The organism is Telmatospirillum sp. J64-1 (assembly GCF_006980715.1).
Lineage (GTDB): Bacteria > Pseudomonadota > Alphaproteobacteria > Rhodospirillales > Magnetospirillaceae > Oleiliquidispirillum > Oleiliquidispirillum nitrogeniifigens.
Window position 1 is genome coordinate 281159 of the sequence record NZ_SBHN01000001.1, and the last position, 219600, is coordinate 500758.

Here is a 219600-nt window from a genome sequence, read left to right on the forward strand (position 1 = left end):
CGCCACCTGACCAAGCTGAATCCGGCGCAGCAGGCCGCACGGGTGGCGGAAGTCCTGGAACTGGTCGGCCTGTCGCCGGAGGATGCGGACAAGCTGCCCGGCCAGATGAGCGGCGGGCAGGTGCAACGCGTCTGCATCGCCCGCGCCCTGGCCCCCGAACCGGCCGTCATCATCCTGGACGAGGCCGTCTCCAACCTCGACCTGGTCATGCAGATCCAGGTTCTCGACCTGCTGGCTTCGCTACGGCGCCTGGGCACCGCCTTCGTCTTCATCACCCACGATCTGCGGCTGGTGCCGCGCCTTTGCGACCGCGTGGCGGTGCTGGAGGAAGGCCGAATCGTCGAGGAGCAGGCGGTGACGCGCGGTTTCCGTCTTTCTTCCGATGCGGGGCGGCGGCTCCAGGAGGCCGTGCTGCCGGCACGGCCCCGGGGCTAGAACCGCCTGCGTCACGATCTAGGCCCCGTCAAAAAGCCATGGAGAGGGACAGCTCGACCGAACGCGGGCGGCCAAGGAGCCAGCTTGTAGAATTCCCTGACACGGCATAGACCTCGTCGAACAGGTTGAAGGCGCGCAGGCTGAGTTTGGTGTTGTCCGTCGGCCGGTGGTCGAGGCCCAGGTTGAACACCGTATAGGACGGGCGGGAGTAGAGATTGGCGTCGTCCGAATAGGTGCGGCCGACATATTGCATCCCGGCCATGGCCTCCCAGGCGGGGGCGAAGGCCCAGCTCGCCCAGACATTGGCGACCCGTTCCGGAATGTTCCGGGGCACGTTTCCGGCATAGGACACGGCCGTGCCGCCGACCGACTGGACGAATTCGTCATAGCGGGCGTCGAGGATCGTGCCGTTGGCATCCAGGCGCACGCCTTCCCACAAGCCCAGCGACAGCGAGGCTTCGATCCCGCGCGAGGATTGTTCGCCGACCTGCACCGTGACCGCCGGATTGTCGGGGTCCCGGGTCAGCAGGTTGTCCTTGACGATGTGGAAACCGGCCAGCGTCCATTCGCCGCGTCCGCCCAGGAAGGAATGCTTGATCCCGACTTCCACCTGCCGCCCCGTCGACAATTCCCAATCTATCTGGGTCGGGTTCATGCTGATCAGGTTGCCGACGGGATCGACGGCGGTGGCATATTGTCCATAGAGCGCCAAGCCGGGCAGGGCTTCATAGACCGCACCGGCCCGCCAGCTCGTCGTGTGGAAGGTCTTGGAATAGCGGGTGCCGCCGATCAGATCGTCGCGCTGTACCTTCGGCGCGTCGTAGCGCAGGCCGCCCACAACCGACAGTTTGTCCGTCAGGGACAGCCGGTTGTCGAGGAACAGGGCATGCTGGTCGGTCCTGGATTTGTAGCGCGGCATGGTCCCGGCGACATTGATGAAGCGGCCGGGGTCGGGGTTGTACGGGTCGACCGAGCTGGAACCGCCATAGGGGCTGTTGTTGCTATGCTCGAAGTCGATCCGGTTGATCTCGAAGCCTGTCGTGACCTCGTTCTTCATCCCCAGGACGGTGCCGCGCAAAGTGGCGTCGAAGCGGTTGCCCACCTGCTGCTGGTCGTGGCGGATCTCGATATAGTCGCTGCGGTCGATCAGCCCGGTCGTGGCATTCCATTGATAGCTTTCGGCATTGCGCCAATGCCGGTCGCTGTTCAGCAGATAGGTGGTGTTGCGCAAGGTCAGGGCCTCGGTGACGGCCCATTCGCCCTTCACCTGGGTCCAGTGGTCGCGATAGACGATGCGGCTGTCCTCGACATTGTAATTCTTGCGCCTCAGGCCCTTGTCCAGGGCGCCGTTGATCAGCGGCGTGCCGAAATAGCGTTGCGGCTCCTGATACCCGTAATCATGGGAAATGGTCAGGCTGGCATCGGGCGTCACCTGCCATTGGACCGCCGCCGAGAGAGCGAGGCTGCGCGTGTCGTCGCGATCCACCCAGCCATCGGAACGGCTGCCGCTGACATCCAGCCTGTAGGACAGTTTCTCGTTCACCGGCCCGGCGCTGCCGGCGGCGGCGCGGACGGTGCCATGGCTGCCGCCGGCGAGCATGGCTTCGTTGCGCTTCTCACGCATGCTGCGCGGGACCACATTGACCACGCCGCCGATGGCGCCCTCGCCGTACAGGACCGAGGCCGGGCCGCGCAGCACTTCCACCCGGTCCACGGCCCAGGTGTCGAAGGGGAAGGTGACCGTGCCCGCGCCGACATAGAACCTGCTGCCGTCATAGAGCCGCATCACCGAGCCATGCCCGGCGAAACCGCGTGTGGTCAGTGCCGTTCCGCCATTGCCCGGTGTACCGATGGAGGTGAAGCCGGTGGCGTTCTGGGTGACGGCCTCGCTGATCGTGCTCTGGCCGCGATTGCGGATCGTCTCGCCCGAGATGATCTCGACGCTAGCCGGGGTCTCCAGCGGCGTCAGGGTGAGGCGGCTGCCGGCAGTACCGGGTTGGTCGAGGTTGAGGCCCCCGCCAGCGGCGGGCTCCTGTCCGGTGACGGTGACCGGGGAAAGCTGGAGGACCTCCTCTCCGGCGGGCTCGGCCTCGCTGTCCGCGGCGAAGACCGGGGCAGCGCTGGCCAGCAGCAGGGTCGCAAGGGAAACGGAGCGGCGGAAGGACATGGCTTCTCTCCCGGAGATAGGTTAGGCGGAGTGGGGGGAGGGGCTGAGGGAGTGCAGGATCTCGTCGCTGGCGGGGCTGTCGTTCAGCAGATGCTCGCGGATGACACGCTCGATCCGTTCCGGCGTCAGGTCGCCGTACCAGATGCCGTCGGGATGGACGACCATCAGCGGCCCGCGATTGCAGGGATAGAGACAGGAGCTGCGGGCGCACATCACCTTCTGCGGCCCGGCATTCAGGCTGCGGTGGCCTTTCATGACCTTGCGCAGATGCTGGTACAGGGGCTCGGCGCCACGATGCAGGCAGCGGGCGCCGACGCAAAAGAAGATCTGCCGCCGATGCCGGGGGATCTCGGACCAGCCCGGCTTGCCGAGGCTGGGCGCGACCTCGGCCAAGGTCTCGGCCGGGCCTTGCGCGATCCTATCCAGCGCGGTGGCCAGATCGAGGGCGCTTTCCAGAGGAGGGGCGAGACGGACCGTCATCTCCGTCCCGCTCGTCGAGCACCAATGGCTGAGAGCCCCCGGAAGCCAGGCGGCCAGGGTGGGATCGGCAGGCAGCATGCAGGGAATGACCAGGACGTCGCTCGCCCCTTCCTGCCGCAAGTCTTCCAGAACGGTGGGAAGAGAGGGACCGGCGAGATCGGCATGGGCTTGGCGGACCGTCATGCTTTCGCCCCGTCCGGTATGGGCTTCGGTCAAGGCCTTCGCCAGGGCGGCAAGGCTATGGGCGGTATCGAAGGCGGCGCGGCCATAGAGGATGATGGCGCGGCTTCCGGCTTCGGGCGGAAGGGGAGACGTCGTCATGGGTAAGACTCTCGTTCGGGCTATGACGCCGACCGGCGCCGCATCAGCCACAGGAAGAAGAAGCCGCCGACCAGGGCGGTGACGACGCCGACGGGGATTTCGCGGGGGGCGAAGACGACGCGGGCGATCACGTCCACCCAGACCATGAACAGGGCGCCGCCCAGGATGGCGACGGGCAGCATGACCCGCAGATTGCCCCCCACCAGCAGGCGCGCGACATGGGGCAGGACCAAGCCGACGAAGCCGATGCCGCCGCAGACCGAGACGATGGCGCCGGTGATGAGGGCGGTGATAAGGAACAATTCGAGGCGCAGGCGGGCCGGATCGATCCCCAGTGAGCGGGCTGTGTCGTCGCCCAGCGCCAGGGTATTGATCCGGCTGGCCCGCAGGCACAGCCAGCCCAGCCCCAGGAAGATCAGCAGCGCGGGCAGGGGCAGCATGCTCCAGCGCGCCGTGCCGAAACCGCCCATCATCCAGAACAGGGCGGAATCCGCGCCCCGGTCCATGGCGCTGACGATCAGCGCATTGGTCACGGCGTGAAGGATGAAGGCGACGGCCACGCCGGTCAGCACCAGCCTTTCGCTGGTGATGGTGCCGTCGCGGCCACGTGCGGCGGCGAAGACGAAGATCATCGCCGCCAGCGCCCCCAGGAAGGCCGCCAGGGGCAGGGTCAGCGTGCCGACGGACCCGGCGAACAGGATGACGCTGACCGCGCCGACCGACGCACCGGCCGAGACGCCGAAGAGATAGGGATCGGCCAGCGGGTTGCGGGTCAGCACCTGCAACACGGCGCCCACTCCGGCCAGTCCCGCCCCCGCCAGGGCACTCAACAGGACGCGCGGCAGCCGCAATTCCCAGACGATATTGCGCTGCGCCCGGCTCCACTCGACCGGGGCCGTGAGAGAGGGCCAAAGCTCCTGTCCGATGATGCCCCAGACCGTGGACAGGGGAATCCGGGCGGCACCGAAGCCGACGGCGATCACGCAGGACAGCCCCAGCAGCAGGAAAAGCCCGCCAGCCAGACGTCTCGCGTCAAGGCGCGGGGACAGGGCGACGGTCATGGCGCAAACCGGTCGGGATGAAGGGCGCGGGCAATGCGTTCCAGCGCGTCGACATTGCGGGTGGAGGGAGTCTGTTCGGCATAGGTGATGAACAGGAAGCGCCGCTCACGGATGGCCTCGACATGGGCCAGTTGCGGGTCGCTCGTCAGGTGGCGGATGATGGCTTCCGGCGGAATGCGATGATTGCTGATCAGGATCCATTGCGGGTCCCGCTCCGCCACGTCCTCCCAACTGACGCGGACATAGCTGTTGGGAATGTCGTCGAAGATGTTGACGCCGCCCGCCAGATTGGCGAGCAGGCTGGTCATGCCTTCGCGTCCGACCGAAACCGGCGGGCTTTCGGTATTGCAGTCGCTGCAATACATCACCCGCGGCCGTTCCGTGATATCGCCCACCCGTTCGGTCACGGCGGCCACGCGGCGGCGGAAATCGGCGACCATGGCCTCGGCTCGCGCCGGGATGCCGAAGATCCGGCCCAGGGCCAGGATATCGGCATAGAGGGTGTCCATGCTGATGGGTTCGCGCGGGCCGATGCGGATGCAGCTTTCGCGCAAGGTATAGGAGGGGATGCCGAACTCGGCCAGCCGGGCCGGCGTCAGTCCCCGGGCTTCGCTGAAGCCGTAATTCCAGCCGGCGAACATGAAATCGGGATCGGCCGCCAGGATCGCTTCCAGCGAGGGATATTGGTCGGCCAGTTGCGGCAGGGCGTCCACCACGCCCGGCGCGGCGATCAGGTGATGCTCGACCCCGGCGATGCCGGTAACGGCGACGATCCGGTCTTCCAGCCCCAGGTCGAGCATGGTCTGGACCATGTTCGTGTCATTGACCACGGCCCGGCGCGGAATCTGGTCGAATTGGACGGTCTCGAAGCAATTGGCGACCTGGACGGGCTGCTGCCCATGGGCCGAGGAAGCGGCGGCCAGGACGGCCGCGAGCAGGGGAAACAATGCGATCATGCCGTTTCCTTCGCGCTCAGGGGCGAAAGATCGATACGCATGGTGCCGTCGTCGGGATGATGCCGGATCACCGCCTCGACACGGTAGACATCCCGCAGATTCTCGGGCGTCAGGGCCTGTTCGGGCGAGGCATCGGCATGGATGGCGCCGTCCTTCATCAGCAGGATGCGGTCGCACCAGCGTGCCGCGAGGTCGATCTCGTGCAGGGTCGTGACCACGGTGATGCCCAGCGCGCGCAGCAGGTCCAGCACGGCGAAACGATGCTGGACGTCCAGGTGGTTGGTCGGTTCGTCCAGCAGCAGGATGGAGGTTTCCTGGGCCAAGGCGCGGGCGATCATGACGCGCTGGCGCTCGCCGCCCGACAAGGCTTCGACTGGCCGGTCCGCCAGTGCCGTCAGGTCCAGGCGGCGGATCTCGCGTTCCACCACCGCGCGATCCTGCGCCGAGACGCCGCCGAAGGGCGAGGCGGAATGGACGAGGCGGCCCATGCCGATGACGTCGCGGACGGTAAAGCCGAGCGCTGCCGTGGCGTCCTGGGCTTGCAGCGCCAGAAGCCGGGCCAGCTTGGCGGGCCGCAGCGTCAGCGGATCGTTACCGGCAATCCGCACATGACCGCTGCTCGGGGCCAGCAAGCCCGCCAGGCAGCGCAGCAACGTGGTCTTGCCGCAACCATTCGGCCCCAGGATGCCGACGACGGACCCGGCCGGGATGGCGAAGCTCACCGACTTCAGGATCTCTCGGCCGCCCAGGCGGCAGCAGAGATCCTGAACCGCGATGGCCGGGTCGGTGCCCGGTTCCTGCAAGCGCGTCGAATATGCCACAACCAATCCTGTCTCCTCCCTGGACCGGTGGTCCAAGGCATGACTCGGCTGCAAGCAGACAGGCGGCGAAGCCCGTTGCCTTGGCCGAAACGAATCCAGTCGGAGAGGTGAGTAAGACTCAGCTCCGCATGGAACGACGATGTGTCGTCACCATAATCGGAAGAGACTTCCGTACCGCCGATACACCCCGATCGGACAGTTAGGCGACGGCGTCGGCAGGTCTCCTGGCTTGCGGGTCGATGCCGCCGTCCTGCCTTCCCGGAAATCATCCAGTGGCGTGGGTGGACGCAGCTCACCGCTCACAGTTGCGGGGGCAGCCACGGATTCGGCCCCGATTGGGTCGTCCTCACCGTGTTCCCTTTTAATCCTCTGGGCTTTGCCCTTGAGGAACCGTTACGCGAGATTAGGAATGAAACCTGCCTGCTGAATTGTCAATGTCCTTTGTCTCGTCGACACATGGCGAGGCCTTTTTAATGAAACGTTATAACATAACAATAACCAAAAATCGCTCGCGTGCCAAGGGGGAAGCGCAGGGCCTTCCTTTCTGGCGGGTTGCCATTATCCGGCATGATCTGTGACAGTGGATCAAAAGACAGGGAAGACTTACCCGGGCAGGACAGGGGGAGGCGATGCGGCGCACCGATTGGAAATCCGCCTTCAGGCTGCGTAACAGGCGGGACGGGCTGCTGATCGGGGCGGCAATCGGCGTCGGCATGACGGCCCAGGCGGCCGAGCGGGGCGGGGCGGATTTCCTGCTGGCGCTGAATGCCGGACGGCTTCGGGTGATGGGGGCAGCGTCGCTGGCAGCAATGCTGCCGATCCAGGACTCCAACGATTTCACCGACAGCTTCGCCCGGCGGGAAATCCTTGACCGGGTGGGTATTCCGGTACTGTTCGGCGCCTTCGCCCTGGACCATCGCCTCGACCCGGCGGCTTTCGTCGACCGCTTGGCCGAGACGGGCTATGCCGGTATCGCCAACTTTCCCACCATCATTCATTACGACGGCCGCTTCCGCCAGGCCCTGGAAGATGCCGGGCTGGGCTATGCCCGTGAGGTCGCTTTGCTGCGTCAGGCCAAGGAGCGCGGACTGCTGACCCTGGGCTATGCCAAGTCGCGGGCCGAGGTGGATATGCTGCTGGAGGCGGAGATCGATATCGTTTGCCTGAATTTCGGCTGGAATGCCGGGGGCAGCCGGGGCGTGCTGCAAGGGCTGGAACTGGACGAGGTGGCGGACCGGGCGCGGCGGGTATTTCTGCATATCCGGGGGCAGTCGCCGGAAACGCTGTGCGTCGTCGAGGGCGGGCCCATCGTCAGCCCCGACCAGATGTACCGCGTCTGCCATGACGCGCGGGCCGACGGCTATCTGGGCGGCTCGACCCTGGATCGCGTGCCGCTGGAATTGTCGGTGGCCGAGACCACCTCGGCCTTCAAGACCGTCAGCCTGCTGCGCGGCAGCCTGGATGCCCAGACCCGCGACGAATTGCGCCTGAGCCGCATGTCGGGCTTGGTCGGCCAGTCGGAGGCGATGCACAAGGTCATCCTGCGGCTGGGTCGGCTGGCGGCGGGGGACCTGCCGGTGCTGGTCATCGGCGAGGCCGGGGCGGGCAAGACCCAGGTCGCCCGGGCGGTCAGGGCGACCAGCCGTCGCCGTTACGGCCCCTTGATCGTCTATGATGCGGCCAGCACGCCGGCGGCGATCGAGGCGGAATTGTTCGGCGCCCGCGACCGGCTACAGCCGGGAACCCTGGAAAAGGCCGATGCCACGATCCTGATCGAGAATATCGACCGGCTGCCGGCGCCGACCCAGTTGCGGTTGGTCGATTGGCTGGACGAGGCGATGTTCGAACGCCGCAACGGCATGGCCGAGTCGCCCCGGGCCCGCATCGTCTGTACCACCACCCGCGACTTGACGGCGCTGGCGGGCGAGGGGACGTTCCGCGAGGACCTGCGGGTGCGCCTGCTGCCCGGCCTGATCGAGGTGCCCCCCTTGCGCGAGCGGCCCGAGGACGTGCCCCTGCTGGCGCGCAGCATCCTGGAAGCCTTGCGCACGCCCGAAAGGCCGGGCTTCGAACTGGATGCCGAAGGCTATCGGATCCTGCTCAGCCATGACTGGCCGGAAAATGTCCGGGAATTGCGCTCGGTCCTGGAAAGCGCGACGGTGACGGCCGACGGCAGCCGTATCCGGCTGGCCGACCTGCATGCGCTGATCGCCGGGGAGGGGCCGTCCCGCCACATCACCCCCGTGGGCGAGCGGGAATGGATCCTCGACGCCTTGCGCCGCAACCGTTTTCGCAGGGCGGAAACGGCGGTTTTCCTGGGGATATCGCGCAAGACACTCTACAACAAGATGAAATATTACGACCTGCTGCCGTGATGCCCCAAGGATGGCGGCAGGGACTCAAGGCCGGGGTTATTCATGATGACATCTGAACCGCAGTTGCGTCCCTTGGAACCGGGCGACCTGCCCAGGCTCCAGCAGATACGGAAAACCGCCTTCGCGCCGGTCTTCCAATCGTTCCGCGATATCGTCGGCCAGGAAATCGCTGCGATTGCCTTCACCCATGCCGATGCCGAACAGGCAAAGCTGCTGGACGATCTCTGCGCCCCCGGGTCCGGCCATCATGTGCTGGTCCTGACTATCGGCGGGGCGGTGGCCGGTTTCGTGTCCTTCACCGTCGATACCGCCCAACGGATCGGAGAGATTGGCCTGAATGCCGTGCATCCGGATTATTCGGGCAAGGGGTTCGGCACTTGGATGTATGAACAGGTCCTGGCGCGCATGAAGGACCAGGGCGTGATACTCGCCACGGTCAGCACGGGGGGAGATGCCGCCCATGCCCCCGCCAGACGGGCCTACGAGAAGGCAGGTTTCGGGCCGGTCATTCCGTCCCTCAGTTTATACAGGCTGCTCTGATTCCTGGCGCGGAACAGCCAGATGGACGCAGCCATGGCTGCGGGCGGCGGCATGGTCGAGCAGCGCGCCGAAGCCTTGGGCCCGGTAGAGCAGCAGGGTAGCGCCCATGGCCTCGGCCTCGGGACGCAGGGCCTCGGCCGCCTGGGCCAGGACCGAGGCGGCGGCGGCGCATTTGCGCCAATCCTTCACCGCCACGCCGGGATGCAGGACGATCCGCCGGGCCCCCGCGGACAGCATCGCCCGCGCGGTATCGGTGGCCGTGGCGAAGGCCGTGACCTCGTAGCCATGGGCCGCCATCTCGGAAACGAAATCCATCTCCATCGACAGGCCGCAATGCAGGGCATCCAGGGCACGGGCCATCTCGCCGTCATAGACCTGCACGCTGGGCAGATTGGTCACGCGCGTGATGCCGTGACCGCGCAGCCAGAACCGCAGATCGGCCAGGCGCAGGAAGGGATCGGCGGCGAAGACCGCCGCCATGGGACCCGCCGGGGCCTCCTCTCCATGCGGCCTTTCGGCCTTCAGGCATGTCATCAGCAGGCCGTTCGCATCGAGCAGGGGCAGGGCCGTCATGACGTCGGGCGGGCCGTCGCCGACGGCACCGAAGGCAGGAGCCAGGATGGTCCGCTCCAGATCGTCCGGAGACAATCCGGCAAGCTTAGCCCGAATGAACAGATCCTTGGTCATGCATCCCCATCCATAGGGCTAATTACCCGATTTTACCCAAAGTCACCGGAAAAAACTCTGGCAAGCGGAACTTCGGCTGGCAAGATGTTTGTGCGAAAAGCATTGCATCGGACAGCCGTTATGCTGCGATGCAAATATAAAAAATATAGAGGCGGCGACATTGATTTGCCGCCATGGGAGGTTTCGGTGACATTCGAGATGTTTGTCACTGTCATGATGAATGGGCTGACGTTGGGCGCCCTTTATTTCATCGTGGCGAGTGGTTTTTCCTTGATCTTCGGTCTGATGCGCACGGTCAACATGGCGCATGGCACGCTCTACCTGATCGGCGCCTATCTGGGCTACTCGGTCTACGATCTCACGGAAAACTGGTACTACGCCATTGCCGCGGGGATGACGGCGGCGGCCGTTTTCGGGGCCATCATGCAGGTGACACTGCTGGGCTGGATGCAGGGCCAGGAATTGCGCCAGGCGCTGGTCACCATCGGCCTGTCGATCATCGTGGCCGACCAGTTGCTGGCCCATTACGGCGGCCTGTCGCTTCAGTTCTTTCCGCCGGATGCCCTGTTCGGTGCCACGGCCTTCCCCATTATCGAACGCTATCCGACCTTCCGCCTGTTCCAGATCGGCGCGGCGGTGGCGGTCGGGGTCGCCCTGTGGCTGATCCTGAACCGCACCAAGCTGGGGCTGATGATCCGCGCCGGTGTCGATGACCGCGAGATGCTGGCGGCCATGGGGGTGCGGGTGTCGCTGGTTGCCGTGGTGGTCTTCGCCCTGGGCGCCGCCCTGGCGGGGCTGGGCGGGGTTATCGGCGGATCGGCTCAGCCGTTCTCGCAAGGCACGGATGTCCGCTTCCTGTTGACCTCGCTGGTCGTGGTCATCGTCGGCGGCATGGGCTCGATCGGCGGCACCGCCATCGGCGCCATCATCGTCGGCATGGCCGAGCAATGGGGCCAGGCGCTGTTCCCCACCTATTCGGTGATCGTGACCTTCGTCATCATGGCCGCCGTGCTGGCCGTGCGTCCGCAAGGCATCATGGGCCGCCCGTCATGACCGGCATGATCCGTTCCTGGCCCCTGGCGCTGACCGCTGCGGTCATTGCCGTGCTGGTGATCCTGCCGCTGCTGCTGCCCAATTTCTGGATCGCCAATATCCTGGGGCGCAGCATCGCCTATGGCATCATCGCCCTCAGCCTGACCTTCCTGGCGACCTATGGCGGCTTCGTCTCGCTGGCCCAGACCATGATCGCCGGGGTGGCGGGTTATACTATCGCTATCCTGGCGCCGACCGCCATCCCCGCCGGGGCCGGATGGTCCTATGGCCTTGCCATTCCCTTCGCCATTCTGATGGCGACGTTGGCGGGGCTGATCGTCGGTGCCATCGCCGTCAGGACGCGCGGCATCTACCTGCTGATGATCACCCTGGCCCTGGCCGTCGGCTTCAGCCTGTTCGTGCAGAGCAATGTCGAGCTGTTCAACGGCTATGAAGGCATCCGCAACGTGGTCGGGCCGGATGTCTTCGGCATGCCCTTCCGCACGCCGCTGGTCTTCTATTACGTTTCCCTGGCGACGGCGGTGCTGCTCTATCTGGGCGTGATGTATCTGGTGCGCACGCCCTTCGGGCTGGTCCTGCAAGCCTTGCGCGACAATTCCCGCCGCGCCGCCGCCCTGGGCTACAACACCGCCCTGCACCGGATCGCGGCCTTCGGTGCCGCCGGCTTCATCGCCGGCTGCGGCGGGGTGCTGACCTGCTTCTACAATATCGGCATCTCGCCCGGCTCGGTGGGCATGGGGGCGACGGTCAATATTCTGATCATGAGCGTGATCGGCGGCCTCGGCCATCCCATCGGGGCCTTCATCGGGGCGCTGATCTTCACCCTGATCGATACCTTCGCGGCCTCCATCTACGACCGCGACCGCTTCAACACGCTGATCGGATTGCTGTTCCTGGTGATCGTGCTGGCCTCGCCCGACGGCGTGCTGGGGATCGGCAAGAAGCTGGCCGGGCTGTTCCGCCGCAAGGAGCGCAGCGCCGAGGCCGCGCCGGTTTCCCCGGCCCAGGCCAGTCCGGCCCAATCAGAACACTGACAAGCGCCGCAGCCTCGTCCCTGCCTGCGGCAAACAAGAACGGGACCAAACGGGAGGACTTCATGTCGAAGAGAAATAGGAAAGTAGCGGCCATCGTCACCGTCGCGGCTGCCGCCGTCTTTGCCGGCCCGGCCCATGCACAGGAGGAAATCCGCCTGGGCTCCATCGCCACGCTGGAAGGCCCCTTCGCCTCGGGCGGGCAGGACGGCCATCGCGGCATCACCCTGGCGCTGGAAGAGGTGAATTACGAAATCAACGGCAAGAAGATCGTCTGGACGGCGGAATCATCCAATGCCCAGGCCGATGTGGCGCTGGCCCGCGCGCGCAAGCTGATCGAACAGGACCAGGTGGACATCATCGTCGGTCCGCTGTCCGGCGCCGAGGGCATCGCCCTGCGCGACTATTCGCGCACCCTGACCGGCAAGACCATCGTCAATGGCTCCTCGGCGGCGTCGGATACCACCCTGCGTGATCCCTCGCCCAATTTCTTCCGCTTCAGCACCGAGGGTGCACAATGGATGGCGGGGCTGGGCAATTACGTCTTCCAGGAAATGGGCGTCGAGCATGTGGCGGTGATCGCCAACGACTATGCCTTCCCCTATGCCCAGGTCTTCGGCTTCATGGTCGATTACTGCCGCGCCGGCGGCAAGGTGACCAAGCTGTGGTCGCCCTTGGGCACCACCGATTACAGCTCGGTCATCACCCGTATCCCACGCGACGCAGGGGCCCTGCTGGTCATCAAGGGCGGCACCGACGCCCTGGCCTTCCTGACCCAATATGCCCAGACCGGCGGCGAACTGCCGATCATCGGCGGCTCGATCATGGCCGACCAGACGCTGATGAGCGCCCGTGGCCCGCATCAGCGCCTGATGGAAGGCATGATCTCAGCCGGTCCCATCGCCGATATCCATGACGATCCGATGTGGCAGGAATGGGTGGAACGTTATCGCGAACGTTTCCCCGACGGCCTGCAATCGCCGTCGATCCACGGCTTCAACTACTACACCAACACCAAGGCCATCCTGCTGGCCCTGCAGGAGGTCGGTGGCGACCTGTCGGACAATCAGCAGAAATTCCAGCAGGCCCTGGCCAATCTGGAATTCAAGAACCCGATGGGCGCGACCGTGAAGCTGGACGAGAACCGCCAAGCCATCTCGGACATCTTCTTCACCCGCATCGTCAAGACCGATGACGGGCTGCGCACCGAAAGCTTCGGCCGCGCCGATGGCGTGGACCAGCGCCTGGGCCTGTCGCCGGAAGAGTTCGAAAAGCTGGGTTCGCCCTCCCGCGACAACCCCAGCTGCCCGCCGGTGTCGTGACCAGCCCAACCGTTTCCGGCACGCAAGCCCCCGCCCTCAGCCTGAAGGGCGTGGGCCGCCGGTTTGGCGCCCTTCAGGCCGTGCGCGACGTCACTTTCGACGTCGCGCAGGGCGAACGGCGCGCCATCCTCGGCCCCAACGGCGCCGGCAAGACCACCTTGTTCAACACCATCTGCGGCGATTTCCCGCCGACTTCGGGCAGCATCCTTCTGTTCGGCGAGGATATCTCGGCCCTGAAAGCCTATCAGCGGGCACGGCTGGGCATCGGACGGACCTATCAAAGCTCGCTGCTCTTCGACGGGCTGAGCGTGATCGACAATCTCTACCTCGCCATCCGTGGCGCGCGGCCGGGCCGCTTCAGCATGGTCAAGCCGGGGCGGGACAATCCCGAACTGGCCCGCGCCCGGGAACTGGCCGAAATGGTCCGCCTGGGGCATGTGCAGGATCGTTTGGTGACGGAGCTGTCCTATGGGCAGCGCCGCCAGCTCGAAGTCGGCATGGCGATGGGCCTGTCGCCGCGCCTTTTAATGCTAGACGAACCCGCCGCCGGGCTGTCGCCCATCGAACGGCCGGAACTGTCGCGGCTGCTGCGGGAATTGCCCCGCAGCCTGACCGTGGTGCTGATCGAGCACGACATGGACATCGCCCTGCCCATGGCCGACCGCGTGACGGTGATGAAGGACGGCGCGGTGGTGGTCGAGAATACCCCCGACAACATCCAGACGGACCCGATGGTTCACGAGATCTATCTGGGCCACCGGCGGCAAGGTCATGCTTGAGATCAAGGACGTCCATTTCCATTACGGTCAAGCCCATGTCCTGCAAGGCGTGGACCTGGCGATCGGCGACGAGCCCCTGGCCCTGATCGGGCGCAACGGCATGGGCAAGACCACGCTGTGCCATTCCATCATGGGCATGGCGAGGATCAGCCGTGGCAGCATCCGCTTCCAGGGCACCGAGATCCAGGGAAGGCGGCCGGATCATATCGCCCGCTCGGGCATTGCCTTGGTCCCCCAGGGGCGGCGGGTCTTTCCTTCGCTGACGGTCGACGAGCATCTGCGGCTGGTCGCGAAGGGGCGTAACCGGCCCTGGACCATCGAGCGGGTCTACGAGACTTTCCCGCGCCTGGCCGAACGCAAGCGCAACGGCGGCGCCCAGCTTTCGGGCGGCGAGCAGCAGATGCTGGCCATTGCCCGCGCCCTGCTGACCAATCCCCGGCTGGTGATCATGGACGAGCCCTCGGAAGGGCTGGCGCCGGTGATCGTCGATCATCTGTGCATTGTGCTGCGCGACCTGGCGAAAAGCGGCATGGGCATCCTGCTGGTCGAGCAGAATCTCGGCGTCGCCACCACGGTCTGCGACCGCGTCGCCGTGATGGTCACAGGCCGCATCGCCGCTACCATGCCGTCCCAGGACCTGCTGGAGGATGAAACCGCCCAGCGCCGCTGGCTGGGCGTCAGCGCCCATGCCTGAAGCTCATCGAGAAAAGAAAACGAACCCCGTCGCTAAACGCAGGGAGGAAAGAATGGGCAAAGTCTATGTGGTTGGAACCTGTGACACGAAGGAAGCCGAATTGCTCTATGCTCGCGACATGGTGCGGGCGGCGGGCGTGGAGGCCATCGTCGTCGATGTCGGCACCCGCGAGGCCTGCGACAGCGCTGATGTGCCGGCAGTGGAGGTGGCGGACTTCCATCCCCAGGGGCGGAAGGCGGTGCTGGGTTTCGATGATCGCGGCGCGGCGGTCACCGCCATGAGCGAGGCCCTGGCCGCCTATCTGGAAAGCCGCGAGGATATCGGCTGCGTGCTGGGCATGGGCGGGTCGGGCAATACAGCCTTGGTGACGGCCGCCATGCGGCGCCTGCCCATCGGCCTGCCCAAGCTGATGGTCTCGACCGTCGCCTCGGGCAATGTCTCGGCCTATGTCGGGCCGAACGACATCGCCATGATGTATTCCGTCACCGATATCGCCGGGATCAACAGCATCAGCCGCAAGGTCATCGGCAATGCCGCCCATGCCGCCGCCGGCATGGCGAAGTGGCAGGTGCCGGCCCTGGCCAACGACAGGCGCGGCATCGGCATGACCATGTTCGGCGTCACCACTGATTGCGTCAATCAGCTGCGCGCCCAGTTGGAGGACGAATACGACTGCTTCGTCTTCCACGCCACCGGCACCGGCGGCCAATCGATGGAAAAGCTGGCCGACAGCCGCCTCGTGGACGGGCTGATCGACACCACGACCACCGAAGTCTGCGACTTCTTCGTCGGCGGGGTCTTCCCCTGCACCGAGGACCGCTTCGGCGCCGTCGCCCGCACGAAGCTGCCCTATGTGGGTTCGGCGGGAGCGCTGGACATGGTGAATTTCGGCGCCTTGGAGACGGTGCCCGAGAAATTCCGGCAGCGGAACCTCTATGTCCACAATCCGCAGGTCACGCTGATGCGCACCACGCCCGAGGAAAATCGCAAGATGGGCGAATGGATCGCCGCCCGCCTGAATGCCTGCGACGGGCCGGTCCGCTTCCTTCTGCCGCTGGGCGGAGTGTCGGCGCTGGACGCGCCCGGCAAGCCCTTCCACGACCCCGAGGCCAACGAGGCCCTGTTCAGCGCCATTTCCGAGACTTTCCAGGAGACGCCGGACCGGCGCCTGATCAAGCTTCCCCATCACATCAACGATCCGGAATTCGCCGCGGCCCTGGCCCGTAATTTCCGGGAGATCGCGGCATAGGCGCCCGATCTGTCTACCGAGGAGTGTTTCCGATGAAACTTATCGAGCGCCAAGTCATTCTCGCTCGTTTCCGCGACATGATCGCCAAGCGCCAGCCGATCATCGGCGGGGGGGCGGGCACCGGCCTGTCGGCCAAATGCGAGGAAGCCGGCGGCATCGATTTGATCGTGATCTACAATTCCGGCCGCTACCGCATGGCCGGGCGCGGCTCGCTGGCCGGGCTGCTGGCCTATGGCAACGCCAACCAGATCGTCAAGGAAATGGCCTGCGAAGTCCTGCCGGTGGTCAAGCACACTCCGGTCCTGGCGGGGGTTAACGGCACCGATCCCTTCGTGCTGATGGGCCCCTTCCTCGACGAGTTGAAGGCCATGGGCTTCGCCGGGGTGCAGAACTTCCCCACCGTCGGGCTGATCGACGGCGTGTTCCGCGCTAATCTTGAAGAAACCGGCATGAGCTATGGGCTGGAAGTCGACATGATCCGGCTGGCCCATGAAAAGAACATGCTGACCACGCCTTACGTCTTCAGCGCCGAGGAAGCGGTCGCCATGACCCGGGCCGGGGCGGATATCATCGTCTGCCATCTGGGCCTGACCACCGGCGGGTCGATCGGCGCCGAAACGGCCCGCACCTTGGCCGATTGCGTGCGCGATATCGATGCCTGGGCCGAGGCGGCCCGCCGCGTGCGCGACGACGTCATCGTGCTGTGCCATGGCGGCCCCATCTCGGGACCGGAAGATGCCGAATACGTGCTGAAGAACACCCAGCTCTGCCACGGCTTCTACGGCGCCAGTTCGATGGAGCGCCTGCCCACCGAACAGGCCCTGACCGAACAGACCCGGAAATTCAAGACGATCAATTTCTAAGGGAGGAGAGAATGCCCAAGGCCTATGCCAGTGCGATCATTCCCGCGCCCGTCGAATCGGTCTGGGCGGTGGTCCGCGACTTCAATGCCTTGCCGTCCTGGCATCCCGGCATCGCCCGCAGCGAGATTGAGGAGGGTCGCGCCCCCGACAGCGTCGGCTGCGTGCGCAGCTTTCATCTCCAGGACGGCAGCCATATCCGAGAAAAGCTGCTCTCCCTGTCCGATGCCCGCTATAGCGTCACCTACGACTTCCAGACCTCGCCCATTCCGGCGCGGAACTATCAGGCGACCATCCGCCTGACGCCGGTCACGGCGGGTGACGCTACCTTCGCCGAATGGTGGGCGACCTATGACTGCGACCAGGGCGAGGAAGCCGGGTTACAGAACCTCTTCGCCAATGGCGTCTTCAAGACGGGCTGGGATGCGCTGAAGGGCAGGGATTTTCCCGCCGTCAGCGCCGAACGCTGGCAGGGCGACCGCCCGGCCAAGGTCTTCTGCAGTTCGGTCATCGACGCCCCCGTCGCCAAGGTCTGGGAGATCATGCGCGATTTCGGCGGCATGGCCGGCTGGCATTCCGATATCCACGACATGACCATCGAGGGCGGGCGGCGTTCCGACGAAGTGGGCTGTGTGCGGAGCTTCCATTTCGGCGAGGACCATCTGCGCGAGGAATTGCTGTGGCTGTCCGACCTGGACCACCGGTTCGGCTACCGCATCCTCAAGAGCGCCATGCCCTTGAGCAATTACGTCGCCGAAGCCAGCCTGTTCCCCGTCACCGACGGCGACCGGACCTTCGCCGTCTGGACCGCCGATTTCCGCTGCGCCCCCGAGGTCGAGGCGGAGTTGGTGGAAAAGGTTCATCACAACGTTTTCCAGAAGGCCTTCGATACGGTCGGTTCCCGCCTAAAGCGTGACGCAGGAAATCTGCATCATGCTTTAGGTTTATAAATTTGCCCTTGCCGGGCGCGCGCCTCCGCGCGCTTGGCCGCGGCCTCAACGGCCGCAGGTCGCAGCTTGCGTCAGATATAACGCAAGCTGCTCTAGCTGCCCTGGTCTAAGCGCTCCCCCCTCCGCCTGTTCCCCTTCTATCGGGGGGCAGGCGGGTGATAAACCCCGTCGCTCTGCGGCGGGGTTTTCATTTTGTCTCGCTCAAGCGGGGAGGGCAGCTTGGGCCTTGCAAGGGGGGCGAGCTTTGACTAATGTGAGTGAGCGTTCACTATAAATAAGGAACAGGGATGCCCAGGAAAGCAAAGGATGCGAGCGCGACCCGCGAGCTGATCCAGGGGACGGCGCTGCGCCTCTTCGTGGAGAAGGGGGTGACGGAAACGACGATCCGCGATCTTGCCTCGGCGGCGGGCATCGCCGAGGGAACGCTCTATCGCCATTACGTCTCGAAGGACGAATTGGTCCACGACCTGTTCCAGACCAATTACGGCGCTTTCGGACGCAAATTACGGGATGTGCAGCAGGCGCACGGCGCTTTTCCCGACAAATTGGCGGCGATGATCGAAACGATCTGCCAATTCTACGACAGCGATCCGATCTGCTTCCGCTTCCTGCTGCTGGCCCAGCACCAAGCCCTGCCGCGCATCGATACGGGGGCGGATAATCCGGTGCAGGTCTTACACAATGTCATCGCCGAGGCCATGGAACGGGGCGAGATCACAGCCCGCGATCCCGATCTGGCGACAGGATTCGTGCTTGGGCTGTTGCTTCAGCCTGCCGTGCTGATGGTCTATGGCCGCCTGACTCCGCCATTCGCCGCCTTGGCACCGGAGATCACGGCGGCCTGCTGGCGGGTGCTCAATCCGTAACCCCTGATCCTTCCGCCCGCCCTTTCCAATGCGCTGACACCTCTTTCGGGAGTCGAACATGGCTTCTTCCTTTTCCTTGCTCGCCAAGCGCCGCTTCCTGCCGCTTTTCGTGGCCCAGTTCCTGGGGGCCATGAACGACAATTTCTTCAAGAATGCCCTGGTCATTCTGGTGTTGTTCGGATTGGGCGACCAGGCGGGATTGTCGGCTCCCATCCTGGTGACGGCGGCTGCGGGATTGTTCATCCTGCCCTTCTTCCTGTTCTCGGCGACGGCCGGCCAGCTCGCCGACCGGATGCAGAAGACCAAGCTGGTCAAGCTGGTCAAGCTGGCCGAGATCGGTATCGCCGTGGTGGCGGCCTGGGGCCTGCTGGCCGCCGATATCTGGATCATGCTGGCCGCCCTGTTCCTGCTGGGCGTGCAATCGGCCTTCTTCGGCCCGCTGAAATATTCGATTCTGCCCGAACAATTGCGCGAGGACGAACTGATCAGCGGCAATGCCCTGGTGGAAAGCGGCACCTTCCTGGCCATCCTGATCGGCACCATCGGGGGCGGCATCCTGGTGATGCTGGACAGCGGGCCGCAAATCGTGTCGGCGATCCTGCTGGTCATGGCGGTGGCCGGCTTCGCCGCCAGCCTGTTCCTGCCCGCCGGTCCGCCCGGCAATCCCCAACTGGTCGTTCACGCCAATATCCTGCGCGAAACGGGGCGCGTCATCGGGCTGGTGCGCAAGCGCCGCGACCTGTTCCTGTCGGTGCTGGGGATTTCCTGGTTCTGGCTGATGGGGGCGACCTTCCTGTCCCAATTCCCCGCTTTCGCGCGTGATATTCTGCGCGCCGACCAATATGCGGTGACGGTGATGCTGACGGTGTTTTCCGTCGGCATCGGCCTGGGGTCGATGCTGTGCGGGCGGGTGCTGAAGGGCGAGATTTCCGCCCGTTTCGTGCCCTTCGCCGCCATCGGCATCACCCTGTTCTCCCTCGACCTCTATCTCGGCGGAGTGAGTGCCGCGGGCGGGGAAGGTGAGCTGGCGGGGCTGGGGCAGTTCCTGTCCTCCTGGGCCAATCTGCGCGTGCTGGCCGACCTGCTGCTGATCGCCGTCTGCGGCGGCCTCTATATCGTTCCCCTCTACGCCATCCTGCAAAGCCATGCGGAACAGGACGAGCGGGCGCGGGTGATCGCCGCCAACAACATCGTCAATGCCGCCTTCATGGTCGTCTCGGCCCTGGTCACCATGGCCCTGCTGGGGATGGGCTGGCAGGTGACGGACATCTTCCTGCTGGTGGCCGCCGCCAATGCGGTGGTGGCCGTCTATATCTGCGGCCTGCTGCCCGACGCGGTGATCAAGGGCGTGCTGTCCTGGCTGCTGCGCCGCCTCTACAAGGTCGAGCTTTCCGGCTTCGAGCACCTGAAGAATGCGGGAGAGCGGGTGGTGATCGCGGTCAACCACGTCTCGCTGCTTGATGCCGTGCTGATGGCGACCTTCCTGCCGCAGAAGCCGACTTTCGCGATCAACAGCTTCGTCGCCCGGCGCTGGTGGGTGAAGCCTTTCCTGACCCTGGTCGATGCCTTTCCGCTCGATCCCACCAATCCGCTGTCCACCAAGGCGCTGATCCGTGCGGTGCAGGCGGGGCGGACGGTCGTGATCTTCCCCGAGGGCCGCATCACCGTGACCGGTGCGCTGATGAAGGTCTATGAAGGCCCGGGCATGATCGCCGACCGTGCCGGGGCCACCCTCGTGCCGGTGCGCATCGACGGCGCCCAATACACGCCCTTCTCCTATCTGAAGGGCAAGGTCCGCCGCCGCCTCTTTCCGCGCATCCGCATCTTCATGCAGCCCCCCCAGCGCTTCGACCTGCCGCCGGAACTGAAGGGCCGCGCCCGCCGCCAGCGCATCGGCCAAGCGCTCTACGACGTCATGTCGCGCATGATGTACGAGACCGCTCCCAAGGACCGGACCTTGTTCGAGGCCCTGCTCGACGCCCGCGCCATCCATGGCGGCAAGGCGGTGATCCTGGACGACATTAACCGCAAGCCGGTCAGCTATGGCCGCGTGATCATCGGCAGCCTGGCCCTGGGCCGCAAGCTGATCCGCCAGACCCGGCCGGGCGAGACGGTTGGCCTGCTGCTGCCCAATGCCACGGCCACCGCCTTGTCCTTCTGCGGCTTGCAGGCTTTCGGGCGGGTGGCCGCCATGCTCAATTTCACCGCCGGTCCGGCCAATATCCTCTCGGCCTGCGAAGCGGCGCGGATCGGCACCGTCGTCACCTCCCGCCGCTTCATCGAGCAGGCCCGGCTGCAATCGCTGGCCGAGGCGCTGGACAAGCAGGTGCGGATCGTCTGGCTGGAGGACATCCGTGACGAGATCGGCCTGTTTTCCCGCCTGCGTGCCTTTGCCGAAGCCCCCTTCGCCGGATACATCCACCGCCGTTTCGGGCGCAAGGCCGGGGATGCGGCGGCGGTGCTGTTCACCTCGGGCTCGGAAGGCAAGCCCAAGGGCGTGGTGTTGAGCCATGCCAATATCCTGGCCAATTGCCAGCAGCTTGCCGCGCGGGTGGATTTTTCTCCTTCCGACCTGGTGTTCAACGCGCTGCCCGTCTTCCATTCCTTCGGCCTGACCGGCGGGTTGCTGCTGCCGCTGCTGTCGGGGGTGCGCAGCTTCCTTTATCCCTCGCCGCTGCATTACCGCATCGTGCCCGAGATGGTCTATGACACCAACGCCACGATCATGTTCGGCACCGACACCTTCCTGAGCGGCTATGCCCGCGTCGCCAATCCTTATGATTTCTACAGCCTGCGCTATATCTTCGCCGGGGCGGAAAAGGTGAGGGACGAGACCCGCAAGGCCTGGATGGAGAAATTCGGCCTGCGCATCCTGGAAGGCTATGGCGCCACCGAGACCGCCCCGGTCATCGCCGTCAACACGCCCATGCATTACAAGGCGGGCAGCGTGGGCCGCCTGCTGCCAGCCATCGAATGCCGCCTGGAAAAGGTGCCGGGCATCGAAGAGGGCGGACGGCTGCATGTGCGCGGCCCCAATGTGATGCTGGGCTATCTGCGCGCCGAGCGTCCCGGCGAATTGGAGCCGCCGGCCGAGGGCTGGTACGATACCGGCGATATCGTCGCCATCGACGACCAGGGCTTCCTGCGCATCCTGGGCCGTGCCAAGCGCTTCGCCAAGGTCGCCGGGGAAATGGTCTCGCTGACCCGCGTGGAAGCCGAACTGGCCCTGCTGTGGCCCGATGCCCAGCATGCCGTGATCGCGCTGCCCGACCCGCGCAAGGGTGAGCAACTGGTCCTGCTGACCACCCATGCCCAAGCCAGCCGGGCGGAGATCCAGAACCATTTCCGCAAGGCCGGCCTTGCCGAACTCTGGGTGCCCCGCCAGGTGCAGGTCATCGACCGCATGCCGGTGCTGGGCACGGGCAAGACGGATTACGTCGCCGCAAAGGCCATGGTCGAGACCACTCGCCCGGATACGGAAGAATCCCATGCCGAGGAGGAGGATGCTCCCGGCGGCTTGCAGCCTTAAGTTCCAGCCCCCTGTCTTGCGACGCTCAGTCTCCTAAGGCAGGAAAGGCGGCGGCGTGGGCGGGTTGTCTGGCAAGGCCTCCGGGACGTCGTCCTTCAGGGCGACGCCGGACAGCTTCAGGCGACGGGCCTCGTTCATCAGCCAAGCGATCTTCGCGGCGGCGGCTTCCGGCAGCAGGCCTTCCGGGCGGATGTTCGAGACGCAGTTGCGGGCTGAATTCTGCAGGCCGGGCCGTGGCCCCCAGGTCAGGTAGGCGCCCAGGCTGTCGGCGCTGGACAGGCCGGGCCGTTCGCCGATCAGCATCACCGTCATCGCCGCGCCCATGGCCGCCCCGATGCCGTCGGCCAAGGCCACGCGGGCCTGCCGGGCCAGGATCACCGGGCCGATATGCCAGCCAGCCAGGCGGACCTGGAGAGCCCGCAAGGTGGCGGCGGCATGGTCCTTGACGGCGCGGGAGGACAGGCCGTCGCCGATGACGAACACCACCTCATAGGGGCCGGGGGGCAGTTTTGCAGCTTCTCCCTCCGCCAGTTGCCGGCCGAGATCGGGGCGTTGCAGATAGAGGGCGCGGTCCGGCGCGGCGCTGCGCAGGGTCCGCACCGCAAGGCCGGTCGCCTGTGCGATTTCCCGTTCGAGGGCCGCGAAGTCGAGCGGCATATGCACCGAATCGCGGGCACGGGCATGGGCCATCTGGAAGTCCAGCAGATGGGCCAGCGGCAGGCCGTCGCCGACCCGGCCCAAAGCGATGCGGGCGGCGGTATGGCGACGCAGGATATGCCAGGGATCGGCGGGCCGGTCGCTCATGCGGCACCTCCGGCGGCCAGCAGGAGCCGGGCGCCGCTTTCCCCGGTCAGGCGGGGGCGGATGCGTCCGGCGGCATCGGCGATTTCCATCCGCTCCAGCCAGGCCTCGAATTCCGGGGCGGGTTTCAGGCCGAGGGTGGCGCGAAGATAGAGGGCGTCATGGAAGGAGGTGCTCTGGTAATTCAGCATGATGTCGTCGGCCCCCGGCACGCCCATGATGAAATTGACCCCGGCGGTTCCCAGCAGGGTCAGCAGTGTGTCCATGTCGTCCTGGTCGGCCTCGGCATGGTTGGTGTAGCAGATGTCGCATCCCATCGGGATGCCCAGCAGCTTGCCGCAGAAATGGTCTTCCAGTCCGGCACGGATGATCTGCTTGCCGTTATAGAGATATTCCGGCCCGATGAAGCCGACCACGGTATTGACCAGCAGCGGCGAGAAGGCCCGCGCCACGGCATAGGCCCGGGCCTCCACCGTCTGCTGGTCCAGGCCGTGATGGGCGTCGGCGGACAGGGCGCTGCCCTGGCCGGTCTCGAAATACATCACATTCCGCCCCACCGTGCCGCGCTTCAGCGCCAGGGCCTGCTCGCGCGCCTCGGCCAGCATGGCTAAGGTGATGCCGAAGCTGTCATTGGTGGCCTGCGTACCGGCGATGGACTGGAAGACCAGATCGACCGGTGCGCCCTGGTCCATCACCGCCATGGCGGTGGTCACATGCGCCAGCACGCAGGATTGCGTCGGAATGTCGTGGCGCAGGCGGATCTCGTCGATCAGGTGCAGCAGGCGCGTCATGGCCGCCGGGCTGTCGGTCGCCGGATTGATGCCGATCACCGCATCGCCGCAGCCATACATCAGCCCGTCCAGGATGGAGGCGGCGATCCCGGCCGGATCGTCGGTGGGATGGTTCGGCTGCAACCGCACCGACAGCCTTCCCGGCAGGCCGATGGTGGAGCGAAAGGCCGTGACGACGCGGCATTTGCGGCCGACGGCAATCAGGTCCTGGTTGCGCATCAGCTTGCAGACGGCGGCAGCTATTTCCGGCGTCAGGCCGGGGGCGAGGGCGGTCAGTTCCTCAGTCCCGGCGGCGTCGGACAGCAGCCAGTCGCGCAGTGCTCCGACCGTCATCGAGGAGACGGGGGCGAAGGCGGCCTGATCGTGGCTGTCGCAGATGAGGCGGGTCACCTCGTCGGTTTCGTAGGGGATCAGCGGTTCATCGAGAAACCGGCGCAGCGGCAGATCCGCCAGAGCCATGCGGGCGGCCACGCGTTCCTCGTCGCTGGCGGCGGCGATCCCGGCCAAGACATCGCCCGAACGTGCCGGGCTGGCCTTGGCCAGCAGGGCGGCCAGGGAGTCGAAGCGATAGGTGGTTCCGCCGACGGAATGGGTGATGGTCATGTCTCACCTGTTTCGATGCATCCATAATCCCGCAGATGGGCCAGGGCCTCGGCATAAAGTTCGGGCGTGGCCGCGGCGATCACGCGCCCGTCGGACTCCAGGTCGAGGGGGCGTCCGGCCCAATCGGTGATGATGCCGCCGGCGCCTTCGACCACCGGGATCAGCGCGCAATAATCGAAGGGCTCGAGCCGCGCCTCCACGACCAGATCCACATGCCCGGCCGCCAGCATGGCATAGCTGTAGCAATCGCCGCCGAAGCGCGGGGTATGGGTGCGCGCCAGCAGGGCTTCAACCGCAAGCCGATCGCGGGACGTGAAATAGAAAGGAGACGTGGTGTAGCACCGCGCTTCCGCCAAGAGGCGGCATGGGCTGGTCTTGCAGAGCATTTCCTGCCCATTGCCGTTGCGGAAGCGGGTAGCGCGGCCGCGCGCGCCGATCCAGCGTTCGCGCAGGGCAGGGATTTCGATGATGCCCAATTGCGGTGCACCGTCCTCCAGCAAGGCGATCAGCGTCCCCCATAGCGGCCAGCCGGAAATGAAGCTGCGGGTGCCGTCGATCGGGTCGATGACCCATAGCTTGTGCGCCTCCAGCCCGACGCAGCCATGTTCTTCGCCGAACAGGCCGTGATCGGGATAGCGCGCCGCGATGCGTTTCCTCAAGGCCGCCTCGATGGTGCGGTCGGCAATCGTCACCGGGCTTTCGTCGCGTTTCTTCTCGATGTCCAAAGGCTTCCGGAACCATTGCGCGGCCAAGCCGCCCGCCTCTCCCGCCAAGGCTTCGGCAAAGTCCAGGAATTCCCCCAAATCGACCGGCGAAAGGCCGGTGGCGGGCGCTGCGGTCATCCTGCACTCCTTGTCTGTTTATTAATCATAAAATGATGATGGCTAGATAATATGCAAAAGGCGTAGACAGAGAAACACAATTTTGCAAAACTGCACAAACTTACACACGGCACGGCGCCCCAGGCGCCCGCCTTCATCAGTCAGGCACCTGCGCGTGCCGATGTGACGGAGAAGTCCCATGCTGAAGATGTTCTCGCGCCCCCTCTTGGCCTCGGCCGCCGCATTCGGGCTGCTGGCCTTGTCCACGGCCGCCCAGGCCTCTTCCATCACCGTCTATTCGGCGCTCGAGGAAGACGAGATCGCCGAATATCTGGCGGCCGCACGGAAGTCGCTGCCGGACATCCAGATCGATGTCCTGCGCCTGTCCACCGGCGATCTGGGCGCCCGGCTGATCGCGGAAGCGGGTAATCCCCGGGCCGATGTGATCTGGGGACTTGCGGTCACCAACATCCTGGACCCCTCCATCAAGCAGATGCTCGAAGAGGTCGAGATCCCCGGCGTGGAGACACTGCCCGAGCCCTATCGCGCCGAGGACGGCAGTTGGTTTGCCGCCACCGGCTATCTGGGCGCCTTCTGCGTCAACACGGCGGTGCTCGAGGCGAAGAACCTGCCCAAGCCGACCTCCTGGGAGGACCTGACCGATCCCGTCTACAAGGGCGAGATCGTGATGCCCAATCCTGCCTCGTCGGGGACCGGCTATCTGCAGATCGCCGCTATCCTGCAAGGTATGGGCGAGGAAAAGGGCTGGGACCTTCTCGAGCGCCTGGACCAGAACATCGCCCAATATCCACCCTCCGGCTCGCGTCCCTGCACCATGGCCCGCAGCGGCGAATATGCCATCGGCGCCTCGCTGTCCTTCGTCGCTATGAAGTCGATCGAGGCCGGATTCCCGGTGGAAATGGTCATTCCCGCCGATCTGGCGGGCTATGAGTTGGAGGCTTCCGGCCTCGTCAAGGGATCGAAGAACCGCGAGGCGGCACTGCGTTTCCTGGAATGGACCGTCTCGCCCGAGGCCGCCGAGGTTTACAGCAAGTACAAGGACATGATCACCATTCCCGGCGTGCCGCGCTCGGAGATGGCCGACAAGGCCGGCCTGCCCGAGAACCTGACGGAAGTCCTCTATCCCATGGATTTCGCCAAATCCGCCGTGGAACGGCCGGAAATCCTGGCCAAGTGGCGCTCCACCATCAACCGCTGACCCTCTTTTCCGGCGGGCGGCCGGATGTCGCATGACAGCGATTTCCGGCCGCCCCGGCCATCCGCACCGACAGGCAGGGCCCCATGCATCTCAGCATCAAGAATCTGTACAAGACCTTCGACGATTTCGTCGCCCTGGACCGCATCACCTTGGATGTCGGGCCCCGTGACTTCGTCTGTCTTTTGGGGCCGAGCGGGTGCGGCAAGACCACCTTGCTGCGGATCATCGCCGGATTGCTGCCCTTCGACGGCGGCATGCTGACATTGGGGGAAAAGGATCTGGCGACGCTGCCGGCCAAGGAACGGGGCTTCGGCATCGTCTTCCAGTCCTATTCCCTGTTCCCGAACATGACGGTGGCCGAGAATGTCGGCTACGGCCTGCGGGTGCGCAAGGAACCGGCCGCGCGCATCGCCGCGCGGGTGGCCGAACTGCTGGAATTGATCAAGCTGCCGCATCTGGCCGAGCGTTATCCCCATCAATTGTCCGGCGGTCAGCAGCAGCGCGTGGCGATCGCCCGCGCCCTGGCTGTCGATCCCTCGCTGCTGCTGCTCGACGAACCCTTGTCGGCCCTGGATGCCCGGGTGCGCGTCGCCATGCGCAGCGAAATCCGCCAAGTCCAACGCCGCTTGGGAATTCCGACAATCATGGTCACCCACGACCAGGAAGAGGCGTTGACCCTGGCCGACAAGGTGGTGTGCATGAATCACGGCAGGATCGAGCAGATCGGCACGCCGCAGGAAATCTATGCACGCCCGCGCACGCGCTTCGTCGCCGATTTCGTCGGCATCAGCAATCTGCTGCCCGCCGATTGGGTGCGCGACGTCCTGCCCGAACTGGCCGGGCAATGTCCCGAGGGCGATACCAAGGCACGCGAACTCTGCCTGCGCCCCGAAGACATCAAGGTCACGGCGGACGGGGCAGGGGAGGGGCGCGTGACAGAGGTGAATTTCCTCGGCAACCTGACGCGCCTGAACGTTCAGTGGAAGGGACGGGAATTGGTGGCGGAATATAACGGTTTCGGTGCCCCCGAGGTGGGCGAGAGCGTTTCCCTATCGGTCACGCCCTCGGCCGGCGCCTGGGTGCGGGCATGAGCACGGCAATGGCCCCGGCAGCCGGATTTGCCGGAAAAAGCGGCCATAAGCCCAAGATGGCCTCCGCCGACCGGCTGCTGCTGGCGGTCTCGCTGGTCGTGCCGGTGCTCGGCCTGTCGCTGTTCTTCCTCTATCCGCTGGGGCTGGTCGCCTGGCGCAGCCTGGTCGGGCTGGACGGCAGCATCGGTCTGGGCAATTACGCCTCCGTCCTGGCTTCCCCGGGCATCCGCACGGCCACGATCAACAGCCTGTGGATCAGCGCCCTGACGACCGCCGTCTGCGTCGTGCTGGGCTTCATCCTGGCCTATGCGCTGCAACGTTCCTCCATCTCCGGCAAGGGATTGGTGCGGGCTTCGCTGGCCCTGCCTTTGCTGGCCCCCTCGCTGGTCCAGGCCCTGGGGCTCATCTTCCTGCTGGGACGCAACGGCGTCGTATCGCAGTGGACCGGCTGGACCATCGACATCTACGGCCCCGTCGGGCTGCTGATCGCCAATGTACTCTATGGCCTGCCGCAGGCGGTGCTGATCATCGAGGCCTCGCTGCGCCATTCGGATGCGCGCTATTACGACGCGGCCGAAGTCATGGGCGCGTCGCACTGGCAGCAATTCCGCGACATCACCCTGCCCAATGCGAAATTCGGCATGCTCAGCGCCGGCTTCGTCGTCTTCACCGTCACCATCACGGATTTCGGCAATGCCGCCGTGATCGGGGGCGATTACCGAGTTCTGGCGACCGAGATCTATCGCCAGGTGGTCGGGCAGATGAATTTCGGCATGGGCGCCGTGGTCGGCATCCTGCTGCTGATCCCCACGCTGGTGGCGGTCTACATCCAGCGTGTCGCCTCGCAGCGCCAGTTCGGGGGCGGGTCGGAAAGCGCCATTCCCGTCCAGCCGAGCTGGCTGCCGGCCCGCGACCTACCGCTGGGCATGGCCGTCTTCGCCATCAGCCTGTGCATGATCGTCGTCGTGGCGACGGTGGTGCTGGCCAGCTTCATGTTCCTGTGGCCTTACCGCATGGAATTCACCCTGCGCAATTACGTCATCACGCTGAGCGGCGGCTATACTCCGCTTTGGACATCGCTGCTGATTTCCCTGATGGCGGCGGGCTTCGGCGTCGTTCTGCTGTTCCTGATGGCCTTCGCGCAGAAGCGCCTGCCGCCGGCCCTGGCGCGGCTGCTGTATTTCGGTGCCATCCTGCCGGTCGGCGTGCCGGGCCTGGTGCTGGGGCTGGCCTATGTGCTGGCGTTCAACGTCAGCGATTCCGTCCTCGGCCTGCTCTACGGCACCACGGTGATCATCGCTTTGTGCAATTTCTATCACTACCATTCCCAGGGTTTCCTGACGATGGTCACCGGCATGCGCTCGGTCCCGCCGGCTTTGGAGGAAAGCGTGACCTGCCTGGGCGGCGGGCTGCGCTGCGTGCTGCGCGATGCCATCCTGCCCTTCCTCACGGCGACCACCGTTTCGGTCTTCTTCTTCCTGTTCATGCGTTCGATGGTGACGCTGTCGGCCGTGATCTTCCTGTTCACGCCGCAGGTGATGCCGGCATCGGTCACGGTCATGCGTCTTGACGAGGCCGGCTTCACCTTGCAGGCTGCGGCTTTCTCGACCTGCATCATGATCACCGTGGCCCTGGCGATGCTGTTGATGCGCGTCGCCATGACCTATCTCGGCCGGAAGAAAGCGGGGGCATGATGTGGCAGGCTGAACGGCATCAGCGGATTCTGTCGTTACTGGCTTCATTCAACCAGGTCAGCACGGACCGTCTCGCCGCCGAACTGGGGGTCTCGCGCGAGACCGTCCGGCGCGATCTGGTCGAGCTGGAAGCGCTGGGCGACCTCAAGCGGGTGCATGGTGGTGCCATCCGCCTGCAGGAGGATGCCGAACCTCCCATCGCCATCCGCGCCAGCGTCCGCGTCAAGGAAAAGCGCGCCATTGCCAGGGCGGCGACACGGCTCGTCGCCGCCGGGCAGACGCTTTTCCTGGATGCCGGCAGCACGACCGCCATCCTGGCGGAGGAACTGGCCGGATTGAGCGGCCTGACGGTCATCACCAATTCGGTCGATGTCGCCATGAAGCTGTCCGAACCGCCCAGCCGGCAACGCTCCAACACCGCGATCCTGATCGGCGGGCGGATGGGCACCGACGTCACGGCCACTTTCGGAGCTACGGCCATCGCCGAAATCCGCCGCTATCGCGCGACGATGGCCCTGCTCTCGCCCGTGGGACTCGATGCCCGATACGGTGCCACCGATTACCATCTGGACGAGGCCGAGGTCGCACGCGCCATGGCGGAAAGCGCGGAACGGACGGTCATCCTGGCCGATCATTCCAAGCTGGGCCTGGTCAGCCGGGTCAGCTATTGCGCCACGGACAGCATCCATTGCCTGATCACCGATGGCGGGGCGGTAGAGGCGAAAGGCTTTCAGGCGCTGAAGGACAGCGTGAACGAGATCATCCTCGCCTAAGCCGGCGGAAGAGTTACGCCCCCCGAGTGACCGGCTTGCGTCCGCTGGCGGCCCACATCCGTTCGGCCACCTTCTGGCCTTCGGCGACGATGGCATCGCCGTCGAAACCGACCGGCCTGCCGTGGCGCAGACGGATCTCGCCGTCGATCAGCACGGTGTCGACGGCAAGGGCCGAGGCGCTGCGGACGACGATGCCGTGGCCGTCGATGACGGGCGCCAGGCAGGGCTGGCGGGGATCGAGCAGGATCAGGTCGGCCTTGCGGCCCGGCGCCACCGCGCCGATCTCACCCGCCAGCCCCATGGCCTTGGCGCCATTGGTGGTGGCCCAGCGCAGCAGGCGTCTGGCGTCGGGCTGGAATTGCGCCCCTTGGATCCGCGCCAGGGCCGAGGCCATGCGCATCGATTCGAACAGATCGGCGGTCATGGTGTCGCCGGCCAGGGTGATCGTGGCGCCCGCCTCTTCGAGGGCCAGGATGGGGGCGACCATGCCGCTGGTCACATTGCCGATAGGGGCATGGGCGACAACCATCCCGGCCTGCCCGGCGAGGCGGATCGAGTCGTCATCGAGAAAGACGCAATGGGCAGCGATCAGGCGGCTGTCGAGCAGCCCGGCTTCGGCGAAGACCTCGACCGGGCGCAGGCCGTCGCGGGCCCGGACGCAGTCGATCTCCTTGCGGCTTTGCGCCAGATGGGTATGCACCGGGCCGCCCCGGCGCGCGGCCTCGGCGGCGACGAGGCGCAGTAGGCCGAGCGAGCAGGTGTCGGCGGCATGGGGGGCGAGGCCGCAGCGGATGCGCCCCCCGGCGGCGCCGTCGAAGCGTTCGATCGCCTCCAGGTTCTCGGCCAGCAGCTTCTCCCCCAGGGCACGGTCATAGGCCCAGCGCCCCTCGGCCAGGGCCTGGGGATCGGCATCCATGATGCGCCCGCCGATGATGGCGCGCAGACCGATCTCCTCGGCCGCCTGGGCCAGGACGGCGGGGCGGCGGTAGAAATCCACCACCGAGGTGGCGCCGGCGCGCAGCATCTCGTATTGCCCCAGCCGCGCCAGGGCCAGCATTTCCTCGTCGCTGACGCTGGCGGTCTGGGGGATACCCGGCGTATAGGCCGGCGCGAAGCCCAGATCTTCGATCATGCCGCGCACGGCCATCAGGGGCGAATGGTTGTGGGTGTTGACCAGCCCCGGCAGCAGGAGGGCGCCACCGGCATCGATCACCTCGGCCGCGTCATAAGTGGCGGCGATCTCCTCCTGCGGCCCGACGGCGAGGATGCGGTCCTTGCCGATGGCCACCGCCCCGCCGCCGATCACGGCATCGTCTTCGTCCATCGTCAGGATCACCGCATTGCGGATCATAAGCCTGCATGGCTGGGGCATCGGCTGGGTCACGTCTCACCACCTTTCCTCGAAACAGGGATGGGACGTCTTCAGCAAGGGGAATGCCAACCGGACAAAGGGCCGCACCCTGCGGCTTTCGCCGTCAGACCTTCCACCCGCCTTACAGATTATGCATAATTTATTTTCATTTTGTGCACAGCTTTTCGGCAGAGGGAGGATCGTACGAGAGATCCCGCCGGGAAAAGGCCGCTCGTCAGTCTGGCATGGGGGATGCAGAACACAAGGCTGCCCTTGCGGAGGAGTTGAGCAGTGGAAGGGAATTCAGGAATCCTGGCCGAGAATGGCGCGCAGGTCGATCTTGCGGGAGACGCTGGTCTGGACCTCCAGCCGGCTTTCCACGGCGCTCAGATGTTGCGTCGCCAGGCGGATGGCTTCGGCGGTGTCCCCTGCGCACAGGGCTTCGCACAGCGCCCGGTGTTCGCCCACCTCGCAGCCATGGCGCCAGACCGGCTGGTAGATATGGACCATGACCGAGGTGCGGGTGATCAGCGATTGCAGGATCGCCTCGACTTCCGGATTGCCCAGCAGGCGCGCCAGCAGCAGGTGGAAGTCGCCGGCCAGCCGGATGGCGGCCGGGCGGTCGCCCTGGGCCTCGGCGGCTTCTTGCTTGGCGATATGGTCGCGGATTGCGGCCTTGGCCTCGGGCGTCATCTTCTGCGCCAGTTCGGCGACGATGCCGGTTTCGAGCACGCGGCGGGCCTGATAGACGGCACCGATTTCCGCGAGGCTCAGTTCGGGGACGAAGGCGCCGCGATTGGGCTCCAAGGTCAGTTTCCGCTCGTGGCCGAGCTTGTGCAGGACCTTGCGGATGCGTTCATGGCTGACGCCGAAGATCTCGGCCAGTTCGGCCTGGCGCAGTGGCGTGCCGGGCAGCAGGCGGCCCGAGGCGATGGCCGACCAGATGGCGTCGTAGATCTTGCTTTCGATGGCGGCGGCACGGGGGCGGCGCGGAGAGGCGGGTTTCTCCTGCATGTTGATGTCGTCCGGCTTCCGCAACACGGCCTCTCCTTTCACGCCGCCCGCCGGAAATTTGGCGGGCAAGGTTTTTTCATGTGCCGCAATCGGCCGTCCGAAGCAACACCGGCGGCTGAAGGCGAGCTTTTCTTTTCTACGGAGAACAGAGTGACGGGACAATCAGACAGACGTGACTTTCGCGGCCATGCCGGCCAGACCCTCGATTTTTCCTGGCCCGGAAAGGCGCGCGTGGCGGTTTCGGTGGTGGTGAATTTCGAGGAAGGCGCGGAACTCTCCATCGCCGACGGCGACGAGCGCAACGAAGCCGTCTACGAGGTGGCCGATCTGGTGCGCGACCGTCACGACCCCTGCATGGAATCCCATTTCGAATACGGCACCCGCGCCGGCTATGGCCGTATCGCCGCGCTGCTCGGGGAATACGGCGTCCCGGCAACCTTCAGCACCTGCGGGCGGGCGGCGGAGCGTTCGCCCTGGCTGGTCCAGGACGCCGCCCGGCGCGGCCATGAAATCTCCTGCCATGGCTGGCGCTGGGAAAGCCATGCCTTGATGGAGGAGGAAGAGGAACGCCGCGTCATCGCCCGTACCGTCTCGACCCTCACGCAACTGACCGGCACCCGCCCGGTCGGCTGGCACACCCGTTCGGCCCCGTCGGCCAATACGCGGCGCCTGTTGCTGGAACATGGCGGCTTTCTCTACGACAGCGACGCCTATAACGACGACCTGCCCTATTACGACAGGAGCCAGGGACGGCCCCATCTGGTGTTGCCTTACAGCTTCGACACGAACGACATGCATTTCCACCAGGGCAACCAGCGTTTCACCTCGGCGGCGGATTTCGCCAATTATGTGAATGACGCCGCCGACTGGCTGTGGCGCGAGGGGGCCGAGACGCCCAAGATGCTGTCCATCGGCCTGCATCTGCGCATGATCGGCCGCCCTGGACGCATGGCGGGGCTGGAAGCGGTGTTGCGGCATCTGCGCGACAAGGGCGGTTTCTGGTTCGCACGGCGCGCGGATATCGCCCGCTTCTGGCTGCAGGCCTGCCCGCCCGAAAGGCAGATGGAGCTCAGCGCCTGATGCGCCTGCTCATGCTCAATCCCAATTCTTCCGCCGCAATGACGGAATTCATCGCCGAGCAGGCAAGGCGGCATGCCTCTCCGGGCACGGAAATCGCCGCCCTGACCACCGAAAAGGGGCCGCCCGTGGTGACGGGCGAGGGTGAATATGCCCTGGCCTCCTCCTTGATGCCCGGAATGGTGCGGCGCCATGGCGGCACGGTGGATGTCGTCGCCCTCAGCTGCTTCGGCGATCCAGGCCTGCGCGCCTCCCGCGAGGTTTCTCCCTGTCCGGTGATCGGCTTGGCCGAGGCCTCCTTCCGCGCCGCGCGGGCGAAGGGATGGCGCTGCGGCATCGTCACCGGCGGCCAGGCCTGGGTCGGGCTGCTGGAAAATTTCAGCCGCGACATGGGCTTCGCGGACAGCCTTGCCCGTGTGCGCGCCTTGCCGGCGACGGGGGCCGAGCTGTTCGCCGATCCCGAGCGCGCCCTAGCTCTCGTCCAGGATGTGGCGCGGCTGTGCCGGGACGAAGATGGTGCCGATTGCCTCATCCTCGGCGGCTCCGTCCTGGCCGGGATGGGTGCGGCGGTGGAAAAGTCCCTCGGCCTGCCCGTCATCGACCCGATCGAGGCGGCGGTCCGTCTGGCCGAGAGCATTTGATTCCCGCCAAAAGCAAAGGCCCTGGCCGATGTGGCCAGGGCCTAGACTGCCGACACATCCTTTTCCTCTCGTCACTCCCGCGGAAGCGGGAGTCCATGGAGACGCAGCACCCATATCTGGCGGCTTACATCTCCATGAGCCCCCAATAATGGCCCCCCGCTTTCGCGGGGGTGACGGGCTCTAACGATAGAGATTCTGTCAGCAAGTTGGGCCCTGGCCGATGTGGCCAGGGCCTGGTTTCACATACTCTCTGCCGGCGTCACATATCGACCATGCGGCGCAGGCCGACGGCCTTGCTGGTGACGACCAGGACGATGATCGCCAGCAGGATCAGGCCGCTGGAGATGGCCGCGATCGTGGGATCGGGTGATTCCTCGATATATTGCAGCATCTGGATCGGCAGGGTCTTGTTCCGGGCATCGGTGAGGAACATCGAGATCGGGTAATTGTCCATCGACGCCAGGAAGGCGAACAGGCCCGAGGTCAGGAAGGCCGGCGCCAGGACCGGGATCATCACCGACACCACCGCCCGCGGAAAGGACATGCCCAGGGTCTGGGCGGCATCCAGCAGCGAGAAGTTGAAGGCCGAGAGGCTGGCCATCAGCGTGCGCACGACGAAGGGCATGGTGATGACCACATGGGCGATCAGCAGGCTCCACCAGGCATCGCGCAAGCCGACGTCGCGCAGGAACTGAAGCATCGCCACCCCCAGCACCAGGCCCGGCATCATCAGCGGCGAGACCATGAAATTGGCGATGGCGTCGCGGCCCGGCAGATGGCCGCGCACCAGCCCCAGCGCGCAGAGCGTGCCCAGCACCAGGGACAGGGCGGTGGAGATGGCGGCGATCTGCACCGACAGGGCCAGGGCGTCCCACAGGCCGCGCAGCCCCCAGGCGCGCTCATACCAGCGGAAGGACCATTCCGGCGGCGGCAGGGCGAAGAAGGAGGAAGAGGAGAAGGAGACCAGGACGATCACCACCAGCGGGGCCATCAGATAGATCGCCGCCGCCAGGCCGATCGTCCACTTGAGAAAGGCGAAGAAGCGTTCCATGGCGGGTTCCTTACTGGACGGTCCGCAGGCGGCGGACGAGCCGGTCGCTGGCCACCACCACGCTTACGGCGATCAGAAGCAGGATGACCGAGACGGTGGAGCCCAGGCTTTCATTGCGCAGCAGCAGGTAGGACCGGCCGATGACCTGTGCGAGGGTCTGGAAACGGTCGCCCATCAGCAGGCCGGGAATGACATACATCGCCACGGACATGGAGAAGACGAAGGCCACGCCGACCACCACGCCCGGCATGGACAGGGGCAGGGTGACGCGCAGGAACTGGGTCAGCGGCCCGGCCCCCAGACAGGCGGCGGCGGAGGTCAGGTCGCGGTCGATCAGCCGGATGACCGAATAGATGGGCAGCACCATGAAGGGCAGGAAGACGTTGACTGCCCCCAGGACCAGCCCGGTCTCGGTGAAGATCAGGCGGATGGGGCCATCCGTGATGTGCAGGGCCTGAAGGGTCAGGTTCACGATACCGTTGCTGCTGAGCAGGATCTGCCAGCTGAAGGCCTTAATCACCACGCCCACCGAAAGGGGCAGGATCAGCGAGATGAGAAGCAGGCCCAGCACCCAGCCCTTGGCGCTGTTGAGTGCGAAGGCCATCGGATAGCCCAGGATCAGCGCCACCGCCGTGGTTATCAGGGCGATGCGCAGGGTGTTCCAGATGATGCTCCAGTTGAAGGGGTCGGACAGGAAATCGACGAAGGGCATGATGCTGATGCCCCCCGGCGTCCTGACGCTTGCGATCAGCAACAGCAGCAGGGGAATCGCATAGGCGAACAGCATGAAGGCCGAGGCCGGGATGACCAGGGCGGCGGACCGTTCCGGGGGCGGGCGCCGGGCTGCCGGGCGGGCAGGGGCCGCGCCGGCCTGAATGACTGTGGTGCTTGCCATCGGGTTCAGTCCTCCGTGACCGGGAAGATCAGGGTGTCGTCCAGCGTCCAGGAGAAGGTGACGTCTTGTCCCGGCGCATGGGCGGCGGCGACGGCGGGGGGCACCTCGGCCATCAGGCGGTCGGAGGACTCGCTGGCCGCCAGCAGATGCGCCTTGGCCCCCAGATAGACGATGTCGCTGAGATGCACGCTGATGGCGTTGTCGTCCGGATCGGCCACCGTTTCCCCGACGCGGACGTTTTCCGGGCGGATGCCGATGATGACGCGGGACCCCCGAACGTAATTGGCGCGCGCCCGCACCCGCCCGGCGGCGGTGTCGACCTCCGCCAGGCCGTTATGGGACGAGACCACGATACCGGCCAGACGCGTGGACTGGCCGACGAAATCCAGGGTGAAGGCGGTGGCGGGCTTCTGATAGATGCTGGCGGGATCGGCGAATTGCTCGATGCGGCCATGATTCATCACGGCGATGCGGTCCGACATGACCAGCGCTTCGTCCTGGTCGTGGGTCACGAAGATGGCGGTGATGTTCAGGCGGCGCAGTAGCTTGCGCAGGTCGATCTGCATGCGCTCGCGCAGTTTGCGGTCCAGCGCGCTGAAGGGCTCGTCGAGCAGCAGCAGCCGGGGACGTACGGCCAGGGCGCGGGCCACGGCGACGCGCTGCTGCTGCCCGCCCGACAGGGCGGTGATCGGACGGTCTCGATGCTCGGCTAGTTGCACCATCTCCAGGCTTTCCTCGACCGTCTGCTTGATCTCGGCGGCGGAAGCGCGGCGGGTCTTGAGGCCGAAGGCCACGTTCTCGGCAACGGTCAGATGGGGAAACAGGGCGTAGCTCTGGAACACGACGCCGATATTGCGCTTATAGGCCGGCAGCCGGGTCAGGTCTTCCCCATCGATGCGGATTTCCCCGCCATCGGCCTTCATGAGGCCCGAGATGAGTCGCAGAAGGGTCGTCTTGCCGCATCCGGAGGGGCCGAGCAGCGACACGAACTCGGCTGGTGCGACACGGAAGTCAAGATTGTCGAGGACCGTCGTCGCGCCGAAGCGCTTGGTCATGTTCGTGACGGTGAGGTAATCGGAATTCATCGCTGGAGCTCTCTCTTTCTCCTGCACCCCTGGGAAGGCCGCCGGCCGGGACGGGCCCGGCCGGCACCCCCGATGCCGGAGCATCGGTCACGCTTGCGGAATGGCGGGCCTTAGACCCCCATTTCGCGGTCCCAGCGGTCGATCCAGGCGGCACGGTTCTCGGAAACGAATTTCCAGTCGGGCGCGAAGGGCGCGACATCCGGCATGCCGGCCGGCCTGGAGGCAGTGGTGTTGGTGGGAAGGGAATAGGTTGCTTCGGCCAGAACTTCCTGCCAGGCGCCCAGCATCAGCTCGATATAGGCGTCGGCCAGGTCGGGGGCGGGGCAGTTCTTGACCTTGCAGATGCCAGACGGCATGGCGAAGACGCCTTCGGCGGGGGCCGACAGATTGACCGGCACGTCCTTGGCCGCCTGCGGCATGATGAAGGCCGAGAAGCTGCCGCCGAGAAGCGTCGCCTCGCCCTGTGCCGTCAGGTTGAAGGCCTGGGTCAGCTGGGTATAGATGCTGAGCAGGTTGGGCTTCAATTCCTGCAGCTTCTTGAAGGCGGCGTCGATCTCGTATTGCGCCTCGCCCAGCGGTTTACCGGTTTCCAGATGCGCGGCCATCAGCAGGGTCCACATGCCTTCGGTATTCTGCAGGGACGGGATGATGACGCGGCCCTTGTTCTCGGCATCCCACAGGGCGTTCCAGGACGCCACGCCGTCCGGCTTGGCGGCGGTGTTGTAGGCGACGCCCGCCCAGGGCTGCTGATAGTTGACCCACATGCCGTCCATGTGGATGGCGCTGTCACGCAGATTGCTCATGGACGGGATCTTGCCGGGATCCAGCTTTTCCAGCAGGTCTTCCTCGACCGCCTGGATCATGACCGGGTCGTCCATCTGCACGACGGACAGGTAGGGGCGGTCCTTGTTGGACTGCATCTTCTGCAGGTTGACGGTCGAGCGCGTGCCCTCGAACAGCAGCTTCACGCCGGTTTCCTGTTCGAAACGGGGAGCGACGATGCTTTCCATCCAGCCGGCATGGCTGGCGGCGCCGCCGACCACGATCTCCTTGGTCGCCGCGCGGACGATATTGGGAAAGCCCGTCACGGCGACGACACCGGCGGCTGCCGCACCACGCAGGAAGGAACGGCGGCTGACAGGAAGAAGGGAGGTGGTTTCGAGGAGCTTGGTATCGGACATGGAGGGCTTTCCCTTTCCGGAGCATCAGTAAGTACCCATACTGACGCAACCTCCGTGCCACTCCCGACAGATCGCTGTAAAATCTGAATTTTTAATGCAAAATGCCCTTATCTGCGGGATTTCGCCGGAAATGGGCCCCAACGCAATGAACAATTGCGCGTCATCATGCCACATCGATGATCACAAATTATGCATAATTTTGGTTCGAGAGCATAGTGCCAAGGGAATGGGCTGGGGCTGAAGCCTGTGGATCTGGCGGCAATGACGTTTCCGCCGTAGCGTTTTCTGCGATATTCAAGGTCATGCCAGCGGGAGGAGAGCGCAGGTTGGACTGGATCGATGCATTGCTGGACGGCCGAGGTTCCGGCTGGAGTCCCGTCAGGAGGGGGGAATCGGGCGATTTCGTCTATCGGCGCAACGATGGTCTTGCCTATGCGAAGATCGCACGGACGGCACGGGCTGCCGAGCTTGCCGCGGAACGTGACCGGCTCGCTTGGCTCCAGGGGCGTGGGATTGCCTGCCCGGAGATCATCGAATGGGGGGAAACAGGCGAAGGCGCCTGTCTGGTGATGACGGCCATACCCGGCGTGCCGGCGGCCGACCTGCCGGCAGGGGATTTGCTCAAGGCTTGGCCGTCGATGGCACAGCAGATCGGGAAGCTTCACGATCTGCCGACCGGGCATTGCCCCTTCGAGCGCAGCTTGTCGCAGATGTTCGAACGTGCCGCGGATGTGGTCGCCCGCAATGCAGTGAACCCCGACTTCCTGCCTGATGAGGATAAGGGCACGCCCCCCAGTGAATTACTGGCACGCGTCGAACGCGAGTTGCCGGTCCGGCTTGACCAGGAGGGCGTCGATAGAGTCGTCTGTCACGGCGATGCTTGCATGCCGAATTTCATGGTCGACCCGAAGAGCCTCCAATGCACCGGCTTGATCGATCTTGGACGCCTGGGGACGGCGGACGCGTATGTCGATCTGGCCTTGATGCTGGCGAATGCGCGTGAAAGCTGGACGACGCAGGAACAAGAAGCCCAAGCTTTCGCTATCCTGTTCAATTCGCTCGGGATCGAAGCGCCGGACCGGGAGCGACTGGTCTTCTATCTTCGGCTCGACCCGCTGACTTGGGGGTGACCTTCTCGCAGTGGCAGCTTTGGGCCCCGGCCGTGGCAACGCCCCGGCCGGGACGGCGCCGTCACGAAGGCTGGTTCAGCTTCTCGGCGAGCGACAGGAAATTGTCCATATAGGCCTGCAGGAAGTCCCGCGTCGCGGCGACGGTGATGTCGCCATTTCCGTCGATGAGGTCCGGCTTGAACGAGATATAGGCTTCGCCGCCCATCACCAGGCTGCCGAGAACGCCCAGGATCTGGCGCAGGTGCTGCTGGCCGACAGCGGTGCCGATCGCCCCCGGCGAGGTGCCGGTGATCGCCGCGACCTTGCCCTTCCAGACATTCTGGTCCATCGGCTTCGAGCCCCAATCGATGGCGTTCTTGAGGACGGCCGGGATGGAGCGGTTGAATTCGGGGGTGACGAATAGGAAGGCACCATTGGCCGCCACGGCCTCGGTGAAGCGCCTCACCGCCGCCGGACGGTCTGCTTCCAGGTCCAGGTTGTACATGGGCAGGTCGTCGATCGGGATGAAACGGGCCTCGATGCGGTTGCCGGCCAGCCGCACCATTGCTTCCGCAAGTTTGCGGTTGATGGATTCGCGGCGATTGCTGCCGACGATGACGGCGACCTTCAGCTTGTTCATTCTCTTACCTTCTTCGTGTTTCAGCTCAGGCGAGCGTGACGCTCGGCCAAAAATACGTCCGGGACAAAGGGGCCGGAAGCTGGCAATCTTGCGTCTCACTGTCCCATTTGTGGAACAGTGACGGAGGGATGGATGCAGGACCTCAACGATCTCTATTACTTCGCGCAGGTCGTCGAGCATGGCGGATTCGCGGCGGCGAGCCGGGCGACGGGGCTGCCGAAATCGAAGCTCAGCCGCCGCATCGCCCAGTTGGAGGAACGCCTCGGCGTCCGTTTGCTGCAACGCTCGACGCGCCGTTTCTCCGTCACGGAAATCGGGCAGCTTTACTACCGTCATTGCCAGGCCCTGGTCGCGGAGGCCGATGCGGCGCAGGAGGCCGTGGACCGGACCCAGACCGAACCCCGGGGGACGGTGCGGGTCAGTTGTCCGGTGATGCTGGCGCGGGGGCCGGTGGCCGCCGTGGTCTCGCGTTTCCTCGCCGATCATCCGCAGGCGCGTGTCCATCTCGAAGCCACCAACCGGCGGGTGGACGTCATCGAGGAAGGCTTCGACATCGCCATCCGGGTGCGCCAGCCTCCGCTGGAGGAAAGCCATCTCGTCATCAAGATGCTGGCGCGGAACAGCACGCTCCTGGTCGCCAGTCCCCATCTGCTCGATCGGCTGGGCCGTCCCCGGCGGCCCGAGGAGCTGGAGCGTTTCGATGGTCTCGACATGTCCCGTTCCGGTGGAGAACATGTCTGGCGCCTGACTGATCCCGAGGGCGTGGTCTTCAAGGCGCCGTTCCAGCCGCGCCTCGTCACCGACGAAATGATGATGCTGCGCCAAGCAGCCCTTGAGGGATTGGGCTTGGTGCAACTGCCGGGCTTCGTGGTCGGGGAGGATATCCGCAGGGGAAGGCTGGAACCGGTCCTGCGCGGTTGGACGCTGCAGGAAGGGTTGGTCCATGCCGTCTTTCCCTCGCGGCGCGGCCTTGTTCCCGCCGTGCGGCTCTTCCTCGACGCCCTGGCTGCTTTCTTCAAGCATCGCCATGACGAGGTGCTTCTGTCGGCGGAAGACTGGGGTACCCCGGAACGGGCGGAGGCGAGGGAACCATGAGCCCTTCCGCATCCCATCATGTCGTCGCCCTGGCCACGACGCTGTCGGGTATCGAAGCGGTCTGCGCCGAGACGGCCCGTTCTTTTACGCGCCACACCCATGACCGGTTCGGGATCGGCCTGATCCATCGCGGCGCGCAATCATCGGCCAGCGGCCGGGGTTTGGTGGAGGCGGTTGCGGGAGATCTCATCACCGTCAATCCGGGGGAGGTTCACGACGGCCATCCTCTCGGCGGCCAGGGCCGCGCTTGGCGGATGCTCTATCTGGAGCCGGAGCTTATTGGCGCCAGCTTGGCCGAGATGGGTGCCAATCCGGGACGGGAATTTCCGCTCCCCGTTCTGCAGGACAGGACCGCCGTTCGTCATTTCCGGACCCTTTTCGCCAGCCTGCTCCGGCCAGACGCTCCGCTCGCCCGGGAGGGTGCCTTGCTCGGCCTGATCGCCGCCGTGATGACGGAACCGGGCCCGGCCCGCAGGCGGCAGGCTCCGCCGCCGATCAGCCGCGCCCGTGCCATAATGGATGACGATCCGGCGCGGCCCCATACTCTGGCCGATCTGGCGGCGGCGAGCGGACTGAGCCGCTTCCAGGTCTTGCGCGGCTTCGAGCAGGCCACCGGCCTGACGCCGCATGCCTATCTCATGCAAAGGCGTCTTGCCATGGCACGACGCCTGATTGCTGCCGGCATGCCTCTGGCGGCAGCGGCAGCGGCCAGCGGCTTCGCCGATCAGAGTCACATGACCCGCCTGTTCGCCCGCGCCTATGGCCTGACCCCTGGAGCCTATGCGGCGGCCATGCGGCCATAGAAGCTGCAATTCCGTTCAAGACGAGGGATTTACCCGGACGACAAAGTGCCCCCTGGGCTGTCACGGCTGCCGGAGGGGCGGATGGACATGGAGTACTTCGTCACGTCTTTGATCGTGGTCGTGTCGCCAGGCACGGGCGTGATCTTTACCGTCGCCACCGGGCTTTCCCAGGGCGCGCGCAGCGGCATCGCCGCAGCCTTCGGCTGCACCCTCGGCATCCTTCCCCATATGGCGGCGGCACTTCTGGGGCTCGCGGCCCTGCTCCAGAGCAATCCCCGGGCATTCCTGGCGCTCAAGCTTCTGGGCGGGGCCTATCTACTTTACATGGCCTGGAGCATCCTCCGCCGTCACGGCCCGCTGGCGATGGAAGAGAGGAGTGCGGCGTCTTCGGTTCGACAGGTGGTTCTTTCGGCCATCCTGCTGAACCTGCTCAATCCCAAACTGCCTCTTTTCTTTTTCGCCTTCCTGCCTCAATTCGTCGATCCGCAACAGCCGTCGCCCTTGGGGAGCCTGCTTGTCCTGAGCCTGATCTTCATGCTGCTGACCTTTGCCGTCTTCGCCGTCTACGGCGCGGCAGCGGCCTGGATGCGGCGCCATGTCCTGGCTAGGCCCGCAGTGATGGCAGGGATGAGGGGAATATTCGCGCTGGCTTTCCTGCTTCTCGCCCTCCGTCTTCTGACCGCGATGCCGTGAGGGCATAAGAAAAGCCCGGCCCCTGGGAAAGGGGCCGGGCCTTGAGGCAGGCGGTTATTCCGCCGGGGCCGCCTCGATGGCGGCGGGTGCCGGCTCTTCCTTTCTCTTCGTGCCGAACAGACGGTAGACGGCGACGAAGAAGGCGGGGACGAAGAAGATGGCCAGGACCGTGGCCGAGATCATGCCGCCCATCACGCCGATGCCGATGGCGTTCTGGCTTTCCGCACCGGCCCCGGAACTGAGGACGAGCGGCAGCACGCCGAGCGTGAAGGCGAGGGAGGTCATGATGATCGGACGCAGGCGCTGGCGGGATGCCTCGATGGCGGCTTCCTTCAGCCCCATCCCCTGTTCGTAGAGCGTCTTCGCGAATTCCACGATCAGGATGGCGTTCTTCGCTGACAGGCCGATCGTCGTCAGCAGGGCTACCTGGAAGTAGATGTCGCTGGGCAGACCGGCGATGGTGGCGCCGATGACCGAGCCGAGGACGCCCAGGGGCACCACCAGCATGACCGAGACCGGCACCGTCCAGCTTTCGTAGAGCGCGGCCAGGGAGAGGAAGACCACCAGCATCGAGATGGCGTAAAGGATGGGAGCCTGTGATCCCGTCATCCGTTCCTCATAGGACAGGCCGGTCCATTCATAGCCGATCCCCGGCGGCAATTGCCGGATCATCTCTTCCATGGCGGCCATGGCCTCGCCCGAACTGACGCCCGGAGCCGGAGCCCCCTGAATGTTCAGGGACGGAGCGCCGTTATAGCGTTCCAGCTTGGGCGAGCCGAAGGTCCAATGCGCCGTGGTAAAGGCCGAGAAGGGGACCATCTCGCCAAGATTGTTGCGCACATACCAGCGGTCGATGTCCTCGGGCAGCATGCGGAAGGGCGCATCCGCCTGAAGATAGACCTTCTTCACGCGGCCCTTCTCGATGAAGTCGTTGACATAGGCCGAGCCCCAGGCCGCCGAGAGGGTGTTGTTGATGTCGTTGAGGGACAGGCCCAGGGCCTGCGCCTTCTCGCGGTCCACGACGACTCGGTATTGCGGCGTGTCCTCCAGCCCGTTGGGGCGGACGCCCACCAGCAGGGGATTCTGTGCCGCCATGCCGAGCAGCTGGTTGCGCGCGGCCATCAGCTTCTCGTGACCGAGGCCGCCACGGTCGAGCAATTGCAGGTCGAAGCCGGTAGCATTGCCCAGGCCGGGAACGGAAGGCGGCATGAAGGTGAAGACCATCGCATCCTTGATGCGGGAAAGCGCCCCCATGGCCCGCGCCGCGATGGCCGCGGGTTTCTGTTCCGGTTCCTGACGGACGGACCAGTCCTTCAGCCGCACGAAGGCCATGCCGGAATTCTGGCCGCGACCGGCGAAGCTGAAGCCCGCGATGGTGAACAGGCCCTCGACATTGTCCTTCTCGGTTTCAAGGAAATACTTCTCGACGGCCTTGTTGGTTTCCATCGTGCGTTCGAGGGTGGCGCCCGGCGGGGCCGACCACAGGACGAAGAGCTGGCCCCGGTCCTCGTTGGGCAGGAAGGCGGTCGGCATCTGCATGAACAGATAGCCCAGGCCGCCCAGGATCAGCAGATAGGCGATGCCGTAGCGGCCGAGCCGGGACACGGCTGTGCCGACGCCCCGCTGGTAGGAGCGGCTGCTGGCGTCGAAGGCGCGGTTGAACCAGCCGAAGGGGCCGCGCTTCTCGAAGGCGTGATGGCCTTTCTGGATGGGTTTCAGGATGGTCGCGCAAAGGGCCGGGGTCAGCACCATCGCCACCACGACCGACAGGACCATGGCCGAAACGATGGTGATGGAGAACTGGCGGTAGATGGCACCGGCCGAACCGCCGAAGAAGGCCATGGGCACGAAGACCGCCGACAGCACGAGCGCGATGCCGATCAGCGCGCCGGTGATCTGGCCCATGGATTTGCGCGTGGCTTCGCGGGGCGGCAAGCCGTCCTCGTCCATCACGCGCTCGACATTCTCGACCACCACGATGGCGTCGTCCACCAGCAGGCCGATCGCCAGCACCATGCCGAACATGGTCAGCACGTTGATGGAGAAGCCGAAGGCCGCCAGCACCCCGAAGGTTCCCAGCAGCACGACCGGCACCGCCAGCGTGGGAATAAGCGTCGCCCGGAAGTTCTGCAGGAACAGATACATGACCAGGAAGACGAGGATGATCGCCTCGATCAGGGTCTTGACCACCGCCTTGATGGACAGCGAGACGAAGGGCGTGGTGTCGTAGGGATAGATGGCTTCCAGCCCCTCGGGGAAGAAGGGCTCGAGTTCGCTGATGCGCTGCCGCACCGCTTCGGCCGTATCCAAGGCATTGGCGCCGGTGGCGAGCTTGATCCCCAGGCCGGCGGCGGGATTGCCGTTGTAGCGCGCCTCGATTTCATAGGTCTCGGAACCGATCTCGACCCGGGCGACATCGCGCAGGCGCACCTGGGCGCCGTCGGGATGGACACGCAGCAGGATGTTCTGGAATTCCTCGGGCGTCTGCATGCGCGTCTGCGCCGTGATCGTGGCGTTCAACTGCTGGCCGGGCACTGCCGGCGCGCCGCCCAATTGACCGGCCGAGACCTGTGCGTTCTCGGCGGCGATGGCGTTGCTGACATCCAGGACGGTGAGCTGATGGCTGTTCAGCTTGTCCGGATCGAGCCAGATCCGCATGGCGTTCTGCGGCCCGAAGACGGTGACTTCGCCCACTCCGTTGACGCGGCTGATGATGTCCTGGATGTTGGACGCCACATAGTCGGCGATATCGCCGTTGCTGAGCCGTCCATCGGACACGAAGCCCACCACCATCAGGAAGTCGCTGGTAGCCTTGGACACCTGCAGACCGCGCTGCTGCACTTCCTGCGGCAGCAAGGGGGTGGCCAGCTGCAGCTTGTTCTGGACCTGGACCTGGGCGATGTCCGGATCGGCCTCGGGCTCGAAGGTCAACGTGATGGTGACGTTGCCCGAGGAATCGCTGGTTGAGGACATGTAACGGAAATGGTCAAGCCCGGTCATTTTCTGTTCGATGACCTGGGTGACCGTGTCCTCCAGCGTCTGCGCCGAGGCGCCGGGATAGCTGGCGCTGATGGAAACGGCTGGCGGAGCGATCTTTGGATATTGCTCCACGGGCAGGCCCAGGATCGCCAGGATCCCCGCCAGCATGATCGAGATGGCGATGACCCAGGCGAAGACCGGGCGGTCGATGAAGAATTTAGCCATGTCTGTTGATCCTGCCTCAGCGCGTCGGCTGCACTGCGGCGGCCAAGGCCGGACTGGCCTCGACGGGTTTCACCTCGGCGCCGGGGCTGATCTTCTGCAGGCCTTCCACGACGATCCTCTCGCCCGGCTGGAGGCCTTCCGTGACCAGCCATTTGTTGCCGATGGCCCGGTCCGTCTTGATGGGACGGATGTTCACCTTGTTGTCGTTGCCGACCACCCAGACCATGGCGCTGCCGTCGGCATTACGGGTGACGGCGGGCTGCGGCACGACCAGGGCGTCCGCGGCGATGCCCTGATCGACTTTCGCGCGGACGAACAGGCCCGGCAGCAGCTCGAGATTGGGATTGGGGAAGACGGCGCGCATCTGCACCGAGCTGGTGCTCTGGTCGACGGTGACGTCGGAGAATTGCAACTCGCCCTGCAAGGGATAGGGCTCGCCGCCCGAATGCAGGAACAGGGTGACGGGAACCTTGCCCTGCTCGTTGGGGCGGATGCGGCCCGAGGCAATGTCCTTGCGCATTTCCATCAACTGCGACGCCGATTGCGTGACGTCCACATAGAGCGGGTCGAGCTGCTGGATGGTGGCCAGCGCCGTCGCCTGATTGGCGGAAACCAGCGCGCCTTCCGTCACGGTCGACTTGCCGATGCGTCCGGAGATCGGCGCGAAGACCTTGGTGTAGTCGAGATTGATGCGGGCCAGGTCGAGCGCGGCCTTGGCGGCGGCGACTTCCGCCTCGTTCTGCTTGAGGAGGGCGCGCACGTCGTCGTAGTCCTGCTTGCTGACCACGCCGCGCTTGATCAGTTCCTCGTAGCGATTCGCCTTATTGCGCGACGCCTGGAGATTGGCTTCGGCCTTCTGCAATTCCGCCTTGGCGCTGTCGAAGCTTGCCTGATAGATCGCCGGGTCGATCTGGTAGAGCTGCTCGCCCGCCTTGACGTCGCTGCCTTCGCGGAAGAAGCGCTTGAGCACGATGCCGCTGACCTGCGGCCGCACTTCGGCGACGCGATAGGCGGCGGTGCGGCCGGGCAGTTCGGCGGAGACGGAAAGGTTCTGCGGCATCACCGTGACGACGCCGACCTCGACCGCCTGCTGCGGCGCCGGATTGCTCGCCTGGGCCGCCGGATCCTTGCAGGCGGCAAGGGAAAGAGAGAGAACGGAAAGTGCTGCAAAAGCGAGTAACGTATGAGCTTTACGCATGATGATCCTTGTCAGGGGCCCTTGGCCCCCTCTGCTTCTCTTTTCGGTCGAGAGAGCATCACAGCAGCCATGGCACCGAAAACCGACGCTCCGTCGCGAGACACGTGGAAATGCTTGTTTGCAATAAACGGTACCGTCCAGTACACTGTACCAGACGATACACTGGTGTCGGTGGCTCGGCAAGAGGCTTGTGAATGATCGATAAAGAACAGAAGAAAGCCCCCATCCTGGGGCAGCGTGGACGGGCGCGCTGCCGGGCGTTGCTCGATGCTGCGGCGAAGTTGTTCGCGGAAAAGGGCTTCGAGAAGACCACCTTGAAGGAAATCCTGGACCAGGCCGGCGGGTCCCGGACCACCCTTTATGAACAATTCGGCGACAAGGAAGGCCTGTTCCGGGCCATGATGGAAGAGCATTGCTGTCATCTGCAATCGCAATTAACGGAAGTCCTGCCGAATGAAACCGAGGACCCGGAAGAAGGATTGATCCGCTTCGGGCAGCATTTCGTCCAGACCCTGACCCGCCCGAGTTCTGCCGCGATCGTCCGCAGGCTTGTTTCGGAAGGCGGACGAATCCCCGATATCGCCGAGAATTTCCTGAATATCGGCCCGCGAAAGACGGAAAAACGTCTGTCGAGCTATCTGAAGCATATGACCGAAGCGGGGAAACTGGCGATCGAGGATCCGGACAAGGCCGCCAAGGGACTGGCCGGGATGATGGTCTGCAACCTGCTGGTTCAGCGCCTGATCATTCCCGATCAGCCGGTCGATCGGGAATGCGTGAATGCGCATATCCGCTATGTCGTCAGGCTTTTCCTGACAGGCGCCCGGGCAAGACGGGAAGGGGTCGCCTGATCCTCGTCACGCGGAAGGGTGGGAATGATTGCGATAAAAACTTTCGAGCAGGGACAATGGGACGCCCTCTGGAGCATTCTCCAGCCGGTCTTCAGGGCGGGCGAAACCTATGCCTTCTCCCCCGATATTTCCGAGCAGGAGGCCTATACGGCCTGGATCGAATATCCGGCGGCCACTTATGTCGCCGCCGATGAACAGGGCAGGGTTCTCGGCACCTATTACATCAAACCGAACCAGCCGGGCCTTGGCTCCCATGTCTGCAATTGCGGCTATGTCGTCGCCGAGCAGGCGCGGGGCAAAGGCGTCGCCTCGCTGATGTGCGAGCATTCCCAGCGCGAGGCCGTGGCCCAGGGCTTCCGCGCCATGCAGTTCAATCTGGTGGTGTCGACCAACGACGTCGCCGTCCGCCTGTGGCAGAAACACGGCTTCGACGTCGTCGGCAGGCTGCCCGGCGCGTTCCGTCATCCCCGGCTCGGCTTCGTCGATGCCTTCGTCATGTACAAGTCCCTGACCGGCTGAGGCCCGTTCCTCAAGAAATGGCCGTGGCCAGGGCGCGCAGTTTCTCATCCCCGTCGATCACGCGCGTCACTTCGTGGACCAGGGCGAGGCGGTCGTTCAAGAGACGCCCGAAAAGATAGACCTCGAGGCGGCTTTCCCGTCCGTCGACATGCGTCACCTCGACAAGATGGCGGTCGGCGAGAACGTCTTCGCGCAAGACGGCATCCAGGACGGTGAAGCGAATGGACGAAACCGATGCCGCGACATGCCGGATATGGGCTTCGAAGGTGCCGCGGTCGCTGAGCTTGCCGTCGGTGATCTGCCTGTAGTCATCGGTGAAGAATTCGCCGATGCAGCCGGGATCTCGGAAGATCTTCTGGAACATCTGCGCGAGGGCTTCCCGCAGGGAGGGCTCGTCCTGGAAGGACGCGAAGGGATAGGGGCTCATCCTCTGTATCTCCTGGTGAATCCGCTGAGGCCAGGATAGAAGAAGAGCCTTTGGCCCGCTTTCGAGAAAAGGCCAACAAATGTCCCGTTCCGGCCAAAAGGATTCCATGCCCATGCTGGATGGCTGCACCGCCTTGCGGATCCGTCATGACCCCGGTCACCGCACGCTGGAACATGCCCACCGGGAGGGGCAGGTCTTCCTGGTGAAGAAAGGCGCGCTGCTGGTGAATTCCTCGCAGGGGGCATGGTCGATGCCGCAGGGATATGTCGCCTGGATCCCGCCCGGTCACCAGCATTTCGCGGTTCATTATGGCCGGGTCGAAGTCAGCGGCCTCTATCTTCCGCCTTCCCTTTGTGCCGGGCTTCCGGAACGTCCTGCGGTCCTCAGGCGGACGGAGGTGCTGTGCGCGGTGCTGGAAAGATTGGCCGTCGGCTTACCGGAATTGGGCCAGGAAACACGCGGGGCGCATCTCCTGGCCGTTCTGCTGGACGAATTGGCCGAGGCGGAGGAGGAGCCTTTGGCCCTGCCGTCGCCGCGCGAGGCCCGGCTTGCGAGAATAGCGAAGGCCTTGATGGACGATCCCGCGGAGCATCGTTCCCTGGAGGAACTGGCGCGGGAATTCGCGCTGTCGCGGCGCACGCTGTCACGGCTTTTCCGCCAGGAAACGGGCCTGTCCGTCGGGCAATGGCGGCTGAGACGGCGGATGATCGCGGCCATGGGCCTGCTTGCGGAGGGGAATTCGGTGACGGAGACCGCCTTCCTGCTCGGCTATGAAAGCAGCAGCGCCTTCATCCAGGCCTTCCGCCGCGTGTTCGGCGTCACGCCATCCCTTTACTGGACGAAAACCAAGCCATAGGGGGCCTGTCGGTTTCAATCGGGTGAGGCTTGCCGCACGCCTTGCATATTGGCAGGCTGGCTGACCCGCGAGAGGGTCAGGTCGTAGGAATACCGTCCGGAGGGAAGATAGCTGATCGCGATCAGCTCGCATGTCAGGGACGCATTGCGGTAGCGCCGGGTCAGTTCCAAGGCATGGGAATCGGCCGGTGCCTGCAGGATTTCCGAATATTCTTCGGGAAGGCCGACGGCGCGCAGGCTCTGGTCGATCCGGGAAATCACGATGCCGTAGCGTTCCTCGATCAGGGTATAGACCAAGCCGGGATAGGTCTTGATGCTGTCACGGATGTCGCTGTAGGCGTGATCGACATAGACATCCGTCCAGCAGACCGGCACGTCGCTGTTCTCGACATGCCGTGTCTGGCCGATCCGCAGCCAGCGGCGCCCCGGGCGGTTGTCGAGCCGGCAGGCCAAGCTTTCGTCGGCGACGATATCTTCAAGCAATTGGACCTCGCGGCGCGTCGGCCCGGCGAACTGCAACTGGTCGCCGCTGGCCACCATGCTGTGCACGTAGATCGGCGCCGGTTCGGAGGCTTCGATGCGTGTGCCGGAACCGCGCCGCCTGCTGATGATGCCGAGCCCTTGCAGATGTGACAAGGCCGCCCGCACCGTCGAGCGGCTGACGCCGTATTTCTTCGCCAGCATCAATTCACTGGGCAGAAAGGATCCAACCGGATCATGTCCGGCCTTGATCTCCGCCATGATCACCTCGGCGACATCAAGGTAACGCAGGCTCATAAGTCGTTTTCCTGTAGCTCTCCCGGCCATGCGCCCGGCACCGGTCGGGGAACGGTCTTCCATCATTGGCAACCCGGTATAGGAGGAGCGCATGGGCTTGACAAGCGTAACAGATCGTGAAAAGTACGTACCAATTAAAAAGTACGAACAACTTGGCGCTGGAAAAAGCGCCGACGCTTAACCGAGGGAGGGGCGTGATGCCGGACCGGGGAAGTGTAGGGAGTGTGACGGAGACGCAGCCTGTGCCCGCAGTGGACCAGGCGGCGGTCGAAAAGGCAGAGGAATACGAGTACGAAGGCGATAAGCGCCTCCTGGGCCCGTGGCTCGGGCGCATGGTCTACGTGCTGTGCATCGGCTATTCCCTCTTTCACCTCGCTATCCTCAATTACATCGCCATCGACGAGTGGGTCTATCGCGTCCTGCATGTCAATATCGGCGCAGTGATCGCCTTCGCCCTGCTGAGGGGATGGCGGAAAGAACGCAAGGACCGCATCCCGGTCTGGGATTGGCTGCTTGCCTTTGCCGCCATCGGGTGCAGCGCCTATATCGTCTTCGAATACGAATCCCTGATCATGCGGACCGGCGTCATCACGACGACGGCCGATGTCGTGACCGGCCTGGTCGGGACCTTGCTGGTGGTCGAGTTCGCCCGCCGGGTGTCCGGGCTGATCCTGCCCATCATCGCCGCCGTCTTCGTGGCCTATGTCTTCGTCGGTCAGTATCTGCCGGGGGTCCTGCACCATAGCGGCTTCGAATTCGGCAATTTCTTCTCCTTCATCTATAGCCAGGAAGGCATCTTCGGCATCACCGCCGCGGCCTCGTCCCGCTATATCATCCTGTTCGTCGCCTTCGCCGTGTTCCTGCAAGCCTGCGGGGCGGGCGAATACTTCATGCGCTTGGCGATGGCGCTGTTCGGCTGGACGCGCGGCGGGCCGGGGAAGGTCGCGGTGGTGTCGGGGCTGCTGTTCGGGACGGTGAGCGGATCGGCGGTCGCCAATGTCGTGGCCTCGGGCACCTTCACGATCCCGATGATGCGTCGCGCGGGTTATCCGCGCGCGACGGCCGGGGCGATCGAGGCGACGTCCTCGACCGGCGGGCAGTTGGCGCCACCGGTCATGGGGGCGGGCGCCTTTATCATGGCCGAGATCACCGGCATTCCCTATTCCGATATCGTCGTCGCGGCGATCCTGCCCTGCCTGCTGTTCTACATCGCCGTCTTCGCGAGCGTCGACTTGCAGGCGATCCGGCATGGCGTGCACGGCCTGCCGCGTTCCGAGCTGCCGCCCTTGAAGTCGCTGGGCCGCGACGTCCTGCTGCTGCTGCCGCTGATCGTGCTGCTCTACATCCTTTTGTCCGGCTACTCGATCATCGCGGCCGGAACCTGGGGCGTGGCCTCGACCCTGCTGGTCCTGCTGGCGACGCGGATGAACCTGCCTTCCGTCGTGCTCGCCGGGCCGCTGCTGCTGTACATCTTCCTGCCGCTGAGCGGCCTCGCCATCAATCAGGCCGGGCTTTATGCCTCACTTTTGGGTGCAGCCTTCGTGCTTGCAGCGGGCCTGTGGATGCGCGGCTTCGGCGGGGCGCTCACCGCCCTGCGCGAGATGTCGCGGATCGTGGCCGACGGCTTGGCCGATACGGCGCAGCGCAGCCTCCAGCTCATCGCGGTGATGGCCTGCGCGGGGATCGTTGTCGGCGTGCTGGGCCTGACCGGCCTGGGCGGACGCTTCTCTTCGCTGCTGATCTCGGTGGCGGGGAACAGCCAGTTCATCGCTTTCGGCTTGGCGATGTTCATTTCCATCCTGCTCGGCATGGGCATGCCGACCACCGCGGCTTATGCCATCGCCGCCTCGGTCGTCGCCCCGGCCCTGCAATTGCTGGGGGTGGAGCCGCTGCCCGCGCATATGTTCGTGTTCTATTGCGCGGTGATCTCGGCCGTGACGCCGCCCGTCGCCATCGCCGCCTTTGCCGCCTCGGCCATTGCTGAAAGCAAGCCCTTCGATACGGCGCTCCAGGCCATGCGCTTCGGCATCGGTGCCTTCGTTGTGCCCTTCCTCTTCTACTCCAGCCCGGAAATCCTGGTCGGCGGTGATCCCTTGGTGGTGACGCGGATCTTCCTGACCGCGACGGCGGGCGTGGTGCTGCTGGCAATGGCAGGGGAGGGTCGGCTGTTCGGCGAGATCGGCTGGCCGACGCGGATCGTCCTGGCGATCGCGGCGGGCCTGCTGATCCTGGGCGGCTCGACCACCGATCTGTTCGGTGCGGGTCTGGCCGGCCTGCTGGCACTGTGGCGCTTCCAGGTCAAGCGGCGTGCAGCCGCAGCCTGAAGCGCAGAACAGAATTATTCAAAAAAGGGAGAAAACACTATGACCAAGTCCAAATGGGTCCTTGCCGCCGCCTTGGTGGCCGCGACCTTCACCGCTCCGGCCCAGGCCCAGGAGCGCCCCCGTTCGCTCACCATCGCAACGGCCTCGGCCGGTGGGGTCTACGCCGTCTATGGCGAGGGCATGGCATCGCTGATCAGTGACGTGGTCGGCATCGCCACCTCGACCCGCCAGACCCAAGGGCCGAACCAGAACCTGGTCCTCATGCAGACCGGCCAGGTCCAGTTGGGCATGGTCACCACCGGCCCGGCTTTCGAGGCCTGGACCGGCGACCTCGAACTCAATCCCGGGGTCGAGCATCGGAACGTGCGGGCGCTGTTCACCATGTATCCGACGCCGTTCCAGATGATCACGCTGAAGGGAACGGGCATCCAGTCGATGAACGATTTCCAGGGCAAGCGCATCGGGGCCGGTCCCCGGGCCGGTACGGGCGGAACCTATTGGCCGCGCTGGATCAACGATCTGGGGATTTCGGCCAATTACCAATACGGCCCGATCGGCGACCAGGCCTCGCAGCTGGCCGACGGCCGTCTCGACGCCATCGTGACCGCCGGCGGCATCCCGCATCCCTCCTTCTCGGAACTGGAGACGACGCAGGACGTCACCATCCTGGGTCTTTCCGACGCGGACATCCAGGGGATCGCCGCGAAGAATCCCTATGCCGTCGAATTCACCATTCCCCAGGACACCTATCGGTCCCTGCAAGGCGACCTGAAGAGCGTGGCGATGTGGAACGTGATGGCGTCTAGCAAGGACCTGCCCGAGGAAGTGGCCTACGAGATCGTCAAGGCGGTCTTCGAGAACCATGACCGCTTGGTCAAGACCCATGCCTCGGCCCGCGACACGGTTCCGGAAAACATCGTCCACAACACCGTGCTGCCGCTCCATCCCGGTGCGGTCCGCTATTACCGGGAAGCGGGCATCGAAATCCCCGAGGGCCTGCTTCCCCCTGAAATGAAGGAGTAAGAGGGCCTATGGCACTCGATCCTATGGAATTCGGCATCCTCTCGGCGACGGAGAGCTATCGTCAGGCAAGGGCGATGTTCTCCGAGCAGACGACGGTGGCGGCCCATTTGCGATTTGAAGCCGCGCTGGCCCGGGCGGAAGCCCGGGCGGGCGTCATTCCCCAGGACGCTGCGGAAAGGATCGAGGCGGCATGCCGCCTCGATCTCATCGACCTCGACCTGCTGCGCAAGGAAGCCGGGATCGTCGGCTATCCCATCGTCCCCCTGGTCCGCCAGCTGGCGCGGCTGAGCGGGGAGGCCGGGGGCTGGGTCCATTGGGGGGCGACGACCCAGGATGTCATGGATTCCGGATTGATGCTGCAGGCCCGCGATGGCCTGGACCTCGTTCTTGAACGCCTCGAATCCGTCTGCGCCAATCTGCGTGACCTCGTCCTCCGTCACCGGGATACGGTGATGGTGGGCCGCTCCAAGATCCAGCACGCGGCCCCGATCACCTTCGGCTACAAGGCGGCCGTCTGGCTGTCGCAGATCGAACGGAGCCGCGACAAGCTGGCCCATCTGCGCCGACACGGCCTGATGCTGCAATTCGGCGGAGCGGTCGGCACCCTGGCCGCCCTGGGCGAGAGCGGACTGAAGGTCCGCAGCCTCCTGGCGGAGGAATTGGGGCTGACCGAACCGCCGATCACCTGGCATGTGGCGCGGGATGCGTTGTCGGACCTCGTCTATGCCCTGGCCATGGTCAACGGCTCCCTGGCGAAGATGGGAATCGACGTCGCCCTGATGATGGCGACCGAGACCGACGAGGTGCGCGAACCCTTCGTCCCCGGACGGGGCACCAGCAGCACCATGCCGCAGAAGCGCAACCCGGTCTTGAGCGAGGCTCTGATCTCCTCGGCCAAGGCGTCGCGGGAAGGCGTTTCCCTGATGCTCGATGCCATGGTGCAGGATCACGAGCGGGCCTCGATGATCGCCCATCTCGAACTCCGCGCCGTGGCCCAGGGCGTGATGCTGGCTGCCGGCGCGGCGGATATCGCCGCGATGCTGACCGGCGGGCTGGAAGTGAATGTCGAGAAGATGCGTACCAATTTCGATGTCACCAAGGGCTTGGTGATGGCGGAAGCGGCCATGATGGGACTGGCGCGCGAGGTCGGGCGCGACAAGGCGCATGAGCTTGTCCATCACGCCTGCCACGAAGCCAGCCGGAACAATGCCCCGCTGCCCGAAACCTTGGCAAAAACCCTGGCGGAATGCCCCGGGATTCCCGCCGCGAGCCTGCGCGACGTCTGGCAACCGGAAAGCTATCTGGGGGTCGGGCGGCAGATGGCCGACCGGGTGCTGGACCGCCAGAAGTAAGGAGCCGCAAGCAGATGAAAACCATCCTCGCCTTCGGAGACAGCCTGACCTGGGGCACCGATCCCGTGGCGGGCGGCCGCCATCGGTTCGAGGACCGCTGGCCCAGCGTGCTGGAAGCCGAACTGGGCGGCGGCTATCGCGTGATTCCCGAAGGACTCAGCGGCCGGACGACCGCCTTCGACGACCTGACGGTCGCCTTCGAGCGCAACGGGGCGAAGGCGTTGCCGATGCTGCTTGCCTCTCACGCGCCGCTGGACCTGATCATCATCATGCTGGGGTCGAACGACCTGAAGGCCTATATCAGCCCGACGGTCCACGGCGCGGCGGCGGGGATGGGGCGGTTGGTCGAGATCGTCCGCAGCTTCCCCTATGCCTGGGGTATGACCGCCCCACGGATCATGATCGTCTCGCCCCCGCATTTCTGTTACCGCGACGGCGGCGAGGGCCCACCGGCGGGCCGTCTGGTTCCCGAATCTCACAAGCTGGCCGCGGCCTACCGCGCGCTCGCCGAGACACGCGGCTGCACATTCTTTGACGCGGCGACGGTCGCAGCGGCTTGTCCCATCGACGGCGTGCATCTCGACGCGGCCAATACGCGGGCCATCGGAAAGGCGCTGGCCGCCCCTGTCCGGGCCCTGCTGGGAGAAACGGCCTGAACCGTGATACGGGCAACCGGCATCACGGTTCAGGTTCATCCATAAGCCTCTTGCCCGGACTCAGTCGATCAGTTGGCCCGATTCCGTGAAGAACGGATGAGGGCCGTCAAAGGCGCCAATATAGGACAGGTGGCTGATCAGCCCTCCGTCCTGTCCCAGGCGGAAGAGCCGGACGGCCGGGGGCTCCATGACGAAGCTGGGGGGCGCTTCGGGGTCGAGGGCCAGGGTGACGGCATGGGCGCCGCTGGGGGCGATGCTGCACGGCACGCCGTTGACAGCGGTCTCGATGGCCCGGTGGACATGGCCGCAGGCGATATGCCGGACCTGTCCATGCCGCCGGCAGATCGCCGTCAGCAGGTCGCCGTCCCTCAGATTCTGCACATCCATGTGGCGGATGCCGGTCAGGAAGGGCGGATGGTGGAGGAAGACCAGCGTCGGGCTTTCCGGCCGCGCCGCCAGGATGTCCTCCAGCCAGCGGCATTGTTCCTGCCCCAGTTCGCCATGGGAGGCGCCGGGCACCGAACTGTCCAACCCCACCAGCCGCAAGGGATGATCCTCGATGGCATAGGCGATGAAGGTCCCACCCTGTCCTTGCAGATAGGCGTGGTCGGGGAAGACCTTGCGCATGCCCTCCCGGCTGTCGTGGTTGCCGGGAACCAGATAATAGGGGCAGCGCAATTCGTCGAGCAGGGGCCGCAGGACCCGGAAATCCTCTTCGCTGCCGCTGTCGGTCAGGTCTCCGCTGCAAATCACGGCATCGATGCGCGGCAGGAACGCATTGATATGGGCCACGGTGCGGCGCAGATAGGAGACGGTATCGACACGGCCATAGGCCAGCCGTCCGCCGGACTTGATATGCGTATCGGTGATTTGGGCCAGGATCATGCCGCCGACTCCTCCGCATTCCCGGAAAGATGGACCATCCCCTCGGGGCGGACGGCGATGCCGCTCCGCTGGCCGGGCGCGACGCGGCGCCGGGACCCGATCTCGACGATCACGGCCTCGCCGTCATCGGTGTGAAGATGCACCCGCTGCCGGTCGCCCAGGAAATGCACCACCTGGATGATTCCCTGTGCCATGCCCTCGCCGGGGGGCACCAGATCGGCATCTTCGGGACGGAAGACCAGGGTGGCATCCTTGTGGCGCAGCCGGTTGGTGGTGCCGATGAAATCGGCCACGAAGGCATTGGCCGGGGCGTGATAGATGTCGCGCGGCGTGCCGATCTGGGCGATGCGCCCGGCGGACATCACCACGATGCGGTCGCCCAGCACCATGGCTTCGGCCTGATCGTGGGTGACATAGACCGCCGTGATGCCGAGGCTGCGCAGCAGGGCGTCGATCTCGCCGCGCAGGCGGTCGCGCAGTCCGGCATCCAGGGCCGTCAGCGGTTCGTCGAGCAGCAGGACGCGCGGCCGGGCGGCGATGGCGCGGGCGAGGGCCACGCGCTGGCGCTGGCCGCCCGACAATTGGTCGATGCGCCGGTCGGCGAGGGCATCGATATGCATCATCGCCAGCATCTCTTCGACCCGCTGCTTCATCGCGGCCTTGTCCATGCGGCGGACCTTCAGCCCATAGGCGACGTTGTCCCAGACCGTCATGTTGGGGAACAGGGCATAGGATTGGAAGACCATGCCGACATTGCGCCGCTCGATGGGCAGATGGGTGACGTCTTCCTCGCCGAACAGTACGCGCCCGCCGCGATCAGGAGCCTCCAGCCCGGCGATGATGCGCAGCAAGGTGGTCTTGCCGCAGCCCGACGGGCCGAGCAGGACGAGGGTTTCCCCCGCCTGGATCGACAGGTCGAGAGGCTCCAGCGCGCGGGTGCCGTCGGCGAAGGTCTTGGCGCAGGAGGTGATGGTGATGGAAGTGGTGGTCGAAGAAGTCATGACGTCATGTCCTTGGCAATCCGGCGCCGGGGGCGGCGGTCGCGTGCGGCCATCTGCATGGCGATCAGCAGCGGCACGATCATCACAAAGAAGACCAGGGTGTAGGCGCTGGCGATCTCCAGCCGCATCGAGGCGTAGGAATCCGCAAGGCCCACCGGCAGGGTCTTGGTCAAAGGCGTGTGCAGCATCCAGGTCAGGTTGAACTCGCCGATGGACAGCGTGACCACCATCAGCGCACCCGCCAGGATGCCGGGCCGGCAATTGGGCACCACCACCGTCAGGAAACGCCGGGAGAAGGACGCGCCCAGGCTGGCGGCGCCTTCCTCCAGCTGACGGATATTGATGCTCAGCATCACCGCCAGCACGGAACGGACCATGAAGGGCAGGGTGAAGAGCACATGGCCGACCAGGATGAACAGCCAGCTCATGCGGAATTCGCGCAGGCCGCCCCAGGTGAGGATCAGGGCCAGGGCGATGGCGAGGCCGGGAATGGCGATGGGCAGGGTGATGGTTTCCTCGATCAGCCGCGCCATCCGACCGCCCCGCATCGCCAGCACATAGGCCGCCGGAATACCGATCAGCGTGGTGACGGCGAGGCAGGCCATGGCGATGCCGAGCGAGCGCCAGATGGTGTCCTGGTACAAGCGCCAGACCTCTTCCACCCAGCGCAGGGTCAGGCCGCTGGAAAGACCGACGAAGAAATTGGCGGTCAGCCCGGCCATCACCGACAGGATCACCGGCACCATCAGGAAAAGGCAGACGGCAAGGGTGAAGCAGAGCTGCAGGAGGAAGAGCGGTTTGCGGGTCATGGCTCTTCTCCTTTACGCCGCTGCGGCCGTGGTCGCGCCGGACAGGCTGCGGGCGATGAACAGGGCGATCCAGGTGACCAGCCCCAGGACCAGCGACAGAGAGGCGGCGCCCGCCACATTCGCGTTCAGGGTGAATTCCGTATAGATGGTCATGGGCAGGACATCGATATTGGTCGCCAGCGCGAAAGCCGTGCCGAAAGCGCCCATGGCGGTGGCGAAGCAGATGGCGCCCGAGGCGATGAGGCCGGGACGCAAGGCGGGCAGGATGATGTCCCGCGTTACCTGCCAGGTGGAGGCGCCGAGCGAACGGGCGGCTTCCAGCAACGCCCCGTCCAGCTTTTCGGCGGCCGCCATGATGGTGAGGATGACGCGGGGAATGCTGAAATACAGATAGCCGACGAACAATCCGGCCAGCGAATAGGCGAAGACCAGCTTCTCGCCCGTGAGCATGCGGGATACATCGCCGACCACGCCCTGGCGTCCGGCCAGCAGGATGATCAGGAAACCGACGACGACACCGGGAAAGGCGAGGGGAAAGGTCAGCAGCGCCAGCAGGACGGAACGGCCCGGGAAGCGGTGGCGGGCCAGGAACAGCCCGGCGATGGTCGAGACGATCAGGGCCGTGGCCGTCACCGAAACCGCCAGCAGCAGGGTCGCGATCATGCTTTGCGTGTGCCGGGGCGTCGTGAGGATGCTGGCATAAGCCGCCAAGCCTTGCGGGCCGGAAGCACCGGCCAGGGCCAACTGGACCATGGGGATCAGGAAGAAGGCGCCGAAAAGGATCATCACCGGCAGAAGCAGGATGAAAAGGCGGGGATAGGGACTGGGCATGAAAAACTCCGGGTGGCCGGGAGGGCGGGGCGCCATGCAAGGCGCCCCGCCGCCGGTACGGCTCACCGCACCTCGTTCAGGTAACGGTCGGAGAAGTCCTGCTGGCCGACGGCCATGGCCGCGTAATCGACCGGCCGGGCGCGTTCATAATCGCTGGCCGGCAGGAAGCGGGCCTGGGCTTCGGGCGACATGGCGCTGGCGCGCACCGGCCGCAGGAAGGCCTCGGCCCACAGCGCCTGTCCCTTGTCCGACAGCACATAGTCGAGAACCTTCTGGCCGTTCTCGGCATTGGGCGCGTTGGCGACCAGGCTCATGACATAGGGCACGACGATCGAGCCTTCCTGGGGAATGACGAAGGCGATGTTGGCGCCGTCCTTGTACTTGGCGCGATAGGCGTTGAAGTCGTAGTCGATCAGGATCGGAATTTCGCCCGACAGGACGCGGGCATAGGAGGTCTGCTTGGGCACGATGGGGTCGTTCCCGGCCAGCCTCTTGAAATAATCGATGGCGGGCGTCCAGTCCTCGAAGCTGCCGCCAAGGGCGGTGTTCACGGCGGTGGCGCCGGCATAGCCGACAAAGGCGCTGGTCGGGTCGAGATAGCCCACCATGCCCCGGTATTCGGGCTTCAGCAGGTCGCCCCAGGACTGGGGAACCGGGCGGCCTTCCAGGGCATCGACATTGACGAAGAAGCCGATCGTGCCGGAATGGATGGTGAACCAGCGGCCTTCGGGATCCTTCAGGCCCTCGGGGATTTCCTCCCAGCCGGCCGGCTTGTAGGGGGCGACGACGCCCTGATCCACCGCCTGGATGCCGAAGGACACGCCGTAATAGACGACATCGGCGACGGGATTGTTGCGCTCGGCGATGAGCTGCGACAGCGACTGGCCGGAATTCTTGTTGTCATGCGGGACGGTCAGGCCGAGATCGGACTTGATGGCCGCCAGTTGGGATGCCCAATCGGCCCATTCGGGGGGGCAATTGTAGCAGATCGCGTCGGCGGCTTGCGCCGTCGTGGCCGCGGCGGTTACCATGAGGGTTGCCCCGGCGACAGCCATTTTCAAAGCGTTCCGAATCATGGTGCATGTTTTCCTTGCTGCACGGAGTGATCGGGCGCCCGGGAGACGGTGGGGGAGGGCTGGCAGGCGTTCCCCACCGTCTCTCCCGAACGCAGGGTGTAAGGCAGAATGACCGGCCCGGCCGGCAAACCGCCGTTCAAGCGGCCGACGAGCTGCCGGGCCGCTTCACGTCCCATCTCGCGGGATGGCTGAACCACCGTCGCCAGCGTGGGATGCATGTGGGCTCCGACGGCGATGCCGTCGAAGCCGAATACGCTGACATCTTCCGGCACCCGCAGGCCCAGGCGTCCCAGGCCGCCGATGACGGAAATCGCCAACATGTCGTTCGAACAGAAAACCGCGCTGGGTGCCCCGGCCTCCGGCGCGAAGAGGGAGGCCAGCGCCCCTTCCAGGTCGTGGGAATCGAAATCGACCTCCAGGACCACAGGGTCCGCCAGCCCCCTTGCCCGGGCACCTGCCAGGAAGCCGTCCCGGCGGGCGGAGGCCCGGTCCGAGGCCGAGAAACGCCCGGAGATCATGGCGAGGCGGTGATGGCCGAAGGAAGCGAAACTCTCCGCCACCATCCTGCCGGCCGTTTCGTTGTCGACGGTCACCGTGGTGGTGCCGGGGCGGCTGGGCTGGTTGTAGACCAGGGCGTAGGGCACGCCGCTGGCATCGAGCAGGTCCAGCGCGGCATTGCGTTCCGGATTGACCACCGTCAGCACCAGCCCGTCCACCCGATAGCGCAGAAGCGCCTCGACCGCCCGGATCTCGTCGTCGGCGTCATAGCCGGAGACGCCGAACAGCAGGGTATAGCCTTCCTGCCGCGTCTCGGTCTCGATCCCTGACACGGTGTCGGCGAAAACGGGATTGGCCAGCGAGGGAATGACCACGCCCAGCATCATGGTCCGCGAGGTCTTGAGGCTGCGGCCGACGATGTTGGGCCTAAAGCCCAGGATCTCGATCGCCTGATGGATACGCTCGGCCGTTTCCGTCCGGACGGCCTTGCTGCCGTTGAGCAGGCGGGAGACCGTCGCGACCGAAACATCGGCATAGGCGGCGACATCACGAATGGTAACCGACATGGCATCCTCAGGCCGTTGATGCCGCCGATCATCGATTCACCGAGGGCCAGTGTAAACGTTTACCTTGTGAATTTTTCAAGACAGGGGCCGCCCCCTTCCTTCCGATGCGGAAGGGTCCTTCCCCGGATGGGATTCAGGCTTCCCTTTGTTTCTGTTACTCTCCTGGCCCAGGATCGGTACGTGGAGGAGTGATGCAGCTGGAAAGATTTTCGACGGTCGGTTTGCTGCTGGGAATCCTGTTCTACGCTTTCTCGCTCACCCCCAGTCTGGTGCCGCGCAACTTCCTCATCCAGGGATATGTCTCGGGGCTTTCGCTGAGCGCGGGCTATGGCCTCGGAGTCGTCGCGGGCTGGCTGTGGTCCTATCTGCAGCTTCCGGTTCCCAACGGGCGCATCGAGCGCATCGCGACGCTGCTGGGACTGGCGGTTTGCACGCTCATCGCCGGTATCTTCCTGTGGCAGGCAAGCGAATGGCAGAATTCGGTGCGGGCGCTGATGGACATGGAGCCGGTGGACGGGGCGCAGCCGCTTTTCGTCGCCCTGGTCGCCCTGCTGGTCTTCGGTGTCTTGCTGACCGTGGGCAAGCTGTTCCGCTGGACCTTCAGGCTGCTCGCGCACCGGCTGCGGCGCTTCATTCCCGAGCGGACCTCGAATGTGATCAGCGTGCTGGCGGCGGCGGCGCTATTCTGGGCGGCCATCGACGGCATCCTGTTCAGCTTCGCCCTGCGCATGGCCGATTCCTCCTACCAGCAGATCAATGCCCGGATCGAGGACAACCTGGCGCGGCCGGAAAATCCCCTGAAGACAGGCAGCCCGGCCTCGCTGGTCGCTTGGCAGAAATTGGGACGGCAGGGACGGGAATTCGTTTCCTCCGGACCGAGCGCGGACGATCTCGCGGCCTTCCTCGGCGAGGAGGCGATGGAGCCGATCCGCGTCTATGTCGGCCTGAATTCGGCCGAGACTCCCCAGGCGCGCGCGCGGTTGGCCCTCGAAGAGCTGCAGCGGGTAGGGGCCTTCGAGCGTTCCGTCCTGGTCCTGGTCACCCCCACCGGCACCGGATGGGTCGATCCGGCCGCCCTGGATACGGTCGAATATCTCCATCGCGGCGATATCGCCAGCGTCGCCGTTCAGTATTCCTATCTGCCCAGCCCGCTATCGCTGCTGATCGAGGCGGAATACGGCGCAGAAACGGCGCGTGCCGTCTTCAGCGCCATCTACGGCTATTGGAGCAGCCTCGCGCCAGAGGCACGCCCCGCTCTCTATCTGCATGGCCTGAGCCTGGGCGCGCTGAACTCGGACCTATCCTTTCACATCTTCGATATCATCGACGACATGCCCCAGGGTGCCCTATGGAGCGGCCCGCCTTTCCGCAGCGAGCTCTGGCGCTCGGCGACGCAGGGCCGCGATCCCGGCTCTCCGGCCTGGCTGCCGCTCTATCGAGGGGGGACGGTCGTCCGCTTCGCCAACCAGGAGACGAGCGCGGCGGATATCGGCGCCCCCTGGGGGCCGTTCCGCATCGTCTATCTGCAATATGCCAGCGACCCCGTGACCTTCTTTGACGCTCTTGCCTTCTACCGAGAGCCCGAATGGATGCGGGAACCGCGCGGACCGGACGTGTCACCGGAATTGCGGTGGTATCCGGTGGTCACCATGCTGCAATTGGCCGTGGACATGATGGCGGGGTCGACGCCCCCGGGCTACGGGCATGATTATGCGGCGGAACATTACATCGATGCCTGGCTTGCCCTGATGGAGCCCGAGGGCTGGACGGAAGAGGATATCAGGCGCCTGAAAGCCCTGTTCGCCTCTGCAAGGGAGAGGTGAGGGGAGGGCTGTTACCAGCCGCTCCCCACTCCCATCAGCGCCATGGCGCCGATGATCGCAAAGGCGGCTGCCGCCAAGCCGTGCACCAGCCTGAGCGGCACTTTCTTGGCGGCGACTTCGCCCAGCAGGACGGCGGGTACGTTGGCAAGCATCATCCCAAGCGTGGTGCCGAGCGTGACCAGCAGGAGATTGTCGAAGCGGGCCGCGAGCGCGACCGTTGCCACCTGGGTCTTGTCGCCGATCTCGACGAAGAAGAAGGCGACGAGGGTGGCGAGGAAGGGGCCGAGATTGCCGAGGAGCCGCGGTTCCTCCTCGATCTTGTCGGGAATCATCATCCAGACGGCCATCGCCAGGAAGGACAGTCCCAGCAGCCAGCGCAGGATCTCACCGCCGAGCCAGGAAGCGATGATCACCCCCAGCCAAGCCGCAAGGGCATGATTGGCGAGCGTGGCGACAAGAATGCCGAGGATGATGGGAACCGGCCTGCGGAAGCGGGCAGCGAGAATGAGCGCAAGTAATTGCGTCTTGTCCCCGATTTCGGCAACTGCCACGACCGGGGTTGAAATCAATAAAGCTTCCATTGAAAAACCATGGGGGCGGGCGGAATGACCATTGGCTCGACGTCCCGCCCAGCCCCCTGGGAAGACGATCGAAGCCAAAGGTCTCGCCAAGCAATTGCCGGAAGCGCCATAGGCCAAGGGCCCAAGTCTGTTGACGCATCCCCCTTTCCAATGAAGGGCGGCTACTCCCCAATGACGGCGCCACCATAGTATCCGTCGAGGGCAATCGCAACCCCTTAAATGGAATTACCTTTTTCTACACGATAGGAAGACATCGGTGCGATTGAGGCGTATGCCCAGGCGATAACCCAGCCAAACCGCCGCCAGCCAGAACAGGACCGACAGGCCGGCATTGAGCCCGGCGAGGGCGAGATCGCCCCGTTCTATGAACAGCAGCGTCTCCAGGCTGAAGAAGGAGAAGGTGGTGAAGCCGCCGCAGAAGCCGGTCATGACGAAATGCCGCGCGGCCGGGCTCGCCGTGATGCAGTCCTCCGGTTCGGTCATGGCGGCATAGAGGCCGATGAGCAGCGAACCGAGAATGTTCACGCCCAGGGTACCCCAGGCGAAGCCGAGGCCGAAGAGCTGGATCATCCCCACCGACGCCAGGCTGCGGGCGACGGAACCGAGCGCCGCGCCCAGGCCGACGGCAAGGAAGAGAGAGGCTTGCTTGGCCATTGCCTAATTCCGCCCGGACAGCGCAAGGGTGATCGCATGGGCCGCGCCCGCTGCCAGCAGGCAGAGCGTCAGCGAAGCGATGACGTTGAGCGCCGCCCGCGAGGATCGACCGGCCCGCAGCAAGGCCAGCGTCTGCAAGGAAAAGGAGGAGACGGTGGTATAGCTGCCGAGGATGCCGACCACCAATCCGACCCACAGCCGGGGATGTTCGATGTGGTGGATTGTCGGGCCGAGAAGCAGCGCCGCCACGATGCCGATCAGCGCCGCGCCGGTGACGTTGACGGTCAGCGTGCCCCAGGGAAAGTCTTCGCCATAACGCCGCGCGATGAGGCCGGAGACCCAGAACCGGGCCATGCCGCCGAGCGCACCGCCGAGTGCGATGAGCGTTATGTCGATCAGCCAGGAAGTCATCCAATGCCGCTGCGCTGCCTTTTTGCCGCCGAATCCGTCCAGGATTGGGGGGTTTCAATAAACTACCGATAAGTGATTGTTATCGGTTATAAAATGGGAAAGAACGCCGAAACGACGGTCTTAGAGACCGGCCGCCTTGGTCAGGTTAACCCGGAAGCGTTCCCGCTGCCGCTGGTATTTCCGCGTCATTTCCGCCGAGGCATGGCCAAGCTGCTTCTGCACATGGCGCTCGTCGGCTTCGGCCGCGGTGGCGAGACCCGCGCGCAAGGAATGGCCGGAGAAGCGGCGCCGCCGCTCTTCCTCCGGCAGGTCGGCGCGGACACCGGCGGCCAAGGCGGTCTTCTTGACCAGGCGCGCGACATGGCGGTCACTGAGCCGATCGAGTCCAATCCGCCTGCCGTCGCGGGAGGTGCGCCGGAACAGCGGGCCATGCTCGATCCGCGCCAGGCGCAGATAGGTGGTCAGCGCCACCACCGGGCAGGTAAGGTCGGAAGAGCCGCGCCCGATTTCCACTTCGCGCCAGCCGGTCTTGCCCTGGATATGCAGCAACAGGCCTTGTTCCAGGATTTCCACCCATCCCCTGCCCTCTTCCGTCTGCTTCGGACCTTGGTCGAGGCCGACGATCTCGCTGCGGCGCAGGCCGCCGGCGAAGCCCAGCAGCAGGATGGCGCGGTCACGCAAGCCGGACAAAGTGTCGCGGTCGAGCTGATCGACCATGCGGATGATATCCTCGCCCAGCACCGCTTCCTTCCGCGACGGCGGACGGCCATGCTTGCGGCGGATGCCGGCCAGCACTTCCTGGATGTGACGATCACTCCGATCGAGCGGCTGGCCGCGCTGGTTGAACCCCCAGACCAGACCAGAAAGACGGCGTTCGATGGTCTTGACGCTGGCCGGTTCCGTCCGCCCTGCCGACGGAGTTGAGGCGCAATGGGCGAGATAAAGGCCGATCGCCTGGGGATCCGGCGGCAAGGGCTCGACCCCGAAACGCGCACACCAGCCAAGATAATGCCGCCAATCCGCCGCATAGGCGCGATTGGTGTTGTCGGCCTTGGCCCCCCGCGCATAGGCCCGCGCCGTTTCGGCCATTTCCTCCAGAGGAGCCAGAACGTCAAAAGGCTCCGCCCGTTCCGGATAGAACCCTTCCCCCATAGCTCTCCCCTCCCCTGCAGGACCGTCATTGCGGGAGAATTTGTAGCACCCCGAGGGCCGTTTAGCTATGTCCGATAATTTATCTCGATGGGCACAATTCAGAAGGGGTGAGGGCGAAACGAACTCTTTCCTTCCCGCCTAGCGCCCATACCGGTCGTCGAGACGGACGATATCGTCCTCGTCGAGATAGCTGCCCGACTGCACCTCGATCAGGCGCAGCGGGATCTTTCCGGGGTTTTCCAGGCGATGGTGGATACCGGCGGGAATGAAGGTCGATTCGTTTTCGTGCAGCAGGAAGGTCTTGTCGCCACAGGTCACACGTGCCGTTCCCTCCACCACCACCCAATGTTCAGCCCGGTGATGGTGATATTGCAGTGATAGGCTGGCGCCGGCCTTGACCAGGATCTGCTTGACCTTGAACCTTTCGCCGACATCGATCTCGGTATAGCTGCCCCAGGGGCGACGCACGAGGGGATGGCGGTCGTGTTCGGCACGCCCGCGCGCCCGCAATTCCTCGACCACCTCCTTGGCCTGGTCGACATGTTCGCGGGCGCTGACCAAGACGGCATCATCGGTGCTGACCACCACCACATCCCGGAGCCCGACCACGGCGACGAAGGGCCCGCCCTCGGACCGTACATAGGAGCCGGAGGTATCGCGCAGCAGGACGTCTCCCACGGCCACATTGCCCGCTTCATCCTTCGCCGAGACGTCCCACAGCGCCTGCCACGATCCAACGTCGCTCCAGCCCATGTCAACCGGCAGCATCGCGCCCTTGTCGGTCCGCTCCATCACCGCCACGTCCACCGACAGGCTGGGCGCCTGGATGAAGTCTCGTTCTCCCAGAGCAAGGAAAACACCACTACCTTGCGCCGCCGTGAAGGCGGACTGGCAGCTTTGCAGGAGCGCTGGGCAGAGATTCTGAAGTTCCGAGAGAAAGAGACGCGCAGGGAAGAGGAAGATCCCGCTGTTCCAGAAATGGCCGCCCTCGGCGAGCAATCTCTTGCTTGTTTCGAGATCGGGCTTCTCGGTGAAACCGTCCATGATGCGGGCGGTGCCTTCATGATCGAGGGGAGCGCCCGCCCGGATATAGCCATAGCCCGTATGTGGTCCTTGGGGAGTGCAGCCGAAAGCGACCAGTCGGCCGGCGGCAGCCACGCGCCGCCCCTTGTCGATGGCCTCCAGGAAAGCCGAACGGTCCGCCACCAGATGATCCGACGGCATGACCAGAAGCAGCGCATCCTCGTCCTCTTCCAATGCCGCCAGGGCGGCGACGGCCACGGCGGGGGCGGTATTGCGTCCCTGCGGCTCCAGGAGGATGCGGCAGGGAGAGATGCCTTCCGAGTCCAGCATCTCGGCGATAGCGGGACCATGGTCCCGGGCGCAGACCACCAGCGGTGCCGCGAAGGTCGCGCCCCGGCTACGTTCGGCGGTCTCGACCAGCATGGCCCGGCCGGAAGCCAAAGGCAGGAATTGCTTGGGCCACATGGCGCGGGACAGCGGCCAGAGCCGGCTGCCGATCCCGCCGGACAGGATCACCGGGCGGATGGGCGGCAAGGGATTGGTCGCCATGGCTATTTCTCACTTTCATCTGGCAGGGAGGGCGAGCGCATGCGCCAAGCGGTCACCACTTCGCCGGTCTCGGTGCGGCCTTGGGCGACCTTCTCGACCCAATCCCCGTCATAGCGGCCATCGAACAGGACCAGACGTACCAGGAAAGAGCGCGCGATGCCGGGGGAAGCGACAAAAACCCGGCCGGCCTCGCCGTCGACGACGACCGCCACATTCGCGCCGTCCGCCTCGGGCGCGAAATCAAGCAGGCGGTCGCGGAGGGCGAGACGGATCAGGCCGGGCCGCAAGCCCAGTGGCTGGCCGTTGCCCGCCCGGGCGTCAAAGACCATGTCTTGCGGCGTGGCCAAATCGAAGGTGAGGGAGCGGAGATGGATACCTTCGGCACTCCGCAGCCCCAGCGGGCAGGTCATTTTCCGCTCGTCGAGGAACGTGCAATCGTGCCAGCCGGTGGACCAGATGACGGCATCGGGGGCGGCGAAGACAGCCTTGGCGAAGTCGCTGTCCGCCTCCCGCGCCTGGGCCAGCAAGGTTTCGAATTGCGGACCCGGCAGGGAGAGACGCGCGGCGATTTGCTCCAGCAGAACCTCATTGCCGCGCAGCACCGCTTCGTTCAGCCAGGCCAGTTCCGGATTCCACAGGCCCGACACCGCCCAGGCCGGTGTTTCCAGCAACTTGTTGGTGGTTACCAGGAGATGTTCGGGCGGCTGGCAATGAAGGCTGTGCAGGATCGCCTCCTGCCGGTCAGGAGACAGCGCCGTCCGTGCCAGACGCGCCTTGCTGGCCGCTTCGTCGTCACGCGCGGCGGAGGTGACGATGGTGAAGGCATCGGCGCGATCCACCCCCGCCGCGACCAGCGCCTCGAAGGGGCGCTGTCCCTCGGGCGATCCGCCGCAGGCCAGAATCCGCAACATGCCTGCGGCCTCGGCCGGATCGGGTGCCGCCAAGGCGCGCCCGACCCAATGAATGCTGCGATAGCGCAGACTGGCCCCGTCCAGGGTCACCTTCCGTTCGGCGAGAAAACTCGCCCAATGACCGTAATCCCACCAGGTGGTGATGATCGCATCGGGCGCGCTGTCCTGGCGGATATGATCCAGCACCCCCGCCCAGGCGGCATTCAGCCTGGGCACCTGGAACTTGGCTTCGTTGATGCTGGGCGCGAGCAGCGGTAGCAGCAAGGCGAGACCGGCGCCAAGCGAGGCCGCGCCCAGCACGGCAGCCTTGTAGCCCCGGCGCAAGGACGCCCCGATGGCTCCCTCGGTGTCCTTCATAAGCGCGGCGAAAGACATGGCGACACCCAGACCCAAAGGCGGCCCCAGCAGCAGGATGTAGCGCTGCCCGTCTTGCGACAGCATCAGGCCGACGAACAGCCAGATCGCTCCGAACAAGGCAAAAGCCGGTGGTGCCGCATTGGCGAAAGCGCGCCAAAGCAGCAGGGCGCAGCTCGTCACCGCCACCATCAGGGCCAGGAGGCGATAGCCCTGCCCCAGTCCCGCATACATCACCACCGCCACGATGAGTGCGAGGACGGCGGCGATGGCGAGACGGCGATAGGGCCGTCCCCGCTCCGGGGTCAGGGCGAGCAGCGGTCCGATCACGCCCAGGATGAAGGCGAGCGGCCCGAAATAATGCACCATCTGGCGGATCGGCACGTTCTGCAATTCGCCGACGAAAGCGAAGGGATTGGGATCCGGCGCATTGTCCAGGACCACGCTCCGAGCACCGAGGCCCAGCGCATTGGTGATATCGGTCAGGGTCTCGCCCCAGTCGATGCCCGCCTGCAACAGGGTGGCGACCGCCAGAAGCCCCAGGACCAGTGCCGCCAAGGCCCGCCCGGAACGGGCCGTAAGGTACTGGCTCTGGCCGGAGGCGAGACGGGCGATCACGCTCCACGCCAGCAGGCCGATCAATCCGGAAAGGAAGATGGCGGCGAAGAGATGCCAACCGCCCCAACCGGCCGCGAGCAACCCCAGCAGCCCCCCGGCGCCCAGGGCTGCCGCCACCTGTCCGGCGGGCGTGGCCCGATCGAGCGCAAAACTCAGCAGGAAAAGGGTGAACAGGGGAAGCAGCACCACCCAGACGTCGTTGTCGCCGCCCAGGCTGCGGCCCAGCACCGGCAGGCAGAGCAGGATCGCGGCCGTTCCAAGCATCGCGGCGAAGCCCGCCGTCAGGCTGCCGCCGCCCTGGTGACGCATGATCAGGCGCTGAAGCGACAGGAACACCAGCGGCACCGCCAGCAGCATCATGAGCGTCGGCAGCAATTCGGCCGTCACCATCAAGGGAAGGTCGGGCCAGAAAGGAGTGAGCAGCCGATGCAGGCCCGCGATGGCATAAGGATGGGGCGAGAAGGGCTTTTCCATCACCCGGCCCAAGGGCGCATCGACCAAGTGATCGAGGCATTGCCCGTTGACGACGGAGGGACAGGCCGAACCATGCTGGAGGATGTTGCGCGCCTGGCGCAGGAAATAATAATCGTCGTCGCCGCCCAGGAAGAGGTGACGCTTGCCGTCGGGCGTGGCGAAGGAAACGTCCTGATGGAACAGCCTCCGCAGGTCGGCCCGCACTTCGTCGACCACCTGGCGGTTGTCGTTCAACAATGCCTGCAGCACTGCTTCGCGCTGCGCCGGCGGCAGTCGCGGATCGATCTGTGCATCCACCTGGGCACGCGCGCTGGCCTCGGCCCATTGATCGGCGGCCACCAGATCCTGGGGCAACAACCGGATCCACAGCATCAGCGCGGCCAGCAGTAAGATTGCCGTGAAGGTGAATACTCGACCCAAGGTCGCGCTTCGATGGTCGTTCATCTTTTCCTGGAAGCCGACGGCATTGATCCTGTATCACGCTCTTCGCGGCCGAGGACACTCTTGCCACATCCCGCCGCGTTATCCAACTACGGAAGCAGTCAAGGCGGGAATCAGATGACAGTGCCGCAGAACGACCAGCCCCTGCGCCGGATCGGCCGGGAACCGCCGGGGCTGGCCGGGCAGATCAAGGAGGCAATGACGGCAGGCGGCGTGCTGCGCGGCTTGGTCGAGCGGGATTTCCGGCTACGCTACAAGCAGGCCATTCTGGGACCGGCCTGGGTGGTATTGCAGCCCCTGCTCGGCGCTCTGGTCTTTACCCTCGTCTTCTCCGCCGTAACCCGCCCCCATCTCGCCGGGGAGACCCCCTATGTCCTTTTCGCCTTCTGCGGCCTGCTGCTCTGGCAATATCTCGCGCGCGTGGTCACCGATGGCGCCGCCAGCCTGGTGGTTAATGCCGACCTTGTCGCCCGTCTCTATATTCCGCGCCTGCTGATCCCGCTGACCGTCACGCTGTCGGCCTCGCTGGATCTGCTGGCCGGACTGGTGGTCCTGTTGGCCTATTGCCTGCTCCTGGGGCAGCCCATCGGCTTGAACATCCTCGCGCTGCCGCTCGCCATCCTGATGGCCGGGCTTCTGGCTTTCGGGCTGTCCTTGTGGATGGCGCCGCTCGAGGCGCTGTACCGCGATGTCTCGCGCGTCATTCCGGTGGCCGTGCAATTGCTGATGTTCCTCGCCCCCGTCGTCTATCCGTTGTCCATGGTGCCGGAGGAATGGCAATGGCTGGTGGCCCTCAATCCGGCGACGGCGATCCTCGACCTAGGCCGGCATGCCGTGCTCGGCCTGCCGGGGCCGGATCCCCTCGGCCTCGTCAGCTGGGCCGTCGTTACGTCGATCCTGGTCTTCGGCGGGCTATGGCTCTTTCGTCGGCTCGAGGATCTGGTGGTCGAATGGGTGTGATCACCATCCAGGCGCATGGCCTGGGCAAGCGCTTCCAGCGCAGCGCCTCGCCCGGCGCCGGATCGCTCAAGGAAGCCCTGCACCGCCGCCTCAATCCTCGTGCGACCAGGGAGGATGCAGGATTCTGGGGACTGCGGGAGCTGAGCGTCGAAATCAGACAGGGCGAGGTGGTGGGACTGATCGGCGCCAATGGCGCGGGCAAGTCCACCTTCCTGAAGATGATCGCCGGCATCATGCGGCCCAACGAGGGTGCGTTGTCCGTACGCGGCCGCGTCGGGCCGCTGCTGCAGGAAGGAACCGGCTTCCACCACGACCTGACGGCGCGGGAGAATCTGTTCCTGCGTGGCGCGCTGCTGGGCATGACCCGACGCCAGACGGCCGAGCGGATGGACCGGATCGTTGCCTTCGCCGACGGGCAGGACATGCTGGACCAGCCGGTCAAGCGCCTGTCCACAGGGGCGCGGATGCGTCTCGCCTGGTCGGTGGCGGTTCATGCCGCCCCCGACATCTATCTGGTGGACGAAGTCCTGGCCGTGGTCGATGCCGCCTTCCGCAATCGTTGCGTCGACCATATCCGCCGCCAGCAGGACCGGCCGCATACGGCGCTCATCGTCTCGCACGATCTGTCGATCCTTGAGGAAGCCTGTAACCGCATCCTGTGGCTTGATAAGGGGCGTCTGCGGGGGGACAGCCGCGACGTCGCAGGCATGCTGCGGGAATACCGCGCGTTATCCTAAGCCGAGACGGCGGGCACAGGCATCGACGATGGCTTCGGCGGCGGCATCCCCTTGCGGGACTGTCTTCCCGTCCCGGCCCCTGCCGTCCAGCATGCCGGCAAGCCGCCGTGCCTCGCGGTCCTCGTCCCAGTCGGCCTCCCTCACCCAGGGATGGCCGGTCGCCGCCGAGAAGGCGGCGGCATTGAAATCCTGATGACCATCGGCGACCGCCGCGACCGGCACCACCATCACCGGCAGGCCTCTGGCCTGGACTTCGGCCAAGGTGCTGGCTCCGGCGGCGCAGATAGCGGCATCGGCCCAGGCCCAGGCGGCGGGCATGTCGTCGAGGAAGGCCTCGACACGGGCGGCGATGCCCCGGGCCGCATAGGCGGCGGCGACGGCGCCTTCCTGGCCCCGGCCTGCCTGATGCAGAATGTCCAGAGCCATACCACCGCTCTTTAGCCTGGCCGCGAGCGGTGGCAGGACGCGATTGAGGAAAGCGCTGCCCAACGAGCCGCCGGTAACCAGCAGCCGCCATGTCGGATGATTGCCGATCCGCCGCGCCGCCGCCGCCTCGATGACGCCCCGCCGGACCGGAAGGCCCACCGCCAAGGCATCTTCCCAGCCCTTCTGTCCGCAGGTCTCGGCCCAGTTGACGAAACGGAGGTCGACATGACGGGCCAGCCGGCGGTTGGTCAGTCCGGGCAGGACATTCGCCTCGTAGATGGCGGTGGGCAGGCCGAGGCTGCGGCCGCCGAGCAGAATGCCGGCCGTGGCATAGGCACCGAATCCCAGGACCAGCGCGGCTTTCTCCCGCCGCAAGACGCGCCGTGCGGCGATCATGCCGCCCAGGACGGCGCCATAGCTTGCCAGCCGACCGAAGACCCCGGTCACGCCATGAAGGGGGCGTCCCGGAACGCCGTGCAAGACATGGCCGAGGCGGTCCAGCAAATCCGCTTCGAATCCCCCCTTCTCGCCCAGGAACAGCGGCACCGATCCAGGGAAACGGCGCTCCCAGGCTTCGGCCACCGCCAGCATCGGCATGACATGACCGGCCGTATATCCCCCGGCCAGCGCGATCTTGGGGAAACCGGTTTTTGAGCTTGTCACGGGGAAACGGCCTGCTAAACCTGCTTATACCAAAGGGGATAGTAGCGATGGCGGCGGGGCGAATGGAAGGCAAAAGGGTGGTGGTCGTGGTGCTGGGGGATCTGGCCCAAAGCCCCCGCATGGTGGCCCATGTCCGCTCGCTCTGCCAAGCGGGCGCCAGTGTCAGCCTAGTCGGCTATATCGCCGATGCGGCCCTGCCCGACCTGCCCGCGACAGTCGACCTGAATGCTATCGGCGGCCCGGGAACCTCGCGTTGGCGCGACCTGCCGCGCCTGGCCTATCTGCCGCTGGCCGGGCTGCGGGCCGGCATAATGACCCTGCGCCTGCGCAGGGTGCTGCGCCGGGCCTTCCACAATGCCGACATGGCGCTGATCCAGGTGCCGCCGGCGGTGCCGGCGCTGCCGCTTGCGCTGGCCGAGGCGCGGCGGGCCGGCATCGGCGTCGTGATCGATTGGCACAACCTGTCCCATGCCATGCTCGCCCTGCGCTTGGGGCGGGACCATCGCCTGGTTGGGTTGCTGCGTCGCCTCGAAGGACATTTCGGACGTCAAGCCGCCGGCCATCTGGCGGTCACGCCGGTCCTTGCCAGCAGGCTGGAAGAGCTTTGGCAGATCGAGGGGGCGGCAATGCTTCCCGACCGGCCGGCGCGGGTCGAGGCACCGCTGGAAGGAAGCGAACGGACGGCCGCGCTGGCCCGCCTGCTGGCCGTCCTGGGCGGCGATCCCGCTTTCCGGCCCCACCGGGTCCTGGTCAGCCCGACAAGCTGGAGCCTGGATGAAGAGATGGACATGCTGCTCGATGCCCTGGGCCGACTCGGAGCGGACGGCAAACCGATCCTGTTGATCGCTACCGGCCGGGGACCGGGGCGCGAGGCCTTCCTGCGGCGGGCGGCGGTATTGCAGGGTGCCCATCTGCATATCGTGACGGGATGGCTGAGCGAGGAGGATTTCAGGCTTTCGCTGCGCGCCGCCGATCTCGGCATCTCGTTGCACCGCTCCGCCTCCCAAGCTGATTTCCCGATGAAGATCAGCGACATGGTCGGGGCTGGCCTGCCGGTCCTGGCTCTCGACTACGGACCGGGATTGCGCGCCGGCCTGCCGCCTGCCCCGGCGGCCGAGACCTTCACCGATGCCGAAGGGCTGGCTGCCCATCTGCGGGTCCTGGGCACGGATGCCGCCCTGGCCGAGGCCCGGTCCGCCGCGAGACTTCTGGGCGGCCCCTGGAACGAGACTTGGGACCAAGCCTGGACGCGCCAGGCCCGTCCGGTCTTCACCTCCGTCATGGAGAAAGGATGACGATGAAACAGGCCTTGCTGATCGCTCCCTCCTTCGACGGACCCGGCGGCGGAACCTGTGTCGCCGCCTGGGCCTTGCAGGGCCTGCGGGCGGAGTATCAGGTAACCTTGCTGGCGTGGGAGAAGCCGGATTTCGCCCTGATGAACGACCGTTTCGGCACCAATGTCCCCCCGGACGGTGCCGGAGTGGTGCTGGTGCCGCGCTGGCTGGGCCGCCTGCTGGATCTCATCCCGTTCCGTCTGGCCCTGCTGCGCCGGTCCATCCTGCAGAGCTTCGCCCGCCGGCTGTTGCGCGAGCGCGACTTCGATGTGGTGGCGAGCGCGGAGAACGAGATGGATGTGGGACGGCGCATGGTACAATACGTCCACTTCCCTTGGGCCGCCTATCCGCGCCCTGGACACGATCTGCGATGGTATCACCCCAAACCCTTGGTCTGGCTCTATCGCAGCATCGTCATTGCCTTGTTCGGCGATGCGCGCAAGTCGATCCGTACCAATCTGACGCTGGTCAATTCCGCCTGGACGGGGCGGTATTATCAGGAATGGTATGATGGCGCGCCCTGCCAAGTGCTCTATCCGCCGGCACCGGTTGCCCCCTCCAACCAGGATTGGGAGGAACGGCGCGACAGCTTCATCTGCCTGGGACGTTTCGCCCCCGAGAAACGCATTCTCGAAATGATCGCGGTGCTGCGCCAGGTCCGCCGGCGCGGTTTCGACATCACCATGGATATCTGCGGCCAGATCGGTGACGCGGCTTATTACCGCAAGGTTTGCGCGGCGGCCGAGGCCGAAGGGGAATGGGTCAGGGTTCATCTCGATCTGCCCCGCTCCGCGCTGATCGAACTGATCACCAAATGCCGTTACGGCATCCACGGCATGGTCGGCGAACATTTCGGCATCGCCATCGCCGAAATCATCCGGCGCGGCTGCCTGTGCTTCGCCAACCGGGACGGCGGGCCGGCGGAAATCCTCGGCGACGGCCGGCTGCTGTTTGATGACGACGCCATGGCGATTGAGCGCATCTGTGCCGTATTGGCTGACCAGAATCTGCAGGACGATCTGCGCGAGAAGGTAGAACAGCAATCGAGACTATTCTCGCCAAAGAGTTTCATGTCGGGATTTTTAACCAGTTGTAAGTTTATTTCAGAAGAAAAGTAGTTTCGTCACAATCCGTCACAATTACTCCCGTTGCGCTTGGTCGAGCACCCAAATATCATCTTTCCACTTGCCGACAGAAGGTCGGTTCGTAAGGGGGAAGTTTTATGAGATTTGGATTGAGGGGGGGAGCGCCCGTCAAATACGGCGTGGCGTTCGGTGGCGCCGTGGTGTTGGCCGCAGCGATGGCGCCGGATACGGCCATGTCCCAGGCATCGCAGCCTGCCGTGTGCACGCCCTCAGGCAGCCAACTTCACTGCACTGACGGCACCTTCGAAGGCTCTGCCAACATTGTGCGGATGCAAGGCAATGGCAGCCTGATCATGCTAGGGAATGCCAGCGTCAATAGATTGTTGATTGATACTGGCAATGCCATCGCCACCTCCGACTTCATGGCGTCATATGTAGCAGTCTCTGCCGGGACCAACATTACCTTCGACCAGGACACGGACGGGACGTTCTCCGGCACCGTGATGAGTGGCGGAAAGCTGGTGAAGGATGGCAGCGGCGCCCTCACCCTCAGCGGGAACAACAGCTATTCCGGCGGCACCGACATCCTGAACGGGCGCCTGATCGGCAGCACCTTCAGCCTCAAGAACGATTTCGCCATCAGCGGTGGAGCCGAACTCGAATTCCACCAAAACGACGACGGCACCCATGCAGGCCAGATCACGGGCGACGGCACGCTGATCAAGAGCGGCATTGGACGCCTGCTGCTGACCGGCAACAACAGCTATTCCGGTGGAACGGCGGTTCATGAAGGCATCCTGGCTGGCGATACCAACGCGCTGAGAGGCGCTATCGCCGTCAATTCCGGCGCTGCCGTCGAATTCCACCAAAACGACGACGGTACCCATGCAGGCCAGATCACGGGCGACGGCACGCTGATCAAGAGCGGCATTGGACGCCTGCTGCTGACCGGCAACAACAGCTATTCCGGTGGAACGCAGATTCAACAAGGGATCTTGGTTGGCGATACCAACGCGCTGCAAGGCGCGATCGCCATCAATTCTGGCGCTGCCGTCGAATTCCACCAAAACGACGGCGGCACCCATACAGGCCAGATCACGGGCGACGGCACGCTGATCAAGAGCGGCACCGGGCGCCTGCTGCTCACCGGCAACAACAGCTATTCCGGCAGCACCCAAGTGGAACAGGGCACGCTCGCCGGCGACTCCACCTCGCTGCAAGGAGTCATCGACGTTGCTTCTGGCGCCAATGTTGAATTCGCCCAGACGCAGGACGGAACGTTCAACGGCAGCCTTATGGGCAACGGCAGTCTCCTCAAGACCGGGGATGGGCTGTTGACCCTGGCCGGTAACGTCTCGTTGCTTGGCAATGTCAGCATCATGGGCGGTGAGTTGCTGACTGCCGGCCCCATGATGGCTCCCCTCAACGCCCAAATCGCCGCGGGTGCCCGATTGTCAGGTCAAGGGCAATTCGGTCAGTTGATGATCGCCGGCACCTTCGCCCCACGCGACTTTGGCGGCGTCACCGCACACAGTCTTGCGTTCATGCCTGGAGGCTTCTACGAAATCCGCGTAGACGAGACTGGGGCCAGGGATCACGTGACGGTGGCTGGCGCGGCGATTCTGAACAATGCCACGCTTCGCGTCCTTCCCCTGCCCGGCCAATACGCCAATGGCAGTGTCACGACGACGATCCTCAGTGCCAATCAGGTGGTCGGAACCTTCGGCAACACCAGCATCGACAGCGCTACCTTCCGCGGCTCGCTCGCCTATAGCGGCCATGACGTCACCCTGACTCTCGAACAAATCCGTGCTCTTCGTGAAGCAGTGACGCGGCACTCGAACCGGGGTCCGGCGGCTGCCCTCGACGACATGTCCGAAACGGCAACGGGGGAAATGGCGGCCTTGCTCCAGGAATTGTATGCGCTTGACCAGAAGGACCTGGACCAGGCGATGCATGTCCTGTCCGGCGCCGATAGCAGCAGCACCGCCGCCATGAGCAGTGCCTCGACGGCGGCTCTGACCGGCGGCATCGCTCAGCGCATGGCCGATCTCCGCTTTGGTTCCGCTGGCGGCGGCAGCGGTAATTCGTTGCTGACCCAGTTGGCCTTCTCCGGTGGCAATAGTGCTGCGGCCCTCGACAGGCTGATGGCTCTGGGCCAGGACGGCGAGGACATCCAGCAGCAGTCATTCCTCGGTTTGGGTTCAGGCCCTTCACAGGGCGCAAGGCCCGGACTTTGGGTGCGTGGCGTGGCGGGCTGGGGCTCGCGGGATGCCGATTCCCAATTCAGCCGCCAGACCTACGACATGCAGGGCCTGATCGTCGGCACCGATACGCAATGGAACGAAAACCTGACCCTCGGTGTGGCGTTCGGTCTGGCCAATGGCGACAGCAAGACCTCCGACGGCTCGCTCAAGGGTTCCAATACCACCGTCTTCGCCTCGGGCTATGGTGGTTGGAGCCAGGGTGACTGGCGGATCGACGGGTCGCTCGGCCTTGCCCGTCACGATCTGGAGAGCACGCGACACATTCAGGCCGGCGGCCTCGCCCTGACGGCAAAGGGCGACCACCTGGGCTATGAAGTGATCGGCGATATCGGCACCTCCTATCGCATTGCCCTCGATCATTTCACGCTCGAACCCTTGGCCGGCCTGTCGCTGAGCCATCTGTGGGAAGAAGGCTGGACGGAACGAGGCGCCGGGGCGGCCAACCTGCGGATGGACAGCACGACTCGCTTCAGTGCCACCAGCCGTCTTGGCGCCGGCCTGTGGCGGAGCTTCGATATCGGCTCGGGCTATACCTTTATTCCTCATGCCGAAGCCATGTGGCTGCGAGCTCTGGCAGACAGAGACGTCGACCTAGTGGCGGGCTTCGCTCAGGCGGGGAGTTCGACTTGGCAGGTCGCAGGTCGTCGCGATCCCCTCGACACGGCCATGTTTGGCCTCTCGGCAACGCTCGAAGGCAGGGACATGTCTTTCTCTGCCGGCTGGGCAGGCCGCTTCGGCGAAGACAGCACCGATCATGCGATCCGGCTGCGTGCCGGCCTGACCTGGTAAAACCATCTTGATCAGGTCGAGAGTCCCGGAGATGCCAGCCGCCCTTGCGGTTGCCTCTCCGGGGCAGCACGAGGCGAATGGGTGGGGCAATCGGGGTGTGGCCTTGGTTGCCCTGCTCTTCCTCGCCTTGCCGCTGTTGGTGCTGGCACTGGCGATCCGTCTGGACAGCCCGGGTTCTCCCCTGTTCCTGCAGACCCGGCTGGGGCGTCACGGGCGGCCATTCCGTATTTTCAAATTGCGAACCATGTACCGGACGGCGCAAGGCGACGTCAGGATCAGCCGGCTTGGCCGGCTGATCCGTCGCCTCGGCATCGATGAACTGCCGCAACTGATTAATGTGTTGATGGGGGATATGGCGCTCATCGGCCCCCGTCCTCTGACCCTTGAGGACAGCCGCGACTACTTGACGCATGCTTCCGAACGTTTCGCTGTGCTGCCTGGCATCACCGGCTTGGCTCAAGCCACAGGGCGCCACCTCAGTTCGCGGCAGCGCGAACGGTTAGACTGCTTCTATGTGCGCAAAAGCGGCGTCGGGATGACGCGCGTGGTTCTCTTGAGAACGCTGCGTTCCGTCCTGCGGCGCCCTGTTCACCATCCCAAGGCCGTTCTCCTAGCTGAAATGCCAGCCCACTCGGTATCGGCGGAGTAACAGGGAACTAGGGATCACCTACCTGAACATCTCCTGGAACGCCTCAAATTTAGTAAGTCCAACTGATCCCGGGAGGGTTCTCGGGAATTTAAGAACACACAAGAAATACCGTGTGCCTTACGGATATTGCCGCGTAAACCCACCAGGGCTCGCGGAACTGCGTGGAAGCAAGAAGATCGAAAGGTGGCCCGTGTTGATGTTCTGCCTGATGTCTTCGCTCGCCCAGAAAAACTTGGTTTCAGAACATGGACAAATGCCAGGAATGCCCCCTGTGTCGTCCATCCGATCCTTGTCCCGTGGATTTGTCGACAGATGCGGTTCAAAGCTGCGTTGAAATCTGAGGTGGAATAATAATCGGAATAATAAATATATTTAAAATCCGGATGGTAAAAATATACAGCAGGTATTATGCAGCTTGAAAATTTTTGAGGCGTTGGGGTATTTCCTGCAGGCCGGCCGCAATCACGTCCAGGTGCGGTTAAACCTTTTTGATTCATAGGCTGTTGATGTCCTCTGTCCCAGCTAGCGAAGATCGCACCCGAAATGGTGGAGCCCTTGAGGTGATATCAGCCATTTTTTCTGGCTTTCGTCATCCTGTCATCGTGAAGGATGAGCACTCACGGTTTGTGCATGTAAATAGTCCGGCCTGTGCCCTGATCGGGTGTTCTGCGTCGGAAGTCATTGGACGAACAGACCATGATTTCCTGCCGCACGACCAAGCGGATCGCATCGTCGCCATTGATCGCGAGATACTTGCAACTGGCAAAGAACGTATTTTCGAGGAAGTGATCACACCTCCTGAAGGAGGAAGCAAAACGCTCGTCACACATAAGCATTGTGTTGCTCTTCCTGGTCCTGACGGCAGCCAGAAATTTTTGATTGTGGTGATCACCGACGTAACAGAGATGAGGGAGACCGAGCGTGTCCTGCGCGAGAGTGAGGAGCATTACCGGTCGCTGATAGAACTTCATCCGCAAGTTCCATGGGTGGCTGACGCTGCTGGGGAAGTGATCGAGGTTGGTCCAACATGGTTTCATCTTACTGGATTGGAGGCCGCGGCTGCCTATGGTTCGGGATGGAAGGCGTGTATCCACCCGGATGACCTGCCAGTTGTCTGCGAGCGGTGGCAGGAGGCCGTCGCCACCGGAAAAGCATTTGACGTGGAATGCCGCCTTCGTGACGCCGAGGACAGCTATCGGTGGGTCAGAACTCGCGCCGCTGCTCGCAGGGATGAACGCGGTCGTGTTTCCAGATGGTATGGCCTGCTTGAGGATATTCACGAGCGAAGAAATGCCGAAGAGGCTTTGCGAGAAAGCGAACAACGTTTTCGCCTGATCGCAGACAGCGTTCCCGTCATGATTTGGCTCACCGATGGAAATGGCTCTACCACCTATCTTAATCGTAGTTGGTATGAGATGACGGGGCAAAGCGAACAGCAAGCGCTAGGCCATGGGTGGCTTGAGGCCGTGCATCCGGATGACCAAGAGACGGTACTATCCAGCTTCGCTGAGGCTAGTGAATCCTGTACTGCATTGCAATTCGAGTACCGGATGCGCCGCAAGGATGGAAGTTGGGCATGGGTGATCGATGTAGGAGAACCGCGCCTGGCGTCCGACGGCACTTTGTTAGGCTTCGCAGGTTCCGTTCTGGATATCTCTGAGCGAAGAGCCTCCGAAATGGCGCTTGAGGAAAGCGAGGCTTTTATCCGCAGTATATTCGATAGCAGCCCGGACTGCATTCGGCTCCTCGACTTGGAGGGTGAACCGCTCCTTATGAACAGGACCGGACGCGAAATGTTCGGCTTGTCGGACGAGGCAGAATTGAGTGATCTGCGATGGAATACCGTAATGGCGCCTGATGACTCCGCTAAGGCAGAGTTGGCCATTTCGCAAGTACGATCCGGACAAACAGCGCGTTTTGAGGCGGCGGTCGTGACATATGACCGCGAGACCCGTTACATGGATGTAATAGCCGCGCCGATTATCGGCAAAGATGGAAAGCCGGTACGAATCCTCACGATGTGGCGCGATATTACGGATGCCAAGTCAGCTCGTGATGCAACGGAAGAAGCCCGCCGCGACGCCGAGAAGGCCGCAAATAAACTTGCCTCCGTTCTCGAAAGCACGATGGACTGTGTCGTCGCAGTCAATCATGATTGGCATTTGACTTATATAAATTCCAATGCAAAGAGATTGCTTGGTCTTGGAGATGACGCAATAGGCAAAGAGCTCTGGTCGATATATCCGGAAGAAGAGAACGGTGTATTTGGTGCGCAATACAAGAAAGCGCTAACATCGAAAGCGCCGGTGACGTTCGAGGAATATCTTTCAATACATGAATTATGGCTAGAGGTGCATGCATCTCCCACTGAGGAGGGATTGTCGATATTTTTCCGGGATACGTCCGAGCGCCGACGAGCGGAGCAAGAGCGTTCCCAGGCACAAACCCAAATCTTCCATATGTCTCGTCACGACGCTTTAACAAATCTGCCGAACCGCTTGCTGTTTCATGAGCGGCTCGAGCGCGACTTGGCGAAGCTCGGACTCGGTGCGCGCGTTGCGGTGTTGACCTTGGATCTTGATGGTTTCAAACCTGTCAACGATACATACGGACATCCGACCGGAGATGCGCTGTTGCGCCAGGTTGCGGATCGGCTGCGATCTTCTGTCCGCGAGGGAGATACCGTTGCGCGGATCGGTGGTGACGAGTTCGTTGTCATTCAGTCGATGGTCCGGCGAATGGATGATGCCGATGAACTTGCTAAGCGCATCATCGAGAATTTGCGGGAACCCTTCGATGTGGAGGGATTGTCCATCAGCATCGGAACCAGTGTCGGAATCGCATTTGCACCAGAAGCCGGGACCACTGTAGAGAATTTGGTTCGGGCGTCTGACGTCGCTCTTTACCGCGCCAAAGCGGATGGTGGGGGAACCTTCCGACGATTTGCATCTGGAATGGATGCCCACTTGCAGGCCCGACAGGAGCTTAAGATTGCGCTGAGGAGCGCAATCACCCACAACGAGCTGGAACTGTTCTTTCAGCCGCTTGTTGAACTGTCCTCCAATAAGGTAAGGACATGCGAGGCCCTGGTACGCTGGCGCCATTCAAAAAAGGGCATGATATCGCCCGCCGACTTTATCCCATTGGCAGAAGAAAGCGGGCTCATCATTCCGATTGGCGAATGGGTTTTGCAGAAAGCCTGCAAAGAGGCCTCCGCTTGGCCTGATGATGTTGCTGTTGCTGTCAATCTTTCGCCATTGCAGTTCAAAGACGGCAATCTTGTGCAAATAGTAGCTGATGCACTCGAAGCGTCGGACTTTTCTCCTTCCCGCCTTCAGCTTGAGATCACGGAATCTGTCATGCTGGACGAGAATGACGCAAATTTGTGGATTCTGCAGGAACTCCGGGCCTTAGGTGTGAAGATCGCCATGGATGACTTTGGTACCGGCTATTCCTCACTTGGCTATCTGCGGAGCTTTCCCTTTGACAAGATTAAGGTAGACCGCGGTTTCATAAACGATCTGCCTGACGGACGTGAATCCCTGGCCATTGTCCGGGCGGTTGCCAACATCGGGCGCAGTCTCGGAATAACTACAACGGTCGAAGGCGTTGAGACTCAGGAACAACTTGATGCGGTCAACGCCGAAGGATTTGATGAAGCTCAAGGATATCTCTTTTCTCGACCGCTTCCGGCTGCAGAGATGTCAAAGTTGCTGTGGGAATGTGATACATGATAAGTGACCTGTTCCCTTGACTGTGCCGGGTTAGAGGTGGGGCTTCGTCACCTATGTCGTCGCAGTCGAACATGACTAGTGGTTGACCTACGTAAATTCTAGGGGAAGGGCTCATAACACGGATACTTTAACCGATGCCATGTTCTGCCGTAGCATTGGCAGCAGCATTCTGGGGCTGCCGCCGCGGGCAACGGTCCCAATCGTGGTTGCCGAATTTCTCCACCAGAATGTCGGTCAGTAACCTGACCTTGTTCGGGACCGGTTCGGCGGGTGGCGGGCGCACGATATAGAGTCCGACCTCGGGGATCTCATAGTCGTCGAGCACGGTCACGACTTCGCCCCTCTTGATCGCCGGTCCCGCCAGGAATGTTGGCATCATCGCGATGCCGAGTCCCGCGATCACAGCGGCGAGTTCGGCCGGCCCGCTGTCGGCGATGAAGCGGCCGCGCGGCCGGTGCGTAAAGGTCCGGCCCTTATGCCGGAATTGCCAAGTCGCTTCCCCATGCGGGATCGCATCGTGATTCGCGAGATCTGCGGGCGTCGCAGGTTTGCCGTTTCTTGCCAAATAGGCCGGGCTTGCCACCAGGACAGCACTAATTGGCGCGATCCTGCGTGCAATCAGCGTGGAGTCGGCAAGAGCGCCTATCCGCACAGCCGCGTCGAAGCCTTCCCTGATCAGGTCGACCAGCCGATCACTATAGGCGCAGTTGATCTCGAGGCGCGGATGGCGCAAGGCCAGTTCCGCCAGGACCGGTGCGAGATGTGAATTTCCGAAGGATGTCGGCGCAGCGATACGCAGTCGGCCCGTGGCCTCGCCCTGCCGGCTCAGGGCGTCGCGCGCCGCCTGAAGATCCGCGATCATCCGTTCGGCAAAGGGACGAAAGTCGACACCCGCCTCGGTGAGAGACAGGCCGCGCGTCGTGCGTGCCAGCAGCGGCGTACCAAGATCCGCCTCCAGCTTGGCGAGCCGGCGACTGACCACTGACTTCGACATGCCGAGCCGTGTGGCGGCCTGGGTCAGGCTGCCGCTTTCGACCACTGCGTTGAAGATCTGGATATCCTCGAGATCGGGCACTTAATGTTCCTGATTCTGCAAAAGTGATGTGCTTAAAGTGGCGCTATCGTTGCTGTTACCGCAACCGTATCTTGGCTCCAGCAAAAGAACCATGCATTGAGAGCCGTTCCATGAACAATATCCTCGTCATCGATAGCGCCGTCACGGGGGAGTCTTCGATCTCGAAGAGCCTGGTCCGAGAAGCCGTCGAGGCCCTGACCGCTTCCCGTCCCGCCCAAGTCGTTCACCGCGACCTGGGCCGGGAGCCGATCCCCCATCTTACGGAAGCCACGCTCGCGGGCGTGCGGGGCGAGCCCGGGACGGACGCGGAGCGCGCGGCGCGGGCCCTCTCCGATACGTTGATCGCGGAATTGCGTGCCGCTGACACAATCATTCTTGGCGCGCCCATGTATAATTTCAGTGTGCCAACGACGCTGCGTGCCTGGTTCGACTATGTCCTGCGCGCCGGTGAGACCTTCCGCTATACGGAGGAAGGGCCGAAGGGCCTGCTGGAGAGCAAGCGGGTCATCGTCATCGAGAGCCGTGGTGGCCTCTATAGCGAAGGCCGCGTTCCTTCGGGCTCGTCACTTCGGTAGGGATTCGCGGCGCGATCACTTCCAAGGCCGGAAAGCCTGACAATACTATTGTGTCCGATAAATCAACGTTATCGGACACTTCTAGAACAAGACGACTACGGCGCTTTAAGGCTGTGATTACGTGCGTAAAGCGCCGTCATGTGATAGGGTGAGATATCTTTCTAATCCTCGGCACCCTTCCCGGCTGGACACAGATTTTCCCATGTTTATGCGGTATCCCCTCTGGGCACGCACCGACCTGCCGGATGACAATGCCGATGAAGAGACGGCCTTCTTTCGGGCGGGGGCAGCCCTGGCGAGTCTGGACCGCCTGCTCGTCCACCCCCTTCCCTGCCAGGGCGCCTGGCTCGACCGTCTGGCCTTGGGCGCGGCGGCGGCGACGGCGGCTTGGGCGGGACGGCCAGAGCAGGAGGAGGATATCCGCGACGCCTATCGTCATCGTCAGATGGGCGCCGAGATCGGACCGGCCGGGCGGCATTACCTGTTCTGGCGCCGCCTCGTCCATCCTGTCGGTCTTTCCGTGGAAGCGGTCAGGGCCGCCGCTGTCGAGATCGGCCAGAAGCCGGAGGATCGCCTGGAAAGTCTGGCCGAGGCGGCCATCGCCCTGGCGGAAGGGAGCTTGTCCCCGGTAAGGGCGGCGGCGGCGATCGCCGAGGAAGCCATCCGGGCCTGCCCCACGTCACTCCCTTTGGCCCTATGGCTGGCCGATGCCGTGCTGGCCCGGCGTCTCCGCTGGCCGGTGGCGGTGCCGTTGCTGGCGCGTCCGCTCCTCGGCCGCCGTTTCACGGCAGGAAAAATCGGAGGCATGGCTTGGCGGAAGGAATGCGCCTTGGCCTATGCCGAAGCTGCCGCCCGGGCCTATGCCTCGGCCGAGCAGATGGCCGCCCGCGCCGACATGCTGCTGATGGTGCAGCACCAGATCCGGGCGAAGGAGACCTCGGCCATGGTGGCGCTGCTGCTGGAAAACGACGCCGTGGCGCCTTCGGCCGGACCCTCGGCCATGTCGGACCGGGCGCGGCGCCGCCTTCTGGAACGGCTGGTCGGATTGGATGCGGTGCGCGAACTGACGGGGCGGCCCAGCTTCCGCCTCTATGGATTGTGACCATGGCCGAAACCAAGCCCTCACCGCCGCCTCTAGATATCGAACTCGCCGATTTGCCGCCGGCGGAACGGTGGCGCATCTGGATGGGCCGGGTCGAGGCCATCATCTTCGCCGCCGCGCAACCGGTCCCACGGGAAGTCCTTTCCAAGGTGGTGGGGCGGCGCTGCGTCATCGACCAACTGATCGCCGATATCCGGCACGAGCTACGCGACCGTCCCTACGAGATCGTGTCCGTCGCCGGGGGCTACCGCTTCCAGACCCGCCGGGACTTCGCCGCCGCCATCGCCGCTGCGCAAGTCGCGCCTTCTTCCGCCGGAGGGGATCTGTCGCGGAAGGAAAGCCTGGCGCTGATGACGATCGCCTATTTCCAGCCGATCACACGGAACCAGATGAAACGGGCCATCGGTATCGAGATCAGCCGAGACCTGATCGCCCGCCTGAAGGCGCGGGACTTCATCACGGCGGGACCGCGCAGCCCCGAGCCCGGGGCCCCCTATACCTATGTCACCACGCCCGCCTTTCTGGCCCATTTCGGGCTGGAAAGCCTGTCCGATCTGCCCGACATGGCAGAGCTGGAGGAAGCGGGCCTGCTGTCCAAGGATCGGCTGGGACCCTTCGCCGGGCTGCCGTCGGCCGAGGACGACCTTCTGCCGGAGCCGCCCGAGGAAGACGAGGCTTCGGCCCCTCTTCAGGAATGAGGCATTCTTCCTTATCCTATCAGGGAGAAGGTTTCAGGAAGGACGCACAGGCATGTTCAGCCATATCACACTCGGCAGCAACGATCTGAAGCGCTCGCGGGATTTCTATGATGCCGTGCTGCCGATCCTCGGTCTCTCCCGGCGTTTCTACGATGAGGAGAGCGGATGGGTCATCTATGCTCCCCCGGGCGAAACATCGGGCGGTTTCTTCGTCTGCCGTCCCATAGACGGCAAGCCCGCCAGTGTCGGCAACGGCACGACAATCGGTCTTCTCGCCCCTGATCCGGAAACGGTCAATCGCTTCTTCGATGCCGCAATCTCGGCAGGCGGCAAGGCGGAAGGTGCGCCGGGAACGCGCCCTAACTACTCCCCCGATTTCTATGGCGCCTATGTGCGGGATCCCGAAGGGCACAAGATCTGCTGCATGTGCCTTCTGGAACAAGAGGCGTGATCGCAGCCGGTTCTCCGCTCAATCCCGGGGAGGCAGGCTTTTTCCCAGGCGCAGCAGGATCTCGCATCCGCCCCTCTCCGGGGTGAGAACTTCGATGCTTCCGCCCAAGGACTCAGTGACGAGGTTGTAGACGATATTCAGCCCCAGTCCGACCGAGCCCCGGGCCCGCGCCGTAGTGAAGAAGGGCGCGAAGATTTTCGGCCGGATTTCCGCCGGGATACCGCGTCCGTCATCGGCAAAGCGGAGAAGCACCTCGCCTTCCCCTGCCTCTTCGACGGTCAGGGAAAGACGGCCGCTTTCCCCAGGCGCATAGGCATGGTCCAGGGCATTGGCCAGCAATTGCTCGATCACCGCCACCAGCACCGCGGGATAGCTTTCCAGCACCAGATTGTTGGGGCAAGACAGACGCAGGCTGTGCCCGGCCGCGGCCCAGCGCGGCTTCAAGGCCTCCATGGTTTCCTGAAGGAAGGCGCCGAGATTGAACGCGCCGTTGCTGCCACCGGATTCTGCGGCGACCTGCTTGAAATATTGCACCAGATGCCCGGCCCGTCGGACATTCTCGGTCACGAGATCGGCAAGGTCCTTGGCGTTTTGCAGGAAGGCCTCGAGGTCGGCGCGACGTAGATGATTTCCGTTGATCTTGTCGGAAAGCCTGCTGATCTGGTCCGTCAGGCTGGACACGCTGCCCAGCGCGACTCCGATGGGAGTGTTGATCTGGTGCGCGACGCCGGCAACCATCTGCCGCAGGGCCTCCATCTTCTCGCGCTGGGCCTCGGCCAGTTTCCGGCTACGCTCCTCGACCAGGGCCTCAAGGATCTGGTTCTTGTTGCGCAGGAATTCGTTGGCCCGGCGCAGGGACAGATGCGTCGCCACGCGCGCCTGCACGATGGCCGGGCTGAAGGGTTTGGTGACGTAGTCCACCGCCCCTAATTCCAGGCCCCGCGCCTCTTCCTCGGGGCTGGAGAGGGACGTGATGAAAATGACGGGGATGTCCCGGGTGGCCGGATCGGCCTTCAGCCGGGCGCAGACCTGATAGCCGTCCATTTCCGGCATCAGGACGTCGAGCAGGATCAGGCTGGGCGGAAAGCTCCGTGCCAGCTCCAGCCCTTGGGAACCCGAGGTGGCGAAGCGGATATGCTCGTAATCCAACACATTGGTCAGAGCGCGGATGCTGGTTACGTCGTCATCGATGATCAGAAGGGAATCGCCGTCGCTCATGCGTTCGTCGCTGCCGCTAGTCCCAGGTCATGCGTCAGTGTGGCAAGCGCCCGGCGTGCCGCCTTGTAATCCAGTGCCTCGATATGCCGCCCGATATCCTGCAAGGCGGGAAGCGCGGCGCCGCCCAAAGCCTCGCCCAGGGCTTGGTGATATTGTTGCGCCCGCAGGCTGTTGCCGGCAAGGGCTTCATCAAGGCGGCACAGCAGCGGCCGCAACTGGGCCGCATCTATCGTTCCCTCCGCCAGGGAAGGTGTTGCCGGCGACGGGGCGGGACGCAGCTGGGCCGTCGCTTCCAGAACGACGGGCAGGACCCCGGCCAGTACGGCGAAACTGTGCTCGGCCTGTTCCGGGTCCTTCGCGTGCAGGGCCTGTTCCAGCTCGGTCGCGGCCTGCCAGACCTCCTGCGCCCCCAAAGTTCCGGCCGTTCCCCGCAGTAGATGGACGTAATGTTCCGCTTCCACCCAGGCGTTCCGGTCCAAGGCGGACCGCAGCTTCGGCACCGCCTCGGCGAAGGTATCGTGAAAGATCAGCAGCGAACGGCGCAGCAGATGGACATTGCCGTTCATGCGCCACAAGGCGGTGGCGAGGTCGAAGCCCGGCAGGTCCGGCGGCAGGAGCTTTTCCGCCTCCGTCGATTTCCGCCGTGCCTCGAAGGGCTGCAGCCAGCGCCCCAGCATGTCCACCAGGGCCGCCGGGTCGACCGGCTTGGAGATGTGGTCGTCCATCCCGGCTTCGAGGCAGCGGCGGCGCTCCTGTTCCATGGCATGGGCGGTCATGGCGATGATCGGCAGGCGTTCGGGCCCCACGCTCTGGCGGATGAGGCGGGCGGCCTGCAATCCGTCCATACCGGGCATCTGCACGTCCAGCAGCAGCGCCGCGAAATCATTGGCCGGGTCCAGCGCCATCCTGACCGCGTCCTCGCCATTTTCCACCAACGTCACGGATAGTCCGGCATCCTCCAGGATTTCGCGTGCGACTTGGCGATTGATTTCGTTGTCGTCGGCGACGAGGACCCGCAGACCCGAAACAGGGGGCAGAACACCGGCGGGAGCGGGCCGGTCGAGGGAAAGGTCCTCCTCGTCCGGAAGGGTGAACGGCAGGATGACGGTGAAGAGGGTCCCCTGCCCCGGCCGGCTGTCCACCGCGATCTCGCCGCCCATCAGGGTCATCAGGCGCTTGCAGATCGCTAGGCCGAGGCCGGTGCCGCCATAGCGCCGGGTGGTCGAGCTGTCGGCTTGGCTGAAGGGCTGGAACAGGCGCTCCATCTGTTCGGGCGTCATGCCGATGCCGGTATCGCGGATATGGAAGCGGAGGAAAACCGCCCCTCCCTCCTGCCCGGCATTGTCGGTCGAGACGGTAATTGCACCTTTTTCGGTAAACTTGACGGCGTTGCCGGCGAGATTGAGCAGGATCTGTCCCAGCCGCAGCGGGTCGCCCACCAGCAGATCGGGTATATCCGGCGAAAGGACGAAATCCAGTTTCAGCCCCTTTTCCTCGGCCTGCAGAGAGAGGACATTGGAGACATGTTCCATCACCGCGGCGACACGGAAAGGCACATGCTCGACGTCGAGCATGTCCGCCTCGATCTTGGAGAAGTCGAGGATATCGTTGATGAGTCCCAGCAGGGTCTTGGCGGAAGACTGGATCTTGGTCAGGTAATCCCGCTGCCGGGGCAACAGGTCGGTCCGCAGCGCCAGATGGCTGAGGCCGATGATCGCATTCATCGGGGTCCGGATTTCGTGGCTCATATTGGCCAGGAACTGGCCCTTGGCCTCGGAAGCTTCGACGGCCTTTTCCCGTGCGTCCTCCAGTGCCTGTTCCGCCAGGACGTTCTGGGTGACGTCGATCATCGTCACCTGCCGCACCGGCCGCCCCTGCCAGACAATGGGGGAAACGGCGATGTCGAGCCACATCCCGGTGCCGTCATCACGCGGCACGGGCACGCGCCGGGCGAGGATGGGGATGTTCCCTTGGGAAGAAAGATCAGCCTGCGCCTTCAGGGCGGCGGGCAGTTCCTGCGGTGACGGCAGATCCCCGAACAGGCGGCGGAAGGCTTCGTTGCAGAAGAGAAGGCGTCCGCCCTCGGTGATCGCCACCGCCTGCACCGATCCTTCGACCACGTCGCGGAATTGCTTCTCGCTGGCCCGGACCTGTTGCTGGCGGCGGTTGATCTCGTCCAGGAAATACTGGATGGAGCGGGAAATGGTCGAAATCTCGTCGCTGCCCTTGCCGGGCAGTTCCGTCTCGCGCCCGGCGACCCGGTCCAGCACGGCGGCGTTGAGCCGCGCCAGGCGCGATGTGACGAAGCGGCGCAGATAGAGATGAACGCCTAACGCCACCAGCAGGCCCAGCCCGGCCAGTCCGGCCAGGAGGCGGTTCTGCCGCGCCACGTCGCTGGACAGCGACTGTGCGGTGGCGGTGGCTTCGGTATTGATCCCCTCGAACATCGATTGGGCGAGCTTGCCCACTTCCTCGACCATTACCAGGACTTGATGGGTAAGCGCCATGCTGCGTGCGCTGGCAGCCTGTCTTTGTTCGAGACTGGGATAGAGGCCGCCGGCATCGATCAGGATATCCGCCAGATTCCTTTCCAGCGGCGCCAAGGCCCCCTGCCCTTCCGGCGGCAGGTCCCGGCGCAGGAAAGGCAGGCCGTCGAGCAGGGTCCGACTGGTGTCCTCCGCCCCCTTGATGTCCTTCAGATACCGCATTCCCGTGGAATAGGTCGCCAGGCTCAGCACCCTATTGACCTGGGCTGACCACAGGCCGAGGTCGCGATGATACTCGGCGGGCAGTTCCTGGAGCAGAGAGGCGACCAGGGCCCCCTGCCCTTCCGAGAAGCGGTGAAGTTCCGCCAGGGCGTCATCGACGCGGGCCGCGCTGTCGATCCTTTCCACCACCAGGGCATCCAGGTCCGGAAGCGTCCGTTCCAGCGTATGCAGGACGCTGGACACCGTTTCGCCGCCGGGGATCTCCTCCAGCGCCCGCGAGGCGCGGAACACGCCGCTCAAGGTGGCGTCGATATCGCCGAGGGTGACACGCCGTTCCGGATGGCTTTGTGCCATCCCGAGGCGGGAGGCATGGGTCAGCAGAAGCTGAAGATCACCCGTCAGTTCGGCGCCGGAAGTCACTTTCGGCAAGGAAGAGGCCGAGAGGACCGAAAGCGCTTGGCCGAAGCGTTCCTGGTTCAGATAGGCCGATCCGGAAATACCGGCCAGGACGAGGGTCATCGCCAGCAGGCCCAGATTGATCTGGCGGCTGACGCCCCCGCGCAACAGGCGTCGCCGTGGTGCCGCCGGGGGCTGAAGATCCTTGCCCGGCATCAGCGGAGAACGATCCGGCCGTCAATACCCGGGGCGATGACGCCTTGTTCCGAGATGTAATGGGCCATGATTTCCCAAAGCAGTTTGCCGTCATCGCGCGGGATGTCGTCCTTCGCCGCCAGCATGGCATAGCCATCGCCGCCCTTCGCCAGATATCCCGTCATCGCCACTTTGTAGACGGCGGCCGGGTCCAGGGGCTTGCCCGCGATCTCGACCCGTTCGACCCGTGATCCTGCCGGGCGTGACAGATCGTAGACGACTTTCATGTTGGACGGGTGCAGGAAGCTACCCTTCAGCGTCTCCACGCCCGAGGCACTGAGTTCCAGCGCCTCCCGCAAGGCCGCGCCCGTAACGGGAACGGTGGTGATGAAGTCGCGGAACGGCAATTCCCGCTGGATGTCGCGCCGGGTCAGCGGGGTACCGGCCTCGTAGAGGCGATTACCGCGGATGGAGCCGCCATTGATGAGTGCGATATCCGCGTTCAGCAGGCTGCGCATGGCATCGGCGACCAACGAGGCGAAGGGCGTCTCTTCGGCGCGGATGACTTCGCGGCGGGTATCAAGCGCCGTCCGAGTGGTCCCGACCTGGATGTCCAGCAGTTCCGACAGCCGGTCCAGATAGGCCGAAACCCGCCCGGCCATCTGGGTTTCGGCGGGCATTCCCGCCAGCTGGGCCACCTCCCCCGCCATCGTCAGGCTGTCCTCCGCCTCGTCGTGGCGCAGCCGCAGCACGACCGCCGTTCCCTTGACGTTGCTATGCACGATGAAGGCGCCGGACGCATCCGTTTCCACGCTGTCCCTGCCTGTGGCCGCGACCTGGACCAGCACATCGACCACGCCGTTGCGCCGCAACTCGGCCACATCCTCGTCGGCATTGTCGACGATGGCGACCACCGCTTGCGCGCCCGCCTCCCGCAAGGCCTGCGCGCGGTCTGTTACCGTCTGGGCCGGAGGCTGAACTTCGATCCGGGGAACGATGTATTGGATGGTCAATTCGGGCGAGGTCGCGGCCACGACGCCGATCTTCACCCCTCCCCTTTCCAGCAGCAGGTCCTGTTCCAGACCTTCCAGGACCTTGCCGGTTTCGCGGTCGATCGCATTGGCGCTGAGGAAGGGGAAACGCGCCTCGTAGCTGCGCAAGGTCAGCTCATCTTCACCGAAGGCGAGATCGCGCTTGGTCACGGCCATGGCATCGGGTTGCAGATCGTTCAGCAGGTCGATCATGTGCGAGCCCTTGTCGAAGCTCGACAACACCCCCGCCGCCAGGGAGGCACCGCCATGCAAGAAAAGGGTCGGACCGACCTCGCGCTCCTTATGCAGGAGCGTCGCCAGCTGCGGCAGGCTGCCCTCATCCGCGACCGGTTCGATATCGGCCATGGTCGAGGTGAAAACCAGGGTGACTTCACCAGCCCAGGCCGGACTGAGGCTGAAAGCGCCGATCAGTAGAGACGTGCAAGTCAAACGGCGGCATAACGAAAGCATCCAATGATCTCCGCAGGAACGCCGGGGCGCTTTCGGCGTGTTCCCGCAGAGTAGAGGCATCCTCCTTCCTCGGTCAATTTCTACGACACCCCAGACTGGCACGAAGCTTGCCCTTTCCGCGCTGGAGGCAGCGATGGGGCCGCTTGGGTAACCGGTCCGGCGAGGCCGATTCCCTCAGCCGGGGCATGGAAGGAGCGCTTTGTGAAAACTTCGTATCAACTGAGCGGTTTAAAAATTTTTCCCGCTGGGTTGACGAGTGAATCCAAATAAGACACCCTTCCATCGAAAAACGTAAAAAAAACTCTCTGAACCTAAAACATCACCCAAACGTCACCGACAAATGCTCTCCACCACAAGGAACCCGCGGGAGGTTGGAACAGAAAATGAACAAGAGCCGCCCTGCCCGCACGATCGGAGAGAAAGAGGTCAGACAGCTGCTGGCCCAATGTGCCGATACCCGCTATCCACGGCGCAATCGGCTGATCGTGCTGCTGACCTATGATGCCGGCCTGAAAGTGGGCGAGATCTCCCAGGCCCGGCGCAGCCATATGATGCGCAACGGCGAACTGGTGCCTGAGCTACAGGTCTTCCGGCACCGCAAGGCACGGATTGTCCCCATGACCGACCGTCTGTTTGCCGCCTGTCTGGATATGCTGCGCGGTCTGCCGGGCCTGCCCGAGATGCCTTTGATCCTGTCGGAACGCAGCACCGACCTGCTGACTCCCATGCGGCCGGATTCCATCGCCTATCTGCTCTATCGCCTGTTCGAGAAAGCCGGGATCGAGGGGGCCTCGTCCCATAGCGGGCGGCGTGCCTTTCTGCAACGGGCGATGATCGCGACGAAACATGTCGAGGGCGCGACGCTCAAGGACGTGCAGATGATCGGCGGATTCAGCCATCTTGAAGCCCTGCGGCCCTATGAGGTTTCCTCTGGCGATCCCGAAGCGCAGCGTCGCCTGATACAGTCGCTGGTCAAACGACCGGAAAACGGAACCGCCTGAACGGCAAGAGGAAAAGACAACGCAGGATGGACCAGCCCCTTCTTACCTCCTCGACCTCCGGCTTGCTGGGCCAGCTCTCGGCCGACGAGCAGCAGACCCTGAAGGACCTGCTGCGGGCCGGAACGCCCGAGAATACCTTGCGCGCTTATGCGAAAGACCTGGTCTATCTGGAACGTTGGGCCGAAGCGGCGACAGGACGCTCCCTGCCCTGGCCCGCGCCGGCGGAATTGGTCATCCGCTATCTGACCCATCACCTCTACCGCGCCGATCTACGCAGCCAGGCGGGATATGAGCACGGCATGCCGCGCAAGGTCAGGGAGATCATGGCCGCGCATGGCTACAAGGTGGAAGATGGCCCCCACGCCCCCAGCACAGTGACCCGGCGCCTAGCGACCTGGAGCAAGATGCATCAGATCCGGGGGCTGGACTCCCCTACCCTCCAGCCCGAGGTTCGCGCCCTTCTGCGCACGCTCAAGCGGGCCTCGACCCATGTTCCGGCGAAAAAAAGCCGTCAGGCCATCACGGCTGAAATGGTCCAGCAGATGATCGACGTCTGCCCCGAGACTCTCCAGGGAATCCGCGACCGTGCCCTGATCGCCTTTGCCTTCGCTTCAGGCGGGCGGCGAAGGTCGGAAATCGGCCGGATCCAGGTGGCCGATCTTCAGCGCGCTCCGGACCAGCTTGCCGATCCGGCCGATCCGTCCTCTGCCCGCTTGCCGGTCTATGCCGTGGCCATGACCAAGACCAAGACGACCGACGCCAATCTGCAAGGAGGCAGCCGAAAGGTCTGGTTGGTCGGGCAGCCGGCGGAACTGCTGCAGCAATGGCTGAGGGTTTCCCAGATCGACAAGGGACCGGTCTTTCGCCGCGTCTGGCATACGGGCAGCCGGCCCGAGACGCTGGACAAGAAGAATGGCGAGAAAGGCTGGGTGATCGAACGCCTTCAGAAAGGCCTATCGGGTGAAGCCGTGGCCGAGATCATCAAGACAAGGCTGGCCGAAGCCGGATACGACCCTGAGCAATTCTCGGCCCATGGCCTGAGATCGGGCTTCATGACCGAATGCGCCAACAACAACGTGCCCCTGCAACAGGCCATGTCCATGTCGCTGCATGCTTCGGTGCAGGTGGCCGCCGGCTATTACCAGGAGGCCGAGGGCGCCAGAAGCGCGGCCGCCCGCCTGCTCGCCACCAAGAAAAGGGAAAGCGTGGATGGATAGGCTTCCATCCACGGCAGGGATCAGGCTTTGTCCTTCCCCCCTTTGACGACCCGCAATCCCCGCTTTTCGGATTCGTGGGCCAACTGGTTCTGGTGATAGTTCACCGCCTTCTGCTCCTGGGAGAATTCCAGGGACGGCATCAGGGTGAAGATGATGTCCTCGAGACGGCCGTTCGAGCCCTTGATGTCCTCGGACCGGTAGCTCAGAAGGACGCCCTTGGTCTTCAATTCCTCGACGGCTTCACGGACCTTGCGCATCGTGTCGCGCCATTGCTTGTACTGCGTCATCCCGCTGTCGCGGACGATCGTCGTCGCCTTGATGGTATAGCCGCGATCGGTGATGCTGGCCTGGCAGTAGCGATGGCTGAGCCGCTTGTGCAGCCACTTCGAGACATAGCCCTTGAACTTGACGTTGGTCTCGTAATTGAGCAGCCGGTATTCCATCCGCATCAGCGCCGCGGCCACCAGCGGGTGGAAAGTGACATAGGAAATGGTGTCGCCATCCTCGAGCCGCTTGGCCAGGGCCCGGCTGGGGAAGATCGGGGCCGAGAAATCCGGCTCTTTCTCGCCGATGCGGCGGATGCCGATGCTGCATTTATGGCAAATCTCGATGGCGCGCTTGATCTCCTGCAGCGACATCGTCGAGCCGATGGCCTTCAGCTCGGCGCGCAGCTCGTAGAAGGTGAATTTCACGCCCGGCTCGGAATTGATCATCGTCGTCCGGCGCTTCGTGATGGCGAGGCGGCGCAGGACGTCTTCGAGGACCTGTTCCTGATGGGACGGGAAGGCTTCCACCTGGGCCCCGTTCTCATCGGTGAAACGGGCCGGGGTGATGACGATCTCGTAGGCGATGCCTTCATGTTCGAACTGGCGGCTCTTGATCGCCAGAACACCTTCGACCGCCTTGCCTTCGCGCTTCAGGTAATCGTCCGAGGTGACCGTCCATACATATTTCGGCGCCAGGTCGAAAAGGGCGAAGCTGTTGATATAGGGATGGGGCTTGTTTGTCGGCAGCAAACTGTCGAACATGTCGAGCTGCGGAATGCGCCCGAGATCGAGCTTGCCCGTTTCGCCAACCGCGATCAGATCCTGACCGGGGATGTCCGCCTCTGGAGTCAATCCATCCACGGGAGTGTTCTCGGCTTCTTTCCCGGTCCGCACCTTCGCCATCTTTCTACTCCCTGACGAACCTGCTGCTGAATGCATCAAAAGCTATCATAGAAAGCGGGGGAGTCACGCGATTGGACACGAATCCGGCTAAAAAGGGCCAGAAAACGGGGGATTCTCGGTAGGTCTGCGTCGCACCCCGCCCAAGGTGGCGGTAGGTTCATGTCGCACCTCGGTAGGTCTGTGTCGCGCCCCAGCGGTGGAAGCGGTAGGTTGGCGTCGCGTCCCTCCTCGGAAGAGCTCGGAGTGCGCATTCACGAGGGATTTGCGGCCCTTGCAGGGGGGACAGAGCGGTAGGTTCGTGTCGCAGCCACCTTTCCTCCCCGCCTTCCGGCCCTGCCGGACAGCTCTCGCGGCCGGTAGGTTGACGTCGCATCCGGGATACAGAAATATTCATAAGTTATTGATATATAACAAATTTATAGGTCCTGAGGTCCCGCTTCCCTGGCGGCCTACGGTAGGAATAAGTCGCGCCCTGTTTCATCCAGGACCGGGCCGTTCCTGACCTGCCATCTTCGGTAGGTAGGTGTCGCGCCTCACTTAACTTATTGATACTAAATGATATTTCTTCCTAGAGGCGTAACAGGAAGGGAAAAAAGCCCGGATCGATCCCCTTTCGGGCAGCGAATGGCACCGGCTTACGGCGGTGATGCGGTAGGTTGGCGTCGCCGTAAGAAGGGTTTTTCGGTAGGTCTGTGTCGCACCGGCTTGTCTATGGCCCGGCAGGACCGGTAGGTTCATGTCGCAGGGGCCCAGGAGGCCAGTAGGTTAGTATCGCACCCTCAGTAGGTCCATGTCGCACCCTCCCCTTTCCGCAGTAGGTCTGCGTCGCGCCCCTTCTTTTGCCCGGTAGGTTCGTGTCGCGCTTGCCCCTCGCCGGTAGGATGACGTCGCGGAAACCGGTAGGTCTAGGACGCGCAGATCCGCCCTTTACGGTAGGTGAACGTCGCACCCTTTCAGGCAAGGCCGGGCGGCCAACCGGAGGAATACCGCGGCTTATCGATCTCCCGACGAAAGACTTATCCACAGCCAACCTTCTCATATCCTTTACTAACCTTGAATCTCTCTATAGTCAGAGTCTTATAGGCGTTTGCGCTCCATACAAACCACACAGGTTCGTGCGAAATCTCCCCCACCAAAGCCTGTCCCCCTCCCCTCTCACCGTGGTTCTTCCCTGTGACAATCCCTATGTGTACAACCTGCGGATTCCGCCCACACGCATAAGATTTCGAAACCCAAGCGGAAAACCACTGCTTTAAGAATTACTTAAACAATAAATAAGAACTAGAAAGTATGAATCATTCCATAACAGAAATGATCTCACGCCTGCACACCACGTGTGCCGCATCAAAAACACGAAATTTCAACTATAGGCTGTAATCGGAAACAGCATAAAAGGCCGAACCAAAAATGCTTGGCAAAGGGACCTGTTTAAAATGAACAACACTTCTCCGGCCTCACACACAAAAGAAGCTGGAGCAGCGCTATAACTTCATTGAACGGCGAAATCTGCCGAGCTGGAGCCCGTCTCATGTATGAAAAGATTTCAACCGCCCTCCCCTTCTAAAAAAAGCGAAACCGTTCCTCTGCGAAAAATCTCAATGCATCGCAGAAATGCGGACGCGAGATGCACTAAACTTCTTGCCTCAAGACGAAACAATCTCCGCAATAACAGCTTCTTTGCTCGCAACCATTCACGCCTGCCTATCCGAAGAGAGCTTTGACGAAAGAAGACTTTTTGCTTCAGAAAGGATCTGAAGACAATGCGTGAGATCGCCGAAAAAGACGCTTTAGCAGGGAAAGTGCGTTTCTCCGCTTCCTCTGATCAAAGCGGTTTTCTGTGCCGGACAAAACAAGGGCGGGAGAAGCCGTCATGCTTTTCCCGCCCCTTTTGATCAAACAGAGAAGTTGTTCTCGAGCAGCCTACGCCGCGTCGGCTTTCACTCAAATCGGAGCGAGAGAACGCAAGCCTGATTTACTCGCCAATCGACCAAACGGCATTTAGTTGCGCCGGCGCAATTTCGCCTGCGCCAAGATATCATCCAGGGCAGCCCGGGCTTCTTCGATCTCGGCGATCTGTTCGTCGGTCATCTCTGCAACGCTATGATGCAGCTTCCGTGCATTCTTGGTCAGGCGAACGATCTGGGCGAAAAAGCGCGCATTCTCCCCTTCTCTCTTCGGCCGGGGGGCAGCCTTGTCCTGGAAGGCAATCGCCGCATCTTCCTTGATCTGCTGCCACAGCGCCAACTGCTGCTCTTCGTCCTCTTCTTCGAGAAGAGCAATCAGATGACTGACGGTAATGCGGTTCCGGTAATGCGGCAATTCAGCCAGGATATCCTGGGGCAGCCGCTTGATCAGGCGGATGGTGTTCGCACTGGCACCCTGCTTGACCTTGTCCCACAGGGCCAACTGAATGTCTTTTTCACCAGCCTCAACGATTTCCGTCAGCATTTTGGCGGAAATTTTGTCGCGATGGCTCGGCAATTCCTCCAGGATCTCGCCCGGCAAGGTCAGAATCGCCAACATACGGCTGACATAGGTCTTCGACTTACCGATCAGCTCCGCCAGTTTGTCCTGGCTGATCCCCCTCTCTTCCTTCAGCCGATGAAGATAGCTGGCAAGATCGAGCGCGCTGAGATCTTCACGCTGAATATTCTCCAGCAAGGCGAGCAGGTCGGGATCGTCGCTATTGGTGATCGCCACCGGGATATGCGTGAGCCCGGCAAGCTGCGCGGCACGCCAGCGCCGTTCGCCGGCAACGATGCTGAAGCGGTCATTGGGCAGGGAACGGACGAGGATCGGCTGCAAGACGCCCACGCGCTGAATCGACTGAACCAGTTCCTGCATCGTCCGGGGATCGAGCAATTCGCCATTTTCGTCGAAAAGCCGGCGGGGCTGATCGGGATTGGGCTCGATCACGTCAAGCGGCAGCAGGCGCTGCTTCAGATCTATTCCGGTCGGTGTCGCGGCATGCGGCACCGTCGTGACTGCTGCCGACAAAGGAGAGGGTGTATCGGTCGCCACGATGCCCGCCGTCGATCCGCGTGCCCTGCTGATCATGGCAAGGGCGCTGGCTCCGGTGGGTTTCTTTCTAGCCATGGCGGAGGTCCTCCTTCGCGGATTGGGTGGCTCGATAGGCGCTCAACCGGTCGATCATGACATCGGCGATTTCCTGATAGCTTTCGCATCCCGCGGCATTCGGGTCAATGGCTAGGCCCGGTTTCCCTTCATTGACACCGGTTGGATAGGCCACTGCCCGCCGGACGGGGGGGAAGACCTGGAACCCGTTCTGCCCTCCCATCTCGGTCAGGTCGGCCAGGCGGTCCCTGTCCTGGTTGCGGCGGGGATCGTAAAGCGTCGGCAGGATGCCGAGGACGCGAATAGCCGGATTCACCAGGGACTGCACATCGGCCAGGGTTTCCAGCAATTGCGGAATGCCCATCAAGGACAGCGTTTCCGTCTGCGACGGAATAAGGACGAGATCCGCCGCATTCAGCGCCGAAACCGTGATCTGGGAAAGGTGCGGCGGACAATCCAGCAGAATGAAATCGTAGCGGTCCTTGATCTCATTGATGCGGGCGCGCAGCAGCAAGCTGCCATTGGCGCGGCTGTTGATTTCACTATCCGCGCGGGCCAGGGAAATGCTCGACGGCAGCAGGTCCATGCTGTCGTCGCAGACGGAAATGATGGCATGCTCGATCCGCGTCTTGTGGAACAGGACATGCGTCAAGGTCGCCTTCAAAGCGTCGCGGTCGGCAGGATAGACACCCAAATGGATGGTGGCCGAAGCCTGAGCATCGCAATCGACGACGAGAACCCGCATCCCCGCCTTGGCCAGCAGATGGGCGATGTTGACGACGCTGACCGTCTTGCCGACACCGCCTTTTTGGTTCAGCGTTGCCATCACCAGGGCCGGGCCGGGGATGGCCGTGGGAATACCGGAAGGCTGGCTGTTCGAGGCCTTCAAATACTGGGCGACCAGTTGCGGGACACGTTCTGCACCGTTCTCCCATCGGGAAATTTTCGGCTTGTCGTATTTCCGGCCGAGAGCATCGTTGAGCATCTCGGCAAATTCTTGTTGGTCAAAACCGCGTGCTTCACGGATTTGGCGCAGCTCGGCGCCGTTCATGATATCAGGCATGGCTTCCTCGCTTGGCATCTCGGAAAACCATGCGCGTGACGGGCAATATTGTCAACTCATGTTGACGGTTGCTTCTCCTGGTGTGAGAGAGAAGTTGCGCCGGCGCAACAGGAACGGCCCGGGCAAAAAAAAACACCCTCCCCTCCCCATTCCATTATAGCTGAAAGCGCAGAAAAAGGCCGTTTTCCTCATATTTTCCTGCGGGGAACCGACCAGGCCAGAAGCGCACCACCTGCGCTGAAGGCGGCGATGACGAGAAAGACATAGGTGAAGGCATTGGACAAAATGTGACGTGCCTGCACGGCTCCCTGCCCTCCTCCCAAGGCTTCGACGGCCATGTCCGTGTTCTGCATGATGGCATTGAGTCTGCCGATCATCCCAGGCTCCAGCGCGGCAACCGCGGTGAACAGGCCGATTGCGGTTAAGGTCGTCCCGACAGCGGCGCCAAGCGACCGCGACAATTGGATCATGCCGGAGACGGCACCTAACACCTTCGATCCGGCTTCGCTCAACACGGTGACGTGAACGCTGCCCATCACGGTGCCCAGGCAGATCGAGGTCAGGCCCAGCACCAAGGAGACAGTGAGGGTATCCATGGCCGGGGCGAGGAAGGCGAGAAGGACGAGAAGGGCGGTCACTACCGGCAGCGCAACGGAAGGGGCGAACATCGTCCAGCCCGTTCGGCTGACAAATTGTCCCGTGATCATGGAACCGATTCCGATCCCGATGGTAAGCGGCAGCATGAGCAAGCCGATTTCCGCCGCGCTTGCCCCTCGCACGGCGCGCAGATAGATCGGGATGAAAGTGATCAGCGAAACCACGACGGCGCCATGGCACATGGTGAGCACGTCGCTGCGCCAGATGGACGGATTCCGCAAGGAGGGCAGGGGGAGGAGAGGGGAGGAGGCCCGCTTCTCGTGCCAGAGCAGGACGCAGACGGAGATCAGGGAAAGGGCGCCCAGCAGAAGGGCCAGCCTTAATCCCTCTGCGGAAGGCTGTTTCATCTGGCCGAGACCGGCCAGAAGGGACCAGACGAACAGGCTGAAGAGGCCGAGGCCGATCCAATCGAATTGCAGGGGCGTGCGCGGGCCGGATCGCGGTGGGAGGCGGAGAACCAGCCAAGCTGCGACCAAACCGAGTGGCAGGTTCAACAGAAAGACCCAGCGCCATCCTGCATATTCTGTCAGGAAGCCGCCGACGACCGGTCCCATCATGCTGGCCGACATGGCCACGGAAGCGATATAGCCTTGGTACTTGGCTCTTTCACGTGGGGCGACGGATTGACCGATCAGGGCCTGTGACAGGGCCATGAGCCCGCCTCCACCCAGCCCTTGCAGCACGCGCGCCGCGACCAGCATTTCCAGTGAAGTCGCAAGGGCGCAGCAAATTCCCCCGAGAACCGAGACGAAAAGGGCCACCACCAGCATCTTCCGGCGGCCGAGCGCGTCGCCCAATCGTCCCGATACCGGTGCCGATATGGCCGTGGCGATCAGGTAATAAACCACGACCCATGCAATCTGCTCCACCCGGCCGAACTCGGCACCGATGGCGGGAAGGGCCGAGGCGACGATCGTCTGGTCGATCATCGCCATGAACATCGGCAGCATGATCGACGGAAAGATGGTGAAGAAGGAAGCCTGGGACGAGGGCGTAGGCGAGGGGGACAAAGTCAGCTCCGATCAAGACATGCGCATGAGGAATATCAAGGGCTTAAGGGGGAACCTAGGGCGGGTGGTCCATGAAAGGCGGGAAAATTACCGTAGAGCCGGGGTAGGACATTGTATGAATTTCTTATTCTATGTCATCAGGCCGCAGGCGAGGAGCCTTTGCCTCGCGGCGGATATCGGGGGAGCAAAGGAGTCGGAAATATACCGCCCTTTCCCATCATAAGGACGGATGGAGCGGCACATCCTTTCCAAAATGGGAATTGCTTCATCCGCAGCCAAGCGTCTTGTCCCTGCTCGCCCCTCCATTCCTTAAAGCCTTGCCCATTTTGGTTCCGGCGGAAGACTCCGCCGAAAGCCTGCAGGCGGCATCCTGTCCGGACCGGAAGGAAGATCCGGCGATCATTAGTGTTGAAGTTATAGCTTATGAAGTGTATCATCTTTTAAACAATAAAGTTATGATATGGGGAAGGCGTAGGGGAGAAGGCGTCGCATGGAGGGCTGCCTCCAGCGAAACAAGAATGGGAAAACCCATTCACCGGCCAAGCCGGGCGCAAGACCGCTACGTCAACGCATCCAAGGGAGGATAGATTGTCTGCATCTCGATTCATCCATGTGTCGCTGCGTGGCGCGATGGGCGCGCTGGCGCTCGCCCTGCTGCCGGCGACTGTTGCGGCCCAGACGCTCAATGTCGGCGTGGCCGCGGAGCCGACCTCTGTCGATCCGCATTTCTTCCGCTCTGGCCCGAATATCAGCCTGAGGGAGAATATTTCCGATGCCCTTGTCTATAACAACCAAGTCAATGGTGAAATAGAACCAAGGCTTGCCACAAAGTGGGAAGTCCTGGACGACAGCACTTGGCGCTTCACCCTCAATCCCAAAGCAGTCTTTGCCGATGGGGTTCCGGTGGCCGCCGCCGATGTCATCTATTCGATTTGCCGGGTCCGCAATGTCGAAGGCAGCCCCGGGGCCTATATTTCCTTCGTCGAAACCATCGAGAATGTGCGTCCGGACGGGGAGGGGGCCGTTATCGTCGAGACGCAGGGGCCCAACCCGATGCTGCTGCAGAATCTGAGCGCGATCGGGATCGTCCAGAGCCCCAGTCGCGAACCCCTCGCCTATGACCGCGAAAATTGCGGCAATTCCGACTGGATCGCCACCAATCTGTTCAACAATGCCACCGTACGGGCCGGAATCGGGCCATATTACGTGACGGAATATCGCTCGGGCATCCAGACCGTCCTGGAACGCAATCCCGATTACTATGGCGAGGCCCCTTATTACGAGCGTGTCGTGCTGCACGCCATTCCCGAAAACGGCTCGCGCATCGCCGCCCTTCTCTCCGGCCGGGTCGATGTGATCGATGCGGTTCCGGTCAACGCCATCGACCAGATCGCCGACAATCCCAATCTCGAACTGATCTCGATGCCGGCCTCCCGCCTGATCTTCTTTGCCTTCGATCAGGAATCCGAGCCGACGCCCAAGATCCGGGGCACGAATGGCGCCAATCCGTTCAAGGACGTTCGTGTCCGCGAGGCGATCAACCTGGCGGTGGACCGCATGCAGATCGTCAACACGGTCATGGACGGCATCGCCGAACCCGCCGCCAGCATCGTGATGAGCCGGGTGTTCGGACATAACCCCGATCTCGAAGTGCTGCCCTATGATCCCGACCGGGCGCGGCAATTGCTGGCCGAGGCGGGATATCCCAACGGCTTCGACCTGACCATCAGCGCGCCGAACGACCGCTACCGCAACGATTCGGAAGTGGCCCAGGCCGTTACCCAAATGCTGGCGCAGGTGGGGCTGAACGTGCAGCTCGAGACGCTACCGCAAAGCGTTTATTTCAGCCGCGCCAGCAATTACGAGTTCAGCCTGTTCATGGGCGGCGCCAGCGCGGATTCCGGGGAAGGCCTGTCCCAGCTGCTGCACCTGATCCATACCCGCGATAGCGAAAGGGGATTGGGCGGCTCCAATCGCGGCCGTTATTCCAGCGAAGTCGTCGACCGTTACCTGGGCGAAGCGCTGGTCACCCTGGACGAGGAAGCCCGCCGGAAGCTGCTGCAGCAGGCCCAGGCAGAGGTCTACAAGGATTTCGGCTATCTGCCGCTCTATCACGAGGTCGCCGTCTGGGCGGCGCGCAGCGACATTCATTTCGAGCCGAACGCCGCACAGATCAACATCCTCTATACCGCCCGCCCCAAGAACTGATCCGCCCGATCCCGGCCTCGGGTCCGAGGAGGGCGCGCCGGGAGAGGTGCGCCTTCCTCACGGCCGGCAGTACTGATTTTCCCTGACCAAAAGGAATGAAAGATGGAGCGCAACGGCGAATATATTGATGCCTCGAGCCGGATGCTGGATTACAGGGGCGTACGCGACCTTTACTCCCAGAATTCCGTCTATCAGGCCTGGCTCGACATCGAGGCCGCGGTCGCCCTCACGCAAAGCGAAATGGGGATCATTCCCGCAGATGCCGGCGCCAAGATCGCCGCCCATTGCGTGCTGGACAAGCTCGACCTCGACCGCGTGGAAAAGCAGTTCGCCACGGTGCGCCATCCCCTGGTTCCGCTTCTGAACGAACTGGTCCGCCAATGCGGCGATTACGCCGGAAAATACGTCCATTGGGGCCTGGCGACGCAGAATATCCAGCAGACCGGCACGCTCTATCTGGCGAAACGCGGCCATGACGTCCTGCTCGATGTCCTGACCGACATCCTGGACAGGCTGGGCGCGCTGGCCATCGAACATGCCGATGTGGAAATGGCGGGCCGGACGCACGGCCAGCATGCCGTGCCGATCACCTTCGGCTTCAAGCTGGCGATCTGGATCGACGAATTGCTGCAGGCCTACGAGCGTCTGAAAAGCGTCGAGAAACGCGTCTTTACCGCCATGATGGGCGGTGCCGTCGGCTGTTACAGCGCTTTGGGCGATGTCGGGCCCGAGATGCAGAAGCGCGTGGCCGAAAGGCTGGGCATGTATCAGATGGCCCTGCCGTCGCGGAGCAACCGCACGCATATGTGTGAATATGTCCAGCTTCTGGCGCTGACGGCCACCAGCTTCCACAAGATCGCGGAGGAAGTCGCCCAGAGCTCGGCCGCGGAATATGGCGAGCTTTACGAAGTCTTCTCCCATGGCGTCGTGGGCAGCAGCACCATGCCGCAGAAGGTCAATCCGAAGCTGTCCATGGGGATCATGGCGAATTGCCAGAAGCTCTACGGCCTGTCCTCGATGATCCTCAATACCGCCTACCGGCCTTTCGAGGGCGATGCCTGCGCCAATGTCGTCTACGACAACGGTGTCGCCGAGGCGATGGAAGTGGCGATTGGCATCTTCGTGCGCGCCGAGGCCCTGATCGCGGGCCTGACCCCCGACCTGGAGCGGATGCGCCAGAACCTGAACCTCAGCAACGGGCTGATCTTCAGCGAAGGCATCATGATGAAAGCCGCGCAGACGCTCGGCAAGCACGAGGCGCATGACCTCGTCTATGACGCGGCCATGGCCGCGCGCAAGGAGCGCAAGCCTTTCATCGATCTTCTAGCGACGTCGAAGCTGGTCGATATCCTGTTCGAGCGCCGGGAAGACGGCCTGCATTTCGACATGACCGGCCAATACGGGCTTTCGCCGCAGATCGCCCGGGAATTCGGCACCAAGGCGCGTGAGCTGCGCCGGACGCATCACGCGGCTTCCGGAATGAACGCGGCGCCGGTGCAGGATCCCGCACCAAGTTCCGTAGCCTGAGCGGAGGGAACATGCTGTCCTACGCGCTCAAACGATTGGTCCAATCGCTGATCGTCATCCTGCTGATGACCATCGTCATCTTCATCGGCATATGGTTCATCGGCAATCCCGCCGATGCCTTGATCTCGCCCGATGCCACCATGGCGGAGCGCGAGGCTGCGATCGTGGCCCTGGGGCTCGACAAGCCTTTGTGGCAGCAATATCTCGATTTCCTCTCGGGCGTCTTCCGTGGCGATTTCGGCAATTCCTTCGTTTACCGCGCCCCGGTGACCGAAATCCTGGCGGCAAGGCTGCCGGCGAGCCTGGAACTCGCCTTCGTCTCCTTCGTCATTGCCGTGTCGGTCAGCATTCCGCTGGGCCTCTATGCCGGTCTGCGTCCGCAATCGCCCTTCAGCCAGGGGATCATGGGCTTCTCGCTGGTCGGCGTCAGCATTCCCCAATTCTGGCAGGGGATGGTCCTGATCATCATCTTCGGCATCACCCTGTCGGTCCTGCCGGTGGGCGGGCGCGGCGAGACGGCGACCTTCCTGGGCATCACCTCGAGCCTTTGGACATGGGACGGCCTGGCCCATCTGATCCTGCCCGCCGTCAACATGGCGCTGCTGAAGATGTCGCTGCTGATCCGGGTGACGCGCGCGGCGGTCATGGAGGTGTCGCGGCTGGATTACGTCACCTTCGCCAGGGCCAAGGGCGTGCGCAAGCATCGCATCGTGACGCATCACATCCTGCGGAACGTCCTGCTGCCGATCGTCACCGTGCTGGGGATCGAGATCGGCAACCTGATCGCCTATGCAGTCATCACCGAGACGGTCTTCTCCTGGCCGGGGCTTGGCCGCCTGCTGATCTCTTCCGTGCAGGTTTTGGACCGTCCCATGATCCTGGCCTATCTCTGCTTCACCGCGATGCTCTTCATCTTCCTCAACTTCATCGTGGACATTCTCTACACCTATATCGATCCGCGCGTCCGTGACGCGATTCAGGCGGGAGGCAGAAAATGAATGCCCGTATTGCCGCATTCTTCCGGGAATTCTCGGAAAGCCGGATCGCCCTGGTAAGCCTCGGCATCACGCTGTTCTTCGTGGCCTGCACGGTGCTGGCGCCGTTCATCTCGCCGATCAATCCCTATGACCTGCGCTCGATCCGGCTTTCGGATGCAAGGCTGCCGCCCGGCACGCAGCAGGTCGAGCCCGTGCCGGAACTCAGCATCCCGCTGGCGGCGCGGGACGGGAAGGCGCGGGCCGAGGGCGTGACCCCGGCTGGCGACCCGATCGTCCTGCAGCTTGTGCCGGACAGCGACGGCAGGCTGGCGCTGGAGATCGACGCGCGGAACATGGTCGTTACCGAGATCCGCCTGCGCGGCCTGCCGATCGATGCCTCCGTCCAGGGCGCGCGGAAACATCCCATCCGCTCGGAATGGACGCTGGCCAATCCCGCAAGCACCCTGCATATCGAAACCGGCCCGCAGATCCCGGCCAATCTGCAATTCTCGGTGCTGATCAAGGGGGAATCCGAGGGGACCGGCATGACCTTCCTGCTGGGCACGGACGGCTATGGCCGCGACATGCTTTCGGCCATCATCTATGGCATCCGCATCAGCATGATCGTCGGCGCGGCCGGTGCGCTGGGGGCGATGGCGATCGGAACCTTCCTCGGGCTGATCGCCGCCTGGTTCGGCGGCCGGGTCGATTCCTTCATCATGCGCCTGGTGGATTTCCAGCTCAGCATTCCGTCCCTGATGGTCGGGCTGTTGGTCCTGACCATGCTGGGCAAGGGGGTGGACCGGATCATCCTGGCGATCATCCTCATTCAATGGACCTATTTCGCCAGGACCACCCGTTCTGTCGCCCTGGCGGAATTGCGCAAGGATTATGTCGATGCGGCGCGCTGCTTGCGTTTCTCGGCGCTCCGGATCAACCTGCTCCACATCCTGCCCAATTGCCTGCCGCCGCTTCTGGTCATCCTTACCATCAGCATCGCCGGCGCCATCACGCTGGAAGCCTCGCTCAGCTTCCTGGGCGTCGGGCTGCCGCTGACTCAGCCGTCGCTCGGCATGCTCATCGCCAACGGCTACGAATACATGTTCTCGAACATGCACTGGATCGCGATTTACCCGGGCCTCGTCCTGCTGGTGATGATCGTCGCGATCAACGTGGTGGGAGACCGTCTGCGCGATATGTTCAACCCGCAACTCAAAAGGTAGGCAAGACAATGTCGGAGCCTTGCGCGAACCCGCAGCCGTCGAAGCCTGAGACGCTGCTCGAGGTCGAGAAGCTCAATACCTGGTTTTTCACGCGCAAAGGCGTGGTGAAATCCGTGCGCGACGTGTCCTTCCATGTCGAGAAGGGCGAGGTGCTGAGCGTCGTCGGGGAATCGGGATCGGGGAAATCCGTCACCGGCCTGTCCATCCTCCGCCTGATCGACCAGCCGGGCAGGATCGTCTCGGGTGCGATCCGCTTCAACGGCACCGATCTGGCGACCCTGAGCGAGGAGGAGATGCGCTCCTATCGCGGCAACAGGATCGCGATGATCTTCCAGAATCCGATGATGACGCTTAATCCCGTCCAGCGCATCGGCGACCAGATGGCCGAAGCGATCAGCGAGCACGAGGATTTGCCTCAGTCCGAGGTGATGCGGCGCTGTATCGAGGCGCTGAAGGCGGTGGGCATTCCTTCCCCCGAGGAACGGATGAAGGCCTATCCGCACGAATTCTCGGGCGGCATGCGCCAGCGCATCGTCATCGCCACCGCCCTGGTCACGCAGCCGGACCTGATCATCGCCGACGAGCCGACGACGGCGCTGGATGTGACCATCCAGGCGCAGATCATCCACCAGACCCGGAAACTGATCGACGAGACCGGGGCGGGGATGATCTGGGTGTCCCACGACCTGGCCACCGTGTCGGAATTGGCCGACCGCGTGGTGGTGATGTATGCCGGCGCGGTGATGGAGATCGGGACCACGGCGGAAATCATCGGCTCGCCCCGGCATCCCTATACGCAGCAGCTTCTCAACTCCGTCCCGTCGCGGAACGAGCCCGGCAAGGAGCTGTTTCAGATCCCGGGCATGATGCCGTCCCTGCTTTCGCTGGGCGAAGGATGCGCCTTCGCCAGCCGGTGCAGCGCCCGCCGCCCGGCCTGCGACCAGCCCATCCCGCCGGAGCATTTGTCCGCCACCCATACCGTCTGGTGCGTGCGGGCCAAAGAAGAAGGAGATGCGGCATGACCCGGGTCGAAACGATCATTCCCGCCAACAAACATGCCGAACCGATCCTCTCGATCCGCAACCTCTCCAAGGTCTTCCCCTTGCAGAGCGGGTTCTGGGACGGCGTCATCGGCAGGATGACGGGCCTGGAGCCGAAGGCCGTGCATGCGGTGGACAATGTCTCGCTCGATGTCCGGGCGGGGGAGACCATCGGCATCGTCGGCGAGTCCGGCTGCGGCAAGTCCACCCTGGCCCGTATCCTCGCCGGCATTTCCCAGGCCAATGGCGGGCAGTTTCTCTATCGCGGGCGGGATATCCAGGACTATCTCAAGAACCCCAGGGACGCGCTGAAGATCCAGATGATCTTCCAGGACCCGCAATCCTCGCTCAATCCGCGTCTGCAGGTGATCGATATCGTGGGCGAGGCGCCGGTCGTGCATGGCATCATCCCGCGCTCGCAGAAGAAGGATTATGTGCTCGGCTATCTGGAGAAGGTGGGGCTGGGCGCGGAATTCCTTTACCGCTATCCGCATCAGTTCTCCGGCGGCCAGCGCCAGCGGATCGGGATCGCCCGGGCGCTGGCGGTCAATCCCGAACTGCTGATCTGCGACGAATCGGTGGCGGCGCTCGACGTCTCGGTGCAGGCCCAGATCATCAACCTGTTCATGAAGATCAAGGCCGAGTTCGGACTGACCATGCTGTTCATCAGCCATGACCTGGGGGTCATCCGCCATCTCTGCGACCGGGTAGTGGTGATGTATCTGGGGCGCGTGGTCGAGGTCGCCCCGACCGAACGGCTGTTCTCCGATCCGCGTCATCCCTATACGCAGATGCTGCTGGAGGGGATGCCGAAGATATCGCTGGAAAGACGCAAGTTCCTGTCCATCGAGGGGGAAATTCCCTCGCCGATCAACCCGCCCCAGGGCTGTCATTTCCATCCGCGCTGCGCGTTCAGGACCGAGCATTGCTCACAGAAAAGGCCGGATCTTGTATCACTCGAGGAGGGGCGGCATATTGCCTGCCTGAATTGGCAGGGGACGTCTCCCCCGCCGATAAAATCAGGAGGGGGCTATGCACAGTCCGAAAATGCCTGAGCTCAATACGAAGCGCCTGTACCAGTTCCAGATCCTGGCGGAATTGGGCAGCGCGGGGAAAGCCTGTGCGTTTTTGGGCATCAGCCAGCCGGCCTTGACCCAAAGCATCAACCGGCTGGAAACCGACCTCAACGCCGTCCTCTTCGACCGCACGACCCGACCGCCGCGCCTGACCATCAGCGGCCGCCATCTGCTGCAATTCGCGCGCAAGCTGAACCTGGAGACGGAGAATCTGTACGAGCGGCTGGAGCTCGAACAGGGCGGACAGAACGGCATCGTGCGCCTGGGCTGCGGCGCGCGCTGGATGGTCGATATCATCCCCAGGGTCATCGGCACCTTCAGCCGCAAATATCCCGAGACCCGGCTCTCGGTGCGCGTCGCGCAGATGGACGAACTGACCGAATTGCTGGAGAACCGCCAGATCTCGCTGCTCTTCGGCACGACCACGGGGATGAAGCGGCTGATGCATCATCAGGTCACGCCGCTGGGCACCGACCGCTTCGCCGTCGTCGCCCGCAAGGGCCACCCCCTGCACAAGCGCCGCAATATCCCCTTGCAGGACCTGTTGCAGGAGAAATGGATCATCGGCGATCCGGGAACCTCCTCGACCATGGTTCTGCGCCAGGTCCTGCGCGAGGCCAACCTGACCATGATCCACCCGGCGGTGGAAATGTCCGATACCCTGTCCGTCGCCAATACCATGCGCAACGGCGATTTCATCGGCATCTTCACCACGGCGACGGTGCGGAACCTGGCCGACATCGAAGAATTGTCGGTCGATTTCGCGCTCCCGGAAAGCAGTTCCGGGGCGATCCATCTCAGCGATCACGCCCTCTCGGATATCGAACAGGCCCTGATCGAAGAGGTGAAGGCCGCCTTCGGCGGGCATGGCGGGGGGATATAGCGTTACCTTGGCTGCGGCGGCAGAGCCCAGGCCGCCAGGACCGCCTCCCGCAATTCCTTGACCGCTGAATCGGGGCAGGGGGGCGTGACGAAGTAGAGAGGCACGTCGCGCCGCCCCTTCTCCCATAGGATGACGCGCTCGTCCCGCGCAATGGCGGTCGCGATCTCTTCGCGCAGGATGCAGATGCCGATCCCCGATGCCACCAGTTCCACGATGGTCGCTTCACGGTCGGCTTCGATGATCCGTGTCGGCGTCAGGCGGTGGGCCGAGAACAGATCACGCACGATATGCGGATAGGAGCCGTTCTCGGGCGTCCAAATCCAGGGCAGCCGCGCCATGTCCTGCCAGTCGGCGCCTTCCACCCGGTCCCGCCAGGCCGCCGGGGCGGCGACGCAATAGGTCAGCCGCGTCAGTTCCACGGCTTCGACATCGGTCGGCAGGTTGGGGCCCAGGAAGAAACCCGCATCCAGCGCACCCGCGCGCAGGCTGGCCGTCACCCATCCCGACAGTCCCTGCTGCACATCGATCCGCAGGTTCGATCCCCTTTCCTGCAGGCGGCGCAGGATATTGCCGATGCGGACGATTTCGGCATTGATGATGATCCCGAGGCGGAGATGCTGCGGCGGCGAAGCCTTGAGGGAATGGCTGGCGTCGAGAAAGTTGTCGGCGGCGGCAAGGACGGCTTCGGCTTTGTCGAGCAGCACAATGCCTGTTTCACTGAGGCTGACGCGCTTGCCGTCCCGTAGGAACAACTGGACCCCCAATTCTTCCTCCAGGGCCCTGATCTGACCGCTGATGGCAGGCTGAGTGAGGTTCAGACGGTCCGCTGCACGGGTGAAGTTGGACAGGCGGGCAACCGTCACAAAAGCACGAAGCTGAGTCAGGGTCATGATGAGCGGGGAAGCGTCACGGAGGGCTAGACCTGTTCTGGAACCGGGTCCGACAGCTTGGCCGCCACCGCGTTGACGGCGGCGATGAAGCTCTGCTCCACTTTTCCCAGTTTGCTGTTCTCGCGCATGACGATGGAAAATTCGAATTCATGGCCGCCTAGATCGATGGGCAGGGCCTCGCCTCCTTTGGCCACGTGCTCTTGCGCGGTGAAGGCATCGACCACCGCCACGCCCAATCCGCGCTGAACGAAGGCGGAGACCATCTGCGACAGATGGGTGTCGATGCGCGAGCGGAGGGCGATGCGCTGGTCGCGGAACAGGCGGTCGAACAGATCGCCTGTGGTGGTTCCGGGGGAATAGCCGATGAAGGGATAGCCTTCGAGACTGCGGAGCGTCAGGTTTTTGCTGACCGAGAGTGGGTGACCGGCGGGAAGGATGCAGCGATAGGGAACGGCCAGTTTGTGGACTTCCTGGAGGCCGAACAGATTGCTATTGGGGGCGGTGATGCCGATATGGGCCTGCCGGCTCGAAACCATTCGCACCACATTCACCGTCCGCATGGACAGGACCCGGGCGGAGAGGTCGCCATGGGCCGCCAGGACGGTCCCCAGGGCGTCGGGCACCAGCGTATGGGCCAGGGCCGGCATCGCGGCGATGATCATGCCGATACGGCGGCCCAGGGCGATTTCCTGCGCCGTCCGCTCGATCAGGTCGAGGCTGATGAAGAAACGCTCCACCTCTTCCAGCAGGTCGAAGGCGCTGGGTGTGGGATTAATGCGGCCATGGCTGCGTTCGAAAAGATCGAGTCCGAGATGAAGTTCCAAGTCGCGGATGATCCGGCTGACCGCGGGTTGCGAAATGTGAAGGGCATCCGCAGCGGCGGAGACGGTGCCATGCACCATGACGGCTCGGAAAGCCTCGACCTGTCGATGTGTCAGCATCGCCGCCCCATAACATTGAGTAAAGGCATCAAAGAAAATTGATATTGGAATTATGGGACAGGGTCAATGACTATGCCGCTGAGTGCAAATGGAATGAAGCCCCATGCCACAGCAGACAACAAGAGACGTCGTCATCGTCGGGGGAGGGCTGATCGGCGCAGCCGTCGGCTTCGGCCTGCAGAGGAGGGGGCTCTCGACCGTCATCCTGGACGAGGGCGATGTCGCCTTCCGGGCCGCGCGCGGCAATTTCGGTCTGGTCTGGATCCAGAGCAAGGGAAGCGGTTCCCCCGATTACGTCGCCTGGACCCGCCGGGCCGTCGATGCCTGGCCCGATTTCGCGGCCGAACTGGCAGACTTGACCGGCATCGATGTCGGCTACAGGCGCCCCGGCGGCTTCCATCTCTGCCTGTCGCAGGCTGAAGTCGAGCAACGGGGCCAGATGGCGCAGCGCGTGAGCCGCCATCAGCGCGAGGACGGCAAGACGGTCATGGTGGATGCCGCCGCCGTGCGGGAGCGTGTCGCCGGGCTGGGAGAGGCCGTGGTCGGGGCGTCCTACAACCCGCTCGACGGCGATTGCAGCTCCCTGGCTTTGTTCCGGGCCTTGCATGAAGGCTATGCCCGCCTTGGCGGTACATACCGGCCGGCCACGGCGGCACGATCCATCCGGACTGCCGGTGGCGCCTATCGCATCGAAACGGATGCGGGGGCCTTCGCCGCGCCCAAGGTGGTTTTCGCCTCCGGCCTTGGCCTGAACCATTTCGCCGCACAGGTCGGCTTGCCGCCGCTGGTGCGGGCCCAGAAGGGACAGATCATCGTCACCGAGCGCATGCGGCCGTTTCTCGATCTGCCCATCTCCCAGATCCGTCAGACCCCGGATGGGACTGTTTTGATCGGTGACACCAAGGAAGAGGTCGGTTTCGATACGGCCTCGACCATGGGCGGCATGATCGAACTGGCGCAACGTGCGGTCCGTGCCTTGCCCCGTCTTGCCGATACCCGCATCATCCGGTCCTGGGGCGCCTTGCGCGTCCTGACCGCCGATGGACTGCCCTTGTATGAAGAGGCTGCGGGATGGCCGGGGGTTTTCTTCCTGACTTCGCATAGCGGCGTTACGCTGGCTCCGGCCCATGCCATCGCCATTGCGCAATGGGTCGCGGCGGGAGAAATGCCGGATGAATTGCAGGCCTTCTCAGCCACGCGCGTACAGGCCGAAAAGGTCGCCTGATAGACCGAAGAATGGTGAAGGAGCGGCCATTGCAGTGGCCGCTCCTTCCTGCTATTCGGCTGCTTCCTGCGGGATATCCAGGTCGGCGAGCTGGCCCAGGGTGATCGGCTTGATCGGCGGGCGGATGCGATAGTAGCCGACTTCTTCCATCGGCACGCCACGGGCATCGGCAATGACTTCGGCCACCGTCAGGCCGCAGAGTCTCCCTTGGCACGGCCCCATGCCGCTGCGCCCGAATATCTTTGCTTGGTTGGGCCCCTGGCAGCCCAGGGCGACGAAGTGCCGGATGTCTCCGGCGGTCACTTCCTCGCAGCGGCACAGGATGGTGTCGTCCGAAGGCACAAGGATGTCCGGTGCCGAGGCGTAAAGCGTATCGAGGAACGGCCGTACGGCCCCATGATGGGCGAGGGCGGCCTTGTCCGGGGCCGCCTTTTCGTCGCGTTCGGAGGGTTGGATCCGGTCGAGCAGGCGTGCGGCGTCCAGGGCGGCGAGGCGGCCGCTATGTTCGGCGGCCCGGGCACCGGCAATGCCGGCGCCGTCACCGGCGACCCACAGGCCGGGGACGTCGGTCGCGCCCCATTCATTCACGCGTGGGCGCCAGCAGCGCTGCAGCGCATCCCAATCGTGGGAACAGTCGAGGGCGCGGGTGATCTGGGTATTCGGCACCACGCCCTGATGCAGCAGCAGAAGGCCGCATTCGATGCTGCGGTCACGGTTGCCGGTCCGGAAATGCAGCCTGGCCACACGTCCGTCAGCTCCGGCTTCGGCCCTCAGATGGCGGGCATTGCGCAGGATCGGGATGCCGGCACGCTTGAGCCCGGCGATCAGAGCCACCCCCTTGCGCAGATATTCATTTGCTTTCAGCGCCCGGCCCAGATGCCGCAGGGCTCTGAGATAATTCCCATGGGGGGTAGTCTCGACGACGGCCGCGATGGTGACGCCTGCCTGGACATATTGCCAAGCGATAAGGAACAGCAGCGGACCGCTGCCGGCGATCACCACGGAAGCAGACGGCATGAGGCCCGCGCTTTTCAGCAGGATCTGCCCCGCCCCGGCCGTCATGACGCCGGGCAGGGTCCAGCCGGGGATGGGGACGGGGCGTTCCATGGCGCCCGTGGCGAGGATGATGGCCCGCCCTTGAAGGAGGCGTGTCTGGCCCTGGACGAGAAGGCCGATTTCACGGTCCCGCGTCACCTGCCAGACGGTGGCATTGTAGAAGCATTCGATTCGGTGGCGGCTTAGGGCCTCGACCAAGGCGGCTCCGCGCTGGTAGTCGGGGCCGAGGATGGAGGCATCGGCAAGCGGGCTGGCCCCGGTGGCGCGATAGATCTGGCCGCCGGGGCGGGGTTGCTCGTCCACCAGGGCGACGGAGAGGCCTAGTCCGGCGGCACATTCGGCCGCCGCCATACCGGCGGGGCCGGCCCCGACGACGATGAGGTCATGCGTGGGGCAGGGGGCGGGGAGGCTCATCATGCCACCTCTTGGGCTGGGGCTGGGGCCGTGCGGGCGCCAAGTTGTCGTTCGACATTCATGCCGTCTTGCACCAGCGTCATGCAGGCCTGTCTGTTGGGTTCGCCATCGATGACCATCAGGCATTCGAAGCAGACGCCCATCATGCAATAAGGCGCACGTTCCGCGCCGAGGACAGGCGTTGTCCGGGTATGGGACAGCAGACCCGCTGCCAGAATGGCGGCGGCCACCGTCTCTCCGGTCTTCGCTTCGATAGTCCGGCCCTCGACTGTCAGGGTGACGGTGGCCCGGTTCTGGTCGGGCAACCTTTGGAATTGCGGGCCGGTCGGCATCGGAAATCTCCATGGGGGTGGGCCGTTTCTGGCGGCAAGGGCGGGGCCGCCGGTGATCGCCATTGACGGCTCCGCCATGCTGCCGAAAGGCCGGCAAGGCAAGCAAATTCATATTTTTCGGCAGGTTATGCGGCCGGGTTATGTGGGTGGACCGTATAATGTTGAGGTATGAGAGCCTCAAATTTAGGAATTTGACCTTATGCGCGCGCCTGTGGAACCGTCGCTTCTTGCCGGATCCCACCCGCGGGCGCCGGTATTCCAGTCGTTGAGGTAAGGAAACATCCCGTGGTCAAACGATACCTGAAGACGCCGATCATGCATCGCGCGGTCGAAGCCAATGGCTTTGTGTTCTTTGGCGGCATTACGGCCGATGACAGGACCGCCGGCATGAAAGGGCAGACGGAAGAGATTCTTGCAAAGCTCGAGAAATATCTGGCGGAAGCCGGTACCGACAAGACCAAGATCGTTACCGCGACCTGCTATGTCATGGATCTCGGCATGAAGGACGAGATGAACGCCGCCTGGGTGGAATGGTTCGGAGCCGAGAATCTGCCGTCGCGGGCGACGCTGGGCGTCTCCGAGTTGGGGAAGGGGGCCCTGCTGGAAGTGGTCGTCACCGCCGTCAAGTAAGTCGTGACGCCGAAGTCCTTTTCACCTCGCGGCCGGGCCGGGCTTCGGTTCGGCCGCGTTTCGTTTCCGGTCGAGGCTGGCTTATAACGCAACTGCATAACCTGAAAGGACCTTGATATTGGACGCCCGTGTCCATTGCTGCCTATCTTCATTTGACCCAGATAATATTGGAGTTTTCTCGTGAAGATTACGGCGGTGGACATTTATAGTGCCAAAATAGATGGCCGGAATCCGGTCATTATTCAGGCGCATACGGACGAGGGTGTGTCGGGACTCGGCGAGGCTGCCGTGGCCTATGGATCGGGAGCGGGGGCGGCATGCGCTTTGATCGCGGAACTGGCCCGCCGTTTCGTGATCGGGCGCGACCCTTTCCAGATCGAGGCGATCTGGAGCGATCTCTACGATCATACCTTCTGGGCCAAGGGGGGCGGTCCCATCATCTTCTCGGCGATCAGCGCCCTGGAACAGACCTTGTGGGACATCAAGGCCCGCGCCCTGGGGGTCCCCGTCTATGAATTGCTCGGCGGAAAATACCGCGACGACGTGCGTGTCTACGCCAACGGCTGGTCCTTCCGGGCCACCACGCCGCTGGAGATCGCGCGGGCGGCGGAAAAGGCCCTGGCGGCAGGCTATGATGCCTTGAAATTCTATCCGCTCAGCCAGGTCGATCCCAACCATCCCAACGGCATGTTCAGCCATGTCTCGCGCCGCGAATATGATCGCGGCATGCGGGACCATGCTGTGGCCATGGTCAGGGCGGTGCGGGAAGCGGTCGGGCCGAAGGTTGACCTGATGGTCGATATGAGCAGCGAATTGACGCCCGATGCCATCATCCAGGTCGGCCGCGCCATGGAAGAATTCGACTTGCTGTTCTTCGAGGAGCCGGTCGATCCCTCGGATGTCCAGGCGCTGAAAATGGTGTCGGACAAGCTGGACATGTCCATCGCGGTGGGTGAGCGCCTCTATACGCGCTACGGCTTCCGCCCCGTGATGGAGCAGCATGCCGCCCATATCCTGCAGCCCGATATCGGCAATACCGGCGGCCTGATGGAGACCAAGAAGATTGCCGCGATGGCCGAAGCCTACAGCATGCGCCTTGCGCCGCATGTCTGCGCCGGGCCGGTTGCCAGTGCCGTGGCCCTGCATCTGGATGCCAGTATTCCGAATTTCCTTATTCAGGAACTTTATCCTTTCCGCGTGCCGGAACACTTTGCCCTGGTCGACGATCCGGTCGAACCGAAGGTCCGCAATGGGCGAGTGGCCATTCCGCAGCGGCCGGGCTACGGTGTCGATCTCGTACCGGAGAAGGTTCGTCCGTATCTCGCGGAAACCGTCGCTGCTTAGGAGGATCGACATGGCAACCGATGTTTCGTGGGCGCTGAAGCCCCGCATCTATGTGGAAAACCAGCGCGCACGAGACCCGGCCTATCACGTGACGGAGGACGCGCTTCATCGTGCCCTGGGGGATATTGAAGGAGCCTCCATCACCATCCGCTTCGATGACGAACGCGATGAGGAGGCCTTGCGCCAGGCCAGCGTCTTTATCGCCGGGCGTCTGGACAAGGCTCTTCTGTCCTCTCAGGACCAACTGCGCCTCATTCAATGCACCAGCGCGGGCGTCGAGTCCTACATGCCGCTCGACTGGATGCCGCCGCAGGCCGTCCTGACCAATGCCAGCGGCGTTCACGCGCCGAAGGTCGGGGAATACGGCTTGCTGGTGACCTTGATGCTGCACGAGCGTATTCCCGCCTATGCCACCCTGCAACGGAACCATGTCTGGCAGCGGAATCTGCGGCCGACCATCAGCGGGTCGCGGGTATTGATCTACGGGGTCGGCGCCCTGGGCGGGGCCGTCGCCGAGAAATTGCGGCTGCTGGGCGTCGCCATAGACGGCGTGCGGCGCAGCGGTGAGCCTCATCCCTGCGTCGATCGGATGGTCACGCCGGACCGCGTTGCCGAGCTGCTGCCGGAAGCGGATATCCTGATCATTACCTGTCCCTTGACCGAACAGACACGCGGCGCCATCGGAGCGGCGGAACTGGCCTTGCTGAAGCAAGGGGCGGGGGTCGCCAATCTGGCGCGCGGGGCGGTCATGGATTACGACGCGCTCGCCGCCGAGTTGCGCTCGGGCCGCCTGTCCGGCGCGGTGCTCGACGTTTTTCCGCAGGAACCGCTGCCGCCGGAAGCCCCATGGTGGGACGTACCGAACCTGGTCGTCGTGCCGCATGTCTCGGCGGACGATCCGTTCAGCTATATCGACCGCTGCCTGGAAATCCTCGCCGACAACCTGCGCCGGGCGACCAAGGGCGAACCGTTGCGCAATGTTGTCGACGGCGAACGCGGATACTGACGCGTTCCTCCCCCTTCAAGCCATTGGATTCCTGATCCACGGGCCCGGCTCCTGCAAGGTGCCCAGGGCCCGTTTTGCTTCCGGTGTCGCCAGGGCACCGAAACGGTTCAGCACGTCGAGCAGGAAGGAGGTGCTGTTGTGTCGGGCGATTTCCCGGAAATCCTGGACCAGCCCCGTCACCGGGCGGTGCGGCGGAAAGATCATGAGCGTACGGAAGGTGATGCGCGGCATGAAGGGCCGGACCACGACGCTGCCGACCGGCACAGCGTCCAGGCAGTAGGGATTGACGAGCCCCACCCCAAGGCCCCGTTGAACGAAATGGCAGACCGATAGGGCGTAGTGGGTCTCCACCACAACTTGGCGTTCTCCTCCGATATGGTCGAATACCGCATCGATCCGCCGCCGGGCGCGGTCGGTGCGGGAAAGCGAAATGAAGGGCTCGCTGACGATATCGGCGGCTTCGATCACCGCCTTTTCGGCCAGCTTATGCCCATGCGGCAGGACGCAGACCGCAGGAGGCATGGCGAATTGCTCGGCGACCACGCCGGTGGTTTCGATCTCCTCGGCCGCGAAGCCGATGTCGAACTGTCCGGCGGCGACCAGATCGCGCACGGTTTCGGAATTGGCGGTCTCCATGCTGATGGCGATCCGGGACGGCCGGTTGCCCAGGAATTGCGAGATGAGATGGGGGATGAAGGAAAATCCCAGGGCGGGCAGCCCGCAAATGCGCAGATTTCCCGAGCCGTAGTTACGGATGTCGTCGGCGGCGATCTTCAGGCGTTCAAGGGTCAGAAAGGATTTGTCCACTTCCTTGTGGAACAGAATTCCTTCCTGTGTCGGCAGCAAGCGGCCGCCCGAGCGTTTGAACAGGGTTAGCTGCGTGGCGTGTTCCAACTGTTTGAGAAGCCGGCTGATGGCGGGCTGCGAGACCCCCAGCAGTTCGGCCGCGCGCGTCGTGGTGCCCATGAGCATGATGGCGTGAAATGCTTCGATCTGCCGGAAATTGACCATGCGCCCATAACCCCGGTGAATAAGTCCAGTATGTGACGATATTTGCACGTCTAATCTAAACCCGCTTATCATCATCAAGAATGTAGCCCCCTTGAAGAGGGGACAAGAAAAAACTCAGGGATGGCAATGGAGGTCCAGGGCAGGTTCAGTTGTGCCCGGTCCCGTGAAGAAAACCAAGAAAGTATGGCTATAGCATGCCGTGTCGGATGCTGTGGGAGGTCAATGCTGTCCCACAGCCGAGGGGATGACGTGTCCACTGAAGACCGTGCTTTTGCGCACGCAACTGCCTGGAGGCCCGAAGCATGAATTCCGATTACAAGAAATTTGCCTTGTCCCGCCGTGCGTTTCTTGGCGCCTCGGCAGGTGTGGGAACGATCCTTCTGGCTGGCGGCCTGCCTATCGGCTTGGCGCGGGCGCAGACGGGCAGCCATTTACGCTTCGGATTGTCGTCCTTCCCCCCGAACCTCAATCCCTTCGAATACACCGGCACCGCCTCCCTGACCGTCAAGCTGCTCATATACCGTGGGCTGCTGTCCTATGCGGCAGACGGTTCCGTCAGACCGGAACTGGCGGAAAGCTGGCGCCAGGTCGATCCCGTCACCTATGAATTCGTGTTGCGTGAGAACGCCCGTTTTCACGACGGTTCGGTCGTGCAGGCCGAGGATGTCAAATTTTCCTATGAAACCATCGCGGCGGAAAATTCCACGGCCCATCTGCGCAAGGACTTTCAGATCGTTGAAAGCGTCGACATCCTGGACCCGCGCACGGTACGCGTGGTCCTGAAACAGCCGAGCGTGACCTTCCCGCAAGTGGTCGCCAGTGGCTATGCGATGATCGTATCGCGTAATTCTTCGGCGCCGGGCTATGTCGGGGCCGGTCCCTTCACCCTTGGCAATATCGACAGGGGCAGCGCCATCCAGCTCCAGGCCTTCTCCGATTATTACAAGAGCGATTTGCCGGGCGTGCAATCGTTGCGCTTCATCGCCATGCCGGATGAAAGCCTGCGCATCGCGGCCCTGGAATCGGGGGATGTGGACGTCATCGAATATGTCTCGACGCAGCAATTCGAACGCCTGCGCAACGACAAGGGCATTACCCTGCAATCGGTCAATGGTCCTTTCATGTATCTGGTGTTCAACACCGAACAGGGCCCCTTCACCGATCCGCGCCTGCGGCGTGCCGTCGGCTACGCCATTGACCGCGATGCCATCAACAAGATTGGTTTCTCGGGCGTGGGCGAGCCGATGGGTGGTTTGCCGATTCCCGACGGTCCCGCCTATGACCCTTCGCTGGGGGGCGAACGGCTGGGCTACGATCCCGCACGGGCGCAGGCCCTTCTGGCCGAAGCCGGGGTCAGCACCCTGACCATTGAATTCCTGTCCACGGCGCAATACGCCCAGCACAACGACACGGCCCTGGTGGTGCAGCAGAACCTGGCTGCCGTCGGCATCCAGTGCAAGATGAACCTGCCGGACTGGGCTTCCCGTGTGACCCAGGGCAACAGAGGACAATATCATCTGGCCGTCAATGGCACGGCCGGGGCCTTCAATGATCCCGATGCCGTGTCGGCTTATCTGGAAGGCGGTCAGCCGCCGTCCTATACCCGCCCTTACGGCTACAACAATGACGAGATCAACGAGTTGCTGCGGAAGGGCCGGGAGGAAATGGAGCCTTCCGAGCGGGCCAAGATCTATGGCCGGATCGAGGAGATCGCCCTGCAGGAGATGCCTTTCCTGCCGCTGCTGTGGCGCCCCCAGGCCTATGCCTTGCGCGACAGCGTGAAGAATTTCGGCCCCCTGCCAGGCTTCCTGGTCTTCCAAAGCGGTTTGCGCCTCGAGGAAGCGTCCCTCGTCTGAGGAGGCGGAGGAGGCCTTCTGGCACTCCTCCATCCTTCCTCATGTCGATGACCATGCTTCCCGGGAGGTCCAATGAATTATGTACTGCGCCGCGCTGTGTCGGCGGTAGCGACGCTTTTCGCCGTTTCAACGCTGCTCTTCCTGCTTCTGCATATCGTCCCCGGGGATCCGGCGGAGATCCTGCTCAGCGGTGGCGGCATGGCTCCCAGTCAGGAGAGCGTAGAGGCCCTGCGCAGCCAACTCGGTCTCGACCGGCCCCTGTGGCAGCAATATGTGACCTATATGGGCAACATCCTGCAGGGCGATCTCGGCAATTCCTTCCAGGATGGCGCGCCCATCGCGCAGGAAATCGTGAAGCGCCTGCCACGTACCCTCGAATTGATCCTGACCGCCGCCCTTCTGGCGGTGGTGATCGGCATGCCTTCCGGATTGCTGGCGGCATTGCGGCGCGGCGGCTTCTGGGACGGTCTGTTTTCCTCCGTTTCCAGCTTCGGGCTTTCGATCCCGGTCTTCGTGACCGGCACGCTGCTGATCCTGCTCTTCTCGCAGATTCTGCGCCTGGTGCCGGCGGGGGGCTTCGTGAGTTTCACGGAGGATCCTGTCCAGCACCTGATCTATCTGCTGATGCCCGCTTTCAGTATCGCCGTCAGCCTGACTCCTGTCGTCTTCCGCATGGTGCGCACTTCCATCCTGGAATTCCTTGAAAAGGAATGGGTGCGGACGGCGCGGGCGAAGGGCCTGGGGGAACGCAGTGTCCTGGTCCGCCATGTGGTGCGCAACTCGCTGTCTCCGGTGGTCACGGTGCTGGGCCTGCATCTGGGGACCCTGCTCGGTGGGACGGTGCTGGTGGAATACGTGTTCAACTGGCCGGGCCTCAGCGGAATGCTGGTCCAGGCGGTTGAACAGCGCGACTACCCGGCGGTGCAGGGCATCGTTCTGGTGATCTGTATCCTGTTCGTGCTGATCAATCTTTGCGTCGACCTGCTCTACGGGCTTCTCGACCCGCGCGTTAGATATAATTGAGGCGACGCATGTTGAGACATTTTACCCTGATCTTTGCCGTCGCCTTCCTGCTGCTGATCGGCGGCATGGCTGTCCTTGCTCCGCTGCTGCCGCTGCATGATCCGGTGCAGATGGACGTGATGTCCCGCTTGGGCAAACCCAGCCTGACCTATCTGCTGGGCAATGACGAATATGGCCGGGATATCTTCAGCCGTATCATCTATGGCGCGCAGGCCTCGCTCGCCGTGTCGCTGTCGGCGGCAGTGCTGGCGGCGATCGGCGGCGTGGCGCTGGGCCTGCTGGGTGGGTATTTCCAGGGCTGGATCGAGAACATCACCATGCGTCCGCTGGACGTCATCCTGTCCTTTCCGCCGATGCTGCTGGCGCTGCTGGCCGTGACCCTGCTGGGGCCGGGAACGGGTACCCTGACGGTCATTCTCGCCATCCTGTTCATTCCCGCCTATGCCCGCGTCACCTATGGCGAGGTGCTGTCGGTGCGGAACCTCGAATATGTCGAGGCGGCACGGGCCTTGGGGCATCGTTCGGGCCGCATCCTGTTGCGGACCGTCCTGCCCAACGTTGCCGGGCCGATCCTGGTGCAGTTCTCCCTGGTGGTCGCCTCCTGTATCGTCCTGGAATCGGGGCTTTCCTTCCTGGGGCTGGGTGTGGTGCCGCCGGATTCCTCCTGGGGGCTGATGATCCGTGGCGCCCGGCCCTACATGCATATGGAACCGCTTGGCCTGCTGTGGCCCTGCCTGGCGCTGGTCTTCACGGTATTCTCGATCAATCGCCTGTGCGATTTCCTGCGCGACATGTTCGATCCCAAGGCCTCGGTCGCAGCCTTCACCTTGCCGGGCATGCTGGCCGGCCAGCGTCTCAGCCGCACGGCCCATGCCATGTCGCGGAAGGCGGAGCCGGATTCGTTGCTGCAGATCCGCGACTTGACGACAGAAATCTCCACGCCGCGCGGCCCGATCCGTGCCATTGACGGCGTGACCCTGCAGGTCCGGAGGGGCGAGGCGGTCGCGCTGGTCGGTGAGTCCGGCTCGGGCAAGTCCATGACCGGCCTGTCCGTCATGAAACTGCTGCCGCGCCGCATCGGCCGCATCGCAAGCGGCGAGATCTGGTACAGCCGGGGAGAGGGCGAGAATGCCCGTGCCATCGACTTGGCCCCGGTGCCGGCCAGCCATTTCAGGGCCTATCGCGGCCGTGACATGGGCATGGTTTTCCAGGAGCCGATGGCCTGCCTCAATCCCGTCTATACCATCGGCTATCAGTTGGTCGAGGCGATCACCGTTCATAACAACGTCTCGAAGGCCAAGGCCGAGGAGATGGCCCTGGCGGAGCTGAAGCGGGTGGGGATTCCGGACCCCGAGCGGCGGCTGCGGGAATATCCGCATCAGCTTTCCGGTGGGATGCGCCAGCGCGTCGCTATCGCCATCGCCTTGTGCGGCCAGCCGAACCTTCTGATCGCCGACGAGCCGACCACCGCCCTGGACGTGACCGTGCAGGCGCAGATCCTGGAATTGCTGGAGGATATCCGCAGGACCAGCAATATCGGCTTGATCTTCATTACCCATAACCTGGGCGTGGTGGCCGAAATCGCCGACCGGGTGGTGGTCATGTATTGCGGCCAGGTGGTGGAAGAAGGAAGCGTCGAGGAAATCTTCTATTCCCCCCGTCATCCCTATACCCGCGGCCTGCTTGCCAGTGTGCCCAAGCCCGAGGACCTGAACAGCGGCGAAAAGCGCCTCGCCTCGATTCCCGGTACGGTGCCAAGTCCGCTGGCCTTGCCGCCCGGTTGCCGCTTCGCGCCACGTTGCTCCTATTCCACCGAGGCCTGCTCGGTTGCGGTGCCGGAACTCGAGGTGGTCACCGAAAGCCAAGCGGCCCGCTGCATTCGCTGGAAGGAAATATGATGAAGGATCCCATCGTCGAGATCGACAACCTGCAGAAGCATTACGGCGGTTCCAAAGGGTTCTTCGGGCGCGTGCGGAAACCGGTCAAGGCGGTCGATGGCGTCAGCTTCACCATCCATCCGGGCGAGGTTGTCGGGCTTGTCGGAGAATCCGGTTCGGGCAAGAGCACGGTCGGGCGGACGCTTCTGCGGCTGCATGAACCGACAGCGGGCAAGATCCGGTTCGACGGGGAAGACATCACCCATGCCACGCCTCAGCGGATGCGGGCCTTGCGCCGCGACATGCAGATCATCTTCCAGGACCCCTATAGCAGCCTGAATCCCCGGACCCGCGTCATCGACATCGTGGGCGAGGCACTGGATCTTCTTGGTCCCCTGCCGAAGGCCGAACGAAGCGAGCGTGTGGTGCAGCTGCTGGAACAGGTGGGGTTGACCGGCGATCATCTGCGCCGTTTTCCGCATGAATTCTCCGGCGGTCAGCGCCAACGCCTGTGCATCGCCAGGGCGCTGGCCGTGCGGCCGCGTTTCGTCGTGGCGGACGAGCCCGTCGCCGCCCTGGATGTTTCGATCCAGGCGCAGATCATGAACCTGCTTGTGGACCTGCAGCGCGAAATCGGCATCGCCATGTTGTTCATTTCCCATGATCTGGGTCTCGTCGAGTTCATCGCCGACCGGGTCATGGTGATGTATCTGGGCCGTGTGGTGGAGATGGCCCCGGCGCGCGAGCTTTATGCCAATCCGCGCCATCCCTATACCCGCGCCTTGCTGTCGACCGCCCCGACGGTGGATCCTCGTGCCGCCCGTGCCCGCAAGCGCGAATTGCTGCAAGGCGAACCGCCCAGCCCGGCCAATCCTCCCAGCGGCTGCACCTTCCGCACCCGGTGTCCCTTTGCCGTCGATGCCTGCGCGGTAGAACGACCGGCTTACCGCCAGGTCGGGGCCGGGCATTTTCACGCCTGTATCCGTGACGATGTCGCCGGCGGCCAAGTCGTCCCGCAGGTCGCTTGATGGGCTGGGAAGAAAGCCATCCATCACGAAAACTTATCGATATGCATTCTCAATGACCATTGGCGCGTGTTGCGAAAGCGCCGTTAGTCTTTGAGCAGAAACCCACTCCTGGAGACGCGCATGTATCGGATCGGAGTCGATGTCGGTGGAACATTTACCGACTTTACCCTGCTCAACGAGACCTCGGGCGAGGTCCTTTTCTACAAGGTATCTTCCACGCCCTCCGATCCCTCGGAAGCCATTCGCACGGGTACTCGGGCGCTTTTGGACGAATTCTCGGTGAAGCCCGAGGAAGTCAGCTTCATGGGCCATGGCACCACGGTCGCCACCAACCTGGTGATCGAGCGCAAGGGCAGCCGGACGGCCCTGCTGACCACCAAGGGGTTCCGCGACGTCCTGGATATCGGCCGCCAGACCCGCCCCAATCTCTACGATTACCAGATCCAGAAGCCTGCCGTCCTGGTGCCGCGCGCCTTGCGTTTCGAGGTGGATGAACGGATCACCGTCGATGGCGGCGTGCTGCGCGCCATCGACATGGCGCAAGTGGATGACCTGATCGGAAAGCTGAAGGCGGCCGAGGTCAAGGCAGTGGCCATCTGTTTCCTGCATGCCTATCGCAACCCCGTCCACGAAGCGATGGTGCGCGACCGGCTGCGGGAGGCGATGCCTGATTTGTATGTGACGGCCTCTTCCGACCTGCTGCCCGAATTCCGCGAGTTCGAGCGTCTGTCGACGACGGTGCTGAATGCCTATTCCGGCCCGCGCATGCAGACCTATCTGGACCGTCTGTCCGACGGGGTGCAGGCGCTAGGCGTGCCGATGGCGCCTTACACCATCCATTCCAATGGCGGCTTGATGTCGATCCCGACCGTTCGCCAATTTCCGGTCCGTACCTGCCTGTCCGGTCCGGCGGCCGGCGTGGTGGGCGGCGCCGTGGTCGCCGGCGAGGCGGGATTCCAGAACGTCATTACCTTCGACGTCGGCGGCACCAGCACCGATGTCTCGGTGATCGTCGGCGGCCAGCCGCAATTCACCTCCAGCCGCACCGTCGCCGATTATCCGGTCAAGACGCCGATGGTCGACATTCATGTGATCGGCGCCGGCGGCGGCAGCATCGCCTGGCTCGACGATGCCTCGGCCCTCAAGGTCGGTCCCTTCAGTGCGGGGGCCGTGCCCGGTCCGGTGGCCTATGGAAGGGGCGGTGAGGAACCGACCGTGACGGATGCCAATGTGGTGCTGCACCGCCTGAATCCGGTCACGCTGCTGCGCGGCAAACTGGAGGTGAAGGAACAGGCTGCCCGCGATGTCATCGAACAGAAGGTGGCGGCCCCCTTGGGGCTCCCCCTCGAGGAAGCGGCCCTGGGCGTGTTGCGCATCACCAATGCCAATATGGGCCGGGCCATCCGCTCCGTCTCGACGGAACGGGGTTATGACCTGTCCACTTTCGCCCTGATGGCCTTTGGCGGGGCAGGGCCGCTTCATGCCTGCGAGGTGGCGGCAGAATGCGGCATCCCCACGGTCATCGTCCCGCGCGAGCCCGGAACCATGTGCGCCCGGGGCATTCTGCTCTCCGATATCAGCCTGGACTTCGTGCGCACCCATATCGCGGCGGCGACGCTGGAAACCTGGGCGCAGGTCGGGCGGTATTTCGACGAGATGCGCGTGGACGGCGGGAATTGGCTGAACGGCGAGAAGGTGGCGCCTGAAATGCGCCGCTTCCTGCAGGTCGTCGAAGCCCGTTACGAGGGCCAGAACTTCGAAGTCAGCGTGGCGATCCCGACCGATGAAGCCATCGATCTGGACGGATTTCTCGAACGTTTCGCCGAGGCCCATCGCGTCGAATACGGCTACGTCATCCCCGACCGCAAGGTGGAACTCGTCAACTGCCGCACCAAGGCGTTGGGATTGGTGCCGAAGCCTTACAACGATTTCCAGGCCACCGAAGCCGGCACTGTCGAAGAGGCGCTGCTCGAAACCCGTTCCGTCTATTTCAAGGCGGATCAGGGCCGCGTGACGACGCCGGTCTATGCCCGCGAGAAACTGCCGCTCGAGACCACCCTTTCCGGTCCGGCCATCGTCGAGGAAATGAGCTCCACGACGGTCATTCCGCCGGCCAGCAAGTTCCAGGTGGACCGCGCCGGCAATATCATCATCTCGATCCTCGGAGGTGCCCAATGAGCGCCCTGTCCTCGACTCCGGCTACCGGGACACTCCGTATCGCCGATCCGATTGGCATGGAGGTCTTCTCGAACCGCCTGCTGACCATCACCGAGGAAATGGGCAACACGCTCATCCGTTCCTCCTTCTCGACCAATATCAAGGAACGGCGCGACTGCTCCGTTGGGCTGTTCGACCGGCATGGCCGCCTGGTTGCCCAGGCCTCGCATATTCCGCTGCATCTGGGCAGCCTGCGGGGCAGTGTTCAGGCGGTGCTGCAACGCTTCCCGGCCGAAACAATCAAGCCCGGTTCGGCTTTCATCTGCAACGATCCCTATTTGGCGGGCGGTACCCATATGCCCGACATCTCCATCGTCACGCCGATGTTCACCGATGGCGAGCTGCGCTTCTTCACCGCCAATATCGCCCATCATTCCGATGTCGGCGGCAGTGTTCCCGGCTCCATCTCGGCCATGGCGCGCACGGTGTTCGAGGAAGGCATCCGCATTCCGCCCATGCTGATCGTCGAGGACGGCAGACTGCGGGAAGACCTGCTGGACCTGATCGCCCAGAACACGCGCGAGCCCGAGGAACGCATCCTGGATTTGAAGGTCCAGGTCGCCACCAATGATCGCGGCGTCGCGGCTCTGCATGGCCTCGTGCGTCAGATGGGACTGGCGGCGGTGGAGCAGGCGGTCGAGGATATCCTGGCTTATACCGCCTTGCGTCTGAAGATGCGCATCGACGAATTGGGCGACAAGCGCGGTTCCTTCGTCTGCCATCTGGACGATGACGGCTCGGGCGGCCCGCCGGTGCCCATCGCCACCACCGTTTGGGTCGAGAATGGCAATCTGGTCATCGATTTCGCCGGGACCGGCCCGCAGGCGAAGGGGGCGCTCAATGTTCCGGCCAGCGCCTTGGAAGCGACCGTTTTCTACGCCGCCAAGGCGCTGCTGGACCCGCAGCTCATGCCCAATGAGGGCATGATGAAAGCCATCGAGATCCGCGCCGAACCCGGCCTGATCGTCAATGCGCGCTTCCCGGCGGCGGTCGGGGCCCGGTCCATCACCTGCCAGAAGGTTGCCCGTTCCATCTTCGGTGCATTCCGCGAAATCCTGCCCGAGGACCGTGTCCTGTCGTCAGGCGGCGATGATCTGGCGACCATCGTCTTCTCCGCCCGCCATGCGCGCCGCGCCGGAACCTATGTCTATCTTGAAACCCTCGGCGGCGGCGGCCCGGCCTCTCGGCGCCTGGACGGGATGAATGCCGTGCATGTGCATGTCACCAATACCTCCAACCTGCCGGTGGAGGCCCTGGAGAACGAATATCCGCTGATGGTCGATGAATACGCCCTGGTCGAACGGTCGGGCGGCGCCGGGGAACGCCGGGGCGGCCTAGGCTTGGCCCGTCAGGTCACGGCCTTGCAGGACGGTACGATCTTCTCGGCCCGTTCCGACGGCCATAAGCATCCGGCAACCGGCGTCGCCGGCGGCAAGGAAGGGGCGACCGCCCGCCTGTACCGGAATTACGGGCTGGCCGATCAGGAGCCCTTGTCGTCGAAGGTCACGCTCCTGACCCTGAACAAGGGCGACAATATCCGCATCGAAACCCCCGGTGCAGGCGGCTTCGGCGATCCGAAACGCCGTCCGGCCGAGGCCGTGCAGGCGGATCTTGAGGACGGCTTCATCGCGCCTGAAGACCTGGCCCTCTACGGCCGCTCCGCTTGAGCGGCTTTGCCGAAGGCTTGAAGAAAGGCTGCCCTGTGTCCCGGCCATGGCAGCCCTTTAACACAAGGTCTGGTGGAAAACGCGGATGGAACACTCCCTTGAATGCTCCCATGACGGCGCCATCATGTTCGATATACCCGGGCGGGACCATGGTTTCGATGACCTCTGAATTCGCTGACAAGGCGTTCCTTCCCTTGCCGCCCGGTCTGCCGCCTCGGGTCGAGTTCCTGTCGTAACATCGAACGAGGACGAGGCATGATCTGGCCCGATATCCCTTACCCGGCGTGGCGCGAAAGCTGTTCGGCCTTGCATCTCTATTGTCAGGTCGTGGGCAAGTACCGCCTGGCGCGAACGCCCTGGATAAATCATTCCTGGCACGCCACGCTCTATGTCAATGCGCGCGGTTTCACCACCTCGCTTGTCCCGGACGGTGAGGGCGGGGTGGAGATTCTCTTGGATCTTATCGACCATGCGGTGATCGGGGCCTCCACCGATGGCCGCATGGCCCGCTTCAACCTCGGTCCGATGTCGGTTGCCGATTTCCATGGCCGCTTCCTCGACCTCGTGGGCCAGTTGGGCGGTACGCCCGAAATCCATGGCTGCCCCAACGAGGTGCCGGACCCGGTGCCTTTCACGGAGGATCGGGCGGAACGCCCTTACGATGCCGATGCGGTGAACCGCTTCTTCCAGGCAAGCGTTGCCATCGATCGCGTGCTGAAGCATTTCCGCACCGGTTTCCTCGGCAAGGCCAGTCCCGTGCATCTGTTCTGGGGCAGCTTCGATCTGGCGGTCACGCGTTTCTCGGGACGCCGGGCACCGCTGCATCCCGGCGGCTTTCCTTCATTGCCGGACAACGTCACGCGCGAAGCCTATAGCCATGAAGTATCCTCGGCGGGATTCTGGCCGGGCGGCGGACCGGTCGACTTCCCCGCCTTCTATTCCTACGCCTATCCGGCTCCGCCTGGCTTCGCCGATGCCGCCGTCGCCCCCGATGCGGCCTATTACGATGCCGGTCTTGGCGAGTTCCTGCTGCCCTACGACGCCGTCCGTCAATCCGCCGATCCCGAGGCCACGCTGATGGCCTTCCTCGACAGCACCTATCAGGCGGCGGCCGATCTCGGCGGTTGGGACCGTGCGGCGCTCGAATGCCGACGAGGCGAAACGCGCCGGCCCCGTTCCCTATGAGCGCGGCCGGTTTCCTTGGCTAGAAGCCCGTAGGCTACGGGTACAGAAGAGGCTGTCATGACGATTGCGACCGAACCCTCCTTCGATGTGTCCCCCGTCTCGTGGTGGATGGACGAGGCCATGCAGGCCGAAGGAGGGGAAGGGGAGCCTCTTCCACCGGATGCCTGCGAGGGGCAGGAGGTGGATGTCGCGATCATCGGGGGCGGCTTCACCGGTCTGTGGACGGCCTTGCTGCTGGCGCAGAAAGCACCAACGCTGTCAATCGCCGTGATCGAGGCGGGGCTGTGCGGTGGCGGTGCCAGCGGCAAGAATGGCGGCAAGGCGCATGGCTATTGGGCGCAATTACCGCATCTGATCGCCAGCTTCGGCGAGGATCAGGCTCTGGCCATCGCCCGCGCGGGAAGCCGGGCGCAGGAGGCCATCCGCGCTTTCGCCAAGACCGCACCGCTGGATTTCTGGTGGCGCGACGGCGGGAATATCCGGGTGGCCACCACGCCGCAGCAGGAGGCCAAGCTGCGGGCCTATGTGGATGCGGCCGCCCGGCTGGGGGAACCGGAACAGGCGGTGTTCCTTCCTGCCGAGGAGGTCCGCGCCTATTGCGATTCGCCGGCTTTCCTGAGCGGCGTGTTCTTTCAGGAGGGGGCGACCGTGCAGCCGGCGCGGCTGGCCCGTGCCCTGCGCTCTGCCGCTCTTGCGCAAGGGGTGCGGGTCTTCGAGCATACTGCGATGACGGGGAGGGAAAGCGGAGGTCCTTGCCGTGTCCGCACGACGCGCGGCACGCTGACCGCTCGGCAGGTGGTGCTGGCGACCAATGTGGCCCTGGCACGGGAGTCCGCCATCGCCCCGGTGCTGAGCGTGTTTTCGAGCTATGCAGCGATCAGTACGCCGACGCCGGCCTTGGAACGCATGGGCTGGAACAGCGATGTCGGTTTCGCAGATGCCCGCATGTTCCTGCATTACTTCCGCCGCACGCTCGATGATCGCGTGCTGATGGGGGCCGGGGCAGGGCCGGTCGCCTATGGCAACCGATGGACCTCCGCCCGCATGACGAGAGACCGCAGCGCGGCCCAACGTGCCGTGCGCGGCATGATGCGGCTCTTGCCTGCCTTGGGCGGCACCCCTGTGGAGAAAGCCTGGGGCGGGGCCATCGATGTCGCCTCCGACCGCTTGCCTTTCGTCGGCACCTTGCCCGGCGGAAATGTGCATTACGCCTGCGGCTATTCCGGGCATGGCGTCACGCCCACCCATATGGCGGCGCAATGCCTTGTCAGTCTGGTCCTGGGGCTGCACAACGAATGGCGGGACCTTCCCTTGATGGGACGGCGCCAACCCCGCCTGCCGCCCGAACCCTTCCGCTTCGTCGGCGCGACCTCCATCCGCCGCGCCATCCTCGCCTGCGAGGATGCCGAGGAAAGAGGTGATTCCCCTTCCTGGCTGGCCCGTGCCGTCGCGACGGTACCGGTCAAGTTGGGACTGAAAATCGGCGTGAGGTAGGTGCGGCAGTCAGGATTTGAAGCTACGGCATATTTTCATTCATGAAATGCCGAATGGATGCGCCGAGATTGTCTTCCGCTGTATTGAAATGGGCGATGATCGAGGTGTGGTTGTGGCCCGTCAGGCGGTGGACCGGCGGAGCTTTTCCCTTTGCCGCCGCGAGACGGTAGGCCAGTTCCAGGCAATGCACGTCGATCAGGGGGTTTTCGAATTCGGCCATAGCGATGAAGGTCGGCATGCTGTCCGGCCCGGCATGCATGACGGGTGAGACGTCGTCGTAGCGGGTGGGATCCGTGCCATAATAGGCTTCGACCCGCCGGGCATTGGGATTTTCCGGCCGGTTGTCGGCGCGGACGCGTCCGCTGACCACGATCAATCCGGCGAGGCCGGGGCCTTCGGCCGGATGCAGTCTCTTATCATAGGCATAGCTGGCGACATGGGCGCCGCCGGCGGAATGTCCCATGAGGAAAATGCGGGACGGGTCCACGGCCAGTTCCTCGGCATGCTCCTTCACCCATTGCACGACCCGTCCGATATCCTGCGTGGCCTCCGGGTAGCGGACGTCCGGTGCCAGGCGATAGCCCGCATTGATCCCGGCGATCCCGAAACGCGAGAAATAGTGCAGGACGTTGGCGTATATTTCCGCGCTGCGCCTGCGGCTTCCCGCCGTGAAGGCACCGCCATGGATGAATACGAGCGCGGGGCGCCGCCTGTTCTGGGTCTTGGGCAGAAAGACATCGAGGGATTGGCGTTCATGGGTGCCATAGGGAATGTTTTCCCGGATGTCGGCCGAGTCTTTCGGCGCGCCCGCGAGGATCTCGCTGAAGCGGTCGATCATCAACTGGATATGGCCCTTGGTATCCTGCGCCCATTTCGGCCCGATCTCGGCCATGAGGTCCCGCAGCTCGGCCGGTATTTCTGGTAATCTGTTCATCGCGTCCTCGTCGCTGCACCATCGCGCCGCTGCCGATCACATTCCATCGGGATCAGATCGCAACGGTCGCATCGAGATTCATCAATTCCCGCACGACGCTCAGCGCGGTCAGCATTGAGGTCTTCGGGTTTTCCGGCGAGGGCCGTCCTTCCAGCTGAATGGAGATCCGGCCGCTGCGTCCTTCCGCCTCGATCTCGTGCAGATTGCCCGAGACGGTCGGGTCCGCCACCAGTTCGACCGCCGTGCGCTCAAAGCCCAGCCCGACCAGCGCGACCGTCGCTGCGACATTGGCATTCTTGGGGTAGGTCACCGCCGCGTCGCGCGCATTGCCGCGATAGAAGACCACCGGTTCGGCGAGGTTGTCCAGGTCGAGGATCCGTTCGGCCGGTGTCGCCTTCCATGCCGAGGGCGGTTTGCGGGAGCGATAGGTGACGCGCTCCAGCCCCGAGACCTTCATCGCCGCGATCGCATCGGTTCCGCCAATGGCACCGGAACAGAGCAGGATGCGATGTCCGGATTTCAAGGCCGCCCCGGTCAGGCGTTCATGCAGGACGGGATCGCCCAAGGCACCGATGGAGATCACCAGCAGGTCGCATCCCGCTTCCAGCACGGCAGGGCCATAGGCGGCCAAGGCCTCCTGTCCCGCGACCTCGGCGACGACGTCGGCCTGGCGCGCGAGAAGCTCGTCAAGGCTGCCCACGGCGGGCAGGCCCTTGTCCAGGAGAGCCTGGATCTGTTGCGGACGGACGAGAATGGCGACGATCGCCTCGTCATGCCCGGCTTCCCGAAAGGCCGTCACGACCGAACGCCCAATGCTGCCATAGCCGATAAGAGCAATGCGTTTCATGAAAGATGCCTTGGCTTGAGGATCGATGACCTGAGGAAGGCGGTCGTGCGACAGGCATGGAGAAGGAGGCCCCGCGGGGGCCTCCTCCTGGAAGGTTACGAAGCTTCCGTCAGGTGCTTGTCGCGGCGCGCATAAAGCTCCTCATCCGCATAGCCCATGGTCTCGGGCTTGGCGCGGCCCAGCATGACCTGGAAATAGACCGGTTCCAGGCTGTTGTTGTCATAGCCGTGGATCACGCCGGCGGGGCAGGAAATCCCTTCCCACGGTCCCAGGCGCGTCGTCAGGCGCTTGCCGTTCTCATCCTCGATGAAGACGTCGAGGAACCCCTTGAGGACGAAGAAGACTTCCTCGACCTCGTGGGTATGGGGGGCGTTGCCTTGGCCGGGCTCGACGAACATGATCGAGAGCGTGAAGTTGTTCGCGGGAATGACCGTCGGGTCGTTATGCTTGCCGGAGCCGCCCGCGCCGATGAAACGATGCTGCGCGCGCTTGTAGCCTTCGATCTTCGCGTCCTCGAAGGCCGCCCAATCTGCTTTGCGGTCCCGGAAGCGCGCGACGTAACGGTCCAGGATGTCTTCGAGGGGAGTGCCTTCCAATTCCGGCGGCCGTTTGTGGCGAGCGACGCCCATGATGTCCTCCTTCAGGCAAGGAAAGGATGAGGGGAAATCCCTGTCGGTGTGATGGGCTTGGCGGCCTTGCAATGGGTGCGTTGCGCATCGGACAGGGGGAATGTGCTGTAACCGAGAAGAAAGGAGCCATCGCTGGCGGGATGCGCAGGGGCCCGGCCATCCTGCTGCTTTCGGGGATATCGGACCTGCCTGACGACGCATCAGACAGAAGGCGATTCCCTCGCCGCAAGCAAGGCGGTCTTCGAGTGGGCCCTTGCTTCGCCCGACCGTTTTTCGCGGAGCCAGGCGAACATTGACATTTCCTAACTAACTCGTTAGTACAACTGTACACGAGGACGATTCGTTGGCAACAGAAAATTTGCCTATCGTTTGCGCAAGCAGGCTATGAACAGTTTTGTCTGCCTCGCACGGAAAGCTTGGCGCATTCCCTTTCCCCTTCCACGCAACTCCTCCACGTAACCAATGAAAAAGGGTCTCTTTCATGGATATGGCAGGTGAACAATTCATTCCGGCGTCGCCCTCTGCTGTCTGGGAGGCCCTGAACGATCCGGATATCCTGCGGCGCTGCATTCCGGGATGCGAAAGTGTCGAACGGTTGAGCGAGATGGAATTCACGGCCAAGGTGACGGCGAAGGTCGGCCCGGTGAGGGCTCGTTTCTCTGGCCGGGTGCAGATGGAAGACGTGGTGCCCGGCGTCAGCTGTCGGCTCGTCGGAGAAGGGATGGGAGGCGCGGCGGGATTCGCCAAGGGCGGTGCGGCCGTAACCTTGGCCGAGCAGCAGGGGGGCACGCTGCTGCGCTACGAGGCGCAAGGCGCTGTCGGCGGGAAGTTGGCCCAGGTCGGGGCGCGGCTTGTCGACACGGCGGCCAAGAAGATGGCCAACGACTTCTTCACGGCCTTCCGCATGGTCTTCGAGGAGGAAAAGGAGCAGGCGGCGCCTAGCGAGTCCGCCGCCGCGACGGCCGGACCGGAAGCGGGCGCCGCCCCGGCTCCTGCGCCGTCCCAAGCGGGGCAGGCTGGGGCGGCGCCGGCATGGGGAAAAAGCGGATTGATCGCTGTGGCGGTCCTTGCCCTGGGGGCGCTGGTTTTCGTCTTGGCGGGGTGAGCCTTCAGCGCGTGGGGGCGGTCGAGATCATCCCCGCCGCCCGCCCGCCATGGAGACGCCCGTCACGGCCGCAGATAGCGGAGGATGATCTCGACCGCATGTTCCTTGCGCTGCTGGAGGCGGGCGGGGCTCATCAGGTTCACGCCGAAAATCGCCTCGAAGGTATGGCGGTTCGAGATGTAATGCGCCGAGAGCGACGTGATCGAGATGTAGAGATCGACGAGGTCGATGCCTTTGCGGAAGACGCCTTGTTCTTCCCCTCGTTTCAGCAGGTCCTGAAGGGTCTGCATGAGCGGATCGTACATGGGGATGATCCGCTTCGATTGCCGGACATGGCGGGCTTCATGAAGGTTCTCGCTCGCCAGCAGGCGGCTGAATTCCGGCGCTTCTTCCCAGATGCTGGCGGTGAATTCCACCAGTTTCCGCATGCCTTCTTCCGGCGCCATGTTGCGGATCGACAGATCGTTCTGCCGCGCGCGTATGGTCTCGTAGGCCCGTTCCAGAACGGCCGTGAATAATTGGTCCTTGCTGCCGAAATGGTGGTAGAGCAGGTTCTTGCTGACATCCGAGGCCCGGACGATCTCGTCGACCCGCGCACCATCATAGCCCTTGTCGGCGAATTCCCGGGTCGCGGCCCGCAGGATACGCTCCTGCGTCGCGGCGCCATCACGTGTCACCGGTGCGGTCGACTTCTTAGCCTTCATCCGTTCGTTCCTTTTTGAAACAAGTACTGCGGGCCGGGCGGGGCCATGGCGTGCATTCTTCGTGAGGTGGAAATGTCCTCGCCGGTCGTGCCCGTGATTTCGATCCTGGCGCGCAAATCTGGATTTGCGTTCGGGATCGCAAGCCACTCATCGGCCAGCCGGTTCTGGAATAGCGGCACCTTGATTATTTTGTCCATGCCAGTGAAGGCGGGTCCAGCACCTTCGCCGCCAAGTAGGCTGCAAGGCCTGGATGCTCGCCTTACCAGAGGGTGGCGCCACCATTATCACAGCTCTGCTCGTTAATCACCGGCTCTCGTCGCGGTTTTCCTGGTCTTTTGTGTCGTGGCGGTCGGCAGAGGTATGGGAAGGGGCGGGATCATCTCGCATGCGATGCTGCCGGGCGCATGCGCGCAACCGGAATATATCTTTCCGTAAAATCCTACTAAACTGGTTTTTCATCCTGTTTCCAGTGGCTGGGATCAGGGGAGGAAAGGGCATGCGTTCCCCAGCGGCTGGCGCCGTTCAACCCGCAGGGCCTCCTCACAAAACGCCCAAAAGACCCTAAAATTATTGCATTTATCCGCACTGCACAAAAAACAGACCATTTTCCACGACGCCTAATTTTTAATTGACCGACCAGTTAGTACGATGTTAACCGTATTGCTGGGTCTTTGGTCCAGCGAAGTCGTAATCCCACCGTAACAGGGCATTGGTTGTTCCGCGGGCCTTGAAAAGATTTCAGGCCAAAGGGCGCCGCATTCCGAAGGCTGAAAGCCGGGAAGTCGAGGGCGTCGTGGTCGTCCGGGCAAGTCTGCCCCCTACCTCAATTCGCAGGGAGCCTGATCATGCGTAACCTATTGAGTGTCGCCGCTGCCACTGCCGCCATGCTGGCTTTCGCAGCGTCGAGTTACGCTTCAGAGAATTGGCCGGAGCGCCAGGTGTCGATTGTCGTGCCCTTTGGCGCCGGTGGATCAACGGATTTGATCGCGCGTATTCTGGCGCAGCACATGCAAGGATCCTTCGGTCGGCCTTTTGTCGTCGAGAATCGCGGCGGCGGTGGGGGAAGCATCGGCACCAACTACGCAGCGAGGGCGGCGAATAACGGCTATACCCTGCTGGTGGGCACGGTCAGTTCCCATGTCATCAACCCGCTGATCAATCCGGATGCCGCGCATGACACGGAAAAGGATTTCCAGCCGGTTTCGATGATCGTCCGCCTGCCCAACCTGGCCATGGTGAATCCCAGTGTACCGGTGCAGAACATTTCCGAACTGATCGCTTATGCCCGTGAAAATCCGGGGCGGCTGAGCTATGGCTCGTCCGGCGCCGGGACGTCCTCCCATCTCTCGGCTGAAATGTTCCAGATGATGACCGAGACGCAGATGGCGCATGTGCCGTTCAAGAGCACCGGCGAAGTCGTGACCAGTCTTGCCGGCGGTCATATCGACCTCGCCTTCGACAACATGACCTCGGCTTGGCCGCAGGCCGAGGGCGGTGCGGTTCGGGCCCTGGCGGTGACGACGCCGATGCGAAGCGATGCGGCGCCCGAGGTGCCGACCGTTGCGGAAACGGTCGAAGGTTTCGAGGCGACGGCCTGGCAGGGCTTGTTCGTGCCCGCCGGAACGCCCCAACCCATCGTCGACAAGCTGGCGGCCGAAGTGCAGCGCATTCTTGAGCTGCCGGAAGTGGTTGCGCGCCTGAAGGAACTGGGGGCGATGCCCAGCGCCACGACCCCGGACGAGTTCGCCGAATACATCCAGGGCGAGCGCGGCAGGTGGGCCGAGGTCGTGAAGGCGGCCGGTCTCAGCGACTGAGGTCTCAGCCACTGGGACCCCGCCGGGAAATGACGCCGGAGGCGGGAAAGGGGACGACGCACCCTCCCCCCGCCTCTGGTCCGAAAAACTCTTTCACGAATACTTCGGAATACTTTGCTGCTTTGCGGTCTCTGAGCCGGGGGAAATCATGAAACTGCCGTCTTTTGAATATGCATGTCCGGCAACATTGGCCGAAGCCGTCAGGATTCTGGCGGATCATGAGGGAGAGGCCAAGGTGATTTCCGGTGGCCAGAGCCTCATGCCGGTGCTGGCTTTCCGTCTGGCGGCGCCCTCGGTCCTGGTGGACCTGCGGAACGTGCCCGGCCTTGACCGGATCACCATCACCGAGAATGGCGTGCATCTGGGCGCGCGGGTCCGTTGGTGCGACATCGAAAGCCATGACGGGTTGCGCAAGGCGCATCCGCTGCTGGTCCAAGGGATTTCGCATGTCGCGCATTATCAGATCCGCAACCGGGGGACCGTCGGGGGAAGCCTGGCCCATGCGGACCCGGCGGCGGAAATGCCGGGCCTGGCCGTGGCCTGCGATGCTGAGATCTCGGTCCAGGGCGTTGCCGGTTCGCGCCTCATAAAGGCGGCGGACTTCTTCGATGGCGCCCTGTCGACGGTTCTTGAATTCGACGAGATCATCACCGGAATTCGTTTCCCCGCATGGCCCTCCGGGCGCCGCTGGGCCTTCGAGGAATTCGCCCGCCGGCGCGGCGATTTCGCCATGGCCGGTGTCGCCCTTCATTTCGACCTCGATGCGGCGGGGCGCGCCTGTAACGCGCATGTCGGCGTCATCGGCGTGTGTTCCCATCCCTGCCGCCTTACCGCGGTGGAAGAGGTGATCAACGGGAATGTCGTCGAGGAAGACCTCGTGGCGGCAGCGGCGAAGGCCGCCTCCGAAGCGGTGGCGGCGGATGTCACCGGCGACATGCATGCCAGCGCGGAATACCGCCAGGCGCTGATCGGCGTCCTCGTCGAGCGCGCTCTTGCGCATGCGCAAGTCTAAGCCCCTCAAACCGGCCGAGAGCAAAGATGCAAGTCTCTATGGAAATCAATGGTAAGGCGGTCAGCATCGACGTCGAGCCGCGGATGACGCTGGCCGATTGCCTGCGCCATCACCTCGGACTGACGGGAACCCATGTCGGCTGCGAGCATGGCGTTTGTGGGGCCTGCACGGTCATGGTCGACGGCGCCGCCATGCGTTCCTGCCTGATGCTGGCCGTCCAGGCCGACAAGGCGAAGGTCGTGACGGTGGAGGGGCTGTCCTGCGACGAGGCGCTGTCGCCGCTGCAGGCTGCTTTCCGGAAGCATCATGCCCTTCAATGCGGCTTCTGCACGCCGGGCATGCTGACCACGGCCCATGCGCTCTTGAGCAAGGAGCCACAGGCGGACGAGACCCGCGTCCGCGAGGTTCTCTCCGGCAATCTCTGCCGCTGCACCGGCTATACCGCCCTGGTCGAGGCGGTGCTGGAAGCGCGTGACGCCTATCAGGGGGGGCAGGAAGCATGACGCCGATGCATGTGCTGAATTCCTATGTCGGCAGCCCCGTCGAGCGGATCGAGGATTTGCGCCTGCTCAGGGGAAAAGGGCAATTCGTCGACGACTTGACGCGCGAAGGCCTGCTCCATGCGGCGATCCTGCGCAGCAATGTCGCCCATGGCCGGATCCTCTCGATCGAGACCCGGGACGCCCTGGACTTGCCCGGTGTTCACGCCGTTCTCACCGCCCCGGATTTCGGTCCCTCCGTTCCCGTGATCCCGTTGCGGCTGATGCCGATGCCGTCGTTGGAGCCTTTTGCCCAGCCGGTCATCGCCAGTGACAAGGTCCGTTATGTCGGCGAGCCGGTGGCGGTGGTTCTTGCCGAAAGCGCGGCGATCGCGGAGGACGCGCTTGAGCTGATCTATGCGGAGATCGAGCCCCTTCCGGCCATCGTCGACGGCACGAAAGCCGGGGATGGCCAGGTCCTGCTGGTCGAGTCGAGCGGCACGAACGAGGCCGCCCAGTATTCGGCGCTTCTCGGCGATGTCGAGAGGGCATTCCAAGAAGCCGAATATGTCCGGCGAGAGAAATTCCGCGTGCATCGGCACACGGCCCTGCCCATGGAACCGCGCGGTATTCTGGCCGAATGGGACCAGGAGAGCGAACGCCTGGTGGTCTGGGGCGCAGCCAAGGTTCCCTTCGCCAACCGCCGCATCCTCGCGCAGCAGATGGGGCTTGCCGAAGAAGACATCGACATGATCGAGAACGATGTCGGTGGCGGCTTCGGCGTTCGCGGCGAATTCTATCCCGAGGATTTCCTAGTGCCCTTCGCCGCCCGCCTGACCGGACGGCCGGTCAAATGGATCGAGGACCGCCGCGAGCATCTGATCGCGACCAATCACGCCCGGGAAGTGGATTGCGAAGTCGAGATCGCTTGCAGGAAGGATGGCACCATCCTGGGCCTGCGGGGCAGCGCCTTCGTGGACATGGGGGCCTATCTCCGCACCAATGGCGTGATCGGTCCGCGTAACGTGGCCCAGTTCCTCGTCGGACCGTATCTGATCCCGAATGTCGCCGTCACCGCTTCCCTGATGATGACGAACAAGACGCCGGTCGGGACCTATCGCGGGCCGGGCCGTTACGAAGCGGATTTCTTCCGCGAGCGTCTGTTCGACATGGTCGCCCGGGATCTCGGCATCGACAGGGTGGAATTCCGGCGCCGCAATCTCGTTCCCGAAGACATGATCCCCTATGCCTTGCCGACGGTGACGCCGGTGGAAGGCCGGACGCAGTTCGACAGCGGCGATTACCAGGCCACCTTGGCGCGATGCCTGGAAGAGATCGGCTGGGACGAGAAGGCCGCGCTGCAAGGCCGGCTGATCGACGGCCGTTATCACGGCCTCGGTATCGGATGTTTCGTCGAGGGCGGCGGCACGGGACCGCGCGAGACGGCGCGGCTGGTGGTGGAAGCCGACGGCACCCTGTCGGTCTTCGTGGGCACCTCGGCGGTCGGGCAGGGGCTGGAGACCGCCTGCGCCCAGATCGCCGCGGATGCCCTGGAAGTCCCGATGGAGCGGGTACGGATCTATCACGGCTCGACCACCTATGTGCGCGAAGGCTTCGGCTCGTTCCATTCCCGTGCCGTGGTCATGGGGGGCTCGGCGATCCAGCTCGCGGCGGAGGCCCTCAAGGAGAAGGTGCGGGAAGCCGGTGCGCGGCATCTGGGATGTTCTCCCGACGAGGCGCGGATCGTCGATTGGACGGCCGTGACGGCCGGCGGCAAGTCGGTGGAGTTGGCGGAACTGGCGGCCGAGGATCTGACGGCGGAACATACCTTCGCCAATACTAAGCACACCTATTCTTATGGCGCCCATGCCGCCCATGTCGCGGTCGATCCCAAGACCGGCGCGGTGGAGGTCCTGGATTATCTCGCGGTCGAGGATGTCGGCCGGGCCATCAATCCCCTGACCCTGCACGGGCAGACGATCGGAGCCATCGTGCAGGGGCTGGGCGGCACCCTCCTAGAGCATTTGATCTATGACGAGAACGGTCAGCTCCTGACCGGATCGCTGGCGGATTACATGATGCCGACGGCCAGCGACTATCCGAACATACGGGTGGTGACGCTGCAGCTTCGGCCCTCGCCGGTCAATCCGCTTGGGGCGAAAGGGGCGGGCGAAGGGGGGATCATTCCGGTCGGCGGGGTGATCGCGAATGCTGTCGCCGCCGCGCTGGCGCCCTTTGACGTGCAACCCCGGGAATTGCCGCTCTCTCCGCCGCGTGTCTGGGCCATGCTCAAGACGGCGCGCGAGGGGGCCATCGTCTGACGGGCCCCCTCGGCGGCTCGACAAACATGCAGAGACCGGAAAAGGCCGGGGCAGGGGATAAGGCATCCGTCCTGCCGCCTTTGGCCAGTGGAGGAAGAGGAATGAGCGGAATTGTCCAGCCGTCCGGCAGCGCGGACAGGGAATTGACGATCATGGTCTTCAAGGGGGTCCAGAACCTCCCGATCCTGGCGGCGCAGCATCTGGGATTCTTCGCCAAGCGCGGTTTGAAGATCGATGTCAGGATCGCCCCCAATTCCATGGAATTGCGCGACGGCCTGGGGGCGGGGCGGTATCAGATCGTCCATACGGCCGTGGACAACGCGCTGGCCATGGTGGACCATGCCGGCCACGACGTCGCCGTGGCGATGGGGGGCGATGATGCCTTCAACGCCCTCTATGTCCAGCCCGACATCGAAAGCTACGACGACCTGCGCGGCAAGACCATTATCGTCGATGCCTTGGATACCGCCTATGCCTTGATGGTCTATGCCATGCTTGCCCGCAATGGTGTGCAGCGCGGCGAGTATCGGGTGGAGTCCATCGGGGCAACCTATCTGCGCTACGAGGCCCTGCTGCGGCGCAAGGATTACAAGGCGGGCATGCTGAGCGCGCCCTATTCCACGATGGGCGAGCGCGCGGGTCTGAAGCGGATGGACGTCGCCGTGGATGTGATCGGTCCCTATCAAGGAACGGCGGGCTTCGTCCTGAAGCCCTGGGCCGAAGCGAACAAGGCCGTCCTTGTCGATTACATCCGCTCCTATGTCGAAGGCGTGCGCTGGGTCCTGTCCGGGGAGAATGCGAAGGAGGCGATCCGGATGCTTGCGCAGGCGAATGAGGTGTCCGAGGACATCGCCGCCGCTGCCTACGACATCGCCACCGCCGCCGGAAGCGGCATCGCCGAGGACGCCCGTCTCGACCGCGAGGCCTTCCGCAACGTCCTCAAGCTGCGCGCCGAATTCGCGGGGCATGGGAAACCGGCCTCGCCCGAGAAATATCTCGATCTCTCTTATTACGACGAGGCGCTCGCGGGGCTGTAGGCGAGCCGTCCCGAAGACGCGACATCCCCCCGAGCCGAGGCAAGAGTGTAGCGGAATGGCCAATCCCTCCAAGCGTTTAGCGTTCAACCTGCCGGATCTGCTCGGTGGTCTCGCGATCATCGCCATCGGCCTTTATGTGATCTGGGAGGCGAGCGGCTATTCCATCGGGTCGCTGAGACGGATGGGGGCGGGTTTCTTTCCCCTCGTTCTCGGCGTCCTGGCCTGCGCCCTCGGCCTTGCCATCCTCCTGTTCGAAGGCCGACGCCCCAGGGCGTCCTCTGCCGGATTGCCGTTGAAGGGCCTCGTGGCGGTTTCCGCCGGCGTGCTGGGCTTCGCCCTGACTGTCGACCGCCTAGGCGTGGTGCCCGCGACCTTCCTTCTGGTCCTGCTGTCGTCCCTGGCCGAGACGACGTTCCGGCCGGTCTCGGCGCTTTTGACGGCGGCGGTTCTTTCCGCAATCGCGGTTCTCGTCTTCCTCATGGGGTTGGGTATGCCCTTGCAAGCTTTCTGGTGGAGATAGGCCATGGGCATTCTCGACAACCTCGCGCTCGGCTTCAGTGTCGCCCTCAGTACCAAGGCCCTTCTTTTCTGCTTTATCGGCGTGACCCTGGGCACCTTCGTCGGCGTTCTTCCCGGCGTCGGCTCGATGGCGGCCATTTCCATGCTGTTGCCGCTGACATTCTATCTCGAGCCCATGGTGGCGCTGGTCATGCTGGCGGGGATCTATTACGGCTCGCAATATGGCGGGTCGACGGCCGCGATCTTGCTGAACCTGCCGGGAAGCGCGACCTCGGCCATCACCTGCATAGACGGCTATCCGATGGCGCAGAAGGGCCGCGCCGGCGTCGCCCTGTGCATCACCACCATCGCTTCCTTCTTCGGGGGCAGCGTCGCCATCGTCCTGCTTTCGGCCTTCGCGCCGGGCTTGTCGAGAATGGCCCTCAGCTTCGGCCCGGCGGAATATTTCTCGATGATGATGCTGGGGCTGGTGGCGGCATCGAGCCTGTCGCTCGGTTCGCCCCTGAAAAGCATCGCCATGGTCGTCTTCGGCCTTCTTCTCGGGATTATCGGCACCGATATCGAGACGGGACAATACCGCTTCGTCTTCAACACCCCTTATCTTTACGACGGGCTGAGCATCGTCGCCCTGGCGATGGGATTGTTTGGCGTCGCAGAGATCATCGCGAATCTGGCGCAGCAGGGACGGGGGGCTCCCTCGGTGAGGAAGATCTCCTGGCGGTCGCTGTTGCCCAGCCGCGAAGATCTGCGCGCGTCCCGCATGCCGATGCTGCGCGGAACGGCCGTCGGCTCGGGATTGGGCATCCTGCCGGGAACCGGCTCGGCGATTTCCACGGTCATCGCCTATGCCGTCGAAAGGAAGGTCGCCAAGGACCCGTCCCGTTTCGGGAAAGGTGCCATCGAGGGCGTGGTGGCCCCGGAATCGGCCAATAACGCGGCCGCCCAGGCCGCCTTCATTCCCACCTTGACCCTGGGCATTCCCGGCGACGTGGTGATGGCGCTGATGCTGGGGGCCTTCATGATCCATGGGATCACGCCGGGGCCCCAGCTCATCGTCAACCATCCCGATGTCTTCTGGGGCCTCGTCGCCAGCTTCTGGATCGGCAATCTGCTGCTGGTGATCCTGAACCTTCCCTTGGTCGGGATCTGGGTCAAGGTGCTGAGCATCCCTTACCATATCCTCTATCCCTCGGTTCTGTTCTTCATCTGTATCGGCGTCTACAGCATTAACAACAATCCCTTCGACATCATGGTCGTGCTGGTCTTCGGGATCGTCGGCTATTTGATGAGGGTGGGGAACTTCCCCATGGCGCCGCTGCTGCTCGGCTTCATCCTCGGACCCTTGCTGGAAGAGAATCTGCGACGGACGCTGATCCTGTCGCGGGGGGACCTGATGATCCTGCTCGAACGGCCCGTCAGTGCCGGGATGTTGGCCGCCGCGTCGCTGCTGCTCCTGTTCACCCTCCTGTCGATGATCCGGAAAGAAAGGCGGGGCAAGGGACTGCCTGCCTGAAACCGGTCCTCCCGCATCCAGAACATCAGCCGCTGCCGGTTGACGGTTTCGATGCCGCGAACCGACCCGCGAGTGGCATACCTAGCAATGAAGGAAGAAGCGATGACTGCGTTTACGGAATACCATCCCTGGATTGGGGCTACGACGTGCCCTGTCGCTGGAGCCGCGATCATGAAGATCGTCTCGCCGATCGACGAGCAGGTCGTCGCGACCTTTCCCGATAGCGACGCCTCGGTGGTCAATGCCGCCGTGCGCAACGCCCAGGAGGCCTTCCAGGCGCATCGCAAGTCCAGCCTTGCCGAGCGGGCGCAGTGGCTGACGGCGGCGGCGGCCGAAATCGAACGTGACCAGGATAGGCTGGTCGAGATTCTGATCCGTCATATCGGCAAGCCGCGCCGGGCAGCGGGTTTCGAAATCGGACGTTCGGCCCAGTTCCTGCGGCTGACGGCGGCGGAGATGCTGTCCGAACGCGGTGAGGTCCTGCCGCTCGATGCCGTCGCGACGGGAAAGGAACGCTTCGGCTTCACGCGCCGCATTCCCTATGGCGTCGTGGCCGCGATCACGCCCTTCAATGCACCGCTCAACCTGCTCGTTCAGAAAGTGGCTCCGGCGCTGGCCATGGGCAATGCGGTGGTCGTGAAGCCGCATCCGCAAGGCTTGGCCATGGCTTTGGCCGCCGCCGAGCTTTTCTCGAAAGCCGGTTTGCCGGCGGGTCTGTTCAATGTCGTGCCGGGGGATCGCATCCCCGCCCGTGCCCTTGTCGAGCATCCGCTGGTCCTGGCGGTCAATTTCACGGGCGGGACGGAAGCCGGTGACGCGCTGGCCCGGGCGGCGGGCGTGAAGCGCTTCCTGGCCGAGCTGGGGTCCAATGCCGCCAATGTGGTGCTCGCGGATGCGGACATCGCCGATGCGGCGAAGCGCATCGCCAGCGCCTCTTTCGAGGCCAGCGGACAGCAATGCATTTCAGCCCAACGCATCATCGTCGAGGCGCCGGTCTATGACGATTTCCTAGCGCACTTCATCAAGACGGCGCAGGCGCTGAAGGTCGGCGATCCCTTCGACGCCACGGTGGATGTCGGCCCCATGGTCAGCCGGCATGCCGCCGACCGCGTCTTGTCGATGATCGAGGATGCCGTGGAGCGCGGTGCCCGCCTCGTCCTCGAACCCCGCCGTGTCGGCTGTGTCGTCAGCCCGGCGGTCGTCGCCGATGCACCCCGTGACGCGCGGCTGTTCCGCGAAGAGGCCTTCGGACCGGTGGTCGTGGTGCAGAAGGTGGCGGATATCGACGAGGCGCTCGCCCTGGCCAATGCTTCCCAATTCGGCCTTCAGGGCGCCGTCTTCACCCGCAGTCTCACCAGTGCCTTCCGCTTTTCCGATGAATTCGACGTGGGCTCCCTCTGGGTCAACGAAGCCAGCCGCTTCAGGCTGGACATGTATCCCTTCGGCGGGGTCAAGCAGAGCGGCATCGGCCGCGAAGGGATACGCTACGCCCTCGAGGAGATGTCCCAGCTTAAATTCACCGGGATCCGCCTGGGGTGACGAGAAGGGCGTCTCTGTCCCGTATCAGTCTGGAGAGTGATCTTGGAGACTTTTGCCCCCGTCTGGCTGGCGGGTTTCGCGGCGTCCTTGCTGGCGACCGGCGTCCTTGCTGGCTTGCTGGCGGGACTTTTGGGCGTCGGCGGCGGTATCGTTGTGGTGCCGGTCCTGTTCCATCTGTTCACGCTGATCAATATCGACCCGGCGGTGAAGATGCATCTGGCGGTAGGCACCTCGCTGGCGGCCATCATTCCCACCTCGATCATTTCCGCCCGCTCGCATTACAAGCGGGGCGGCATCGACCCCGACCTGCTGAAAAGCTGGGGGCCCGCAGTGATGCTGGGCGTGTTGCTGGGTGCCGTGCTGGGCGGATTGGCCGATGGCCGGGTGCTGACCGCCATCTTCGGCGTGATCGGCCTGATGGTGGCGCTTCACATGGTCCTGCGCCGGGAGGGAGCGGCGCTGGCGCCCAGCCTGCCGGCGCGGCCGCTGCAATGGCTGATCGCCACCATCATCGGCGGCTTCTCCACCGTCATGGGGATCGGCGGGGGGACGCTCAGCGTGCCCATCCTCAGCGCCTTCAGCTATCCTATCCGCCGCGCCGTGGGCACCGCCGCGGCCATCGGCATGGTCATCGCCATTCCCGGCGCCATCGGCTTCATCATCAGCGGCTGGGGCCGCGAGAGCCTGCCGCCCCTGTCACTGGGATTCGTCAACCTTGTCGGTTTTGCGCTGATCGTTCCGGCCAGCATGCTGACCGCCCCGCTGGGGGCGAAGTTGGCGCATACCATCAATCCCAACTTTTTGCGCAAGGCCTTCGCCTTCTTCCTGTTCCTGACGGGATTGCGCATGCTCTCCAGCCTTTTCTGAGGCAAAGCCCGTCCCCTCCTTCGCGGGAAGGGGCGGGCTTTTTTGGCTCAGGGAATGATGATCGTGGCCCCCATCGTCTTGCGGGCCTCGGCCGCGCGGTGGGCTTCGGCGATGTCGGAGAGGGGGAAGCGGGCGCCGATCTCGACCTTGACCATCGAGGCGGTGATGGCGTTGAACAGGTCGGCGGCATTTGCCCGGAAGGTGGCGGCGTCGGCGTTATGGGGGAAGACCGAGGGCCGGGTCAGGAACAGGCAGCCTTTCTTGTTGAGCAATTCGGGCTCGATGGCCGGGGCGGGGCCGGAGGCGGCACCGAAAATGACCACCAGCCCGAAGGGCGCGGCGCAGTCCAGCGATTTCAGGAAGGTGTCGCGTCCGACCGAATCGTAGACCACGCGCGCCTTGCGGCCGCCCGTTGCTTCGATCACCTGTTCGGCCCAGTTGGGCTGCGAATAATCGATGGCGACGTCGCATCCGGCGGCGCGGGCGGCCTCGCATTTCGCGGCCGAGCTGGCCGTGCCGATCACCGTCGCCCCCAAGGCCTTGGCCCAACGGGAAAGAATGGAACCGACGCCGCCCGAGGCGGCATGCACCAGGATGGTGTCACCCGGCTGCACGGCATAGGTCCGTTTCAGCAGATATTGCGCCGTCATGCCCTTGAACAGCAGGGCGGCGGCCATTTCGTCGGAGAGGTCCGGCGGCAGGGCGACCAGCCGATCCGCCGCGACCACGCGCCGGTCGGCATAGGCGCCGAGGCCGGCATTCATATAGGCGACGTGGTCGCCGACGGCGAAATCGGTGACGCCGTCGCCGATCGCTTCCACGACGCCCGCCGCCTCATGGCCCAGGCCGGTGGGCAGGGGAAGGGGATAGACGCCCTTGCGCTGGTAGACATCGATGAAGTTGAACCCGATGGCGGTCTGGCGCATCAGCACCTCGCCCGGTCCCGGTGGGGGCAGCGTCACGGTCTCGATCGACATGGCGTCCGGGCCGCCGAATCCGTGAACCCGCACCACGCGTGCTTCGGTCATTCTATCCTCCCAATTTGCTTGTTCTTGTCAGATGGTTTGTACGAGCAGGAAGAGGCCCATGCCGACGAGCGCCGCCAGCAGGGTCCAGCCGCGCCATACCGCTAGGCCGATGGTCGCGCCCAGCGCCAGGGTCACGGCGGTCAGGGCGCGCAGATCGGCGGCGCCCGCCTTGAGGGCGGCAAGGCTGACGATCCCGCCCAATACCGCATAGCCCGCCAGATCGAGCATGCGGCGGGTCCGCGCGCTCAAGGGCGAGCCGCCCATCAGCAGGATCGGTCCCAGGCGGAGCGCCATGGTGATCGCCCCGCAGCCGAGCGCCACGGCCCAGAGATGCCATTCCTCGAGGCCGTGGGGATGCATCAGGCAGCCTCTTTCCTGTTGCGCCGTATTTCCCAAAGCGCCAGGCCGATCCCGACGGCTACTCCACCGATCAGGATCGACAGGTTGCCGAGGACCAGGCCCAGGACTGGGATCGCCACGCCGCCCAGGATGGCGGCGGCCAGGACCGGGCGGTCGGCGCGCTGGCGCAGGATCAGCGTGGCGAAGTATAAGGGCACCAGAAGCGTCAGGGCGCGGCCGAGTTCCGGGGGCAGGATGCTGCCCAGGGCATGGCCGGCCACGGCACCGACGACCGCCGAGGCCGCGCAGAAGGCGCCGACGAGGCCTGTATAGAGGGCGGGGCGGGCGATGCGCCCCTCACCCAGCCGGGTCAGCACCACTGCGAAGGAACTGGCCGAGAGCAGGCCCAGAGTGGCCGACTGGCGGAGCCTGTCCCCAGGCTTGCAGCCCGAGGGGGGAAGACGTGCCGCGACGGCGGCGATCATGACCATGAAGCGCAGATTGACGATGGCCGCCGCCAGGATGGCCGAGGCCCAGGCCCCGCCGGACAGCACCTCGACGGCGGCGACCTGGGCCGGGGCCGCGACGGTGAACAGCGTCATGATGGCGGTTTGCGGAGCACTCAGCCCCGCCTGAGCGCTCAGATGGCCGACGCCGGTGAACATCAGCAGGAAGGTCAGCACCACCACGGCGGAATCCCGCCCGGCCTGCCAGGCGGTGGATGACAGCGCGGCGCCCGTATCGGCGGGGTCTTCCTGCGCCAGTTGCGTCACGCCGAGGCTCGTTCGTCCAGATAGGTGCGCGGCAGGATGGCGATCAGATCGTTGAGGGCCTGGCCCTGCACGGTGACATGATCGCGCATGATATTGGCCGCCAGATCCTCGTCGCCCGCCTTGATGGCCGCGACGATCGCGTCATGCTCGCTGTTCGACGAGGCCATACGGCCCTTGCGGTAGAGCTGGAGCCGCCGGTAGGGCGAAAGCCGGTTGCGCACCTGCTTGGTGTTGCGCACGAGATAGCTGTTGCGGCCGCCGGCATAGATGGCTTCGTGGAAGGCCACGTTGGTCAGGTAATAGCCGTCATGATCCCCGGCATCGAGATGACGCTTGCAGGCGAGGTGCAGGCGTTCCAGTTCGGCGACTTCCTCGGGCTGCATGCGGCGGGCCGCGAGGCGCGCGCACAGGCTTTCAAGCTCCGCCATGACCTCGAACATCTCGAGGAGGTCGGCCACGGTGACGGCGGCAACGACGGCACCCTTGCGGGGGATGGAAGAGACGAGGCCCGAATTCATCAACTGAAGCAGCGCCTCGCGGACCGGTGTACGGGAGGTGCCGAAGCGTTCGCTCAACTGCCGTTCGTCCAGCCGGTCGCCCGGCTTCAGGGCACCGGTCACGATATCGTGCTCCAGTTGACGGACTACCTGCGCGGCGCGATTCGGCCGATCTTCACTCATTCCGTTCATCATCCGGCATATTGAATGGCCTTTTATGTATACCAGACATAGGCTGTTGCGGCAATGCCGATCGGGTGTAAAGTCCGGCTTTTTGCGCCTGCGATGGCCGGAAATGGCGGTCTTCCGGCAGTTGGACATGAATTACGGTTCTTTTTTGTGCAATGCGACAAGGAAGTTTGGTGGAGTTTGGTATTTTAAGAACGCATCCTGGTATTCAAAAATGCTGGACGTGCGGGTGCGGTGATGAGTACGCTTAAGATGTTTATCGCTGAAACCGGGCAGCAAACAGATCCGGCGGCGCATAACAAACAGGAGGATAACGTCTCATGTCCCAGTCCGCGTACAAGACTGCGCTGGCGCGTGTCGCCACGCTTGCCGTCGCCGTAACCGCGACGATGGCCGTCGCTTCCCCGGCCATGGCCGAGCGTCTTCGGGTTTCCCATCAATGGTCGACCAATGACGTTCGCCACAAGATCGTCGAGATCGTAGCCGAAGAAGTGAAGAATGCCGATGTCGGCCTCGAACTGCAGATTTTCCCCAACGCCTCGCTGTTCAAGCCGAACGATCAGTGGACGCCCCTGACCCGGGGGCAGCTTGAAATGGCCGTTCTGCCCCTGGCCTACGCGGCCGGGCGCCATCCCGAGTTCAATCTGACGCTGATGCCCGCCCTGGTGAAGAACCACGAGCATGCCGCGCGGCTGAACAATTCCGAGTTCATGGAAGAGATCGAAAAGATCATGAACGACGGCGGCGTCGTGACGCTGGTGCGGGGCTGGCTGGCCGGCGGATTCGCCGCCAAGAACAAGTGCATTGTCAAGCCCGAGGACGTGCAGGGCATGCAGACCCGTGCTGCCGGCCGTGCCTTCGAGGAAATGCTGGCGGCGGCCGGTGCCTCCATCTCCTCCATGCCCAGTTCGGAAATCTACAGCGGCATGCAGACCGGCGTGCTGGACGCCGTCAACACCTCGTCCTCGAGCTTCGTTTCCTACCGGCTCTATGAACAGGTCAAGTGCTATACGCCGCCGGGCGATTATGCATTGTGGTTCATGTACCAGCCGCTGGTCATGTCCAAGCGCAGCTGGGACAGCCTGAACGACGAACAGCGTGAAGCCCTGCGTGCCGGTGCCGCCAAGGCCGAGGCTTATTACGCCGAAGAGGCCGCCCGCGAGGACAACGAGGCCATCGACGTCTATCGCAATGCCGGCGTCGAGATCGCCATGATGGATGCGCAGGCCTACGAGGCCTGGCGGGAGCTCGCGGCTGCCAGCTCGTACAAGGCCTTCGTCGCGTCCACGCCGAACGGCCAGAAGCTGCTCGACCTCGCTTTGTCGGTGGACTAGGCGAAACACCGCTTGAAACCGGGGCGGCCTCCCTGTGATGGCCGCCCCATCCTTTCCCCTCCTGCCGGGACGAGATCCCCAGGCATTCCAGGAGGAGTCAGATGTCATTGTCCATGAAGACGACTGCGGCAAAGGCTGAAGCCCCGGCCCGAGACGAGGCAAGGGACGGCGGATTCGTTTGGCTGTTCATTCGGGCCGTCAACGGCCTGTCGCTGATTTGCGGCATTCTGGCCGCCATCGGGATCGCCGTCGCCGTCGCCCTGGTCTGCCAGCTGGTATTCGTACGCTATGTCCTGAATGCTTCTACGGTGTGGCAGACCGAGGTGGTGATCTACCTGATGATCGGTGCCACGCTGTTGGGCGCCCCTTACGTGCAACGCGCGCGCGGCCATGTGAATGTGGATCTGCTGCCGATCTACCTGCGGGGAAGAGCCCGCTTCGTCCTTTACTATCTGTGCCTGCTTCTCGCGATGGTGGTCTGCCTGATCGTGGCCTATTACGGCTTCGAGATGGCGCTCGAGGCCTATGTCTATAACTGGCGCTCGCCGTCCGTCTGGGGAGCTGCGCTCTGGCCTTCTTACTCCGCCATTCCGATCGGTTTCTTTGTCTGGTTCCTGCAACTCCTGGCCGACTTCCTGGCCGTGGCTACAGGTCGCGACAAGCCTTTCGGGATCGACGATGAAGAGGATGCCACTGACCGCGCCCTGCGCAAGGAGCACTAATCATGGATCCCCTGATGCTGGGTGCCCTGGTGGGCATCATTACGACCCTGATTCTGTTCTGCGGCATGTCCATCGGCATCGGGCTGTTGCTGGTGTCGATCGGCTTCCTCGCTCTCTTTGACGGCTTGTCGAGCCTGTCGCTGGTGCCGGAACTGTTCTTCGGCAAGCTCGACAGCTTCGCCATGCTCTCCATCCCCATGTTCATCCTGATGGGGGCGGCCGTGGCTTCGTCGCGTGCCGGTGGCGATCTCTATTCCGCCCTGGACCGCTGGATGACCCGGGTACCCGGTGGGTTGGTCATTTCCAATCTCGGGGCCTGCGCCTTGTTCTCCGCTTTGTCCGGCTCCTCTCCGGCGACCTGTGCGGCCATCGGCAAGATGGGCATCCCCGCCATGCGCGAGCGTGGTTTCCCGGATAGCGTGGCAGCCGGTTCCATCGCCGCCGGTGGTACATTGGGCATCTTGATCCCGCCCAGCGTCACCATGATCGTCTACGGCATCGCGACGGAGACTTCGATCGGCCGCCTGTTCCTGGCGGGCTTGGTGCCGGGGTTGATGCTGACCGGCCTGTTCATGGCCTGGTCGCTGTTCTCGACCTGGCGGCAGGGGCGCGCGACCGCCGCCTTGATCCCGGTCAGCTATACGTGGCGCCAGCGTTTCGAGGTTCTGCCTCGGGTCCTGCCTTTCCTGCTGATCGTCGCTGCGGTTCTTTATGCCCTCTACGGTGGTATCGCGACTCCGTCCGAGACGGCGGCGGTGGGCGCCTTGGCCTGTCTGCTGACGGCAGTGGTCATCTATCGCATGTGGCAGCCGAGCAAGCTGTGGGGCATCCTGCGTGACAGCACCCGCGAATCGGTGATGATCCTGATCATCGTGGGTGGCGCCGGCGTGTTCAGCTACATGCTGTCCAGTCTCTACATCACTCAGGCCATTGCCAACTCGATCATCGCCATGGAGCTGAACCCCTGGCTGTTGATGCTGTTCATCAACCTTTTCCTGCTGGTCTGTGGGTTCTTCCTGCCCCCCGTGGCGGTCATCGTCATGGCGGCACCGATTCTGCTGCCGGTCATCACCAGCGCGGGCTTCGATCCCTATTGGTTCGCCGTCATCCTGACCATCAATATGGAGATCGGCCTGATCTCCCCGCCCGTCGGTCTCAATCTCTATGTCATCAACGGTATTGCGCCGGAGATTAGGTTGCAGACGATCCTCCTCGGCTCGCTGCCCTATGTCGGCTGCATGGTCGTAGCGATCATTCTGCTGTGCCTGTTCCCGGGCATCGCCACATGGCTGCCCAACATGGTGATGGGGGCTGCCACATGAACCGGCTTTTCTTCCTCGACCTGCTGTCCACCATTGCCGATCGCGGCCGTGAAATCCTGGATATCTCCACGACGGGAGGTTCGGGCGGGACGAAGACAATCGAGCAATTATGCCGCGATCTGCTGTCGGGAAGGGGGGAGGCCACCGGCACCGCCCTTGCCCGCGAGGTGGCCCAGGCCTGGGCGGCCCTGCCGCCCGAACGTCACCTCGATTTCTTCACTACCCTGGTGCAGGCCTACAGTCCCGATCCCGAAGCGGTGACCAAGGCGGCGCAGGCCTATACTTCCGCGCCGGACCATCAAGCCCTGGCGCGCTTGGGCCAGGTGGTGGAACCGCCGCGGCAGGAACTCATCCGGCGGATCAACATGGCCCCCGGCGGGACCGCCACCGTGGTTTCCATGCGGGCGGCGCTGGGCCGGCTGCTGCGGGACCATCCTGAACTGAAGGTGGTGGATGCCGATTTCCAGCACCTTCTTTCTTCCTGGTTCAATCGCGGCTTCCTGGTGCTGCGGAGCGTCAACTGGAACACGCCCGCCTCGATCCTGGAAAAGCTGATCGCGTATGAGGCGGTGCACGAGATCCAGGGTTGGGAAGACCTGCGCCGCCGCCTGGCGCCGGACCGCCGGTGCTTCGCCTTCTTCCATCCCGCCATGTCGGACGAGCCGCTGATCTTCGTCGAGGTCGCCCTGGTGCATAAGCTGAGCGACAATGTCGGCGACATCCTGTCCGATGCCGTGGACGAGGCGGCGGCGCGTTCGGCCTCGACAGCCATCTTCTATTCCATCAGCAATTGCCAGGAGGGCCTGCGCGGCATCTCCTTCGGCAATTTCCTGATCAAGCAGGTGGTCGAGGAATTGTCGCGCGAGATGCCGTCTTTGCGGACCTTCGCCACGCTGTCGCCCATCCCCGGCTTCATGGGATGGCTGAAGGAACAGGCGGAAGGAAAGGAGCCTCTGTTCCCGTCGGAGGAGGCGCGCCTGCTTCTGGAGGCGACGTCGCAACGCGGGTGGCACGCCGATGCGGACAAGGCGGAAGCCTTGCGCATGCCTCTGCTGAGAGCCGCCGCGCGCTATCTCGCCAAGGCCCGGCGCGGCGACATGCCGCGCGATCCGGTGGCGCGCTTCCACCTGGGCAACGGTGCCCGGCTGGAACAGCTCAACTGGATGGCCAACACCTCGCCCAAGGGTCTGAAGGAATCGGCGGGCATGATGGTCAATTACGCCTATCGTCTGCCGGAGATCGAACGCAATCACGAAGCGCTTCTGACCGAAGGACGCATCATTACATCCCGCTCTGTACGCACCCTGGCTGCCGCTTGAGTATGTGAGGAAGGAAACATGAACCAGAACCTCTACGCCATCTTCCTTCAGCGCTTTCCCTCGGACGGTAGCGCGCCCTTCATGGAGCTTCCGGACGGCAGCCTCGTCAGTTTCGACCAGCTGCGGCACGAAACCGGCCGCATGGCGGCATTGCTTGCCGCCAAGGGCGTAACCAAGGGCGACCGCGTCGCGGTGCAGGTCGAGAAATCGGCCCAGACCGTCTATCTGTATCTGGCCTGCCTGCAGGTGGGCGCCATTCATCTACCGCTGAACACCGCTTATACGGACAGCGAGCTGGAATATTTCCTGGGGGATGCGGAGCCGCGTGTCGTCGTCTGCCGTCCCGCCAGCGAGGCGGCGGTCAAGGGCATCGCCGCCCGCACCGGTGTCGATCATGTCTTCACCTTGGGCGGCAATGGTGACGGCTCGTTGGTGGACCAGGCGGCGTCTTGCGCTCCCCTTTCCACCGTCGCCGAATGCGAGACCGACGATATCGCCGCCATCCTCTATACCTCCGGCACCACGGGGCGGTCGAAGGGCGCGATGCTGTCGCATGGCAATCTGCTCTCCAATACCCAGGCCCTGCATGAAAGCTGGGGCGTCCGTCCCGACGACGTCCTGCTGCATGCCTTGCCGCTGTTCCACACCCACGGCCTGTTCGTCGCCCTGAACCTGATGCTCTATAACGGGGGGCGCGTCCTTCTGTTGCCGAAATTCGATGCCGACGAAGTGATCCGCCTGTTGCCGAAGGCGACGGTGATGATGGGTGTGCCGACCTTCTATACCCGCCTGCTAGCCCACGGAGACTTCACCGGCGCGCTGACCCGTCACATGCGCCTGTTCATTTCCGGCTCGGCGCCGCTGCTGGCCGATACCCACCACCAGTTCCGCGAGCGTACCGGCCATGCCATCCTGGAACGCTACGGCATGACCGAGACCTGCATGAACACGTCCAACCCCCTGAACGGCGAACGCCGTGCCGGGACTGTGGGACTGCCCTTGCCGGGCGTCGAGGTGCGGGTGTGCGACAAGGACGGAACTTCCGTGCCGCCGGGTCAGATCGGCGTGCTGGAGGTTCGGGGCCCCAATGTGTTCAAGGGCTATTGGCGCATGCCGGAAAAGACCGCCGCCGAATTCCGGCCCGACGGCTTCTTCATCACCGGCGACCTCGCGACCATCGGCGAGGACGGCTATGTCACCATTGTCGGCCGCGACAAGGACATGATCATCACCGGCGGCTACAACGTCTATCCCAAGGAGATCGAGCTGGCTCTCGACGGTCTGGAAGGGGTGAACGAAAGTGCCGTCATCGGCCTGCCCCATCCCGATTTCGGCGAAGCCGTGGTGGCCGTCATCAGCACGGGCGGCGGCCGTCCCTGCGAGCCCTCCTTCTATATCGGCGCGCTGCGCTCGCAACTCGCCGCCTACAAGGTTCCCAAGCAGATCTTCTTCATCGAGGACTTGCCTCGCAACACCATGGGGAAGGTGCAGAAGAACGTCCTGAGGGAGCGCTATCGGAACGCCTTCGCTTCCTAAAAGCGTAGTCATTCTTGGAAAGCAGCGAGGCCGGTTCCGATTTCTCGGAACCGGCCTCTGCCGTTCTGGCTGGAGCAGCCTGCGTCAAAAGTGAAGCAGGCTGCGACTAGCGGCCATTGAGGCCGCGGCCAAGCGCGCGGAGGCGCGCGCTTAGGCAGAGGGCAAATATGAATTCAAAGCTTGAAGGGGATGTAGAGGACCAGGTCCGGGAAGGCCCAGAGGGCGATCACGGACAGCAGCATCAGGACGATGAACGGGCTGACCCCTCGGATCACCACCCCCAAGGGCGATTGCGCCACGGCCTGTATGACGAAGAGGTTCAGGCCCACGGGTGGCGTTATCAGCGCCACTTCGATCAGCACCACGAAGAAGATGCCGAACCAGATCGGGTCCACCCCCAGGGCGATGACGCTGGGCAGCAGCACCGGCACCATGATCAGCAGCATCGACAGGCTTTCCAGGAAAAGCCCGATGAACAGCAGGATCGCGGCGACGATCAGCAGGAACATGCCTGCCGTGGCGGCATGGGTATCGAAAAGCTGCGACACCTGGGCGGGCACCTGATACAGGGTCACGGCCTTGCCGAAGATCTTCGCGCCGATGACCACCAGGAACAGCACCACGGTGGTGGAAACCGTCTGGCGTACCGCTTCCATGAACAATTGAAGGTTCATGGTGCGCAGGACGAAGGCGGTCAGGATGAAGGCGACCACCGCACCGACGGCGGCGGCCTCGGTGGGCGTGAAGATGCCGTTATAGATGCCGCCGACCATGATCGCCGCCAGGACCAGCGTGGGAATGGCACGGACCGAGCTCTTCCGGCGCTGTTCCCAATTCGCCTTGGGCAGGGGAATCTGCGTGTCCTTGTTGAGGATGGCGTAGACCACGGCATAGATGCTGAACAGCACGATCAGCAACAGCCCCGGCCCGATGCCGGCCAGGAACAGCTTGCCGATGCTTTCCTCGGTGATGACGCCGTAGACGATCAGTGGGATCGAGGGCGGGATGAGGATGCCCAGCGTCCCCCCGGCGGCGAGTAGGCCCAGGGTGAAAGACTTGCTGTAGCCGCGCTTGGTCATTTCCGGGATGGCGACGGCGCCGACCGTCGCGGCGGTGGCCACCGAACTGCCCGAGATGGCCGAGAACATGCCGCAGGACAGGAGCGCGGCGACGCCCAGCCCGCCCGGCCAATGGCCGACCCAGCTTTGCACGGCGTCGAACAGGTCGCGCCCCACGCCGCCCTTGAGCAGGATGTTGGACATCAGCAGGAAAAGCGGCACCGACAGCAGGACGAAATTGTCGATGGCGCCGAACAGGTTCTGCGCCACCATGACCAGGGGAAGGTCCTTGGCCACCAGCATCAGCGTGCCGAGCCCGGCCAGGGAGAAAGCCACCGGCAGGCCGCTGAACATCAGGGCCAGCAGGGCGACGATAACGATGACCAATGTCATTTGCCGGGCTCCTCTTCGACGGCATGCTCGCCGCCGGGACTGAAATCCGGCGCCGGCTGGAACGGCAGGCGGATCAGTTCGGCCAGGGCCTGCAAGGCGAGCAGGGCGAAGCCGAGAAGCACCGGGATTTCCGCGATCCAGTTGGGAAGTTCGAGCATGGTGGGCTGGCGGCGGCCGAGGCGCAGGGAATCGGCGATCACGCCCCAGGCGAAATAGACGGCCATCAGGCTGAAGGCCAGGATACTGAGCAGGGCGAAGGCCTCGACGATGCGGCGGCCCGTCGGCCCCAGCAGGGCGGCGACGGCGGTGATGCGAATCATCTCCCGCCGGCGTAACACATAGGCCATGCCCAGATAGGTGAACCAGATCTGCGCCGTGATCGACAGGTCCTGGGCCCACATGGTGGGCGCCAGGAAGACGTAGCGGGCCACGACCTCGTAGAAGAGGGCGCAGGTGATGGCGATGACCAAGCCGTAGCCCAGCCACATGCAGGCGGTGGAAATTGCGTCGACGGCAGCCAGGACGGGGCCGACGACCATGGGGCGCTGTCGGCCCAGCGTCACGTCCTTCATGGGCGTGTCGTCCCGCCTAGTAGTAAGCGCGCATCATTTCGACGAGCCTGCGGCCCGTCTCGCCGGCGGACTGGATATAGGCCTCGACCGCCGGTTCCGCCGCCTTCTGCCAAGCCACGACCTGTTCGGGCGTCAGGCGGATCACCTTCATGTTGGTGTTTTCCTCGATGTATTTTTCGGCTTCGAGGTTTTCCGCTTCGGTCTCGCTCCGCAGCTTCTGCTCGGCGGCGCGCGCCGCGGTGGTCAGCCATTCCCGTTCCTGGTCTGACAGGGAGTCCCACAACCGGTCGCCGATGACGATCAGGAACTCGGTCTGGGCATGGTTGGTGATGGTGACGGAATCCATCACCTCGTGGATCTTGCGCGACTTGATCGCGGTGGTGCCGGTCATGCCGACATCGACGGTGCCGCGCTGATAGGCCATGAATTGTTCATCCCCGCCGACCTTGACCGGGATGCCGCCCACGGCATTGATGAAATCGCCCGACGGCTTGCCGAGGACGCGGACCTTCTTGCCCTTCATGTCCTCGGGCATGACCACGGGATTCCTGCCCTTGGTGAGCAGCTGCACCGGGCCGTAATCCTGCCACCACAGCACGCGGGCGCCGGTGGTGCGGATCAGCTCGTCCAGTTCCTGGCGCACCGGGCTTTCCGGGTCGGCGGCCTTGGCCAGAACCTCGTAGCTGGGGAACATGAAGGCGACGCTGAACAGGCCGGTGGCGGGCAGGGTGCCGGCGAATTCGTCGATCAGCACCAGTCCCATGTCGATGGCGCCGGAACTGACGGCCTGGGGAATCTCGCTGCCCTTGTAGAGCTGGGCGGAATCATAGATCTCGATCTTGATCTCGCCGTTGGAGATCTGTTCGACCTGTTCCTTGAAGTAGACGACATTGGCACCGACCGGATGATTGGTCGCGACCTGCAGCGAGACGCGCAACGTCCGTTCGGCAAAAGCGGGGGTAGCGGCAACCGCCATGAGGCCAAGCGCCATGGTTGCCGAGGCAATCAGCTTCTTCATCGTTTCACTCCCTGTTCCGGCTTTTGCCGGTTATCGAATGACCGCGGGTCTTCGGCCCGGGTTCGAGAAATTGTATACAGGCAATGAAGGCAGCGTCAACCACGGAGGAGCAGCAGGAAACCTACCTAGCCGGTTGGATTAGCCTGGTTGCGCTTCATGACGGCGAAACCGGCCTGGAGATGGGCCAGCATGATGCTTTCCGCCCAGATCGGGTCGCGCGCGGCGAAGGCTTCCACCATCTCGCGGTGATGGGACATGCTGCGGCGGATTTCCTCGGGCTCGTAGCGGGTGAAGGTGCGCAGGACCAGGGGAATCGACACGACCTGCCGGGTCATCTGGGCCAGGCGGCCGTTGCGCGACCCCTGCAGGATCAGGGTATGGAAACGCTCGTTCAGCGGGGCCAGGGCTTCGCGGCGGCTGCGGTCCTCGCTGCCTCTTGCCACGATGGCTTCCATCTCCTCGCACAATGTACGCAATTCGCCGATTTCCTCCTCGCTCAGACGCTGGGCGGCGAGGCGGGCGGCATAGCCTTCCAGCAACGAGCGCAGGCCGAAAATCTCGTCGAGATCCTGCGCGTTCCATCCCCGGACGCGCGTGCCGGCATTGGGGATGGTCTCGACCAGCCCCTCGACCGCCAGGCGGCGTAGGGCATCGCGGACGGGCGTGCGGCTGACGCCCAGGCTTTCCGCCAGTTCCGTCTCCCGCAGATAGGTCCCGTCCGGCCATTCGTTGCGCAGAAGGCGCCCCTTGATGGCGTGATAGGCATGTTCGGCGGCATGCCCATGATTGTTGCTTTTGCTCATGACGGGGAAACTCCGGAGAACGGGGGGGGCTTGGCAGAGCATCGTGGCTATTGTATACAACTTAGACAATGGCAACAAGGCCAGCAAATCCGGCCGAGCATAACGAGGAACGTTCAATGACCCCTGAAGCCAAGAGACGGAAACTGCGCGAAAGGCTGGCCCAGCCGGGGCTGGTGGTGGCGCCCGGCGTCTTCGACATGATTTCCGCCAAGATCGCCGACCGTATGGGCTTCGAGGCCCTTTACATGACGGGCTACGGCACCGTGGCCTCGCATCTGGGCATCCCCGATGCCGGGCTGGCGACCTATAGCGACATGGTGGGCCGTGCCGCCGTCATCTGCCAGGGCACCGACACGCCTTTGATCGCCGATGCCGATACCGGTTACGGCGGCCTGCTCAATGTCGATCACACGGTACGCGGCTACGAGGCGGCCGGCGTGGCGGCGATCCAGTTGGAAGACCAGGAATTTCCCAAGAAATGCGGTCATACTCCGGGACGCCGGGTCATTCCCATGGCCGAGATGGTCAAGAAGATCAGGGTGGCCTCCGAGGCCCGGTCCAGCGCCGATTTCCTGATCGTGGCGCGCACCGATGCCCGCACCAGCCTGGGGCTGGACGAAGCCATCCGTCGTGCCGAGGCCTATGCCGAGGCCGGGGCGGACATCCTGTTCGTGGAATCGCCGGAAAGCGTCGAGGAGATGGAGAAGATCGGCCGCAGCCTGGACAAGCCGCTTCTCGCCAACATGGTCGAGGGCGGCCGCACCCCCGTCCTGCCGAAAGAGGAATTGGAGCGCATCGGCTATCGCCTCGCCATCTTCCCCGGAACCGGTTTCCTGGCCGCCGGCAAGGCGCTGGAGACGGTCTATGGTGCGCTGAAGGAACAGGGGTCTTCGGACCGGCTGCTCGATCAGCTCTATTCCTTCTCGGATTTCAACAAGCTGTTGGGCTTCGAGCGGGTCTGGGCCTTCGACAAGGCCCATGCCGATTGAGGATGGGGAGGGGGCGGTCGATGCGCCCCCTTATTTCCCTTCCGAGACGAGGGCGCGGGCGGCATCCAGGCAGTCCTGTTCCCGCTGCCTGACCCGGGGCAGGCCGACCAGATCGGTGAAGTCCTTGAAGCCGACCAACCGGTCGTGCAGATGGCGCGTCGTCCCTGCCTGACGCAAATCGGCGAACAGGGCGCGCAGGGTCTTCGTCACGGCGAGCACCGAGGAAACGGGCCAGATGGCGACGGCAAAGCCGATCTCTTCCAGTTCGGCGGCGGTCATTTCCGGGGTGAGGCCGAATTCGACCATGTTGGCCAGATGATGGCCCGGCGCCTCGTCCAGGATGCGCCGCATGTCGTTCCGGTCGCGGGGCGCCTCGACGAACAATAGGTCGGCCCCGGCTTCGCGGTAGAGGTTGATCCTCTCGATGGCCTGATCGATTCCTTCCACCGCCAGCGCGTCGGTACGGGCCATGAGGACCAGATCGGCATCCTGGCGCGAATCCACGGCCGCCTTGATCTTCGCCACCATCTCTTCCGCCGGGATCACCGCCTTGCCCGCGGTATGGCCGCAGCGTTTGGGGAAGACCTGATCCTCGATGAACAGCCCGCCGACCCCGGCCCGCTCCAGCAGGCGAATCGTGCGGGCGACATTGGTGACATTGCCGAAGCCGGTATCGGCATCGGCGAAGACCGGAATGTCGACCGCGTCGCAAAGCCGGGCGTAATGATCGGCCAGTTCGGACAGGGAAAGCTGCGACGTATCCGGTTCGCCCAGCAGCGACGCCGTGGCCGCGAAGCCGCCCATGACCACCGCGGGAAAACCGGCCTCGGCGGCGATCCGGGCGCTCAAGGCGTCATGCACGCCGGGCATCGCCAGGATCTCCGGCTGTTCGACCAATTGGCGGAAACGCGTGGTTCTACGCATGGCGGGACTCGTCCTGGCTGGAAATCGCTGGAGAGCGATGCTAGTCGCGCCGACCTGTCATAACAAGGAGGGTGGTTCAGGCGGACAGGCGCTGGGCCTCGGCCGCCTGTGCCATCCAGGCGGCGACGGCCTCGGCTTGGCTCTTGTCCAGGTGAAGGCCGAGCTTGGTCCGCCGCCACAGCACGTCCTCGGCGGTGCGGGCCCATTCCCGGCGCATCAGGAAGTCGAGCTCCGCTTCATAGAGACCGGCGCCGAAATGGCGGCCCAGCGCGGCCTCGCTGCGTGCCGTGCCCACCAAGTCGTAAAGGCGCGTGCCGTAAAGCCGCCCATAGCGTGTCAGCAGTCCTGCCGGCATCCAGGGCAGGCGCCTTGCCGCCTCGCGCAGGAAGGCATCGAAATCGGCATCGGCGATGTCGCCGCCGGGCAGGGGGGCCTTGGCCGTCCAAGGCTTGGCGATGCCTCCCAGCAGCGGGGAGAGCTTTTCCAGCGCATGTTCGGCCAGCTTGCGGTAGGTCGTGATCTTGCCGCCGAAGATCGACAGAAGCGGCGCCTCGCCCTCGGCGGCATCGATGTCGAAGACATAGTCGCGGGTGACGGCCGAGAGATTGGCGCTCTTGTCGTTATAGAGCGGGCGGACGCCGGAATAAGTCCAGACGATGTCGTCGCGGCTGACTTTCTCGGTGAAATACTGGTTCACCAGATCGAGGATGTAGTCGATCTCGTTGTCGTCGATCGCCACCTTGGCCGGGTCGCCCTGGTAGGACAGGTCGGTGGTGCCCAGCAGGGTGAACTGGCCCTCATAGGGAATGGCGAAGGCGATGCGGCCGTCGCCATTCTGGAAGATATAGGAATGGGAGCCTTCGAACTTGCGCCGGATGACGACATGGCTGCCCTTGACCAGCCGCAGATCGGCGCTGCGCTTCACCCCCTCGGCCCGCTTCATCACCTCGGTCACCCAGGGACCGGCGGCATTGACCAGTGCGCGGGCGGTGACCTCGAAGCTTTCGCCTTCGGCGGTCCTCAGGCGCAGCAGCCACCCGTCCCCCTGGCGGCGGAAGCTTTCGCAGCGGGTGCGGGTGTGGATCGCCGCGCCCCGGGCCTGGGCGTCCAGGGCGTTCAGCACCACCAGCCGGGCGTCGTCGACCCAGCAGTCGGAATAGGCGAAGCCCGTGCTGTATTGCCCGTCCAGGGGCCGGCCCTCCGGACTGCTGCGCAGGTCCAACCTGGTGGTGCCGGGCAGGATTTGGCGGCCACCGAGATGGTCGTAGAGGAACAGGCCCAGGCGGAGCAGCCATTTCGGCCGCAGTCCCTTGTGATGAGGCAGGACGAAGCGAAGCGGCCAGATGATATGCGGTGCGGCGCGCAGCAGCACTTCGCGCTCCATCAGGGCCTCGCGGACCAGGCGGAACTCGTAATATTCCAGATAGCGCAGCCCGCCATGGATCAGCTTGGTACTGGCCGAGGAGGTGGCACGGGCCAGGTCGTCCTGCTCGCACAGGAAGACCTTGAGGCCCCGGCCGGCGGCATCGCGGGCGATGCCGGTGCCGTTGATGCCGCCGCCGATAACGGCGATGTCGTAATGGGGAAGACTCATCACATCACCTTGTTGCGCAGCCAGGCCGCCAGGGCTTCGCCGGCGACGACCATGGCGATGATCGCCAGCAGGATGGTGGACACCGTCTGCCAGGCGAAGGTGTCGATGGAACCTTGCAGGATCAGGCCGATCCCGCCGGCCCCCACCAGCCCCAGGACGGTGGATTCACGCAGATTGATGTCCCAGCGCAGGATGGTCACGGCGACGAAGGTCGGCACCACCTGCGGAATGATGCCGTAGAGGATGATCTTCATGCGCGACGCACCGACCGCTTCCAAGGCCTCGATGGGTGCGCGGTTGATTTCCTCGATGGCCTCGCTCATCAGCTTGCCCAGGAAGCCGATGGAGCGGAACATGATGGCGATGATCCCGGCCAGCGCGCCCGGCCCGAAGATGGCGACGAAGAGCAGCGCCCAGATGATGGTGTTGACCGAGCGGCTGGACACCAGGATGACGCGGCCCAGCCACAGCGTGGCCCGGTTGGGCGTGGTGTTCTGCGCCGCCAGCCAAGCCACCGGCATCGACACCAGGACCCCCAGCACGGTGGCGATGGTGGCGATGTTCAGCGTCTCGACGATGGCGCTGGCGATGCTGGGCAGGCGCGACATGTCGGGTGGCGACATGCGGATGAACAGGTCGGCGATCTGCACGGGCGCATCCATCACCCATTCCGGGTCGATGTCGATGTTGTAGATCGACCAATAGGCGGCCAACCCGATCAGCAGGGTCACGGCATAGCGCGTCCAGCGCTCGCGGGGGCTATGGCGGCTCCAGGCGCGGTGGGCGGCGCCCATGCCGGCCATCGGGGTATCTTCGGCGGCGCTTACCATAGCTTCCTCCGAATCCGTCCGCTGATGGCTTCGCTGAGCAGGATCGCGGCGATGATGATCAAGGTGATGGCGAAGGCGAAGTCGTAGTCGTAGCGGCGGAAGGCGTTCATCAGCGTCGCGCCGATGCCGCCCGCGCCGACGATGCCGACCACCGCCGAGGCGCGCAGGTTGCTGTCGAACTGATAGATCGTCAGGCCGATCTGGCGCGGCATGATCTGCGGCAGGACGGCATAGATCAGGGTGATGAAATAGCCCGCCCCGGCGGCGCGCAGGGCCTCGACCTGCCCCCAGTTGATCTCCTCGATCCGTTCGGCCAGCATCTTGGCGACGAAGCCGATGGAATAGATGGCCAGCGTCAGGATCCCTGCCAGCGGGCCGAAGCCGACCGCCTTGACGAACAGGATGGCGACGATGATGGGATGGAAGCTGCGGGCGACGATGATGATGCCCCGGCCCAGCAGGTAGACCGGCTTGGGCGCGAGGTTGCGCGCGGCCATGAAGGCGATGGGGATGCTGAGGCCGACCCCCAGGATGGTCGACAGGATGGCGATGCGCAGGGTTTCCATCAGGCCGGTGAAGACCAGTTCCGGACGCTTGAGGTCGGGCGGAAAGGCGCCGGAGAAGATGCGGGCCGCACGCGGCAGGCCTTCCTGGATGCGGTTCCAGTCGAAGGGCAGGGTGGACAGCGCCCAGACGAAATAGACGATGACGAGAAGGATCAGGCTCCAGCGCAGGGCCGGGTTGGGGATGAGGGACGGCTTGCGCCAGGTGCGCCGGGCGGGCGGCGCCAGGGGATTGGAAACCGGCTCGCTCATGGCTCAGCCCGCCGCGGCACGCAGGATGACGCCTTGCGCGTCTTCGCGCTCGGCCGCCGGGACGCCGTCATAGACATGGTCCATCGCCTCGGCATCGAGATCGGAGGGCAGGCCGTCGAAGATGATGCGGCCGAAGCGCATGCCGACGATGCGCTGGGTGAATTCCTTGGCTTCCTGCACGTTGTGGATGTTGATTAGGACGGGCAGGCGGTATTCCTCGGACAGGGACCGCAGCAATTCCATGATCTGGACCGAGGTCTTGGGATCGAGCGAGGCCGTCGGTTCGTCCGCCAGCAGGATTTCCGGTTCCTGCATCAGGGCGCGGACGACGCCGACGCGCTGGCGCTCGCCGCCCGACAATTCGTCGGCGCGCTTGTTGGCGTAATGGGCGATGCCGACGCGCTCCATCAGGTGGAAGGCGCGGTCGATGTCTTCCTGCGGGTATTTGCGCAAGGCGGCCCGCCAGAAGGGGACGTAGCCCAGCCGCCCGGACAGCACATTTTCCATCACCGTCAGGCGGTCGATCAGGTTGAAGCCCTGGAAGATCATGCCGATCCGCCGGCGCGCCATGCGCAGGCTCGACCCCTGCAGATGGGTGAGATTGACGCCGTTCAATTCGATGGTGCCGGATGTCGGCTCGACCAAGCGGTTGATGCAGCGCAGGAGAGTACTCTTGCCGGCCCCCGAGGCACCGATGATGGCGATGCAGCTCTGGCCCGGAACCTCCAGGTTCAAGTCGCTGAGAACAGCCTTGCTGTCGCCGTAGCATTTCACGAGATTACTGATTTTGAGCATCACGCCCTCCAAGAAGCCGACCAGGAAGAAGGGGCCGGCCGGATCGACCGGCCCGTGGGGTTCATCCGGTTACTTCTCGGATTGCAGGCCTTCGGCCGTATAGCGCACGCCGTTCGCGGCCTGGATCTGGCGGATCACTTCCCAGTCTTCCTTGTAGGTGATGGGGATGAACTGGGTCACGTCCTTGAACTCCTCGCCCAGGGCGGTGCCCCGGAAATCGAAGGTGAAGAAGGCCTCGCGGATCTTCTCGACGAGGTCCGGGTGCAGGTTATGGGCATGGGTGTACGAGGTCGTGGGGAAACGGGCCGATTCCCAAACGATCTTGACCTGCTCCGGATCGTAGAGGCCGCGCTGGGCCATGCGCTCGACCACTTCCGAAGCCACCGGGGCGGCATCGAAGTCACCAGCCACCACGCCCAGCATCGACTGGTCGTGCGATCCCGAATAGACCACGGTGTAATCGCTGTCGGGGGTCACCCCCAAAGCGGGGAACAGGGCGCGCGGCGCCAGATTGCCGGAATTGGAGGTGGGCGAGGTATGCGCCACGCGCTTGCCCTTCAGATCCGTCAGCGATTCGATGCCGCTATCGGCCTGGGTATAGACCTGCAAGGTATAGCCGAAGCTGCCGTTCTCGCCGCCCATCAGGGCAAAGGGCACGGCGCCAGCCAGGTTAACGGCGAAGGGGGTGGGACCGGTGGAGAAGCCGGCGATATGCAGGCGGCCCGAACGCATCGCCTCGACCTGGGCCGAGTTGGATTGCACGGCGAAGAAGCGGACCCTCTTCCCGGTGACATTCTGCAGATGCTCGATGAAGGGTTCCCAGATGTCGCCATAGACCGCCGGATCCTCGACCGGCGTATAGGCGAAGATCAGGGTGTTGGGATTGACGAACTGGCTGGGATCGGTCGGCGGATCGGCGGTCAGGTCGCCGTCGCGATCGCAATACATCCTGTCGAGGTCGCCGCGCGGGCAATCCTCGTTCGCATGGGCCGGGGCAAGCGCCAGGGTCGCGGCCATTCCGGCCGCCGCCAGGGCGTAAAGGCTGCGAGACGCCAACGGGGTGTGCGTCCTTTTCTCCATCATTGTCGTTCCTCCACCTGCTGTTTTGTCGTTTCCGCGAACATTCCCGATGCTCGTCGTCTTGAGCGGCCGTCAGGTGAGCCCTCATGGCAGCATCTTAGCGCTCATATCTTGGCATCTGCAACATGAGTTTGAGATATAATGTTGTAGTTGCCAATATCTATGTTGAGGGTGCAACATGATGCTCCTGCGTCGTCGTGACGCGCCGCGCCCGCCCTAGCGGGAGCCGCCAGCCAAGGAGAATGATGAGCATGGAGCAGACCCGGACCGTTCTTCTGCCCCTGGACCTGTTTCCCCTCGCCGAGCGCCGGGCTGTACGGGCCGTGCTCACCGATATCGACGACACGCTGACGCATGACGGCTATCTTCCGGCCAAGGCCTACGAGGCCATGGAAAAGCTGCGCGCGGCGGGATACCTGGTCATCCCCGTGACCGGTCGTCCGGCGGGGTGGTGCGACCTGATCGCCCGGCTTTGGCCGGTCGATGGCGTGGTCGGCGAGAATGGCGCTTTCTATTTCCGTTATCTCAAGGAACAGCGCCGGATGCTGCGGGTCTATACCCGTGACGAGGAAACGCGCAGGGCCGACAAGCACGGCCTGAAACGCATCGAAGGCCGCGTCCTAGCCGAGATCCCGGGATGCAGGATCTCCGTCGACCAGCCCTATCGCGAGGCCGATCTTGCGGTTGATTTCGCCGAGGACGTGCAGCCATTGCCGCGCGAGGACATAGAGCGTATCGTGCGCATCTTCGAAGAAGAAGGGGCACAGGCCAAGGTGTCGTCCATCCACGTCAATGGCTGGTTCGGCAGCTATGACAAGCTGAGCATGGCGCGCCGCATCATGGCCGAGCAGTTCGGCATCGACATCGACACGCCCGAAGGCAATCGCAGCGTCGTCTTTTCGGGGGATTCCCCCAATGACGAACCGATGTTCGCCTTTTTCCGGCATAGTGTGGCAGTTGCCAACTTCATGGCCTTCGCCGACCGGGTGCAACACCAGCCGCAATGGCTGACCAGATCCTGCGGTGGTGAAGGCTTCAGCGAACTGGCTGCCTGCCTGATCGAGGCCGGTGGCGGGCAGAGGGGGAAGGATGCTGCAGAAGCTTCGTAAGGAAGAGCGGCGCTCGCTGATCATGAGCGAATTGCGCGCCTCGCCCCTGGTGCGCATTTCGGCCTTGGCCGAGAAGTTCGGCGTGACCACGGAAACCATCCGCCGCGACCTCGACGCGCTGAGCAAGCAGGGCTTGGTGGCGCGGGAATATGGCGGTGCCTCGGCCCGGCCGATGGGCGTGCAGCCGCCGGCCCGCGAGCGCGGACGGGAACTGACCGAGGAACGCTCGCGCATCGGCGCGGCGGCGGCGGCTCTGGTCATGCCGGGCGAGGTGCTGATGATCGATACCGGCTCGACCACCGGCCATCTGGCGCGCCACCTGGCGGCGATCGGCGAGGACCTGACGGTCGTGACCAACAGCTATCCGGTGGCCAGCGACGTCTCCAGCGGCGATGCGCGGGTGGTCATGTGTCCGGGGGAATTCGACCCGCGCGAAGGCGGCGTCTATGGCGTCGACAGCGCGGAATATCTGCGCCAGTTCCATGCCAACAAGGCCTTCATCGGGGCCAGCGGCATTTCCAGCGACGGCCTGAGCGACGTCAACCGCAATGCCGTCTCGATCAAACGGGCGATGATCGAGCGGGCGGGCGAGACCTATGCCCTGGTCGATCACAGCAAATTCGGCGCGCGCCTGCTGGAATCGGTCGGCCCGCTTTCCGCCCTGGCCGGCCTGATCACCGACCAGGAACCGCCCGCCGAGCTGCGCCTGGCGCTGGAACGGGCGGGCGTCCAGATCATCGTCGCCGAGCCGCAGGTCTGAAGAAGGAGGGACGGGAGCAGGGGATACCCGCTCCCGTCCCCCCGGCCGTTACATGGTGGGGAAGTTGAAGGCCGCCCCGGCGCGGATGCCGGTGGGCCAGCGGGAGGTGACGGTCTTCAGGCGGGTGTAGAAATGCACCCCTTCAGGCCCATAAATGCCGTGGCTACCGAAGGCGGAATTCTTCCAGCCGCCGAAGCTGTGAAAGGCCACGGGCACCGGGATCGGCACGTTCACGCCGACCATGCCGATCTTGATGCGGCTGACGAAATCGCGGGCGGCGTCGCCGTCGCGGGTGAAGAGGGCGGTGCCGTTGCCGAACGGATTCCTGTTGATGAGTGTGACGGCTTCCTCGTAAGAAGCGGCGCGGACGACGCTCAGCACCGGGCCGAAGATCTCTTCCTTGTAGATGGTCATGTCCGGCGAGACGCGGTCGAACAGCGTGCCGCCCAGGAAGAAGCCGTTCTCGTAGCCCTGCAACGAGAAGCCGCGTCCATCGACGACCAGTTCGGCCTTTTCACGCAGGCCGGCCTCGATATAGTCGGTGACCTTTTCCAGATGCTGCCGGGTGATCAGCGGGCCCATTTCGGCATCGGGATCGGTGGAGGGGCCGATCTTCAAGGCGCGGACGCGCGGGGCCAGCTTCTCGACCAGCTTGTCGGCGGTTTCCTCGCCGACCGGAACCGCGACGGAGACGGCCATGCAGCGCTCGCCAGCCGAGCCGTAGCCCGCGCCCATCAGGGCGTCGGCGGCCTGGTCGAGATCGGCGTCGGGCAGGATCACCATGTGGTTCTTGGCGCCCCCCAGGGCCTGCACGCGCTTGCCATGCGCGGCACCGGTGGCATAGACGTATTGCGCGATCGGCGTCGAGCCGACGAAGGAGATCGCGGCGATGTCGGGATGGGCGAGCAGCGCATCGACCACGGTCTTGCCGCCATGGACCACGGTCAGCGCGCCTTCCGGCACACCGGCTTCATGAGCCAGTTGCACGATCAAGTTCGAGGCGGAAGGGTCGCGCTCGGAGGGCTTCAGGATGAAGCAATTGCCGCAGGCCAGGGCCATGGGGAACATCCACAGCGGCACCATGACCGGGAAGTTGAAGGGGGTGATTCCGGCCACCACGCCCAGCGCCTCGCGCCCGGCGAAGGTATCGATGGCGGGGCCGACATCGCGGGAATACTCGCCCTTCAGCAAATGGGGGATGCCGCAGGCGAACTCGACCACTTCCAGGCCGCGCTGAACCTCGCCCAGGGCATCGGGATGGGTCTTGCCGTGCTCGGCCGAGATCACCCGGGCGATACGGTCGGCATTCTCTTCCAGCAATTGCTTGTAGCGGAACATGATGCGCGCCCGCTTCATGGGCGGCGTGGCGGACCAGGCGGGAAAAGCGTCGAGGGCGGCGGCGACGGCGGCCTGCACCTCGGCTTCTCCGCCGGCAACAAGCCGCCCGGTCTGCTCGCCGGTTGCCGGATTATAAACGGGCGTGGCCTCGGCCGTGCCCTCCATCACCCAGCCGGGGATGATGTGGGAAATCTCGCTCATTTCGCTTTGCTCTCCTGATTGTCCACCACCGGATGAAGGCGGGCGGCGTTGGGGCCGCCCGCCCTCGAAGTCCGGTCAGCCACCGCTCTGGATGGCTTCTTCCATGATCTTCTGGGCCTGCTCGGCCCATTCGCGGCCGCCGATCGAGTCGTAGAAGCTCGGCCACAGGGCACGGGCGGCTTCCTGCCACTTCTCTTCGTCCTTCGGCGGGCCGACCAGGGTCATGCCGCGTTCGACCAGTTCCTTCTTGGCGGCTTCGGTTTCCTCATATGCCACCTGGCGCTGATAGTCGGCAGCTTCGCGGCCCGCACGGTTCAGGGCTTCCTGGATATCGGCCGGAAGACGCTGATAGACGCGCTCGCTGATGATCAGCGGGCCGGACCAGATCATGTAATGGATTTCGGTGATGTAGTTCTGCACCTCGTAGAATTTCGACGAGATGGAGGTGGTGTAGGGGTTTTCCTGGCCGTCGATGACGCGCTGCTGCAGGGCCGGGAAGACTTCGCTCCAGGCCATCGGAATGGGATCGATGCCCCAGGCCTTGAAGGTGTCGATGGCGATCTTGTTGGGCGAGACGCGGATCTTCAGGCCCTTCAGGTCTTCAAGCGTTTCCACCGGCTTGCGCGAGGTGGTCAGCACCCGGAAACCCTTCTCGAAATAGCCCAGCACGCGCACGCCCGCTTCCTTCACCAGGCGCTCGTTCAGCGGTTCCTGCAAGGCGTCCATGGCCGCCCAGGCCTGCTGGCTGGTGGTGAAGGCATAGGGCAGCATCATCACGCCGGCCGACGGGGCGAGCGGCACCAGATTGCCGGTATAGAGGATTTCCGTCTCGATGCTGCCCATGCGCACCGACTGGGCGACTTCCTCTTCGCTGCCCAGCTGGTTGGCCGGGTAGATCTGCACCTGGACCCGGCCGTTGGTGTATTCGTTGACCAGTTCCTGGAACTTGACCGCGCCCTTGTGGGTGGGGTTGGCCTCGTTGTCGCCGTGGGACAGGCGCAGCGTGTATTCGGCGGCCCAGGCGGCCGTGGTCGAGAATATCGCGGCGGCTGCCACCGCCCCGATCATGGCTTTCTTGAACATCCTTTATCTCCTCACTCAGTTTTTCTTTTCGGTTCGCAGGGTCAGACGCCGTAGCCGAGCATTCGCGGCAGGGCCAGGGTCAGATCCGGGATGAAGGCGACCAGCAGCAGCACCACCGTTTCCGCGATGATGAAGGGAATGGATGCCTTGCTGACCTCTTCCACCGTGGAATCGCCGATCTCGCTGGCGACGAAGAGGTTCACCCCCAGAGGCGGCGTCGAATAGCCGATCTCGCAGGCGATGGTGAACATGATGCCGAACTGGATGGGATCGAGACCGACGCTGGTCGCCACCGGCAGAAGCAGGGGCGTCAGGATGATGATCTGCGTCAGCGTCTCCATCCACATGCCGATGAAGATCAGCATCAGCACGATCAGCAGGATCAGCAGCGTCGGATCGCCGACCGCGCCGATCAGGAAGCCCGACACCTGCTGGGGCACCTGGAACATGGACAGCAGGCGGCCGATGATGCGCCCGGTGACCAGCACCAGCATGACCGTGCCGGTGATGCGCACGGAATAGATCATGCTGTCGATCAGGCCGTCGAGGCTGATCGAGCGATAGATGAAGATGCCGACGAACAGTGCATAGAAGACGGCCACCACCGAGGCCTCGGTCACCGTGAAGATGCCGAGATAGATGCCGCCCAGGATGATGACCGGGGCCAGCAGCGCCCAGATGGCTTCCCGCGCCTTTTGCAGGATGAGGCGCAGGCTGCGCGGTTCGGCGTCCAGGGCGCGATAGCCCTTGCGGCGGCTGATGATGGCGACGGTGACATAAAGGGCCAGGGCCAGCAGGATGCCGGGCACCACGCCAGCCAGGAACAGAGCGGTGATCGAGGTTTCCGAGGTGATGCCGTAGATGATCATGGGGATCGAGGGCGGAATCACCACACCGATGCCGCCTGCGCTGGAGGTGATGGCGCAGGAGAAGCCCTTGTTGTAGCGCTCCTTCATCATGGCCGGGATCATGATCGACCCGATGGCGGCGGTGGTCGCCGGGCCCGATCCGGAGATGGCGGCGAACAGGGTGCAGGCGACGATGGTCACCGTCGCCAGCCCGCCCGGTGCCGGTCCGACCAGGACGCGCGAGAAGTTGATCAGGCGGGCGGTCAGGCCGCCTTTTTCCATCAAGGCGCCGGCCAGGATGAACATGGGCACGGCGATGATGGTGAATTCGTTGACGGCGGTATAGGCGGTCTGCGCCAGATAGGACATGGGCAGGCCGGAGGCCATCATGCCGATGACGGCGGCCATGCCGATGGCGATGGCCACGGGCGTGCCCAGCAGCAGGAAGCCGGTGAACGACAGGGCGAGAAGAAGTGTCACGTTCATGATGCTGCCCTCAATCGTTCAGGCGGCCGTCGGCGACGTCGACGGCATCGTCAGGGGCCCGCCAGCGGCGCCACATGCACTGGATGATGCGAACCGACATCAGGGCGAAACCAAGGGGGACGATCATCTGGACCCAGGCGAGGTTGATGCCCGTGGTCTGCGAGATGAAGGGGAAGTCGAACATCGAGGCGACGAATTCCGCGCCGTACCAGACGACCACGCCGTTGAAGACCAGCCATACCAGGTCGGCGAGGGTCAGCATGACCTTCTGCCAGAAGGGCGGCATCAGGCCGATATGCAGCGACACCCGGATATGGCGGTCCTTTTCGGCGGCGATGATGAAGCCGAAATAGACCGCCCAGACGAAGGCGAAGCGCGCCACTTCCTCGAGCCAGCTCAGGGACTGGTTCATGATGAAGCGCAATCCCACCTGCCAGCCCAGCAGCGCCACCACGACGGTCATCAGCAAAGCGCCCAGCCATTCCTCGATGGTCCGGCTGCGGATCCATTCCGTCATCGACGTCTTCTTCTTGTCCTCGAGGCCCGCTTCGAGGCGGGCCGGGTTCTGCGCGCCTTCACCCATGAACACCTCCCGCCATCCGGCTTTCCGCCGCGAGCAGGCCCGCGAGCAGGTCGCGCGGCGTCTGCTTCTGCAGGGCCGCCAGTATTTCCGCCGTCAAAGACCGGAAGGCGCCGTTCTCGCGCAATTCCTCGGGGAAGACGTCCAGGGCCAGGAAGCCTTCGACCTGCGCCTGCGGTCGGTCGGCATGGGTCGCGCGGATCTGCGCACAGACGGAAGCCAGCGGGTCATGGACCGGAACGGGGCTGCCGTCGCGGGCGACGCCGCCGACATATTGCATCCAGGCCGCCAGGGTCAGGGCATGCAGCTCGACCGCTTCTCCCGTCCGCAGCAGATCGGCCGTGGAATCGGACAGGCGCTGCCGCACCTTGAAGGAGGAATCCGTGCCGATCTGTTCCAGGGGATGATGGATGGTCGGGTTGCGCAGACGTTGCAGCGACACGGCGATATAGGACTCCAGGTCCTCGCCCGGCGGACAGCGCAGGGTCTTGGCCTGGGCCTGCATGAAGCGCAGCGCGTATTCCGACAGCACCGGATCGGCGGAGGCTTCCGCGCTGGTGCGGAAACCGGACAGCCAGCCGACATGGGCGAGCGCCGTCTGCACGCCGTTGAGGATGCGGTGCTTCATCAGCTCGAAGGCTTCCACGTCGTCCGTGACCTGCACGCCGACCCGTTCCAGCGGCGGGCGGGGGCCGGTGAAGGCATCCTCGATCACCCATTGGCGGAACGGCTCGGTCACCACGCCCAGGGCATCGAAGCATCCGGCGGCTTCGGCAAGCAGGGCGCGGGCCTCGTCGTTCATGGCCGGGACGATGCGATCAACCATGGAACAGGGGAAGGTGACGGAATCCTTGATCCAGTCGGCCAGGCCGGTGTCGATTCGCCGGGCATAGTCCAGCACCACGCCGCGCAGCAGGCGTCCGTTGGCCGGGATGTTGTCGCAGCTGGCGACGGTCAGGCCCGGCAGGCCGGCGGCACGGCGGCGGCGCAGGGCTTCGACCAGATAGCCGATGGCGGTGCAGGCACCGCCGCCCTTCGCGACATCCGCCGCAATGGCCGAATTCATGTCCAGGCGCGTGGTGCCGGGGACATGGCAATAGCCCTTTTCGGTGATGGTCAGCGTCACCAGCGCCATGGCCGGGTCCGCCAGCAGGTCGAGACCGTTGCCGGAATTCGGGTCCTGCCGGTAATGGACCGCGCGCAGGCTGGACACCGCGCGCGCTTCGGCGCCCTGGCCGTCCCGCGCCAGCACGGCATAGCTGCCCTTCTGCGCTGCATGGGCGCCGGTCAGGTCGGGGGGAAGAACGTTCAGCCCGGTAATGCCCCAGGCGGTTTCGCCGCTGCGCAAGAGATCGTCGGCGTAAACGGCCTGATGTCCGCGATGGAAGGCGCCCGTCCCGAGATGCAGGATTCCCGAGCAGATGGCGCCGACATCATAGCCGAGGTCGAGACGTCCGAAGGTCGCCGTCATGATGCGGTTCCTCCGTTGTCCTAGAAATGGATCAGGACTTTGAGGCTGCGGTTCCGGTCGGCCGCCACCTCGAAAGCCTCGTCGAGCCGGTCCACGGGATAATCGCCCGTGACCACCCAGCTCAGGTCCACCTTGCCTTCGACGATCTCGGCGACGGCATCGTTGAATTCGTCTTCGAAGCGATAGGCCCCGACCAGGTCCAGTTCCTTGGTCAGCAGGCCGTTGATGGACAGGCGGCCACTGGGCGGCAGGAAGCCGACCTGGACGATGCGTCCGCCGGGGGCAGCCGCCTGGACGGCCATCTCCAGGCCTGCGGAAGCACCCGAGGCCTCGATGGCGACATCAATGTCCTTGGCGTCGGTCAGCGCCGCCACGGCCTCGGCCTCGGTGGCGACATTGATCACCTGATCGGCGACCATTTCGCGGACGCGGCGCAGCGGCGCGTCGGTGATGTCGGTCACCACGATCTCGGCCGCGCCGGCGCGGCGGGCGGCGATGGCGATCAGCGTGCCGATGGTGCCGGCGCCGGTGACCAGCACCTTGCGGCCGGTCAGGTCGCCGCCCCGGCGCACGGCATGCAGGGCGATGGCATAAGGCTCGGCCAGGGCGGCGAGGCGCAGGTCGGCCTGGGCGGGAATCTTGACGCATTGGCGGCGATGGACCACCGGCCGTTCGACGAAGCCGCCATTCTGGTGCGGGCGCTTGGCGGCGCTGCCGAGATAGCGCATGTTCTGGCACAGATTGGTGCGGCCGGACCGGCAATAGCGGCATTCGCCACAATGGAGCGAGGGATTGACCACCACCTGCTCGCCCGGCTGCAGGTCGGTGACGGCCGAGCCCACTTCCAGCACGCGTCCCGAGAATTCATGGCCCAGGACCATCGGGTCCCGTACGATGGAATCCCCGACCCGTCCTTCGGCGACATAATGCAGGTCAGAGCCGCAAATCCCGCCATATCCGAAGGAAAGGCGCACCTGTTCCGGTTCCAGATCCGTCTCGGGCCGATCCTCGACGCGCAGATCCTTGGCTGCGTGAATGACGCATGCTCGCATGGTCGTTTCCCATCCCAGTTTTTTACGTTTGGCCTTGATGGCGATGAAATTGGAACATACAATCCAATTTGCTTCAAGAATGAAATTTTTCTTCTAAAGTGGCATCGCTCCCCGGCAAGAGGGGACAGGAACAAAAGGGATTGAAGGTGGCCGAAGAGAACGAAACCTGCGAACACCCCGGCGCGGCGCCCGGTAATTTCGAGGCGCTGAAGCAGGTGATCGGCGCGCAATATGACGGATTGAGCAAGCGGCTGAAGCAGATCGCGGATTTCGCCCTGTCCAATCCCAATGCCATGGCCTTCAAGACCGTGGCCGAGATCGGCGCGGAAATCGAGGTCGCCCCCTCGGCCCTGATCCGCTTCGCCAAGGCGCTGGGCTATAGCGGCTTCAGCGAATTGCAGGCGGTGTTCCAGGAACGCCTGTCCGGCTTGGCGCCGAGCTATCGCGACCGCATCCGCCACCTCAAGAGCGATGAGGCCTCGGCCCAGCCGCTTTCCCTGATGGCGCGCTTCACCGAAGGCGCCATCGAGGCCCTGCGTCATCTGCAGGAGGAAACGCCGGCCGAGCATATCGAACGGGCCGCCGAGATCATGGCGAGCAGCCGCATGATCCATGTGGTGGCCAACCGCCGGACCTTTCCGGCCGCTTTCTACCTGTCCTACAACCTCAACCGCCTGGAAGTGCCGACGCATCTTCTCGACGGGGTGGGCGGCACGCTGAACGAGCAGACGGCCTTGATCGGGCCGCAGGACTGCCTGGTCGCCTTCTCGTTCAGGCCTTATGCCAAGGAAACCCTGGCCGTCGTCGAGAAGGCCCGCGCCATCGGCGCCTCGGTCATCACCATCACCGATTCGGCGCGCCATCCCTTCGCCGCCGTGGATATCTGTTTCGAAGTGGCGGAAGCCAGCGTGACCAGCTTCCGTTCCCTCAATGCAACCATGTCGTTGGCCCTCATCCTTGCCATCCGCACCGGCCAACGGTGCGAGACCTCCGAGGATTGACGCGGGCAAGTCCTAACAACATCAGGAAACGTCATAATGTCCCAGCCCACCGACCTCGACGTCATCACCATTGGCCGATGCTGCGTCGATCTTTATGCCGACCAGGTTGGAAGCCGTCTCGAGGACGCCCGCAGCTTCTCGAAATATATCGGCGGCTGCCCGACCAATATCGCCAGCGGCGCCGCGCGCCTGGGGCTGAAGAGCGCCTTGATCAGCCGCGTGGGGGACGAGCATTTCGGGCGCTTCGTGCGCGAGACGCTGGATCGGGAAGGGGTCGATACCAGCCATCTCAAGACCGACCCGCAGCGTCTGACGGCCCTGGCCATCCTGGGGATCGAGGACCGGGATACCTTTCCGCTGCTTTTCGTGCGCACTGATTGCGCCGATGCCGCGCTGGAAGAGGCCGATATCGACGAGGCCTTCATCGCCTCGGCCAAGGCGGTGGTCGTCACCGGCACCCATTTCTCGAAGCCGCATCTGGCGGCCGCCAGCCGCAAGGCCATGCGCATCGCCAAGCAGGCCGGGCGCAAGGTGATCCTGGACATCGACTACCGTCCCAGCCTGTGGGGGCTGCTCGGCATGGGGGCAGGCCAGAACCGTTTCGTCCAGAACGACGCCATCACCGCCCATCTGCAATCCATCCTGCCCGATTGCGACGTGGTGGTCGGCACTGACGAGGAAGTGCATATCGCCGGCGGCACCACCGACACACTGGCGGCGCTGCGCGCCATCCGGGCCGTCAGCAAGGCGCTGATCGTGCTCAAGCAGGGCCCCAAGGGCTGCGTCATGTTCCCGGGCGCGATCCCGAACTCGCTGGACGAGGGGATTTCCTCGGAAGGTTTCCCGGTCGAGGTCTTCAACGTGCTCGGCGCCGGGGATGGGTTCATGGCCGGATTCCTGCGCGGTTATCTGCGCGACCTGCCGCTGGAGGAATGCTGCCGCATTGCCAATGCCTGCGGCGCCCTGGCCGTCTCGCGCCACGGCTGCGCGCCGTCCTATCCCACCTGGGAAGAGCTTCAGGTCTTCCTGGAACGCGGCGTGGTCAATCCGCGCGTGCGGGAAGACGAGTGGATGGAGCATGTCCATTGGGCTTCCACCCGCCGCTATGTCTGGAAGGACATCTGCGCCCTGGCGATCGATCACCGGGTCCAGCTGGAGCAGATCGCCGATGAAGCCGGTGCTCCGCATAGCCGCATCCCGGACTTCAAGAAGCTGGCCCTGGAGGTGACGAAGGAGACTCCGGCGGGCAGCCTGTCCAAGGGCATGCTGCTTGATGGCCGCTATGGCGAAGCCGCGCTATTCGAGGCCTCGCGGGCGCAATTGTGGGTCGGCCGCCCGGTGGAACTGCCCGGCTCGAAGCCGCTGGCTTTCGAGGTCGGCCACAGCCTGGGCGTCGCCCTGCACGAATGGCCCGACGATCATGTGGTGAAATGCCTGGTCTTCTATAACCCCGAGGACCCGCAGCCCTTGCGCGACCAGCAGATCGCCAGCCTGCAACGCCTTGCCGCCTCGGCGCGCGGCACCCGGCATGAATTGCTGCTGGAAGTCATCATCGGGGCAGGGGCCGCCGAGAACAGCATGGCGCGCGCGCTCGAGCAGCTTTATGCCGCCGGGCTGAAGCCCGATTGGTGGAAGCTGCCCGACCAGACGGAAGCGGGATGGGCCGCGATTGCCGCCGTCATCGCCGCCAACGATCCCTATTGCCGGGGCGTGCTGCTCCTCGGTCTGGATGCCGGGCTCGACGAGATGACCCTCAGCCTGCAACGTGCCGCCCGGCAGCCGATCTGCAAGGGCTTCGCGGTGGGGCGGACCATCTTTGGCGATGCCGCCCGCGACTGGTTCGCGGGTCGGATCGACGATGCCGAGGCCAAGGCCCGCATGGCCGCGCGTTACCGGCAGCTCATCGACATCTGGCAGTCCAGCCGCCAGTCCAGTCTGGCCGCCTGAAAGACACGGCCGTCGCATTCGCATGCGACGGCCGAATTCTTTAAGGATCAGGCCGCGGCAGGCGCAGCGGCCGTCCGGTCCTTGATGGGAAAATGGAGGGCCGCGGCGACCAGCCCGGCCAGGGCGGTGGTGATCCACAGGATGGAATAGGAGCCGGTGACGTCGAGGACGAAACCGCCCGCCCAGGCGCCGAGGAACGAGCCGACCTGATGGCTGAGGAAGCAGATGCCGAACAGCGTGCCCAGATGCTGCAGGCCGAACAGCTTGGCGATCAGTCCGCTGGTCAGCGGCACCGTGCCCAGCCAGGTCAGTCCCATGATGGCGGCGAACAGCACGACCGAGGCTTCGCTCTTGGGCAGCAGGAAGAAGGCGGCGATGGACAGACCCCGGATCAGGTAGAGGCAGCCCAGGACATGTTGCTGCGGCAGCCTGCCGCCCATCCATCCGCAGGCCCAACTGCCGATCATGTTGAACAGGCCGATCAGGGCCAGCGCCGTCGCGCCGAGGGCGGGCGGCATATGGCACAGTGTCAGATAGGCCGGCAGATGCGTCGCGATGAAGGCGAGCTGGAAGCCGCAGGTGAAGAAGCCCAGGGTCAGCAGCCGGTAGCCCTGGTGGCGCCCGGCCTCGCCCAGCGCCTCGCGGATCGACAGCGGAGCTACCGGCTGTGGCGGGGCACCGGCGTCCGAGCGGCGGTCGAGAAGAAGGCCAAGCGGGGCGGCCAGCAGCATCACGGCGGCCAGGGCGACCAAGGCGGCGGTCATGCCCCAGCCGACGGTGATGGACTGGGCGAAGGGCACCATCACGACCTGTCCCAGCGAGCCCCCGGCACTGGCGATGCCCATGGCCGTGCTGCGCTTCTCGGCGGAGGCGGCGCGGCCGACGGCGGTCAGGACCACCCCGAAACTGGTGCAGCTGATGCCGATGCCGACGAACAAGCCCATGCCGATCAGCAGCATGGCCCCGCTGGGCAGCAGGGCCGAGATGGCCAGCCCCAGGGCGAGGACGAAGGCGCCGAAGCCGACCACGGGCGCGGCGCCCCAGCGGTCCGCCGCCGCCCCGGCGAAGGGCTGGGCGAAGCCCCAGGCGAGGTTGTGCAGGGCGATCGCCAGGGCGATCAGGGTCACCGGCAAACCGCGTTCGAAGGAGAAGGGTTCGAGGAACAAGCCGAAGGTCTGGCGGATCCCCATGGCGGCGCTCATGATCAGGGCCGCCGCCAGGGTCACGCCGATCACGGAACCGGCCATGCGCGTCATGCTGTCTCTCCCTTGCCAGGATTATGCGGCCCTCAGGCTAGGCCGGGGCGAAGACGGCGGCAAAGGAGAAGCATGTCACGATGGATGAGCTATACTCATCTCACTGCGGCGGGAGCGACTCGTCGAAGGTGCGGGCGGCGTCAAGGAGAAGGCGCTTGAAGGCGCGCAGTTCCGGACGCCGTTCGGCCCCTTCCGAACTGGCCAGCCAATAGGCCGCCTTCGCCCTCATCCCTTCCGGGCGGGCTTCCACCAGGGCGCTTGCGGCCAGTTCCTGGTCCACCAGCGGTCTATGCCCCAGGGCGATGCCCAATCCGGCCATGGCCGCCTCGCAGGCCATCTGAAGCGTGTCGAAGGTGAGCTTCCCCGAGGCTTCGGGACCCGTCAGGCCGGTATGTTCCAGCCAGCCCGGCCAATCCTCGTCGACGGTGGACACATGAATGAGAGTCGCCTTGCGCAGGTCCACCAACCCATCCTCCCCCCGCAGCGAATCGCGGTAGAGGGGAGTGCAAACGGGGATCAGATGCTCGCCGAACAATCGGTCCCAGGAGGCACCGGCGGAGGCCGCCTGGCTGCGGCGGATGGCGAAGTCGAAGCCGTCGGTGGGAAATCCCACCAGCCGCTGCGAGGTGTTGACCAGGACCGAGACCGTCGGCCATTGCTCATGGAAAACGGGCAGGAGGGGCAGCAGCCAGCGCGAGGCGAGGGTGGGCGCGCAGCTTATGGCGATGGCGCGCTTGTTGTGGCGGCTGGGCAGGCGTTCCGTGCCGACGGCGATCAACGCCATGGCCTCGGAGACGTAGGCCAGATAATCGGCCCCTTCGGGCGTGAGCGACAGCTTGCGGGGTTCGCGCAGGAACAAGGTGACCCCCAGGCTCTGTTCCAAAGCGACGATGCCGTGGCTGACGGCGCTGGGGGTGATGTTCAACTCCTCGGCGGCGCGTTTGAAACTGAGATGCCGCCCCGCGGCCTCGAAGAGGCGCAGGGCGGACAAAGGAGGAAGTCGCAAAGGCATGGTCCGCCGATCTTAAAGCATGACGCAGCAAATCTGCATCATGCTTTGAAATTCCATATCTGCCCTCTGCTTGGAAAAACTCAGCCGGGCAGACCGTCGATGCGGGGCTTGACCAGGATCGGCCAATAGACCACGGCGAACAGCGCCCATCCCGCCGTCCACAGGATGCCTGCCGGCAGGATGGCATATTCCAGGGGCAGGGAGACCCGCAGCAGGGCGGCGAGGATGACCAGTCCGTAGGCGAGGACCGTCGCGGGCGACGGCCTCAGCGGCCGCCCGGAATGTCCCAGGGCGGCGCGCGAGGCCACCGCCAGAATCATGACGCCGATGGCGCCCGTCGTCAGGGCATGCAGCGCGGCACTCGGCGGCACCATCCCGGCCAGGTCGGCGGCGGCTTTCAGCAGATAGCCCAGCGGCACCCAAAGATAGCCGACATGCAGGATCCAAACGAGCGGCATGCCCAGCACGCGGCGGCTCTGCCAGCCCTTCATGCGGATGAGTAGAAGGATGGCGGCGAAGAGGGCGGCAAGCCCGCTCCACAAGGAACCCGGCAGCAGGATCTCGGTGACGACCACCAGCATCACCGAAGGCACGGCCAGGCGGTCCAGCCAAGCCGGGGTGTGGCAGGTCAGGCGGTGGTCTCCCGTCGCCATGCGCAGGGCATTCTGGGTGAAGGCCGGGACGATGCGTCCGCCGATCAGGACGATCATCGCCGTGATCAGATAGGCCATGACATGCAGGGCGGTGACCGGATCGCCGAAATGGAACCAGGCATTCAGCCCAGCCAGGCCCAACAGCATGGCGGGGACCTGATAGTTGCGCCGGTTGCGGGCGATCCAGATGTCGCGCGCGATGAAGGCCGCCAGGGCGGGCAGGAACAACAAATCCAGCCATGCCCAGGCGCCTCCGGCCATCATGCCGAGGCGTCCGGCGAGGAATAGCAGGATCAGGCCGAGAAGCGGCATTCCCTGGATCGAGGGGCGGTTGGTCCATTTCGGCACCGCCGCCATCAGGAAACCGGCAATCGCGGCACCTGCGAAGCCGAACAGCATCTCATGGCCGTGCCAGAGCGCGTCGAGCGGCAGCAATCCCTGCCATGCCGCCAGCCACAACGCCAGCCCGCCCGCCGCCCACAGGGCCGAGAACAGGAAGAAGGGGCGATGGCCCGAGGCCAGCATGACATGGCCTTGCCAGGGTTGGGCGGTCGGTTCCGTCAGGGGAATGGTGATGGGCATGGCATACCTCCTGCGTCTGGATGGAGGATGGATGAAGCTGGTTTCCGGTCCGTTTCCGCTCACGCCGCCTTGGGCGTGCCAAGGATGTCGGAGCCGAAAACTTCGTAATGGATGCGGTCCGCCCCGACGCCCATGGCCAGCAGTTGGTCCCGCTGCAGGCGGAGGAAGGGCAGGGGGCCGCAGAGATAGTAATCGGCCTGCGGGCGCAGGACGTGGTCCTTCACCGCCTCCAGGTCGACCTGTCCGATGACGTCGTATTCCTCTCCCGCCCGGTCGCCCTCGGCGATCTTTTCCAGGAAGAGAAGGGCGGTGACGTTGGCATGATCCCGGGCCGCCTGGCGGACCCGCTGCCGCATCGCCTGGACGCTGCTGTCGCGGGCACCGTGGACGAAGACCACTTCGCGCCGGGACCCGCTGCCGGTCAGGGCGTTGAGCATGCTGATCATGGGGGTGATGCCGACGCCGCCGCTGATCAGGATCACCGGCGTGTCGCGGTCCTCGTGCAGGGTGAAGTCGCCGAAGGGCGGGCTCAGTTCGATTTCGTCGCCTTCGTCGAAATCGTCGTGCAGTAGGGTCGAGACCATGCCCACCGGGATGTGGGATCCTCTCCTGCCCTCGCGTTTCACCGAGATGCGCAGATAACGGCCGTTCGGGGCGTCGGAGAGAGAATATTGCCGGGGCTGGATCAGGCCCAGCGACGGCACGAAGACGCGCACACTGACATATTGTCCCGGTTTGAAGGCGGGGACCGGTCCGCCGTCGGCGGGCACCAGATAGAAGGACGTGATCTCGCAGCTTTCGGGCCGGATGCGCCGGATGGTGAAGCTGCGCCAGTCCTGCCGGCCGCCCAGGCCCTCGGCTGCCTTGCGGTGGAGCTCCGACTCCGCCGCCATCAGGATGGCGGCAAGCTGGTCATAGGCCGCCGTCCAGGCGGCGATCACCTCGTCCGTCACCGCATCGCCCAGGACTTCCCGGATGGCGGCCAGCAGGTTCTCGCCGACGATGTCATATTGCGCGGGCTGGATGTTCAGGCTGGCATGCTTGTGGGTGATCCGGCGGATGGCGGCGGACAGGACATGGGGCTGGTCGATATTGGCGGCATAGGCATGGACGGCATCGGCCAGCGCCCGCGGCTGGTCCCCGACGACTTGGTGGGCCTGGTTGAAGATGTTCTTCAACTCGGGATGCTTGCGGAACAGGCGCTGGTAGAAGTGACGGGTGATGGCAAGACCATGCTCGGCCAGGACGGGTGCGGTGGATTTGACGATCGTTCTGTGATGCGGAGACAGCATGGACTTCGTTCCTAAAGATGTATTTTAAATACCTTAATTGGATAGCATGCCCGTGCGGCAATGTCAGGTGTTTTTGGGAGGTATGGCCCGGCTTCCCAGAGGGCGGGAGCGCATGGGAAGGGTGCGGGAAAGGAAAGGATCGTGCCGTTTTCCCAGCCACCCATACCGTATGTATTCCTATCATTTCCAAGGGATGCATGAGGCGGATGCCGATAGAGCAGGTCGGATATTGACGCTGCCCCACCCATTCCTGTAGATGAAATGCCCCTTTGTCGCTGCATCACGATATTCACTCGTCTTCAGCATCAGGATTTCCCATGGCGCGCCGTTTCTTCCACAGACATCAGCCCTCTTTGCCCTGCCACGGCTGGCTCAAGGCGAGCCTTGGCAGCGTTTTGGGCATGGCCATCGTCGGCGCCATCGGCCATTTCAGCGACACCTTGTTCCTGATCGCGCCGTTCGCGGCCTCCAGCGTGCTGATCTTCGGGGCGCCGGAAAGCCCCCTGGCCCAGCCGACGGCGGTGATCGGCGGACATCTGCTGGGGGCGGCGGCCGGATTGCTGCTGCGGGTGGCCCTGCCGCCGGAATGGTGGGCCCTGGGTCTGGCCGTCGGCGGCGCGATCTTCCTGATGGCCGTCCTGCGGGTGACCCATCCCCCGGCGGGGGCCGTGGCGGTCGTGCTGTTCCTCAGCACCGCGCCGTATTGGCTGTTGCTGGCCGCGGTCCTGCTGGGATCGCTGGTCCTGGTTCTGTCCGCCACGCTGTTCCATCGCCTGCCGCCGTCCCGTCCTTATCCCATCCCCCATCCGCAAGAGCGCTAGGGTCACGGCTGGCCGTGGGACAGGGGCGGCAGGAAGGGGCCGCTGGGCAGCTTGCCGTCCAAGGCCTCGCGCAACTCCTCCATCAGGACGTCGCTGTCCAGGCCGTGGGACTGTGCGGCTTCGTGCAGGGTCATGAAAGGCGCCATGGAACAGCCGGGGCAGGCCATGCGCCGATACAGGAAGACAGGCAGCAGATCGGGCCAGGTCTCCAGGACCTCGGCCACCATCATGTCGGGGGAAAGAACCTGGTTGGACAGGGAAAGGGGGGGCATGGCGTCATCCTCGGGCTGATGGGGGCATTGTCCTTGTTCCCATACTAGGGCCTGAGGGAGGATGCTTCTTTGCGCCGGCGCAAACCGGCGCCCTTTTAGTCCTTCTGCTTGGGCGCGGGCAGGTCCTCGGCGATGGCGACCAGGCGATGGGGCTCGGTGATCACCACATGCTGGCGGGTGCTGGCGACGATGCCCTGGCCTTCCCAGGCCGAAAGGGTGCGGCTGACCGTGTGCAGGGTGGTTCCCGTCATCTCCGCCAGGTCCTGGCGCGACAGGGGGAAGTCGATCTCGACTCCCGTCTCCACGCGCCGCCCGGCTTGGCGGACCAGGCGCAGCAGGGCGTGGGCGATGCGCCGTTCCACGCGTTCGGTCGAAATCTCGCGCAGGCGCTTCTGTACCTCTCCGAAGCGCCGCCCGAGGATGCTCAGCGCATTGAGCGCGATGCGTGGATGCCTTTCCATCAGTGCCATCATGGTCGGCACCGACCAATGGATTTCCACGCAATCGGTGACCGCCAGTGCCTCGGCGGGATATTTGCCGCCCATGAACATGGCCAGGGTGCCGAACATCTCGCCCGCCCCCAGGAAATGCAGCACCACCTGTTGGCCGTCCGGCCCGGTCTGCACGATCTTGACCTGACCGTCGATCAGGGCATGCCCGGCCAGGGCTTCGTCGCCCTGGGAAAAGATGCGGGTGCCCTTGGGGATCAGCCGTGTCTGGGCATGGCGCACCACATCGGCCAGCGCCTCGCGCTCCAATGCCTTGAACAGCGGCATGCCATGCAGAACGGCGGGATCGGGAGAATGGGGCATCGGGGGCATTCCTTTCGTCAGACGACGCGCAAACAGTTTCCGCCTAAGTATCGGCGGCGAATTTGTTCCTCGACAAACATGCCGACCAAAGAGGGGCCTATGGTTTGGCCATGGACGACAGCTTGAATGTCTGAAAGGCAAACAGCCATGAATACTCGCCTCTCTCTCCTGACGACGACCGCGACGGCCCTGGCCCTGGCGCTCGGTTTCACCGCGCCGTCTTTCTCAAGCGATGCTCCCCTCGATGTCATCCGCTCTGCCAGCGAAGTGCCGGCCCCTCTCAGCCAGCGCGCGCCGCAGACGGTCAAGGTCGATCTGGAAACGGTCGAAGTCCTGGGCAAGCTGGATGATGGCACCACCTACCGCTACTGGACCTTCACCTCGCCCGGCGAGGAACCCAAGGTTCCCGGCCCCCTGCTGCGCGTCAGGGTCGGTGATACCGTCCAGGTGACTTTGAAGAATCATGAAGACAGCATCCTTCATCACAATGTCGACTTCCATGCCGTGACCGGCATGCATGGCGGCGGCAGCGCCACGGTTGCCGCACCGGGCGAAACCAAGGCCTTTACCTTCAAGGCGCTGGCACCGGGCCTCTATGTCTATCACTGCGCCGTGCCCATGGCGGCCCAGCATATCGCCAACGGCATGTATGGCATGATTCTCGTCGAACCCGAAGACGGACTGCCGCCGGTGGATCGTGAATTCTATGTGATGCAGGGCGAAATCTACACCGAGGAAGCCCATGGCAGCCGTGGCGAGCTGACCGAGAGCTATGACAAGCTGCTCAACGAACAGCCCGAATACTACATCTTCAACGGTGCCGCCGAAGCCCTGACCGGCGACAACGCCCTGCGCGCCCAGGTCGGCGAGACCGTCCGCATCTATTTCGGTGTCGGCGGCCCCAACAAGACCTCCAGCTTCCATGTCATCGGCGAGATCTTCGACAAGGTCTATAACCTGGGGTCGATGGACAGCCCGCCGTTGACCAATGTGCAGACCGTGACCGTGGCACCCGGCGGCGCGGTAGCGGTGGAAATGAAACTGGACGTGCCCGGCGATTACGTCCTGGTCGACCATGCCCTGTCCCGCGTCGCCCGCGGCCTTGTCGGCACCTTGGTCGTGGAGGGACCGGACCAACCCGACATCATCAAGATAGATAACCCCAACGCCCAGGTGACCCATAACAGCCGGCACTAATTTCTCCCCCCACCTCCTTGTTTTGGCTTCGACTTGGCCCGCCGGCCCCCCGGCGGGCCTTCTTTTTGCCTCTTTCGCGGTGCCCTTCGCCGCCGAATTTGCGCCAGCGCAACCAGCCTCGGCCAAGGGCGTGCTTTTCTGGACACCTCGAATGCAAGGAGGTTGCCGTGAAGAGCACGAACAGATTGTGGCTCGTCCTCGGCCTGGTGATGATGGCGTCCTTCGCCGTCCTGGGTCTGATGGGACAGCAGATTTATCGCGAGGCACCGCCCGAACCGGCCCGGATCGTCGCCGAAGACGGCAGGGTCCTCTACACCCTCGACAACATTCAGCAGGGCCGCTTGGCCTGGCAGTCCATGGGCGGCATGCAGGTCGGCTCGATCTGGGGACATGGCGCCTATCTCGCCCCCGACTGGTCGGCCGACTGGCTGCATCGCGAGGCGTTGGCGCTGCTCGATATGTGGAGCTGGCGTCATTACGGCCTGCCCTACGACCGTCTGGACGAGGAAGGCCGGGCGGCGCTCAAGGTTCGCCTGAAGGCCGAGCTGCGCACCAACACCTATGATCCCGCCAACGGCACCATCACCGTCTCGCGGGACCGTGCCGCCGCCATGGCCGAGGTCGCCAATCATTACATCTCGCTGTTCGGCAATGATCCGGCGCTGGAATCGCTGCGCCGCGACTATGCCATCGCCAACAATGCCGTGCCCGACCTGAAGCGCCGGGAAGACATTACCGCCTTCTTCTTCTGGACGGCCTGGGCGGCGGGAACCGACCGGCCCAACGACATCATCACCTATACCAACAACTGGCCGCACGAGCCGCTGATCGACAATGTGCCTTCGGCCTCGAACATCATGTGGTCGGTCCTGAGCGTGGTCCTGCTGGTCGCCGGTGTCGGAGCCCTGGTCTGGTACCATGCGGCGACCCAGCACGAGGATGAATGCAAGGCGCCCGCCGCTGATCCCCTTTCGGCGCTGAAGCCCACGCCCTCCATGCGGGCCACGGCGAAATATTTCTGGACGGTGATCGGCCTGTTCCTGCTGCAGATCACTCTTGGCGCGGTGACGGCCCACTACGCCGTCGAGGGTCATGACTTCTACGGCATTCCGCTGGCCGATTACCTGCCCTATGCCGTGACGCGGACCTGGCATACCCAGCTGGCCGTCTTCTGGATCGCCACCGCCTGGCTTGCCACGGGCCTTTATATCGCCCCGGCCATTTCCGGCCATGAACCAAAATTCCAGAAGCTGGGCGTCAATGCCTTGTGGGGTGCCCTGGTTTTCGTCGTCCTCGGTTCGATGGCCGGCGAATGGATGGGCGTGCAGCAGATGTTCGACCTGAACACCAATTGGTGGTTCGGTCATCAGGGCTGGGAATATGTCGATCTCGGCCGCTTCTGGCAGATCCTGCTGTTCGTCGGCCTGATGCTGTGGCTGGTGCTGGTCGGCCGCGCCCTGTGGCCGTCGCTGAAGCGCCCCGATGAAAGCAAGCCGGTCCTGCTGGTGATGTTCCTGTCCACCATCGCCATCGGCCTGTTCTATGCCGCCGGCTTCATGTGGGGCAAGCACACCCATATCAGCATGGTCGAATACTGGCGCTGGTGGGTGGTCCATCTGTGGGTCGAAGGCTTCTTCGAGGTCTTTGCCACCGCCGTCATCAGCCTGCTCTTCGTCCGCTTGGGCCTGGTGCGTGCCCTGACCGCCAATGTCGCGGTGCTGGCCGCCACCGTGGTCTTCCTCTTCGGCGGCGTGCTGGGCACGGCCCATCACTGGTACTTCGCCGGCACCCCCAACTCGGTGCTCGCCATCGGTGCCGTCTTCTCGGCGCTGGAGATCGTGCCGCTGGCCCTGGTCGGTGTCGAAGCCTTCGCCACCTACCGCCACAGCAAGGCCGCGCCCTGGGTCGCGACCTATCGCTGGCCGATCCTGTTCTTCGTCGCCGTGTCCTTCTGGAACCTGCTGGGTGCCGGCGTCTTCGGCTTCCTGATCAACCCGCCGATCTCGCTCTACTACGTGCAGGGCCTGAACCTGACCGCCAACCATGCCCATAGCGCCCTGTTCGGGGTCTACGGGATGCTGGGGATCGGCCTGATGCTGTTCTGCCTGCGCGGCCTGTGCGACCGCCTGGCCTGGAACGACAACCTGCTGAAATGGGCGTTCTGGATGCTCAATGGCGGCCTGGCGATGATGGTCTTCATGTCGCTCTTCCCCGCCGGTGTCTACCAGGCCTATGCCAGCATCACCGAAGGCCTGTGGTATGCTCGCTCGGCCGAGATCATCCAGTCGCCGGTGATGCGGTTCCTGGTGTGGATGCGGGTGCCCGGCGACATCGTCTTCAGCTTCGGTGCCTTCGCCATCGCCTTCTTCGCCTATCGCTTGGTGCGCGGCGGCCGTGCCGGTCAGGCCAAGGACAAGGCGGCGGTGACGGCGATGCCCGCCGAATAAGACGCCCTTGCCCTGGGAAGGGGAGGCTCCGGCCTTCCCTTCCTTTTTTCTTTTCTTCCGGCTGAACGAGGATGCGATGACGACAAGGACCCCGACTCCCGAAGCGATCCTCGATGTGCTGCGCCGGGTGGACGACCCGGATGTGGGCGTCAATATCGTCGATCTCGGCCTCGTCGCTTCGGTAGAGGCGGCGGAAGGCAGCCTTCATGTCGGCCTGGTGATGACCACACCGGCCTGTCCGCAAAGCGGCTATATCGCCGACGAGGCGGCGCAGCTGCTGCGCGACGAATTCAAGGCCGAAGTGGCCGTCGAGGTGCTGGACGAGCCCCTATGGATGCCCGAGCGCATGTCGGACGCCGCGCGCCGGACATTGGGATGGCTGCCATGACCACCGTCCGCCGCGTCGCCTGGAACCGCCTGCCTCTGTTCCTGCTGGGCGCCCTGTCGCTGCTGGCGGGAATGGCGGCGGGGCTGATCCGCCTCGGCTGGGACGGACCCGCCGCCGGGGCGGCATGGTTCCACGGCGCGCTGATGGTCGGCGGCTTTTTCGGTACAATCATCTGCCTGGAACGGGCGACCGCGCTGGCGCGTCCCTGGACCTGGACCGCACCGGCCCTGTCCGGGCTGGGCGGCTTGGCCCTGATCGCCGGGAACGAGGATGCCGGGGCCTTGCTGATCACCGCGGCCAGCCTGGTTTTCCTGGTCATGGCGGCGGTGGTGCTGCGCCGACAATGGGCCCTGTTCACCGTGGTCCTGGGCCTCGGTGCCCTGGCCTGGGCGGCGGGCAATCTGATGTGGCTGGGCGGCGGGCCGCTGGAGGCCGCCATCGCCTGGTGGGCAGCCTTCCTGATCCTGACCATCGCGGGCGAAAGGCTGGAACTCTCCCGCTTCCTGAAGCCCAGCCGCTGGCGTGCCTGGCTGGCGGTGCCGCCCTTGGCCCTGGTCCTGGCCGCGCCCTTGGCCGGTCCCGCTTTGTGGCCTGTGCTGGGCGGCGGATTGCTGTTGTTGGCGGTCTGGTTGCTGCAGAACGACATCGCCCGCCAGACCATCCGCCAACAGGGGCTGACACGCTATGTCGCGGTGGCGCTGCTGTCCGGCTATGGTTGGCTGATGGTGGCCGGGCTCCTGGCTGTAGCCGCCCCCCATTGGGACGCGATCCTGCACGCCATCTTCATCGGCTTCGTCTTCGCCATGGTCTTCGGCCATGCGCCGGTGATCCTGCCCGCCGTGCTGCGGGTGAGCCTGCCCTATACGCGACTGTTCTACCTGCCCCTGGCGGTGCTGCATTTCACCCTGGCCCTGCGCATCGGGGCCGATCTGGCGGGGCTGGACGGGCTGCGGTTCTGGGCCGGTGGCGGCAATGTTGCGGCCATCCTCTTCTTCCTGATCCTGACGGCCAGCCGGGCGGTGAAGGGCAGGCGATGAAGCAGGCGCCCGTCCTGGCCCCGCGCCGGACAGGACAGATTTCCCCCGCCTCTCTCTTCTTTCCGATGGCGGCGCTGTTCGCCGCCGTTGCGCCCGCCTTCTGGCTGCTGTCCTGGCTGGGAATGATCACCCTGCCCATGTCGCCCGATCCGTTGCGCCACGGGCACGAGATGCTGCTGGGTTTCGCCTCGGCGGTCATTGCCGGTTTCCTGGTGACCAAGGCGCGGCCCGTCCTGGTGTGGGCCCTGGCCTTTCTCTGGCTGTCGGCGCGGCTGGGTGGGGCCGGACTGTTGTCTCCCCTCGGGGACGCAGCGGCGGGGGTCGGCTTCGCCCTGCTGCTGTTCCTGCTGGCCGGATGGCCTTTCCTGCGGGCGGTGCGCACCGGTCATAACCTGTTCTTCGCCCCGATCCTGGCCCTGTTCTGCACCGCCGAGATCTTGATGCGCCTGGGCTGGAGTGGCCTGTTACCGGACCTGCGGCCCGGACATGGCCTGTTGCTGGCGCTTGATGCGGTAACGGCCCTGCTGTTCGTGATGGGCGGGCGGCTGATCGCCGGACTGGCCGCAAGCGCCCTGCGAAGCCAGGGACTGGCGGCCGCGCATCACCGCCATCTTTCGGCGGAATGGCTGGGCATGGCCGGAATCGGACTGGCCGCCCTGGCCAGGGTGCTGGACATGGATGGGCTGGTTCCCTGGGCCTTGGCGGCGGCGGGACTGGCCGTCTTTTACCGGTTGGCCTTGTGGCGGTCCTGGCGTCTGTTCCGGGCTGTGCTCGATCTGCGCCTTCTGCTGCTGGCCTATCTGTGGCTAGGGCTGGGCTTGCTCCTGCCGCTTTCCGGCCTGTTTTCCTCGCAGACAGCCTTGCATGCCATAACCATCGGCGCCCTGGGGAATGCCGCCGCCATCATGATGCCGCGCACGTTGCTGCAAAGACGTCGCACGACCCACCCTTTCCCCGCCCTGAACGGGATCGCGGCCCTGCTGCTGAGCCTCTCGGCACTGGCCCGACTCACAGCCCCTTCCTGGGGCAGCCTTGTCTTCCTCGCGGCAGCGCTGCTGTGGTCGGCGGCATTCCTGCTTCTCGCCGTTCTGCTGATCCGGGTGCTTCTGGAAAAGTAGGACAGGCGGCCAGGTCAGGAACACTGTTGCGCTGGACCGCGCTCTCTCCGCTATCATGGGAGAAAATCAAAGAACGGATGATCATCATCCGGGAACAGGGAGCGTCACAGTGTTTCGGCTTGTGCGGAAGTGCTTCACAGCCTGCCTTCTACTGGCGGGACTGTCTCTCGTGCCGGAAAAGGGATATGCGGAATATGACGACCCCACGACCGTGACGGTCCTGACCTCCTTTCCTGCCGCCTTCTTCGAACCTTATCAGGAGGCTTTCGCGGCCCGTCACCCGGAATACCGCCTCCGGATTCTCAACAAGAAGACCACGACCGCGCTTTTCCACATACTAGAGCGTCCGAACGACCCGGTGGATGTCTTCTGGGCATCGGCCTCCGACGCCTTCGAGGTCTTGAAGGCGAATGGCCGTTTGGCGCCGGTCACTCCGCCGCGAAAGGACATCCCGCAAGTCGTCCGCAATCACCCGCTGAATGACCCGGACGGCCGTTATGTCGGCTTCGCCCTGTCGGGATATGGCATCTTGTGGAACGAGGATTACCTGGCGGAGCGGCGCTTGCCCCTGCCGCAGGGCTGGGAAGACCTGAAACGGCCGGCCTATCGGGGGCATCTGGGGATCTCGGCACCCTCGCGATCGGGAACCACCCATCTGATGGTGGAGACCGTGCTTCAGGTCCAGGGCTGGGAAAAGGGCTGGGCGACCTGGAATGAGATCGGGGGCAATCTCGCTACCGTCACCGCGCGAAGCTATGGTGTGGCCGACGGCGTGGCCCGCAAGCGTTTCGGGATCGGCATCACGATCGACTTTCTCAGCCGGTCGCAAGGGCCTGAGGCCGAGCGCCTGGCCTTTGTCTATCCGCGGGACAATGTCTTCATTCCGGCCAATGTGGCCATCGTCGAGGAGGCTCCCAACCGTCCGGGCGCGGAAGCCTTCATCGCCTTCCTGCTGTCCGACGAGGGGCAAGCCATGCTGGCGAGGCCCGAGATCATGCGCCTGCCGGTCCTGCCGCAGCTTTATGTCCAGGATGATCCGTCCTTTCCCAATCCGTACAGGATCACCGAGCGGGACATGGACGACCGCTTCATGTTCGACGCCAAGCTGTCGGGGCTGCGTTATGAACTGGTCAATATCCTGTTCGACGAGCTGATCACCTTCCGCCTCGACGACCTGAAGCGGATCTGGGGCCTGATCCATCGCGGCGAGGCGATCCTGCGTGATTATCCCGACGAGACCGCGCGCGACCTGCTGCGCCAGGCACGGGCCACGATTATTGAAGTCCCGGTCACGGCGGCCGATTCCTCCGATGCGGATTTCAATGCCGGGCTGCGCCGGATGCCGCGTGGCGTGCCGACGGGAGAGCGGCAGCGCCAGTTGGAAGAGGAATGGCGCCTTTTCATCCGTGACCGGCATGAAAAGGCCCTTGATCTTGCCAGCCGAGCCATGGAACGGCTGGCGGAACTGGCGGCGGAGCGCCTGCCATGACGTCTTCCGCCACCAATGTCCGGTTCGGCATCCGCACGCGCCTGTTCCTCGCTTTCGCCACCGTCGCCTCCATGTCCGTCCTTGCGGGGATCGTCGGCTGGCTATCCTATGACCGACTCTCCCGGAATCTGGAACAGATCGCCGATATTCATCTGCCGGCCCTGGATCTTGCGGCTCAATTGGCCGAAACGGGCGGGGCCATCATCGCTACCGCGCCCATCCTGCTGACGGTGCAGTCCGAGGACCAGCGGGTGCAGATCCGCCGCAGCATCGACAGACGCCTGGGCCAGCTTGCCCATCTGATCGGTCAGATCGAACTGGCCCGTCCGGGAGGAGGGAACGCGGAAGAGCCCTCACTGGCGCCTCACCTGATCGCGATCGAAGCCAATCTTGTGGCGCTGGATGCGAATGTCCGCCAGCGCCTCGCTCTGGCCCGCCAGAACGCGGAAGCCATCGAGCATTTGCGCTGGCTCCAGGCCGATTTCCTGGACGAGATCGAACCCTTGGTCGATGATGCCCGCTTCAATATCGAGCGCGCGATCAGCATCCTGCCGGGTGCACCAGGCCGAGGCGCGCAGATGCTGGGCGGATTGCGGGACGAGACCTTGAAGACCGAGGCGGTCCTTCAGACCTCGGCCACCGGTAATCTCGCCTTGGGTCTGATCGCGCGGTCGGCGGCCTTGCCGTCCCTCGAGGGCCTGGAGCGCAATGCGCATTTCCTTGCCGAGACCGTGGCCTCGCTTGAACAGAGCGTGAAGGCGCTTGAAGATTGGCCGGACGCCATCACCGTGGAGCAGATCGCCAAGGCCATCCTGGCCATGGCCGACGGTCCCGACAGCCTGCCCAGCCTGCGCCACCGGGAGGTCACGGTCCTGCTGGAAGGACAACGCCTACTAGAGGTGAATCGGGAACTGGTGGCGCGCCTAAATGAGGGCATCGCCCGCCAGATGGATGCCACCCGCGAGGTGACGCAGGCCGCAGCGGCCGAGGCCTCGCTGGCGATCGCGACGGGCCGCCGGGCTTTGCTGCTGGTGGCGGTGCTGAGCCTGATGGTCGCGCTGGGGGTGGCCTGGTTCTACGTCAACCGCAACATCATCGCCCGCCTGACTTCCCTGGGCGACAGCGCCAGGGCCATCGCCGCCGGGGATCTGGCCGTGCCCATTCATCTGGGCGGGCGGGACGAAATTTCGGAAATGGCGGCGGCGCTGGAGGTCTTCAGGGATACGGCGGTCAAGGTCGAAGAGAAGACGCTGGACCTGCAACGGACCAATCGCCGCCTTCAGCATGAAATCGCCGAGCACCGTCGGACCGAGCAGCATCTGCGGGAGGCGCAGGCTGAACTCGTGCAGGCGGGCAAGCTGGCGGCCTTGGGGCAGCTTGCGGCGGGGGTGGGGCATGAACTGAACCAGCCCTTGGCGGCCATCCGCCATTTCGCCCGCAACGGCTCCATACTGATCGGCCGGGGACAGGTCGAGGATGCCCGCCAGAATCTTGAGAAAATCTCGGAACTGACCGGCCGCATGGCGGGAATTACCAATCATCTGAAGCGGTTTACCCGCCGGCCCGATACCCGTCTCGGCCCGGTCCGGCTTCAGGCCGTGATCGATGCCGCACTGGACCTCTTCGCCAACCGCCTGCATCAGGAGATGGTGGCGCTCGAATGCAGCAGAGAGCCGGAATTGACGGTACAGGGTGAGGAGGTGCGGCTGGAGCAGGTCTTCGTCAACCTGATCTCCAATGCCCTGGATGCCATCGGCCATGCTCCGGTCCGCCGTCTCCGTATCTGGACGGAAGAGCATGAGGACAAGGTGGTGGTGAAGGTCGGGGACAGCGGGGGGGGCATCGCGCCCGAACATCTGCGCGCCGTCTTCGATCCCTTCTTCACCACCAAGGAAGTCGGGGCCGGACTTGGCCTGGGTTTGTCGATCTCCTACAACATCATAAAGGATTTCGGTGGGACCCTGTCGGTCGCGGAAACCGGTCCGCAGGGCACGGTTTTCGCCCTGACCTTGCAACGAGCATGAGTGGTGGCAGTCTTGGTTGACATATTGGTGATCGATGATGAAGAGGATGTCCTGGCCGCCACCGCCCAGACGCTGGAACTGGAAGGATGGACGGTGGTGACGGCGGCTAGCGCGTCAGGGATCGCCGCGGAACTCTCTCCGAACTGGCCCGGTGTTGTGGTTACGGATGTGCGTATGCCGGCCATGGACGGCTTCGGCCTGCTTCAGGCGATTACCGCCATCGACCCCGACATCCCCGTCATCCTGATCACGGGCCATGGCGATATCCGCATGGCGATGGCCGCCGTGCGGGCGGGGGCTTTCGATTTCATCGAGAAACCGGCCGATCCCGACTTCCTGGTCGATGTCGTGCGGCGGGCGCTCAGCCACCGTTCCCTGGTGCTGGAGAACCGTCGCCTGAGGAAATGCCTGGTCGACGGATCGACCTTGGCCGGGCGCCTGATCGGCCACACTCCGGTGATGGAGCGGTTGCGGGCGAGCTTGCAGCAGCTTGCCCAGGCCGATGTGGACGTGCTGCTGTTCGGCGAAACGGGCACGGGCAAGGAACTGGCGGCGCGCTGCCTGCATGAATTCGGACCGCGCAGCATGGGGAATTTCGTCGCCATCAATTGCGGGGCCCTGCCGGAAAGCATTGTCGAAAGCGAATTGTTCGGCCATGAGCCCGGCGCTTTCACGGGGGCCCAAAGCCGCAGGATCGGCAAGATCGAGCATGCCAATGGCGGCACGCTGTTCCTGGACGAGATCGAGAGCATGCCGATGCATCTGCAGATCCGTCTGCTGCGCGTCTTGCAGGAGCGGTCGGTCGAGCGTCTGGGCGGCAATACGTCTATTCCCCTCGACCTGCGGGTCATCGCCGCGACCAAGACCAACCTGAAGACCCTGAGCGACGAAGGCCGTTTCCGCGCCGACCTCTATTATCGTCTAAACGTGGTGATGGTGACCCTGCCGCCCTTGCGCGACCGCCGTAGCGACATCCCGCTTTTACTGCGTCATTTCCTCGATCTGGCCAGGGCACGGCGCGGCCAGGGAGAGATGACCATGGACGCGGCCGTGCTGGCCCGTCTCCAGGCGCAGGACTGGCCGGGCAATGTGCGGGAATTGCGCAACACGGCCGAGCGCTTGGCCCTTGGCCTGAACCTGGACGAAGAAAACATGTCCGCCGAAGAGGGGAGGGGCGCGCGGTCCCTGGCGGAACTGGTCGAGGCTTTCGAACGCCAGGTGATCCTGGCTGCCTTGAACCAACACGGCTGGCGCATCGGCGTGACGGCCGAGGCTCTGGGGCTGTTGCGCAAGACGCTGTATCTGAAGATGCGCCGCTATGGCTTGCAACGCGCGGATGGTGTCATCGAGGGAACATCGTTGGACGAGGATGTTCCCGAAAGTTCCCGTACCGTCTGAACGGTTTGCGCAGATATCTTTGAAAGCCGGGCTTCGGCTCATTGGCATGGCTCTTGCTCTCTTTGGCGCAACAAACAGCGCAAAAGGGAGGAACCATGCGCAAGACCGTAACGGCCATTGCTTTGGCCGCAACCATGCTCACGACCACCGCCGGGGTGGCGATGGCCCAATCCCCCTCGGGGCGGGTCGTCGTGGTGACCTCTTTCCCCAATGACCTGACCAGCGCCTTCCAGCAGGCCTTCCAGGCCGCCTATCCGGGCGTCACGCTCGAGGTCCAGAACCGCAACACTAATGCCGGGGTGAAATACCTTCAGGAGACGGCGGCCAACAATGCCACCGATCTCTTCTGGGCCTCCGCGCCCGACGCCTTCGAGGTCCTGAAAGAGGCCGGGCTGCTGGCGCAATACACGCCCAAGGTGGAAGGCATCCCCGACCGTATCGGCGCCTATCACATGAATGACCCCGAAGGCTATTACAGCGGTTTCGCCGCCTCGGGCTACGGCATCATGTGGAATACCCGCTACCTGCAGGCCAACGACCTGCCGGCGCCCAAGGAATGGGATGACCTCGCCAAGCCCATCTATTTCGATCACGTCGCCATGGCGGCTCCGTCCCGTTCCGGGACGACGCACCTGACGATCGAGACCATCCTGCAAGGCGAAGGGTGGGACAAGGGATGGAAGACGCTGAAGGAAATCTCGGGGAACTTCCGCACCATCACCGAGCGCAGCTTCGGGGTCCCGGACGGCGTCAATACCGGCAGCTTCGGCCTTGGCATCGTCATCGATTTCTTCGCTTTGTCCTCGCAGGCTTCCGGGTTCCCAGTGGACATGGTCTATCCGACGGTGACCACCATCGTTCCGGCCAATATTGCCATCGTGAAGAATGCCCCGAACCGGGCCGGCGCTGAAGCCTTCATCGACTTCTTGCTGTCCGAGGAAGGACAGGAAATCCTGCTCAACCCGGCAATCCGCCGCCTGCCGGTCAATCCCAAGACCTATGCCAAGGCGCCGGAAGGCTATCCCAATCCCTTCGAGGACACCTCGCTGGGGGCAGCGGTCAATTTCGACGTCAACGTTTCGCAAGCCCGCTATAACGTGGTCGATGCGTTGTTCGACCAGCTGGTGACCTTCCAGCTTGCTGAATTGAAAACCGCCACGCAGGCTATCCAGCGGGCCGAGATTGCGCTCGAGAAGAAAGACAATGCCGAGGCGCGTGCCCTGGTGGAGGAAGCCCGCGCGCTGATCGCGGCGATGCCGATCACCGAAGCCCAGGCCAGCGATCCCTCCATCGCCGGAGCTTTCGGCGGCGGTGGCGGCGAGGCGCGGCAGGCCGAGCTGGAACAGGGCTGGGCCAGCTTCGCCCGGACCAATTATGGCAATGCGCGTCAAAAGGCCGAACAGGCCTTGAAGATGCTGCGCTGATGCTCCGCTAGGGCAAGACCGTTGTCATGATTGCACGCACCCTCACGCGGATGTCCCTTGCGGATATCCGGCCGGGTCAGGCCGCGATCGCGATCTTGATCGCGGCCTTCCTTCTCCTCTTTCTCGTCATTCCCGTCATCCGGGTCGTGTTCGTCGCGTTCCAGGACCCGGCGACCGGGGGCTTCACCCTGGTGCATTTCCTGGACTTCTTCCGCACTGACCTGTTCATCCGGTCCTTCTGGAATTCCTTCTATGTCTCGTCGATGTCGGTCGTCATCGCCACCATCTTCGCCCTGCCTCTGGCCTATATCACGTCGCGCTTCAATTTCCGGGGTACGATCCTGATCCAGACGCTGGGCGTGGTGCCGCTGATCATGCCGCCCTTCATCGGCGCGGTGGCCATGCAATTGCTGTTTGGTCGCAACGGCACCATCAACATGATGCTCCATGACACCTTCGGCTTCAGGATTCCCTTCATGGAGGGGCTGAACGGGGTGATCTTCGTCCAGAGCATCCACTTCTTCCCCTTCATCCTGATCAATCTGTCGGCCAGCCTACGCAATATCGACCGCTCGATGGAAGAGGCGGCGCAGAATCTCGGCTCCAGCGGCTTCCGGCTGTTCCGCCGTATCGTCTTCCCGCTGGCGATGCCCGGCTATATCGCCGGGGCCTCGCTGGTCTTCATCAAGGTCTTCGACGATCTGGGCACGCCGCTTCTGCTGAACGTCAACGACATGCTGGCGCCCCAGGCCTATCTGCGGATTTCCTCCATCGGCATCAACGACCCCATGGGTTATGTGATTTCCGTCGTCCTGGTGGTCTGCTCGCTGCTGGCCCTGTGGGTGGCGGCCTTGGCGATGAAGGGCAAGGATTACGCCACCGTGCAGCGCGGCGGCGGTGGCCTGACCAAGCGCAACATGCGTCCCTGGGAGAAGGTCGCGGCCTATGCCATCGTCATCCTGATCCTGTTCCTGGTTCTGGCGCCCCATCTGGGCCTGACCCTGTTGTCCTTCGCTACGATCTGGTCCTTCAGCCCGCTACCCGATGGCTACACCCTGCGCCATTACGAGACGGTGATCTTCGAAAGCAGCCAGTTCATCCGCAACACCCTGCTTTATGCTTCGATGGCTGCCGGTATTGACGTCATCATCGGCACCGCCATCGCCTATCTGGTGCTGCGCACCAAGCTGGTCGGCCGCCAATGGCTCGATTACATGGCGATGGCCGCGCTGGCCGTGCCGGGCGTGGTTCTGGGGATCGGCTATCTGCGCACTTTCTATACCGTCGACATGCCGTTCACCGGCCAGCCCCTGACCAGTTTCTGGCTGGTTCTGGTGATCGCCCTGGCGATCCGCCGCCTGCCCTATGCCTTGCGGGCCTGCACCGCGGCTTTGCAGCAGGTCAGCGAGGCATTGGAGGAAGCGGCCGAGAATCTGGGCGCCACCAAGGCCCGGACGATCCGCAAGATCGTCGTGCCCTTGATGTCGGGCGGCATCCTGGCCGGGTTCATCACCAGCTTCGCCACCGCCGCCGTCGAATTGTCGGCCACTATCATGCTGGTGCAATCGACCTCCGATGCGCCGCTGGCCTATGGATTGTACGTCTTCATGCAATCCGCGGCGGGACGCGGACCGGGGGCGGCTTTGGGGATCCTGGCCGTGCTGATCGTCGGCGCCTGTACCTACTTGTCCCATGTCATCATTGAACGCGGCCGGGAACGCCGCGGCGAGAAAAGCCATTAAGGCGGGAGGAACCGAGTGAACCAGATCTCCGAACTGGCCCGTAAGGCCGGAACCCGCTCGGTCGGCGTCCATATCGCGGGCGTCAACCTGTCCTATGGAAAGCATCACGTCCTCAAGGATGTCAGCCTCGACATCCAGCCCGGCGAGTTCTTCGCCTTCCTGGGGCCGTCGGGATGCGGCAAGACGACCCTGTTGCGGCTGATCGCGGGCTTCAACACCGCCCAGTCCGGCGTGGTGAAGATCGGCGAGGAGGACGTTTCCCGCCTGCCGCCCTGGCGGCGCGATGTCGGCATGGTGTTCCAGAGCTATGCCCTCTGGCCGCATATGTCGATCCGCCGCAATGTCGCCTTCGGCCTTGAGGAACGGCGCGTGCCGCGGGCCGAGGTGGCCGAAAGGGTGGAATGGGCGCTGGAGCTGGTCGGGCTGAAGCATCTGGCCGACCGCTATCCGTCGCAGCTTTCCGGCGGGCAGCAGCAGCGTGTCGCCTTGGCCCGTACCGTCGTGGTGCAGCCCAAGGTGCTGTTGCTCGACGAGCCTTTGTCGAACCTGGATGCCAAGCTGCGCGTCCAGATGCGCCGGGAATTGCGCGACCTGCAGCAGGAACTGGGCCTGACGACGATCTTCGTCACCCATGATCAGGAAGAGGCCAATACGGTCTGCGACCGCATCGCAGTGATGAGTGACGGCGTCATCCAGCAGGTGGGCACGCCGATGAGCCTTTATGACCAGCCGGGCAACCTGTTCGTCGCCGGGTTCCTCGGTACCGCCAATGTCTTGTCCGGCAAGATCGGGCGGGACGGTAACGGCCGAGCTGTCTTCCTGGGCGGCGAGGGCATTACCGTGCCGCTGGCGGAAACGCCGCCGGACGGCGCAGAGGGATCGCTGATGTTCCGTCCGCAAAGCGTGACCCTGCGTCCGGGGGATGCTCCGGCCAGCCCCGGCATGGCCCAATTGCGCGGAACCGTGCTGCATAGCGAGTTCCTGGGCGCCTCGATCCGCTATGCGGTCACGGTGGGGCAGTCCCAGGTGCAGATCGACGTTCCTCATCACGGTGACGCCGAGCTCATCGAGAACGGATCGGCGGTCTGCCTGGAACTCGATACTGCTAAGACCCGCTTCCTGCATGGATAGGAAGCCGGCCCTCGCCAGCATCCTGTTCTGCCGGCATGGCCAGACCGTCAGCAATCTGGGCGGCTGGCTTGCCGGTTCGCTGGATGTGCCCATGACCGAGGCGGGACGGGCGGAAGCCCGTGCCGCCGGGCAGGCCTGCCCGGTCCGGCCGACCACGATCTACGCCAGTCCCTTGCAGCGGGCCATGGAAACGGCGGAGATCATTTCCTCCATTGCCGGGGGAAGGATCGTGCCGGTTCCGGGACTGGCCGAACGTCATTGGGGAGAGCTGGAAGGCCAGGCTCTTCCCAAGGATATCCTGCGCGACTCGGTGCCCGGCGGCGAAAGCCTGTCCGCTTTCACCGCCCGCGTCGCCGCCGCCATGGACGGGCTGCCGCCTGCCGAGGATGGCCTCCCGCCTCTGGTGGTCGCCCATGCCGGTACTTGGCATGCCCTGCGCCAGTGGTTCGGCTATCCGGCGGCCGAAGGCCTGCTGCCGCCCAATTGCAGACTCATGAAAATGGAGTATCAGGGATTGCTTCCGGCACTGCCCTGATCGCAAGAGGAAAACATCATGTCCAAGCAGATTGCCCTGATCTTCGATCTCGATGGCACCTTGATCCATAGCCTGCCGGATCTGCGGAACGCCCTGAATCTCCTGCTCGCCGAGGAAAAGCGGCGCAGCCTCGGCGAAGAAGAGGTCGCCCTGATGATCGGGGATGGCGTGCGGATGCTGGTCGCCCAAGGCCTGCAGGCGACCGGTGCCGCCGCTGAGGATGACGCCGCGCTCGATGCCCTGACCGCTCGTTTCATGGTTCATTACGAAGCCGCACCGGCCGCGGAAACCCGCCCCTATCCCGGGGTGGTGGAAACCTTGGAGGAATTAGTCCGTCGGGGGCATCCTTTGGCGATCTGCACCAACAAGCCCATCTCGGCCACCATGGATTTGCTGAGAATGCTGGAACTGGAGCGATTCTTTGATGCCGTGATCGGCGGCGGCTCGACCCCCGACCGCAAGCCCGCCCCGGGCCCCGTCCGTGCCGCGTTGGACAGGCTAAACGCCCCCCCCGCCGAGGCCTTGATGATCGGCGACAGCGTCAACGATGTCCTGTCCGCCCGGGCGGCCGGCGTGCGTTGCGCGGCTGTCACCTATGGCTATCCGCGCGGCCCGGTCGAAGCCTTGGGGGCCGATATCCTGATCGACAGCTTTCCAGAGGTGCTGGGGTTGCTTGAAATGGTAGAAGGTTAAGTCCTTCTCGTTCCTGGCATGAAAAAGGCCGGACAAGATGGCTTGTCCGGCCTTCAATTTTGAAAAATTCCCGCCTAGTTGAACAGCATGTTCGGCAGCCACAGGGACAGGCCCGGCAGTACCGTGACCAGCAGCAGGGCCAGCAGCAGCGGCAGGAAGAAGGGCAGGGTGCCCCGCAAGACCTTTTCCACGGGAACACCGGACACGGCGCTCATCATGTAGAGGCTCATGCCGATGGGCGGGGTCAACAGGCCGATCATCAGGTTGAGCACCATCACCACGCCCAGATGGATCGGATCGACTCCGGCCTGGGTCAAGGCCGGCATCAGGATCGGCGTCAGGATCAGGATGGCGGCGATGGATTCCAGGAACATGCCGACGACCAGCAGCAGCAGGTTCACGATGATGAGCAGGACGATCGGGTTCTCGGACAGGCCCAGCAGCAACGCGCCTGCCTTCACTGGCACCTGTTCCACCGTCAGGATCCAGGCGAAGACGGCGGCGGTGGCGACGACGAAGAGGATCATCGAGGTCGCGCGCACGGTCTCGCGGGCGGCATTCTTCAGCAATTCCCAGGTCAGGCTGCGTTGCAGCAGGCCGAGCAGCAATCCATAGGCGACGGTCACGGCCGCGACTTCCGTCGGTCCGAAATAGCCGCTGACCAGACCGCCCACCAGCAGGATGGGCGCCAGCATGGCCGGAATGGAGGAGACGGCGATGCTCAGGGCTTCCGTCGCTGGAACCCGGTGGGTGTCGCGGGGCAGGTCGTATTTGCGGGCCATCAGGCCGACCATGATCATCAGCAGAAGGGTGATCAGCAGCGCGGGAACCACCCCGGCCAGCAGGACCTTGACCGCCGAGATCTCGGCGGTCGCCGCGAAGATGATCAGGGGGATGCTGGGCGGGAAGAGCGGCCCGATGGTCGCCGCCGCGACGGTGATGCCGCTGGTGAATTTCGGCGAATAGCCCTGCTGGGTCATCAGCCGCATCTGGACATTGCCCAGCCCGCCGATATCGGCCAGGGCGGCCCCGGAAATGCCAGAGAAGATGAGGCTGGCGAGGATCGACACCTGTGCCAGACCGGCCCTGATCCGGCCCACCACCAGCCGGGTGCATTTGAAGATCTGGTCGGTCAGGCCGACGGCGTTGAAGATGTTGGCGGCAAGGATGAACAGGGGCACCGCGAGCAGGGGAACCGAATCGACGGCATTGACTAGGCGCTGGGCGATGACCTGCAAGGGAAAGTCCGCGAGCCAGATGATCAGGCTGGCCGAAAGCCCCAGGCAAACGGCGATCGGCGCCCCCATCAGGAGAAGGACGAGGAAAGCCGCGACGGCGGCCAGGCTGATCATTGACGTTCCTCCGCGATGTCAGGAGCCCTCGAAGGCGCGAAGATTTCCCGCAGCGCGACGATGCCCATCATGGCGATGCCCAGGAAGACCGGCGCATAGAAGACCCAGTTCGGCAGGCCCAGGGCGGGGGTGGAGAATTTCCAGGCCCGGCCCATGAACAGCCAGCCGGAATACAGGAAGATGGCGCAGAACAGCATGACGAAGGCCGAACAGATGCGGTGCATCATCATGCGGATCGAGGCGGGAAGGGCGCCGACGAAGAAATCCACGCAGACATGGGCGCGGTCGGAAAGCAGAATCGGAACAGCAAGAAAGATCATCGCCACGCTGAAATAACGGGCCAGTTCTTCTGCCCAGGGCAAGCCCAGCGCCAGGACGTTCCGCGCGAGAATCTGCAGCAGGATGAAGAACAGCATCAGGAACAGACAGGCGATCGCGCAGGACTGGAGAAAGGCCGATATCCGGTGAAGCAAAGGGTTTCTCCTGCAATAGGAAAGGCTCTGGGCATGGCGCCGGAGAAAAACGGGAAGGCTGCGGGAGGTGGGTGTCCCGCAGCCTTGGCCTTTACGCGATCTTGTCGATCATGTCGTAATATTCGCGGAACTCGCTGTCGAAGCGCGGCTGCACGATGGCCTTGGTCGCCGCCTTGAAGGCTTCGAGATCCAGCCCTTCGTCGGGGCCGATGACGGTCATACCGGCATTGCGGATGTCGGCGAGGTCGGATTCCTCGAGATCCAGGGTCAGTTGCGACGACTTCTGGCGCACTTCCTCGGCCGCGGCTTCCATGGCGGCCTTGGTGTCGGAATCGAAACGCTGCCAGACGTCCTCGTTGATCATCACGATCTCGGCGCCCATGATATGGCTGGTCAGCATCATGTGCGACTGGATTTCGTACAGCTTCTGCGAGTTGATGACGTTGACGGGATTTTCCTGCCCGTCCACCACGCCGGTCGCCAGGGCGGTCGGCACTTCCGACCAGTCGATCGGAACCGGCACGGCGCCCAGGCCTTCCACGGTCGCCATGTAGATCGGGAAGGGGATCGAGCGGATCTTGGTGCCGCGCAGGTCGGCCGGGGTGCGGGCGGCCTTGTTGGCGGTCAACTGGCGGGTGCCGAAATAGAAGGCGTAGAGGACGCGGACGCCCGAGCTTTCGATCAGGCCCTGGTTCAGCTTCTCCATCACCGGGGAATGGGTGTCCACCACCTGCATCAGGTGATCGACGCTGCGGAACAGATAGGGCGTGTCGAGCACGGCGAAGGGCTTGTAGAGCGAGCCGACGCCGGCGGCGGTGTTATGGGTCATGGCGATGGTGCCGACCGAGGTGGCCTCCGCCAGTTCCTGGATCTTGCCCAGCTGGGACGAGGGAAAGACCGTGACGTTGACGGAGCCGTTGGTATGGCGCTTCACCGCTTCGGCGAACATGTCGGCCGACTGGCCGGCAACGCTGTTCGGGGCATTCATATGCCCGTAGCGCAGGTTGGTGGTGCGGGCGAAGGCAGAGGGAATGCCCAGGCCCATGGCGCCGCAGGTCGCGGCGCTCATCAACATCATCTGACGACGATTCAATTTCATGACGTCCTCCCGTTCTTCAGGTTTTTTCTGTCAAGCGTATAGGGGGCATCAGCCCAGTTTCGGAAAGGGCCGGATCGGGTCCTTGCCATCCCAGCCGATCGAGGCTTCGCGGATGGTCTTGAACAGGTCCCCCTTGGGGCCCTTGATCTCGGACAGTTCGATGACCGTGCCGGGGTGGAATTCGGTGTCGAAATAGGCATAGCGCCCGCCGGCGCCGACTTCGCCGCCCATTACCGGCACCAAGCCCTGCTTGGCCAGCCGGGCGATGTCGTTGTCATAGTCCACGGTCCAGTAGGCGACATGCTGCAGGCCCTGGCCGTGGCGTTCCATGAACTCGCGGTACATGCTGGGGGCATCGTTGCGCTGCTGAACCAGTTCGACCTGGAGCGGGCCGGAATTGGCCAGGGCGACGGAAACCTCGATGGGCGAGGGCTGGCCGCGATGATAGAAATTCTGCACCGGCACGCGCTCGGCGTAATACCAGGGACCGACGCCCAGGGTTTCGGTCCAGCGGCGCATTTCCTGCTCGATGTCATTGACCACATAGCCGAGCTGGCGGATTTCACCGAAAAATCTGCTCACGTTACTTCCCCTTCAAAGAATTCTTCACGACGGGCCGGTCATCCGGCGGCGCGCAGGGCTCCGGCATCCCTGCCCAGTCTGACCATTTCCAGAAAGTCGGGCCGTCCGACCTGACCGCCCTTGAGGACGAGCTCCAATCCCTCCAGCCAGGGTTCCGGGCCGGTGGTGACGCAGAGCGGCGCGCCGCGCACGAGCGGGGCCTTCAGCCGTAGCGAGGTGATGCCGAGGTCGCTGACGACGCGGCCCGAGGTATCCCCGCCCGCCACGACGACACGGCGGCAATCGGTATGGGGCAGGACCAGGCGCAGCAGGGCGGCCAGTGCCGTGCCGATCTTCTCGTTGCCGTCTTCCAGCGACAGGTTCCGGCTGCGTAGCGAGTCGGCGAAGGCGGCGATGGCCGGGTCGTCCGAACCGGTGGCGGAGAAGACCAGGATGCTTCTGCCGCGCGCGAGGGCCTGGCGGGCTTCCCGGGCCAGTCCTTCCAGATAGGCGGCGGCGGCGTCGGGGCCGTCGAGCAGGCGGCGGCTGTCGATGCGCAAAGCGGCGAAATGATTCTGCTGCGCCCAGGCGATCTGCGCTGCCGTTGCCGGGGAACAGCTTCCCGAGACGACGATGATCTGCCCGACCTCGGCGGCCGGCGCGAATTGCGGTGCCGGTCCCAGCAATCCGGCGGATTGCCAGTAACGGGTCAGGGCGTATTCGATGCCCGACGAACCGACCAGGAAGGAGGGGGCGGGTATCTCGTTCCACAGCAGGCGCCCGGCCGCGGTGCTGGTGGCCTCGTCGATGACGTCGAGGAACAGCGCCCCCGCCTCGCCGCGCAACCGCTCGCGGAAGATGTCGGTGGCGTGGTCGGCCTGCATCTCCACCAGATTCATCAGGGCGATGGGAGAGGAGGTCTGCGCCGCCAGATGGTCGCGCAGATCGGCCTCGGTCATCGGCGTCACGGGATGGCGCACCATGTTGGGATGGCGGTCGAGGCGGTGCACAACATCGCCGGCCCGGGCGAAGAGGGTGCCGAAGGCCTGGTAGCGGCCGAGATCGGGCACGCCCACCACGATCGGCACCACCGCCTGATCGAAGACCTCGCGGCCGATATCCAGGGCGCAGCCGATGCTGCCGATATGCGGCGCGGAATCGAAAGTCGAACAGACCTTGTAGTGGCACAGCGGGAAGCCGAGGTTTTTCAGCAGGCCGAAGGCAGCGGGAAGATGCTCGCGCATCCAGGCCGGGGGCTTGCTGCGGCTGATGCCGGCGATGCCGACCGCCCGGCATTCGGACAGGCCCTTGATCTGATCCGCATGGGCAATGTCGGTAACCAGGATCGGGTCCAAGCCGGCAAGGGCGAGGATCTCCATGGCATCGGTCGAACCGGTGAAATCGTCGCCGTAGAAGCCGAGCACGGGGCCGTGGGGGAGCGGACGCTTGGCCATCAGCCGAAAATCTCCACGGCTTTCGCCAGTTCGGGGTGGCGGGCGGCAGCCGAGGACAGGTCCTCCCCGGCGATGGCGGCGTCCCAGGCTTGGCGGATGCTGGCGATGCCCGCCGCCGGGCCGCCGGGATGGCCCATGATGCCGCCGCCGCAGGTGAAGATCAGGTCGGTGGTCTTCATCGCGTCGAAGGTGGCGCGGGCGTGCAGCGCGGTCTGGCCCGAGGAGAAGACCGGCATGACGGTGCAGGCGGGCAGGGGAGCCTCGAACATCGGCGTCAGGCAGGCCTTGGCCGAGGCGAGGACCGAGGCGTCGCTTTCATAGAACTTGTTCTTCAGGCCGTTGACATGCATCTGGTCGGCGCCGGCAAGGCGCCACAGCTTCTGCCAGGCCACGTAGTCAAAGCCGAGCGAGGGATGGCGGGTCAGTGCTCCCCAGCCGTTGCGGTGGCCGTGAATGGGCAATTCGCAATGGGCGCGGAAGGCGGAGAAGCCGGTCAGGCCGCAGCTGTTCAGGCTGACCATGACGCAGGTGCCCCCGGCCTTCACCACGGCGTCGTGGCGGCGCTTCATCTCGTCGATTTCGCCGGTCACGTTGAAGGCGAACATGACGCGCTTGCCGGTCTTCTGGGCATGGGCGTCGATGGCGCGCATGACATGGGTGACCCGATCCTCGAAGGGACAGGACGGGCCGTCGGATTGCAGTTCGTCGTCCTTGATGAAGTCGATTCCGGCTTCGCACAATTCGGCGACCAGTGCGCCGGTTTCCTCGGCCGACATGCCGATGCTCGGCTTGATGATGGTGCCCAGGATCGGTCCCGACTGCACCCCGGCGGCATCACGGGTTCCCTGGATGCCGAATTGCGGGCCGGGATAGCGCTCGGCGAAGGCGTCGGGCAGATGGATGTCCAGCAGCCGGATGCCCGAGAACTGGCGCAGCTCGAACATGTTCCCCGCCACCATGCTCATCAGGTTGGGCAGGGAGGGGCCGATATTGTGCAGGGGCCACGAGATTTCCAGCTCGGCTCGGCGCCACAGGGCACCGGGGGGTGAGGATGCGCCGGGCAGGGCAGGGCCGGGCACATGGTCCAGTTCCGTGATCCGTTCGACATGGGCGGCATGTTGATCGAGGAAGGCCTCGGTCTCGCGGGCCAGGGCGATGAAGGTTCCGGTGGATTGCTCTCCGGCCAGGGATGCGGCCGCCTTCTCCAGGGGAAGGGCGGTCTCGACCAGATATTTGGCGCGAATTCTTTGGTCCATTCGGTCCTCTGAAGAGTGGAGGGGCGGCCGGAGAGCAGGAATGCGGAATCAGGTGATCCGCTTGACGCTCTCGACGACCTTCTCGGGTTCGAAAACGGATTTCCAATCGGGGTTGATGATGACCGGCAGGGCGGCATCGACCGCCACGTGGCAGGCATCGGAAAAGGCGCCGGGCGTCTCGTTGAACAGCACGGCGAGTTCGACATTGATGTGGCCCAGGATGAAGTCGCGCGCGGCTTCCTTGGGCACGCCGCGCGCGATGCATTCGTCGAGGCCCTGGCGCAGCACCGTCAGCAGCGTGGCCGCCAGGGTTTCCGACAGGCAGGGCTCCAGCAGGGCCATCTGTTCGACGGTCAGGCGGTGCGAGCGCTCGACCGGCGCATAGATGGTGCGGGCGATTTCCTCCCCCAGGTCCCAGGCGCTTTCCGGCCCCTGCATCAGCGCGCAGGTGATGCTTTGCTTGGCCGTGCTGCCGCCGAAGAAGTCGCGATGGGCTTCCCGGGTGGGTTCGTAATTGAAGACGGAAGGGTGGCAGGGATGGGTGACGAAATAGGTCAGGTCGTCGCGCTGGGGCAGGCGTCCGGCATGGGGGGCGGCGGCGTCCAGGACGACCACCATCGTGCCGGGGCGCAGCAGCGGGGCGATCTGGTGCGACACGGCGCCGATGGCCGTGTCGGGAATCACCAGGATGACGGCATCGGCCTCGGAGAGGGCGGATTCCAGCGGAACGCAATCAATGCCCAATTCGGCCCGCAGGCGTGCGGCGCCGTCCGGATTGATCTCCACATGGCGGGTGTCGAAACGGCTGCCCTGCAGGTTCCTGCTCAGGCGAAAGCCCATTTTTCCCCCGGCGCCAAGCAAAGCGAGGGTCGTCATGTCCGTTCTCCCATAGTGTTCGGTCGAAAGGCGGGAAGCCTTGCGAACGACACTACGCCAAGCCTTCATCCTGTCCGAGAGGGTTCGGTTCTCCCTCCCCGCCGGAAAGCGGAGAGAAGGCCGGGCCGCCTCTTCTTGACGTGCTTTTGTCGTGGAGCCTTTGGAGGCTCCTTTCTTGGGTGATGATCATCTCATCATACCAGTTTGTCAAGACATGTCTGCACACAGACCGTTTGGCACTCCAGCCCGTTATTCGGCCGTCTTTTTCCGCTGGGCTTCGTAGAATTGATAGAGGCCGTTGGCCCGCGTCAGATGGGCGTAAAGGGCGCGTTCGGCGGCATCCGGATCGCGCGCCTCGATGGCGGCCAGGATGTCGGCATGTTCCTGAAGGGTCAGGGATTCCGCGCCGGGTGCCCGGACGAGTTCGGTGTGGAAGACGATCAGCCAGTCGAAGATGGCCTGGCTCACGGTGACGAGAATGGGATTGCCGGCGATTTCGGCGATTTCCCGGTGGAAGGCCATGTCCGCCCGCATGAATTCGGAGGGCTGCTCCACCAGGGCCGTCTGCTCCTCAAGGCGGCGGCGGAGTCTTTGCACATCCCCGTCCCGCGCCCGGCGGGCCGCCTCACGGACCAGCCCCATCTCGAAGACCAGGCGGGCATGCTTGAGTTCGTCCAGCGTGCGCGGGGAATTGACCAGCATATGCCGCGTCGTATGGCCGAGACGTTCGAGGATGCTTTCGAAATCCGGCTCCGCCACGCGCGAGCGTTCGCCATGGCTGATGGAGACGATGCCCATGCTGTCGAGATTTTGCAAAGCCTCCCGGATGGCCGGGCGGCCGACGCCGTAATCCTCCATCAGCTGCCGTTCCGACGGCAGCAAATCCCCCGGCTTCATCTTGTCGTTCTTGATGCGCTGGAGAAGAAGATCCGTGACCTCGTCGGAGAGTTTGCGACGTCTTACGACTTGCTTTCGCTGTTCCACCACGCTTAACTCGTCATACCAGTTGAGGGTGAACCATAGCCCAGAGCGATCTGGCGGTAAATGAAGATGATCGTCAACTGGCCTTCATGCCTGTCGATGCGGTTCCAGTTTCCTGCTCGCGCGTCTTCCTGCAAGATGGCGTTCCTTTTCCCTCCGGACCAGTTCCGTCCCTTGTTCCTATAACGGGTAACGTGATGACAGCGACCCCTTCGCGGGATGAAAACCTGTCGCGGCAGGACAAGACGCGCCCTGTGGGTGCCATGCTGCTGATGATGGGGGGAGTCTCGATCTTCGCCTTGAACGATGCCCTTACGCGCATCCTGGCCGATGCCGTCGGGGTGCCGCTGGCCGTCTGGTCCCGGTATGTCTTCTGCCTTGTCGCCATCCTGGCGGTGACGGGGCCCAGCCGCTGGCTCGACCTGTTCCATACGGCGCGGCCCGGGGTGCAGGTCCTGCGTGCGCTCCTGCCCTTGACTGGCAGCGTGCTGTTCATCATCGCCCTGGGGCATATCGGCCTGGCGGAGGCCACGGCCATCTTCTTCACCGCGCCTTTGCTGGTGACGGCCCTGTCCCGGTTGGTGCTGAACGAAGAGGTCAGTCCCCGGCGCTGGCTGGTGGTGGCCGCCGGCTTCCTGGGCGTGCTGATCGTGGTGCGCCCGAACTCCGAGGTCTTCCAGCCCATGTCCCTGCTGCCGCTGGGCACGGCCCTGGTCTTCGCCTGCTACCAGATCCTGACCCGCCTCACCCATAGCGGCGCCCGCCCGATCTCCTCGCTGACCTATCTGGCGGTGATGGGCGTCGTGGTCATGACCGCAAGCCTGCCTTTCACGGAAGCGGCGCTGCCCGAGCTTTCGCTCTGGCCTCTGATGGTGCTGGCCGGGCTGCTCTACGGCCTGTCCCATTTCATGGTGACCAAGGCCCTGACCAAGGCCGAGGCCTCCTCCCTGTCGCCCTTCATCAATGCCCAGATGATCAGCGCCGTGTTCTGCGGCTATCTATTCTTCAACCAGATTCCGGACATGCTGACCCTGATCGGCGGCGCGATCATCATCATGGCCGGGCTGGCAAGCGCGCGGCGGTGACGGCCATGTCTTGACGGATGGCCCGGGCTTGCCATCATACCTTTTGGGGCGAGAGGCGAGGAATGCCGCCGGGCATCGCCTCCGGTGAAATAGAGAAGCGGGTTTTTATTGATGTCCTCTGCTCAAGACGTGATCGAGCGCTATTACGCGGCTTTCAATGCCGGTGACGTGGAAGGTTTCCTGGCCTTGCTGACCGATGATGTGGTCCACGACATCAACCAGGGCGGCCGGGAAGTGGGGAAGGAAGCCTTCGCCGCTTTCCTGGCGCGCATGAACCGCTGCTATGCCGAACAGATCACCGATCTGGTGATCATGACCGAGCCGTCAGGCCGCCGCGCGGCCGCCGAGTTCACCGTTCTCGGCACCTATAAGGAAACCGATGAAGGGCTGCCGCCGGCGACCGGCCAGACCTATCGCCTGCCCGCCGGGGCCTTCTTCGAGATCCGCGACGGCAAGGTGGCCCGCATCAGCAACACCTACAACCTGCAGGATTGGCTGCGCCAGGTGGGGGCATAGGTCTTCCGCCGCCTGCACTGAACCGTGAAGAGGCCGGCCTTGCGGGCCGGCCTCTTCGGTTTCAGGCTTTCCTGCCGATCTGTTCCTTCAGCAGGGCGTTCACCTTCCCCGAGGCTTCCATCTGGACCATGTGACCGGCGTTGGGAATCACCTCGACCCGGGCTGCGGAGTCCAGTGCCGAGGCATGGGCGACCGGAATGACCCGGTCCAGTTCCCCCCAGACCACCAACCGGGGAATGTCGGTGTCCTTGATGGAACCGGCCAGGACATCCTGCTGCGTGCCGTCATCGAACATGGCCGATGCAAGGGCCCGGAGAGTATCGTTGACGCCGTCCAGGCGCTTGTATTTCAGCAGGTCATCGATCATCTGGCGGCTGACCAGGCCGGGATCGGCGAACAGGTTCTCCACCACCGGCTTGAGTTCGCGGCGGGAGGCGGCGGAGACGAAGCCGTCGATGTAATTGCCGTTGATCTCCTGTCCCAGACCGGCCGGGCAGATCAGGGACAGCGAGGCGACGGAATCCGGGGCTTCCAGCGCCAAGGTCATGGCCACGGCGCCGCCCATGGAATGCCCGACCAGATGCGCCTTATCGATGCTCACCGCCTCCATGAAGGCGCGGGTCGCGGCGGCCAGTCCTTTCAGGCTGGCCTCGGGCAAGGATTTCGTGGACTGGCCATGTCCCGGCAGATCCAGGGCATAGACGGTGGCGTTTTCGGCCAGGGCGTCGATATTGAAAAGCCAGTTGTCCAGGTCGCCGCCGAAACCGTGGATCAGCAGGACCCGGGCCGCCCCTTCGCCCCGCCTGGCATAGCGGATGGTGCCGACGGCGGTTTCGGTGAACAGATAGCGGGGCGCCGCGTCTTCATCCTCTTCGTCTTCATCGCCGGAAGGGGCGGCATAGCTGGCGATGAAGGCGTCGATATCGTCTTCCGGCACGTCGGGGTCGGCCACGACGGCAATCAGCGTCTTCACCGGATAGATGTTTCCGGGCTCGCCCAATACCCGGCGCAGGATGCCGCTTTCCCCCGCTTCGACCACATTGGTGATCTTGTCGGTCTCGACTTCCAGCAATTCATCGCCGATGGAAATGGGAGAGCCGGGCTCTTTCAGCCAGCCGGTGACTTTGCCCTCGGACATGGACAGGCCCCATTTCGGCATGACGATGGGCTTGATACGCTCGTTCAGCATTGATGAAGGCTCCGGATCAGGCGGCGACGGTCTGGTCGGCGGCGGTGATGCCCATGGTGCGGCGTGCTGCCGCGGCGATCGCCTCGGCGCTGGGGATGTAAAGGTCTTCCAGAACGGGCGAGAAGGGTACCGGCGTATGCGGCGCGGTCACCATCTGGACGCCCGCCTTCAACGCGCCGAAGGCATGCTGGCAGACATGGGCCGAGATATCGGTGGCGATATTGCAGCGGGGATGGGCCTCGTCGATGACGACCAGGCGCCCGGTGCGCTCGACGCTGTCGATGATCGTATCCCGGTCGATGGGCGATAAGGTGCGCAGGTCGATGACCTCGGCCTCGATCTTCTCCTGGGCGAGGATTTCGGCGGCCGCCATCGCGCGATGGACGGTCAGGCCATAGCTGACCAGGGTGACATCATCGCCGTCGCGCAGCACATTCGCCTCGCCGAAGGGAATGGCATAGGATTCCCGGGGCACGTCCATCTCGAAGCCGTAGAGCGCCTTGTGTTCGCAGAAGATCACCGGGTCGTTGTCGCGGATCGACTGGATCAGCAGCCCCTTGGCGTCATAGGCGTTGGAGGGGCAGACCACCTTCAGCCCGGGGACATGGGTGAAGATCGGGGTCAGCATCTGGGAATGCTGGGCGGCGGCGCGGAATCCCGCCCCGACCATGCCGCGGATGACCACCGGCGTCTCGGCCTTGCCGCCGAACATGTAGCGGAACTTGGCGGCCTGATTGAAGATCTGGTCGAAGCAGACGCCCATGAAATCGATGAACATCAGCTCGGCGACGGGGCGCAAACCGCAGGTCGCCGCGCCGATCGCCGCGCCGATATAGGCCGATTCCGACAGCGGCGTGTCCATCAGCCGGTCGCCATGCTTGCCGTAGAGGCCCTTCGTCACCCCCAGCACGCCGCCCCAGGCATCCTTCTCACCGGGTGCGCCGGTGCCGCCAACGATGTCTTCGCCCATCAGGATCACGGTGGGGTCGCGGCTCATTTCCAGGTCCAGCGCTTCGTTGATCGCTTGCTTCATGCTGATTTTCCGGGACATGGACTTTCCTCCGTTCGTTTGTTTCTTGCACCCCAAGGGATCAGTAGGCGACGTAGACGTCTTGCAGCAGGTCGGCGGGTTGGGGCAGGGGGGCGGCCTTGGCGGCGCGCACGGCATCCTCGATCAGCGCGGCCACTTCCTGGTCAATGACGTCCAGTTCTTCCTGTGCGGCCAGTCCGGCTTCCTTCAGGCGCGCGGCCATCAGCTTGATGCAGTCGCGGTTGGCGCGCAGGTCCTCGATCTCGCCCTTGGCGCGGTAGGTCTGGGCATCGCCCTCGAAATGGCCGTAGAAGCGGGCCATCTTGCATTCCAGCAGGGCCGGGCCGCCGCCTTCGCGGGCGCGGCGGATGATCTCGCCGGCGGCTTCATGGACGGCGAAGAAATCGGTTCCGTCCACGGTCACGCCGGGCAGGCCGAAGCCGGTGGCACGGTCGATATAGGAATCGCAGGAAACGGCCCATTCCATGGCGGTGGCCTCGGCATAGCCGTTATTCTCGACCACGAAGACCACCGGCAGGTTCCATACCGCCGCCAGGTTCAGGCTTTCCAGGAACATGCCCTGGTTCGATGCGCCGTCCCCGACGAAGGTGATGCCGACGCCGCCATCCTTGCGGTGCTTGGCGGCCAGGGCGGCGCCGCAGGCCAGCGGTCCCCCGGCGCCCAGGATGCCGTTGGCGCCCATCATGCCCTTGGACAAATCGGCGATATGCATCGATCCGCCCTTGCCGCGGCAGGCCCCCGTGGCGCGGCCGTAGATTTCGGCCATCATCTCATGGACGTCCACGCCCTTGGCGATGCAATGGCCATGTCCCCGGTGGGTCGAGGCGATGCGGTCGTTGTCGTTCAGATGCATCATGATCCCGGTGGCACAGGCTTCCTCGCCAGCATAGAGGTGGACGAAGCCCGGGATGTCGCCCTTGGCGAAATCGACATGCAGCCGTTCCTCGAATTCCCGGATCGTGCGCATGGTCCGGTAGGCTTTCAGCAGGTCCGTCTTGTTCAAGGGAAATGGATTGTCGAGCATGGCGTTCTTCCCTTTGGTTTATTGGAGTTGGTATTTGGCGGCACTGGCCGGGACAGCCGACGGCGCGGCTGCGAACAGTTTGTGCTGGGCGGCGTAATGCATGCAGCCGCGCACATTGACGGTGCGGAAGGCGTCGTCCCGCAGCGTCAGGGAGACGTGATCGCGCGCCGTGAAGGAGATTTCGCGCTCGCCATCCAGGGCGATGGATCCTGCCTTCGTCTCCGGCACGAAGGGCATGCCGGGCGGCATGCGGCGCCAGTCGCAGATGCCGACATCCACCATCAATCCCGGCGCGATGGGCGCGTTCAACGTGGTGACGGGCGCGCGCGGTCCTTGCCCGTCGGGCGGTACCATGCGGACCATCAGTCCACCGGATTCGGCGCGCGAGACGGGCTCCAGCAGGCCGGCAATGGCCGACATGCCGATGACTTCGGGATCGGCGAAGGTGACGAACAATTCCCGGAAGCTATCCGGTCGCCACAGGGCGCGGGCGCCGATGAAGCCTTCTGTCACCAGGGCCACGTCGACCAGGGCGACCTCCGGAGTCCGGCTGCCATTGACCTGGACGTCGATGCGCTTGTTGGGGCTGAAGGCGATATGGGCCGGGACCTGTCCCGTCACCGCCAGGCCGGTGGCCAGGCCGGTGATGGTCGGCTCGCGGTGTTCGGGGAAGGCGTTGTTGGTGCCGGTCGAGATGCCGGCGACCGGCACCTTGCCGCAACGGGACACGACTGCGCGATGGGTGCCATCGCCGCCCAGGACGACGATGGCGGCCACGCCCGCCTTGCGCATTTCCGCTGCCGCGCGATGGGTATCCTCAACGGTACCGGTCACGGGAATGGAAAGCAGGTGAAGGCGGGGATAGTGCGGCTCCCCATGGGCCTTGGCGCGCACCAGGCCGCGTTCCACATGGCCCCTTATGCCGCCATTCTCCGGCATCATCAGAACGTCGGTGACGCCGCAGCTGCGCAAGGCGGCTAGGACGCGCAGGACGATATTGGCGCGGTCCGTGACCTGCAGGTTCGTCGCATTGGCGACGACCCGGCGGATGTCTCGGGCGGAAACCGGATTGGCAATGATACCGATCATCGGCGCCACGGCACTTCTCCCTGCCTGTGTGTGAACGGGCAAGCAGGAGACTAGCAACCGGCGGGCCAGTTCCCCGGAGGAGGCACAAGCCGTTGAGTCCTGGCGATTTCTCTCAATGACTGCGCCAGTGGTGCGCAACACCTGTTGCGGCGGAGTGTGGCGAAGGATGCAACAGGTGTTGCAGGGCGCATGCGCTACGGGCGCCGCCTGGACTCAGGCTGCGCCCGTGAAGACAGGAAGACGGAATGGGGTCAGTGATGCCGGTGGGGCGGCAGAATGCCGAAACGGCGGATCTGGCGATGGACGGTCGAGCGGTCCACTCCCAGGCTCCGCGCCGCGGCCGACACATTCCAGTGATGGCGGCGCAGGGTCTCGCGTAGCCGGGCGGCCTGATCGTCCTGGGGGAGTACGGGTGGGGCCGCCTGCGACAGGAAGGTGGGCCAGGCCTCGAATTCTCCGCGCTGCTGGACCGGTTCGGGGATGTCGGCCAGATCGATCAGGCCGTTGGTGCAGACGGCGCAGGCATAGTCCAGCGCGTTGACCAATTCCCGGATATTGCCGGGCCAGCAATGGGCGCGCAGGGCGGCCAGGGCGGAGGGCGTGATGACGTAATGCAGGCCGTCACGGACATCCCGCTCGGCCAGCAGCTGGTCGATCAGCCAGTCCAGGTCGCTGCGCTGGCGCAGCGGGGGCAGGGTGAAGACGGCGCCGCTGAGGCGGAAATACAGGTCGTCGCGGAAATGACCGGCCCTGACCAGCTCGGCCAGATTGCGGTGGGTGGCGGCGATCACCCTCAGGTCCACGGAAATGGCCTTGTTGCGGCCGATTGGCGTGACTTCCCGTTCGGCCAGGACGCGCAGCAGGCGGGTCTGCGAGGACAAGGGCATGTCGCCGATTTCGTCCAGGAACAGCGTGCCGCCGTCGGCTTCCAGCACCAGCCCCTTCTTGCCTCGGGTGGTGGCGCCGGTGAAGGACCCGGCCTCATAGCCGAACAATTCGCTTTCGATCAGGGATTCGGGCAGGGCGGCGCAATTGACGGCGATGAAGGGCTTCCCGGCCCGGATACTGGCCTGGTGCAGGGCCTTGGCGAGATATTCCTTGCCGGTGCCGGTTTCGCCATGGATCAGCAGGTTCATCCGGGTATTGACCAGCTTGGCCGCCCGCGCCAGCGTGGCCCGCAAGGCGGGGTCGCCGCCCGAGATCCTGCGCAGCGGTTCGGGCAGGAGGGCAGGTGCGCCTCCGCTGGGATCGCTGCCGACGGGGCGAGGCACGGGCATGGCCGGCGGCGGCACGGCCTGGACGAATAGCGGCTGGCCGCTGCCGCGCAGGCGGATCACCCCGTCCTCGGTGAAGCGGGAGCGGACGAAGCGGACGAGATCGTCGACCCGGCAGTCGAAGATCTCGTCGAAGGACTTGCCCAGCAGGCTCTCCCGTTCCTCCTGGCACAGCCCTTCCTTGCGGATGAATTCCCAGCTGCGGTTGTTGAAGCCGATGATGCGGCCGGCACCGTCCAGCGCCATCACCAGATCGGGCTCGATCTCGGCGAATTCCTGCGAGGTCGACAGCCTGATCACCCAGTCGTTGCGGAACTGGTTGTAGAGATTGGCATTCTCGATCTTGTGGACATAAGACTTGACCATCTGCAAGGCCAGGTGCTGGCTGACCTTGGGTTCGGGCGAGCGCAGGGCCGAGATGTCCAGCACGGCGGCCAGCGTGCCGCCGCTGTCGAAGATCGGGGCGGCGGTGCAGGTCAGGGGGATGTGGGTGGTGTCGAAATGGTCGGTCTGGTGCACCGTCAGGGCCTTGCCGGTGGCGATGCAGGTGCCGACGGCGCAGGTGCCCGCCCGTCCCTCGTTCCAGTCCGCCCCGAGATAGAGGCCGGCACGGCGCAGCTGGTTGTCGAAGGTCTGGTCGCCGATGAAATCGACGGCGATGCCCTTGCTGTCGGTCAGCAGCAGGACATAGCCCATCCCCGCCACCTGACGGTACAGCGCTTCCAGCCCGAACCGCGCCATGCGCAGGAATTCGTCCATGGCATCGCGATGTTGGCGCAGATGCTCATGGGGCAGGATATAGGCCTCGCGTCCGATCGTCGGGTCCAGCTTGTGATGAAAGACGCAACGCCGCCAGGATTCCTCGATCACGGCATCGCGGTTTGACCTCACTCCCTCGGAAACCCGCACAAGCTCGTCGATATGTGCCGCTCTTGCGTTTCCCATCGCGCAAACTCTTGTTGTTATATGAGTGCGCAGCCCTGTCGTAGTATTTTTCAGTAACGCTAACAAAATCCCGCCACCTCTTCAATTCGGCCAAAAGTATCACTGCATGGAAGGGAAGCAGCTGTGGCAGAAGCCGCGGCGGATGACTGAGCGGCATTTTCGGCGTGGTGCGGACCGGGGTGGCAGGGGGTGATGACGCTCCGTTGGAGGGCCTTGAAGGGGCGATTCGGAAAAACGTTCCGGCGGTGAAAAAAGCTGTTGACCTTGGGGTGTTGGTTGGCCTAAAAACCGGCCTCCCGACGACGGGACGGACGGCGGGGCGGCGCGATGGTGCCGCCGGGATTGTCCGGGCTCTTTGACAAGTGAAGACGGAAGGGATGCGCAGGCGGCGGCGACCGGGATTGGTCTTGCTTCTTGTGCATCTTAAAGAGAAACACGCTCTATTGAGATATGTGCAGGAGGCGAGCTCTTGAATGCTGTCTATGGCAGCAAGTCAACTTGAGAGTTTGATCCTGGCTCAGAACGAACGCTGGCGGCATGCCTAACACATGCAAGTCGAACGAAGGCTTCGGCCTTAGTGGCGCACGGGTGAG

The 219600-nt window shown here is 64.2% G+C and carries 190 protein-coding genes, 1 rRNA gene and 2 riboswitches (1 of these 193 running past the window's edge); of the genes, 101 read left to right on the forward strand and 90 right to left on the reverse strand.

Features of this window, described 5'->3' with window-relative positions; translation table 11 throughout:
* Positions 1-435, forward strand: partial view of a nickel import ATP-binding protein NikE gene (nikE, locus tag EPD66_RS01290; protein ID WP_142846596.1) — the 3' portion only. The gene continues 351 nt to the left of window position 1, outside the view; 435 of the gene's 786 nt are visible here — the last part of the coding sequence; its start codon lies beyond the left edge, outside the window; its stop codon occupies positions 433-435.
* Positions 436-463: 28 nt separating this feature from the next.
* Here nikE and EPD66_RS01295 read toward each other — a convergent pair whose 3' ends face one another.
* The 5 genes from EPD66_RS01295 to EPD66_RS01315 are packed head-to-tail and all read right to left on the reverse strand — an operon-like array spanning position 464 to position 6241.
* The gene (locus EPD66_RS01295) at positions 464-2602 is read right to left on the reverse strand and encodes a TonB-dependent siderophore receptor (RefSeq protein ID WP_142846598.1); all 2139 of its coding nucleotides are present in this window, start codon (positions 2600-2602) and stop codon (positions 464-466) included.
* A 21-nt stretch (positions 2603-2623) separates the two neighbouring features.
* A complete protein-coding gene (locus EPD66_RS01300) occupies positions 2624-3403 on the reverse strand; it encodes a (2Fe-2S) ferredoxin domain-containing protein (RefSeq protein ID WP_142846600.1) in 780 nt (259 codons plus the stop codon).
* Between the two features lie 20 nt (positions 3404-3423).
* Complete coding sequence (locus tag EPD66_RS01305) at positions 3424-4464, reverse strand: iron ABC transporter permease (RefSeq protein WP_142846602.1); 1041 nt, start codon at positions 4462-4464, stop codon at positions 3424-3426.
* Complete coding sequence (locus tag EPD66_RS01310; protein WP_142846605.1) at positions 4461-5420, reverse strand: ABC transporter substrate-binding protein; 960 nt, start codon at positions 5418-5420, stop codon at positions 4461-4463. The genes EPD66_RS01305 and EPD66_RS01310 overlap by 4 nt, the downstream gene beginning before the upstream one ends.
* Positions 5417-6241 (reverse strand): ABC transporter ATP-binding protein, encoded by an 825-nt coding sequence (locus EPD66_RS01315; RefSeq protein WP_255448331.1) that lies wholly within the window; start codon positions 6239-6241, stop codon positions 5417-5419. The genes EPD66_RS01310 and EPD66_RS01315 overlap by 4 nt, the downstream gene beginning before the upstream one ends.
* A 196-nt stretch (positions 6242-6437) precedes the next feature.
* A riboswitch (cobalamin riboswitch) is annotated at positions 6438-6651 on the reverse strand.
* Positions 6652-6870: 219 nt separating this feature from the next.
* Between EPD66_RS01315 and EPD66_RS01320 the strand changes: the two genes are divergently transcribed.
* Together EPD66_RS01320 and EPD66_RS01325 are read left to right on the forward strand one after the other, a co-directional pair.
* Complete coding sequence (locus tag EPD66_RS01320) at positions 6871-8616, forward strand: phosphoenolpyruvate hydrolase family protein (RefSeq protein WP_142846609.1); 1746 nt, start codon at positions 6871-6873, stop codon at positions 8614-8616.
* Positions 8617-8658: 42 nt separating this feature from the next.
* On the forward strand, positions 8659-9156 hold the full coding sequence (locus EPD66_RS01325; protein WP_221930830.1) for a GNAT family N-acetyltransferase: 498 nt from the start codon (positions 8659-8661) through the stop codon (positions 9154-9156).
* Here EPD66_RS01325 and EPD66_RS01330 read toward each other — a convergent pair.
* On the reverse strand, positions 9139-9843 hold the full coding sequence (locus tag EPD66_RS01330; protein ID WP_142846611.1) for a phosphoenolpyruvate hydrolase family protein: 705 nt from the start codon (positions 9841-9843) through the stop codon (positions 9139-9141). The two genes, EPD66_RS01325 and EPD66_RS01330, sit on opposite strands and share 18 nt — an antisense overlap.
* A 198-nt stretch (positions 9844-10041) precedes the next feature.
* Between EPD66_RS01330 and EPD66_RS01335 the strand changes: the two genes are divergently transcribed.
* The 10 genes from EPD66_RS01335 (at position 10042) to EPD66_RS01380 (ending at position 22176) form a co-directional block, all read left to right on the forward strand.
* Positions 10042-10896: a branched-chain amino acid ABC transporter permease gene (locus EPD66_RS01335; RefSeq protein WP_142846836.1), complete on the forward strand. Its 855-nt coding sequence runs from the start codon at positions 10042-10044 to the stop codon at positions 10894-10896.
* Positions 10893-11930: a branched-chain amino acid ABC transporter permease gene (locus EPD66_RS01340; RefSeq protein ID WP_255448317.1), complete on the forward strand. Its 1038-nt coding sequence runs from the start codon at positions 10893-10895 to the stop codon at positions 11928-11930. Before EPD66_RS01335 ends, EPD66_RS01340 begins: the two co-directional genes overlap by 4 nt.
* A gap of 62 nt (positions 11931-11992) precedes the next feature.
* Positions 11993-13249, forward strand: a complete 1257-nt coding sequence (locus EPD66_RS01345; protein ID WP_142846613.1) for an ABC transporter substrate-binding protein — start codon at positions 11993-11995, stop codon at positions 13247-13249.
* The gene (locus tag EPD66_RS01350) at positions 13246-14028 is read left to right on the forward strand and encodes an ABC transporter ATP-binding protein (protein WP_255448318.1); all 783 of its coding nucleotides are present in this window, start codon (positions 13246-13248) and stop codon (positions 14026-14028) included. The genes EPD66_RS01345 and EPD66_RS01350 overlap by 4 nt, the downstream gene beginning before the upstream one ends.
* On the forward strand, positions 14021-14722 hold the full coding sequence (locus EPD66_RS01355; protein WP_142846615.1) for an ABC transporter ATP-binding protein: 702 nt from the start codon (positions 14021-14023) through the stop codon (positions 14720-14722). The genes EPD66_RS01350 and EPD66_RS01355 overlap by 8 nt, the downstream gene beginning before the upstream one ends.
* Before the next feature lie 52 nt (positions 14723-14774).
* Positions 14775-15971: a Tm-1-like ATP-binding domain-containing protein gene (locus EPD66_RS01360; RefSeq protein ID WP_142846617.1), complete on the forward strand. Its 1197-nt coding sequence runs from the start codon at positions 14775-14777 to the stop codon at positions 15969-15971.
* Positions 15972-16003: 32 nt separating this feature from the next.
* Positions 16004-16834, forward strand: a complete 831-nt coding sequence (locus EPD66_RS01365) for a phosphoenolpyruvate hydrolase family protein (protein WP_142846619.1) — start codon at positions 16004-16006, stop codon at positions 16832-16834.
* 11 nt (positions 16835-16845) lie between these two features.
* Positions 16846-17781 carry an SRPBCC family protein gene (locus tag EPD66_RS01370; RefSeq protein WP_142846621.1) on the forward strand — a complete coding sequence of 312 codons (936 nt, stop codon included), beginning with the start codon at positions 16846-16848 and terminating at the stop codon, positions 17779-17781.
* 287 nt (positions 17782-18068) lie between these two features.
* Positions 18069-18647, forward strand: a complete 579-nt coding sequence (locus EPD66_RS01375; RefSeq protein ID WP_142846623.1) for a TetR/AcrR family transcriptional regulator — start codon at positions 18069-18071, stop codon at positions 18645-18647.
* A gap of 58 nt (positions 18648-18705) precedes the next feature.
* Positions 18706-22176 (forward strand): acyl-[ACP]--phospholipid O-acyltransferase, encoded by a 3471-nt coding sequence (locus tag EPD66_RS01380; RefSeq protein ID WP_185961190.1) that lies wholly within the window; start codon positions 18706-18708, stop codon positions 22174-22176.
* Between the two features lie 33 nt (positions 22177-22209).
* On the opposite strand, the gene eutC is transcribed toward EPD66_RS01380, so the two are convergent.
* Genes eutC through hisN form a run of 3 tightly spaced genes read right to left on the reverse strand, consistent with a single transcriptional unit; the run spans position 22210 to position 25213 of the window.
* Positions 22210-22980 (reverse strand): ethanolamine ammonia-lyase subunit EutC, encoded by a 771-nt coding sequence (gene eutC, locus EPD66_RS01385; RefSeq protein WP_142846624.1) that lies wholly within the window; start codon positions 22978-22980, stop codon positions 22210-22212.
* Complete coding sequence (locus tag EPD66_RS01390; protein ID WP_142846626.1) at positions 22977-24371, reverse strand: ethanolamine ammonia-lyase subunit EutB; 1395 nt, start codon at positions 24369-24371, stop codon at positions 22977-22979. The genes eutC and EPD66_RS01390 overlap by 4 nt, the downstream gene beginning before the upstream one ends.
* The gene (hisN, locus tag EPD66_RS01395; RefSeq protein ID WP_142846628.1) at positions 24368-25213 is read right to left on the reverse strand and encodes a histidinol-phosphatase; all 846 of its coding nucleotides are present in this window, start codon (positions 25211-25213) and stop codon (positions 24368-24370) included. Before hisN ends, EPD66_RS01390 begins: the two co-directional genes overlap by 4 nt.
* Before the next feature lie 178 nt (positions 25214-25391).
* Here hisN and EPD66_RS01400 point away from each other — a divergent pair, with 178 nt between their 5' ends.
* From EPD66_RS01400 to EPD66_RS01415, 4 genes are all read left to right on the forward strand, one after another.
* On the forward strand, positions 25392-26411 hold the full coding sequence (locus tag EPD66_RS01400; protein WP_221930831.1) for an ABC transporter substrate-binding protein: 1020 nt from the start codon (positions 25392-25394) through the stop codon (positions 26409-26411).
* Between the two features lie 83 nt (positions 26412-26494).
* Complete coding sequence (locus EPD66_RS01405) at positions 26495-27502, forward strand: ABC transporter ATP-binding protein (protein ID WP_142846630.1); 1008 nt, start codon at positions 26495-26497, stop codon at positions 27500-27502.
* Positions 27499-29196: an ABC transporter permease subunit gene (locus EPD66_RS01410; RefSeq protein WP_142846632.1), complete on the forward strand. Its 1698-nt coding sequence runs from the start codon at positions 27499-27501 to the stop codon at positions 29194-29196. Before EPD66_RS01405 ends, EPD66_RS01410 begins: the two co-directional genes overlap by 4 nt.
* Entirely contained in the window at positions 29193-29969 is a 777-nt protein-coding gene (locus EPD66_RS01415; protein WP_255448319.1) for a DeoR/GlpR family DNA-binding transcription regulator, read from the forward strand. Before EPD66_RS01410 ends, EPD66_RS01415 begins: the two co-directional genes overlap by 4 nt.
* Positions 29970-29982: 13 nt before the next feature.
* Here the strand turns inward: EPD66_RS01415 and EPD66_RS01420 are convergent, their stop codons facing one another.
* Positions 29983-31353: an amidohydrolase family protein gene (locus EPD66_RS01420; protein WP_142846634.1), complete on the reverse strand. Its 1371-nt coding sequence runs from the start codon at positions 31351-31353 to the stop codon at positions 29983-29985.
* Between the two features lie 270 nt (positions 31354-31623).
* Positions 31624-32361: a GntR family transcriptional regulator gene (locus EPD66_RS01425; RefSeq protein WP_142846636.1), complete on the reverse strand. Its 738-nt coding sequence runs from the start codon at positions 32359-32361 to the stop codon at positions 31624-31626.
* Between the two features lie 123 nt (positions 32362-32484).
* On the opposite strand from EPD66_RS01425, the gene EPD66_RS01430 reads away from it, so the two are divergent.
* A complete protein-coding gene (locus EPD66_RS01430) occupies positions 32485-33414 on the forward strand; it encodes a polysaccharide deacetylase family protein (protein ID WP_221930832.1) in 930 nt (309 codons plus the stop codon).
* Positions 33414-34052, forward strand: a complete 639-nt coding sequence (locus EPD66_RS01435) for an aspartate/glutamate racemase family protein (RefSeq protein WP_142846640.1) — start codon at positions 33414-33416, stop codon at positions 34050-34052. Before EPD66_RS01430 ends, EPD66_RS01435 begins: the two co-directional genes overlap by 1 nt.
* 259 nt (positions 34053-34311) lie before the next feature.
* Here EPD66_RS01435 and EPD66_RS01440 read toward each other — a convergent pair whose 3' ends face one another.
* From EPD66_RS01440 to EPD66_RS01455, 4 genes are all read right to left on the reverse strand, one after another.
* The gene (locus EPD66_RS01440; RefSeq protein WP_142846642.1) at positions 34312-35103 is read right to left on the reverse strand and encodes an ABC transporter permease; all 792 of its coding nucleotides are present in this window, start codon (positions 35101-35103) and stop codon (positions 34312-34314) included.
* A gap of 10 nt (positions 35104-35113) precedes the next feature.
* Complete coding sequence (locus tag EPD66_RS01445) at positions 35114-35998, reverse strand: ABC transporter permease (protein ID WP_142846644.1); 885 nt, start codon at positions 35996-35998, stop codon at positions 35114-35116.
* A 5-nt stretch (positions 35999-36003) separates the two neighbouring features.
* Entirely contained in the window at positions 36004-37083 is a 1080-nt protein-coding gene (locus tag EPD66_RS01450; RefSeq protein ID WP_142846646.1) for an ABC transporter ATP-binding protein, read from the reverse strand.
* Positions 37084-37193: 110 nt separating this feature from the next.
* The gene (locus tag EPD66_RS01455) at positions 37194-38264 is read right to left on the reverse strand and encodes an extracellular solute-binding protein (protein ID WP_142846648.1); all 1071 of its coding nucleotides are present in this window, start codon (positions 38262-38264) and stop codon (positions 37194-37196) included.
* A gap of 326 nt (positions 38265-38590) precedes the next feature.
* Between EPD66_RS01455 and EPD66_RS01460 the strand changes: the two genes are divergently transcribed.
* Positions 38591-39394 carry an APH(3'') family aminoglycoside O-phosphotransferase gene (locus tag EPD66_RS01460; protein ID WP_255448320.1) on the forward strand — a complete coding sequence of 268 codons (804 nt, stop codon included), beginning with the start codon at positions 38591-38593 and terminating at the stop codon, positions 39392-39394.
* Between the two features lie 61 nt (positions 39395-39455).
* Here EPD66_RS01460 and EPD66_RS01465 read toward each other — a convergent pair whose 3' ends face one another.
* Positions 39456-40013: an NADPH-dependent FMN reductase gene (locus EPD66_RS01465; RefSeq protein ID WP_142846652.1), complete on the reverse strand. Its 558-nt coding sequence runs from the start codon at positions 40011-40013 to the stop codon at positions 39456-39458.
* A gap of 132 nt (positions 40014-40145) precedes the next feature.
* Here EPD66_RS01465 and EPD66_RS01470 point away from each other — a divergent pair, with 132 nt between their 5' ends.
* The 3 genes from EPD66_RS01470 (at position 40146) to EPD66_RS01480 (ending at position 42604) form a co-directional block, all read left to right on the forward strand.
* Complete coding sequence (locus EPD66_RS01470) at positions 40146-41108, forward strand: LysR substrate-binding domain-containing protein (RefSeq protein WP_142846654.1); 963 nt, start codon at positions 40146-40148, stop codon at positions 41106-41108.
* Entirely contained in the window at positions 41105-41911 is an 807-nt protein-coding gene (locus EPD66_RS01475) for an AraC family transcriptional regulator (protein ID WP_142846656.1), read from the forward strand. The genes EPD66_RS01470 and EPD66_RS01475 overlap by 4 nt, the downstream gene beginning before the upstream one ends.
* Positions 41912-41992: 81 nt before the next feature.
* A complete protein-coding gene (locus EPD66_RS01480) occupies positions 41993-42604 on the forward strand; it encodes a LysE family translocator (protein WP_142846658.1) in 612 nt (203 codons plus the stop codon).
* Between the two features lie 54 nt (positions 42605-42658).
* Here EPD66_RS01480 and EPD66_RS01485 read toward each other — a convergent pair whose 3' ends face one another.
* Positions 42659-45808, reverse strand: coding sequence for an efflux RND transporter permease subunit (locus EPD66_RS01485; RefSeq protein ID WP_142846660.1), 3150 nt, complete (start codon positions 45806-45808; stop codon positions 42659-42661).
* A gap of 16 nt (positions 45809-45824) precedes the next feature.
* On the reverse strand, positions 45825-47006 hold the full coding sequence (locus tag EPD66_RS01490) for an efflux RND transporter periplasmic adaptor subunit (protein ID WP_142846662.1): 1182 nt from the start codon (positions 47004-47006) through the stop codon (positions 45825-45827).
* A 194-nt stretch (positions 47007-47200) separates the two neighbouring features.
* Here EPD66_RS01490 and EPD66_RS01495 point away from each other — a divergent pair, with 194 nt between their 5' ends.
* Positions 47201-47857, forward strand: coding sequence for a TetR/AcrR family transcriptional regulator (locus EPD66_RS01495; RefSeq protein ID WP_142846665.1), 657 nt, complete (start codon positions 47201-47203; stop codon positions 47855-47857).
* Between the two features lie 24 nt (positions 47858-47881).
* A complete protein-coding gene (locus EPD66_RS01500) occupies positions 47882-48376 on the forward strand; it encodes a GNAT family N-acetyltransferase (RefSeq protein ID WP_142846667.1) in 495 nt (164 codons plus the stop codon).
* Positions 48377-48386: 10 nt separating this feature from the next.
* Here EPD66_RS01500 and EPD66_RS01505 read toward each other — a convergent pair whose 3' ends face one another.
* A complete protein-coding gene (locus EPD66_RS01505; protein ID WP_142846668.1) occupies positions 48387-48803 on the reverse strand; it encodes a nuclear transport factor 2 family protein in 417 nt (138 codons plus the stop codon).
* Between the two features lie 79 nt (positions 48804-48882).
* Here EPD66_RS01505 and EPD66_RS01510 point away from each other — a divergent pair, with 79 nt between their 5' ends.
* Entirely contained in the window at positions 48883-49659 is a 777-nt protein-coding gene (locus tag EPD66_RS01510; protein WP_142846670.1) for a helix-turn-helix domain-containing protein, read from the forward strand.
* 14 nt (positions 49660-49673) lie between these two features.
* On the opposite strand, the gene EPD66_RS01515 is transcribed toward EPD66_RS01510, so the two are convergent.
* A complete protein-coding gene (locus tag EPD66_RS01515) occupies positions 49674-50435 on the reverse strand; it encodes a GntR family transcriptional regulator (protein ID WP_185961193.1) in 762 nt (253 codons plus the stop codon).
* A 242-nt stretch (positions 50436-50677) separates the two neighbouring features.
* Here EPD66_RS01515 and EPD66_RS01520 point away from each other — a divergent pair, with 242 nt between their 5' ends.
* Genes EPD66_RS01520 through EPD66_RS01535 form a run of 4 tightly spaced genes read left to right on the forward strand, consistent with a single transcriptional unit; the run spans position 50678 to position 55790 of the window.
* Positions 50678-52759, forward strand: coding sequence for a TRAP transporter fused permease subunit (locus EPD66_RS01520; protein WP_221930833.1), 2082 nt, complete (start codon positions 50678-50680; stop codon positions 52757-52759).
* 39 nt (positions 52760-52798) lie between these two features.
* Entirely contained in the window at positions 52799-53782 is a 984-nt protein-coding gene (locus EPD66_RS01525; RefSeq protein WP_142846675.1) for a TAXI family TRAP transporter solute-binding subunit, read from the forward strand.
* Between the two features lie 8 nt (positions 53783-53790).
* Positions 53791-55134, forward strand: coding sequence for an adenylosuccinate lyase family protein (locus EPD66_RS01530; protein ID WP_142846677.1), 1344 nt, complete (start codon positions 53791-53793; stop codon positions 55132-55134).
* A gap of 14 nt (positions 55135-55148) precedes the next feature.
* Positions 55149-55790 carry an SGNH/GDSL hydrolase family protein gene (locus tag EPD66_RS01535; RefSeq protein WP_142846679.1) on the forward strand — a complete coding sequence of 214 codons (642 nt, stop codon included), beginning with the start codon at positions 55149-55151 and terminating at the stop codon, positions 55788-55790.
* Positions 55791-55850: 60 nt separating this feature from the next.
* On the opposite strand, the gene EPD66_RS01540 is transcribed toward EPD66_RS01535, so the two are convergent.
* From EPD66_RS01540 to EPD66_RS01565, 6 genes are all read right to left on the reverse strand, one after another.
* On the reverse strand, positions 55851-56675 hold the full coding sequence (locus tag EPD66_RS01540; RefSeq protein WP_142846681.1) for a phosphodiesterase: 825 nt from the start codon (positions 56673-56675) through the stop codon (positions 55851-55853).
* Positions 56672-57676, reverse strand: a complete 1005-nt coding sequence (locus EPD66_RS24780) for an ABC transporter ATP-binding protein (RefSeq protein ID WP_142846683.1) — start codon at positions 57674-57676, stop codon at positions 56672-56674. The genes EPD66_RS01540 and EPD66_RS24780 overlap by 4 nt, the downstream gene beginning before the upstream one ends.
* On the reverse strand, positions 57673-58485 hold the full coding sequence (locus tag EPD66_RS01550; protein WP_142846685.1) for an ABC transporter permease: 813 nt from the start codon (positions 58483-58485) through the stop codon (positions 57673-57675). Before EPD66_RS01550 ends, EPD66_RS24780 begins: the two co-directional genes overlap by 4 nt.
* Before the next feature lie 12 nt (positions 58486-58497).
* Positions 58498-59316: an ABC transporter permease gene (locus EPD66_RS01555; RefSeq protein ID WP_142846687.1), complete on the reverse strand. Its 819-nt coding sequence runs from the start codon at positions 59314-59316 to the stop codon at positions 58498-58500.
* 62 nt (positions 59317-59378) lie between these two features.
* The gene (locus EPD66_RS01560; protein ID WP_142846689.1) at positions 59379-60392 is read right to left on the reverse strand and encodes an ABC transporter substrate-binding protein; all 1014 of its coding nucleotides are present in this window, start codon (positions 60390-60392) and stop codon (positions 59379-59381) included.
* Positions 60389-61456, reverse strand: coding sequence for a LacI family DNA-binding transcriptional regulator (locus EPD66_RS01565; RefSeq protein WP_142846691.1), 1068 nt, complete (start codon positions 61454-61456; stop codon positions 60389-60391). Before EPD66_RS01565 ends, EPD66_RS01560 begins: the two co-directional genes overlap by 4 nt.
* A 191-nt stretch (positions 61457-61647) precedes the next feature.
* Here EPD66_RS01565 and EPD66_RS01570 point away from each other — a divergent pair, with 191 nt between their 5' ends.
* A complete protein-coding gene (locus EPD66_RS01570) occupies positions 61648-63279 on the forward strand; it encodes an alpha/beta-hydrolase family protein (protein ID WP_142846692.1) in 1632 nt (543 codons plus the stop codon).
* Between the two features lie 11 nt (positions 63280-63290).
* Here EPD66_RS01570 and EPD66_RS01575 read toward each other — a convergent pair whose 3' ends face one another.
* From EPD66_RS01575 to EPD66_RS01600, 6 genes are all read right to left on the reverse strand, one after another.
* A complete protein-coding gene (locus EPD66_RS01575; protein WP_142846843.1) occupies positions 63291-63860 on the reverse strand; it encodes a TMEM165/GDT1 family protein in 570 nt (189 codons plus the stop codon).
* 2 nt (positions 63861-63862) lie between these two features.
* Positions 63863-64050: riboswitch (yybP-ykoY riboswitch) on the reverse strand.
* Between the two features lie 35 nt (positions 64051-64085).
* Complete coding sequence (locus EPD66_RS01580) at positions 64086-64514, reverse strand: CrcB family protein (protein WP_142846694.1); 429 nt, start codon at positions 64512-64514, stop codon at positions 64086-64088.
* A 3-nt stretch (positions 64515-64517) separates the two neighbouring features.
* Positions 64518-64925, reverse strand: coding sequence for a fluoride efflux transporter CrcB (gene crcB / locus EPD66_RS01585; protein WP_142846696.1), 408 nt, complete (start codon positions 64923-64925; stop codon positions 64518-64520).
* 120 nt (positions 64926-65045) lie between these two features.
* A complete protein-coding gene (locus EPD66_RS01590; protein WP_142846698.1) occupies positions 65046-66077 on the reverse strand; it encodes a site-specific integrase in 1032 nt (343 codons plus the stop codon).
* A 138-nt stretch (positions 66078-66215) separates the two neighbouring features.
* Positions 66216-67649: a mannose-1-phosphate guanylyltransferase/mannose-6-phosphate isomerase gene (locus tag EPD66_RS01595; protein WP_142846699.1), complete on the reverse strand. Its 1434-nt coding sequence runs from the start codon at positions 67647-67649 to the stop codon at positions 66216-66218.
* A gap of 2 nt (positions 67650-67651) precedes the next feature.
* On the reverse strand, positions 67652-70450 hold the full coding sequence (locus EPD66_RS01600) for an STT3 domain-containing protein (RefSeq protein WP_142846701.1): 2799 nt from the start codon (positions 70448-70450) through the stop codon (positions 67652-67654).
* 114 nt (positions 70451-70564) lie between these two features.
* On the opposite strand from EPD66_RS01600, the gene EPD66_RS01605 reads away from it, so the two are divergent.
* Both EPD66_RS01605 and EPD66_RS01610 read left to right on the forward strand, forming a co-directional pair.
* Positions 70565-71407: an ABC transporter permease gene (locus EPD66_RS01605; RefSeq protein ID WP_185961194.1), complete on the forward strand. Its 843-nt coding sequence runs from the start codon at positions 70565-70567 to the stop codon at positions 71405-71407.
* Positions 71398-72144 carry an ABC transporter ATP-binding protein gene (locus EPD66_RS01610; protein WP_185961195.1) on the forward strand — a complete coding sequence of 249 codons (747 nt, stop codon included), beginning with the start codon at positions 71398-71400 and terminating at the stop codon, positions 72142-72144. The genes EPD66_RS01605 and EPD66_RS01610 overlap by 10 nt, the downstream gene beginning before the upstream one ends.
* Here EPD66_RS01610 and EPD66_RS01615 read toward each other — a convergent pair.
* Positions 72136-73233 (reverse strand): glycosyltransferase, encoded by a 1098-nt coding sequence (locus tag EPD66_RS01615; protein ID WP_142846706.1) that lies wholly within the window; start codon positions 73231-73233, stop codon positions 72136-72138. The two genes, EPD66_RS01610 and EPD66_RS01615, sit on opposite strands and share 9 nt — an antisense overlap.
* A 62-nt stretch (positions 73234-73295) precedes the next feature.
* Here EPD66_RS01615 and EPD66_RS01620 point away from each other — a divergent pair, with 62 nt between their 5' ends.
* From EPD66_RS01620 to EPD66_RS01640, 5 genes are all read left to right on the forward strand, one after another.
* Positions 73296-74528, forward strand: a complete 1233-nt coding sequence (locus EPD66_RS01620; protein WP_185961196.1) for a glycosyltransferase — start codon at positions 73296-73298, stop codon at positions 74526-74528.
* Positions 74525-75685, forward strand: coding sequence for a glycosyltransferase family 4 protein (locus EPD66_RS01625; RefSeq protein ID WP_142846709.1), 1161 nt, complete (start codon positions 74525-74527; stop codon positions 75683-75685). The genes EPD66_RS01620 and EPD66_RS01625 overlap by 4 nt, the downstream gene beginning before the upstream one ends.
* Positions 75686-75885: 200 nt before the next feature.
* Positions 75886-78708, forward strand: a complete 2823-nt coding sequence (locus tag EPD66_RS01630; protein WP_185961197.1) for an autotransporter outer membrane beta-barrel domain-containing protein — start codon at positions 75886-75888, stop codon at positions 78706-78708.
* Between the two features lie 103 nt (positions 78709-78811).
* Positions 78812-79357: a sugar transferase gene (locus EPD66_RS01635; RefSeq protein ID WP_304650003.1), complete on the forward strand. Its 546-nt coding sequence runs from the start codon at positions 78812-78814 to the stop codon at positions 79355-79357.
* Positions 79358-79917: 560 nt separating this feature from the next.
* Positions 79918-83091: a PAS domain S-box protein gene (locus tag EPD66_RS01640; RefSeq protein ID WP_185961198.1), complete on the forward strand. Its 3174-nt coding sequence runs from the start codon at positions 79918-79920 to the stop codon at positions 83089-83091.
* A gap of 127 nt (positions 83092-83218) precedes the next feature.
* Here the strand turns inward: EPD66_RS01640 and EPD66_RS01645 are convergent, their stop codons facing one another.
* Positions 83219-84166: a LysR family transcriptional regulator gene (locus EPD66_RS01645; protein WP_255448321.1), complete on the reverse strand. Its 948-nt coding sequence runs from the start codon at positions 84164-84166 to the stop codon at positions 83219-83221.
* Between the two features lie 110 nt (positions 84167-84276).
* On the opposite strand from EPD66_RS01645, the gene EPD66_RS01650 reads away from it, so the two are divergent.
* The 4 genes from EPD66_RS01650 to EPD66_RS01665 all read left to right on the forward strand — a co-directional run bounded on the left by EPD66_RS01650 (position 84277) and on the right by EPD66_RS01665 (position 86992).
* Positions 84277-84741: an FMN-dependent NADH-azoreductase gene (locus tag EPD66_RS01650; protein WP_142846713.1), complete on the forward strand. Its 465-nt coding sequence runs from the start codon at positions 84277-84279 to the stop codon at positions 84739-84741.
* Positions 84742-84943: 202 nt separating this feature from the next.
* Positions 84944-85843, forward strand: a complete 900-nt coding sequence (locus tag EPD66_RS01655; protein ID WP_142846714.1) for a DUF1403 family protein — start codon at positions 84944-84946, stop codon at positions 85841-85843.
* A gap of 2 nt (positions 85844-85845) precedes the next feature.
* Entirely contained in the window at positions 85846-86541 is a 696-nt protein-coding gene (locus tag EPD66_RS01660) for an SMC-Scp complex subunit ScpB (protein WP_142846715.1), read from the forward strand.
* 52 nt (positions 86542-86593) lie between these two features.
* Positions 86594-86992 carry a VOC family protein gene (locus EPD66_RS01665; protein WP_142846716.1) on the forward strand — a complete coding sequence of 133 codons (399 nt, stop codon included), beginning with the start codon at positions 86594-86596 and terminating at the stop codon, positions 86990-86992.
* An 18-nt stretch (positions 86993-87010) separates the two neighbouring features.
* On the opposite strand, the gene EPD66_RS01670 is transcribed toward EPD66_RS01665, so the two are convergent.
* The 3 genes from EPD66_RS01670 to EPD66_RS01680 are packed head-to-tail and all read right to left on the reverse strand — an operon-like array spanning position 87011 to position 93011.
* Entirely contained in the window at positions 87011-88210 is a 1200-nt protein-coding gene (locus EPD66_RS01670; RefSeq protein ID WP_142846717.1) for a sensor histidine kinase, read from the reverse strand.
* Positions 88207-91530, reverse strand: coding sequence for an ATP-binding protein (locus EPD66_RS01675; protein WP_142846718.1), 3324 nt, complete (start codon positions 91528-91530; stop codon positions 88207-88209). The genes EPD66_RS01670 and EPD66_RS01675 overlap by 4 nt, the downstream gene beginning before the upstream one ends.
* Positions 91530-93011 carry a bifunctional UDP-sugar hydrolase/5'-nucleotidase gene (locus tag EPD66_RS01680; protein ID WP_142846719.1) on the reverse strand — a complete coding sequence of 494 codons (1482 nt, stop codon included), beginning with the start codon at positions 93009-93011 and terminating at the stop codon, positions 91530-91532. The genes EPD66_RS01675 and EPD66_RS01680 overlap by 1 nt, the downstream gene beginning before the upstream one ends.
* Before the next feature lie 383 nt (positions 93012-93394).
* On the opposite strand from EPD66_RS01680, the gene EPD66_RS01685 reads away from it, so the two are divergent.
* Positions 93395-94012, forward strand: coding sequence for a site-specific integrase (locus tag EPD66_RS01685; protein ID WP_142846720.1), 618 nt, complete (start codon positions 93395-93397; stop codon positions 94010-94012).
* Positions 94013-94038: 26 nt separating this feature from the next.
* Complete coding sequence (locus EPD66_RS01690; protein WP_142846721.1) at positions 94039-95229, forward strand: tyrosine-type recombinase/integrase; 1191 nt, start codon at positions 94039-94041, stop codon at positions 95227-95229.
* A 20-nt stretch (positions 95230-95249) separates the two neighbouring features.
* Here EPD66_RS01690 and EPD66_RS01695 read toward each other — a convergent pair whose 3' ends face one another.
* A complete protein-coding gene (locus EPD66_RS01695) occupies positions 95250-96398 on the reverse strand; it encodes a hypothetical protein (protein WP_142846722.1) in 1149 nt (382 codons plus the stop codon).
* A gap of 1760 nt (positions 96399-98158) precedes the next feature.
* Between EPD66_RS01695 and EPD66_RS24515 the strand changes: the two genes are divergently transcribed.
* Positions 98159-98290 carry a hypothetical protein gene (locus EPD66_RS24515; protein ID WP_255448323.1) on the forward strand — a complete coding sequence of 44 codons (132 nt, stop codon included), beginning with the start codon at positions 98159-98161 and terminating at the stop codon, positions 98288-98290.
* 106 nt (positions 98291-98396) lie between these two features.
* Here EPD66_RS24515 and EPD66_RS01700 read toward each other — a convergent pair whose 3' ends face one another.
* The 3 genes from EPD66_RS01700 to EPD66_RS01710 form a co-directional block, all read right to left on the reverse strand.
* Entirely contained in the window at positions 98397-99419 is a 1023-nt protein-coding gene (locus EPD66_RS01700; protein WP_221930834.1) for a ParB/RepB/Spo0J family partition protein, read from the reverse strand.
* Between the two features lie 67 nt (positions 99420-99486).
* Positions 99487-100536, reverse strand: coding sequence for an AAA family ATPase (locus EPD66_RS01705; RefSeq protein ID WP_142846724.1), 1050 nt, complete (start codon positions 100534-100536; stop codon positions 99487-99489).
* Between the two features lie 188 nt (positions 100537-100724).
* A complete protein-coding gene (locus EPD66_RS01710) occupies positions 100725-102203 on the reverse strand; it encodes an MFS transporter (RefSeq protein WP_221930835.1) in 1479 nt (492 codons plus the stop codon).
* 588 nt (positions 102204-102791) lie between these two features.
* Here EPD66_RS01710 and EPD66_RS01715 point away from each other — a divergent pair.
* The 7 genes from EPD66_RS01715 to EPD66_RS01745 all read left to right on the forward strand — a co-directional run bounded on the left by EPD66_RS01715 (position 102792) and on the right by EPD66_RS01745 (position 111137).
* Positions 102792-104411, forward strand: a complete 1620-nt coding sequence (locus EPD66_RS01715) for an ABC transporter substrate-binding protein (RefSeq protein ID WP_221930836.1) — start codon at positions 102792-102794, stop codon at positions 104409-104411.
* Between the two features lie 102 nt (positions 104412-104513).
* The gene (locus EPD66_RS01720) at positions 104514-105938 is read left to right on the forward strand and encodes an adenylosuccinate lyase family protein (RefSeq protein WP_142846725.1); all 1425 of its coding nucleotides are present in this window, start codon (positions 104514-104516) and stop codon (positions 105936-105938) included.
* An 11-nt stretch (positions 105939-105949) separates the two neighbouring features.
* Entirely contained in the window at positions 105950-106936 is a 987-nt protein-coding gene (locus EPD66_RS01725; RefSeq protein ID WP_142846726.1) for an ABC transporter permease, read from the forward strand.
* Positions 106933-108138, forward strand: a complete 1206-nt coding sequence (locus EPD66_RS01730; RefSeq protein ID WP_221930837.1) for an ABC transporter permease — start codon at positions 106933-106935, stop codon at positions 108136-108138. The genes EPD66_RS01725 and EPD66_RS01730 overlap by 4 nt, the downstream gene beginning before the upstream one ends.
* 8 nt (positions 108139-108146) lie before the next feature.
* Positions 108147-109160, forward strand: coding sequence for an ABC transporter ATP-binding protein (locus EPD66_RS01735; protein WP_142846727.1), 1014 nt, complete (start codon positions 108147-108149; stop codon positions 109158-109160).
* Complete coding sequence (locus tag EPD66_RS01740; protein WP_142846728.1) at positions 109157-110233, forward strand: ABC transporter ATP-binding protein; 1077 nt, start codon at positions 109157-109159, stop codon at positions 110231-110233. Before EPD66_RS01735 ends, EPD66_RS01740 begins: the two co-directional genes overlap by 4 nt.
* Positions 110211-111137, forward strand: coding sequence for a LysR family transcriptional regulator (locus EPD66_RS01745; RefSeq protein WP_142846729.1), 927 nt, complete (start codon positions 110211-110213; stop codon positions 111135-111137). The genes EPD66_RS01740 and EPD66_RS01745 overlap by 23 nt, the downstream gene beginning before the upstream one ends.
* Before the next feature lie 2 nt (positions 111138-111139).
* Here EPD66_RS01745 and EPD66_RS01750 read toward each other — a convergent pair whose 3' ends face one another.
* Together EPD66_RS01750 and EPD66_RS01755 are read right to left on the reverse strand one after the other, a co-directional pair.
* Positions 111140-112027 carry a LysR family transcriptional regulator gene (locus tag EPD66_RS01750; RefSeq protein ID WP_142846730.1) on the reverse strand — a complete coding sequence of 296 codons (888 nt, stop codon included), beginning with the start codon at positions 112025-112027 and terminating at the stop codon, positions 111140-111142.
* 26 nt (positions 112028-112053) lie between these two features.
* Entirely contained in the window at positions 112054-112968 is a 915-nt protein-coding gene (locus EPD66_RS01755) for a LysR substrate-binding domain-containing protein (RefSeq protein ID WP_142846731.1), read from the reverse strand.
* Positions 112969-113071: 103 nt separating this feature from the next.
* Here EPD66_RS01755 and EPD66_RS01760 point away from each other — a divergent pair, with 103 nt between their 5' ends.
* On the forward strand, positions 113072-114193 hold the full coding sequence (locus EPD66_RS01760; protein ID WP_142846732.1) for an FAD-binding oxidoreductase: 1122 nt from the start codon (positions 113072-113074) through the stop codon (positions 114191-114193).
* A gap of 51 nt (positions 114194-114244) precedes the next feature.
* On the opposite strand, the gene EPD66_RS01765 is transcribed toward EPD66_RS01760, so the two are convergent.
* Together EPD66_RS01765 and EPD66_RS01770 are read right to left on the reverse strand one after the other, a co-directional pair.
* On the reverse strand, positions 114245-115666 hold the full coding sequence (locus EPD66_RS01765) for an NAD(P)/FAD-dependent oxidoreductase (protein WP_255448324.1): 1422 nt from the start codon (positions 115664-115666) through the stop codon (positions 114245-114247).
* Positions 115663-115995 carry a (2Fe-2S)-binding protein gene (locus EPD66_RS01770; RefSeq protein ID WP_142846733.1) on the reverse strand — a complete coding sequence of 111 codons (333 nt, stop codon included), beginning with the start codon at positions 115993-115995 and terminating at the stop codon, positions 115663-115665. Before EPD66_RS01770 ends, EPD66_RS01765 begins: the two co-directional genes overlap by 4 nt.
* A gap of 285 nt (positions 115996-116280) precedes the next feature.
* On the opposite strand from EPD66_RS01770, the gene EPD66_RS01775 reads away from it, so the two are divergent.
* The 3 genes from EPD66_RS01775 to EPD66_RS01785 all read left to right on the forward strand — a co-directional run bounded on the left by EPD66_RS01775 (position 116281) and on the right by EPD66_RS01785 (position 118975).
* On the forward strand, positions 116281-116625 hold the full coding sequence (locus EPD66_RS01775) for a RidA family protein (protein ID WP_142846734.1): 345 nt from the start codon (positions 116281-116283) through the stop codon (positions 116623-116625).
* 195 nt (positions 116626-116820) lie between these two features.
* Positions 116821-117969, forward strand: coding sequence for a mandelate racemase/muconate lactonizing enzyme family protein (locus tag EPD66_RS01780; RefSeq protein ID WP_255448333.1), 1149 nt, complete (start codon positions 116821-116823; stop codon positions 117967-117969).
* A 10-nt stretch (positions 117970-117979) separates the two neighbouring features.
* Positions 117980-118975, forward strand: a complete 996-nt coding sequence (locus EPD66_RS01785; protein WP_142846736.1) for a D-2-hydroxyacid dehydrogenase — start codon at positions 117980-117982, stop codon at positions 118973-118975.
* A 15-nt stretch (positions 118976-118990) separates the two neighbouring features.
* Here EPD66_RS01785 and EPD66_RS01790 read toward each other — a convergent pair whose 3' ends face one another.
* Positions 118991-119986, reverse strand: coding sequence for a LysR substrate-binding domain-containing protein (locus EPD66_RS01790; protein WP_185961201.1), 996 nt, complete (start codon positions 119984-119986; stop codon positions 118991-118993).
* Between the two features lie 302 nt (positions 119987-120288).
* On the opposite strand from EPD66_RS01790, the gene EPD66_RS01795 reads away from it, so the two are divergent.
* From EPD66_RS01795 to EPD66_RS01830, 8 genes are all read left to right on the forward strand, one after another.
* Positions 120289-121842 carry an ABC transporter substrate-binding protein gene (locus EPD66_RS01795; protein WP_142846738.1) on the forward strand — a complete coding sequence of 518 codons (1554 nt, stop codon included), beginning with the start codon at positions 120289-120291 and terminating at the stop codon, positions 121840-121842.
* A gap of 72 nt (positions 121843-121914) precedes the next feature.
* The gene (locus tag EPD66_RS01800; protein WP_142846739.1) at positions 121915-122865 is read left to right on the forward strand and encodes an ABC transporter permease; all 951 of its coding nucleotides are present in this window, start codon (positions 121915-121917) and stop codon (positions 122863-122865) included.
* A gap of 8 nt (positions 122866-122873) precedes the next feature.
* Positions 122874-124763: a dipeptide/oligopeptide/nickel ABC transporter permease/ATP-binding protein gene (locus EPD66_RS01805; RefSeq protein ID WP_142846740.1), complete on the forward strand. Its 1890-nt coding sequence runs from the start codon at positions 122874-122876 to the stop codon at positions 124761-124763.
* A complete protein-coding gene (locus tag EPD66_RS01810) occupies positions 124760-125770 on the forward strand; it encodes an ABC transporter ATP-binding protein (protein WP_370511847.1) in 1011 nt (336 codons plus the stop codon). Before EPD66_RS01805 ends, EPD66_RS01810 begins: the two co-directional genes overlap by 4 nt.
* A 120-nt stretch (positions 125771-125890) precedes the next feature.
* Positions 125891-127948, forward strand: coding sequence for a hydantoinase/oxoprolinase family protein (locus EPD66_RS01815; protein ID WP_142846741.1), 2058 nt, complete (start codon positions 125891-125893; stop codon positions 127946-127948).
* Entirely contained in the window at positions 127945-129654 is a 1710-nt protein-coding gene (locus tag EPD66_RS01820) for a hydantoinase B/oxoprolinase family protein (protein WP_142846742.1), read from the forward strand. The genes EPD66_RS01815 and EPD66_RS01820 overlap by 4 nt, the downstream gene beginning before the upstream one ends.
* 255 nt (positions 129655-129909) lie before the next feature.
* On the forward strand, positions 129910-130839 hold the full coding sequence (locus EPD66_RS01825) for a DUF5996 family protein (RefSeq protein ID WP_142846743.1): 930 nt from the start codon (positions 129910-129912) through the stop codon (positions 130837-130839).
* A gap of 57 nt (positions 130840-130896) precedes the next feature.
* The gene (locus tag EPD66_RS01830) at positions 130897-132333 is read left to right on the forward strand and encodes an FAD-dependent oxidoreductase (protein WP_142846744.1); all 1437 of its coding nucleotides are present in this window, start codon (positions 130897-130899) and stop codon (positions 132331-132333) included.
* A gap of 22 nt (positions 132334-132355) precedes the next feature.
* On the opposite strand, the gene EPD66_RS01835 is transcribed toward EPD66_RS01830, so the two are convergent.
* The 3 genes from EPD66_RS01835 to EPD66_RS01845 form a co-directional block, all read right to left on the reverse strand.
* Complete coding sequence (locus EPD66_RS01835) at positions 132356-133267, reverse strand: alpha/beta hydrolase (RefSeq protein WP_142846745.1); 912 nt, start codon at positions 133265-133267, stop codon at positions 132356-132358.
* Between the two features lie 52 nt (positions 133268-133319).
* Positions 133320-134114: an aspartate dehydrogenase gene (locus EPD66_RS01840; RefSeq protein WP_142846746.1), complete on the reverse strand. Its 795-nt coding sequence runs from the start codon at positions 134112-134114 to the stop codon at positions 133320-133322.
* A 95-nt stretch (positions 134115-134209) separates the two neighbouring features.
* A complete protein-coding gene (locus EPD66_RS01845) occupies positions 134210-134743 on the reverse strand; it encodes a cupin domain-containing protein (RefSeq protein WP_142846747.1) in 534 nt (177 codons plus the stop codon).
* Between the two features lie 481 nt (positions 134744-135224).
* On the opposite strand from EPD66_RS01845, the gene EPD66_RS01850 reads away from it, so the two are divergent.
* Positions 135225-135848, forward strand: coding sequence for a carbon monoxide dehydrogenase subunit G (locus EPD66_RS01850; RefSeq protein WP_142846748.1), 624 nt, complete (start codon positions 135225-135227; stop codon positions 135846-135848).
* Positions 135849-135910: 62 nt separating this feature from the next.
* Here EPD66_RS01850 and EPD66_RS01855 read toward each other — a convergent pair whose 3' ends face one another.
* Positions 135911-136552 (reverse strand): TetR/AcrR family transcriptional regulator, encoded by a 642-nt coding sequence (locus EPD66_RS01855; RefSeq protein ID WP_142846749.1) that lies wholly within the window; start codon positions 136550-136552, stop codon positions 135911-135913.
* A complete protein-coding gene (locus tag EPD66_RS01860) occupies positions 136549-136749 on the reverse strand; it encodes a hypothetical protein (RefSeq protein WP_142846750.1) in 201 nt (66 codons plus the stop codon). Before EPD66_RS01860 ends, EPD66_RS01855 begins: the two co-directional genes overlap by 4 nt.
* 783 nt (positions 136750-137532) lie before the next feature.
* Here EPD66_RS01860 and EPD66_RS01865 point away from each other — a divergent pair.
* From EPD66_RS01865 to EPD66_RS01905, 9 genes are all read left to right on the forward strand, one after another.
* Positions 137533-138366, forward strand: coding sequence for a tripartite tricarboxylate transporter substrate binding protein (locus EPD66_RS01865; RefSeq protein WP_221930838.1), 834 nt, complete (start codon positions 137533-137535; stop codon positions 138364-138366).
* Between the two features lie 148 nt (positions 138367-138514).
* On the forward strand, positions 138515-139378 hold the full coding sequence (locus EPD66_RS01870; protein ID WP_142846752.1) for a xanthine dehydrogenase family protein subunit M: 864 nt from the start codon (positions 138515-138517) through the stop codon (positions 139376-139378).
* A gap of 38 nt (positions 139379-139416) precedes the next feature.
* Positions 139417-139881, forward strand: coding sequence for a (2Fe-2S)-binding protein (locus EPD66_RS01875; protein ID WP_221930839.1), 465 nt, complete (start codon positions 139417-139419; stop codon positions 139879-139881).
* A complete protein-coding gene (locus tag EPD66_RS01880) occupies positions 139878-142178 on the forward strand; it encodes a xanthine dehydrogenase family protein molybdopterin-binding subunit (protein WP_142846754.1) in 2301 nt (766 codons plus the stop codon). Before EPD66_RS01875 ends, EPD66_RS01880 begins: the two co-directional genes overlap by 4 nt.
* Before the next feature lie 101 nt (positions 142179-142279).
* Positions 142280-143215 (forward strand): ABC transporter substrate-binding protein, encoded by a 936-nt coding sequence (locus EPD66_RS01885; RefSeq protein ID WP_185961202.1) that lies wholly within the window; start codon positions 142280-142282, stop codon positions 143213-143215.
* A 55-nt stretch (positions 143216-143270) separates the two neighbouring features.
* Positions 143271-143735 carry a tripartite tricarboxylate transporter TctB family protein gene (locus EPD66_RS23925; RefSeq protein ID WP_185961203.1) on the forward strand — a complete coding sequence of 155 codons (465 nt, stop codon included), beginning with the start codon at positions 143271-143273 and terminating at the stop codon, positions 143733-143735.
* Between the two features lie 3 nt (positions 143736-143738).
* Complete coding sequence (locus tag EPD66_RS01895; protein ID WP_142846757.1) at positions 143739-145247, forward strand: tripartite tricarboxylate transporter permease; 1509 nt, start codon at positions 143739-143741, stop codon at positions 145245-145247.
* A gap of 171 nt (positions 145248-145418) precedes the next feature.
* Positions 145419-146786 (forward strand): aldehyde dehydrogenase, encoded by a 1368-nt coding sequence (locus tag EPD66_RS01900; protein ID WP_185961204.1) that lies wholly within the window; start codon positions 145419-145421, stop codon positions 146784-146786.
* 42 nt (positions 146787-146828) lie between these two features.
* Positions 146829-147653 (forward strand): sulfite exporter TauE/SafE family protein, encoded by an 825-nt coding sequence (locus EPD66_RS01905; protein ID WP_221930840.1) that lies wholly within the window; start codon positions 146829-146831, stop codon positions 147651-147653.
* A 47-nt stretch (positions 147654-147700) separates the two neighbouring features.
* Here the strand turns inward: EPD66_RS01905 and EPD66_RS01910 are convergent, their stop codons facing one another.
* From EPD66_RS01910 to EPD66_RS01925, 4 genes are read right to left on the reverse strand one after another with little or no spacing between them, the layout of a single operon-like run.
* Positions 147701-148681, reverse strand: a complete 981-nt coding sequence (locus tag EPD66_RS01910) for a quinone oxidoreductase (protein ID WP_142846759.1) — start codon at positions 148679-148681, stop codon at positions 147701-147703.
* 27 nt (positions 148682-148708) lie between these two features.
* Positions 148709-149041, reverse strand: coding sequence for an AzlD domain-containing protein (locus EPD66_RS01915; RefSeq protein WP_142846760.1), 333 nt, complete (start codon positions 149039-149041; stop codon positions 148709-148711).
* The gene (locus EPD66_RS01920; protein ID WP_255448325.1) at positions 149041-149793 is read right to left on the reverse strand and encodes an AzlC family ABC transporter permease; all 753 of its coding nucleotides are present in this window, start codon (positions 149791-149793) and stop codon (positions 149041-149043) included. Before EPD66_RS01920 ends, EPD66_RS01915 begins: the two co-directional genes overlap by 1 nt.
* Positions 149790-150473: a GntR family transcriptional regulator gene (locus tag EPD66_RS01925; RefSeq protein WP_142846761.1), complete on the reverse strand. Its 684-nt coding sequence runs from the start codon at positions 150471-150473 to the stop codon at positions 149790-149792. Before EPD66_RS01925 ends, EPD66_RS01920 begins: the two co-directional genes overlap by 4 nt.
* 326 nt (positions 150474-150799) lie before the next feature.
* Here EPD66_RS01925 and dctP (EPD66_RS01930) point away from each other — a divergent pair, with 326 nt between their 5' ends.
* From dctP (EPD66_RS01930) to EPD66_RS01950, 5 genes are all read left to right on the forward strand, one after another.
* Positions 150800-151813 (forward strand): TRAP transporter substrate-binding protein DctP, encoded by a 1014-nt coding sequence (gene dctP / locus EPD66_RS01930; RefSeq protein WP_142846762.1) that lies wholly within the window; start codon positions 150800-150802, stop codon positions 151811-151813.
* A 101-nt stretch (positions 151814-151914) separates the two neighbouring features.
* Positions 151915-152535, forward strand: coding sequence for a TRAP transporter small permease (locus EPD66_RS01935; protein WP_185961205.1), 621 nt, complete (start codon positions 151915-151917; stop codon positions 152533-152535).
* A 2-nt stretch (positions 152536-152537) separates the two neighbouring features.
* Positions 152538-153857, forward strand: a complete 1320-nt coding sequence (locus EPD66_RS01940; RefSeq protein WP_142846763.1) for a TRAP transporter large permease — start codon at positions 152538-152540, stop codon at positions 153855-153857.
* Entirely contained in the window at positions 153854-155176 is a 1323-nt protein-coding gene (locus EPD66_RS01945; RefSeq protein WP_142846764.1) for a malonyl-CoA decarboxylase, read from the forward strand. The genes EPD66_RS01940 and EPD66_RS01945 overlap by 4 nt, the downstream gene beginning before the upstream one ends.
* A gap of 18 nt (positions 155177-155194) precedes the next feature.
* Positions 155195-156712: a malonyl-CoA synthase gene (locus EPD66_RS01950; RefSeq protein WP_142846765.1), complete on the forward strand. Its 1518-nt coding sequence runs from the start codon at positions 155195-155197 to the stop codon at positions 156710-156712.
* Between the two features lie 173 nt (positions 156713-156885).
* On the opposite strand, the gene EPD66_RS01955 is transcribed toward EPD66_RS01950, so the two are convergent.
* From EPD66_RS01955 to EPD66_RS01970, 4 genes are all read right to left on the reverse strand, one after another.
* Positions 156886-158163 carry a TRAP transporter large permease gene (locus EPD66_RS01955; protein ID WP_142846766.1) on the reverse strand — a complete coding sequence of 426 codons (1278 nt, stop codon included), beginning with the start codon at positions 158161-158163 and terminating at the stop codon, positions 156886-156888.
* Entirely contained in the window at positions 158160-158735 is a 576-nt protein-coding gene (locus tag EPD66_RS01960) for a TRAP transporter small permease (protein WP_142846767.1), read from the reverse strand. Before EPD66_RS01960 ends, EPD66_RS01955 begins: the two co-directional genes overlap by 4 nt.
* A gap of 16 nt (positions 158736-158751) precedes the next feature.
* The gene (gene dctP, locus EPD66_RS01965; protein ID WP_142846768.1) at positions 158752-159753 is read right to left on the reverse strand and encodes a TRAP transporter substrate-binding protein DctP; all 1002 of its coding nucleotides are present in this window, start codon (positions 159751-159753) and stop codon (positions 158752-158754) included.
* A gap of 125 nt (positions 159754-159878) precedes the next feature.
* Positions 159879-160556: a GntR family transcriptional regulator gene (locus EPD66_RS01970; RefSeq protein WP_142846769.1), complete on the reverse strand. Its 678-nt coding sequence runs from the start codon at positions 160554-160556 to the stop codon at positions 159879-159881.
* 116 nt (positions 160557-160672) lie between these two features.
* On the opposite strand from EPD66_RS01970, the gene EPD66_RS01975 reads away from it, so the two are divergent.
* Entirely contained in the window at positions 160673-161545 is an 873-nt protein-coding gene (locus EPD66_RS01975; RefSeq protein WP_142846770.1) for an oxaloacetate decarboxylase, read from the forward strand.
* A gap of 30 nt (positions 161546-161575) precedes the next feature.
* Here EPD66_RS01975 and EPD66_RS01980 read toward each other — a convergent pair whose 3' ends face one another.
* The 6 genes from EPD66_RS01980 to phnD all read right to left on the reverse strand — a co-directional run bounded on the left by EPD66_RS01980 (position 161576) and on the right by phnD (position 167559).
* Entirely contained in the window at positions 161576-162469 is an 894-nt protein-coding gene (locus tag EPD66_RS01980) for an oxaloacetate decarboxylase (RefSeq protein ID WP_142846771.1), read from the reverse strand.
* 76 nt (positions 162470-162545) lie between these two features.
* On the reverse strand, positions 162546-164063 hold the full coding sequence (locus EPD66_RS01985; RefSeq protein ID WP_142846772.1) for a glycerol-3-phosphate dehydrogenase: 1518 nt from the start codon (positions 164061-164063) through the stop codon (positions 162546-162548).
* Complete coding sequence (gene phnE / locus EPD66_RS01990) at positions 164063-164893, reverse strand: phosphonate ABC transporter, permease protein PhnE (RefSeq protein ID WP_142846773.1); 831 nt, start codon at positions 164891-164893, stop codon at positions 164063-164065. Before phnE (EPD66_RS01990) ends, EPD66_RS01985 begins: the two co-directional genes overlap by 1 nt.
* Positions 164887-165708, reverse strand: coding sequence for a phosphonate ABC transporter, permease protein PhnE (gene phnE / locus EPD66_RS01995; RefSeq protein ID WP_142846774.1), 822 nt, complete (start codon positions 165706-165708; stop codon positions 164887-164889). The genes phnE (EPD66_RS01990) and phnE (EPD66_RS01995) overlap by 7 nt, the downstream gene beginning before the upstream one ends.
* Positions 165709-165711: 3 nt before the next feature.
* A complete protein-coding gene (gene phnC / locus EPD66_RS02000; protein ID WP_142846775.1) occupies positions 165712-166503 on the reverse strand; it encodes a phosphonate ABC transporter ATP-binding protein in 792 nt (263 codons plus the stop codon).
* Positions 166504-166572: 69 nt separating this feature from the next.
* Complete coding sequence (phnD, locus tag EPD66_RS02005; protein ID WP_255448326.1) at positions 166573-167559, reverse strand: phosphate/phosphite/phosphonate ABC transporter substrate-binding protein; 987 nt, start codon at positions 167557-167559, stop codon at positions 166573-166575.
* 275 nt (positions 167560-167834) lie between these two features.
* On the opposite strand from phnD, the gene EPD66_RS02010 reads away from it, so the two are divergent.
* Positions 167835-168692, forward strand: a complete 858-nt coding sequence (locus EPD66_RS02010) for an HAD-IIB family hydrolase (RefSeq protein WP_142846776.1) — start codon at positions 167835-167837, stop codon at positions 168690-168692.
* Positions 168673-169452: a DeoR/GlpR family DNA-binding transcription regulator gene (locus EPD66_RS02015; RefSeq protein WP_142846777.1), complete on the forward strand. Its 780-nt coding sequence runs from the start codon at positions 168673-168675 to the stop codon at positions 169450-169452. Before EPD66_RS02010 ends, EPD66_RS02015 begins: the two co-directional genes overlap by 20 nt.
* 48 nt (positions 169453-169500) lie before the next feature.
* Here the strand turns inward: EPD66_RS02015 and EPD66_RS02020 are convergent, their stop codons facing one another.
* The 6 genes from EPD66_RS02020 to EPD66_RS02045 all read right to left on the reverse strand — a co-directional run bounded on the left by EPD66_RS02020 (position 169501) and on the right by EPD66_RS02045 (position 176511).
* Positions 169501-170991, reverse strand: a complete 1491-nt coding sequence (locus tag EPD66_RS02020) for a CoA-acylating methylmalonate-semialdehyde dehydrogenase (protein ID WP_142846778.1) — start codon at positions 170989-170991, stop codon at positions 169501-169503.
* A gap of 75 nt (positions 170992-171066) precedes the next feature.
* Positions 171067-172074 carry a TRAP transporter substrate-binding protein gene (locus EPD66_RS02025; protein ID WP_142846779.1) on the reverse strand — a complete coding sequence of 336 codons (1008 nt, stop codon included), beginning with the start codon at positions 172072-172074 and terminating at the stop codon, positions 171067-171069.
* Between the two features lie 41 nt (positions 172075-172115).
* Positions 172116-173408, reverse strand: a complete 1293-nt coding sequence (locus EPD66_RS02030) for a TRAP transporter large permease (protein ID WP_142846780.1) — start codon at positions 173406-173408, stop codon at positions 172116-172118.
* A gap of 10 nt (positions 173409-173418) precedes the next feature.
* Positions 173419-173991 carry a TRAP transporter small permease gene (locus EPD66_RS02035; RefSeq protein WP_221930842.1) on the reverse strand — a complete coding sequence of 191 codons (573 nt, stop codon included), beginning with the start codon at positions 173989-173991 and terminating at the stop codon, positions 173419-173421.
* Positions 173984-175459 carry a mannitol dehydrogenase family protein gene (locus EPD66_RS02040; RefSeq protein ID WP_142846781.1) on the reverse strand — a complete coding sequence of 492 codons (1476 nt, stop codon included), beginning with the start codon at positions 175457-175459 and terminating at the stop codon, positions 173984-173986. The genes EPD66_RS02035 and EPD66_RS02040 overlap by 8 nt, the downstream gene beginning before the upstream one ends.
* A gap of 20 nt (positions 175460-175479) precedes the next feature.
* Complete coding sequence (locus tag EPD66_RS02045) at positions 175480-176511, reverse strand: L-idonate 5-dehydrogenase (RefSeq protein ID WP_142846782.1); 1032 nt, start codon at positions 176509-176511, stop codon at positions 175480-175482.
* Positions 176512-176657: 146 nt separating this feature from the next.
* Here EPD66_RS02045 and EPD66_RS02050 point away from each other — a divergent pair, with 146 nt between their 5' ends.
* Together EPD66_RS02050 and iolC are read left to right on the forward strand one after the other, a co-directional pair.
* Entirely contained in the window at positions 176658-177512 is an 855-nt protein-coding gene (locus tag EPD66_RS02050) for a MurR/RpiR family transcriptional regulator (RefSeq protein ID WP_255448334.1), read from the forward strand.
* A 36-nt stretch (positions 177513-177548) separates the two neighbouring features.
* Positions 177549-179459, forward strand: a complete 1911-nt coding sequence (gene iolC / locus EPD66_RS02055; protein WP_142846784.1) for a 5-dehydro-2-deoxygluconokinase — start codon at positions 177549-177551, stop codon at positions 179457-179459.
* Between the two features lie 47 nt (positions 179460-179506).
* On the opposite strand, the gene EPD66_RS02060 is transcribed toward iolC, so the two are convergent.
* The 4 genes from EPD66_RS02060 to hmpA form a co-directional block, all read right to left on the reverse strand.
* Positions 179507-180715: an MFS transporter gene (locus EPD66_RS02060; protein ID WP_142846785.1), complete on the reverse strand. Its 1209-nt coding sequence runs from the start codon at positions 180713-180715 to the stop codon at positions 179507-179509.
* A gap of 100 nt (positions 180716-180815) precedes the next feature.
* Positions 180816-181727: a LysR substrate-binding domain-containing protein gene (locus EPD66_RS02065; RefSeq protein WP_142846786.1), complete on the reverse strand. Its 912-nt coding sequence runs from the start codon at positions 181725-181727 to the stop codon at positions 180816-180818.
* 80 nt (positions 181728-181807) lie between these two features.
* Positions 181808-182962 (reverse strand): NnrS family protein, encoded by a 1155-nt coding sequence (locus EPD66_RS02070; protein WP_142846787.1) that lies wholly within the window; start codon positions 182960-182962, stop codon positions 181808-181810.
* A gap of 59 nt (positions 182963-183021) precedes the next feature.
* Positions 183022-184254, reverse strand: a complete 1233-nt coding sequence (gene hmpA, locus EPD66_RS02075; protein WP_142846788.1) for an NO-inducible flavohemoprotein — start codon at positions 184252-184254, stop codon at positions 183022-183024.
* A gap of 317 nt (positions 184255-184571) precedes the next feature.
* Between hmpA and EPD66_RS02080 the strand changes: the two genes are divergently transcribed.
* On the forward strand, positions 184572-185075 hold the full coding sequence (locus tag EPD66_RS02080; protein WP_142846789.1) for an HPP family protein: 504 nt from the start codon (positions 184572-184574) through the stop codon (positions 185073-185075).
* Between the two features lie 2 nt (positions 185076-185077).
* Here the strand turns inward: EPD66_RS02080 and EPD66_RS02085 are convergent, their stop codons facing one another.
* Together EPD66_RS02085 and EPD66_RS02090 are read right to left on the reverse strand one after the other, a co-directional pair.
* Complete coding sequence (locus tag EPD66_RS02085) at positions 185078-185347, reverse strand: DUF1858 domain-containing protein (RefSeq protein WP_142846790.1); 270 nt, start codon at positions 185345-185347, stop codon at positions 185078-185080.
* Between the two features lie 95 nt (positions 185348-185442).
* Positions 185443-186159 carry a Crp/Fnr family transcriptional regulator gene (locus EPD66_RS02090; protein WP_142846791.1) on the reverse strand — a complete coding sequence of 239 codons (717 nt, stop codon included), beginning with the start codon at positions 186157-186159 and terminating at the stop codon, positions 185443-185445.
* A gap of 147 nt (positions 186160-186306) precedes the next feature.
* Here EPD66_RS02090 and nirK point away from each other — a divergent pair, with 147 nt between their 5' ends.
* From nirK to gph, 13 genes are all read left to right on the forward strand, one after another.
* On the forward strand, positions 186307-187356 hold the full coding sequence (gene nirK, locus EPD66_RS02095) for a copper-containing nitrite reductase (protein ID WP_142846792.1): 1050 nt from the start codon (positions 186307-186309) through the stop codon (positions 187354-187356).
* A 167-nt stretch (positions 187357-187523) separates the two neighbouring features.
* Positions 187524-189803 (forward strand): nitric-oxide reductase large subunit, encoded by a 2280-nt coding sequence (locus EPD66_RS02100; protein WP_142846793.1) that lies wholly within the window; start codon positions 187524-187526, stop codon positions 189801-189803.
* A gap of 76 nt (positions 189804-189879) precedes the next feature.
* Positions 189880-190191, forward strand: a complete 312-nt coding sequence (locus EPD66_RS02105) for a metal-sulfur cluster assembly factor (RefSeq protein ID WP_142846794.1) — start codon at positions 189880-189882, stop codon at positions 190189-190191.
* On the forward strand, positions 190188-191228 hold the full coding sequence (locus EPD66_RS02110; RefSeq protein WP_142846795.1) for a hypothetical protein: 1041 nt from the start codon (positions 190188-190190) through the stop codon (positions 191226-191228). Before EPD66_RS02105 ends, EPD66_RS02110 begins: the two co-directional genes overlap by 4 nt.
* On the forward strand, positions 191225-192346 hold the full coding sequence (locus EPD66_RS02115; protein ID WP_142846796.1) for an NnrS family protein: 1122 nt from the start codon (positions 191225-191227) through the stop codon (positions 192344-192346). Before EPD66_RS02110 ends, EPD66_RS02115 begins: the two co-directional genes overlap by 4 nt.
* A gap of 169 nt (positions 192347-192515) precedes the next feature.
* Positions 192516-193835: an ABC transporter substrate-binding protein gene (locus EPD66_RS02120; protein WP_255448327.1), complete on the forward strand. Its 1320-nt coding sequence runs from the start codon at positions 192516-192518 to the stop codon at positions 193833-193835.
* Complete coding sequence (locus tag EPD66_RS02125; RefSeq protein WP_142846798.1) at positions 193832-195859, forward strand: ATP-binding protein; 2028 nt, start codon at positions 193832-193834, stop codon at positions 195857-195859. The genes EPD66_RS02120 and EPD66_RS02125 overlap by 4 nt, the downstream gene beginning before the upstream one ends.
* Positions 195860-195871: 12 nt before the next feature.
* Positions 195872-197257 carry a sigma-54 dependent transcriptional regulator gene (locus EPD66_RS02130; RefSeq protein WP_255448328.1) on the forward strand — a complete coding sequence of 462 codons (1386 nt, stop codon included), beginning with the start codon at positions 195872-195874 and terminating at the stop codon, positions 197255-197257.
* A gap of 95 nt (positions 197258-197352) precedes the next feature.
* A complete protein-coding gene (locus tag EPD66_RS02135) occupies positions 197353-198681 on the forward strand; it encodes an ABC transporter substrate-binding protein (protein ID WP_142846800.1) in 1329 nt (442 codons plus the stop codon).
* 26 nt (positions 198682-198707) lie between these two features.
* Entirely contained in the window at positions 198708-200423 is a 1716-nt protein-coding gene (locus EPD66_RS02140) for an iron ABC transporter permease (RefSeq protein WP_142846801.1), read from the forward strand.
* A gap of 15 nt (positions 200424-200438) precedes the next feature.
* Positions 200439-201554, forward strand: coding sequence for an ABC transporter ATP-binding protein (locus EPD66_RS02145; RefSeq protein ID WP_221930843.1), 1116 nt, complete (start codon positions 200439-200441; stop codon positions 201552-201554).
* Positions 201547-202089: a histidine phosphatase family protein gene (locus tag EPD66_RS02150; RefSeq protein ID WP_142846802.1), complete on the forward strand. Its 543-nt coding sequence runs from the start codon at positions 201547-201549 to the stop codon at positions 202087-202089. Before EPD66_RS02145 ends, EPD66_RS02150 begins: the two co-directional genes overlap by 8 nt.
* A gap of 18 nt (positions 202090-202107) precedes the next feature.
* Positions 202108-202782, forward strand: coding sequence for a phosphoglycolate phosphatase (gene gph, locus EPD66_RS02155; protein ID WP_142846803.1), 675 nt, complete (start codon positions 202108-202110; stop codon positions 202780-202782).
* Positions 202783-202856: 74 nt separating this feature from the next.
* Here gph and EPD66_RS02160 read toward each other — a convergent pair whose 3' ends face one another.
* From EPD66_RS02160 to nanR, 8 genes are all read right to left on the reverse strand, one after another.
* Complete coding sequence (locus EPD66_RS02160) at positions 202857-204134, reverse strand: TRAP transporter large permease (protein WP_221930844.1); 1278 nt, start codon at positions 204132-204134, stop codon at positions 202857-202859.
* Positions 204131-204607, reverse strand: coding sequence for a TRAP transporter small permease (locus tag EPD66_RS02165; protein ID WP_142846804.1), 477 nt, complete (start codon positions 204605-204607; stop codon positions 204131-204133). Before EPD66_RS02165 ends, EPD66_RS02160 begins: the two co-directional genes overlap by 4 nt.
* A 91-nt stretch (positions 204608-204698) precedes the next feature.
* Positions 204699-205706 (reverse strand): TRAP transporter substrate-binding protein, encoded by a 1008-nt coding sequence (locus EPD66_RS02170; RefSeq protein ID WP_142846805.1) that lies wholly within the window; start codon positions 205704-205706, stop codon positions 204699-204701.
* A 48-nt stretch (positions 205707-205754) separates the two neighbouring features.
* A complete protein-coding gene (locus EPD66_RS02175; RefSeq protein ID WP_142846806.1) occupies positions 205755-206288 on the reverse strand; it encodes a VOC family protein in 534 nt (177 codons plus the stop codon).
* A 38-nt stretch (positions 206289-206326) separates the two neighbouring features.
* Positions 206327-207721, reverse strand: a complete 1395-nt coding sequence (locus EPD66_RS02180) for a four-carbon acid sugar kinase family protein (protein ID WP_221930845.1) — start codon at positions 207719-207721, stop codon at positions 206327-206329.
* Positions 207721-208977 carry a ribulose-bisphosphate carboxylase large subunit family protein gene (locus EPD66_RS02185; RefSeq protein ID WP_142846808.1) on the reverse strand — a complete coding sequence of 419 codons (1257 nt, stop codon included), beginning with the start codon at positions 208975-208977 and terminating at the stop codon, positions 207721-207723. Before EPD66_RS02185 ends, EPD66_RS02180 begins: the two co-directional genes overlap by 1 nt.
* A 48-nt stretch (positions 208978-209025) precedes the next feature.
* On the reverse strand, positions 209026-209853 hold the full coding sequence (locus EPD66_RS02190; protein WP_142846809.1) for a phosphogluconate dehydrogenase C-terminal domain-containing protein: 828 nt from the start codon (positions 209851-209853) through the stop codon (positions 209026-209028).
* Between the two features lie 249 nt (positions 209854-210102).
* Entirely contained in the window at positions 210103-210840 is a 738-nt protein-coding gene (nanR, locus tag EPD66_RS02195; protein ID WP_221930846.1) for a transcriptional regulator NanR, read from the reverse strand.
* Positions 210841-211031: 191 nt separating this feature from the next.
* On the opposite strand from nanR, the gene EPD66_RS02200 reads away from it, so the two are divergent.
* Together EPD66_RS02200 and EPD66_RS02205 are read left to right on the forward strand one after the other, a co-directional pair.
* A complete protein-coding gene (locus EPD66_RS02200; protein WP_185961207.1) occupies positions 211032-211919 on the forward strand; it encodes a DMT family transporter in 888 nt (295 codons plus the stop codon).
* A gap of 111 nt (positions 211920-212030) precedes the next feature.
* Positions 212031-212435 carry a ketosteroid isomerase-related protein gene (locus EPD66_RS02205; protein ID WP_185961208.1) on the forward strand — a complete coding sequence of 135 codons (405 nt, stop codon included), beginning with the start codon at positions 212031-212033 and terminating at the stop codon, positions 212433-212435.
* Between the two features lie 61 nt (positions 212436-212496).
* Here the strand turns inward: EPD66_RS02205 and EPD66_RS02210 are convergent, their stop codons facing one another.
* From EPD66_RS02210 to EPD66_RS02230, 5 genes are all read right to left on the reverse strand, one after another.
* Positions 212497-213624, reverse strand: coding sequence for an acetoin dehydrogenase dihydrolipoyllysine-residue acetyltransferase subunit (locus tag EPD66_RS02210; protein WP_185961209.1), 1128 nt, complete (start codon positions 213622-213624; stop codon positions 212497-212499).
* Positions 213625-213640: 16 nt separating this feature from the next.
* Positions 213641-214675 carry an alpha-ketoacid dehydrogenase subunit beta gene (locus EPD66_RS02215; RefSeq protein ID WP_142846812.1) on the reverse strand — a complete coding sequence of 345 codons (1035 nt, stop codon included), beginning with the start codon at positions 214673-214675 and terminating at the stop codon, positions 213641-213643.
* 40 nt (positions 214676-214715) lie between these two features.
* Positions 214716-215699 carry a thiamine pyrophosphate-dependent dehydrogenase E1 component subunit alpha gene (locus EPD66_RS02220; protein ID WP_142846813.1) on the reverse strand — a complete coding sequence of 328 codons (984 nt, stop codon included), beginning with the start codon at positions 215697-215699 and terminating at the stop codon, positions 214716-214718.
* 18 nt (positions 215700-215717) lie between these two features.
* On the reverse strand, positions 215718-216788 hold the full coding sequence (locus tag EPD66_RS02225; protein ID WP_142846858.1) for an ATP-NAD kinase family protein: 1071 nt from the start codon (positions 216786-216788) through the stop codon (positions 215718-215720).
* Positions 216789-217039: 251 nt separating this feature from the next.
* Positions 217040-219007, reverse strand: a complete 1968-nt coding sequence (locus EPD66_RS02230; protein WP_142846814.1) for a sigma-54-dependent Fis family transcriptional regulator — start codon at positions 219005-219007, stop codon at positions 217040-217042.
* Positions 219008-219501: 494 nt separating this feature from the next.
* On the opposite strand from EPD66_RS02230, the gene EPD66_RS02235 reads away from it, so the two are divergent.
* Positions 219502-219600, forward strand: a 16S ribosomal RNA gene (locus EPD66_RS02235); the annotation flags it as partial.

Excerpts from the sequence above, each read along its gene's own strand:
- EPD66_RS01295 (WP_142846598.1), bottom strand. The coding sequence starts at position 2,602 with ATGTCCTTCCGCCGCTCCGTTTCCCTTGCGACCCTGCTGCTGGCCAGC.
- EPD66_RS01300 (WP_142846600.1), bottom strand. The coding sequence starts at position 3,403 with ATGACGACGTCTCCCCTTCCGCCCGAAGCCGGAAGCCGCGCCATCATC.
- EPD66_RS01305 (WP_142846602.1), bottom strand. The coding sequence starts at position 4,464 with ATGACCGTCGCCCTGTCCCCGCGCCTTGACGCGAGACGTCTGGCTGGC.
- EPD66_RS01310 (WP_142846605.1), bottom strand. The coding sequence starts at position 5,420 with ATGATCGCATTGTTTCCCCTGCTCGCGGCCGTCCTGGCCGCCGCTTCC.
- EPD66_RS01320 (WP_142846609.1), top strand. The coding sequence starts at position 6,871 with ATGCGGCGCACCGATTGGAAATCCGCCTTCAGGCTGCGTAACAGGCGG.
- EPD66_RS01325 (WP_221930830.1), top strand. The coding sequence starts at position 8,659 with ATGATGACATCTGAACCGCAGTTGCGTCCCTTGGAACCGGGCGACCTG.
- EPD66_RS01330 (WP_142846611.1), bottom strand. The coding sequence starts at position 9,843 with ATGACCAAGGATCTGTTCATTCGGGCTAAGCTTGCCGGATTGTCTCCG.
- EPD66_RS01335 (WP_142846836.1), top strand. The coding sequence starts at position 10,042 with ATGTTTGTCACTGTCATGATGAATGGGCTGACGTTGGGCGCCCTTTAT.
- EPD66_RS01340 (WP_255448317.1), top strand. The coding sequence starts at position 10,893 with ATGACCGGCATGATCCGTTCCTGGCCCCTGGCGCTGACCGCTGCGGTC.
- EPD66_RS01345 (WP_142846613.1), top strand. The coding sequence starts at position 11,993 with ATGTCGAAGAGAAATAGGAAAGTAGCGGCCATCGTCACCGTCGCGGCT.
- EPD66_RS01355 (WP_142846615.1), top strand. The coding sequence starts at position 14,021 with ATGCTTGAGATCAAGGACGTCCATTTCCATTACGGTCAAGCCCATGTC.
- EPD66_RS01360 (WP_142846617.1), top strand. The coding sequence starts at position 14,775 with ATGGGCAAAGTCTATGTGGTTGGAACCTGTGACACGAAGGAAGCCGAA.
- EPD66_RS01365 (WP_142846619.1), top strand. The coding sequence starts at position 16,004 with ATGAAACTTATCGAGCGCCAAGTCATTCTCGCTCGTTTCCGCGACATG.
- EPD66_RS01370 (WP_142846621.1), top strand. The coding sequence starts at position 16,846 with ATGCCCAAGGCCTATGCCAGTGCGATCATTCCCGCGCCCGTCGAATCG.
- EPD66_RS01375 (WP_142846623.1), top strand. The coding sequence starts at position 18,069 with ATGCCCAGGAAAGCAAAGGATGCGAGCGCGACCCGCGAGCTGATCCAG.
- EPD66_RS01380 (WP_185961190.1), top strand. The coding sequence starts at position 18,706 with ATGGCTTCTTCCTTTTCCTTGCTCGCCAAGCGCCGCTTCCTGCCGCTT.
- eutC (WP_142846624.1), bottom strand. The coding sequence starts at position 22,980 with ATGAGCGACCGGCCCGCCGATCCCTGGCATATCCTGCGTCGCCATACC.
- EPD66_RS01390 (WP_142846626.1), bottom strand. The coding sequence starts at position 24,371 with ATGACCATCACCCATTCCGTCGGCGGAACCACCTATCGCTTCGACTCC.
- hisN (WP_142846628.1), bottom strand. The coding sequence starts at position 25,213 with ATGACCGCAGCGCCCGCCACCGGCCTTTCGCCGGTCGATTTGGGGGAA.
- EPD66_RS01400 (WP_221930831.1), top strand. The coding sequence starts at position 25,392 with ATGCTGAAGATGTTCTCGCGCCCCCTCTTGGCCTCGGCCGCCGCATTC.
- EPD66_RS01405 (WP_142846630.1), top strand. The coding sequence starts at position 26,495 with ATGCATCTCAGCATCAAGAATCTGTACAAGACCTTCGACGATTTCGTC.
- EPD66_RS01410 (WP_142846632.1), top strand. The coding sequence starts at position 27,499 with ATGAGCACGGCAATGGCCCCGGCAGCCGGATTTGCCGGAAAAAGCGGC.
- EPD66_RS01415 (WP_255448319.1), top strand. The coding sequence starts at position 29,193 with ATGATGTGGCAGGCTGAACGGCATCAGCGGATTCTGTCGTTACTGGCT.
- EPD66_RS01435 (WP_142846640.1), top strand. The coding sequence starts at position 33,414 with ATGCGCCTGCTCATGCTCAATCCCAATTCTTCCGCCGCAATGACGGAA.
- EPD66_RS01440 (WP_142846642.1), bottom strand. The coding sequence starts at position 35,103 with ATGGAACGCTTCTTCGCCTTTCTCAAGTGGACGATCGGCCTGGCGGCG.
- EPD66_RS01445 (WP_142846644.1), bottom strand. The coding sequence starts at position 35,998 with ATGGCAAGCACCACAGTCATTCAGGCCGGCGCGGCCCCTGCCCGCCCG.
- EPD66_RS01450 (WP_142846646.1), bottom strand. The coding sequence starts at position 37,083 with ATGAATTCCGATTACCTCACCGTCACGAACATGACCAAGCGCTTCGGC.
- EPD66_RS01455 (WP_142846648.1), bottom strand. The coding sequence starts at position 38,264 with ATGTCCGATACCAAGCTCCTCGAAACCACCTCCCTTCTTCCTGTCAGC.
- EPD66_RS01465 (WP_142846652.1), bottom strand. The coding sequence starts at position 40,013 with ATGAACAAGCTGAAGGTCGCCGTCATCGTCGGCAGCAATCGCCGCGAA.
- EPD66_RS01470 (WP_142846654.1), top strand. The coding sequence starts at position 40,146 with ATGCAGGACCTCAACGATCTCTATTACTTCGCGCAGGTCGTCGAGCAT.
- EPD66_RS01475 (WP_142846656.1), top strand. The coding sequence starts at position 41,105 with ATGAGCCCTTCCGCATCCCATCATGTCGTCGCCCTGGCCACGACGCTG.
- EPD66_RS01480 (WP_142846658.1), top strand. The coding sequence starts at position 41,993 with ATGGACATGGAGTACTTCGTCACGTCTTTGATCGTGGTCGTGTCGCCA.
- EPD66_RS01485 (WP_142846660.1), bottom strand. The coding sequence starts at position 45,808 with ATGGCTAAATTCTTCATCGACCGCCCGGTCTTCGCCTGGGTCATCGCC.
- EPD66_RS01490 (WP_142846662.1), bottom strand. The coding sequence starts at position 47,006 with ATGCGTAAAGCTCATACGTTACTCGCTTTTGCAGCACTTTCCGTTCTC.
- EPD66_RS01495 (WP_142846665.1), top strand. The coding sequence starts at position 47,201 with ATGATCGATAAAGAACAGAAGAAAGCCCCCATCCTGGGGCAGCGTGGA.
- EPD66_RS01500 (WP_142846667.1), top strand. The coding sequence starts at position 47,882 with ATGATTGCGATAAAAACTTTCGAGCAGGGACAATGGGACGCCCTCTGG.
- EPD66_RS01505 (WP_142846668.1), bottom strand. The coding sequence starts at position 48,803 with ATGAGCCCCTATCCCTTCGCGTCCTTCCAGGACGAGCCCTCCCTGCGG.
- EPD66_RS01510 (WP_142846670.1), top strand. The coding sequence starts at position 48,883 with ATGTCCCGTTCCGGCCAAAAGGATTCCATGCCCATGCTGGATGGCTGC.
- EPD66_RS01515 (WP_185961193.1), bottom strand. The coding sequence starts at position 50,435 with ATGAGCCTGCGTTACCTTGATGTCGCCGAGGTGATCATGGCGGAGATC.
- EPD66_RS01525 (WP_142846675.1), top strand. The coding sequence starts at position 52,799 with ATGACCAAGTCCAAATGGGTCCTTGCCGCCGCCTTGGTGGCCGCGACC.
- EPD66_RS01530 (WP_142846677.1), top strand. The coding sequence starts at position 53,791 with ATGGCACTCGATCCTATGGAATTCGGCATCCTCTCGGCGACGGAGAGC.
- EPD66_RS01535 (WP_142846679.1), top strand. The coding sequence starts at position 55,149 with ATGAAAACCATCCTCGCCTTCGGAGACAGCCTGACCTGGGGCACCGAT.
- EPD66_RS01540 (WP_142846681.1), bottom strand. The coding sequence starts at position 56,675 with ATGATCCTGGCCCAAATCACCGATACGCATATCAAGTCCGGCGGACGG.
- EPD66_RS24780 (WP_142846683.1), bottom strand. The coding sequence starts at position 57,676 with ATGACTTCTTCGACCACCACTTCCATCACCATCACCTCCTGCGCCAAG.
- EPD66_RS01550 (WP_142846685.1), bottom strand. The coding sequence starts at position 58,485 with ATGACCCGCAAACCGCTCTTCCTCCTGCAGCTCTGCTTCACCCTTGCC.
- EPD66_RS01555 (WP_142846687.1), bottom strand. The coding sequence starts at position 59,316 with ATGCCCAGTCCCTATCCCCGCCTTTTCATCCTGCTTCTGCCGGTGATG.
- EPD66_RS01560 (WP_142846689.1), bottom strand. The coding sequence starts at position 60,392 with ATGATTCGGAACGCTTTGAAAATGGCTGTCGCCGGGGCAACCCTCATG.
- EPD66_RS01565 (WP_142846691.1), bottom strand. The coding sequence starts at position 61,456 with ATGTCGGTTACCATTCGTGATGTCGCCGCCTATGCCGATGTTTCGGTC.
- EPD66_RS01570 (WP_142846692.1), top strand. The coding sequence starts at position 61,648 with ATGCAGCTGGAAAGATTTTCGACGGTCGGTTTGCTGCTGGGAATCCTG.
- EPD66_RS01575 (WP_142846843.1), bottom strand. The coding sequence starts at position 63,860 with ATGGAAGCTTTATTGATTTCAACCCCGGTCGTGGCAGTTGCCGAAATC.
- EPD66_RS01580 (WP_142846694.1), bottom strand. The coding sequence starts at position 64,514 with ATGGCCAAGCAAGCCTCTCTCTTCCTTGCCGTCGGCCTGGGCGCGGCG.
- crcB (WP_142846696.1), bottom strand. The coding sequence starts at position 64,925 with ATGACTTCCTGGCTGATCGACATAACGCTCATCGCACTCGGCGGTGCG.
- EPD66_RS01590 (WP_142846698.1), bottom strand. The coding sequence starts at position 66,077 with ATGGGGGAAGGGTTCTATCCGGAACGGGCGGAGCCTTTTGACGTTCTG.
- EPD66_RS01595 (WP_142846699.1), bottom strand. The coding sequence starts at position 67,649 with ATGGCGACCAATCCCTTGCCGCCCATCCGCCCGGTGATCCTGTCCGGC.
- EPD66_RS01600 (WP_142846701.1), bottom strand. The coding sequence starts at position 70,450 with ATGAACGACCATCGAAGCGCGACCTTGGGTCGAGTATTCACCTTCACG.
- EPD66_RS01605 (WP_185961194.1), top strand. The coding sequence starts at position 70,565 with ATGACAGTGCCGCAGAACGACCAGCCCCTGCGCCGGATCGGCCGGGAA.
- EPD66_RS01610 (WP_185961195.1), top strand. The coding sequence starts at position 71,398 with ATGGGTGTGATCACCATCCAGGCGCATGGCCTGGGCAAGCGCTTCCAG.
- EPD66_RS01620 (WP_185961196.1), top strand. The coding sequence starts at position 73,296 with ATGGAAGGCAAAAGGGTGGTGGTCGTGGTGCTGGGGGATCTGGCCCAA.
- EPD66_RS01625 (WP_142846709.1), top strand. The coding sequence starts at position 74,525 with ATGACGATGAAACAGGCCTTGCTGATCGCTCCCTCCTTCGACGGACCC.
- EPD66_RS01630 (WP_185961197.1), top strand. The coding sequence starts at position 75,886 with ATGTCCCAGGCATCGCAGCCTGCCGTGTGCACGCCCTCAGGCAGCCAA.
- EPD66_RS01650 (WP_142846713.1), top strand. The coding sequence starts at position 84,277 with ATGAACAATATCCTCGTCATCGATAGCGCCGTCACGGGGGAGTCTTCG.
- EPD66_RS01655 (WP_142846714.1), top strand. The coding sequence starts at position 84,944 with ATGTTTATGCGGTATCCCCTCTGGGCACGCACCGACCTGCCGGATGAC.
- EPD66_RS01660 (WP_142846715.1), top strand. The coding sequence starts at position 85,846 with ATGGCCGAAACCAAGCCCTCACCGCCGCCTCTAGATATCGAACTCGCC.
- EPD66_RS01665 (WP_142846716.1), top strand. The coding sequence starts at position 86,594 with ATGTTCAGCCATATCACACTCGGCAGCAACGATCTGAAGCGCTCGCGG.
- EPD66_RS01670 (WP_142846717.1), bottom strand. The coding sequence starts at position 88,210 with ATGAGCGACGGCGATTCCCTTCTGATCATCGATGACGACGTAACCAGC.
- EPD66_RS01675 (WP_142846718.1), bottom strand. The coding sequence starts at position 91,530 with ATGCCGGGCAAGGATCTTCAGCCCCCGGCGGCACCACGGCGACGCCTG.
- EPD66_RS01680 (WP_142846719.1), bottom strand. The coding sequence starts at position 93,011 with ATGCTTTCGTTATGCCGCCGTTTGACTTGCACGTCTCTACTGATCGGC.
- EPD66_RS01685 (WP_142846720.1), top strand. The coding sequence starts at position 93,395 with ATGAACAAGAGCCGCCCTGCCCGCACGATCGGAGAGAAAGAGGTCAGA.
- EPD66_RS01690 (WP_142846721.1), top strand. The coding sequence starts at position 94,039 with ATGGACCAGCCCCTTCTTACCTCCTCGACCTCCGGCTTGCTGGGCCAG.
- EPD66_RS01695 (WP_142846722.1), bottom strand. The coding sequence starts at position 96,398 with ATGGCGAAGGTGCGGACCGGGAAAGAAGCCGAGAACACTCCCGTGGAT.
- EPD66_RS24515 (WP_255448323.1), top strand. The coding sequence starts at position 98,159 with ATGCGTGAGATCGCCGAAAAAGACGCTTTAGCAGGGAAAGTGCGTTTC.
- EPD66_RS01705 (WP_142846724.1), bottom strand. The coding sequence starts at position 100,536 with ATGCCTGATATCATGAACGGCGCCGAGCTGCGCCAAATCCGTGAAGCA.
- EPD66_RS01720 (WP_142846725.1), top strand. The coding sequence starts at position 104,514 with ATGGAGCGCAACGGCGAATATATTGATGCCTCGAGCCGGATGCTGGAT.
- EPD66_RS01725 (WP_142846726.1), top strand. The coding sequence starts at position 105,950 with ATGCTGTCCTACGCGCTCAAACGATTGGTCCAATCGCTGATCGTCATC.
- EPD66_RS01730 (WP_221930837.1), top strand. The coding sequence starts at position 106,933 with ATGAATGCCCGTATTGCCGCATTCTTCCGGGAATTCTCGGAAAGCCGG.
- EPD66_RS01735 (WP_142846727.1), top strand. The coding sequence starts at position 108,147 with ATGTCGGAGCCTTGCGCGAACCCGCAGCCGTCGAAGCCTGAGACGCTG.
- EPD66_RS01740 (WP_142846728.1), top strand. The coding sequence starts at position 109,157 with ATGACCCGGGTCGAAACGATCATTCCCGCCAACAAACATGCCGAACCG.
- EPD66_RS01745 (WP_142846729.1), top strand. The coding sequence starts at position 110,211 with ATGCACAGTCCGAAAATGCCTGAGCTCAATACGAAGCGCCTGTACCAG.
- EPD66_RS01750 (WP_142846730.1), bottom strand. The coding sequence starts at position 112,027 with ATGACCCTGACTCAGCTTCGTGCTTTTGTGACGGTTGCCCGCCTGTCC.
- EPD66_RS01755 (WP_142846731.1), bottom strand. The coding sequence starts at position 112,968 with ATGCTGACACATCGACAGGTCGAGGCTTTCCGAGCCGTCATGGTGCAT.
- EPD66_RS01760 (WP_142846732.1), top strand. The coding sequence starts at position 113,072 with ATGCCACAGCAGACAACAAGAGACGTCGTCATCGTCGGGGGAGGGCTG.
- EPD66_RS01765 (WP_255448324.1), bottom strand. The coding sequence starts at position 115,666 with ATGATGAGCCTCCCCGCCCCCTGCCCCACGCATGACCTCATCGTCGTC.
- EPD66_RS01770 (WP_142846733.1), bottom strand. The coding sequence starts at position 115,995 with ATGCCGACCGGCCCGCAATTCCAAAGGTTGCCCGACCAGAACCGGGCC.
- EPD66_RS01785 (WP_142846736.1), top strand. The coding sequence starts at position 117,980 with ATGGCAACCGATGTTTCGTGGGCGCTGAAGCCCCGCATCTATGTGGAA.
- EPD66_RS01790 (WP_185961201.1), bottom strand. The coding sequence starts at position 119,986 with ATGGTCAATTTCCGGCAGATCGAAGCATTTCACGCCATCATGCTCATG.
- EPD66_RS01795 (WP_142846738.1), top strand. The coding sequence starts at position 120,289 with ATGAATTCCGATTACAAGAAATTTGCCTTGTCCCGCCGTGCGTTTCTT.
- EPD66_RS01800 (WP_142846739.1), top strand. The coding sequence starts at position 121,915 with ATGAATTATGTACTGCGCCGCGCTGTGTCGGCGGTAGCGACGCTTTTC.
- EPD66_RS01805 (WP_142846740.1), top strand. The coding sequence starts at position 122,874 with ATGTTGAGACATTTTACCCTGATCTTTGCCGTCGCCTTCCTGCTGCTG.
- EPD66_RS01810 (WP_370511847.1), top strand. The coding sequence starts at position 124,760 with ATGATGAAGGATCCCATCGTCGAGATCGACAACCTGCAGAAGCATTAC.
- EPD66_RS01815 (WP_142846741.1), top strand. The coding sequence starts at position 125,891 with ATGTATCGGATCGGAGTCGATGTCGGTGGAACATTTACCGACTTTACC.
- EPD66_RS01820 (WP_142846742.1), top strand. The coding sequence starts at position 127,945 with ATGAGCGCCCTGTCCTCGACTCCGGCTACCGGGACACTCCGTATCGCC.
- EPD66_RS01825 (WP_142846743.1), top strand. The coding sequence starts at position 129,910 with ATGATCTGGCCCGATATCCCTTACCCGGCGTGGCGCGAAAGCTGTTCG.
- EPD66_RS01830 (WP_142846744.1), top strand. The coding sequence starts at position 130,897 with ATGACGATTGCGACCGAACCCTCCTTCGATGTGTCCCCCGTCTCGTGG.
- EPD66_RS01835 (WP_142846745.1), bottom strand. The coding sequence starts at position 133,267 with ATGAACAGATTACCAGAAATACCGGCCGAGCTGCGGGACCTCATGGCC.
- EPD66_RS01840 (WP_142846746.1), bottom strand. The coding sequence starts at position 134,114 with ATGAAACGCATTGCTCTTATCGGCTATGGCAGCATTGGGCGTTCGGTC.
- EPD66_RS01845 (WP_142846747.1), bottom strand. The coding sequence starts at position 134,743 with ATGGGCGTCGCTCGCCACAAACGGCCGCCGGAATTGGAAGGCACTCCC.
- EPD66_RS01850 (WP_142846748.1), top strand. The coding sequence starts at position 135,225 with ATGGATATGGCAGGTGAACAATTCATTCCGGCGTCGCCCTCTGCTGTC.
- EPD66_RS01855 (WP_142846749.1), bottom strand. The coding sequence starts at position 136,552 with ATGAAGGCTAAGAAGTCGACCGCACCGGTGACACGTGATGGCGCCGCG.
- EPD66_RS01860 (WP_142846750.1), bottom strand. The coding sequence starts at position 136,749 with ATGGACAAAATAATCAAGGTGCCGCTATTCCAGAACCGGCTGGCCGAT.
- EPD66_RS01870 (WP_142846752.1), top strand. The coding sequence starts at position 138,515 with ATGAAACTGCCGTCTTTTGAATATGCATGTCCGGCAACATTGGCCGAA.
- EPD66_RS01875 (WP_221930839.1), top strand. The coding sequence starts at position 139,417 with ATGGAAATCAATGGTAAGGCGGTCAGCATCGACGTCGAGCCGCGGATG.
- EPD66_RS01880 (WP_142846754.1), top strand. The coding sequence starts at position 139,878 with ATGACGCCGATGCATGTGCTGAATTCCTATGTCGGCAGCCCCGTCGAG.
- EPD66_RS01885 (WP_185961202.1), top strand. The coding sequence starts at position 142,280 with ATGAGCGGAATTGTCCAGCCGTCCGGCAGCGCGGACAGGGAATTGACG.
- EPD66_RS23925 (WP_185961203.1), top strand. The coding sequence starts at position 143,271 with ATGGCCAATCCCTCCAAGCGTTTAGCGTTCAACCTGCCGGATCTGCTC.
- EPD66_RS01895 (WP_142846757.1), top strand. The coding sequence starts at position 143,739 with ATGGGCATTCTCGACAACCTCGCGCTCGGCTTCAGTGTCGCCCTCAGT.
- EPD66_RS01900 (WP_185961204.1), top strand. The coding sequence starts at position 145,419 with ATGAAGATCGTCTCGCCGATCGACGAGCAGGTCGTCGCGACCTTTCCC.
- EPD66_RS01910 (WP_142846759.1), bottom strand. The coding sequence starts at position 148,681 with ATGACCGAAGCACGCGTGGTGCGGGTTCACGGATTCGGCGGCCCGGAC.
- EPD66_RS01915 (WP_142846760.1), bottom strand. The coding sequence starts at position 149,041 with ATGCATCCCCACGGCCTCGAGGAATGGCATCTCTGGGCCGTGGCGCTC.
- EPD66_RS01925 (WP_142846761.1), bottom strand. The coding sequence starts at position 150,473 with ATGAGTGAAGATCGGCCGAATCGCGCCGCGCAGGTAGTCCGTCAACTG.
- dctP (WP_142846762.1), top strand. The coding sequence starts at position 150,800 with ATGTCCCAGTCCGCGTACAAGACTGCGCTGGCGCGTGTCGCCACGCTT.
- EPD66_RS01935 (WP_185961205.1), top strand. The coding sequence starts at position 151,915 with ATGTCATTGTCCATGAAGACGACTGCGGCAAAGGCTGAAGCCCCGGCC.
- EPD66_RS01940 (WP_142846763.1), top strand. The coding sequence starts at position 152,538 with ATGGATCCCCTGATGCTGGGTGCCCTGGTGGGCATCATTACGACCCTG.
- EPD66_RS01945 (WP_142846764.1), top strand. The coding sequence starts at position 153,854 with ATGAACCGGCTTTTCTTCCTCGACCTGCTGTCCACCATTGCCGATCGC.
- EPD66_RS01950 (WP_142846765.1), top strand. The coding sequence starts at position 155,195 with ATGAACCAGAACCTCTACGCCATCTTCCTTCAGCGCTTTCCCTCGGAC.
- EPD66_RS01955 (WP_142846766.1), bottom strand. The coding sequence starts at position 158,163 with ATGACATTGGTCATCGTTATCGTCGCCCTGCTGGCCCTGATGTTCAGC.
- EPD66_RS01960 (WP_142846767.1), bottom strand. The coding sequence starts at position 158,735 with ATGAAGGACGTGACGCTGGGCCGACAGCGCCCCATGGTCGTCGGCCCC.
- dctP (WP_142846768.1), bottom strand. The coding sequence starts at position 159,753 with ATGAAGAAGCTGATTGCCTCGGCAACCATGGCGCTTGGCCTCATGGCG.
- EPD66_RS01970 (WP_142846769.1), bottom strand. The coding sequence starts at position 160,556 with ATGAGCAAAAGCAACAATCATGGGCATGCCGCCGAACATGCCTATCAC.
- EPD66_RS01975 (WP_142846770.1), top strand. The coding sequence starts at position 160,673 with ATGACCCCTGAAGCCAAGAGACGGAAACTGCGCGAAAGGCTGGCCCAG.
- EPD66_RS01980 (WP_142846771.1), bottom strand. The coding sequence starts at position 162,469 with ATGCGTAGAACCACGCGTTTCCGCCAATTGGTCGAACAGCCGGAGATC.
- EPD66_RS01985 (WP_142846772.1), bottom strand. The coding sequence starts at position 164,063 with ATGAGTCTTCCCCATTACGACATCGCCGTTATCGGCGGCGGCATCAAC.
- phnE (WP_142846773.1), bottom strand. The coding sequence starts at position 164,893 with ATGGTAAGCGCCGCCGAAGATACCCCGATGGCCGGCATGGGCGCCGCC.
- phnE (WP_142846774.1), bottom strand. The coding sequence starts at position 165,708 with ATGAGCGAGCCGGTTTCCAATCCCCTGGCGCCGCCCGCCCGGCGCACC.
- phnC (WP_142846775.1), bottom strand. The coding sequence starts at position 166,503 with ATGCTCAAAATCAGTAATCTCGTGAAATGCTACGGCGACAGCAAGGCT.
- EPD66_RS02010 (WP_142846776.1), top strand. The coding sequence starts at position 167,835 with ATGGAGCAGACCCGGACCGTTCTTCTGCCCCTGGACCTGTTTCCCCTC.
- EPD66_RS02015 (WP_142846777.1), top strand. The coding sequence starts at position 168,673 with ATGCTGCAGAAGCTTCGTAAGGAAGAGCGGCGCTCGCTGATCATGAGC.
- EPD66_RS02020 (WP_142846778.1), bottom strand. The coding sequence starts at position 170,991 with ATGAGCGAGATTTCCCACATCATCCCCGGCTGGGTGATGGAGGGCACG.
- EPD66_RS02025 (WP_142846779.1), bottom strand. The coding sequence starts at position 172,074 with ATGTTCAAGAAAGCCATGATCGGGGCGGTGGCAGCCGCCGCGATATTC.
- EPD66_RS02030 (WP_142846780.1), bottom strand. The coding sequence starts at position 173,408 with ATGAACGTGACACTTCTTCTCGCCCTGTCGTTCACCGGCTTCCTGCTG.
- EPD66_RS02035 (WP_221930842.1), bottom strand. The coding sequence starts at position 173,991 with ATGGGTGAAGGCGCGCAGAACCCGGCCCGCCTCGAAGCGGGCCTCGAG.
- EPD66_RS02040 (WP_142846781.1), bottom strand. The coding sequence starts at position 175,459 with ATGACGGCGACCTTCGGACGTCTCGACCTCGGCTATGATGTCGGCGCC.
- EPD66_RS02045 (WP_142846782.1), bottom strand. The coding sequence starts at position 176,511 with ATGCGAGCATGCGTCATTCACGCAGCCAAGGATCTGCGCGTCGAGGAT.
- iolC (WP_142846784.1), top strand. The coding sequence starts at position 177,549 with ATGTCCCAGCCCACCGACCTCGACGTCATCACCATTGGCCGATGCTGC.
- EPD66_RS02060 (WP_142846785.1), bottom strand. The coding sequence starts at position 180,715 with ATGACGCGCATGGCCGGTTCCGTGATCGGCGTGACCCTGGCGGCGGCC.
- EPD66_RS02065 (WP_142846786.1), bottom strand. The coding sequence starts at position 181,727 with ATGCCTTTGCGACTTCCTCCTTTGTCCGCCCTGCGCCTCTTCGAGGCC.
- EPD66_RS02070 (WP_142846787.1), bottom strand. The coding sequence starts at position 182,962 with ATGCCCATCACCATTCCCCTGACGGAACCGACCGCCCAACCCTGGCAA.
- hmpA (WP_142846788.1), bottom strand. The coding sequence starts at position 184,254 with ATGCTGTCTCCGCATCACAGAACGATCGTCAAATCCACCGCACCCGTC.
- EPD66_RS02080 (WP_142846789.1), top strand. The coding sequence starts at position 184,572 with ATGGCGCGCCGTTTCTTCCACAGACATCAGCCCTCTTTGCCCTGCCAC.
- EPD66_RS02085 (WP_142846790.1), bottom strand. The coding sequence starts at position 185,347 with ATGCCCCCCCTTTCCCTGTCCAACCAGGTTCTTTCCCCCGACATGATG.
- EPD66_RS02090 (WP_142846791.1), bottom strand. The coding sequence starts at position 186,159 with ATGCCCCATTCTCCCGATCCCGCCGTTCTGCATGGCATGCCGCTGTTC.
- nirK (WP_142846792.1), top strand. The coding sequence starts at position 186,307 with ATGAATACTCGCCTCTCTCTCCTGACGACGACCGCGACGGCCCTGGCC.
- EPD66_RS02105 (WP_142846794.1), top strand. The coding sequence starts at position 189,880 with ATGACGACAAGGACCCCGACTCCCGAAGCGATCCTCGATGTGCTGCGC.
- EPD66_RS02110 (WP_142846795.1), top strand. The coding sequence starts at position 190,188 with ATGACCACCGTCCGCCGCGTCGCCTGGAACCGCCTGCCTCTGTTCCTG.
- EPD66_RS02115 (WP_142846796.1), top strand. The coding sequence starts at position 191,225 with ATGAAGCAGGCGCCCGTCCTGGCCCCGCGCCGGACAGGACAGATTTCC.
- EPD66_RS02125 (WP_142846798.1), top strand. The coding sequence starts at position 193,832 with ATGACGTCTTCCGCCACCAATGTCCGGTTCGGCATCCGCACGCGCCTG.
- EPD66_RS02135 (WP_142846800.1), top strand. The coding sequence starts at position 197,353 with ATGCGCAAGACCGTAACGGCCATTGCTTTGGCCGCAACCATGCTCACG.
- EPD66_RS02140 (WP_142846801.1), top strand. The coding sequence starts at position 198,708 with ATGATTGCACGCACCCTCACGCGGATGTCCCTTGCGGATATCCGGCCG.
- EPD66_RS02150 (WP_142846802.1), top strand. The coding sequence starts at position 201,547 with ATGGATAGGAAGCCGGCCCTCGCCAGCATCCTGTTCTGCCGGCATGGC.
- gph (WP_142846803.1), top strand. The coding sequence starts at position 202,108 with ATGTCCAAGCAGATTGCCCTGATCTTCGATCTCGATGGCACCTTGATC.
- EPD66_RS02160 (WP_221930844.1), bottom strand. The coding sequence starts at position 204,134 with ATGATCAGCCTGGCCGCCGTCGCGGCTTTCCTCGTCCTTCTCCTGATG.
- EPD66_RS02170 (WP_142846805.1), bottom strand. The coding sequence starts at position 205,706 with ATGAAATTGAATCGTCGTCAGATGATGTTGATGAGCGCCGCGACCTGC.
- EPD66_RS02180 (WP_221930845.1), bottom strand. The coding sequence starts at position 207,721 with ATGGCCAAGCGTCCGCTCCCCCACGGCCCCGTGCTCGGCTTCTACGGC.
- EPD66_RS02185 (WP_142846808.1), bottom strand. The coding sequence starts at position 208,977 with ATGGACCAAAGAATTCGCGCCAAATATCTGGTCGAGACCGCCCTTCCC.
- EPD66_RS02190 (WP_142846809.1), bottom strand. The coding sequence starts at position 209,853 with ATGACGACCCTCGCTTTGCTTGGCGCCGGGGGAAAAATGGGCTTTCGC.
- EPD66_RS02200 (WP_185961207.1), top strand. The coding sequence starts at position 211,032 with ATGACAGCGACCCCTTCGCGGGATGAAAACCTGTCGCGGCAGGACAAG.
- EPD66_RS02205 (WP_185961208.1), top strand. The coding sequence starts at position 212,031 with ATGTCCTCTGCTCAAGACGTGATCGAGCGCTATTACGCGGCTTTCAAT.
- EPD66_RS02210 (WP_185961209.1), bottom strand. The coding sequence starts at position 213,624 with ATGCTGAACGAGCGTATCAAGCCCATCGTCATGCCGAAATGGGGCCTG.
- EPD66_RS02215 (WP_142846812.1), bottom strand. The coding sequence starts at position 214,675 with ATGTCCCGGAAAATCAGCATGAAGCAAGCGATCAACGAAGCGCTGGAC.
- EPD66_RS02220 (WP_142846813.1), bottom strand. The coding sequence starts at position 215,699 with ATGCTCGACAATCCATTTCCCTTGAACAAGACGGACCTGCTGAAAGCC.
- EPD66_RS02225 (WP_142846858.1), bottom strand. The coding sequence starts at position 216,788 with ATGATCGGTATCATTGCCAATCCGGTTTCCGCCCGAGACATCCGCCGG.
- EPD66_RS02230 (WP_142846814.1), bottom strand. The coding sequence starts at position 219,007 with ATGGGAAACGCAAGAGCGGCACATATCGACGAGCTTGTGCGGGTTTCC.